215 protein-coding genes, 1 tRNA gene, 5 pseudogenes and 1 riboswitch (2 of these 222 cut by a window edge) are annotated in these 227,060 nt (G+C 71.7%); of the genes and pseudogenes, 114 read left to right on the forward strand and 107 right to left on the reverse strand.

The genetic code is table 11. The features are described 5' to 3' along the window. The 6 genes in view from JMF97_RS08235 to JMF97_RS08260 are tightly spaced (at most 23 nt apart) and all read left to right on the forward strand, a layout consistent with a single transcriptional unit that may run on beyond the window. A protein-coding gene (locus JMF97_RS08235) for a carbohydrate ABC transporter permease (protein ID WP_203221012.1) crosses the window boundary here: on the forward strand, positions 1–124 show its 3' end. 692 nt of this gene lie to the left of the window's left edge; the window shows 124 of its 816 coding nt (coding positions 693–816); its start codon lies beyond the left edge, outside the window; it ends in the stop codon at positions 122–124. A 5-nt stretch (positions 125–129) separates the two neighbouring features. Further along, positions 130–1,278, forward strand: coding sequence for a galactonate dehydratase (gene dgoD / locus JMF97_RS08240; protein WP_102658272.1), 1,149 nt, complete (start codon positions 130–132; stop codon positions 1,276–1,278). 2 nt (positions 1,279–1,280) lie between these two features. Continuing rightward, a complete protein-coding gene (locus JMF97_RS08245) occupies positions 1,281–1,919 on the forward strand; it encodes a bifunctional 4-hydroxy-2-oxoglutarate aldolase/2-dehydro-3-deoxy-phosphogluconate aldolase (protein ID WP_238359031.1) in 639 nt (212 codons plus the stop codon). Further along, on the forward strand, positions 1,916–2,872 hold the full coding sequence (locus JMF97_RS08250; protein WP_203221014.1) for a sugar kinase: 957 nt from the start codon (positions 1,916–1,918) through the stop codon (positions 2,870–2,872). The genes JMF97_RS08245 and JMF97_RS08250 overlap by 4 nt, the downstream gene beginning before the upstream one ends. A gap of 23 nt (positions 2,873–2,895) precedes the next feature. Further along, positions 2,896–4,125, forward strand: a complete 1,230-nt coding sequence (gene manD, locus JMF97_RS08255) for a D-mannonate dehydratase ManD (protein ID WP_203221015.1) — start codon at positions 2,896–2,898, stop codon at positions 4,123–4,125. Continuing rightward, positions 4,115–4,753: a gluconokinase gene (locus JMF97_RS08260; RefSeq protein ID WP_203221016.1), complete on the forward strand. Its 639-nt coding sequence runs from the start codon at positions 4,115–4,117 to the stop codon at positions 4,751–4,753. The genes manD and JMF97_RS08260 overlap by 11 nt, the downstream gene beginning before the upstream one ends. 39 nt (positions 4,754–4,792) lie before the next feature. Here the strand turns inward: JMF97_RS08260 and JMF97_RS08265 are convergent, their stop codons facing one another. The 3 genes from JMF97_RS08265 to JMF97_RS08275 are packed head-to-tail and all read right to left on the reverse strand — an operon-like array spanning position 4,793 to position 6,832. Further along, on the reverse strand, positions 4,793–5,014 hold the full coding sequence (locus tag JMF97_RS08265) for a hypothetical protein (protein ID WP_126711018.1): 222 nt from the start codon (positions 5,012–5,014) through the stop codon (positions 4,793–4,795). A gap of 22 nt (positions 5,015–5,036) precedes the next feature. After that, entirely contained in the window at positions 5,037–5,879 is an 843-nt protein-coding gene (locus JMF97_RS08270) for a DUF2705 family protein (protein ID WP_203221017.1), read from the reverse strand. Next, positions 5,876–6,832: an ABC transporter ATP-binding protein gene (locus tag JMF97_RS08275; RefSeq protein WP_203221441.1), complete on the reverse strand. Its 957-nt coding sequence runs from the start codon at positions 6,830–6,832 to the stop codon at positions 5,876–5,878. The genes JMF97_RS08270 and JMF97_RS08275 overlap by 4 nt, the downstream gene beginning before the upstream one ends. A gap of 440 nt (positions 6,833–7,272) precedes the next feature. On the opposite strand from JMF97_RS08275, the gene JMF97_RS08280 reads away from it, so the two are divergent. From JMF97_RS08280 to JMF97_RS08335, 12 genes are all read left to right on the forward strand, one after another. Next, positions 7,273–9,426: a TOMM precursor leader peptide-binding protein gene (locus JMF97_RS08280; RefSeq protein WP_203221018.1), complete on the forward strand. Its 2,154-nt coding sequence runs from the start codon at positions 7,273–7,275 to the stop codon at positions 9,424–9,426. A gap of 55 nt (positions 9,427–9,481) precedes the next feature. Continuing rightward, positions 9,482–9,664 carry a hypothetical protein gene (locus tag JMF97_RS08285; RefSeq protein ID WP_203221019.1) on the forward strand — a complete coding sequence of 61 codons (183 nt, stop codon included), beginning with the start codon at positions 9,482–9,484 and terminating at the stop codon, positions 9,662–9,664. A gap of 179 nt (positions 9,665–9,843) precedes the next feature. Further along, on the forward strand, positions 9,844–10,062 hold the full coding sequence (locus tag JMF97_RS08290) for a thiazolylpeptide-type bacteriocin (RefSeq protein ID WP_081476133.1): 219 nt from the start codon (positions 9,844–9,846) through the stop codon (positions 10,060–10,062). Between the two features lie 74 nt (positions 10,063–10,136). Next, on the forward strand, positions 10,137–10,322 hold the full coding sequence (locus JMF97_RS32205) for a thiazolylpeptide-type bacteriocin (protein WP_046564718.1): 186 nt from the start codon (positions 10,137–10,139) through the stop codon (positions 10,320–10,322). Positions 10,323–10,411: 89 nt separating this feature from the next. Further along, positions 10,412–12,370: a TOMM precursor leader peptide-binding protein gene (locus JMF97_RS08300; protein ID WP_203221020.1), complete on the forward strand. Its 1,959-nt coding sequence runs from the start codon at positions 10,412–10,414 to the stop codon at positions 12,368–12,370. Between the two features lie 10 nt (positions 12,371–12,380). Beyond that, entirely contained in the window at positions 12,381–14,009 is a 1,629-nt protein-coding gene (locus tag JMF97_RS08305; RefSeq protein ID WP_203221021.1) for a SagB family peptide dehydrogenase, read from the forward strand. Positions 14,010–14,050: 41 nt separating this feature from the next. Further along, positions 14,051–16,840: a lantibiotic dehydratase gene (locus JMF97_RS08310; protein WP_203221022.1), complete on the forward strand. Its 2,790-nt coding sequence runs from the start codon at positions 14,051–14,053 to the stop codon at positions 16,838–16,840. Beyond that, positions 16,833–17,882 carry a thiopeptide-type bacteriocin biosynthesis protein gene (locus tag JMF97_RS08315; RefSeq protein ID WP_307816824.1) on the forward strand — a complete coding sequence of 350 codons (1,050 nt, stop codon included), beginning with the start codon at positions 16,833–16,835 and terminating at the stop codon, positions 17,880–17,882. Before JMF97_RS08310 ends, JMF97_RS08315 begins: the two co-directional genes overlap by 8 nt. Beyond that, positions 17,879–19,120, forward strand: a complete 1,242-nt coding sequence (locus JMF97_RS08320) for a M50 family metallopeptidase (RefSeq protein WP_203221024.1) — start codon at positions 17,879–17,881, stop codon at positions 19,118–19,120. The genes JMF97_RS08315 and JMF97_RS08320 overlap by 4 nt, the downstream gene beginning before the upstream one ends. Positions 19,121–19,410: 290 nt before the next feature. Next, on the forward strand, positions 19,411–21,249 hold the full coding sequence (locus JMF97_RS08325; RefSeq protein WP_238359032.1) for an AMP-dependent synthetase/ligase: 1,839 nt from the start codon (positions 19,411–19,413) through the stop codon (positions 21,247–21,249). Between the two features lie 154 nt (positions 21,250–21,403). Then, positions 21,404–22,000: a hypothetical protein gene (locus tag JMF97_RS08330; protein ID WP_203221025.1), complete on the forward strand. Its 597-nt coding sequence runs from the start codon at positions 21,404–21,406 to the stop codon at positions 21,998–22,000. 171 nt (positions 22,001–22,171) lie between these two features. Further along, positions 22,172–22,837: a hypothetical protein gene (locus JMF97_RS08335; RefSeq protein WP_203221026.1), complete on the forward strand. Its 666-nt coding sequence runs from the start codon at positions 22,172–22,174 to the stop codon at positions 22,835–22,837. A 55-nt stretch (positions 22,838–22,892) separates the two neighbouring features. On the opposite strand, the gene dinB is transcribed toward JMF97_RS08335, so the two are convergent. Next, positions 22,893–24,080, reverse strand: a complete 1,188-nt coding sequence (gene dinB, locus JMF97_RS08340; RefSeq protein ID WP_203221027.1) for a DNA polymerase IV — start codon at positions 24,078–24,080, stop codon at positions 22,893–22,895. Between the two features lie 90 nt (positions 24,081–24,170). Further along, a complete protein-coding gene (locus JMF97_RS08345; RefSeq protein WP_203221028.1) occupies positions 24,171–25,745 on the reverse strand; it encodes an FMN-binding glutamate synthase family protein in 1,575 nt (524 codons plus the stop codon). Positions 25,746–26,038: 293 nt separating this feature from the next. Here JMF97_RS08345 and JMF97_RS08350 point away from each other — a divergent pair, with 293 nt between their 5' ends. The 4 genes and pseudogenes from JMF97_RS08350 to JMF97_RS08365 form a co-directional block, all read left to right on the forward strand. Further along, the gene (locus JMF97_RS08350; RefSeq protein WP_203221029.1) at positions 26,039–27,721 is read left to right on the forward strand and encodes a serine/threonine-protein kinase; all 1,683 of its coding nucleotides are present in this window, start codon (positions 26,039–26,041) and stop codon (positions 27,719–27,721) included. Between the two features lie 48 nt (positions 27,722–27,769). Further along, complete coding sequence (locus JMF97_RS08355; RefSeq protein WP_203221030.1) at positions 27,770–28,660, forward strand: hypothetical protein; 891 nt, start codon at positions 27,770–27,772, stop codon at positions 28,658–28,660. Between the two features lie 85 nt (positions 28,661–28,745). Further along, a pseudogene (locus tag JMF97_RS08360) lies at positions 28,746–29,471 on the forward strand (mechanosensitive ion channel family protein); the annotation flags it as partial. A gap of 559 nt (positions 29,472–30,030) precedes the next feature. Beyond that, positions 30,031–31,284 (forward strand): annotated as a pseudogene (locus tag JMF97_RS08365) (MFS transporter); the annotation flags it as partial. A gap of 63 nt (positions 31,285–31,347) precedes the next feature. Here the strand turns inward: JMF97_RS08365 and JMF97_RS08370 are convergent. The 3 genes from JMF97_RS08370 to JMF97_RS08380 all read right to left on the reverse strand — a co-directional run bounded on the left by JMF97_RS08370 (position 31,348) and on the right by JMF97_RS08380 (position 33,950). Then, positions 31,348–31,770, reverse strand: coding sequence for a YchJ family protein (locus JMF97_RS08370; protein WP_203221443.1), 423 nt, complete (start codon positions 31,768–31,770; stop codon positions 31,348–31,350). An 804-nt stretch (positions 31,771–32,574) separates the two neighbouring features. Continuing rightward, on the reverse strand, positions 32,575–33,189 hold the full coding sequence (locus tag JMF97_RS08375) for a class F sortase (RefSeq protein WP_203221032.1): 615 nt from the start codon (positions 33,187–33,189) through the stop codon (positions 32,575–32,577). A gap of 272 nt (positions 33,190–33,461) precedes the next feature. Further along, on the reverse strand, positions 33,462–33,950 hold the full coding sequence (locus JMF97_RS08380; RefSeq protein ID WP_203221033.1) for a hypothetical protein: 489 nt from the start codon (positions 33,948–33,950) through the stop codon (positions 33,462–33,464). A gap of 890 nt (positions 33,951–34,840) precedes the next feature. On the opposite strand from JMF97_RS08380, the gene JMF97_RS08385 reads away from it, so the two are divergent. From JMF97_RS08385 to rnhA, 3 genes are all read left to right on the forward strand, one after another. Continuing rightward, positions 34,841–35,425, forward strand: a complete 585-nt coding sequence (locus JMF97_RS08385; RefSeq protein ID WP_203221034.1) for a hypothetical protein — start codon at positions 34,841–34,843, stop codon at positions 35,423–35,425. Between the two features lie 386 nt (positions 35,426–35,811). Continuing rightward, a complete protein-coding gene (locus tag JMF97_RS08390; protein WP_203221035.1) occupies positions 35,812–37,059 on the forward strand; it encodes a lycopene cyclase family protein in 1,248 nt (415 codons plus the stop codon). Positions 37,060–37,133: 74 nt separating this feature from the next. Beyond that, positions 37,134–37,601, forward strand: coding sequence for a ribonuclease HI (gene rnhA, locus JMF97_RS08395; protein WP_203221036.1), 468 nt, complete (start codon positions 37,134–37,136; stop codon positions 37,599–37,601). 30 nt (positions 37,602–37,631) lie between these two features. On the opposite strand, the gene JMF97_RS08400 is transcribed toward rnhA, so the two are convergent. Both JMF97_RS08400 and JMF97_RS08405 read right to left on the reverse strand, forming a co-directional pair. Beyond that, positions 37,632–38,516: a pentapeptide repeat-containing protein gene (locus JMF97_RS08400; RefSeq protein ID WP_203221444.1), complete on the reverse strand. Its 885-nt coding sequence runs from the start codon at positions 38,514–38,516 to the stop codon at positions 37,632–37,634. A 142-nt stretch (positions 38,517–38,658) separates the two neighbouring features. Then, positions 38,659–39,162 (reverse strand): anthrone oxygenase family protein, encoded by a 504-nt coding sequence (locus JMF97_RS08405; protein ID WP_203221037.1) that lies wholly within the window; start codon positions 39,160–39,162, stop codon positions 38,659–38,661. 195 nt (positions 39,163–39,357) lie between these two features. Here JMF97_RS08405 and JMF97_RS08410 point away from each other — a divergent pair, with 195 nt between their 5' ends. Continuing rightward, positions 39,358–40,776, forward strand: coding sequence for an RtcB family protein (locus JMF97_RS08410; protein WP_203221038.1), 1,419 nt, complete (start codon positions 39,358–39,360; stop codon positions 40,774–40,776). Positions 40,777–40,787: 11 nt separating this feature from the next. Here the strand turns inward: JMF97_RS08410 and JMF97_RS08415 are convergent, their stop codons facing one another. Beyond that, positions 40,788–41,207, reverse strand: coding sequence for an archease (locus JMF97_RS08415; protein WP_203221039.1), 420 nt, complete (start codon positions 41,205–41,207; stop codon positions 40,788–40,790). A gap of 71 nt (positions 41,208–41,278) precedes the next feature. After that, a complete protein-coding gene (locus tag JMF97_RS08420; RefSeq protein WP_203221040.1) occupies positions 41,279–42,166 on the reverse strand; it encodes an LLM class flavin-dependent oxidoreductase in 888 nt (295 codons plus the stop codon). 95 nt (positions 42,167–42,261) lie between these two features. Between JMF97_RS08420 and JMF97_RS08425 the strand changes: the two genes are divergently transcribed. The 12 genes from JMF97_RS08425 to JMF97_RS08480 all read left to right on the forward strand — a co-directional run bounded on the left by JMF97_RS08425 (position 42,262) and on the right by JMF97_RS08480 (position 53,722). Continuing rightward, positions 42,262–42,837, forward strand: coding sequence for a MarR family winged helix-turn-helix transcriptional regulator (locus JMF97_RS08425; protein ID WP_203221041.1), 576 nt, complete (start codon positions 42,262–42,264; stop codon positions 42,835–42,837). 10 nt (positions 42,838–42,847) lie between these two features. Beyond that, positions 42,848–43,450 carry an MBL fold metallo-hydrolase gene (locus JMF97_RS08430; protein WP_203221042.1) on the forward strand — a complete coding sequence of 201 codons (603 nt, stop codon included), beginning with the start codon at positions 42,848–42,850 and terminating at the stop codon, positions 43,448–43,450. Between the two features lie 94 nt (positions 43,451–43,544). Beyond that, entirely contained in the window at positions 43,545–44,402 is an 858-nt protein-coding gene (gene ygiD / locus JMF97_RS08435) for a 4,5-DOPA-extradiol-dioxygenase (RefSeq protein WP_238359033.1), read from the forward strand. 93 nt (positions 44,403–44,495) lie between these two features. After that, the gene (locus JMF97_RS08440) at positions 44,496–45,980 is read left to right on the forward strand and encodes a flavin-containing monooxygenase (protein ID WP_203221043.1); all 1,485 of its coding nucleotides are present in this window, start codon (positions 44,496–44,498) and stop codon (positions 45,978–45,980) included. Next, complete coding sequence (locus JMF97_RS08445) at positions 45,973–46,836, forward strand: SDR family NAD(P)-dependent oxidoreductase (RefSeq protein ID WP_203221044.1); 864 nt, start codon at positions 45,973–45,975, stop codon at positions 46,834–46,836. The genes JMF97_RS08440 and JMF97_RS08445 overlap by 8 nt, the downstream gene beginning before the upstream one ends. Then, a complete protein-coding gene (locus JMF97_RS08450; RefSeq protein WP_203221045.1) occupies positions 46,833–47,687 on the forward strand; it encodes an alpha/beta fold hydrolase in 855 nt (284 codons plus the stop codon). Before JMF97_RS08445 ends, JMF97_RS08450 begins: the two co-directional genes overlap by 4 nt. Before the next feature lie 88 nt (positions 47,688–47,775). Next, positions 47,776–48,438 (forward strand): GntR family transcriptional regulator, encoded by a 663-nt coding sequence (locus JMF97_RS08455; RefSeq protein WP_203221046.1) that lies wholly within the window; start codon positions 47,776–47,778, stop codon positions 48,436–48,438. Continuing rightward, complete coding sequence (locus tag JMF97_RS08460) at positions 48,435–49,841, forward strand: MFS transporter (protein WP_203221047.1); 1,407 nt, start codon at positions 48,435–48,437, stop codon at positions 49,839–49,841. The genes JMF97_RS08455 and JMF97_RS08460 overlap by 4 nt, the downstream gene beginning before the upstream one ends. Further along, on the forward strand, positions 49,838–50,923 hold the full coding sequence (locus tag JMF97_RS08465; RefSeq protein ID WP_013733947.1) for an S-(hydroxymethyl)mycothiol dehydrogenase: 1,086 nt from the start codon (positions 49,838–49,840) through the stop codon (positions 50,921–50,923). Before JMF97_RS08460 ends, JMF97_RS08465 begins: the two co-directional genes overlap by 4 nt. Then, positions 50,923–51,552: an MBL fold metallo-hydrolase gene (locus JMF97_RS08470; RefSeq protein ID WP_203221048.1), complete on the forward strand. Its 630-nt coding sequence runs from the start codon at positions 50,923–50,925 to the stop codon at positions 51,550–51,552. The genes JMF97_RS08465 and JMF97_RS08470 overlap by 1 nt, the downstream gene beginning before the upstream one ends. A gap of 189 nt (positions 51,553–51,741) precedes the next feature. Then, entirely contained in the window at positions 51,742–52,770 is a 1,029-nt protein-coding gene (locus tag JMF97_RS08475; protein ID WP_307816870.1) for a DUF3626 domain-containing protein, read from the forward strand. A gap of 253 nt (positions 52,771–53,023) precedes the next feature. Beyond that, complete coding sequence (locus tag JMF97_RS08480) at positions 53,024–53,722, forward strand: hypothetical protein (RefSeq protein ID WP_203221049.1); 699 nt, start codon at positions 53,024–53,026, stop codon at positions 53,720–53,722. Between the two features lie 61 nt (positions 53,723–53,783). Here JMF97_RS08480 and JMF97_RS08485 read toward each other — a convergent pair whose 3' ends face one another. Continuing rightward, complete coding sequence (locus JMF97_RS08485; RefSeq protein ID WP_203221050.1) at positions 53,784–55,214, reverse strand: MFS transporter; 1,431 nt, start codon at positions 55,212–55,214, stop codon at positions 53,784–53,786. Next, positions 55,211–55,447, reverse strand: a complete 237-nt coding sequence (locus tag JMF97_RS08490) for a hypothetical protein (RefSeq protein ID WP_013733942.1) — start codon at positions 55,445–55,447, stop codon at positions 55,211–55,213. Before JMF97_RS08490 ends, JMF97_RS08485 begins: the two co-directional genes overlap by 4 nt. Before the next feature lie 139 nt (positions 55,448–55,586). Here JMF97_RS08490 and JMF97_RS08495 point away from each other — a divergent pair, with 139 nt between their 5' ends. After that, on the forward strand, positions 55,587–56,726 hold the full coding sequence (locus JMF97_RS08495) for a geranylgeranyl reductase family protein (protein WP_203221051.1): 1,140 nt from the start codon (positions 55,587–55,589) through the stop codon (positions 56,724–56,726). Positions 56,727–56,867: 141 nt separating this feature from the next. Continuing rightward, complete coding sequence (locus JMF97_RS08500; RefSeq protein ID WP_203221052.1) at positions 56,868–57,770, forward strand: SDR family oxidoreductase; 903 nt, start codon at positions 56,868–56,870, stop codon at positions 57,768–57,770. Between the two features lie 137 nt (positions 57,771–57,907). Here the strand turns inward: JMF97_RS08500 and JMF97_RS08505 are convergent, their stop codons facing one another. Next, positions 57,908–58,567, reverse strand: a complete 660-nt coding sequence (locus JMF97_RS08505) for a nucleotidyl transferase AbiEii/AbiGii toxin family protein (protein ID WP_307816826.1) — start codon at positions 58,565–58,567, stop codon at positions 57,908–57,910. Continuing rightward, entirely contained in the window at positions 58,564–58,905 is a 342-nt protein-coding gene (locus JMF97_RS08510) for a hypothetical protein (RefSeq protein WP_043720963.1), read from the reverse strand. The genes JMF97_RS08505 and JMF97_RS08510 overlap by 4 nt, the downstream gene beginning before the upstream one ends. 1,158 nt (positions 58,906–60,063) lie before the next feature. Between JMF97_RS08510 and JMF97_RS08515 the strand changes: the two genes are divergently transcribed. From JMF97_RS08515 to JMF97_RS08560, 9 genes and pseudogenes are all read left to right on the forward strand, one after another. Next, positions 60,064–60,648, forward strand: a complete 585-nt coding sequence (locus JMF97_RS08515; RefSeq protein ID WP_203221053.1) for a hypothetical protein — start codon at positions 60,064–60,066, stop codon at positions 60,646–60,648. Positions 60,649–61,306: 658 nt separating this feature from the next. Then, a pseudogene (gene fdh, locus JMF97_RS08525) lies at positions 61,307–64,514 on the forward strand (formate dehydrogenase); the annotation flags it as partial. A gap of 106 nt (positions 64,515–64,620) precedes the next feature. Beyond that, a complete protein-coding gene (locus JMF97_RS08530; RefSeq protein ID WP_203221055.1) occupies positions 64,621–65,538 on the forward strand; it encodes a 4Fe-4S dicluster domain-containing protein in 918 nt (305 codons plus the stop codon). Next, positions 65,535–66,548: an NrfD/PsrC family molybdoenzyme membrane anchor subunit gene (nrfD, locus tag JMF97_RS08535; RefSeq protein ID WP_203221056.1), complete on the forward strand. Its 1,014-nt coding sequence runs from the start codon at positions 65,535–65,537 to the stop codon at positions 66,546–66,548. Before JMF97_RS08530 ends, nrfD begins: the two co-directional genes overlap by 4 nt. Positions 66,549–66,607: 59 nt before the next feature. After that, positions 66,608–66,700, forward strand: a tRNA-Sec gene (locus JMF97_RS08540). A 25-nt stretch (positions 66,701–66,725) separates the two neighbouring features. After that, entirely contained in the window at positions 66,726–68,030 is a 1,305-nt protein-coding gene (gene selA, locus JMF97_RS08545) for an L-seryl-tRNA(Sec) selenium transferase (protein WP_203221057.1), read from the forward strand. Between the two features lie 2 nt (positions 68,031–68,032). After that, the gene (selB, locus tag JMF97_RS08550) at positions 68,033–69,790 is read left to right on the forward strand and encodes a selenocysteine-specific translation elongation factor (RefSeq protein ID WP_203221058.1); all 1,758 of its coding nucleotides are present in this window, start codon (positions 68,033–68,035) and stop codon (positions 69,788–69,790) included. Positions 69,791–69,841: 51 nt separating this feature from the next. Beyond that, positions 69,842–70,039, forward strand: coding sequence for a hypothetical protein (locus JMF97_RS08555; protein ID WP_013733930.1), 198 nt, complete (start codon positions 69,842–69,844; stop codon positions 70,037–70,039). Positions 70,040–70,112: 73 nt separating this feature from the next. Beyond that, entirely contained in the window at positions 70,113–70,298 is a 186-nt protein-coding gene (locus tag JMF97_RS08560; protein ID WP_013733929.1) for a hypothetical protein, read from the forward strand. A gap of 40 nt (positions 70,299–70,338) precedes the next feature. Here JMF97_RS08560 and JMF97_RS08565 read toward each other — a convergent pair whose 3' ends face one another. Further along, a complete protein-coding gene (locus JMF97_RS08565) occupies positions 70,339–70,986 on the reverse strand; it encodes a hypothetical protein (protein ID WP_203221059.1) in 648 nt (215 codons plus the stop codon). A 140-nt stretch (positions 70,987–71,126) separates the two neighbouring features. Here JMF97_RS08565 and JMF97_RS08570 point away from each other — a divergent pair, with 140 nt between their 5' ends. After that, entirely contained in the window at positions 71,127–71,330 is a 204-nt protein-coding gene (locus JMF97_RS08570) for a hypothetical protein (protein WP_203221060.1), read from the forward strand. Here the strand turns inward: JMF97_RS08570 and JMF97_RS08575 are convergent. From JMF97_RS08575 to JMF97_RS08585, 3 genes are read right to left on the reverse strand one after another with little or no spacing between them, the layout of a single operon-like run. Next, a complete protein-coding gene (locus JMF97_RS08575) occupies positions 71,327–71,803 on the reverse strand; it encodes a hypothetical protein (protein WP_203221061.1) in 477 nt (158 codons plus the stop codon). The genes JMF97_RS08570 and JMF97_RS08575 overlap by 4 nt on opposite strands. Beyond that, complete coding sequence (locus tag JMF97_RS08580; RefSeq protein ID WP_013733925.1) at positions 71,800–72,012, reverse strand: hypothetical protein; 213 nt, start codon at positions 72,010–72,012, stop codon at positions 71,800–71,802. The genes JMF97_RS08575 and JMF97_RS08580 overlap by 4 nt, the downstream gene beginning before the upstream one ends. Positions 72,013–72,054: 42 nt before the next feature. After that, positions 72,055–72,945, reverse strand: coding sequence for a universal stress protein (locus JMF97_RS08585; protein WP_203221448.1), 891 nt, complete (start codon positions 72,943–72,945; stop codon positions 72,055–72,057). A 122-nt stretch (positions 72,946–73,067) separates the two neighbouring features. Here JMF97_RS08585 and JMF97_RS08590 point away from each other — a divergent pair, with 122 nt between their 5' ends. The 16 genes from JMF97_RS08590 (at position 73,068) to gcvP (ending at position 88,159) form a co-directional block, all read left to right on the forward strand. Further along, positions 73,068–73,814: an SAM-dependent methyltransferase gene (locus JMF97_RS08590; protein WP_013733923.1), complete on the forward strand. Its 747-nt coding sequence runs from the start codon at positions 73,068–73,070 to the stop codon at positions 73,812–73,814. Positions 73,815–73,877: 63 nt separating this feature from the next. Next, positions 73,878–75,056, forward strand: coding sequence for a PP2C family protein-serine/threonine phosphatase (locus tag JMF97_RS08595; RefSeq protein WP_203221062.1), 1,179 nt, complete (start codon positions 73,878–73,880; stop codon positions 75,054–75,056). Positions 75,057–75,332: 276 nt separating this feature from the next. Continuing rightward, positions 75,333–75,959, forward strand: coding sequence for a cardiolipin synthase ClsA (gene clsA / locus JMF97_RS08600; RefSeq protein WP_203221063.1), 627 nt, complete (start codon positions 75,333–75,335; stop codon positions 75,957–75,959). Continuing rightward, positions 75,956–76,861 carry a DUF881 domain-containing protein gene (locus JMF97_RS08605; protein WP_203221064.1) on the forward strand — a complete coding sequence of 302 codons (906 nt, stop codon included), beginning with the start codon at positions 75,956–75,958 and terminating at the stop codon, positions 76,859–76,861. Before clsA ends, JMF97_RS08605 begins: the two co-directional genes overlap by 4 nt. Beyond that, complete coding sequence (locus JMF97_RS08610) at positions 76,858–77,190, forward strand: small basic family protein (protein ID WP_203221065.1); 333 nt, start codon at positions 76,858–76,860, stop codon at positions 77,188–77,190. Before JMF97_RS08605 ends, JMF97_RS08610 begins: the two co-directional genes overlap by 4 nt. Positions 77,191–77,199: 9 nt before the next feature. Then, entirely contained in the window at positions 77,200–78,120 is a 921-nt protein-coding gene (locus JMF97_RS08615; protein ID WP_203221066.1) for a DUF881 domain-containing protein, read from the forward strand. 53 nt (positions 78,121–78,173) lie between these two features. Continuing rightward, positions 78,174–78,554: a glycine cleavage system protein GcvH gene (gene gcvH, locus JMF97_RS08620; protein ID WP_203221067.1), complete on the forward strand. Its 381-nt coding sequence runs from the start codon at positions 78,174–78,176 to the stop codon at positions 78,552–78,554. Positions 78,555–78,772: 218 nt separating this feature from the next. Continuing rightward, positions 78,773–79,225 carry an oxoglutarate dehydrogenase inhibitor Odhl gene (gene odhI / locus JMF97_RS08625; RefSeq protein WP_013733916.1) on the forward strand — a complete coding sequence of 151 codons (453 nt, stop codon included), beginning with the start codon at positions 78,773–78,775 and terminating at the stop codon, positions 79,223–79,225. Between the two features lie 50 nt (positions 79,226–79,275). Beyond that, entirely contained in the window at positions 79,276–79,971 is a 696-nt protein-coding gene (ftsR, locus tag JMF97_RS08630; RefSeq protein WP_199180050.1) for a transcriptional regulator FtsR, read from the forward strand. Between the two features lie 175 nt (positions 79,972–80,146). Continuing rightward, positions 80,147–80,611, forward strand: coding sequence for a bifunctional nuclease family protein (locus JMF97_RS08635; RefSeq protein WP_013733914.1), 465 nt, complete (start codon positions 80,147–80,149; stop codon positions 80,609–80,611). A gap of 208 nt (positions 80,612–80,819) precedes the next feature. Further along, complete coding sequence (locus JMF97_RS08640; protein WP_013733913.1) at positions 80,820–81,407, forward strand: MerR family transcriptional regulator; 588 nt, start codon at positions 80,820–80,822, stop codon at positions 81,405–81,407. Positions 81,408–81,854: 447 nt separating this feature from the next. Beyond that, entirely contained in the window at positions 81,855–82,253 is a 399-nt protein-coding gene (locus JMF97_RS08645) for a group I truncated hemoglobin (RefSeq protein WP_203221068.1), read from the forward strand. A 2-nt stretch (positions 82,254–82,255) separates the two neighbouring features. Further along, positions 82,256–83,428 (forward strand): globin domain-containing protein, encoded by a 1,173-nt coding sequence (locus JMF97_RS08650; RefSeq protein ID WP_203221069.1) that lies wholly within the window; start codon positions 82,256–82,258, stop codon positions 83,426–83,428. After that, positions 83,425–84,111, forward strand: a complete 687-nt coding sequence (locus tag JMF97_RS08655) for a DivIVA domain-containing protein (RefSeq protein ID WP_307816828.1) — start codon at positions 83,425–83,427, stop codon at positions 84,109–84,111. The genes JMF97_RS08650 and JMF97_RS08655 overlap by 4 nt, the downstream gene beginning before the upstream one ends. 79 nt (positions 84,112–84,190) lie before the next feature. Continuing rightward, entirely contained in the window at positions 84,191–85,075 is an 885-nt protein-coding gene (locus tag JMF97_RS08660; protein WP_203221449.1) for an NAD-dependent protein deacetylase, read from the forward strand. A gap of 84 nt (positions 85,076–85,159) precedes the next feature. Next, a riboswitch (glycine riboswitch) is annotated at positions 85,160–85,258 on the forward strand. 78 nt (positions 85,259–85,336) lie between these two features. Continuing rightward, positions 85,337–88,159: an aminomethyl-transferring glycine dehydrogenase gene (gcvP, locus tag JMF97_RS08665; RefSeq protein ID WP_203221070.1), complete on the forward strand. Its 2,823-nt coding sequence runs from the start codon at positions 85,337–85,339 to the stop codon at positions 88,157–88,159. 125 nt (positions 88,160–88,284) lie between these two features. Here the strand turns inward: gcvP and JMF97_RS08670 are convergent, their stop codons facing one another. Next, positions 88,285–88,485, reverse strand: coding sequence for a DUF5999 family protein (locus tag JMF97_RS08670; protein WP_013733907.1), 201 nt, complete (start codon positions 88,483–88,485; stop codon positions 88,285–88,287). A gap of 123 nt (positions 88,486–88,608) precedes the next feature. Between JMF97_RS08670 and JMF97_RS08675 the strand changes: the two genes are divergently transcribed. Continuing rightward, entirely contained in the window at positions 88,609–89,793 is a 1,185-nt protein-coding gene (locus JMF97_RS08675; RefSeq protein WP_203221071.1) for a chorismate-binding protein, read from the forward strand. A 50-nt stretch (positions 89,794–89,843) separates the two neighbouring features. Then, complete coding sequence (gene def, locus JMF97_RS08680) at positions 89,844–90,347, forward strand: peptide deformylase (RefSeq protein WP_203221072.1); 504 nt, start codon at positions 89,844–89,846, stop codon at positions 90,345–90,347. On the opposite strand, the gene JMF97_RS08685 is transcribed toward def, so the two are convergent. Genes JMF97_RS08685 through JMF97_RS08695 form a run of 3 tightly spaced genes read right to left on the reverse strand, consistent with a single transcriptional unit; the run spans position 90,333 to position 92,538 of the window. After that, positions 90,333–90,899, reverse strand: coding sequence for a GNAT family N-acetyltransferase (locus tag JMF97_RS08685; protein ID WP_203221073.1), 567 nt, complete (start codon positions 90,897–90,899; stop codon positions 90,333–90,335). The genes def and JMF97_RS08685 overlap by 15 nt on opposite strands. Positions 90,900–90,947: 48 nt before the next feature. Beyond that, entirely contained in the window at positions 90,948–91,724 is a 777-nt protein-coding gene (locus tag JMF97_RS31760) for a GNAT family N-acetyltransferase (RefSeq protein ID WP_203221074.1), read from the reverse strand. Between the two features lie 34 nt (positions 91,725–91,758). Further along, positions 91,759–92,538 carry a TSUP family transporter gene (locus tag JMF97_RS08695; RefSeq protein WP_307816829.1) on the reverse strand — a complete coding sequence of 260 codons (780 nt, stop codon included), beginning with the start codon at positions 92,536–92,538 and terminating at the stop codon, positions 91,759–91,761. Between the two features lie 178 nt (positions 92,539–92,716). Here JMF97_RS08695 and JMF97_RS08700 point away from each other — a divergent pair, with 178 nt between their 5' ends. Together JMF97_RS08700 and JMF97_RS08705 are read left to right on the forward strand one after the other, a co-directional pair. Continuing rightward, on the forward strand, positions 92,717–93,499 hold the full coding sequence (locus JMF97_RS08700) for an endonuclease/exonuclease/phosphatase family protein (RefSeq protein ID WP_203221075.1): 783 nt from the start codon (positions 92,717–92,719) through the stop codon (positions 93,497–93,499). 645 nt (positions 93,500–94,144) lie between these two features. After that, complete coding sequence (locus JMF97_RS08705) at positions 94,145–94,465, forward strand: helix-turn-helix domain-containing protein (protein ID WP_203221076.1); 321 nt, start codon at positions 94,145–94,147, stop codon at positions 94,463–94,465. A 91-nt stretch (positions 94,466–94,556) separates the two neighbouring features. Here JMF97_RS08705 and JMF97_RS08710 read toward each other — a convergent pair whose 3' ends face one another. The 4 genes from JMF97_RS08710 to JMF97_RS08725 form a co-directional block, all read right to left on the reverse strand. Beyond that, entirely contained in the window at positions 94,557–95,558 is a 1,002-nt protein-coding gene (locus JMF97_RS08710) for a tyrosine-type recombinase/integrase (RefSeq protein ID WP_203221077.1), read from the reverse strand. An 853-nt stretch (positions 95,559–96,411) separates the two neighbouring features. Beyond that, the gene (locus tag JMF97_RS08715; protein ID WP_203221078.1) at positions 96,412–97,815 is read right to left on the reverse strand and encodes a hypothetical protein; all 1,404 of its coding nucleotides are present in this window, start codon (positions 97,813–97,815) and stop codon (positions 96,412–96,414) included. Beyond that, positions 97,812–98,339 carry a SigE family RNA polymerase sigma factor gene (locus JMF97_RS08720; RefSeq protein ID WP_203221079.1) on the reverse strand — a complete coding sequence of 176 codons (528 nt, stop codon included), beginning with the start codon at positions 98,337–98,339 and terminating at the stop codon, positions 97,812–97,814. The genes JMF97_RS08715 and JMF97_RS08720 overlap by 4 nt, the downstream gene beginning before the upstream one ends. A gap of 83 nt (positions 98,340–98,422) precedes the next feature. After that, positions 98,423–98,824, reverse strand: coding sequence for an SRPBCC family protein (locus tag JMF97_RS08725; RefSeq protein WP_203221080.1), 402 nt, complete (start codon positions 98,822–98,824; stop codon positions 98,423–98,425). 198 nt (positions 98,825–99,022) lie between these two features. Between JMF97_RS08725 and JMF97_RS08730 the strand changes: the two genes are divergently transcribed. Further along, entirely contained in the window at positions 99,023–99,775 is a 753-nt protein-coding gene (locus JMF97_RS08730; RefSeq protein ID WP_203221081.1) for a FadR/GntR family transcriptional regulator, read from the forward strand. 7 nt (positions 99,776–99,782) lie between these two features. Here the strand turns inward: JMF97_RS08730 and JMF97_RS08735 are convergent, their stop codons facing one another. The 16 genes from JMF97_RS08735 to JMF97_RS08810 all read right to left on the reverse strand — a co-directional run bounded on the left by JMF97_RS08735 (position 99,783) and on the right by JMF97_RS08810 (position 117,361). Further along, positions 99,783–100,994: an LLM class flavin-dependent oxidoreductase gene (locus tag JMF97_RS08735; protein ID WP_203221082.1), complete on the reverse strand. Its 1,212-nt coding sequence runs from the start codon at positions 100,992–100,994 to the stop codon at positions 99,783–99,785. Next, the gene (locus tag JMF97_RS08740) at positions 100,991–101,737 is read right to left on the reverse strand and encodes an alpha/beta fold hydrolase (protein WP_203221083.1); all 747 of its coding nucleotides are present in this window, start codon (positions 101,735–101,737) and stop codon (positions 100,991–100,993) included. Before JMF97_RS08740 ends, JMF97_RS08735 begins: the two co-directional genes overlap by 4 nt. Then, positions 101,734–102,579, reverse strand: coding sequence for an alpha/beta fold hydrolase (locus JMF97_RS08745; RefSeq protein WP_203221084.1), 846 nt, complete (start codon positions 102,577–102,579; stop codon positions 101,734–101,736). The genes JMF97_RS08740 and JMF97_RS08745 overlap by 4 nt, the downstream gene beginning before the upstream one ends. 21 nt (positions 102,580–102,600) lie before the next feature. Then, on the reverse strand, positions 102,601–103,116 hold the full coding sequence (locus JMF97_RS08750; protein ID WP_203221085.1) for a flavin reductase family protein: 516 nt from the start codon (positions 103,114–103,116) through the stop codon (positions 102,601–102,603). Further along, positions 103,113–103,979, reverse strand: coding sequence for an FAD:protein FMN transferase (locus JMF97_RS08755; protein WP_203221086.1), 867 nt, complete (start codon positions 103,977–103,979; stop codon positions 103,113–103,115). Before JMF97_RS08755 ends, JMF97_RS08750 begins: the two co-directional genes overlap by 4 nt. Before the next feature lie 108 nt (positions 103,980–104,087). After that, on the reverse strand, positions 104,088–104,963 hold the full coding sequence (locus tag JMF97_RS08760) for an HpcH/HpaI aldolase/citrate lyase family protein (RefSeq protein WP_203221087.1): 876 nt from the start codon (positions 104,961–104,963) through the stop codon (positions 104,088–104,090). After that, positions 104,960–106,405: a dihydroorotase gene (locus JMF97_RS08765; protein ID WP_307816830.1), complete on the reverse strand. Its 1,446-nt coding sequence runs from the start codon at positions 106,403–106,405 to the stop codon at positions 104,960–104,962. Before JMF97_RS08765 ends, JMF97_RS08760 begins: the two co-directional genes overlap by 4 nt. Before the next feature lie 58 nt (positions 106,406–106,463). Further along, positions 106,464–107,888 (reverse strand): MmgE/PrpD family protein, encoded by a 1,425-nt coding sequence (locus tag JMF97_RS08770; RefSeq protein WP_203221089.1) that lies wholly within the window; start codon positions 107,886–107,888, stop codon positions 106,464–106,466. After that, complete coding sequence (locus JMF97_RS08775; protein ID WP_203221090.1) at positions 107,881–108,747, reverse strand: cyclase family protein; 867 nt, start codon at positions 108,745–108,747, stop codon at positions 107,881–107,883. Before JMF97_RS08775 ends, JMF97_RS08770 begins: the two co-directional genes overlap by 8 nt. A gap of 30 nt (positions 108,748–108,777) precedes the next feature. Further along, complete coding sequence (locus JMF97_RS08780) at positions 108,778–109,977, reverse strand: CaiB/BaiF CoA transferase family protein (RefSeq protein ID WP_203221091.1); 1,200 nt, start codon at positions 109,975–109,977, stop codon at positions 108,778–108,780. 96 nt (positions 109,978–110,073) lie between these two features. Next, entirely contained in the window at positions 110,074–111,330 is a 1,257-nt protein-coding gene (locus JMF97_RS08785; protein ID WP_203221092.1) for an MFS transporter, read from the reverse strand. Then, positions 111,317–112,741, reverse strand: a complete 1,425-nt coding sequence (locus tag JMF97_RS08790; RefSeq protein WP_203221093.1) for an aldehyde dehydrogenase family protein — start codon at positions 112,739–112,741, stop codon at positions 111,317–111,319. The genes JMF97_RS08785 and JMF97_RS08790 overlap by 14 nt, the downstream gene beginning before the upstream one ends. Next, positions 112,734–114,473 (reverse strand): thiamine pyrophosphate-dependent enzyme, encoded by a 1,740-nt coding sequence (locus JMF97_RS08795; RefSeq protein WP_203221094.1) that lies wholly within the window; start codon positions 114,471–114,473, stop codon positions 112,734–112,736. The genes JMF97_RS08790 and JMF97_RS08795 overlap by 8 nt, the downstream gene beginning before the upstream one ends. Then, positions 114,470–115,543, reverse strand: coding sequence for an ABC transporter substrate-binding protein (locus JMF97_RS08800; protein ID WP_203221095.1), 1,074 nt, complete (start codon positions 115,541–115,543; stop codon positions 114,470–114,472). The genes JMF97_RS08795 and JMF97_RS08800 overlap by 4 nt, the downstream gene beginning before the upstream one ends. Positions 115,544–115,672: 129 nt before the next feature. Further along, on the reverse strand, positions 115,673–116,545 hold the full coding sequence (locus JMF97_RS08805; protein WP_203221096.1) for an ABC transporter permease: 873 nt from the start codon (positions 116,543–116,545) through the stop codon (positions 115,673–115,675). A gap of 21 nt (positions 116,546–116,566) precedes the next feature. Continuing rightward, positions 116,567–117,361: an ABC transporter ATP-binding protein gene (locus JMF97_RS08810; RefSeq protein ID WP_203221097.1), complete on the reverse strand. Its 795-nt coding sequence runs from the start codon at positions 117,359–117,361 to the stop codon at positions 116,567–116,569. A 173-nt stretch (positions 117,362–117,534) separates the two neighbouring features. On the opposite strand from JMF97_RS08810, the gene JMF97_RS08815 reads away from it, so the two are divergent. Next, a complete protein-coding gene (locus JMF97_RS08815; RefSeq protein ID WP_203221098.1) occupies positions 117,535–118,155 on the forward strand; it encodes a cysteine hydrolase family protein in 621 nt (206 codons plus the stop codon). Here JMF97_RS08815 and JMF97_RS08820 read toward each other — a convergent pair. The 4 genes from JMF97_RS08820 to JMF97_RS08835 form a co-directional block, all read right to left on the reverse strand. Continuing rightward, positions 118,086–118,997, reverse strand: coding sequence for an IclR family transcriptional regulator (locus JMF97_RS08820; protein ID WP_307816833.1), 912 nt, complete (start codon positions 118,995–118,997; stop codon positions 118,086–118,088). The genes JMF97_RS08815 and JMF97_RS08820 overlap by 70 nt on opposite strands. Positions 118,998–119,089: 92 nt before the next feature. Beyond that, the gene (locus tag JMF97_RS08825; RefSeq protein ID WP_203221100.1) at positions 119,090–120,289 is read right to left on the reverse strand and encodes an FAD-dependent oxidoreductase; all 1,200 of its coding nucleotides are present in this window, start codon (positions 120,287–120,289) and stop codon (positions 119,090–119,092) included. 2 nt (positions 120,290–120,291) lie between these two features. Continuing rightward, positions 120,292–121,071 (reverse strand): aspartate racemase/maleate isomerase family protein, encoded by a 780-nt coding sequence (locus JMF97_RS08830; protein WP_203221101.1) that lies wholly within the window; start codon positions 121,069–121,071, stop codon positions 120,292–120,294. Between the two features lie 156 nt (positions 121,072–121,227). Then, positions 121,228–121,959, reverse strand: a complete 732-nt coding sequence (locus JMF97_RS08835; protein WP_203221102.1) for an SDR family oxidoreductase — start codon at positions 121,957–121,959, stop codon at positions 121,228–121,230. Between the two features lie 203 nt (positions 121,960–122,162). On the opposite strand from JMF97_RS08835, the gene JMF97_RS08840 reads away from it, so the two are divergent. Then, the gene (locus tag JMF97_RS08840; protein WP_203221103.1) at positions 122,163–122,861 is read left to right on the forward strand and encodes a hypothetical protein; all 699 of its coding nucleotides are present in this window, start codon (positions 122,163–122,165) and stop codon (positions 122,859–122,861) included. A 53-nt stretch (positions 122,862–122,914) separates the two neighbouring features. Here JMF97_RS08840 and JMF97_RS08845 read toward each other — a convergent pair whose 3' ends face one another. From JMF97_RS08845 to JMF97_RS08860, 4 genes are read right to left on the reverse strand one after another with little or no spacing between them, the layout of a single operon-like run. After that, positions 122,915–124,084: a GNAT family N-acetyltransferase gene (locus tag JMF97_RS08845; protein WP_203221452.1), complete on the reverse strand. Its 1,170-nt coding sequence runs from the start codon at positions 124,082–124,084 to the stop codon at positions 122,915–122,917. Between the two features lie 29 nt (positions 124,085–124,113). Next, positions 124,114–124,599: an OsmC family protein gene (locus JMF97_RS08850; protein WP_203221104.1), complete on the reverse strand. Its 486-nt coding sequence runs from the start codon at positions 124,597–124,599 to the stop codon at positions 124,114–124,116. Positions 124,600–124,650: 51 nt separating this feature from the next. Continuing rightward, entirely contained in the window at positions 124,651–125,649 is a 999-nt protein-coding gene (gene cydB / locus JMF97_RS08855; protein ID WP_126712911.1) for a cytochrome d ubiquinol oxidase subunit II, read from the reverse strand. A gap of 14 nt (positions 125,650–125,663) precedes the next feature. Beyond that, entirely contained in the window at positions 125,664–127,079 is a 1,416-nt protein-coding gene (locus JMF97_RS08860) for a cytochrome ubiquinol oxidase subunit I (RefSeq protein ID WP_203221105.1), read from the reverse strand. 235 nt (positions 127,080–127,314) lie between these two features. On the opposite strand from JMF97_RS08860, the gene JMF97_RS08865 reads away from it, so the two are divergent. Continuing rightward, entirely contained in the window at positions 127,315–128,094 is a 780-nt protein-coding gene (locus tag JMF97_RS08865; RefSeq protein ID WP_203221106.1) for a lysophospholipid acyltransferase family protein, read from the forward strand. A 162-nt stretch (positions 128,095–128,256) separates the two neighbouring features. Here the strand turns inward: JMF97_RS08865 and JMF97_RS32315 are convergent. Further along, a pseudogene (locus JMF97_RS32315) lies at positions 128,257–128,610 on the reverse strand (YflT domain-containing protein); the annotation flags it as partial. Then, complete coding sequence (locus JMF97_RS08875) at positions 128,522–129,559, reverse strand: TerC family protein (RefSeq protein WP_238359036.1); 1,038 nt, start codon at positions 129,557–129,559, stop codon at positions 128,522–128,524. The pseudogene JMF97_RS32315 and the gene JMF97_RS08875, both read right to left, overlap by 89 nt. Before the next feature lie 243 nt (positions 129,560–129,802). Between JMF97_RS08875 and JMF97_RS31765 the strand changes: the two genes are divergently transcribed. Beyond that, the gene (locus tag JMF97_RS31765) at positions 129,803–129,931 is read left to right on the forward strand and encodes a helix-turn-helix domain-containing protein (RefSeq protein ID WP_273543826.1); all 129 of its coding nucleotides are present in this window, start codon (positions 129,803–129,805) and stop codon (positions 129,929–129,931) included. 83 nt (positions 129,932–130,014) lie between these two features. On the opposite strand, the gene JMF97_RS08880 is transcribed toward JMF97_RS31765, so the two are convergent. Further along, positions 130,015–130,986, reverse strand: coding sequence for an aldo/keto reductase (locus JMF97_RS08880; protein ID WP_203221107.1), 972 nt, complete (start codon positions 130,984–130,986; stop codon positions 130,015–130,017). 98 nt (positions 130,987–131,084) lie between these two features. On the opposite strand from JMF97_RS08880, the gene JMF97_RS08885 reads away from it, so the two are divergent. The 7 genes from JMF97_RS08885 to JMF97_RS08915 all read left to right on the forward strand — a co-directional run bounded on the left by JMF97_RS08885 (position 131,085) and on the right by JMF97_RS08915 (position 141,850). Then, the gene (locus JMF97_RS08885) at positions 131,085–131,852 is read left to right on the forward strand and encodes a glycerophosphodiester phosphodiesterase family protein (protein WP_203221108.1); all 768 of its coding nucleotides are present in this window, start codon (positions 131,085–131,087) and stop codon (positions 131,850–131,852) included. Between the two features lie 23 nt (positions 131,853–131,875). Further along, positions 131,876–133,273, forward strand: coding sequence for an MFS transporter (locus tag JMF97_RS08890; RefSeq protein ID WP_203221109.1), 1,398 nt, complete (start codon positions 131,876–131,878; stop codon positions 133,271–133,273). A 61-nt stretch (positions 133,274–133,334) separates the two neighbouring features. Continuing rightward, positions 133,335–134,066: a thymidine kinase gene (locus JMF97_RS08895; RefSeq protein ID WP_043720896.1), complete on the forward strand. Its 732-nt coding sequence runs from the start codon at positions 133,335–133,337 to the stop codon at positions 134,064–134,066. A 150-nt stretch (positions 134,067–134,216) separates the two neighbouring features. Then, the gene (locus tag JMF97_RS08900; RefSeq protein WP_203221110.1) at positions 134,217–137,426 is read left to right on the forward strand and encodes an FtsX-like permease family protein; all 3,210 of its coding nucleotides are present in this window, start codon (positions 134,217–134,219) and stop codon (positions 137,424–137,426) included. Positions 137,427–137,481: 55 nt separating this feature from the next. Continuing rightward, the gene (locus JMF97_RS08905; RefSeq protein ID WP_203221111.1) at positions 137,482–140,190 is read left to right on the forward strand and encodes an ABC transporter permease; all 2,709 of its coding nucleotides are present in this window, start codon (positions 137,482–137,484) and stop codon (positions 140,188–140,190) included. Beyond that, a complete protein-coding gene (locus JMF97_RS08910; protein ID WP_203221112.1) occupies positions 140,187–141,155 on the forward strand; it encodes an ABC transporter ATP-binding protein in 969 nt (322 codons plus the stop codon). Before JMF97_RS08905 ends, JMF97_RS08910 begins: the two co-directional genes overlap by 4 nt. Then, a complete protein-coding gene (locus JMF97_RS08915; RefSeq protein WP_013733860.1) occupies positions 141,152–141,850 on the forward strand; it encodes an ABC transporter ATP-binding protein in 699 nt (232 codons plus the stop codon). Before JMF97_RS08910 ends, JMF97_RS08915 begins: the two co-directional genes overlap by 4 nt. A 3-nt stretch (positions 141,851–141,853) precedes the next feature. Here JMF97_RS08915 and JMF97_RS08920 read toward each other — a convergent pair whose 3' ends face one another. The 5 genes from JMF97_RS08920 to JMF97_RS08940 all read right to left on the reverse strand — a co-directional run bounded on the left by JMF97_RS08920 (position 141,854) and on the right by JMF97_RS08940 (position 145,085). After that, a complete protein-coding gene (locus JMF97_RS08920) occupies positions 141,854–142,264 on the reverse strand; it encodes an Rv0361 family membrane protein (RefSeq protein ID WP_013733859.1) in 411 nt (136 codons plus the stop codon). Positions 142,265–142,390: 126 nt separating this feature from the next. After that, positions 142,391–143,389, reverse strand: a complete 999-nt coding sequence (locus JMF97_RS08925; RefSeq protein ID WP_203221113.1) for a tyrosine-type recombinase/integrase — start codon at positions 143,387–143,389, stop codon at positions 142,391–142,393. A 145-nt stretch (positions 143,390–143,534) separates the two neighbouring features. Beyond that, entirely contained in the window at positions 143,535–143,960 is a 426-nt protein-coding gene (locus tag JMF97_RS08930) for an Hsp20/alpha crystallin family protein (protein WP_013733857.1), read from the reverse strand. Positions 143,961–144,067: 107 nt separating this feature from the next. Continuing rightward, positions 144,068–144,484 carry a DUF6069 family protein gene (locus JMF97_RS08935; RefSeq protein WP_203221114.1) on the reverse strand — a complete coding sequence of 139 codons (417 nt, stop codon included), beginning with the start codon at positions 144,482–144,484 and terminating at the stop codon, positions 144,068–144,070. 97 nt (positions 144,485–144,581) lie between these two features. Beyond that, positions 144,582–145,085, reverse strand: coding sequence for a CGNR zinc finger domain-containing protein (locus JMF97_RS08940; protein WP_203221115.1), 504 nt, complete (start codon positions 145,083–145,085; stop codon positions 144,582–144,584). Between the two features lie 105 nt (positions 145,086–145,190). On the opposite strand from JMF97_RS08940, the gene JMF97_RS08945 reads away from it, so the two are divergent. Continuing rightward, complete coding sequence (locus JMF97_RS08945; protein ID WP_203221116.1) at positions 145,191–146,063, forward strand: alpha/beta fold hydrolase; 873 nt, start codon at positions 145,191–145,193, stop codon at positions 146,061–146,063. A gap of 6 nt (positions 146,064–146,069) precedes the next feature. On the opposite strand, the gene JMF97_RS08950 is transcribed toward JMF97_RS08945, so the two are convergent. Beyond that, a complete protein-coding gene (locus JMF97_RS08950) occupies positions 146,070–146,540 on the reverse strand; it encodes a MarR family winged helix-turn-helix transcriptional regulator (protein WP_203221117.1) in 471 nt (156 codons plus the stop codon). An 85-nt stretch (positions 146,541–146,625) separates the two neighbouring features. Here JMF97_RS08950 and JMF97_RS08955 point away from each other — a divergent pair, with 85 nt between their 5' ends. From JMF97_RS08955 to JMF97_RS08970, 4 genes are all read left to right on the forward strand, one after another. After that, positions 146,626–148,176: an ArnT family glycosyltransferase gene (locus JMF97_RS08955; RefSeq protein WP_203221118.1), complete on the forward strand. Its 1,551-nt coding sequence runs from the start codon at positions 146,626–146,628 to the stop codon at positions 148,174–148,176. A gap of 55 nt (positions 148,177–148,231) precedes the next feature. After that, a complete protein-coding gene (locus tag JMF97_RS08960) occupies positions 148,232–149,014 on the forward strand; it encodes an FkbM family methyltransferase (protein WP_203221119.1) in 783 nt (260 codons plus the stop codon). A 69-nt stretch (positions 149,015–149,083) separates the two neighbouring features. Next, positions 149,084–149,551, forward strand: coding sequence for an HNH endonuclease (locus tag JMF97_RS08965; RefSeq protein WP_203221120.1), 468 nt, complete (start codon positions 149,084–149,086; stop codon positions 149,549–149,551). 386 nt (positions 149,552–149,937) lie between these two features. Continuing rightward, a complete protein-coding gene (locus JMF97_RS08970) occupies positions 149,938–150,651 on the forward strand; it encodes a DUF8817 family protein (RefSeq protein WP_203221121.1) in 714 nt (237 codons plus the stop codon). Between the two features lie 14 nt (positions 150,652–150,665). Here JMF97_RS08970 and JMF97_RS08975 read toward each other — a convergent pair whose 3' ends face one another. Then, positions 150,666–151,598 (reverse strand): LysR family transcriptional regulator, encoded by a 933-nt coding sequence (locus JMF97_RS08975; RefSeq protein ID WP_412101337.1) that lies wholly within the window; start codon positions 151,596–151,598, stop codon positions 150,666–150,668. A gap of 82 nt (positions 151,599–151,680) precedes the next feature. Between JMF97_RS08975 and JMF97_RS08980 the strand changes: the two genes are divergently transcribed. After that, positions 151,681–152,631: a DMT family transporter gene (locus JMF97_RS08980; protein WP_203221123.1), complete on the forward strand. Its 951-nt coding sequence runs from the start codon at positions 151,681–151,683 to the stop codon at positions 152,629–152,631. A 4-nt stretch (positions 152,632–152,635) separates the two neighbouring features. Here JMF97_RS08980 and JMF97_RS08985 read toward each other — a convergent pair whose 3' ends face one another. Beyond that, positions 152,636–153,100: a DnaJ family domain-containing protein gene (locus JMF97_RS08985; protein WP_203221124.1), complete on the reverse strand. Its 465-nt coding sequence runs from the start codon at positions 153,098–153,100 to the stop codon at positions 152,636–152,638. A 145-nt stretch (positions 153,101–153,245) separates the two neighbouring features. Between JMF97_RS08985 and JMF97_RS08990 the strand changes: the two genes are divergently transcribed. Next, positions 153,246–153,896, forward strand: coding sequence for a LysE family translocator (locus tag JMF97_RS08990; protein WP_043720878.1), 651 nt, complete (start codon positions 153,246–153,248; stop codon positions 153,894–153,896). 3 nt (positions 153,897–153,899) lie between these two features. On the opposite strand, the gene JMF97_RS08995 is transcribed toward JMF97_RS08990, so the two are convergent. Then, a complete protein-coding gene (locus JMF97_RS08995) occupies positions 153,900–155,897 on the reverse strand; it encodes a beta-galactosidase (RefSeq protein WP_203221125.1) in 1,998 nt (665 codons plus the stop codon). Between the two features lie 375 nt (positions 155,898–156,272). Between JMF97_RS08995 and JMF97_RS09000 the strand changes: the two genes are divergently transcribed. The 5 genes from JMF97_RS09000 (at position 156,273) to JMF97_RS09020 (ending at position 163,078) form a co-directional block, all read left to right on the forward strand. Continuing rightward, on the forward strand, positions 156,273–157,490 hold the full coding sequence (locus JMF97_RS09000; protein ID WP_043724454.1) for an ROK family transcriptional regulator: 1,218 nt from the start codon (positions 156,273–156,275) through the stop codon (positions 157,488–157,490). 270 nt (positions 157,491–157,760) lie between these two features. Further along, positions 157,761–160,205 carry a glycoside hydrolase family 3 C-terminal domain-containing protein gene (locus JMF97_RS09005; RefSeq protein ID WP_203221126.1) on the forward strand — a complete coding sequence of 815 codons (2,445 nt, stop codon included), beginning with the start codon at positions 157,761–157,763 and terminating at the stop codon, positions 160,203–160,205. Then, complete coding sequence (locus JMF97_RS09010) at positions 160,202–161,239, forward strand: LacI family DNA-binding transcriptional regulator (RefSeq protein WP_307816834.1); 1,038 nt, start codon at positions 160,202–160,204, stop codon at positions 161,237–161,239. The genes JMF97_RS09005 and JMF97_RS09010 overlap by 4 nt, the downstream gene beginning before the upstream one ends. Before the next feature lie 12 nt (positions 161,240–161,251). Then, positions 161,252–162,436, forward strand: a complete 1,185-nt coding sequence (locus JMF97_RS09015) for a coiled-coil domain-containing protein (protein WP_203221127.1) — start codon at positions 161,252–161,254, stop codon at positions 162,434–162,436. 300 nt (positions 162,437–162,736) lie between these two features. Continuing rightward, positions 162,737–163,078: an RNA polymerase-binding protein RbpA gene (locus JMF97_RS09020; RefSeq protein WP_007070998.1), complete on the forward strand. Its 342-nt coding sequence runs from the start codon at positions 162,737–162,739 to the stop codon at positions 163,076–163,078. A gap of 58 nt (positions 163,079–163,136) precedes the next feature. Here JMF97_RS09020 and JMF97_RS09025 read toward each other — a convergent pair whose 3' ends face one another. The 4 genes from JMF97_RS09025 to JMF97_RS09040 all read right to left on the reverse strand — a co-directional run bounded on the left by JMF97_RS09025 (position 163,137) and on the right by JMF97_RS09040 (position 167,858). After that, positions 163,137–163,685, reverse strand: coding sequence for an FxsA family protein (locus tag JMF97_RS09025; protein ID WP_203221128.1), 549 nt, complete (start codon positions 163,683–163,685; stop codon positions 163,137–163,139). Positions 163,686–163,775: 90 nt separating this feature from the next. Next, positions 163,776–164,579, reverse strand: coding sequence for a polyprenol monophosphomannose synthase (locus JMF97_RS09030; protein ID WP_203221454.1), 804 nt, complete (start codon positions 164,577–164,579; stop codon positions 163,776–163,778). A gap of 32 nt (positions 164,580–164,611) precedes the next feature. Beyond that, a complete protein-coding gene (gene lnt, locus JMF97_RS09035; protein WP_203221129.1) occupies positions 164,612–166,225 on the reverse strand; it encodes an apolipoprotein N-acyltransferase in 1,614 nt (537 codons plus the stop codon). Between the two features lie 52 nt (positions 166,226–166,277). Next, complete coding sequence (locus JMF97_RS09040; protein WP_203221130.1) at positions 166,278–167,858, reverse strand: bifunctional NAD(P)/FAD-dependent oxidoreductase/class I SAM-dependent methyltransferase; 1,581 nt, start codon at positions 167,856–167,858, stop codon at positions 166,278–166,280. A gap of 72 nt (positions 167,859–167,930) precedes the next feature. Here JMF97_RS09040 and JMF97_RS09045 point away from each other — a divergent pair, with 72 nt between their 5' ends. Further along, the gene (locus JMF97_RS09045) at positions 167,931–168,512 is read left to right on the forward strand and encodes a helix-turn-helix domain-containing protein (protein WP_203221131.1); all 582 of its coding nucleotides are present in this window, start codon (positions 167,931–167,933) and stop codon (positions 168,510–168,512) included. Between the two features lie 404 nt (positions 168,513–168,916). Here the strand turns inward: JMF97_RS09045 and JMF97_RS09050 are convergent, their stop codons facing one another. Genes JMF97_RS09050 through kdd form a run of 6 tightly spaced genes read right to left on the reverse strand, consistent with a single transcriptional unit; the run spans position 168,917 to position 175,648 of the window. Next, positions 168,917–170,248 carry a glutamate mutase L gene (locus JMF97_RS09050; protein WP_203221132.1) on the reverse strand — a complete coding sequence of 444 codons (1,332 nt, stop codon included), beginning with the start codon at positions 170,246–170,248 and terminating at the stop codon, positions 168,917–168,919. Continuing rightward, positions 170,245–170,637 carry a 3-aminobutyryl-CoA ammonia lyase gene (kal, locus tag JMF97_RS09055; RefSeq protein ID WP_203221133.1) on the reverse strand — a complete coding sequence of 131 codons (393 nt, stop codon included), beginning with the start codon at positions 170,635–170,637 and terminating at the stop codon, positions 170,245–170,247. The genes JMF97_RS09050 and kal overlap by 4 nt, the downstream gene beginning before the upstream one ends. After that, positions 170,637–171,407: a lysine 5,6-aminomutase subunit beta gene (gene kamE, locus JMF97_RS09060; RefSeq protein ID WP_203221455.1), complete on the reverse strand. Its 771-nt coding sequence runs from the start codon at positions 171,405–171,407 to the stop codon at positions 170,637–170,639. Before kamE ends, kal begins: the two co-directional genes overlap by 1 nt. 53 nt (positions 171,408–171,460) lie before the next feature. Next, a complete protein-coding gene (kamD, locus tag JMF97_RS09070) occupies positions 171,461–173,020 on the reverse strand; it encodes a lysine 5,6-aminomutase subunit alpha (protein ID WP_203221134.1) in 1,560 nt (519 codons plus the stop codon). Beyond that, entirely contained in the window at positions 173,017–174,588 is a 1,572-nt protein-coding gene (locus tag JMF97_RS09075; protein WP_203221135.1) for an amidohydrolase, read from the reverse strand. Before JMF97_RS09075 ends, kamD begins: the two co-directional genes overlap by 4 nt. 4 nt (positions 174,589–174,592) lie before the next feature. Then, complete coding sequence (gene kdd / locus JMF97_RS09080; protein WP_459541058.1) at positions 174,593–175,648, reverse strand: L-erythro-3,5-diaminohexanoate dehydrogenase; 1,056 nt, start codon at positions 175,646–175,648, stop codon at positions 174,593–174,595. A gap of 134 nt (positions 175,649–175,782) precedes the next feature. On the opposite strand from kdd, the gene JMF97_RS09085 reads away from it, so the two are divergent. Continuing rightward, positions 175,783–177,186 carry a KamA family radical SAM protein gene (locus JMF97_RS09085; protein WP_203221136.1) on the forward strand — a complete coding sequence of 468 codons (1,404 nt, stop codon included), beginning with the start codon at positions 175,783–175,785 and terminating at the stop codon, positions 177,184–177,186. 57 nt (positions 177,187–177,243) lie between these two features. Here the strand turns inward: JMF97_RS09085 and JMF97_RS09090 are convergent, their stop codons facing one another. Next, on the reverse strand, positions 177,244–177,429 hold the full coding sequence (locus JMF97_RS09090) for a CsbD family protein (RefSeq protein ID WP_203221137.1): 186 nt from the start codon (positions 177,427–177,429) through the stop codon (positions 177,244–177,246). A gap of 152 nt (positions 177,430–177,581) precedes the next feature. Between JMF97_RS09090 and JMF97_RS09095 the strand changes: the two genes are divergently transcribed. After that, on the forward strand, positions 177,582–178,193 hold the full coding sequence (locus JMF97_RS09095) for a histidine phosphatase family protein (protein ID WP_203221138.1): 612 nt from the start codon (positions 177,582–177,584) through the stop codon (positions 178,191–178,193). Between the two features lie 66 nt (positions 178,194–178,259). On the opposite strand, the gene JMF97_RS09100 is transcribed toward JMF97_RS09095, so the two are convergent. The 5 genes from JMF97_RS09100 to JMF97_RS09120 all read right to left on the reverse strand — a co-directional run bounded on the left by JMF97_RS09100 (position 178,260) and on the right by JMF97_RS09120 (position 184,500). Then, positions 178,260–179,945, reverse strand: coding sequence for a CDP-glycerol glycerophosphotransferase family protein (locus JMF97_RS09100; RefSeq protein WP_203221139.1), 1,686 nt, complete (start codon positions 179,943–179,945; stop codon positions 178,260–178,262). Beyond that, positions 179,942–181,396 carry a polysaccharide pyruvyl transferase family protein gene (locus tag JMF97_RS09105; RefSeq protein WP_126712957.1) on the reverse strand — a complete coding sequence of 485 codons (1,455 nt, stop codon included), beginning with the start codon at positions 181,394–181,396 and terminating at the stop codon, positions 179,942–179,944. Before JMF97_RS09105 ends, JMF97_RS09100 begins: the two co-directional genes overlap by 4 nt. Positions 181,397–181,702: 306 nt before the next feature. Next, entirely contained in the window at positions 181,703–182,200 is a 498-nt protein-coding gene (locus JMF97_RS09110) for an Lrp/AsnC family transcriptional regulator (RefSeq protein ID WP_203221140.1), read from the reverse strand. Between the two features lie 39 nt (positions 182,201–182,239). Continuing rightward, entirely contained in the window at positions 182,240–183,382 is a 1,143-nt protein-coding gene (locus tag JMF97_RS09115) for an acyl-CoA dehydrogenase family protein (RefSeq protein ID WP_203221141.1), read from the reverse strand. Further along, positions 183,379–184,500 (reverse strand): M24 family metallopeptidase, encoded by a 1,122-nt coding sequence (locus JMF97_RS09120; RefSeq protein ID WP_203221142.1) that lies wholly within the window; start codon positions 184,498–184,500, stop codon positions 183,379–183,381. The genes JMF97_RS09115 and JMF97_RS09120 overlap by 4 nt, the downstream gene beginning before the upstream one ends. 172 nt (positions 184,501–184,672) lie before the next feature. On the opposite strand from JMF97_RS09120, the gene JMF97_RS09125 reads away from it, so the two are divergent. After that, positions 184,673–184,885 carry a hypothetical protein gene (locus JMF97_RS09125; RefSeq protein WP_203221143.1) on the forward strand — a complete coding sequence of 71 codons (213 nt, stop codon included), beginning with the start codon at positions 184,673–184,675 and terminating at the stop codon, positions 184,883–184,885. 38 nt (positions 184,886–184,923) lie between these two features. Here JMF97_RS09125 and JMF97_RS09130 read toward each other — a convergent pair whose 3' ends face one another. Beyond that, positions 184,924–185,304, reverse strand: coding sequence for a VOC family protein (locus JMF97_RS09130; RefSeq protein WP_203221144.1), 381 nt, complete (start codon positions 185,302–185,304; stop codon positions 184,924–184,926). Positions 185,305–185,388: 84 nt separating this feature from the next. Between JMF97_RS09130 and JMF97_RS09135 the strand changes: the two genes are divergently transcribed. Then, positions 185,389–186,294 (forward strand): 5'-3' exonuclease, encoded by a 906-nt coding sequence (locus JMF97_RS09135; RefSeq protein WP_203221457.1) that lies wholly within the window; start codon positions 185,389–185,391, stop codon positions 186,292–186,294. Here the strand turns inward: JMF97_RS09135 and JMF97_RS09140 are convergent. Genes JMF97_RS09140 through JMF97_RS09150 form a run of 3 tightly spaced genes read right to left on the reverse strand, consistent with a single transcriptional unit; the run spans position 186,291 to position 189,408 of the window. Continuing rightward, positions 186,291–187,109 carry a sugar phosphate isomerase/epimerase family protein gene (locus JMF97_RS09140; RefSeq protein ID WP_307816835.1) on the reverse strand — a complete coding sequence of 273 codons (819 nt, stop codon included), beginning with the start codon at positions 187,107–187,109 and terminating at the stop codon, positions 186,291–186,293. The two genes, JMF97_RS09135 and JMF97_RS09140, sit on opposite strands and share 4 nt — an antisense overlap. Next, positions 187,106–188,260 (reverse strand): dihydrodipicolinate synthase family protein, encoded by a 1,155-nt coding sequence (locus JMF97_RS09145; protein WP_203221145.1) that lies wholly within the window; start codon positions 188,258–188,260, stop codon positions 187,106–187,108. Before JMF97_RS09145 ends, JMF97_RS09140 begins: the two co-directional genes overlap by 4 nt. Further along, on the reverse strand, positions 188,257–189,408 hold the full coding sequence (locus JMF97_RS09150; RefSeq protein ID WP_203221146.1) for a Gfo/Idh/MocA family protein: 1,152 nt from the start codon (positions 189,406–189,408) through the stop codon (positions 188,257–188,259). The genes JMF97_RS09145 and JMF97_RS09150 overlap by 4 nt, the downstream gene beginning before the upstream one ends. A 256-nt stretch (positions 189,409–189,664) precedes the next feature. Here JMF97_RS09150 and JMF97_RS09155 point away from each other — a divergent pair, with 256 nt between their 5' ends. From JMF97_RS09155 to JMF97_RS09165, 3 genes are read left to right on the forward strand one after another with little or no spacing between them, the layout of a single operon-like run. Beyond that, on the forward strand, positions 189,665–190,681 hold the full coding sequence (locus tag JMF97_RS09155) for a LacI family DNA-binding transcriptional regulator (RefSeq protein WP_203221147.1): 1,017 nt from the start codon (positions 189,665–189,667) through the stop codon (positions 190,679–190,681). A gap of 47 nt (positions 190,682–190,728) precedes the next feature. Continuing rightward, positions 190,729–193,431, forward strand: a complete 2,703-nt coding sequence (locus JMF97_RS09160; protein WP_203221148.1) for a hypothetical protein — start codon at positions 190,729–190,731, stop codon at positions 193,429–193,431. A gap of 42 nt (positions 193,432–193,473) precedes the next feature. Further along, positions 193,474–194,478 carry a phosphotransferase family protein gene (locus tag JMF97_RS09165; protein WP_307816836.1) on the forward strand — a complete coding sequence of 335 codons (1,005 nt, stop codon included), beginning with the start codon at positions 193,474–193,476 and terminating at the stop codon, positions 194,476–194,478. A 34-nt stretch (positions 194,479–194,512) separates the two neighbouring features. Here the strand turns inward: JMF97_RS09165 and JMF97_RS09170 are convergent, their stop codons facing one another. From JMF97_RS09170 to JMF97_RS09200, 7 genes are all read right to left on the reverse strand, one after another. After that, positions 194,513–195,433 (reverse strand): CU044_5270 family protein, encoded by a 921-nt coding sequence (locus tag JMF97_RS09170; RefSeq protein WP_203221150.1) that lies wholly within the window; start codon positions 195,431–195,433, stop codon positions 194,513–194,515. Further along, positions 195,430–196,014, reverse strand: a complete 585-nt coding sequence (locus JMF97_RS09175; RefSeq protein WP_203221151.1) for an RNA polymerase sigma factor — start codon at positions 196,012–196,014, stop codon at positions 195,430–195,432. Before JMF97_RS09175 ends, JMF97_RS09170 begins: the two co-directional genes overlap by 4 nt. 88 nt (positions 196,015–196,102) lie before the next feature. After that, a complete protein-coding gene (locus JMF97_RS09180; protein WP_203221152.1) occupies positions 196,103–197,905 on the reverse strand; it encodes an IucA/IucC family protein in 1,803 nt (600 codons plus the stop codon). Next, complete coding sequence (locus JMF97_RS09185; RefSeq protein ID WP_203221153.1) at positions 197,902–198,480, reverse strand: GNAT family N-acetyltransferase; 579 nt, start codon at positions 198,478–198,480, stop codon at positions 197,902–197,904. The genes JMF97_RS09180 and JMF97_RS09185 overlap by 4 nt, the downstream gene beginning before the upstream one ends. After that, on the reverse strand, positions 198,477–199,757 hold the full coding sequence (locus JMF97_RS09190) for a lysine N(6)-hydroxylase/L-ornithine N(5)-oxygenase family protein (protein WP_203221459.1): 1,281 nt from the start codon (positions 199,755–199,757) through the stop codon (positions 198,477–198,479). Before JMF97_RS09190 ends, JMF97_RS09185 begins: the two co-directional genes overlap by 4 nt. 35 nt (positions 199,758–199,792) lie before the next feature. Next, positions 199,793–201,316, reverse strand: coding sequence for a pyridoxal phosphate-dependent decarboxylase family protein (locus tag JMF97_RS09195; protein ID WP_203221460.1), 1,524 nt, complete (start codon positions 201,314–201,316; stop codon positions 199,793–199,795). 140 nt (positions 201,317–201,456) lie between these two features. After that, a complete protein-coding gene (locus JMF97_RS09200) occupies positions 201,457–202,488 on the reverse strand; it encodes an ABC transporter substrate-binding protein (protein ID WP_203221154.1) in 1,032 nt (343 codons plus the stop codon). A gap of 71 nt (positions 202,489–202,559) precedes the next feature. Here JMF97_RS09200 and JMF97_RS09205 point away from each other — a divergent pair. The 6 genes and pseudogenes from JMF97_RS09205 to JMF97_RS09230 all read left to right on the forward strand — a co-directional run bounded on the left by JMF97_RS09205 (position 202,560) and on the right by JMF97_RS09230 (position 208,803). Beyond that, a pseudogene (locus tag JMF97_RS09205) lies at positions 202,560–203,656 on the forward strand (FecCD family ABC transporter permease). After that, positions 203,653–204,675, forward strand: coding sequence for a FecCD family ABC transporter permease (locus tag JMF97_RS09210; RefSeq protein ID WP_203221155.1), 1,023 nt, complete (start codon positions 203,653–203,655; stop codon positions 204,673–204,675). The pseudogene JMF97_RS09205 and the gene JMF97_RS09210 overlap by 4 nt, the downstream one beginning before the upstream one ends. 29 nt (positions 204,676–204,704) lie before the next feature. After that, on the forward strand, positions 204,705–205,511 hold the full coding sequence (locus JMF97_RS09215) for an ABC transporter ATP-binding protein (protein WP_203221156.1): 807 nt from the start codon (positions 204,705–204,707) through the stop codon (positions 205,509–205,511). A gap of 76 nt (positions 205,512–205,587) precedes the next feature. After that, complete coding sequence (locus JMF97_RS09220; protein ID WP_203221157.1) at positions 205,588–207,627, forward strand: penicillin acylase family protein; 2,040 nt, start codon at positions 205,588–205,590, stop codon at positions 207,625–207,627. Continuing rightward, on the forward strand, positions 207,620–208,204 hold the full coding sequence (locus JMF97_RS09225; RefSeq protein WP_203221158.1) for a GNAT family N-acetyltransferase: 585 nt from the start codon (positions 207,620–207,622) through the stop codon (positions 208,202–208,204). The genes JMF97_RS09220 and JMF97_RS09225 overlap by 8 nt, the downstream gene beginning before the upstream one ends. Before the next feature lie 62 nt (positions 208,205–208,266). After that, entirely contained in the window at positions 208,267–208,803 is a 537-nt protein-coding gene (locus tag JMF97_RS09230) for an RBBP9/YdeN family alpha/beta hydrolase (protein WP_203221159.1), read from the forward strand. Positions 208,804–208,815: 12 nt separating this feature from the next. Here JMF97_RS09230 and JMF97_RS09235 read toward each other — a convergent pair whose 3' ends face one another. Continuing rightward, entirely contained in the window at positions 208,816–209,580 is a 765-nt protein-coding gene (locus JMF97_RS09235; RefSeq protein WP_203221160.1) for a Vgb family protein, read from the reverse strand. Then, entirely contained in the window at positions 209,577–210,233 is a 657-nt protein-coding gene (locus tag JMF97_RS09240; RefSeq protein ID WP_203221161.1) for a CatB-related O-acetyltransferase, read from the reverse strand. Before JMF97_RS09240 ends, JMF97_RS09235 begins: the two co-directional genes overlap by 4 nt. A gap of 144 nt (positions 210,234–210,377) precedes the next feature. Between JMF97_RS09240 and JMF97_RS09245 the strand changes: the two genes are divergently transcribed. Next, the gene (locus JMF97_RS09245) at positions 210,378–210,908 is read left to right on the forward strand and encodes a TetR/AcrR family transcriptional regulator (protein ID WP_203221462.1); all 531 of its coding nucleotides are present in this window, start codon (positions 210,378–210,380) and stop codon (positions 210,906–210,908) included. Positions 210,909–210,920: 12 nt separating this feature from the next. Here JMF97_RS09245 and JMF97_RS09250 read toward each other — a convergent pair whose 3' ends face one another. The 3 genes from JMF97_RS09250 to JMF97_RS31195 form a co-directional block, all read right to left on the reverse strand. After that, positions 210,921–211,304: an MmcQ/YjbR family DNA-binding protein gene (locus tag JMF97_RS09250; protein WP_238359041.1), complete on the reverse strand. Its 384-nt coding sequence runs from the start codon at positions 211,302–211,304 to the stop codon at positions 210,921–210,923. A 234-nt stretch (positions 211,305–211,538) separates the two neighbouring features. After that, positions 211,539–211,733 carry a hypothetical protein gene (locus tag JMF97_RS31190; RefSeq protein WP_238359042.1) on the reverse strand — a complete coding sequence of 65 codons (195 nt, stop codon included), beginning with the start codon at positions 211,731–211,733 and terminating at the stop codon, positions 211,539–211,541. An 87-nt stretch (positions 211,734–211,820) separates the two neighbouring features. Next, a complete protein-coding gene (locus tag JMF97_RS31195; RefSeq protein WP_238359043.1) occupies positions 211,821–212,222 on the reverse strand; it encodes a hypothetical protein in 402 nt (133 codons plus the stop codon). 91 nt (positions 212,223–212,313) lie between these two features. Between JMF97_RS31195 and JMF97_RS09260 the strand changes: the two genes are divergently transcribed. Beyond that, positions 212,314–212,595, forward strand: coding sequence for a hypothetical protein (locus tag JMF97_RS09260; protein WP_203221163.1), 282 nt, complete (start codon positions 212,314–212,316; stop codon positions 212,593–212,595). 22 nt (positions 212,596–212,617) lie between these two features. Then, positions 212,618–213,376: a hypothetical protein gene (locus JMF97_RS09265; RefSeq protein WP_203221164.1), complete on the forward strand. Its 759-nt coding sequence runs from the start codon at positions 212,618–212,620 to the stop codon at positions 213,374–213,376. On the opposite strand, the gene JMF97_RS09270 is transcribed toward JMF97_RS09265, so the two are convergent. The 8 genes from JMF97_RS09270 to JMF97_RS09305 all read right to left on the reverse strand — a co-directional run bounded on the left by JMF97_RS09270 (position 213,373) and on the right by JMF97_RS09305 (position 219,709). Further along, a complete protein-coding gene (locus tag JMF97_RS09270; protein WP_203221165.1) occupies positions 213,373–213,915 on the reverse strand; it encodes a GNAT family N-acetyltransferase in 543 nt (180 codons plus the stop codon). The genes JMF97_RS09265 and JMF97_RS09270 overlap by 4 nt on opposite strands. Before the next feature lie 129 nt (positions 213,916–214,044). Beyond that, complete coding sequence (locus JMF97_RS09275; RefSeq protein WP_203221166.1) at positions 214,045–214,752, reverse strand: RibD family protein; 708 nt, start codon at positions 214,750–214,752, stop codon at positions 214,045–214,047. Next, positions 214,749–215,381, reverse strand: a complete 633-nt coding sequence (locus tag JMF97_RS09280) for a GTP cyclohydrolase II (protein WP_203221167.1) — start codon at positions 215,379–215,381, stop codon at positions 214,749–214,751. Before JMF97_RS09280 ends, JMF97_RS09275 begins: the two co-directional genes overlap by 4 nt. An 11-nt stretch (positions 215,382–215,392) precedes the next feature. Next, entirely contained in the window at positions 215,393–216,355 is a 963-nt protein-coding gene (locus tag JMF97_RS09285; RefSeq protein WP_203221168.1) for a lysylphosphatidylglycerol synthase domain-containing protein, read from the reverse strand. Between the two features lie 62 nt (positions 216,356–216,417). Next, positions 216,418–217,269 carry a class I SAM-dependent methyltransferase gene (locus tag JMF97_RS09290; RefSeq protein ID WP_203221169.1) on the reverse strand — a complete coding sequence of 284 codons (852 nt, stop codon included), beginning with the start codon at positions 217,267–217,269 and terminating at the stop codon, positions 216,418–216,420. Continuing rightward, positions 217,266–218,300, reverse strand: a complete 1,035-nt coding sequence (locus JMF97_RS09295) for a glycosyltransferase family 4 protein (RefSeq protein ID WP_203221170.1) — start codon at positions 218,298–218,300, stop codon at positions 217,266–217,268. The genes JMF97_RS09290 and JMF97_RS09295 overlap by 4 nt, the downstream gene beginning before the upstream one ends. Before the next feature lies 1 nt (position 218,301). Next, positions 218,302–218,724 carry a 6-pyruvoyl trahydropterin synthase family protein gene (locus JMF97_RS09300; protein ID WP_013733787.1) on the reverse strand — a complete coding sequence of 141 codons (423 nt, stop codon included), beginning with the start codon at positions 218,722–218,724 and terminating at the stop codon, positions 218,302–218,304. Positions 218,725–218,728: 4 nt separating this feature from the next. Next, positions 218,729–219,709, reverse strand: a complete 981-nt coding sequence (locus tag JMF97_RS09305) for a zinc-dependent alcohol dehydrogenase (RefSeq protein WP_203221171.1) — start codon at positions 219,707–219,709, stop codon at positions 218,729–218,731. 94 nt (positions 219,710–219,803) lie between these two features. Between JMF97_RS09305 and JMF97_RS32320 the strand changes: the two genes are divergently transcribed. Both JMF97_RS32320 and JMF97_RS09315 read left to right on the forward strand, forming a co-directional pair. Beyond that, positions 219,804–220,607, forward strand: a complete 804-nt coding sequence (locus JMF97_RS32320) for a CDP-alcohol phosphatidyltransferase family protein (protein ID WP_438803748.1) — start codon at positions 219,804–219,806, stop codon at positions 220,605–220,607. A 15-nt stretch (positions 220,608–220,622) separates the two neighbouring features. Beyond that, positions 220,623–222,347, forward strand: a complete 1,725-nt coding sequence (locus JMF97_RS09315) for a sulfatase-like hydrolase/transferase (RefSeq protein WP_203221172.1) — start codon at positions 220,623–220,625, stop codon at positions 222,345–222,347. Between the two features lie 44 nt (positions 222,348–222,391). Here JMF97_RS09315 and JMF97_RS09320 read toward each other — a convergent pair whose 3' ends face one another. From JMF97_RS09320 to JMF97_RS09330, 3 genes are all read right to left on the reverse strand, one after another. Next, positions 222,392–223,525, reverse strand: a complete 1,134-nt coding sequence (locus tag JMF97_RS09320; RefSeq protein ID WP_203221173.1) for a ricin-type beta-trefoil lectin domain protein — start codon at positions 223,523–223,525, stop codon at positions 222,392–222,394. Positions 223,526–223,856: 331 nt separating this feature from the next. Beyond that, positions 223,857–224,900 carry a TRM11 family SAM-dependent methyltransferase gene (locus JMF97_RS09325; RefSeq protein WP_203221174.1) on the reverse strand — a complete coding sequence of 348 codons (1,044 nt, stop codon included), beginning with the start codon at positions 224,898–224,900 and terminating at the stop codon, positions 223,857–223,859. A 117-nt stretch (positions 224,901–225,017) separates the two neighbouring features. Beyond that, entirely contained in the window at positions 225,018–226,208 is a 1,191-nt protein-coding gene (locus tag JMF97_RS09330; RefSeq protein ID WP_203221175.1) for a snapalysin family zinc-dependent metalloprotease, read from the reverse strand. Positions 226,209–226,440: 232 nt separating this feature from the next. Here JMF97_RS09330 and JMF97_RS09335 point away from each other — a divergent pair, with 232 nt between their 5' ends. Further along, positions 226,441–227,060: the 5' portion of an AMIN-like domain-containing (lipo)protein gene (locus tag JMF97_RS09335; RefSeq protein ID WP_203221176.1), read on the forward strand. 19 nt of this gene lie beyond the right edge of the window; the window shows 620 of its 639 coding nt (coding positions 1–620); the start codon lies at positions 226,441–226,443; the stop codon falls past the right edge of the window.

Raw genomic sequence — 227,060 nt, forward strand, 5'->3', positions numbered from 1 at the left:
CAGCATCGACTGGGGCGGCCTGATGGCGGCGACCACTGTGGTCACCCTGCCCATCATGATCATCGCGCTGTTCGTGCAGAAGTACATCGTCTCCGGGCTCACCGCAGGCGCGACGAAGGGCTGAGCACCATGACCACCATCTCCCGCGTCGAGACGTTCCTCGTCGCACCACGCTGGCTGTTCGTCCGGGTGGAGACCACCGACGGCATCGTCGGCTGGGGCGAGGCCACCTGCGAGGGCCGCTCGGAGACCGTACGCACCGCCGTGGAGCAGCTCAGCGAACTACTGATCGGCCAGGACGCGCTGCGCATCGAGGACCACTGGCAGGTGATGACCAAGGGCTCCTTCTACCGAGGTGGCCCGATCCTGGCCAGCGCCGTCGCCGGCCTGGACCAGGCGCTGTGGGACATCGCCGGCAAGCGGTACGGCGCCCCCGTGCACCAGCTGCTCGGCGGACCCGTCCGGGACCGGATCCGGGTCTACGGCTGGGTCGGCGGTGACGAGCCCAGCGAGGTGCGCGACCAGATCGCCGCTCGGGTGGAGGCGGGACTGACCGCCGTGAAGATGAACGCCTCCGGGCGGATGAGCCCGCTGGCCACCGTCGCCGAACTCGACGAGGTGGTCAAGCGGGTCGCCGCCGCCCGCGAGGTGCTCGGCGAGCACCGGGACGTGGCCGTGGACTTCCACGGCCGGTTCACCCTGGCCAACGCCCGCCGGGTCGCGCCGCTGCTGGAGCCGTACCGGCCGTTCTTCCTGGAGGAGCCGGTGGTGCCGGAGAACTCCCACCTGATCGGAGAGTTCGTCCGCTCCACCACCACCCCGGTCTCCACCGGGGAACGGCTCTACAACCGGCAGGAGTTCCTGCCGGTGCTCCAGGCCGGCATCGCGGTGGCCCAGCCGGACCTGTCGCACGCCGGCGGCATCACCGAGGTACGCAAGATCGCCGCGCTGGCCGAGACGTTCGACGTGCAGCTGGCCCCGCACTGCCCACTCGGGCCGATCGCCCTGGCCGCCTGCCTGCAGGTCGGGTTCGCCACGCCGAACTACCTGATCCAGGAGCAGAGCATCGGCATCCACTACAACCTCGGCGCCGAGGTGCTCGACTACTGTGTCGACCAGCAGCCGCTGACCTTCGTCGACGGGTACGTCCAGCGCCTCACCGCACCGGGGCTGGGCATCGAGATCGACGAGCAGGCGGTACGCGCGGCGGACAAGCGGGGTCACGCCTGGCGTAGCCCGATGTTCCGACACGTCGACGGTTCGTACGCGGAGTGGTGACCATGACCGACCTGCTCACCACCGAACTCACCGCCCAACGGCTGCTGGCGATCATCCGGGGCACCGACACCGCCGCCGCGATCGCCACCGGCACCGCCCTGCTGGCCGAAGGCGTGTCGATCATCGAGGTGGCGCTGACCACCCCGGGCGCGCTGGAGGCCATCGCGGCGATCCGGGCGGACGCGCCCGCCGGCACACTGGTCGGTGCCGGCACGGTGCTCACCCCGGCGGCCGTGGCCGACGTGGCGGCGGCCGGCGCCCAGTTCGTGGTGACGCCGGCCGTGGTCGACTCGATCCCCGAGGCGGTCCGCCGGGGCCTGCCGGTCGCCGCCGGCGCGCTCACCCCGACCGAGGCGTACACCGCCGTCCGGTGGGGTGCCAGCGTGGTCAAGCTCTTCCCGGCGTCGGTGGGCGGTACCGCGTACCTGAAGGCGGTGCGCGACCCGTTCCCGGACATCCCGTTCGTCGCCGTCGGCGGGGTGGGTCTGGCCGAGCTGCCGGGCTACCTGGCGGTCGGCGCGATCGCGGTCGGCGTCGGCGGCCCGCTGGTGGGCGACGCCGCCTCCGGCGGCGACCTCGACGCGCTGCGGGAACGGGCCCGCGCCTACCGGGCGGCGGTCCGCGAAGCGGGGCCACAGTGACCACGCCCGTGGACGTGCTCACCCTCGGCGAGGCGTTGGTGTCGCTGCGCTCGTCCGGGCCGCTGGCCGTGGGCGGTCCACTGACCATGCACCTGGCCGGCGCGGAGACGAACGTGGCGATCGGGCTGGCCCGACTCGGCCACCGGGCCGCCTGGGTGGGCCGGGTCAGCGACGACGAACTCGGCGAGTTCGTGCTGCGCCAGCTGCGGGCCGAGGGGGTGGGCGCCGACGGCGTACGTCGTGACCCCGACCGGCCCGCCGGCCTGATGTTCCTGGAACGGCGCACCGCCGACGTGACCCGGGTGCGGTACCACCGGGCCGGCTCGGCCGGCTCGGCCCTGACCGGCGAGGACGTCGCCGGGCCGCTCGCCGCGGGTGCCCGGGTGCTGCACCTGAGCGGCATCACCCCGGCGTTGTCCGACAGCGCCCGGGAGGCGACGGTGTTCGCGGCCCGGCAGGCGGCCGCCGCCGGCATCACCGTGTCGCTGGACGTCAACTACCGGGCCCGGCTCTGGTCCCGGGACGCCGCCCGCGCCGTGCTCACCCCACTGGCCGGGTACGCGTCGATCGTCATCGCCTCCGTCGACGAACTGGACCTGGTCGCCGAGTCCGGCACCGACGAGTCCGGCGTCGTCGCCGACCTGCTGGGCCGGGGTGTGCAGACCGTGCTGGTCAAGCTCGGCGCCGACGGGGCCCGCGCGTACACCCGCGACGGAGCGCAGCACCTCGCCGCGGTGCCGGTCACCGCGGTGGACACCGTCGGCGCCGGCGACGCGTTCACCGCCGGCTACCTCTCCGGCCACCTCGACGGACTGGACCTACGCGACCGGCTGCGGCGCGCGGTGGCGCTCGGCGCCTTCGCGGTCACCGCACACGGCGACTGGGAGGGTCTGCCCCGCCGTGACGAGCTTTCCCTGCTGACCGGCAACGCCGCCGGCACCACCCTCCGCTGATACTGCGAGAAAGGCACCCCCTCGTGAAGATCGTCGCTGCCGACGTCATCGTTTCCAGCCCTGACCGCAACTTCGTCACACTGAAGATCACCACAGCGGACGGCATCACCGGCCTGGGCGACGGCACGCTCAACGGCCGGGAACTCTCCGTCGCCTCGTACCTGCGCGACCACGTGGTGCCGCTGCTCATCGGGCGCGACGCGCACCGCATCGAGGACGCCTGGCAGTTCCTCTACCGCTCGGCGTACTGGCGGCGCGGCCCGGTCACCATGGCCGCCATCGCCGCGGTGGACGTCGCGCTGTGGGACATCAAGGCCAAGGCCGCCGGCATGCCGCTCTACCAGCTGCTGGGCGGTGCGTCGCGCAACGGCATCATGGCGTACGGCCACGCTTCCGGCCGCGACGTGCCGGAGCTGTTCGACTCGATCCGCGCGCACCTGGAGCAGGGCTACCGCTCGATCCGGGTGCAGACCTCGGTGCCCGGCATCAACGCCGTGTACGGGGTGGCCGCCCAGCCCAGCACCGGCGGCAAGCGCTACGACTACGAGCCGGCCCAGCGCACCCCGCTGCCCGCCGAGGAGGACTGGGACACCCGCGCCTACCTGCGGCACCTGCCCGGGGTCTTCGAGGCGGTGCGGGCCGAGTTCGGCCCGGAGCTGCCGCTGCTGCACGACGGCCACCACCGGATGACCCCGATCCAGGCCGCCAAGCTCGGCAAGGCCCTGGAGCCGTACGACCTGTTCTGGCTGGAGGACTGCACCCCGGCGGAGAACCAGGAGGCGCTGCGGCTGGTCCGGCAGCACACCACCACACCGCTGGCCATCGGCGAGGTGTTCAACACGGTGTGGGACTACCAGACCCTGATCCGCGAGCAGCTGATCGACTACGTGCGGTCGGCGGTCACCCACACCGGCGGCATCACCGCCATGCGCAAGCTGCTCGACTTCGCCGCCCAGTACCAGATCAAGTCCGGCATCCACGGCCCGACCGACATCTCCCCGGTGGGCATGGCCGCGGCGCTGCACCTGGACCTGGCCATCCACAACTTCGGCATCCAGGAGTACATGCGCCACGGTCCGCTGACCAACGAGGTGTTCCGTCAGTCGTTCACCTTCACCGACGGTTACCTGCACCCGGGGGAGCAGCCCGGCATCGGGGTCGAGTTGGACGAAGAGGCCGCCGCCCGATTCCCGTACCAGCCCGCGTACCTGCCGTTCAACCGGCTCAAGGACGGCACGGTCCATGACTGGTGAGCCGTCGACCCGGCACATCGTGGTGATGGGGGTCTCCGGCGCGGGCAAGACCACTGTGGCCCGGGGGATCGCCGCGCGGACCGGCCTGGCCTTCGCCGAGGCCGACGAGTTCCACTCCGAGGCCAACGTGGCGCGGATGCGGGCCGGGATACCGCTCGACGACGACGACCGCTGGCCGTGGTTGCAGGCCCTGGCCGACTGGATGACCGCCCGGCACCGGGAGGGCGTCTCGACGGTGCTGACCTGCTCGGCGCTCAAGCGCTCCTACCGGGACCTGCTGCGGCAGGGACCGCCGGGGGTGTTCTTCGTGCACCTGGACGGCCCGACCGAGGTCATCCGGGAGCGGATGTCGGTGCGTACCCACGAGTACATGCCGCCCAGCCTGCTCAACTCGCAGACCGCGACACTCGAACCGCTCTGGCCGGACGAGCCGGGCATCGTCATCGACCTGCGGTCGACAAGCGAGGCGCTGGTCGACGAGGCGGTACGGCGGCTCGGCCTGCCCGTACGCGACGAGTCGCCAGAGCCGCTGGCCGGAATCGAGGTGCCGGTCGACACCGAGCTGGTTGCCGCGACCGAGGTGGTGGCGGTGGTCGAGGGACGACCGGACCTGTCCGGACGCGCGTGACGACAACGGTGGCGACCCCGGGCGGGGTCGCCACCGTTGTCACCGCTCCGGGTGGCGGCGGACGAAGTCCTGGTAGGTCTCGTTGGCCAGTTCGGCTTGGCGCAGTTCGGCTTGGCGCAGCTCCGCGGCCGACCGGGCGCGGGCCAGCCGCAGCTCGTGCCGGCGATCCCGGAACCGGGACCAGCCGCGCACCCCGGCCCAGGCGATCCAGCCGCTGGTGGCGACCAGGCCGGTCAACGCGAAAGCGAGCAGGAACTCCATCTGTTCCTCCGTCTCCGGCGGGTCAGCTGACGTCCCGACGCGCCGCCAGCCAGCTGCCGAGCCCGAACATCAGCAGGGTGTAACCCAGCAGGACCGTGGCCGGCAGCACCGCACTGGACGATTCCAGCACGCCGGGCGTGCCCCCGTCGAACTGGGACCGGGCGCCCAGCGCGCCGGCGAGCGCGCCCGAACTCGGCGCCAGCAGGAGTTTCTGGAGCACCTCCAGCGGGCTCAATACCAGGGCGAGCCCGCTGATCGCGTTCTCCAGGACCAGGGTCCACACCAGGCCGATCGCGATCGCCGTGGCGGTGCTGCGGAAGAGGATCGCGAGGAACCAGCCGATGCTGGCGTGCGCGGTGCAGATCAGCCAGGCGGCGGCCACCGCCCCGGTCAGGTCCGTGATCGGCGGCCAGTCCGCGCTGCGCCCCTCCACCATCGACAGCACTCCGGTCACCAGCGCCAACGCGGCGAAGGTGACCACGGCGACCAGCAGGGTCAGACCACAGAGGACGACGGCGTGACCGGCCAGGACCTGCTCACGCCGAGGGCGCTGTGTGAAGATCAGGTTGAACGTGCCCCAGCGGTACTCGTTGCCGACGACCAGGGCGCCGAGGATGACCACGATGGCCCCGCCGAAGAGCGGGAACAGTCCGATGCCGGTGGTGACCAGTTGGCCGGGCAGGACGGTGCTCAGCAGGGTTTCGGCGGCCTCGGCCTGCTCCGGGTCGCCGGCCAGCGTCAGGTGCACCAGGTACGGGATGCCGATGCCGAAGGCGAGAGCGAGCAGGGTCCAGGTCCCGCTGACCGTCCACACTGCGGGACGGCGACGGTCGGCGAACCAGGCGGCGCGTACCGAGGCGATCATCGGTTGGCTCCCGTCGTCACTGCTGCCGGTTCGGCCTGCTCGGGCCCGGCTGCGGCCGGTGCGGTCAGTTCCAGGAACGCCTCCTCCAGCGAGTGACGCAGCGCCCGCAGTTCGCGGACGTCGACGCCGGCGGTGACGAGTCGTCGGTTGAGCGCGGCGGCCAGGGCGGGGTCGGTGCTGACCCGCAACATCCCGTCGACCTGGTCCACCGCCCGGACCCGGTCGTCGCCGCGCAGGCAGGTGATCGCCGCGTCGATCGGGTCGGCGTCGATCAGCAGGACGCCGGTGCCCAGCGCGCCCCGCAGCTCGTCCGGCGTACCCTCGGCGACCAGCCGGCCCCGGTCGATGACCGCGATCCGGTCGCAGACCTGCTCGACCTCGGCGAGCACGTGGCTGGAGAGCAGCACGGTCTGCCCGTGCTGGCCGAGCGAGCGCAGCAGCTCCCGCATCTCCGCCACACCGGCCGGGTCGAGGCCGTTGGTCGGCTCGTCGAGGATCAGCAGGCTCGGGTCCTTGAGCAGCGCGGCGGCCACCCCGAGCCGTTGCTTCATGCCCAGCGAGTAGGTGCGAAACGGTGAGCCGGCCCGGGAGCTCAGGCCGACCTGGTCGAGCACCCGGTCGGCGGCGGCGTCGGGCACGCCCGCGTACCGGGCGGCCAGGCGCAGGTTGTCCCGCCCGGTCAGGTGTGGATAGAAGGTGGGTGACTCGATCAGGGCCCCGATGCGGGCCAGTTGCCGTCCGGGGGGTTGCCCCAGCACGCGGATGCGTCCGGCGCTCGGGCGCACGAGCCCGACCAGCATCCGCATCGTGGTGGTCTTGCCGGCGCCGTTGGGCCCCAGGAAACCGAGCACCTCACCCTCACGAACCCGCAGGCTGAGCCCGTCGACCGCGGTGACCCCACCGGGATAGCGCTTGCTGACCTCGTGCAGTTCGGCGGCGAAACTCGCACCCATCAACGGCACACCGTAACCGGAAAATCGGGCAATGGGGACCGGTCACGTCGATTTCCACGAATGTTCATGTCTGGTGCCTCGTTTCCTGTGCCGCCACGCAGGGTTGCTTGCACATCGCCAATTAACTCCTTCGGTGAGTTCGGCGGGGGTGCCCGGTGGGCAGGCGTCGTATGGCCGCGTGGCTGTGATCCAGGTTGGACGCCATTCGACGCTGTGACCTGCGCTGGAGCCTCGGACGCACCACAGGGTAGCGGAGGCGATCGACGCACGGAAGAACCTCCGGCCCCTTGAACGGACGTTTTGTCGCAGCTGCGGCTCACGACCGGGGCATTCACCGACTACATTGCTTTTTTTGAAAGAGTTTGTTGACGGGGTGAGTAGATCATGGGCAGCATGTAGTCGCTTTCGAGATGGCCGATGTCGATGCATGGGAGCGGTGGATGAGCGAGTCGCCGGACGCCGGGAAGACGCTGGCAATGCGGCCGAAGTTGCGGCACGACGTGGTCTTCCTCGACGCTCCGGCCGGGGCGTACCTGCGCGGCCCGGACACCGCCTTCCTGATCAAGGGCAGGACGGCCTTCCGCTGGTTGACCTCGCTGAGCCCGTACCTCACCGGTGAACACACCCTCGCGCAGCTCACCGCGACCCTCGACGACGGGCAGCGCAGGACCGTGCTCACCCTGGTCCGGGCGCTGATCGCCCGCGGCTTCGCCAAGGACGCGGGGGAGCGCACCGAGCTGCCGCAACCGTTGGCCCGTCGATTCGCCGCGCAGGTCGAGTTCGTCGATCACTTCGCCGACGACCCCACCGGCCGGTTCCTGCGCTTCCACCAGGCCCGGGTGGCGCTGGGCGGCAGCGGGGCACCACTACTGGCGGCAGCCCGCGGTCTGCTGCGCAACGGATGCGTCACTCTGGACCTGTACCCCGAGGACGACCCGGGCTGGTACGTCGAAGCCCTCCGCGCCGACCTCGACGAGCTGAGCGCCGACCAGATCGCGGCCGAGGTTAACGTGCACGCAGCGGCGCTGACGGTTGCCGGCGCCGACGCGGTCGTCTACTGCACCGGCCCGGAGGGCCTGTCCCGCCTCGCCGACCTCGCCCGCACCTGCCACCGCGACGGTCCACTGCTGGTGCCGGTGCACTGGGACGAGCAACGCACCGTGATCGGGCCGACCGTGGCCACCGGCCAGACCCCGTGCTGGCTCTGCGCCCAGCTGCGACTCACCGCCGCGGCCGATCCGGCGACGTCGGCGCGGTTCTGGCGCCAACTCGCCGTCTCGGTCGGCGCACCGGCGGTGCTGCCCGAGGTGACCGGCCGGATGGTCGGCAACGCCGCCGCGTTCGAACTGTTCCGGGTGCTCACCGGCGCCCTCCCGGCGGACACTGCCACCGGGGTGCTGCTGCTGGACACGACCACGCTGGAGTCCACCCGGGAGCGAGTGCTGCCGCACCCGGCGTGCCCGGTCTGCCGGCACGTCGAGGTGCCCACTCCACCGGCGCCCGCCGACAGCGACGACGAGACGACGTACCAGCGGGCCGAGGTGCTGGTGGCGCCGAACGCCGGCGTCTTCACCCGGTTCGTCGACGACCCGCTGGAACAGGCGCCGCTGAAGACGGCCCGGCTGCGGCTGCCCGGCCGCAGTGGGCCCCGCGAGGTGACCGCCTTCGACGTGCACACCGTGATGGGCGCCCGGCTGGCCGCCTACCGCACGGCGATCCGCGACCACGCCGGCCGGTACGCCGACCCGTCCGGCACGCTCACCACGAGCGCCGCCGAACTGCGGGAACGTGGCGCCGATCCGGTGTCCTGGACGGAACTGGACACGGCGGCCGGCGCACCGCCGGACGACCCGCGGCGGCGGTGGCTGCCCGCCCGGGTGCTCGGCGGGGCCGACGAGGTCTGGGTTCCGGCCGCGCTGGCACTGCCGACCGGCGGCCACGACACCGAGGGCTGGGCCGAGCCGACGGTGGCCGGGGCCGCCGTCGGGGCCACCCTCGACGAGGTGATCGACCGTGGGCTGGCCGACGCGCTGGCCTACCACGCGCTGATCAGCGCGATGCGCGGTCGTTCGGGCCCACGCCTGGTCGGTGACGAGGAGTTGATCGGCGACGACGACACCGCGTTCGTGGTCAAGGCGGCGCACCGGCTCGGCTGCCGGCTGACGGTCGTCGCGCTGCCGGCCGCCGCGCCGGCCCACGCGGTGCTCGCCGTCACCGAACTGCCCGGCACCGACCGCCGGTACTGGGCGCTGGCCGGTGGCTTCGACCCGGTCACCACCCGGCTGGCCGCCGTGCGGGACGCGGTCGGCCACGTCCAGGTGCGGCACTTCGAGCGGACCGACGCCGACCTCGGCGACCCGGTGCTGCGGGACTTCGAGCCGGCGACGCTCCTCGCCGACCTCGCCCCGGTCGGCTCCACCACCGACCCTGCCGACACCCCAGCCGCGACCGACCGGGCCGCCGTGCTGGCCGCGCTGGCCCAGCGGTCGATCAGCGCGCTGCTGGTGGAGACCACCACCCGCGACATCCATGCCGGCGGGGCGTTCCGCAGCGGCGTGGTCCTGCTGCGCCACCACGGCCGTACGGCCGACTGAAACCACCACGACACGTGGTCCCGACGAGGCACACATCGTGAAAGGAGGTGGAAACATGCCGATCACCCTGAACGACGAGCTGCGTGAACTGGAGACTGAGACCTTCGAGATCGAGGAGGTCGCCGACAGCTCGGAGATTCTCGCGGCGAGCAGCTCCAGCTGCTCCTGCTCCAGCTGTTGCAGTTGCAGCACGTCCAGCTGCTGCAGCACCAGCACCAGCACTTCCAGCTGCGGCTGACCGGGTGAACGGGTTCAACCCGACGCCGATGACCCTACGTCCTGGTGGGATCGCAACACGACGCCCAACCGCCGCCGGTGCGAGCCGGCGAGCAGCCCTGCGTGCCTCCGCTGGAACCATTGTGGTGGTGCGGCCCCTACCAGGACCACTGGCGCCGATCGCGGCTCAAGGAGACGTCCGTGCCGACACAACCCCCGACATCCGGTTCGCTCGCCGACTCGGTCCGTAGCGAACTGCGCGACCTGCAGACCGAGACGTTCGAGGTCGAGGACATCGCGGATCTGTCCGCCGACCTGATGGACATCTGCAGCAGCAGCACCAGCACGTCGAGCTGCTCCAGTTGCAGTACGTCCAGTTGTTGCAGCTGCACCTCGTCGAGTTGCAGCAGCACCAGCTAGGTCACCTGCCGCCGGACGTTCCGCACGCCCGGCGGTCGACGTGACCCGCACACCCCGAGGGGAGGTGTACCCAGATGCCGGAGCTCACTGAGGAACTACGCGCGCTCGAGACGGAGACGTTCGAGATCGAGGACGTCGACGCGATCGACGCCATGGTCATGGACTGGTCCAGCTCCAGCTGTTCCTGCTCGAGCTGTTGCAGTTGCAGCACGTCCAGCTGCTGCAGCAGCAGCACCAGCACCGGATGCGGCGGCGGATAACCGCCGCCGCCACCGTCCCCGCCGGCGGTCCACGTCGGCGGGGCACCCGGTACCCCGCCCCCGCCGCACGACCGCAGACAGGTGAACGCATGATCGTCGACGTCCGGACGACCTCCACCGGATGGGACAGCAGCCTCAAGCAGCTCGGTGAGGTGCTCCACGAACGCCGCCAGGACCGGCCGCCCGCGCCGGGTCCGACGCCGCTGGACGGCCTAACCGTCCGCATCGCCGCGCTGGGGCTGATCGACGCCAACCGCGACAGCGCCGAGACGGTGTCCGGCGGCGACGTCCTGCCGGTCTGGTTGTCCAGCGCCACCGCGCTGGTCGGCCCACGCTGGTCGCCGCCGACCCAGGGGGAGCACGTCGGACCCTGCCCGCTCTGCGTGCAGCGCCGCTGGCAGGCCATCCGGGTACGCGAGGAGCGTCACGCCCTGGAGCACGGCGCCCGAGTCGGCACGGTCGGCGCGCTGCCGCACCTGACCCCGTTCGCCGTCGACGCCCTGTGGCAACTCCTCCTCACCGCCGCCGACTCGCCGCCCGACCGGCCGGGAGTGGGCCGCCTCTGGCAGCTGCGCATGGACACCCTGGAGACGACGACCGTGGCGGTGCTGGTCGACTCCGAGTGCCCGGCCTGCGCCCGTCCCGTACCGGACACCGCCGAAGCTGCGGTCATGCCGCTGACCAGCCGCCCCAAGCCGGATCCGGAGTCGTACCGGCTGCGGTCGGCCGGGGAACTGGACCTGCCGGTGACGGCGCTGGCCAACCCGCTCGTCGGTGCGCTGGGCGGCAACGCGCTGCGTGCCTACAATGCCACCGCCACCGCGCCGGTGACCGGCTACTTCCGGGTACGCAGCCGCTACGACCTGCACGAGATGTGGTGGAGCGGGCACGCCAACAGCTACGGCAGCAGCGAGACGTACGCGCTGCTGGAAGGGCTGGAACGGTACGCCGGCCAGTTCCCCCGGGCCAGGACGACCACGGTCTTCGACAGCTACACCAACCTCGCCCCGCACGCCCTCGACCCGGCCGGCCTCGGCTACCACCCGGCGTTCTATCACGGCCACGGGCTCTACTACGCCCCGTACTCGCCGACCGAGCCCATGCACTGGGTCTGGGGCTACTCGTTGCGGGACCGGGCACCCCGGCTGGTCCCCGAGCAACTGGTCTACTACCTGGACCGGCGTACCGACCAGCGCAAGTTCGTCCAGGAGTGCTCCAACGGCTGCGCCAGTGGCAGTTGCCTGGAGGAGGCGCTGCTGCACGGCATGCTCGAACTGGTCGAGCGGGACGCCTTCCTGCTCGCCTGGTACGGCTCCGCGCGGCTGGCCGAGATCGACCCGGCCACCTGCCGCGACGAGCGGGTGCATTTCATGATCGACCGGGTGAACCTGCTCGGGTACGACCTGCGCCTGTTCGACACCCGCGCCGACCTGCCCGTCCCGGTGGTCACCGCGGTCGCCGTCAAGCGGGGCGACGGGCTCGGGCAGCTCTGCTTCGCCGCCGGGGCCAGCCTCGACCCCGACGACGCGGTCCGTGCGGCGGTCTGCGAAACCGCGTCGTACGTGCCCGGGTTCGACGAGCGGGTGGCCGCCAGCGAGGCGGAACTGCGGGAGATGACCCGCGACTACACCAAGGTCACCGAACTCAGCCACCACGCCCTGCTGTACGGCCTGCCGGAGATGACCGACCACGCCCGGTTCCTCTTCGACAACCCGCCGCTGCGGTCGATGACCGACCTGTACGGCGACTGGTTGGCGACCCGACCCACCCACGACGACCTGTGGGCCGACACGGAGTACCTCGGCGGCCTGATCGCCGGGCTGGGCGGTGACGTCGTCGCGGTCGACCAGACCTGCCCGGAGCAGGAGATCGCCGGGGTGCACACGGTCGCGGTGGTCGCCCCCGCCCTGGTGCCGATCGACTTCGGCTGGCAGCGGCAGCGGGTGCTCTACAGCGACCGGCTGGAGCGGCACGTGGCCCGAGGCACGCACGGACCGGACCGGCTCGGTGCCACCGGTCGCAACCTGAACCCGCACCCCTTCCCGTAGGAGCACCGGCATGCAGCTTCCGGCCCGCGACATCGTGCGGGAGTACACCGAGGCGGTCTTCCGCCGGGCCCGGGTTCCGATGGAACCCCTCAACTTCGAGGTGGACTGGGGCGACCAGCCCTCCCGCCACACCGCGTACCCGGCTGCCCGCACGGTGCCGCTGCCGACGCGACTGCCCGAACTGGCCACCCTGCGTGACCTGTTCACCGGGGCGTCGCCGTCGGCACCGACGGGCTGGTCGATGACCCGGCTGGCGGCTCTGCTCCGGCTGTCGTACGGGGTGCTCGACCGGCGGATGACCGTCAACTGGAATCAGGACGTCGCCAAACGTGCGCACTTCGAGCACGCGGTCTGGGGGCGGGGCACCGCCTCCGGCGGCGGTATGTACCCGGTGGAGGTGCACCTGGTGGCCGGGGCGTCCGCGCCGCTGCTGCCCGGTGTCTACCACTACGACACCGGCCGCCATGTGCTCCAGCGGCTGCTGGTCGGGGACGTCAGCAGCAGCGTTCGAGCTGGGCTGGCCGGACCCGAGGACACCGACAGCTTCCTGGTGGCGAGCATCCGGTTCTGGAAGAACTCCTTCAAGTACAACAGCTTCTGCTACCACGTGGTCACCCAGGATCTCGGTGCGCTGCTCGGCTCCTGGGAGCTGCTGGCGTCGGCGCTGGGTGTGCCGCTGCGTCGGCTGCTCTGCTTCGACCCGGAGCCGATGGACCGGCTGCTCGGGTTCGACAGCGACGAGCAGAGCGTCTTCGCGGTCGTGCCGTTGAGCTGGCACACCGACACCGGGGCCGGTGACCCCGCCGTGCCCACCCGGGCCGGGGACGGCGAGGTCACGCCGGCAACCGTCCAGGTCGGCCACGCCGCGCACGAACGCTCCCAGCGGGTGCGGCGGTTCCCGGCCGTGACCGCGGTGCACCGGGCGGCGGCCACCGCGCCGGCGGTCGACCCCGCCGCGGTGCTGGACGCCGCACCCCGGCCACTGCCCGGCGATCCGGTCGAACTCCCCGAACCCCGCCTCGACCTGCTCGACCGGCCCCTGTCGGCGGTGCTGACCGGCCGGTCCAGCAGCTTCGGCCGGTTCCGACGGCCGCCCGAGCTGACCGTCGCCGAACTCGGCACCACCCTCGCGTTCGCCGCCGCCGGCCGCCCTCACCCGGCCGACGCCGGCCTACCCGCCGACGCTGCGGCGCTGACCCGGCTCTGGGTCTTCGCCAACCACCTCGACGGGCTGCCCGCCGGCGGCTACGCCTACTGCGCCCGGCGACACGCGCTGCTGCCCGCCGCGTCCGAACCCGACATCGGGATGTCGGCGTTCCTGCAACAGCAGTACTTCCTCACCAACTACACCATGGGACAGGTCGGCGCGGTGCTGGCCGTCTCCGGACGGCTCGACGCCGTGCTCGACGCGTACGGTCCCCGGGGTTACCGGATCCTCAACGCCGAGATCGGCGCGGTGGCCCAGCGGGTGTACTGCGCCACGACCGCCCAACGGGTCGGCTGCGGGGCGGTGCTGGGCTTCGACAACGTCTCCATGGACACCGCGCTCGGGCTGGACGGCACCGACGAACGGACGGTGCTGTTCCTGCTCCTCGGCCGCAACTCGGACGCCGTCGCCGACCTGGAGTACCGGCTGTGACACCCCCGACCCACACCGACACGCCGACGAAGGAGATGCCCGTGACGGTGTCGTTGCCCGCCCCGCCGGTCACCGAGATGTCCTGGCTGATGCCCGAGGTGTTCATGCTGCGCACCGGTGGGCTGCCCCTGGAGGTCGCCGACCGGCTCGCCTTCGACCGCAGCACCGCCTGGGCGAACCAGGTCGTCGACCTGGAGACGCGGCTACGCGACATGGGCCGGGACCTGGCCGACACGTTGCAGGCGGTGGTGGCCCGCCACCTGCACGACGACAGGCTGCGGCAACGACTCATCCGGTTACGCCGCGACGTGTACAACCTGCGCCGGCCGCGCCCGGCCGACCCGGACGCCTGGGCCGACGTCCTCGACGCCGACACCCACCGCGCGTTGACCGACTGGCTGGAGACCTTCGACGCGTACCGGCGCAGGCTCGCCGACGGCCCGGCGGTGCTGGCCGAGGAGTTGACCGAACGCCGCGCGGTGCTGCGGGATCTGGCCGACGACCCCGACCTGCGCGGCGGAATCCTGCTCGCCTCCCCGTCGCTGGACCAGTACCTACCCGGCTACCTCGCCACGCCGGGCCGGCCCGGCAAACGGACCCGCCGGGTGGAGCGGTCGCTGCTGGAGTACGCACTGCGCACCGCCTGCAAGACCAGCCCGTTCAGCCGACTGACCACCGTGAACGTCGGAACCTTCAGCCACGGCGGCGGCCGGCTGCTCGACGTACGCCCGGCCACCGGCGCGGGCAAGACGGCGGTGGCCCGGCTCAACCTCGCCGCGCTGGGCCGGCTTTCGGCCATCGTGCTGGCCGACGAGACGCTGCGCGCGGACCTGCCGGTCACCGTCACCACCGGCTGGCGCATCGAACGGGGCCGGCTGCGCTACCTGCGCCGACGGCGGACCAGTTCGGAGGACGGCGACGCGGCGATCACCCTGGAGTCCATCCACGAGTCGCTGTTCGTGCTGCCCACCGGGCAGGTGCTGCACGACATCCTGGCCGCGCTCGACGGCGGTCGGGTCCGGCGGCTGTCCGAACTGGCCGCCGAACTGGCCGTCGACGGCCGTCCCGCCGACGAGGTCGGGCAGTACCTGCACCACCTGCTGCGCGTCGGTCTGCTGGTGGTGCCGAACCTGCAACTGGACATCCACGCCGACGATCCGGTGGAGGGCTACCGGCGGGCGCTGCGCGACATCGACCGCCCGTGGGCCGACCGGCTCGCCGACCGGGTGGCCAGCGCCAACCGCCTCGCCACCGACTACCCGGACGCCGACGTCGACGGCCGGCGGGCCGCGCTGGCCCAGATCCGCCAGGAGTTGCTCGCCGCCCACACCGACCTCGGCCGCGCCGACATCCCGGCCCCCCGGACCCTGGTGTACGAGGACGCCACGCTGCGTACCGACGCACCGGTCACCGCCGACCGCGACCGGTGGGACCGCACGGTGCTGCCCGGCCTGCGGGCACTGGCGCGGATCATGCCGGTGTTCGACGTCAACCTGCCCCGTCGGGTGGTCACCAAGGGCTTCTTCCTGGCCCGTTACGGGGTCGGGGGCCGGTGCGACGACCTGCTCAGCTTCGCCCACGAGTTCCAGCAGGACTTCTTCGAGCACTACACCGGGCGGTCGATGCGCCGCCGGGCCTTCGACGCCGACAACACCTACGTCCGGCAGGAGAACTGGTTCCGGCAGGAGGAGATCACCGCCCTGGACGACGCGCGCGTCGAGGTGGCCCGGCGGGTCAACGAGGCGTACGCCGCCCTGCCGGCCGACGCCGAGGAGATGGTGCTGGACGAGACGTTCATGACCGAGGTGGCCGCGATGGTGCCCGACACGCTCGGCACTCTCGACCCGCGTTCCTTCTTCCTCCAACTCGCCGACCAGGGCGACCGGCAGCGGGTGGTGGTCAACCGGGTTTACTCCGGCATGACGCTGCTCTTCTCCCGCTTCGCCCACCTGTTCGCCGCCGAGGATCTGGCCGGGGCGCTGCGCGCCGAGTTGGCCCGGCTCCAACCGCCCGGCGCGGTGCTGGCCGAACTGCGCGGCGGGTACGACGCCACCAACCTCAACCTGCACCCGGCGGTCACCCCCTACGAGCTGGTCTGCCCCGGGGAGATCAGCTTCCGGCCGACCGCCGAGCAGATCCACATGGACGACCTCAGTGTCGAGCACGACCCGGTGGCCGACCGGCTGCTGCTGCGCTCGCGCCGGCTCGACGCCGAGGTCATCCCGGTCTACCTGGGTTTCCTGCTGCCGATGGCGCTGCCCGAGGTGCAACAGGTGCTGCTCAACTTCGCCCACCTCGGGATGGCCCAGCCGGATCTGTGGGCCGGCACCACGGTGCCGCTGCCCGAGGGGGGCATGGTCGGTTATCCCCGCATCGTGCACGGCGACCTGGTGCTGCAACGGCGGATGTGGAAGCTGCACCCCGGTCACCTGCCGCCCACGCGTACCCCGCAGGTCGACGACGCCGAATGGTTCCTCGCCTGGCAGCGGTGGCGGCGGGAGAACGGCCTGCCGCGTCGGGTCTTCGCCACCCCGGAGGGCACCCGGCTGGTCCCCGCCGCCGACGACGGCGAAGCACCCGCCGGTGGTGGCGCGGCCGGTGGTGGCGCGGCCGGTGGTCGCCCGGAGCACAAGCCGCTCTATGTGGACTTCGACAGTTACCTGTGCCTGCAACTGTTGGAGGCGACGGGCCGCTCGGCGGGCAGCCGGCTGGTGCTCGTCGAGATGCTGCCCGACCGCGACGAGCAGGTGGTACGCGGGACGTCCGGGTCGTACGTGACCGAACTGACCGTGGAACTCAACGGTGTCCGAGGGGGAGTGGACCGTGACTGACTATCCGTCGCCGGTGGACCACGGCTGGCTCAGCGTCCACGTGTTCTACGCCAGCAACGCCAACCCGATGCTGGTGGAGGGCGTGCGGCCGCTGGTGGACGAGTTGCGTGAGGAAGGGCTGATCAGCCGGTACTTCTTCATCAAGTACTGGATGGAGGGCCCGCACGTCCGGCTGCGGGTGCTGCCCGCCCCGGGCGTCGACCCGCAGGTGGTGCGCTCACGGGTGGACGAGGCGATCGCCGCCTTCCTGCGTCGCCGCCCCGCGCTGTACGAGGTGGACAGCGAAGGGCTGGGTGACCTGTACAAGCAGATGTTCCTGGCCGAGTACGGCCAGCAGCGCTGGGACGCCGAGTACGGTGCGACCGGCAGGATGCCGATGCGGGCCAACAACAGCTATCACCACATCCCGTACGAGCGTGAGTACGGCCGCTACGGCGGCCCGGCCGGCATCGAGCTGGCCGAGTGGCACTTCGAGCACTCCAGCGACGTGGTGCTGGACCTGCTGGCCACCACCAACGTGCACGTACGGCCGGTGCTGCTGGGCCTGTCGGCGCAGCTGGGCATGATGCTGTGCGCGGTGTTCCTCGACGACGACCGCCGCATCGCCGAGTTCCTCGACGAGTACCGCCGATTCTGGGAGGTCTCCTACTCCGAGCCGAGCGACGACTACCACGCCAGCTTCGACACCAGCTATCGGCGGATGGACGCCGCGCTGCGCGACCGGCTGGCCGCCATCCGGACGGCGGCACGGGGCCCCGCGCCCGCTCAGGCCACCGGGGTCGAGGGTCGCTGGGCGGCGCACTGCCGTGAACTGCGGGACCGGGTGGTCGCGGCGGCCGGGCAGGGCAAGCTGGTCTTCCAGCGCGGCGATGCCGAGCCTCGGGTGGTCGAGGATCTCGACGCGGTCGTACCGATCGTGCTCAGCTCGTACCTGCACATGACCAACAACCGGCTCGGCGTGAGCATCCTCGACGAGATCTACCTGTCGTACCTGATGCGGGCCGCGCTGCTCGACGAGCCGGCGCCGGCCGGGCCCCGATGACCACCGTCGAGGCCGGCCAGGCCGCCACCTGGGCCCGGCCCCGGCTGCGCCCCGGTATCGTGCTCGGCCCCGGGACGTGGCGGGACGGCAAGCTCGTGCACCATGTCAAGGACCCGGAGACCGGCTGGTTCTACCGGGTGGGGCCACGCGAGCACTTCCTGATGTCCCGGATGGACGGCACCCGGAGCCTGGACGACCTGGCCGACGAGTACGCCACCGCCTACCAGCGTCGACTCGGGCCGGAGAACTGGCAGCAGCTGTTCGCCATGCTGCACAAGCGGCAACTGCTCGACGGCGCGACGGACCCGGACGCCCTCGCCGCGCTCACCGCCTCGGCCGCGGCGGGCGCGGCGAAGACCCGGCGCGGCCCGCTGTCGGCCCGGCTGCCGCTGTTCGACCCGCAGCGGCTGTTCGACCGGGTGCTGCCCTGGCTGGCCCCGGTGTTCAGCTGGTGGTTCGTGGTGCCGGCGCTGGCGCTCGCGCTGGCCGTCGCGGGCTATGTGGTGTGGCACCTGCCGGAGTTGGCCGGCGGGATCGGTGGCGGCCGGCCGCTGCCGGCGATCCTGGTCGCGGTGGTGGTCACCTGGTTGATCGTGTTCCTGCACGAGTGCGCCCACGGACTGACCTGCCGGCACTTCGGCGGTCGGGTCACCGAGATCGGGGTGATGTGGCGGTTCCCGCTGCTGGCCCCCTACTGCAAGGTCGACGACGTGGTGCTGTTCACCCCGCGTCGGCGGGTGGCCACCGCGTTCGCCGGTGTCTTCGTGAGCATGCTGGCGCTGGTGCCGTTCGCCGCGTTACGCCTCTGGGGTCCGCCCGGGGTGCTGTACGACCTGGCCGGCACGATGCTGCTGTTCGGCACCGCCACCGCCGCGATCAACCTGGTGCCGTTCCTGCGCCTCGACGGCTATTACATGCTCAGCCACGCGTTGAACCTCGCCGACCTGCGCGTCGACTCGTACCGCTTCTACGGCCGCCTGCTGCGCCAGGGCCCCCGGGCGGTCACCGGCTACCGGATCCGCGACCGGGTGGCCTTCACCCTGTACGGCCTGACCTCCGTCCTGCTGGCCGGCACCGTACTGACCTTCCTGATCCGCTACTGGTACACCACCCTCGCCAACTGGCTCACCCCCACCTGGGCGGTAGTCATCCTCACCACCGAAGCCGTCCTCCTGGCCACCCTCATCACCCACCTGACCCGCCGCCGCCCCACCCCCACCCCCACCCCCACCCCCTGACCCACCCCTCGACCCACCCCTCCCCGGCGCCCACCACCCGCCCGCCCTCGCCCCACCCCGCCCTCGCCCCCGTCGTCCCTGCCCCGCCGATCTTGCACTTTCCGTCGGGGTATATCCCTTGAAATGCCGCGAATCAGCGACCAGAAGTGCAAGATCGGCGGGGCGAGGGCTGGGGCAGCGCGGGGCAGGGCAGCGCGGGGACGGCGGGGCCGTGGGGGTGGGTTTTTGGGTTTGTGGGGTGGGGTGGGGGTGGGCGGGGGGAGCATGGGGGCGGCGTTACGGAGGACGTGATGGCGGGCGTGCGGGAGACAGTGGTTGAGCCGATCGTCAGCGGCGAGGACGGCAGCCTGGCCGAACAGGTGTGGCGCAACGCGGCGGAGGATCCGGACGCGGTGCAGTTCATCCGCCCGGACCCGGACCCCCGCTCCTGGCCGGTACGACGCTCCGGCCACGGTGGCGCCCTGCCGGTGACCTGTCGGCAGTTCCGCGACGACGTGCTGGCGCTGGCCCGTGGCCTCATCGCCGCCGGGATCGTCGGCGGCGATCGGATCGGCCTGCTGAGCCGTACCCGCTACGAGTGGACACTCGTCGACTACGCGCTCTGGTCGATCGGGGCGGTCACCGTACCGATCTACGACACCTCCAGCCCCGACCAGATCCGCTGGATCCTCGCCGACTCCGGTGCGGTGGGCTGCGTGGTGGAGACGGCCGACCACGCCGCCACGGTCGACGGGCTGCGGCCGGAGCTACCGGTGCTGCGGCAGACCTGGCGCATCGACACCGGCGACCTCATCACGCTGGCCGCCCGTGGGCGTGCGGTCGACTCCGCGGCGGTCGACGCCCGTCGCCACGCGGTGACCGGCGACCACCTCGCCACCATCGTCTACACCAGTGGCACCACCGGCCCGCCGAAGGGCTGCATGCTGGCCCATCGCAACATCTCCGCCGACATCGGCAACGCCACCGCCGTCCTGCCGCAACTGCTGCACCCGGGGGCGTCGACGGTGCTGTTCCTGCCGCTGGCACACGCCTTCGCCCGGCTGATCCAGGTCGGCATGGTGCGCAGCCGGGCCACGATGGTGCACAGCGCCGACATGTCCGCGGTGCTCGACCAGCTGCGCCGGTTCCGGCCCACCTTCATCCTCGCCGTACCGCGGCTGTTCGAGAAGATGCACGACCAGGCGCGGCGTACCGCCGAGGACTCCCACCGGGGGGCGCTGTTCAGCCTCGGTGAGTGGACGGCCCTGCGCTACAGCCGAGCTCTCGACCGGCCGGGTGGCCCGGGCCTGCCGTTGCGCCTGGCGCGCCTGCTGTTCGACGTGGTCGCGTACCGCAGGATGCGGGCCGCGCTCGGCGGACGGTGCCGGATGGCCATCGTGGGCGGGGCACCGACGGGGGAGTGGCTCGTGCATTTCTTCCGGGGCGTGGGCATCACCGTGTTGGAGGGGTACGGCCTGACCGAGACGTCCCCGGCGGTGGCGGCGAACCTGCCGTCGGCGATGCGGATCGGTACGGTCGGCCGCCCTCTGCCCGGGGTACGCATCCGAATCTCCGACCAGGGCGAGGTCCTCGTGCGCGGTGAGATGGTGTTCCCCGGCTACTGGAACAATCCGGAGGCCAGTCGGGAAGCGGTGACCGAGGACGGGTGGCTGCGCACCGGCGACCTGGGCCGGCTCGACGAGGACGGCTACCTGCGGATCACCGGCCGGACCAAGGAGATCATGGTCACCGCGGCGGGCAAGAACATCGCCCCGGCGCCGATCGAGGAGAGCATCCGGGCGCACCCCCTGATCAGCCAGGTGATGCTGGTGGCCGATGGTCGGCCGTACGTTGCCGCGCTGGTCACCCTCGACCCGCAGGCGTGGCAGCGGTGGCGCGACGAGCACGGGCATCCCGGCGCGACGCTGGCCACGCTCCGCGACGACCCACGCCTGCGCGCCGATATCCAACACGCGGTCGATCGGGCCAACCGGACGGTGTCGCGCGCCGAGCAGGTCAAGACCTTCCGGATCCTGCCCCGCGATCTCACCGAGGTCGACGGTGAACTCACCCCCACCCTCAAGATCAAACGGGACACGGTGCAGGACCACTTCGCCGACGAGGTCACCGCTCTGTTCCGCCCTCACTGATCCACCGGGCGGCGCGCCCACCGGACCGTGTATGCCACCGGGTGTCCCGCCATCCGGATTTGGGCGAAGACGACACGCCGGACGCTGTGTGGTCGAGCCGTCGCGGCAGGTTAGGGTGCGTTCGCATCTGTTGGCTGGCGGCATGGAGAAGTCGGTGACGGGTCGACGGCGGGGGTGGCTGGGGGACACCCTGTTGCGGCTCGGGCTCCTGACCGTCGTCGTCGGCTGCGCCTGGGGTGTCCACGAAGTCGCTGCGGTCGGCATCGCCCACGCCGCCGAGTTGTCGGCCGTGGGGTTCGCCCACGTTGCCGAGTCATCGGCGGTCGGCGTCACCCAGGTTGCCGACTCATCGGTGGTGAACAGGTCGGACACTGCGGCCCATCAGTCGCCGACGCCGCCCTCCGTGCCGGATGTGCCCGCCGACGCGCTTGATGTCGCCACGGTCGTCACGCAGTTGGCCGCCGGTCTCGACGGCGACCTGTCCGTGTACCAGGTGGCCGCCTACTGGCTGGCGGGCGGGAAGAGCGTCGCCCATTCGTCGCAGCAAGGGGCCGGGTACGTGCCGCTGGCACCGTTGTCCCCGGCACCCGCGTCGAGCGGGCTCGACTCCCGGCCGACCTCCCACAGCAGCGCCGCCGACCTGGGACCGGCCGCGTGGGCGCCGCCGCCGGCGCGTAGCCAACTGACCCGTCGGGCCCGGGCCACCCGACGGCCGTCCCGATCCCCTCGTCCGAGAAGCCGACCGGCCTGACCGGGGCAGCAGCCGCGTACCCCTGCGCCGCCGTGCCCGTGCCGGTCGGCCGACGCGGCGTCTGACGCCTGCGGAACCGCAACCCCGCCTCCCCGGCGGTCCGGCCATGCCGGTACGCGTGGCCGGACCGGCCACCGTGTCACTCGGACTTTCGTCTCACCAGGAGTTCCCATGCACCAATCCCCGCCGGTCAAACGCGCCCGTTGGCGTGACATCGACTGGATCGTCGACCTCGTGACCGCCACCGTCGCCCCCACCACACTCGGCACGTGGCTGGTGCCCGACGAGCGACGGCGTCCCGCCGTACTCGCCGCCGCCGCACGCATCTGGGTCGAACACGCCCTGCTCTTCGGTGACGCGTTCCTGCTCACCGACGGTGCGGCGGCCACCGTCTGGTTCCACCGTTATCGGCCCATCCCACCGCCATCGCGCTACGGCGAGCGCATCAGGGACGCCTGCGGCGAGCACGTGGACCGCTTCCGCCGACTGGACCGGGCCCTCGGCGCCTGTCATCCGCAGGAGCCGCACAACCACCTGGCGATCCTCGCGGCGCCACCGGACACGGAACGGGCGAGCCAGGCCGCGGCCGTGCTCGCCGGCAGTCACCGGTTGATGGACACCTTCGGCCTGCCGATCTACGCCGACCTGTACAGCAACGCCGACCGGTGGCTCTACCAACGCCTCGGCTATCGCAAGCACCACCAGGTGATGCGGCCGGACGGGGCCCGCGTCGACCTGCTCTGGCGACCCGCGTCACCGAGGCGGACACACACCACGCCGTCCGCCGGCTCGTGCCCCGACCAGCAGCTACCCGAGCATGCCATGACGCCGGGTTAGCACCTGCCACGCGAGCCGGCCCGGCGTGATCGGTCCCGCGCCTGTCGAGGAGGGCTCAATCCGGCAGCAGGGGCATCTCCGGGCCGGCGTCGTGACCGAGCAGCACCGCGCGGGTCAGCGCGGTGGAACCGAAACGCTCGCGGACCGCGTCGACCGCCGCGTCCAACTCGGCCGTCGGGTCGCCGTCCCACGGCAGCGTGAGCTGGACGTGCCCGTCGCCCAGGTTGCCGACCGCGACAGCGATCAGCGTGACGCCGCGGCGGTCGATCTCGGGCTGGGCCGCCCGCAGCAGACCGCGAGCGGCGCCGAGCACCACCTGCGTGTCGGCGGTCGCCTTGGCCAGGGTGCGGGAGCGGGTGGCCCTGGCGTAGTCGGCGAACCGCAGCCGCAGGGTGACGGTGCGTCCGGTGCGGGCGGCCGAGCGCAGGCGTCGGGTGACCCGGTCGACCAGGCCGGCGAGGATCGCCTCCAGCTCGGCCGGGTGCCGCCCCGAGCGGCCCAGTGCGTGTTGCGCACCCATCGAGCCACGACGCCTGCCGACCTGGACCGGCCGGGGATCGCGGTTGTGCGCCAGCGCGTGCAGGTGCCGCCCGGCGCCCGCCCCGAGCAGCGACACAAGCGTCGCCTCGCCGAGACGGGCCACGTCACCGACGGTACGGATCCGGTGCCGGCGGAGCTTGTCGGCGGTCACCGGCCCGACTCCCCACAGCCGCTCGACCGGCAACGGATGCAGGAAGGCCAGTTCCCCGGCCGGCGCGACGACCAGCAGGCCGTCCGGCTTGGCCACCCCACTGGCGACCTTGGCCAGGAACTTCGTCCGGGCCACGCCCACCGTGATCGGCAGGCCGACCTGCTCGCGTACCGCCCGACGCAGCCCGGCCGCGATCGCCTCGGGCGGACCGACCAGGCGGCGCAGGCCGCCGACGTCGAGGAACGCCTCGTCGATGGAGAGCCCTTCGACCAGGGGAGTGGTCTGCCGGAAGACCTCGAACACCGCCCGGCTGGCCGCGCTGTAGGCGGCCATCCTCGGTGGCACGACGACCGCGTCCGGGCACAGCCTGCGCGCCTGCGCGCCGCCCATTCCGCTGCGTACGCCCCGGGCCTTGGCCTGGTAGCTGGCCGCCAACACCACCCCACCGCCCACGATCACCGCCCGGCCGCGTAGCCGTGGATCGTCGCGCTGCTCGACCGAGGCGTAGAACGCGTCCAGGTCGGCATGCAGGATGGTGGCCTCGCCCGACACCCCGCCATCATCGCACACATGTACTAAAAGCGGGGTTGACCTGCCGTGAGTCACCCCCGACGAGACACGTCAGCGCCGGCGGGTGCCGGGTCAGTTCTGTGCGGTCGGGGACGGGGTGGCGCTGCCGCCCTGGGGTGCTTCCTGCGACATCAGTGCCGCGATGGCGGCGCGGTCAGCCGCGGACGGCAGTCCCCATTCCGGGCGGTACCCGTACACCTCGCGCAGTGGGGTGGAGGTGGTCCGGCCGCCGAGGATCTCCACGGCGTCGGTGTCGATCAGGCCGGGATGTTCGACGCCGCACGCCTCGGCGACCTTCAGCAGGTCCCGCCGCAGCGTCTTGACGTAGTGCGCGGCGCGGACCGACTTCGAGGCCGGGTCCAGACCCCGGGCCAGCCAGGCGTTCTGGGTGGCAACCCCGGTCGGGCAGGTGTCGGTGTGGCACTTCTGGGCCTGGATGCAGCCGATCGCCAGCATCGCCTCCCGGCCGACGGCCACCATGTCGCAGCCGAGCGCGAAGGCGACCGTCGCGTTGTCGGGCAGGCCCAGCTTGCCGGAGCCGACGAAGACCACCTGTTCGTGCAGGTCACGTTCGGCGAACGTGGCGTAGACCCGGGTGAAGCCCTGCTGGAACGGCAGCGACACGGAGTCGGTGAAGATCAGTGGCGCGGCGCCGGTACCGCCCTCGCCGCCGTCGACGGTGACGAAGTCGACGCCCCGGCCGGTGTCGCGCATCAGGTCGGTCAGTTCGGTCCAGAAGTCGAGGTCACCGACGGCGGACTTGATGCCGACCGGCAGGCCGGTCTCGGCCGCCAGCAACTCCACCCAGTCGAGCAGGCTGTCGCAGTCGGAGAACTCGGCGTGCCGGGACGGACTCACACAGTCCTTCCCGACCGGGATGCCCCGGGTCGCGGCGATCTCCGCCGACACCTTTGCCGCCGGCAGCAGCCCGCCCAGGCTGGGCTTGGCACCCTGGCTGAGCTTGATCTCCAGGGCCCGTACCGGCGCGCCGGCCACCACGTCCTTGAGGCGGGCCAGGTCGAATCGGCCCCGGTCGTCACGGCAACCGAAGTACGCGGTGCCGAGCTGGAAGATCAGCTCACCGCCGTGCCGGTGGTACGGCGACAGTCCACCCTCGCCGGTGTTGTGCAGGCACCCGGCGATCGCCGCGCCCCGGTTCAACGCCTCGACCGCCGGCCCGGACAGCGAGCCGAAGCTCATCCCGGACAGGTTCACCACCGACTCCGGTCGGAACGCGCGGGCACGTCCCCGGGCCGCGCCGAGCACCTTCGCGCACGGCAGCCGCACCTCGTGCCCGAGCGTCGGCGTGGATGCCGGCACCGCTCGACCGAACGTACGGTGCTTGATGACCGGGTACCCGGGGGTGAACTCGATGTCGTTGTCGGTGCCGAAGCCGAAGTAGTTGTTCTGCTGCTTGGCCGAGGCGTACACCCAGCGGCGCTGGTCGCGGGTGAACGGGCGTTCCTCGTTGTTGCCGGCCACGATGTACTGCCGCAGTTCCGGCCCGATCGCCTCGAGCAGGTAGCGGGCCCGGCCCAGCAGGGGGAAGTTGCGTCGCAACGCGTGTTCGCGTTGCAACAGGTCGCGGGTGGCGACGGCGGCGAGCGCGGCGACAGCTGCGGGTACGGCGTGACGGGCCCATCTCATCTGGCCACTCTTTCCGCCGCCGTGCCAGGTCAAACGTCTCGCCGGCCGGTCAACGGCGATGACGCATTGACCGAGGGTGCTACCTGTGGCGGTGTGTCCGTGACCGACCATCACGCACCGGGCTCGCTGCCCGGCGGCGCCGCCCGCCGTCTAGCGTCCCCGTCGGACGAAACACCAACCGGCCGGCGGCGGACGGCACCTGAGGGACGGATGGCCCCGACGAACGTGGTGACGATAATGATCGCCGTATCCAGGAACACCGTCCAGCTGTGCGGAGCACGGGGAGCGGCGACATGATCGGATGGCAGGTTTCCGGTTACACCTCGGTCCGCCGGCTCGGTGCCGGTGCGTCCGGCAGCGTCGACCTCGCCGTCCACGACGCCACCGGCACCCCAGTGGCGATCAAGTACCTGACCGGCCGGCTCCACGACGACCTGTTTCGGGCTGCCTTCCGGACCGAGGCCCAGCTGCTGTCCGGCATCGACGACCCGTACGTCTGTCGCCTCTACGAGTATGTCGAGGCACCTGATGGGGCGGCGATCGTGATGGAACTGGTGAACGGGGTGTCGCTGCGCCAGATGCTGCGTGCCCAGGGGCCGACCACACCGGAGTCTGCGCTCTGCGTACTCAAGGGCTCGCTGGCCGGGCTGGCCGCCGCCCACGCCCGTGGGGTGGTGCACCGCGACTACAAGCCGGAGAACGTGCTGATCTCCGCCGAGGGCGCGAGTAAACTCGCCGACTTCGGTATCGCCATGCCGGTCGGCGCCGACTCCGGCGGCAGCGTCACCGGCACACCCCGTTACATGGCCCCCGAACAGTGGACCGGCGCCCCCGCCAGCCCGGCGTGCGACATCTACGCCGCGACCGCCACCTTCTTCGAGTGCCTCACCGGCCACCCCCCGTACGACGGACGGGACCTGGCCACCCTGCGACAGCAGCACGTTCGCGGGTCGATCCCGACCGACCCGGCCCCGCGCCCGATGCACGGGCTGCTGCGGCACGGCATGGCCAAGCGTCCCGCTGAGCGGCCGCAGCCCGCGCAGGTCTTCCTCGCCGAGCTCGAACAGGCGGCCGTCGGGGCGTACGGAGCGGACTGGGAGGAACGCGGCCTGCGGGAACTTGGCCGGCGGGCCGCGCTGCTGGCCGCCCTCTTCCCGTTCCCGGACGGCAGCGGCGGCACCGTCAGCGTGGCCAGCACCGCGCTCGGCGCGTCCGGCGCACCGCCGGGCGGGGACGGCACCGGCGAGCGGCCGGCACCGCGCCGCACCGGGCGGGCCCGGGCAGCGCTGGTCGGTGGCGGGTTGGTGGCGGCGCTGCTGGTCGGCGGCGCCGGGCTCGGCTACGCGGCGCAGGACGAGCCGCCGGTACCGACCGGTGCGGCGGCCGAGGCGAGGACGGACCTGACCGTCGACCCGGCCGCGACAGCCGGCGCCGTGCTCACACCTGCTCCGACCCTTACGTCCACGCCCGACGTGTCTGGCACCCCCACCCTCACACCTGCGGCCCCGACGACCGGCGGCACCACCGCCGCAGCCGGACCCAGCACCTCGCCGACGCCCAGCGACAGCCCCGCACCGTCCACCGTGGCCCCGACTCCGCCGGCCAGCACCAGCCCCGCGCCACCATCGGACGCCGCGCCCACGATCGGCCGGGTCTCGGTGAGCCCCACCGAACTGGATCCGGTCGGCTGTCCCTACGGACCCACCGCGAGCACCGTCATCGCCATCGTCGATGACGACCACTCGGCCTCGGTCGACCTGCGGGTCCACTTCCGCTACACGATCGGGCAGCAGTCGCACGAGCGGAGCCTGAGCCTGCTGAAAAGCGGCCAGTTCCGGGGTGTGCTGGGCGATCTGCCCCAGCCCAGGTCCACCACCCGGATCCCGGTGACGGTCGTCGCGACGGACGCCGCCGGCAACACCGCCACCAGTCAGACGGTGTACGTCACCCTCTATCCCTTCTGCACGCCGGGCTGACCGGGCGTACCCACCTACCAGGCCGACGACGACGTGGGAGACCCAGCCGTGACCCAGCCCGACGACGTGACCCAGGCGCTACCGACCCAGCAGATGCCGCCGGCCCCGCCCGCGCACCCCCGTACCCCATCGGCATCGACGGAGGAACCGACGGTGTCGCTGCATAGCGGTGAACCGACGGTGTCGTTGGGTGGTGGTGAACCGACGGTGTCGCTGGACCAGACCGTGCGCCAGGTGGCCCCGAACCTCAATGTCACCGACGAAGACCTCACCGTGTCCCTCGGCCCGGCCGGCATGACAACGCACGCCCCGACCGCCACCGGCGCGTACGCCGTGACCCATCCGGGTCAGGCCACGGCGGCCCAGGTCGCATTCGACACGGTAGGCACGACCGGCGCGCAACCTGGGGGCGGTGCGTTCGCGGCTCCGATCACCGGTCCCGGCGGTGAGCTGCGGTTCGGGCCTGGGGTGCCCGCCGGTCCGCCGCCGGCACCCGCATGGCCGAGCCCGGCGCCTGCGCCGCGTCCCCGGTCCGCCTGGCGCCGGCTGGTGTCGGTGCTGTCCACCCTGCTCACCCTCGCCCTGATCGCCGCGGTCGGGCTCTGGATCTGGCAGCGGCTCGACCCGCTGGAGATCGGTGAGGTGAGCGTCGTCGTGCCCCGGCCGGCCGGCGCGCGGTGCGACGTCACGGTGGACGTGGTCGCCACGGTGCACACGAACGGCCGTGCGGGCACCATCGAGTACCAGTGGCTGCGCTCCGGGAGCGCGCCGGGCGCACTGCTGCGCGAGCGTGTCGGTCCGGGGCAGCGGACGGTCGAGTTGACCCTACGGTGGTCGTTCAGCGGAGTTGGCAGCACCACCGAGACGGCCACCGTGAACATCGTTTCGCCGTCATCCGCGCAGGCGGTCACCGAGGTTGCGTACGCCTGTCCGGGCTGAGCCGGACACTACCGACGTTTCTCGCGCAGGTCACCCGGGTAGGTCGGGCCGGACGTATCACCCGCCCCCTGTGGAGGACCATCCGATGCGAGACAACTTCGGTGACGCGGTGGGGGAGACCCTCCGCTCGATACTGCTCTTCCTACCCCGAGCCGTCGCCTTCGTGGCGATCCTGGTGGCCGGTTGGCTGATTGCCAAGGCCGTACTGAAGCTCGCGGACCGGCTGCTCGAACGCGTCGGCTTCGACCGCGCCGTCGAGCGTGGCGGCATCCGCCGGGCGCTTGCCAACTCCCGGTACGACGCCAGCGACATCGTCGCCCGGCTGGCCTACTACGGTGTCCTGCTGCTCACCCTCTACCTCGCCTTCGGCATCTGGGGCCCGAACCCGATCTCCGACCTGATCGCCGGAGTGATCGCCTGGCTGCCCCGCGCCTTCGTCGCGATCGTCATCGTGGTCGTCGCCGCGGCGATCGCCAGCGCGGTGAAGGACATCATCTCGGGGGCGCTCGGCGGCCTGTCGTACGGCCGGCTGCTGGCCACCATCGCCTCGGCGTTCATCCTCGGCCTGGGCATCATCGCCGCCCTCAACCAGATCGGGGTCGCCACCGCCGTGACCACTCCGGTGCTGATCGCCGTGCTCGCCACCGTCGGCGGCATCCTGGTCGTCGGGGTCGGCGGCGGGCTGGTGCGGCCCATGCAGAGTCGCTGGGAGTCCTGGCTGTCCCGCGCCGAGCAGGAGACACGGACCATCACCGAGCACGCTCGCGCCTACTCCGCCACCCGCCGCGACGCCCAGCAGCGCCCGGCCGAACCCGTCGCCCCCGCCGCCGGCATCGCCACCGAGCCGACGACCGCCACCGAGTCGACGAGCTTTGCCGAGCCGACCACCCCCACCGGGCCGGCCAGTCCCGCCGTCGGCGTACCGGCCGAGCCGACCTCCACCGCGCCGGCCGCGACCACCTCCGCCGGGTCCTTCGGTGACCGTCCCGGCTACGACGACCCCGAGGCCACCCAGATCGTCACCGCCCCCGGCACAAACGACGACACGACTGCGCTGCCCCGCCGAGACGACCCGGAGGCCACCCAGGTCACCACGTCGGCGCCCGAGGTGCCGACCCAGCGCACCGCCGACGACAGCGAGTCGACAATCGTCCTGCCCCGGCCGGACGACGAGCCACGCCGCTGAGGCGTACGCGGGACGGGGCCCTTCGCGGCCCCGTCCCGCAGCTGCGGTGGGGCAGCGACACACCGTCCCACCGGCTACCATCGCCGCCATGAACTGGCGACATTGATGCCCTGACCGAGGCCGTGGGCCGCCTGCGGACGCCGCAACTCCGGCGTCCGTCGTCCCGTCCCACCCGGAAGGCCTCATGATCCTCACCATCGCCGAGGGCCGCCGTCTGGCGACCACCCTCTACGCGTACGCGTTCCTCACCGACCTGGTCCTGCTCTATCCGGTGTACGCCCTGCTGTTCGCCGACAGCGGCCTGTCGGTCGGGCAGATCTCCTCGCTGTTCGTGATCTGGTCGGTGGCCGGCATCGCGCTGGACGTGCCCTCCGGCGCGTGGGCCGACGCCACCTCCCGGCGTCTGCTGCTCTGCCTCGCGCCGCTGTGTACCGCTGCCGGGTTCGCGCTGTGGACGTTCGTGCCGTCCTATCCGATGTTCGCGCTCGGGTTCGTGCTCTGGGGCGCCGGTGGCGCGCTCGCTTCCGGGGCGCTCGAAGCGCTGGTCTTCGACGAGCTCGATCACCTCGGTCTCGCCCAGCGCTACGCCCGCACCATCGGCCGGGCCCGCACCGCCGGCACCATCGGCGTACTCGCGTCGATCCTGCTGGCCGGGCCGGTGCTCGGGTACGGCGGTTATCCCGCCGTCGGCCTCGCCAGCGTCGCGGCCTGCCTGCTCGCCGCCGCCGTGGCCACCCGCTTCCCCGAGCACCGGGCCACCGCCGCAGACTCCCTCATCGTCGCTGCCCCGGCTGCCCCGGCTGCCCCGACAGCGCCGGCTGCACTGGCTGCGCCGACGCAGCACCGCGATCCGGCCGACCAGGCCGACGAGCCCGGCTGGTGGCAGGGCCTGCGCGGCGGCCTCGCCGAGGCCCGCCGGGATCGGCGGGTACGCGCCGGGGTGCTGCTGGTCGCGGTGGTGACGGCGACCTGGGGTGCGCTGGAGGAGTACACGCCGCTGCTGGCCCGCGACACCGGCGTCGCCCTGACCACGGTGCCGCTGCTGCTTCTGCTCCTCGCGGTCGGACAGGTGGTCGGCGGCCTGCTCGCCCCGGCCGGTGAGCGGCTACGCGTGCGCGGGTACGCCCTGCTGCTGGCCGGGTCGGCGGCGGCCCTGGCCGGCGGGGCACTGCTGCGGCACCCGGCCGGTTTTGTGCTGCTGGCAGGGGCGTTCTGCGGATTCCAGCTCGCCTCGGTGCTGGCCGACGCGCGATTGCAGGCGCGGATCAGCGGCACCCGGCGGGCCACCGTCACCTCGTTGGCCGGCATGGCCACCGAGCTGATCACCATCGCCGTGTACATCGGGTTCGGTGTCGTCGCCACCGCGAGCGGCAACGGTGTGGCCTTCGCGCTCGCCGCCCTGCCGTACGCGCTGATCGCCCTGCTGATGCTCGGCGGTGGCCGGCCCACGTCCCGTCGATCACGACCGGAGGCGTCGGCGTCGAGCGTGGTGTGCGGGCGGTCAGGGCTTGTCGACGTCCAGGTAGACCCAGCGGCCGTCCTCACGGACGAAACGGCTGCGTTCGGTCATCGAGCCGGCACCGGCACCGTCGCGGTAGTGGGCGCGGAACTGGACGGTGCCGGTGCTGTCGAACAAACCGCCCTGCTCGGTGGCGACGACCTCGAGGCCGGTCCACCGCTGGCCGGGATCGAGGCGCAGCCGCGCCGGCCGGGTGCTGCTGTGCCAGCTGTGCAGCAGATAGTCCGGGTCGCCGACGGCGAAGGCGGCGTACCGGGAACGCATCAGCGCCTCGGCCGTCGGGGCCTGCGCCTCACCTCGATGCAGCCGCCCGCAACAGTCCTCGTACGGCAGCCCCGTCCCGCACGGGCACACTCCCACCGCCACGGCCGGTCGCGGCTGTCGTCTGCTGTCTCGTCTGGCCATGCACGCCATCCTCGCCGCGCCCGCCCCAGCAGGCCGCGCCGGGGGTACGCCGTCGGGCAACGCCCGGATCGTGCCGATCGGTGCGCACCGGAGTCTCGTACGCGCGGGTCCCGAGGGCCGTCGGTCAGCGTGACCTGGTACGCGCGCCGCGCCGACTGCCGAACGACTCCATCGTCGTGGCCTTCTTCGCCGGGGTCGTGCTCGCCGTACGGGACCGGGACGCCGCCGCCTGGGAGGCCGTGCTCTTGCGCGTCGCCGCCTTCTTCGTGGTCGTCTTCTGCGCCGGTGCCGTCGCGCCGGTGGCCTTACCGGCCGGTGCCTTCTTCGCCGTCGCCCTGGTGGCCGTCGACGCCTTCTTCGCTGCCGCGCGCGTGGCTGTCGACGTCTTCTTGGCCGCCGCTCGGGTGGTGCCGGACGTCTTCTTGGCGACCGCCGTTGCCTTCTTGACCGCCGGTGCCGTCTTCGCGGCGTTGCCGGTCTTCGGGGTGGTGGTCTTCTTCGCCGCCGTCGCCTTGGCGGTGGGCCGACGGGTCGGCGTGGCCGTGGCGGAGACCGCCTTCTTGCGGGCGGTGCGTGTGGTCGTCGGCGTCGGCTTCCCGCCCGGGGACTTCGCGGCCGTGGCCCCGGTGGCCCGCTTCGTCGCCGTCGCCACCTTCTTCGCCGCCACCTTGGCCGGCGGTGGAACCTTACGCGCCGTGGTGTGCTTCCTGGCTCGTCCTGCGTCCGCCATTCGTCGCTCCTCGGGATCTGCCGTGGACGCACGGTCTTCCCGACACCGGGCCGGTCAAACGCGGCCGGAGCGCCTCACGCCGTACGGGTCGCGAACACGATCACGTTGTCGACATACTCGCCGCTGTCCTGGTCGAACCGGCCGCCGCAGGTGATCAGGCGCAGCCCGGCGACAGCGCCCGGGCCATACACCAGGTCGGTGGGAAAACCGTCCTTCGGGTACGCCACGACACCGTCGACGGCGAAGCGGACCACTGTCGCGTCGGCCCGGGCGATGTGGACGGTGTCGCCGGGACGCAACCGCCCCAGGTCGAAGAAGACAGCCGGCCCGACCGGAGAATCGACATGGCCCACCAGCACCGCGTTGCCGATCTCACCGGGGCTGACACCGGGGGAGTACCAACCGGCCACGCCAGGTCGGTCCAGCGGGGGCACCTCCAGCGCCCCGGCCGGGTCGGCGGCGACCGGGATCAGTGGCGCGCGTACGCCGATGCGGGATATCCGGACCTCGACGGGGTCGGCGCGCGGCATCGGCGGCAGACTCGGCGCGGTCACCGCCCGGGGCGGCACACCGGCGACGTCGGGCTGCGGCGGCCGGGGCGGCAACCGCGCCACACCGACTCCGACCAGTGCCAGCCCCGCCACCGCCGACAACGTCACCAGAAGGCGACCGAGCCGGTGTCCCCGCATTGTCCCGTACCTCCTGTGATCGGCCTGCCCTGGCGGTACTGCTCATCGCCGCCGGCGGGCCGGTGCTCGCCGTCGCCGAGGCCCACCTGTCGGTTCTCGCCATCGGACCACCCTGGACCGCCCCCGGTCACCGACGGCCGGCCGATGCGTTCGCCGGTGTCCGGCCGGTGGCGTCGCCGGTGCTCGGCCGTGCTTTCGCCGGTGCAGGCAGACGCGGACGGGTGCCCGTGCCGGGCTTGCGGCGCGGGCACCCGTCGTCGGAGTCTGATCGCTCAGAGCGTCGCGGCCTCGGCCGCGTGGCGACGGCGTCGGGCCAGGATGACCGCGCCGCCGAGCGAGGTGACGAGCAGAGTCGCCCCGGCGGCCAGGGTCCCGCCGCCGGTATCGGCCCGACCGCCGGCCTGCGCGCCGCCGATCGGGGTGACCGTGAAGGTCGCGCTACCGTCAGCCGTACCGTCGCCGCAGGTGGCAGCCACGGTGTACGTCCCCAGGGTGAAACCGGCGGTGAACAGCTCGGCACTCAACCCGCCGCCGGCCGCAGCGGTGGTGGACCGGACATTCTGGTCGCGGTCGGGTCCGGTGACGTGGAAGATCGCATCGCCGGAGTTCGGATTGCAGTTGGTTGCGGTGAGCACGACAGTCCCCCCGACCGGGGTGGTCGACGGCGACACGGTGGTGTCGGCCAGCGCGGTGCCCGGCAGCAGCAGCGCCCCGAGAGCGATACCACCCGCCACTGGTACGAGAACATTGGTTGCCTTCATACGCGCTTCCCTCACTTTTCGTCCGCTGACTACGTAGGACGCTGCTCGGGTGGCCAACTCCGCGACTAGCACCGGTGTGCCCAACACTAGGGGGCCTTGCCCCCCGACCCGATGAAAATGAGAAATCCCCGTTAACGTCCCATGTCCTCCGCCTCCGCCTCCGCCTCCGCCTCCGCCTCCGCCCCTGCCCCCGCCCAAGACACACCCCCTCACCGCTCCCGCAGCCCTTCGCGCGTCCGCGCCTGCCCGGCGCCCCGTCCGCAGGCCCGGACCCCGCTGGCTCTCTGGCCTCACGCTCCCGTCCCGCCCCGTTTGGCCCTTCTCGCCCTGCGGTCTCGCGCCGTTCGGCGCTGGCCATCCCGCTGGCCTCGTGCGCCTGCCACGCCCTGATCACCCGTTATGTCCGACCCAATCGCGCGATCCGCAGACCTTCGGCGCGTTGATCGACACCGTTTCGGCGAAGTGGCGGTCTCCCGCCGAGCCGGACCCCGCCATTTCGGCGAAACGGTGCGAGCCCCTCCGCCGTGCCTCCGCCGTCCGTCCTCTGCGGCCGCCGGAAGATGGGGGCGGTGCGTGGTATGTCCGGTCTGGGTGAGGGCATCCGGGGAATGGTGGCGGCCGGCGGGTCGTTGGACATACCTGACCGGCCGATGAAGGCACCCGGAGCAGGTCAGATGGCTTCGTGGATGGCCCGGCCCGCGGGAATGATTGCGGGTAGCCGGTCGTTGTATATGGTCCCGGCGCCGCGAGGGTTCCCCCGCCCCGCGATGTGCGCGAAGGCCCCCGCCCCGTGAGTGTGCCGGTGAACCTTCCCCCCGTTTGAGCGCCTGACGGCGTTTGCATGCACCCGTCCCCCGTGGTGTGTGTCTACCCCCGAATGGAGCTTCGTGATGCCTTCGATCTTCCGTAAGAGCATGCTCGGTGTTGCTGGTCTGGCCTTTGCTGGTGGCGTGTTCGCCGGCCCGGTGGCCGCTTACGCTGACACTCCGGTGAAGACCACCCCCGTGGCCGCCGTGCAGGCGGAGAAGCCGGATGCGGGCAGGTTGATTCCGCATGGTGTGCAGGGCAGTCAGTCGCGTATCGATCTGAATGATGAGCAGGTGGCGAACACGAAGGCGATCATCGCCGCGACGAAGAAGGCCGGCATGGACGAGCGTGCCGCGGTGGTGTCGATCGCGACCGCGTTGCAGGAGTCGAAGTTGGAGAACCTTGGCCACCTGGGTGACCGTAACGACCATGACTCGCAGGGTCTGTTCCAGCAGCGTCCGTCCAGTGGTTGGGGCACGGTGGAGCAGATCACCGACCCCGAGTACTCGACCACCGCGTTCCTGAAGGGCCTCAAGCAGGTTGATGGTTGGAAGGACATGCCGTTGACCAAGGCGGCGCAGACGGTGCAGGTGTCGGCGTACCCGGATCACTACGCCCAGTGGGAGCAGCAGGCCGCTGACCTGGTCGCCAAGTACTGGAACAGCTGACCCCAAAGACATTCCTCCGCAGGGGGAGCAAGAACCGTTTGGCCGGCACCCGCAACCAGGGTGCCGGCCAAACGGCGTCCACACTTCCATCCGCAAGCCCAACACCGACAAGCCCGACGACACTGACGAGCACCGTCATCAAGCAAGGGGCGGCGGCTCTCTCCGCCACCGTCCCCACCAAGGCGTTTGTACGGCCGACGGGATGGACGAAGGCCGACCGGGTCGGGATGGGGCGACCGTGCCCGGCGTAGGGATCAAGCCTGACCGCCCGAAGCCGGGCACGGTCGCCCCAGCCCTCACCGCAACCAGGCACGACCGCAACCGTCCAGGACCGAAGACGATCACCCCAGCCAACAAGGGCCCCTTCCTGCAGCACGCCTCGCTGGGTGTGGCAGCGTGGCCGGGTGGGTTCTGTGCCGTTGGAGGTCGACCTCGCCCTGCTCGGTGGAGGCGGGGCGGCCTCGCTGGTGCTGGCCGCCCTGGCCCGGCACCACGTGCGCGACCTACGTATCGCCGTCGTGGATCCGGTGCAGAGGCGCGGTCAGGACCGGACCTGGGCATTCTGGGACCGGCCCGGCAACGACCTGGACGAGTTGCTCAGCGCGAGCTGGTCGCGGGTCGAGGTGGTCACCGCCGAGAGGCAGCGCGTCCTCGACGTCGCTCCGCTGCGGTACGCGATGCTGCGCTCGTCACCGATCTACGACCGGGCGGCCGAGGCGGAGCGACTGCTGGGCGTGACCCGCGTGGTCGCCAGTGCCGACACGGTGACCGATGATGGCGACGGGGTGCTGGTGGGCGGCTCCGATGGGCCGGTGTTACGGGCCGGCTGGGTGCTGGACTCCCGACCCCGACCACCGGAGCGGCCCGGGCGGACGAACTGGTTGCAGCATTTCCGCGGGTGGTGGCTGGCGGCGGACCGTCCGTTGTTCGATCCGACGCGTGCCGTGTTGATGGATTTTCGTACGCCGCAGCCGACCCGTGGGGTGTCCTTCGGGTACGTGTTGCCGGTCAGCAGCCGGTACGCGCTTGTCGAGTACACCGAGTTCTCACCGCACCTGCTCACCGGGGCGGCGTACGACAGTGCTCTCGGCGGCTACTGCGACCTGCTCGGTCTGGATCCGGCCCGGTTCACGGTGGGCGAGGTGGAGAACGGGGTCATCCCGATGACCGACGGGCCGTTCGTCGCCCGACCGTCGCCTCGGGTGGTGCGCCTGGGCACCGCCGGCGGTGCGACCCGACCGTCCACCGGGTTCACCTTCGCGGCCATGTACCGGCAGGCCGAGCAGGTGGCCCGGGCACTGGCCGCCGGGCGGCCACCGGTACCGGGTCCGGCGTACCCCCCTCGGCATCGCTGGATGGACGCGGTCGCGCTCCGGGCCCTGGACCGTGACCTGGTCGACGGCCCCGCGTTCTTCGCCCGGTTGTTCGACCGTAATCCGGCGTCGCGGGTGCTGCGGTTCCTCGACGGTGCCACGAGTGTGGCGGAGGACCTGGCGGTGATGAACTCGACCCGGCTGCCGTCGATGGCCGCCGCGGCGGTGGGTGATGCCGCCGGTCGACTTCGGGACCGGGTCGTACCGTCGCGGCGGCCGGCCTGGCGGGTGCCGCCGCCGGTTGTCGGTTCGGATCCCTGAGCGGACGAGGAAGAGCTGCAACCCCGCGTGGCCGGTCGTCGGTCGGTGCACGTGGCTTCGGTAGGTTTGGTGGCATGGTGGACGAGGCGGCCGGTCGGGTCGTGCAGATCTGGACCGACGGCGCGTGCAGTGGAAACCCCGGCCCGGGTGGCTGGGGCGCGGTGTTGCGCTACGGCGCCCACGAGCGGGAGATCTGCGGTGGGGAGGCCACCCCGACCACCAACAACCGGATGGAGCTGACCGCCGCCATCAAGGCCCTGGAGAGCCTGACCCGGCCGGTCACGGTCGAGTTGCACACCGACAGCACGTACGTGCGCAACGGCATCACCAGTTGGTTGGCGTCCTGGAAACGTAACGGCTGGTTGACCGCGGCCCGGCAGCCGGTGAAGAACGCCGACCTGTGGCAGCAGTTGGAGGCGGCCTGCGCCCGGCACCAGGTCACCTGGCTGTGGGTCAAGGGCCACAACGGACATCCGGAGAACGAGCGGGCCGACGCCCTGGCCAACCAGGGCATGACCGAGGCGCGATCCGCCACCGTGTGACGGGCCACCCTCGTGGCCAGGACCGACGGGTCAGCGTCGTCGGGTGCGGCGGGGGGTCAGCGGCAGGGCCGACCAGTGGGCGGGCCGACCGAGCCGGACCGGTAGGCGGGTCTGCCGGTCACCACGGGCCGCGTCGACCTGCGCCTGGTGCAGGAACAGGGCGTCGGACAGATCCGCGCCCCGCAGGTCCGCCCCGCGCAGGTCGGCACCGGTCAGGTCGGCGCGGGTCAGGTCGACGCCCCGCAGGTCCGCCCCGATGAGGGTCGCGCCGCGCAGGTTCGCCCGGCGCAGGTCGACCCGGCGCAGGTCCCGGCCGACGAGCACGGCACCCCGGTGGTCGGCACCGGCGCCGCCGCCGCGGGTGCGGGCCAGTTCGGCGGTACGCGACAACAGCACGTTGAGCTTCGCGCGGTGCCCGTCGACGTCGAGGGTGAGCAGGTCCTGCGGGCTGCCCGAGGCCAACGTGTCGGTCTCGGCCAGCGCGGCGGACACCTGCGCGGCCAGGTCGGCCGGTGGCCGCAACCGCAGTGCCTCGGTCAGGTACCAGAGCAGTTCGTGCAGCGAACGCATCACCGCGAAGACGTCGAACATCTGACCGGCGTGCTCCGGTGCGTTACGCCAGTCCCGACCGCCGAAGGTCTGCTGGGCCACCCGCTGGCCCGCGCCGAAGCAGTCGAAGACGGTACACCCGGCGAAGCCGCGCTCGCGTAGCTCGGGGTGGATGCCGCAGCCGAAGTCGGTACGCAGGTTGCGGCACGGCTGTCCGGCGGGCTTGTCGTGCGCGAAGTCGGCGGACGCGGCGAACGCGGGGGCGACGCAGCAGAGGCCGAAGCAGCGGGCGCAGTCGGCGCGCAGCCCACCCTCCACCGCCCCGACGCCGGGGACCGCCCGCCCTGCGCCGGTGCGGCCGGTCATGCCTGCGGTCGGGTCCGCCGTGGCTGCTCCGGTCATCTCCGACACGTTGCCCGCCCCTTCTCGCTGATCCACTGCCGGTACTCATTGTTCCCGCCGGGCCGGCCCGGCCGCCCACGGGTCGAGGCGCGGGCACCGGCGTCGATCAGGGGACCTGTCGCTGGTCGGTACGGGCCCGGCGGAGGAGCGCGGTGAAGGACAGGGCGGCGGTCACCGCCCCACCGGCGAGTCGTACCCAGTGCCCGGCGACGAACTCGTCGGCGACCTGGCGCAGGTACTCCGGTGAGTGAGTGCCGGCCGGATCGACGAACATGATCTCGTTGCGGGGCCAGAAGAAGACCACCGAGAACAGGAACTCGCAGGCGACGAAGACCACTGTCGCGGCGACGATCCACCAGCGCAGATCGCGCTGACGCCAGCTGAGCACCGTCGCGGCGACGCTCAGCAGCACCACCGAGGCGCCCAGCGGGGGGAAGTAGTCGCTGGGGCCACTGACGGCGAGGAACTCGCGGGCCCGCTCCAGCGAGGCCGGCGGGTCGTGGAAGACGTTCGGGTAGAGCATGACCGTCTCGGCGGCCACTCCACCGAACGACATCATGGCCGCCCAGGTCAGGCCGACGAGGGCGATCCAGGTGAGTTTGCCGCGCATCGCAATCCTTCCATCGGTGCCCCGGGCGGGCACGTTCGATCTGGTGCGCGGCCAACGGTAGGTGCGCCGACGGTGCTTGCCTGCCGTCCGTGGACCCGGTTCCGGGTCGCCTTTCGACGTACGACGGTGTCGCTCCGGCACGTCGCTGGGCGTACCCGTAGGTGTAGGCAGCAGGAGCGTGGGTAGCCGCCGCGGATGGAGCTGGTCGAGGAGTCGCCGTACCGTTTCCGGATCGACCGGCGTGATCCGATGCGGGTCCCGGGGGTGATCTTCGCGTCCCGCGCGTTGCTGCCCGATCCGGTGGCCGACCGGTCGTTGGAGCAGGTGGCCAACGTCGCCACCCTGCCCGGCATCGTCGGCGCCTCGTACGCCATGCCGGACCTGCACTGGGGTTACGGCTTCCCGATCGGCGGGGTGGCCGCCACCGACGTCGCGGCCGGCGGGGTGGTCTCGCCCGGCGGGGTCGGTTTCGACATCTCCTGCGGGGTTCGGCTGCTCGCCGCCGACCTGGACCGCGACGAGCTGCGGCCTCGGCTGGAGGCGGTGATGGACGCGCTCAGTGCGGCCACCCCACGCGGGATGGGCAGCGGCGCGCTGTGGCAGCTCACCAGCCGCGACGAGTTGGACGCGGTGCTGCGCGGCGGCTCCCGGTACGCGGTGCAGCGCGGCTTCGGGGTCGAGCGGGACCTGCTGCGCTGTGAGGACTACGGCGCGGTGCACGACGCGGACCCGGCACAGGTCAGCGAGCGGGCGATCGAGCGCGGCGCGCACCAGGTCGGCAGCCTCGGCTCCGGCAACCACTTCCTGGAGGTCCAGGCCGTCGAGCAGGTGTACGACGCGCCGGTGGCCGAGGCGTTCGGGCTGCGCCCCGACCAGGTCTGCGTGATGATCCACTGCGGTTCGCGGGGGCTCGGCCACCAGATCTGCACCGATCACGTACGGGCCATGGAACAGGTGATGGGCAGCCACGGCATCCAGGTGCCGGACCGGCAGCTGGCCTGTGCTCCGGTCGCCTCGGCGGCCGGTCGGGCGTATCTGGGTGCGATGGCCGCCGCGGCGAACTACGCGCGAGCCAACCGGCAACTGCTCGCCCACGCGGCTGGCCGGATCTTCGAGCGGGAGACGGGTCGGCGGCTCGACCTGGTCTACGACGTCTCGCACAACCTCGCCAAGATCGAGGAGCAGGTGGTCGACGGTGCGGTGCGGCGGTTGTGCGTCCACCGCAAGGGCGCCACCCGGGCCCTGCCGCCGGGCCACACCGACCTGCCCGAGGAGCTGCGGGACGTCGGCCAACCGGTGCTCATCCCCGGCTCGATGGGCACCGGCTCGTACGTGCTGACCGGGGTGGCGGACTCGCCCGCGTTCACCTCCACCTGCCACGGCGCCGGGCGGGTGCGCAGCCGCAAGCAGGCGGTCGCGGCAGGAGCGGGCGGGGATCCGCGCGCCGAACTGGCGGCCCGGGACATCGTGGTACAAGGGGCGTCACGGCGCGGCCTGGCCGAGGAGATGCCGGCGGCGTACAAGGACGTCTCGGCTGTCGTCGAGGCGGCCGAGGGTGCCGGGTTGTGCCGCAAGGTGGCCCGGCTGGTGCCGTTGGGCGTGGTCAAGGGCTGAGTCGCCGCCGTTCACACGTCCAAGGTCACCGCACCGGACCAGCCCGCGTCGTCGCCGCCGAAGCGCAGCTCGTGCAGGGAGACCGCCTTCGGCACCGCGCCGGTCAGCTCCACCTCGCCGGTCGCGGTGACGCCCCAGCGCACCCGCAGGCCACCCGCGTCGTCGGTGACCTCGGTGACCAGCGGCAGTTCGTCCGCCGTCTCCATCCGGTAGATCACCTCGTCGAGGACGGCGACCAGCAGGTCCTCGTCGGCGGCCGGTGGCGGGCGGAACTCCCGTTCGGCGTGGAGTCGGGCACCGGCGAGGTCGGCGAACGACTCGACCATCGCGGTGACCGCCTCGGCCAGACAGCCGGCCCGGTCCGGCGCCCACGCCTCGATGCGGACGTCGGCGGTGTGCGGCACCAACCGATGCCCGCGTGCTTGCCCCATGCCCGAATGATGCCGCCCGGCGGGTGGACACGATGCTCGCTCTCACCGACGGGTCGGACCGCCGCAGACGATCACCGTTCGGCGGCGACCAGCTCCCGGGTGGCCGGCGCCACCTCGGCGGCGAACCGCCGCAGGTCGTCGGGGTCGTCGCTGGCCAGGATGAAGGCGCTGACGCCCTCGGTCAGGGCGAGGTCGGCCAACTCCTCGGCCCACTGCTCGGCCGGGCCCTGCAACGGCCCGCTGCCGGTCGCGGCGAACCGTCCGCTGATGTTGAGCAGCCGGCGTACGTCGGTGGGGGAGCGGCCGGCGGCGGTGGCGGCCTCGTCGATGACGGCGTTGCCCTTGGCCAGGTCACCGGGCTGCAGGTAGGGCAGCGACGGCAGCCAGCCGTCGGCCAGGCGCCCGGTCAGCGCCTGCATCCGTGGCTTGTACGCCCCGATCCAGACCGGTACGTCGTGGGCGGGGGCCGGACCGCGTTTGGCCCCGATCACCCGGTGGAACTCGCCGTCGACCCGCACGCCGCCCCGTGCGCCGGCGTCCCAGACCTGGCGGATGATCTCGATCGCCTCCTCCAGCGCCCGTACCGCCTGCCCGGGGGAGAGGCGTCGCCCGCCCATGGACTCGATGGCGTCCCAGAACCCTCCGGCGCCCAGACCGAGTTCCGTGCGGCCGTCGCTGAGCAGGTCCAGGCTGGCGATGCTGCGGGCCAGCACCGCGGGTGGACGCAGCGGCAGGTTCGTCACATTCGCGGCCAGGCGTACCCGGCTGGTCCGGGCGGCGACGAAGCTCATCAGCGTCCAGGTGTCCAGGTACGCGGGCTGGTAGGGATGATCCTGGAAGGTGACCAGGTCGAGCCCGACCTGCTCGGAGAGCATGGCGAGCCGGACCGGCTGCGTCGCGTCGGCGCTGCCGGGGGTCAGGAACGATCCGAAGATCAGGTCGTGTCCGTAGTCGCTCATCGCGGTCGTCCTTCCTGAGAGCGGAGAACGCCAATGCTATGCCGGTCAGAACATGTGTGCTCAATAAAGTCTGTGATTTGGGCTAACCTTGGGACATGAGCGGTCCCCACGGCGACGACATCCACACCGACCCGATCACCGACGACTTCGGGTGGATGCTCGGTGTCCTCTTCCGGGCCCACCTGCGCGGTGCCGAGCACACCGTCGGTGACCTGCCCGGCGGGCCACGCGGCTACCAGGTGCTCGTCGCCGCCGACCGGGACCCGGCGCGTAACCAGGGCGCGATCGCCGAGGAGTTGGGCATCGACCGGACCGTGCTGACGTACCTGATCGACGACCTGGAGCGCGACGGGCTGCTGTCGCGTCGTCCCGACCCGGCCGACCGGCGCAGCCGGCTGGTCGTCGTCACCGACGCCGGTCGGGCGGCGGCCCGGCAGCGGCGGGAGGCGTTGCGGGACGTCGAGACACGCCTGATGGCGGCGTTGACCGACGAGGAGGCGGCCACCCTGCGGGCCCTGCTGCGCCGGGCGGCGTGCGCGGCGCAGGCGGCCGATCCGTTGACCGACCTGTGTGCGGTGGCCGAGGTGGTGGCGGATCCGCCACCGTCACGCCGCCGCCCGGCGGCCCGCGCCACGCGCAGCGGGACCACCCGCCGCAGCGCCGAGCCGTAGCCTGCATCGGGTGCGGATAACCAAGTACACCCACTCCTGTGTCCGGCTCGAACAACACGGCTCGGTACTGGTCATCGACCCCGGCACGTGGAGTGAGCCGCGAGCCCTGGCCGGCGCCGACGCCGTACTGGTCAGCCACGAACACACCGATCACGTCGACGTGCTGCGGCTGGCCGGTCTGGGCGTGCCGGTCTTCGTACCGGAGGACGCCGTGCTGCCGGACCTGGCCCGGCTGCCGGTGACCCGGGTGCGGCCGGGGCAACGCTTCACCGCCGCCGGCTTCGAGGTGACCGCCGTCGGTGGACGGCACGCCACCATCCACGGCGGGCAACCCGACTGCGTCAACCTCGGCTATCTCGTCGACGACGCCGTCTACCACCCGGGTGACTCGCTGCACCTGCCGGGCCGGCCGGTGCGGACCCTGCTGGTGCCGGCCCAGGCGTCCTGGCTCAAGCTCACCGAGGCGATCGACTTCGCCACTGCGGTCGGCGCGACCGAGGTGTTCCCCATCCACGACGCCCAGCTCAACGACCGGGGCCTGGCCAGCGTCAACGGCTGGTTCACCGAGACCGTCCCCGGCTACCGGTACCTCGCCCCGGGCGAGACCGCCTGAGGGCACCCCCGGTCGCGTACGGGATCGGCGCAGCCCTGCCGGCCGCCGGGCGGGCCGGATACGCTCGGGCGACCGCCACAGCAGGAGACGTGCGATGAGCGACAATACGATGCCGGCCGTGTTCTTCGGCCACGGCAGCCCGATGAACGCCCTGGAGGTCAACCGGTACACCGCCGCGTGGCGGGCCTTCGGCCGGTCGGTGCCCCGGCCCCGGGCGATCCTGGTGGTCTCCGCCCACTGGTACATCGGTGCCACCGCGGTCACCGCGATGCCCCGCCCGAAGACGATCCACGACTTCTACGGCTTCCCGCAGGAGCTGTTCGACGTCCGCTATCCCGCGCCGGGCCTGCCCGAGCTGGCCGAAGAGGTCAGTGACGTGGTGCACCCGACCTGGGTGGGCGCCGACATCGACTCCTGGGGCATCGACCACGGCACCTGGTCGGTGCTGGTGCACGCCTTCCCCGAGGCGGACATCCCGGTCGTGCAACTGAGCATCAACGCCTTCAAGGGCCTCGACTACCACCTTGAGCTGGGCGCGAAGCTCGCCCCGCTGCGCGAGCGCGGAGTGCTGGTGGTGGCCAGCGGCAACGTGGTGCACAACCTCGGCGGCGTCGACCGTCGACTGGTCGACCAGGGCTTCGACTGGGCGCAGCGCTTCGACGAGGCGGCCAAGGCGACCATGCTGGACGACCCCACCGAAGCCGGTCACCTCGACGCCCACCGCGACTTCGGCCTCGCCGTGCCGACACCCGACCACTTCATCCCGCTGCTCTACCTCGCCGGCCTGGCCGGGGCGGCCGGGCAGAGCACCGAGGTGCTGGTGGACGGGTACGCCTACGGGTCGCTGTCGATGACCGCGTACACCCTGGGTCTGCCCGGCCGGGCGACCGAACCGCTGGCCGGCGCGCCGACGCTGCCCGACGCGGTGCCGCCGGACTCCGCGAACATCTGAACCGCAGCCCTGGTCACCGCCGCCCACCAGGCCGTGGCGGTCCCGCCCACAGGTATGGTCCCGAGGCAGCACCTCGCGTACCAGGAGGATCAGATGGCCCCGGACCACGTCGACGTGCTCATCGTGGGCGCCGGGCTGTCCGGCATCGGCGCCGCCTGCCAGTTGCGCCGGCACTGCCCGGACAAGACGTTCGCCGTGCTGGAGGCCCGCGACTGCATCGGCGGCACCTGGGACCTGTTCCGCTACCCGGGCGTACGCTCCGACTCCGACATGTCCACCTTCGGCTACTCCTTCGCCCCCTGGCAGGCCCCGAAGGTGATCGCCGAGGGCGCGACGATCCTCGACTACCTGCGTCGTACCGCCGACGAGCACGACGTCACCCGGCACGTCCGGTTGCGGCACCGGGTGCTGCGGGCGGACTGGGACAGCCGGCAGGCCCGCTGGACGGTACTGGTCCGCCGCGACGACACCGCCGAGACACTCACCCTCACCTGCTCCTTCCTGTACGCCTGCACCGGCTACTACCGTTACGACGCCGGGTACGCCCCGCAGCTCACCGGGCAGGAGCAGTTCACCGGCCGGATCGTGCATCCGCAGCACTGGCCCGCCGACCTCGACCTGCGCGACCGCCGGGTGGTGGTGATCGGCAGTGGTGCCACCGCCATCACCCTGGTCCCGGCGTTGGCCCGGCAGGCCGCCGAGGTGACCATGCTGCAACGCTCACCCACCTACGTGCTGGCGCACCCCAGTGACGATCCGCTCGCCGACACGCTGCGCCGCCGGTTGCCGGCGAGGCTCGCGTACCCGCTGGTCCGCTGGAAGAGCATCCTGCTGGTCACCGCCATCTACCAGCTCAGCCGGTGGGCGCCCGGGCTGGTGCGGCGGGCGCTGCGCCGACGGACGGCCCGCGCGCTGCCGACCGGCTACGACGTCGACCGCCATTTCAACCCCCGCTACGACCCCTGGGACCAGCGGTTGTGCGTGGATCCCGACGGCGAGCTGTTCGCCGCGGTGTCCGCCGGTCGGGCCACCGTGGTCACCGATACCATCGACCGATTCACCACCGACGGCATTCAGCTGACCTCCGGTGTGCACCTACCGGCCGACGTGGTGGTCACCGCCACCGGGCTCGACCTGCTCATGCTCGGCGGGATGACGCTGCGGGTGGACGGCGTCGACGTCGACGTGGCGCAGACCGTCGCGTACAAGGGGACGTTGCTCTCCGGGGTGCCGAACTTCGCGTTGGCCTTCGGCTACACCAACGCCTCCTGGACGCTCAGGACCGACCTGGTCGCCGAGTACGTGTGCCGGCTGCTGCGGCACCTGGACCGCACCGGCACGCAGGTGGTCACCCCGCTGGCCCCGCCCGACGATCGGCGGGCACCGCTGGTCGGACTCACCTCCGGGTACGTGCGCCGGGGCGCCGATCGGCTGCCCCGGCAGGGTCATCGGGCACCGTGGCGGGTGCGCCAGAACTACCTGCGCGATCTGCTGCTGCTGCGGTTCGGGCGGCTCACCGACCCTGGGGTCCGATTCAGCCGGGCCGACTCGGCACTACGGAGGTCTGTCGATGCGTAAGTTCGACTTCACCGGCGGCACCGCCGTGGTCACCGGCGCGGCCGGTGGCATCGGCGCGGCCCTGGCCCACGGGCTGGCCCGGCGCGGCAGCGACCTGGTCCTGCTCGACCGGGACGCCGACGGCCTCGACGCGGTGGCCGACGCGCTGCGCGCCACCGGTCGGACGGTGCACACGTACCAGGTGGATCTGGCCGACGCGCAGTCCACCGCCGCCGTCGCCGAGCAGATCCGCACCCGGCACCCGAGGATCCGACTACTTGTCAACAACGCCGGGGTGGCCCTCGGCGGGCGCTTCGACGAGGTGACCTTCGACGAGTTCAGCTGGGTCGTCGAGGTGAACTTCCGGGCGGTGGCGCAGCTGACCCACGCGTTGTTGCCGACGCTCAAGGCCGAACCCGGCGCGCACCTGGTCGCCGTCAGCAGCCTGTTCGGGCTGATCGCCCCGGCGGGCCAGGTCGCCTACTCGGCCAGCAAGTTCGCGGTACGCGGCTTCACCGAGGCGCTGCGACACGAACTCGCCGCCGACGGCATCGGCGTCACCTGCGTGCACCCGGGTGGGGTGCGCACCCGCATCGCCCGCGACGCGCGGGTGGGCAGCGGAGTGGACCGGGGCCAGTTCGAGGACGGCCGGCGGCGCTTCGAACGACTGCTCACCATCGACCCGGCGACCGCCGCCGAGGCCATCCTGCGGGGTGTCGCCCGCCGCCGAGGGCGCGTCCTGATCGGCTGGTCGGCCCGCCTTCCCGACCTGCTGGTCCGGGTCGCGCCGGCCGCCCACCGTCACCTGCTGGCCGCCATCGACCGCGCCGAGACCCGCCGCACCGACACCCGCCCCCGTACCCCCGCGCAGCGGTGAGCACCCCCGCACGGTTCCGGCACCTCACCGTCGACGGGCGGCGGGTCCATCACCGCGTCGACGGCGCCGGGCCGCCGGTGCTGTTGCTGCACGGCATCGGCCGTACGCTGCGGGACTTCACCGAACAGCATGACCTGCTGGCCGACCGGTACCGGGTGCACAGCGTCGACCTGCCCGGCTACGGCGGATCGTTGCCGATGGCCCAGCCGTACACCCTGTCGGCGCTGGCCCGGTTCGTCGGCGCCTACCTGGACGCGGCCGGCGTCGACGAGCCGGTGCATCTGGTGGGCAACTCGCTCGGCGGCGCCGTCGCCATGGGGTACGCCGTCACCCGGCCGACCCGGGTCGCCTCCCTCACCCTGGTCGCCAGCGCGGGGTTCGGCCCCGAGGTGACCCTGGCGTTGCGGCTGCTCACCCTGCCCGGCCTGGGTCGGTTGCTGCTGCGGCCCAGCCGTCACACGGCCGGTCGCGCCGAGCGGGCGCTGTTCCACGATCCGACGCTGGCCAGCGCCGAGCGGATCGGGCACACCCTGGCGGTGGCCCGCCGCCCGTACGCCGCCCGGGTGGTGCTGGAGACCGCACGTGGTCTCGGCACGGTACGCGGCATCCGGCAGCCCTGGCGCGACGAGTTGCTCGGCCGGTTGGCCGGACTCGGCCTGCCGACCCTGGTGGTCTGGGGCGACGACGACCGGATCCTGCCGCCGGCGCACCTGGCCGCGGCGCGTACGTTGCTGCCCCACGCCCGTACCCGTGTCTTCGCCGGCTGTGGACACCTGCCGCAGGTCGAGCGCGCCGAGGAGTTCAGCGAACTGGTGCGGGACTTCTGGGCCACGGCAGCCGGGTCGCGATAGCAGCAGGACGACGGCCACGGCCGGCGCATCCGACGACCGTCAGGACCCTGCCGGAGCTGCCGAAAGTCCTGAGGCGCATGATAGATACATGACGCATCCCTCGTCGATCGGTCGTACTGCCGCGCCCTCGGCCGCCGAACGCGCCTACCGCCACCTGAAGCAGGCCATCCTGGAACAGGTCCATCCCGGTGGGTCGTTGATCAGCGAGGGTGAGATCGCCGAGGCGACCGGGGTGTCGCGTACGCCGGTGCGGGAGGCGTTGCTGCGGCTGGAGACCGAAGGGCTGGTGCGGCTCTATCCCAAGCGTGGGGCGCTGATCCTGCCGGTCTCGGCCCGCGAGATCACCGACGTCATCGAGGCCCGCCGGCTGGTCGAGGTGCACGCCGCCGAGCAGGTCTGGCCGCGGCGCGCCGAGATCCGCGCCGACCTGGCCGCCCGGCTGGCCGAGATGCGCGCCGCGCACGCCGCCGGTGACCTGACCGCCCTGATGGCCGCCGACCGGGCGTTCCACGCCACCGTCGTGGACGCCGCCGGCAACGAGATCCTCGCCGAGTTGTACCAGCGGCTGCGTGACCGGCAGCTGCGGATGGGGGAGACGACCTTCCGGCTCTCGCCCCGCTGGGCCGACATGGCGCTGACCGACCACGCCGCGCAGTTGGCCGCCCTCGACGCCGACGACCCCGGACCGTGGCTGGCCACCGTGGCCACCCACATCGACAACGCCGCCCGCGCGCTGCGGGGCCTGCGGTGAGCCTGGCCGACCCGGCACCCGTACCGCGCCGGCAGGCGCTCCTGGTGTGGGGCGTGGCCCTGAGCGCGTACGCCGCGTCGGTGTTCCACCGCAGTTCGCTCGGTGTCACCGGGGTGGAGGCGTCCCAGCGCTTCGAGATCAGCGCCGCGACGCTGGCCACCTTCACCGTCGCCCAACTCGCCGTGTACGCGCTGATGCAGGTGCCCGTCGGCATGCTGCTCGACCGGTACGGCTCCCGCCGCCTGCTGATCACCGGCGGCGCTCTGATGGTCGCCGGTCAACTCTGCTTCGCCCTCGCCACCGACGTACGACTGGCCGTGGCGGCTCGCGTCCTGGTCGGTCTCGGCGACGCGATGACCTTCATCAGCGTGCTGCGGATCGTCGCGTACTGGTTCCCGGGCCGCCGCAACCCGATGCTCGTGCAGTTGACCGGCACGCTCGGGCAACTCGGCGCGGTGTTCGGCGCCGTCCCGCTCGTGCTGCTGCTGGAACACACCGGCTGGACCACCGCCTTCCTGACCGCCGCCGCAGTGTCCACGGTGATCCTGCTGGTGGCCGTCGCCGCGATCCGGGACAGCCCGCGCCGGGTGACCGTGGCCGCCGCGCCGCCGCCGCGCGGGCTGCTCGCCGCCGCCTGGGCCGCCCCGGGCACCCGCCTCGGGTTGTGGACCCACTTCGTCGCCCAGTTCTCCGGCAGCGTGTTCGCGCTGCTGTGGGGCTTCCCGTTCCTGGTGCAGGGGCAGGGGCTCACGCCCACCGCGGCGGCCACCCTGCTCACCGTACTGACGATGGGCATGCTGGTGACCGGGCCGACGGTGGCGCACCTGTGCGCCCGGTTCCCGCGACGGCGTTCGGTGGTGGTCTTCAGCATCGTCGCGGCGACCGCGGCGACCTGGACGGTGGTGCTGGCCTGGCCCGGCCGTGCGCCCGGCTGGTTGCTCGTCGCCTTGGTGCTGGTGCTGGCCTTCAACGGCCCCGGTTCGCTGATCGGCTTCGACTTCGTCCGCACCTTCAACCCGGTCAACCGCATCGGCAGCGCCACCGGGATCGTCAACGTCGGTGGCTTCGTCGCGGCGATCGCCCTGGTGCTCGCCATCGGCGTGGTGCTCGACGTGGCCACCCCGGCCGGGCAGACCGTGCCCGGTCTCGACGCATACCGCTGGGCTTTCGCCGTGCAGTACGTACTGTGGGCGGTGGGTGTGGTGCAGGTGCTGCGGTGGCGTAACGCCGCCCGACGCCGGCACGACGGGCCGGACCTGCCGGTCGGCCGCCCGGACACTGTGCCGATCGGTGGTCGCGGCGGTAGGTTCGCCTCCGGGAATGATCGTCGGCGCCGTCGGTTTACCGGCGAAGCCGCAGCACGACGGCGCGGCGCGCCGGCGCGGATGAGGAGGAAAGCGTGAGCCAGCAGGTCAGGGGAGTCATCTCGCGCAGCAAGGGCGCTCCGGTCGAGGTGACCGACATCGTGGTGCCGGACCCCGGGCCCGGCGAGGCGGTGGTACGGGTGCAGTCCTGCGGGGTCTGCCACACCGACCTGCACTACCGCGAGGGCGGCATCAACGACGACTACCCTTTCCTGCTCGGGCACGAGGCCGCCGGCATCGTCGAGCAGGTCGGTGCGGGGGTCGACGCGATCGCCCCGGGCGACTTCGTGGTGCTCAACTGGCGGGCCGTCTGCGGTGTGTGCCGGGCCTGCCGACGCGGCCGCCCGTGGTACTGCTTCGCCACCCACAACGCCGCCCAGAAGATGACCCTGACCGACGGCACCGAACTCACCCCGGCCCTGGGCATCGGCGCGTTCGCCGAGAAGACGCTGGTGCACGCCGGCCAGTGCACGAAGGTGGACCCGGCCGCCCGGCCCGCCGCCGTGGGGCTGCTCGGCTGCGGTGTGATGGCCGGGCTCGGCGCGGCGATGAACACCGGCGGGGTGACCCGCGGTGACTCGGTGGCGGTGATCGGCTGCGGCGGCGTCGGCGACGCGGCGATCGCCGGTGCGGTGCTGGCCGGCGCGACCACGATCGTCGCGGTGGACACCGACTCCCGCAAGCTCGACTGGGCCCGCAAGTTCGGCGCCACCCACACCGTGAACGCTTCCGAGGCCGACCCGGTGGCCGAGATCCAGGCCGCCACCGGCGGGTTCGGCGCCGACGTGGTGATCGACGCGGTCGGTCGACCGGAGACCTGGAAGCAGGCCTTCTACGCCCGTGACCTGGCCGGCACCGTCGTGCTGGTCGGCGTACCCACCCCCGAGATGCGCGTCGAGCTGCCGCTGCTGGACGTCTTCGGCCGGGGCGGCGCACTGAAGTCGAGCTGGTACGGCGACTGCCTGCCCAGCCGCGACTTCCCGATGCTCACCGAGCTCTACCTGCAGGGCCGCCTGGACCTGGACGCCTTCGTCACCGAGGAGATCAGCCTGGACGGCGTCGAGGAGGCGTTCGCCCGGATGCACCACGGCGACGTGCTGCGCTCGGTGGTGGTCTTCTGATGACCGCCCGCATCGACCACACCGTCACCGCCGGCACCTTCTCCCTCGACGGGCAGACCTTCGACGTCGACAACAACGTCTGGGTGGTCGGCGACGACACCGAGTGCGTGGTCATCGACGCCCCGCACGACGTGGACGCCATCTGCAAGGTGGTGGCCGGTCGCCGGGTCACCGCGATCGTCGCCACCCACGCCCACGACGACCACGTCCGGGTCGCCCCGCAGCTGTCCCGCGCCACCGGCGCGCCGGTGCTGCTGCACCCCGCCGACCGGGTGCTGTGGGACATGGTGCACCCCGACGAGCCGCCCGGCGGCGAGCTGCACGACGGCCAGCGGATCGAGGTCGGCGGCAGCACGCTGACCGTGCTGCACACCCCCGGCCACAGCCCCGGCGCGTGCTGCCTGCACGACGCCGCCCAGGAGGTCGTCTTCACCGGCGACACCCTGTTCGCCGGCGGTCCCGGTGCCACCGGCCGCTCGTACAGCGACTTCGGCACCATCATTGACTCGATCCGCGACCGGCTGCTCACCCTGCCGCCGCAGACCGTGGTGCACCCCGGTCACGGTGACAGCAGCACCATCGGCGCCGAGGCGCCGCAACTGCCGCAGTGGCTGGCCCGGGGACACTGACCTGCACTGCCGACAAATGTGATGCGTCGGCGGTCAGAGTCGGGCGACCCTGTCGCCGTGTCGTCCGTACCCGATTGTGATCGCGCACCGGCGGCGGTTCCGCCCGCCGCCGGTGCCGTCCCACGTCAGTTCGTCCCGCCACCGGCGTTGACCCCGGCCCAGCGTCACGCGCTGCGGCACGTGCGGACCGTGGCGCTGCGCGACCGTCCGGACGCGCGGGCCACCATCGGTCGACTGCTCGCCGGCGTACGCGCCGACCCGGCGCACCTCGTCGCCGCGATCGGCCACGACGGCCGGATCACCCTCAACTTCCACCCTGACCGGCTGCTCGCCGACGGCCGGTCGGTCGCGCAGGCCCTCGCCGCTGAAGGCGTCTACCGCAGCCAGTTCGAGACCGGGATCTCCAACGGTGGGCTGACCGCGTACCCGGGTGGCGACCGGGACCGGTGGGAGCAGCAGATGTTCGGCGGGGCGTACCAGCGACCGGGCGTGCGCCCGGCGGAGCGGCCGAAGTACGGCGGCCTGAACCTGCTCGACCACCCGGACGGCGCCGCTGTCCGGTTCGGCTCCTGCCACCTGCGGTTGCGGCCCGAGGTGCGGCACCGCACCACGTTCTGCTTCGGCGACAGCCACCTCGGTCCCCGCGACGTCGGCACCGCCGAGGTGTTCGAGCCGGTGCTGGCCGCGCTGCTCGTAGCGACGGTGGACACCGGCGTCTGCCTGGGCCGTCTCGGCATGAACCTGGTCGACCTCACCGCGCACCTGCTGCGCCCCCGCGAGGACCTCGCGGCAGCCGCCGCCGGCCGGGCCCTGGACGACTACGTCGAGGCCCAGGTGCACGGCGAACTGCACCTGGGTCGGGACGTGCAGGAACTGGTCGCCGATCCCTCGTTCCGGGGCACCGCCGTCGGCGCGGACCTCGCCACGGCCGCCCGACGGTACGGTTTCCGGCTGCGCTGGCACACCGGTTTCGCCCTGCCGGTGGACCAGGTCGACGCCGACTTCCGGGGGCCGGTGATGGTGCCGCTGGCGGCCCGGGTGCACGCCGAGTTCGCCCGACCCGGCGAACCGCTGACTGCCGCCCTGATCGGTCGGGCCGCCGCCTCGGTCGTCACCGACCCGGCCCGCTGGGCCGACCGGGGCCCGATCACCGACACCCGGCAACACCTCAAGCAGCTCTGGCACGTGCTGGTGCGCTTCGGCGCGCCCGCCGACTGACCGGTTCGCCGCCCGATCCGTACCGGTGTTCGGTTCATGCCGGCCAGGTCGGTTCCTGCCGGGCCAGGAGCAGCCACCCGATCCCGGGCGTGAGCAGGGTCTCACCCTCCGCGTTCAGGCTATTTCTGGAAATGCCCGATACGCCGGGCCGGTTGTGTCCCCCGAGACGTCGGCATCCAAACCCCTGCCGGCGGTCGTCCCCCGAGAGCGGCTCAACCCCGAGCGGCTCGTAACGATCGAAAGGGCATCCATCGTGAAGTTCGACTTCACTCGATGGCTCCCGGCCATCGCGACGAACCCGAATCGCAAGACCACGCTGAGCGTGGTGGGCGTCACCGCCCTCGCCGGGCTGGCCTTCGGCCCGACGGCCGTCGCCGCACCCATCACCACCGGCCCGCACGAGGGCGCGGTGGCCGCGATCGACAAGGCCACCGGTCGGGAGACCACCGACACCACTGTCGAGTCGGCGCTGACCACCGGTGGCCGTACCGACAAGCCGTCCGCCGGCAAGCCGAGCCGTGGGGAGTTGATCCCGCACGGCGTCCAGGGCGCGCAGTCGCGTGTGCCGCTGGACGGCGCCCAGCGGGAGAACGCCAAGACCATCATCGAGGTGGCCAAGCGGACCGGTGTCGGCGAGCGTGGCGCGGTGATCGGCGTCGCCACCGCGTTGCAGGAGTCGAAGCTGTACAACCTCGGCCACCTGGGCGCGTACAACGACCACGACTCGCAGGGGCTGTTCCAGCAGCGTCCGTCCAGCGGCTGGGGCACCGAAGCGCAGATCACCGATCCCGAGTACTCCTCGAACGCCTTCTTCCAGGCGTTGAAGAACGTCAACGGGTGGCGTGACATGCCGTTGACCGCCGCGGCGCAGACGGTGCAGGTTTCGGCCTACCCGTTCCACTACGCGCAGTGGGAGGAGCAGGCGGCGGACATCGTCTCCCAGCTCTGGTGAGTTCCGAGCGGCCGGTCCCGGATTCCGGGGCCGGCCGTTTCGCGTCACCCACACCGCAGCCTCAGGCGTGCCGGCGGTGGCGGAAGATGTCGACGAGGGCGACCAGCAGGGCCAGCGCGATGATCCCGGCCGACACCAGCAGCGACCGCTCGAACGCCTTCGACCAGTCGCTGTCGCTGCCCACGGCCGAGAAGAAGACCGCGCCCACGGCGGCGATGCCGGCCGCCGAGCCGATGCGTTGACCGGTCTGCAGCATCCCCGCGCCGCTGCCCGCCTGCGGCACCGGCACCTCGGAGAGGGTCAACGTCTGGTTCGGGGCGATCACCAGACCGCTGCCGATCCCGGCGAGCAGCAGGGGAGCGGCGGTCACCCACGGCACCGGCGCGTGCGGCGCCACCTCGATGGCCAACGCGACCAGACCGAGCCCGACCACCACGGCGAGCAGCCCGGCGGCGACCAGCGGCCGACCGAACCGGTTGACGATCCGACCACCGATCGCCGACGCGACGGCCGAGCCGAGCGCGAACGGGGTGATGGCCAGACCGGCGACGAGGGCGCTGTAACCGAGCCCGGTCTGGAGATAGAGGGTGAAGATGAAGAAGATCGCGGTGAAGCCGCCGAAGTAGCTCAGGGCGATCAGCGCGCCGAGGGCGTACGACTGGACCCGGAACAGGCCCACGTCGAACAGCGGGGGACCCTGCCGGGCGTACCTGCGCTCCCAGAGCGTGAAGCCGACAAGCGTGATCAGGCCGGCGGGCAGCAGTAGCCACTTGGCCGGGCCGTGCCACTGCTCCCGTTGCACCATCGGCAGCAGCAGCAGTGTCACACCGACGCCGAGCAGCAGGACGCCCACCGGGTCCGCGCGGCGGCGTACGGTCTGACCCACCGGCCGGTGGGGGATCAGCCGCCAGCCGAGGATCATCGCGACGATCCCCACCGGGACGTTGACGAAGAAGACCCACCGCCAGCCGTGTTCCGGGCCGCCCGCGGCGATCAGCACGCCGCCGAGCAGCGGACCGATCGCGGTGGAGATGCCGATGGTGGCACCGAGCAGGCCGAACGGTCGGGCCCGTTCCGGGCCCTGGAAAAGCTGCTGGATCATCCCGGTCACCTGCGGATTCACCAGCCCGGCGGCGGCGCCCTGGAGTAGCCGGGCGAGGACCAGCCAGGTGGCGGACTGGGCCAGGCCGGCCACCGCGCTGGTCGCCGTGAACATCGCGATGCCGAAGACGAAGGCGTTGCGTCGGCCGTGCACGTCACCGAAGCGACCGGCGGGCACCAGTACCAACCCGAAGGCCAATGCGTACCCGGACAGCACCCACTGCAGGTCGGCCGGGCTGGCGTCCAACCCCCGGTCCAGCGACGGGATGGCCACGTTGACGATGCTGATGTCCAGCAGCGTCATGAACGCCGCGACCAACCCGACGCCGAGGGCCTGCCACCGTCGCCGCCCGTCGTAGGACTCCGGTGCCGCTCGGGCGGCGTCCGTCACGCCAGTTGCTGCGCGCAGAACCGGGGACCGAAGTCCAGCCCGGCCATCGGGGAGTCCTCCCGGTGCAGCAGGTTCTTCTCGGTGAGCAGGTGCAGTGGCGTCTGCAACTGCTCCTCGGTCAGTCCGCACTCCTGGGCGATCGAGTCCGGGTACGGGACCTGCCCGCGTGCCTCCAGCGCCGCCACCGCGTCGTACACCCGAACCTCGACGTCCGACAGCTGCACCTGCTGCATGGTGCCCTCCTCACGCTCCACCCGCCTACCCAGGCGGTCTGCGCCGCGCGGTTACCCCCTGCGAGGCCGAAAATGCACCGCCGACGGCGCGTGGATCGGCGTCCCCGTGTGGTGGCCCGCCCTGCTCTACGCTGCTGCGGTGACCGTCTGGGAACTCGCAGTGATCGGCGGTGGGCCCGCCGGCCTGTCGGCCGCTTTCGCCGCCGCCCGGCGCGGCGTCCGCACGCTGGTCCTCGAACGCGCCGCGCACCCGCGTTACAAGACCTGCGGCGGCGGGCTGACTGGCATCTCGTTCGCGGCCGCCGCCAGCCGCATCGACGTGCCGGTGCACGACGCGGTGGACCAGGTCACCTTCACGTTGGACGGTCGTCGTTCGTTCACCCGACGGCACCGGCCCGGTGCGTTGGTGCGGATGGTGCGTCGCGACGAGTTCGACGACCGGCTGCGCGCCGCCGCGGTGGCCGCCGGGGCCGAGGTCCGCGAGCGGGTCACCGTCCGCGCGGTGGATCAGACCCACGACGGCGTACGCCTGCGGCTGGCCGACGATGCCACGGTCCTGGCGCGGACGGTCGTCGGCGCGGACGGCTCGTCGGGGGTCAGCGCCCGCCACGTCGGGGTGCGTTACCGGCAGGTGGATCTGGGATTGGAACTGGAGTTGCCGGTGTCACCGCAGCAGCAGGCCCGGTGGCGGCGTCGGATGCTGCTCGACTGGGGCCCGCTGCCCGGCTCGTACGCCTGGGTGTTCCCCAAAGCCGACCGGCTCAGCGTCGGGGTGATCGCCGGCCGGGGCGACGGGGAGCGCACCCGGGAGTACCTGCGCCGTTTCGTCGACCGGTTGGGCCTGGCCGGGGTGTCACCGGTGCACGACACCGGGCACCTGACCCGCTGCCGCGCCGAGGACTCACCGTTGCGCCGGGGGCGGGTCCTGGTCGCCGGGGATGCCGCCGGCCTGTTGGAACCGTGGAGCCGGGAGGGGATCAGCTTCGCGTTGCGCTCCGGGGAACTGGCCGGTGCGGCGGTCGCCGACGGCGACCTGACCGGCTACGAACACGCGGTGCAGCAGCGGCTCATGCCGGCCATCCGGGCCGGGCATCGGCTGCGGGAGGTCTTCGCCCAGCGCCCGGAATTCTTCCACCTGGCGTTGGGCACGCCGCCCGGCTGGCGGGCGTTCACCCGGTTCTGCCTGGGCCGGTCCGACTTCGGCCAACTGGTCGAGGCGCTGCCCGTCCGCACCGCCCTGGCTCTGGCCACCCGACTGCCACACCCGCGCCAACCCTGATCCCCGCCGCTATTCCTGTCACCCAGGATCCTAGGATGCCTTAGCGGTGATGATCTCCGGCACGGTCTGCCGTTTCCGCACCGCCCGTGGGGGTAGGGCCATCCGGGACCGGATCGCAGCGACCCGCACGAGGAGACCCCCGTGAGCCAGGACCAGCACACCCAGCAGGACCCCACCGAGCAGTACGGCCAGCAGTCGGGACAGCCGGCCCAGCAGCAGACGCCGCCGGGGCGTACGGAGGACATGAACCCGAAGCCCGACCACGGCGAGAAGACGTACCAGGGCAGCGGCAAACTCGACGGCAAGAAGGCGCTGATCACCGGCGGTGACTCCGGCATCGGTCGGGCGGTGGCGATCGCCTTCGCCCGCGAGGGCGCCGACGTGCTGATCTCCTACCTAAGCGAGGAGGAGGACGCCGACGCGCAGGACACCGTACGGCTCATCGAGGCCGCCGGCCGCAAGGGCGTCGCAGTACGCGGCGACATCACCGACGAGAGCACCTGCCAGGGGCTGATCGACCGGGCCCTGTCCGACCTGGGCGGCATCGACATCCTGGTGAACAACGCCGCCTACCAGATGGCGCAGGACAAGGGCATCGCCGGGATCAGCACCGAACAGTTCGACCGGGTGCTCAAGACCAACCTGTACGCCATGTTCTGGCTGTGCAAGGCGGCCCTGCCGCATCTGAAGGAAGGCTCGGCGATCATCAACACCACCTCGATCCAGGCGTTCGACCCGTCGCCGCAGCTGCTCGACTACGCCACCACCAAGGCGGGGATCGCGAACTTCACCAAGTCCCTCGCCGCCGACCTGGTCGACAAGGGCATCCGGGTGAACGCGGTCGCCCCCGGCCCGATCTGGACCCCCCTGATCCCGGCGACCATGCCGGAGAAGAAGGTCGAACAGTTCGGTACGGACACCCCGGTCGGTCGACCGGGTCAGCCCGCCGAACTGGCGCCCGCGTACGTCTTCTTCGCCTCGCAGGAGTCGAGCTTCATCACCGGCGAGGTGCTCGGCGTCACCGGCGGACGCTTCACCAAATGATCCGCACGAAAGGGGCCCTTCCTCGACGCGTTCCAGCAGTCTAGGGGCCCCTTGTCCACGCCTGCGGTTGACGGGTTCCTTGGTCAGCGGGGCCACGCCGCCAGTTGCCCACGGACCCGCTTGTGGTCAACTTGTGGTCAGCGGGGCCAAGTCGCCAGTTGCCGACGGACCTGGATGATGTCGGCGGCGTCGAGGCCGTAGCGGGCGAAGCGACGGTCGGGGATCCGGTCGAGGTAGCGGCCGGCGGCGCGGACATCCTCGTCGTCCAGGGCGGGATCGAGCTGCCGGGCCAACTCCAGCAGTTCGGCCACCGACCGGTCGGCCAGGGCGGCGGCCACGTCGATGTAGTCGCGTACCTCGCGCCGGTTGACCAGGGCAGCGGTCTTGTTGGCGATCAGGTCGCGAACGTCCATCACCGGCCCGAAGTCCATCACCACCGGGCTACGGTGCCGGTCGAGGCGGGCCAGACTGAGCCGGATCTGCCGGCCGTCCCGGGCGACCACGAAGTCCCGCATGTCCGCGTGAAAGCCGTCGAACAGGTCACCGAGGTCGCTGTCCGGGTCCGCGTCGGTCACCTCGAACCCGGCCGCCCGCAGGGCGTCGCGTACGTCGGCGGCTGCCGCGGCGGCAGCCCCCTCCACGTCGGCGAAGAGATCGACGTCCTCGGTAGGGCGGGTCACCAACCCGTGCGCGGCCCACGCGACACCGCCACCGAGCACGAACCGGTACGGCCCGGCCACGGTCAACGCGACCCGGGCCACCTCACGGTAGAAGTCGTGCGGATGCGGCGTGATCACGCCGACCGCAGACCCCGGTGCCGGCTCTCCCAGGCGGTGCGTACGCCCCGGGGCAGGTTCAGCAGCCGCCACACCCGCGGCAGGGTCCGCCCGTTGACCAACCGACGCAGATCGTCGACGCTGGTGGTCTCCCGCAGCACGTTCTCGTACATCCAGAGCAGCTGGTCGGGGTCGGCCAGGTCGAACGCGCGGTCGCTGCACCACATCAGTCGTACCGGCAGCTCCACCACCCCACGGGTGGGCCCACGCAGCTCGCTCAACGTCCGGGCCACCACGGCGGGCCGCCCCGGCCGGGCGAGGTGCGCCACGCCGGTCGTCACTCCGTAGACGGCCTGCATCCTGCCAGGGTAACCCCACACCCCCCAGAACCGGACTCTCCCCAACCCACCCCCACCAAATCCACCCACCCCTCGACCACCCCCGACCACCCCCCGCCCGCCCCACGACGGCCGCCCTCACGCCTACCGGACCCCCGACTCCGACCGCCCGACCGCCCTCCGGCCGCCCCACAACGGCCGCCCCGACGACCAACCACCCCACGACCGCCCTGATCGACTCCGTTACGCCGAAACGGCGCCTTCCCGCCACCCAGGATCCCGCCGCTTCGGCGTAACGGTGAGTGCCTGTCCGGTCGACCCATGCGATGACGGTGGGAGGCTTCATTGCCGCGTCTGGCATTACGGCAGGGCTTGCCTGCCTCCCTGACCCCGCTCGACCGCCCGCAGGGCTGTCGATCTTCGGCCTGCCCTGGCCACCGCCGGTCCTGGCCACGGACGGGGTTTGCCACGGATCGGCTTTGCAACGGACAGGCTTGCGTGATCGTTTTGGCTGGCTTTGGGCGGTTTGGCGCTGAAGTCGGCGCGGGGGGTGGCTGTTGGAGTGCGCCCGGGGCCGCGATGATCGACACCGTTTCGGCGAAGTGGCGGTTTCCCGCCGCCTCGGATCCCGCTGTTTCGGCGTAACGGTGCGAGCTCTCCGCGGTGCCTCCGTCGTCCGCCCCTTGCGGCCGCCGGGAGATGGGGCTGGTGCGTGGTATGTCCGGTCTGGGTGAGGGCGACCGGGGAATGATGGTGGCTGGCCGGTCGTTGGACTTGCCTGACCGTCTGATGACGGCCGCCGGAGCAGAGCGGATGGCTCCGTGAGTGGCCGATCTCCGGGATGCGGTTGGCCAGCCCTGGAATGTTGGTGGCTGGCGGGTCGTTGTATATGTCTGACCGGCTGATGAAGGCCGCCGGAACAGGGCAGATGGCTCTGCGGATGGCCAGCCCGCGGGAATGATGGCGGGTAGCCGGTCGTTGTACATGGTCCCGGCGCCGCGAGGGCCCCTCGCCCCGCGATAAGCGCGACGGGCTCCGCCCGCAGATGAAGCGCGATGGGCTCCGCCCCGTGAGTGTGCCGGTGAACCTTCCCCCCTTTTTTGAGCGCCGGACGGTGCTTGCGTGTCCCGTGCCGATCCCCCCTGGTCGGGTGCGCCAACCCCCGAATGGAGCTTCGTGATGAACTCGATCTTCCGTAAGAGCATGCTCGGTGTTGCTGGTCTGGCTTTCGCCGGTGGTGTGTTCGCTGGCCCGGTGGCCGCTCACGCCGACACTCCGGTGAAGACCACCCCCGTAGCCGCCGTGCAGGCCGACAAGCCCGACACGGGCAAGCTGATCCCGCATGGTGTGCAGGGTGCGCAGTCGCGCATCGACCTCAACGACGAGCAGGTCGCCAACACCAAGGCGATCATCGCCGCCACCAAGAAGGCTGGCATGGACGAACGTGCCGCAGTGGTCTCCATCGCCACCGCCCTGCAGGAGTCGAAGTTGGAGAACCTTGGCCATCTCGGTGACCGTAACGACCATGACTCGCAGGGCTTGTTCCAGCAGCGTCCGTCCAGTGGTTGGGGCACGGTGGAGCAGATCACCGACCCCGAGTACTCGACCACCGCGTTCCTGAAGGGCCTCAAGCAGGTTGATGGTTGGAAGGACATGCCGTTGACCAAGGCGGCGCAGACGGTGCAGGTGTCGGCGTACCCGGATCACTACGCCCAGTGGGAGCAGCAGGCCGCTGACCTGGTCGCCAAGTACTGGAACAGCTGACCCCAAAGACATTCCTCCGCAGGGGGAGCAAGAACCGTTTGGCCGGCACCCGCAACCAGGGTGCCGGCCAAACGGCGTCTACAACCCCCACCCACCCGCAAGCCCGACGACACTGACAGCACGATCGTCAAGCAAGGGCGCGCCCTCTTGTCCACCGCAAGCCGCCAAGGTGCCCTCTTGTTCGCGAGGCGCGAGGCGCGAGGCCTTCACACACCGTCGGGATGGGCGAAGGCCGACCGGGTCGGGCTGGGGCGACCGTGCCCGGCGTAGGGATCAAGCCTGACCGCCCGAAGCCGGGCACGGTCGCCCCAGCCCTCACCGCAACCACCCCCAAACCGAAGCACGGTCAAAACCAGTGGGAGTGAGCCGACAGCAAGTGGGAACAAGAACGGGCGTGGGTCGGTTGTACCGAGCGTCGGTGTGATCCAGTGTCCCCGGGCCTCACCTAATTTGCCTTCGCGGAATACCGTCCGGCTGGAGCCGCGTCGCGCCACTCGCCGAGAGGCGACCTGCACACCGACACCCACGCACCGCCCCCGGCCCCGTCAACGGGCCGGGGGCGGTGTGCTGTTTCCCGAGTTCTGTCGGCCCGGCTGTCCGACTGCGCCCGGCTGCCCTAAGGTCAGAGGCGAAGGATCAAGGGCGGAGGTTGACGGTCGTGGGTCTGCGGGACGTGTTGCTGGGCTGGCCGGTGTACCGGCAGCTCACGGGCACCGATCCGCTGGGCCGGGGCGCGGCGGCGCAGTCCGCTCGTTCGGCCGGGCTCACTGCGCGTACCGAGGACGCCGACCGGGTGGCCCGGTCCGTGTGCCCGTACTGTGCGGTGGGTTGTGGGCAGCGGGTTTTCGTCTCCGACAACCGGGTGACCCAGATCGAGGGTGACCCGGACAGCCCCATCTCCCGTGGTCGGCTCTGCCCGAAGGGTTCGGCGAGCAAGAGTCTGGTGACCAGTCCGCTGCGGCAGACGACGGTGCGGTACCGGCGGCCGTACGCCACCGAGTGGGAGGACCTGGACCTCGACACGGCGCTGGACATGATCGCCGACCGGATTCTCGCCGCGCGTGCCGAGACCTGGGAGGACGTCGACGCCGAGGGTCGTCCGCTGAACCGTACGTTGGGTATCTCCAGTCTCGGCGGGGCGACGCTGGACAACGAGGAGAACTACCTCATCAAGAAGTTGTTCACCGCGATGGGGGCACTTCAGATCGAGAACCAGGCGCGGATTTGACACTCCGCCACCGTCCCCGGTCTGGGGGCCAGCTTCGGTCGCGGCGGTGCGACGGTTTTCCAACAGGACGTGGCGAACGCTGACGTCATCGTCATCCAGGGCTCGAACATGGCCGAGGCCCACCCGGTGGGCTTCCAGTGGGTGATGGAGGCGCGTAAGCGTGGGGCGAAGGTGTTCCATGTCGATCCCCGGTTCACCCGCACCAGCGCGTCGGCTGACACGTACCTGCCGATCCGGGCGGGCTCCGACATCGCGTTGCTCGGTGGGGTGGTCAACTACATCCTGAGCAACGAGTTGGACTTCCGGGAGTACGTGCTGGCGTACACCAACGCGGCGACGATCGTCAGTGAGGATTTTGTCGACGCCGAGGACGCTGACGGTCTGTTCTCCGGGTTCGATCCGGCGACCGGCAGCTACGTGCAGGACAGTTGGCAGTACGCCGGGCACGAGCGGGATTCCGGCAGCGGTCACACGGCGACGGAGCGGGAGACGGCCGCCGGGTTGCGGCACGAGTCGCATGGTGCGCCGATCGCCGGGCAGGTCGAGCGGGACGAGACGCTGCAGCATCCGCGCTGCGTTTATCAGATTCTCAAGCGGCACTTCGCCCGCTACACCCCGGAGATGGTGGAGCGGGTGTGTGGTCTGCCGCAGGAGAAGTTCCTGGAGTTGGCCCGTGCGTGGACGCAGAATTCGGGTCGGGAGCGGACCGGTTGCCTGATCTACTCGGTGGGGTGGACGCAGCACAGCGTCGGGGTGCAGTACATCCGTACCGGCGCGATCATTCAGTTGTTGCTGGGTAACGTGGGTCGCCCCGGTGGTGGGGTGTTGGCGCTGCGTGGGCATGCCAGCATCCAGGGGTCCACGGACATTCCGACGCTGTTCAACCTGCTGCCGGGCTATCTGCCGATGCCGCATCACGCGCAGCATCCGACCTTCGACGACTGGGTGGATGCGATCCGGCATCCGGGCCAGAAGGGTTTCTGGGGCAATGCGCGGGCGTACGCGGCGAGTCTGCTCAAGGCGTACTGGGGGGATGCGGCCACCCCGGACAACGACTTCTGTTACGGCTATCTGCCTCGGCTGACCGGTGACCACGGCACCTACCAGCAGGTCCTCGACATGATCGACGGGAAGATCAAGGGCTATTTCCTGCTCGGTCAGAACCCGGCGGTGGGTTCGGCGCACGGTCGGGCGCAGCGGCTCGGCATGGCGAACCTGGACTGGCTGGTGGTCCGGGACCTGTTCATGATCGAGAGCGCGACGTTCTGGCAGCGCGGCCCTGAGGTGGCGACCGGGGAGATCGTGCCGCAGGAGTGCCGGACCGAGGTGTTCTTCCTGCCCGCGGCCTCGCACGTGGAGAAGGAGGGCACCTTCACCCAGACCCAGCGGTTGTTGCAGTGGCGGGAGAAGGCCGTCGACCCGCCGGGGGACGCCCGTTCGGAGTTGTGGTTCTTCTACCACCTGGGCCGCAGGCTGCGGGAGAAGCTGGCCGGGTCGTCGTTGCCGCGCGACCGAGCGCTGCTGGACCTGGCCTGGGACTATCCCACGCACGGTCCGCACGACGAGCCGGACGCCGAGGCGGTGCTGCGGGAGATCAACGGGTACGAGGTGGCGACCGGTCGCCCGCTCGGCGGTTTCGCCGAGGCCCGTGACGACGGTACGACCGCGGTGGGCTGTTGGATCTACGCCGGGGTGTACGCCGACGGGGTGAACCAGGCGGCGCGTCGGCGGCCCGGTCGCGAGCAGGACTGGGTGGCCGCCGAGTGGGGTTGGGCGTGGCCGGCGAACCGGCGCATGCTCTACAACCGGGCGTCGGCCGACCCGCAGGGCCGGCCGTGGAGCGAACGCAAACGGTACGTGTGGTGGGACGAGTCGGCGGGCCGGTGGACCGGTTACGACGTGCCGGACTTCGAGGTGACGAAGGCGCCGACGTACCGGCCGCCGGAGGGTGCCACGGGTCCGGCCGCGTTGGCCGGCGACGACCCGTTCGTCATGCAGTCCGACGGCAAGGGCTGGTTGTACGCGCCCAGCGGTGTGGTCGACGGGCCGCTGCCCACGCACTACGAGCCGGCCGAGTCACCGGTGCGTAATTCGTTCTACGGTCAGCAGGGCAACCCGACCCGCAAGACGTACCGGCATCCGGTGAACTCGATCAATCCGAGTCCGCCGCAGGAACACAGCCAGGTGTTCCCGTACGTGTTCACGGTCAGCCGGTTGACCGAGCATCACACCGCCGGCGGGATGAGCCGTACGGTGGCGCCGTTGGCGGAGTTGCAGCCGGAGATGTTCGTCGAGGTGTCCCCGGCGTTGGCGGCGGTGGCCGGGCTGACTCATCTCGGCTGGGCGCATCTGATCAGCGCCCGCGCGGTGATCGAGGCGAAGGTGCTGGTGACCGACCGGCTGGTGCCGTTGCGGGTGGACGGTCGGGTGATTCACCAGCTGTGGTTGCCGTACCACTTCGGGTTCGAGGGGTTGGTCACCGGCGACTCGGCCAACGACCTGTTCGGCATCACCCTGGATCCGAACGTGCTGATCCAGGAGAGCAAGATCGGCACATGTGACGTGCGGCCGGGTCGCCGCCCCACCGGGCCGGCGTTGCGGGACCTGGTGGACGATTACCGGACCCGGGCCGGCATCGTGGCGGGCGCCGTGCCGCCGGCGGTCACCCCCGGCGTGCCGGTCGACGGGCCCGCCGAGGCAGCGGGCGATCGGGAAACCGGCGCTGACGAAAGAGGGGACCGGTGATGGTCGACACGGATGACCTGTCGACGCCACAGGACCCGGCGACGGGTGCCGGTTGGGTCGACGCGCCACCACGGATGGGGTTCTTCACCGACACCAGCGTCTGCATCGGCTGCAAGGCGTGCGAGGTGGCCTGCAAGGAGTGGAACGGCGTACCCACCTCCGGGCTGGACCTGCTCGGCATGTCGTACGACAACACCGGGGCGTTGACCGCGAACTCGTGGCGGCACGTCGCGTTCATCGAGCAACCCCGGCCGGCCGCCGAACCGGAGCAGACCGACACCACCACCCAGTTCCTGGGGATGCCGCAGTCCGGGCCGCCGGGGCGTACCGGCACGGCCGAGGGGCGCAGCGATTTCCGCTGGCTGATGATGTCGGACGTGTGCAAGCACTGCACCCGGGCCGGTTGCCTGGACGTCTGCCCGACCGGGGCGCTGTTCCGCACCGAGTTCGGCACGGTGGTGGTGCAGGAGGACATCTGCAACGGCTGCGGCTACTGCGTGTCGGCCTGCCCGTACGGGGTCATCGACCGGCGGGTCGACGACGGCCGGGTGTGGAAGTGCACCCTGTGCTACGACCGGATCGGCGCGGGCATGACGCCGGCCTGCGCGCAGGCCTGCCCCACCGAGTCGATCCAGTACGGCCCGCTCGACGAGTTGCGGGAGCGGGCCGCCGCCCGGGTCGCCACCCTGCACGAGCGGGGGATGCCCGAGGCCCGGCTCTACGGCCACGACCCGAGCGACGGCGTCGGCGGTGACGGCGCGTTCTTCCTCCTGCTCGACGAGCCGGAGGTGTACGGTCTGCCGCCCGACCCGCAGGTGCCCACCCGCGACCTGCCGAAGATGTGGAAACGCGCGGGGGTGGCGGCGCTGGCCATGGCGGCGGGCGCGGTCGTCGCGTTCCTCGGAGGGAAACGGTGAGCAGTCAGCAACCGCCCGTGGGGGAGCGGTTCCACCGGTCCCGCCAGCGGCGCGACGCCGGGTTGACGGTGCCGCCGGCCGAGTTCAGCTCCTACTACGGGCGGCCCATCCTGAAACCGCCGGTGTGGACCTGGGAGATCGCCGCCTACCTGTTCACCGGCGGCGTGGCCGCCGGTTCGTCGTTGCTGGCCGCCGGCGGGCAGCTGACCGGCCGGCCGGCGATGCGGCGCGCCGGGCGGGTCGCCGCGCTGGCTGCCGTCACCGCCAGCGCCGGGCTGCTGGTCAAGGATCTGGGTCGGCCGGAGCGGTTCCACCACATGCTGCGGGTGGCCAAGCCGACCTCCCCGATGTCGGTGGGCACCTGGATCCTCGCCGCCTACGGGCCGGCCGCCGGACTGGCTGCCGTCGCCGAGGCGGCGCCCCTGCTGCCGCGTCGGGGTCCGCTGGGGCTGGCCCGCCGGGTGTTGCCGCCGGTCGGGCGGGTGGCCGGGTTGGCGGCGGCGGCGACCGCGCCGGCCCTGGGCACGTACACGGGGGTGTTGCTGGCCGACACGGCCGTGCCGTCGTGGCATGAGGCGTACCCCTATCTGCCGGTGGTGTTCGCGGGCAGCGCGTTGGCCAGCGGCGCCGGGGTGGGTCTGATCGGCGTGCCACCGGCGCAGGCGGGGCCGGCGCGGCGGATGGCGGTGGCGGGCGCCGCGCTGGAGTTGTACGGCGCGCATCAGGTGGAGAGCCGGCTCGGGCTGCTCAGCGAGCCGTACCGGACCGGGCGCGCCGGTCAGTTGTTGCGGGTCGGGCGGGCGTTGACCGCCGTCGGGGTGGCCGGTGCGGTGCTGGGTGGTCGCAGCCGGGTGGTGGCCGCGTTGTCCGGTGCGGCGTTGCTGGCCGCGTCGGTGGCCACCCGCTTCGGGGTGTTCCGCGCCGGTGTCGCCTCCGCCCGCGACCCCCGGTACACGGTGCTGCCGCAGCGGGAGCGGCTCGCGCGGCGGCGCGCCGCCGAAACCTCGTAGCGTCAGCGTTCGGCCACCTCCCGGCCTGGTCGCCGCCGGGCTGTGATCAAATGCTGGGTGGAGGCGTTCAGGTGGCTGGTGCCCCTCCCGGTCTTCAAAACCGGTGTGGTCCGGGACCCGGGCCAGGCGGGTTCGATTCCCGTCCGTCTCCGCTAACGCTGCCGAGGAGATGACCCGATGGGCGACGGTCGCGCCGACCCACGGCGCCGGGTGCCGCGCACCGACGCGCTGCTGGCTGAGCCCTGGTTGGCCGCAGCCGTCGTCAGCCTGGGCCGGGACCGGGTGAAGGCCGCCGTCCGGCAGGCCCAGGACCGGGCCCGCCGCGGCGAAATCGACCCCGATCAGGTACGCGACGCCGCGCTGGCCGCGTTGCCGCCGGCGGCGCCGCGTGCCGTGCTCAACGCCACCGGGGTGGTGCTGCACACCAACCTGGGTCGGGCCGCGTTGTCGCACGCGGCGGTGACCGCGATGGTCGCCGCCGCCGGGCACACCGACGTCGAACTGGACCTGGCGACCGGGCGGCGGGCCCGCCGTGGCCGTGACGCGCTGGATGCCCTCGCCGCCGCCGTGCCGCAGGCCGAGGCGGTGCACGTGGTCAACAACGGTGCCGCCGCCCTGGTCCTGGCGGCCACCGCGTTGGCCGCCGGCGCCGAGATCGTGGTCAGCCGAGGTGAACTTGTGGAGATCGGTGACGGGTTCCGGCTGCCCGACCTGATCGTCAGCACCGGGGCCCGGCTGCGGGAGGTCGGCACCACCAACCGGACAACTCTGGCCGACTACGCCGACGCGATCGGCCCGGACACCGGGTTCGTGCTGAAGGTGCACCCGTCGAACTTCCAGGTCAGCGGCTTCACCTCGGCGGTGCCGGTGCGACGGTTGGCCGACCTGGGGGTGCCGGTGGTCGTCGACATCGGCTCCGGGCTGCTGGCCGCAGATGCGTTGCTGCCCGACGAGCCGGACGCGGCGCGCACCCTGACCGCCGGGGCGGCGCTGGTCACCGCCAGCGGCGACAAGCTGCTCGGTGGGCCGCAGGCCGGGCTGCTGCTCGGCCGCGCGGCACTGGTGGATCGGCTGCGCCGCCATCCGTTGGCCCGGGCGTTGCGGGTGGACAAACTGACCCTGGCCGCGCTGGCGGCCACCCTCGGTGATCCGGCCACACCCACCCGGATCGCGCTGCACACCGACCCGGCGAGTCTGCGGGAGCGGACCGAGCGGCTGCGCGACGCCATCGCGGCCGACGGCCACAAGGTCGAGGTGGTGCCGTCGGTGGCGGTCGTCGGTGGCGGCGGCGCTCCCGGGGTGGAGTTGGACTCGTGGGCGTTGAGCCTGCCGGAGCGCTACGCCCGTCCGCTGCGCACCGGCGAACCGCCGGTGCTGGGTCGGGTCACGCACGGGCGGCTGCTGCTGGATCTGCGGTGCGTGCCGCCGCACGCCGACGACGCCGTACGTGCCGCCGTGCTGGCCGTGCCGGGAGAACACTGACCATGCTGGTGGTGGCCACCGCCGGGCACGTCGACCACGGCAAGTCCACCCTGGTGCGGGCGCTGACCGGGATGGAACCGGACCGGTGGGCGGAGGAACGCCGCCGGGGCATGACCATCGACCTCGGGTTCGCCTGGACGACGCTGCCCTCCGGCGCCACTGTCGCGTTCGTCGACGTGCCGGGACACGAACGGTTCGTACCGAACATGCTCGCCGGTGTCGGTCCGGTGCCCGCCGCCATGGTGGTGGTCGCCGCCGACGAGGGCTGGATGCCGCAGTCCGCCGAGCACCTGGCCGCGTTGGACGCGCTCGGGGTCGCGTACGGGCTGCTGGTGGTGACCCGCGCGGACCTGGCAGACCCGGGGCCGGTCCTGGAGTGCGCCGGTGCGCACCTGGCGGCGACCTCGCTGCGCGACGTGGAGGCGGTGGCGGTCAGCGCGGTCACCGGTGCCGGGCTGCCGCAGCTGCGGGCCGCGCTGGACCGGCTGGCCGCCCGGCTGCCCACCGCATCGACCGACGGCCCGGTACGGCTCTGGGTGGACCGCAGCTTCACCATGCGTGGCAGCGGCACCGTGGTCACCGGCACCCTGGGCGCCGGTGAGCTGCGGGTCGGCGCCGAACTGGTGGTGGCCGGCAGCGGCGAGCCGGTGCGGGTACGCGGCCTGCACCGGCTCGGTCAGCCGTGCGAGCAGGTGCGGCCGGTCGCCCGGGTGGCGGTCAACCTGCGCGGCGTGGCGCGGGACCGGATCGCCCGGGGCGACGCCCTGCTCACCCCCGACGGCTTCGCCAGCACCGACCTGATCGACGTGCGGCTGACCGGTGACCCGGCGGCCGACCTGCCGGCCACACTGACCCTGCACATCGGGTCGGCGGCAGTGCCGGTGCGGGTACGCCCGCTGGGTGTCGAGACCCTCCGGCTGCGGCTGGCCCGACCGTTGCCGCTGCTCATCGGTGACCGGGCGTTGCTGCGTGACCCCGGCCGCCACCACGTGGCCGGTGGGGTCACCGTGCTGGACGTCGCGCCGCCGCCGCTGCGTCGCCGTGGTGCCGCGGCGGCCCGGGCGGCCGTGTTGGCGAGCATGGACGGCCGTCCCGACCTGGCCGGCGAGCTCCGCCGCCGGGGCCTGGTGCGCGCCGCCGACCTGCGTCGGGCGGGGGTGCCGGTGACCGGAGCACCGGTGTCCGGGGACTGGTTGGCCGACCCGGAGCACTGGCGGCAGTTGGGTCGCCGGCTCGCCGACGCGGTCGCCGAGCATGCCCGCCGGCATCCGTTGGAGCCGGGGGCGCCGGTGGAGGTGCTGCGTCAGCGGCTGGACCTGCCGGACCGGGCGCTGGTGGAGGCGCTGGTGCAGGCGCCGCTGCGGTTGGTGGCCGGCCGGGTCGGCACCGCCGACACCGACGCGTTGCCCGAGCCGGTGGCCCGCGCGTTGGCGCTGCTGCGCGAGGAGTTGACGACCCGACCGTTCCGCGCCCCCGAAGCCGACCGGCTCACCGCCGTCGGGCTGGGCACCCGCGAGATCGGCGCCGCGGTACGCGCCGGTGTGCTGCTGCGGCTGACCGGCAACGTGCTGCTGCCCTCGGGTGCGCCGCAGCAGGCCGTACGGGTGCTGGCCACCCTGCCGCAACCGTTCACGCTCAGCGCGGCCCGGCAGGCCCTGGACACCACCCGTCGGGTGGCGGTGCCGCTGCTGGAGCTGCTGGACCGGCAGGGCGCCACCCGTCGGCTGCCCGACGACACCCGGATGGTGGTGGACCGCTGAGTTGGTGGCATCCGTCGGTCGGCGGCCCGGTGCAGCGCCTACCGTGACGGCATGGACCCGAGCGCGGTCTGGCGGGACCGGCAGCACCGGTGGCGGATCGAGGCGTACCGGGCACCGGATCTGCGGTTCGCCATCTTCGCCACCAACGGCACCACCGAGTCGGCGCCGCTGTGGCTGTTCGGCATGTCCGCGTTGGCCCGCTGGCTGATGAGCCACAAGATCTCCCTCGATGACCTGGAGACCGACTGAGCTCGTCGCCCGGTCGAGGGACCTGCGGACAAGTGCCGGAAACAGCCCGGTATGCGCCTTTACCGTGCGAGGCGTGAAGGACCGAGGTATCCGCAAGCTGTTCGCGGTGCTGGCCGGCCTGGCGGTGATCTACTTCGGCACGACCGGCCGCTCCCCGGAGGAGGGAAGTGGGCTCTCCGGCGGGCTGGTGGTGCTGGCGTTGCTCGCGTCGCTGCTGGTGTGGCACCTGACCAAACCCGGCGGCGACGCCGCCAAGTGACGTTGGGCTCAGCCGGCGGCGACGCCGCCACGTGACGGGCTCAGCCGGCGGCGACGCTGCGGGTGATCTGCCCCGCCGACTCCTCGCCGAGGGCCACCCGCACCAGCGCCGAGGCCAACCGGCCGAACTCGCCCTCGTCGACCAGACCGGCCAGCCGGTCGGTGGCGGCCGGCAGACCGAGCCGCTTGGCCCCGGCGACCGCGCGCCGGTCGGCGTACGGTCGCAGTTCCGGCCAGACCGTCTGCGCCTCGCGCAGGAAGATGTCCGCGCCGGTGGGGCCGATGCCGGGGAACTCGACCAGCAGGCGGCGCAGCTGATCCTGGTCGCCGTCGGCGTGGCGGCGCAGCCGCCGCAGGTCACCGTGCCAGCGGTCCAGGCAGAGTCGGGCGCCGGTGCCGAGCATCGTCGCGGTCCGCTCGTCGTAGCGGCGGTAGTGGCCCCGGCCGAGCGCGTCGACCCGCTGCTGCCAGCTCGCCGCCTCCATCGCCGCCGGGGTGCGGTATCCGGCGGCGAATAGTTCCCGGGCGGCGGCCACCGCCACCTGTGCCCTGATCCGGGTACTGAGCAGCGTCACCAGCACCAGCAACTGGTACAGCGGTGCGGGCCGGTCGGCGAGGGAGATCCCCGCCTCCTCGGCGTACGTGTGGCGGGTCAGCAGGGCCCGCGCGACAGCCCGTTGGTCACCCATCGTCGGGAGATACCCGCTGTACGCCCGAGCAGTCCCGGGCCGCAGGGCCGGCTGCGGAATGCGGTCGACGGCGATGGGTAAGCCGACCGTGGACGTGGTCGACTGTCGCGTCCCGCCACACCTGGCGAAGGGAGACGACCATGACGAACCCGCAGCAGCAGGAATTGCGCCGCAACGCCCTGGGCGCCACCAGTCAGGACAGCAAGGGACCGGGTCCGACCGGTCACCCGCGTAACCGTGGCACCTCGCGGGCCGACGCCGGACGCCCGGTGCCCCGGGGACAGGTGTCGCCGTACGGGCCCACCGGGCAGTCGGTCGCGCAGGACGAGAGCGACCGGGACTAACCTCCGGTCACCGTTGACGGCCGCAGCCGGTTCCAGGTGGCTGCGGCCGTCAGCCCGTACGCGGCGTGCGGCAGCAGGTCGGCGAGCCAGTCGCCGCGCCGCCAGGTACGCGGGTCGGTGACGCCGAGCAGGGTCAGCGTCCCGTCGGCGAGGGTCATCGCCCCGCCGCCGAGCAGCGCCGCGGCCCGCAGCACGGGTTGCCGCCGACCCCGGGTCAGCGCCGCGAAGCCGACGGCGGCGGCCACACCGAGGCCGTACCCCATCAGCGCGCCGAGCCCGGAGCGGCGGTTCTCCGCCCGCTGTGGCGGCCCCAGATCCAGATGGGCCACGTCGGCCACCCGACCGGCGCTCTCCTGCGGGCTCTGGCTGGCCGGTCGGGCCCGTACCGTCATGTCGACGTAGGTGGCGACGTTGAGGGCGGTGGTGCCCACCGCCCCCGCGATCAGCCCGTCGGTGAGCGCGCTGCGCCTCACTTCGGGTCACCCGGTTCGCGGTTGCCCTTCGGGCCGTAGGTGCGCTCGCCCCGGGCGATGCCCCGCTGACCCCGTTCGTCCTGCAGGATCCGGTTGGCGGCCTCGTCGGCCCGTTCGTCCGTGACGCCCCGACCGGAGTTGTCGAGGGCGTTGCGCAGGCGGGCGCGTTGCTTGTCGTAGGCGTTACTACCAGGCCTCGGTCCAGGCATCGCTGTCTCCTCTGGTGCTCGCCGGTCACGTACGCGCCCCGTCTACCCGCCTGGCGGGGGGCCAACCCCGTCCCCCCGGACCACCGCGACCGGACAGTGGCTGTGGTGCAGCATCGACCGGCTCACCGACCCCAGCAGCAACCCGGTCAACTCGCCGCGCCCCTGACCGCCCACCACCAGCAGCTGCGCCGTACGGGACGCCTCGGTGAGCACCTTCGGGGCGCGTCCCCGTACCGATTCACGGCGAATCGTCACGTCCGGGTAGCGGTCGGTCAGCCCGGTGATGGACTCCGCGAGTGCCCGCTCCTCCTCGGCCTGCAACTGCGACTCGTCGTACACCAGGGGTTGCATGTCGCCGGGGCCGGTCGAGGCGGGATGCCGGTAGGCGTGGGTCGCCACCACCGTGGCGCCGCGGAACGCCGCGGTCTGCACCGCGAACTCCACCGCCCGCCGCGACACGTCGGAGCCGTCCACCCCGACGACGATCGGGCCCTGCGGGTCGGCGGTACCGCGGGCCACCAGGACCGGGCAGCGGGCGTGCGCGGCGACGGTCACCGCGACCGAGCCGACCACCAGGGCGGTGAACCCCCCCAGCCCACGGTCGCCGAGCACCACCAGCGCGGCGTCGTCGGAGGCTTGGAGCAGGACGGCTGTCGGCGCACCGTCGACGATCTCACCGGTCACCCGTAGGCCCGGTGCGGTGGTCTGCGCCTCGTCGACGGCGGCGGTGACGAGTTGGTGGGCCTGACCGCGCAGCCCTCCGTCGGCCGGTCCCTCGGTGCCCGGGGTGAAGGGGGAGTGCAGCGACGGCCAGATGAAGGCGTGCACCACCCGCAACGGTTGATGCCAGCGCGCCGCCTCCGCTGCGGCGAGCCGTACCGCGGCGAGTGCCGCCTCGGAGCCGTCCACGCCGACCACCACCGCCGAGTCCACCGCCACCCCCGTCTGCCGGTTTGCGTCAGTATCGCGGGCCGTCGCAGGTCAGCGGGGCTATACCGGCCAGGGGACCGATGTCGGTACGCTGACCCCGACCGCCGGGGGAGGGAGCGTCGTCGATGGTGGAGCCCGACCAGCCCAGTACGGCACGGATGATCGACTTCTGGCTCGGTGGGACGCACCACTACCCGGTCGACGTGGCGGCGGCACACGCCTTCGAGCAGGCGTACGGGCCGTGCGCGCCGGTTTTCCGGGCCCTGCGGGCCTTCCTCGGCCGGGCCGTACGCGCGATCGCCGCGACCGGTGTGGACAGCTTCCTGGTCTTCGGCGCCGGGGTGCCGACGATGGGCAACGTGCACGAGGTGGCCCCGGAGGCGACAGTCCTCTACACGGACGTGGACCCGGTCACCATCCGCCTCGGGCAACGCCTGCTGGCCGGCAGCGACCGGGCCGGTTACGGCTACGGTGACGCCACCGACATCGGCACGATCGATCCGGCGTTGCTGCACCGTTTCGTGCCGGGCTGGGGTCGACGGCCGGTGGGTGTGGTGTTCCTCGGTCTGGCCGCCTTCCTCGACGACGAGACCCTCGCCCGCACGCTCGACGAGTTGTACCGGGCGTCTGCTGTGGGCAGTCACCTGGCCATCGACTTCGACACCGAGGAGTTGGCCGGCCACCCCGAGGCGCTGGCCATGATGGGGCCGGCGTTCCGGATGCGCACGCCGGCGGCATTCGCGCCGCTGCTGGGGCGGTGGACGCCCACATCGGAGGGGATCGTCGCGGTGCCGCACTGGCGGCCGGACGGTGCGCCGGAGCAGGTGCCGGACGCCTTCCACGGCGCGGTGGCGGTGCGGTCGGCCGGGTGACCGGGGGTCGCCCCACCTCCGTATGATGCTTGCCCCAGGGCAAGTAATTTTCGGAGGATGGTCATGGCGGATGCGCTCACGGGGATTTCCCGCGCCCTGCGCGAGGCGCCGCCCGACCGGGTGGTCGAGGCCGCCGACCAGGCCATTCGTTCCGTACTCGGTGCCGTGGGCACCGCCGTGTTCGTCGCCGACTACCGGATCAACGGTCTGTGGCCGGTGCTCGACTCCCGCCAGCCGCAGGTCGCCGGTCAGGCGGTGCAGAGCATGGTGCAGCGGTGCTTCAGCAGTCAGCAGTGGGTGCGGGGCGGTGAACCACAGGGCCGCTGCCGGCTCTACCTGCCGCTGACGGTGTGGGGGGAGCGGCTGGGTGTGCTGATGGTCGAGTTGCCGCAGGCGCCGTCGGAGGAGGTCGTCGCCGCGGCAACGGACATCGCCGGCGAGGTGGCCATGGCGTTGCGCGCCGCCGACCGGGAGACCGACAGGTATCGGCGGGCCCGCCGCCGGGAGCGGCTGAGCATGGCGGCCGAGTTGCAGTGGGAGCTGCTGCCCGGGCGCGGCATCAGCCACGAGGCCTTCCAGCTGGCGGGCCAGCTCGAACCGGCGTACACGGTCAGCGGTGACCATTTCGACTGGTCGTTGAATGACGACCGGCTGACCGTCACCGTGCTCAACGGCGACACCATCGGGCTCGCCGCGGCGTTGCTGACCGCGGTGACGGTCAACGCGATGCGCAACGCCCGCCGCTCCGGCGGCGGACTTGTGGAACAGGCCGAACTGGCCTCCGACACGGTCTACTACCAGCATCGGGGGCACCGGCACGTGGCCACCGTGCTGCTCGAACTGGACTGTACGACCGGGCGGGTGCGGGCGGTCGACGCGGGCTCGCCGCATCTGATGCGGTTGCGGGGTGGCGCGGTCACCCGCCTGGTGCTGGAGCAGCAGCTGCCGTTGGGCATGTTCGCCGAGACCCGTTACGACCTGCAGGAGTTCGACCTGGATCCGGGGGACCGGCTGTTCGTCGTCTCCGACGGTGTGTGGGGGGCCGACCCGAGCGGCCGGGAGGCGTACGGCCAGCGGGCGATGGCCCGGTCCATGCGGGCCACGCGGTTGCAGCCGCCCAGCGAGGCGGTCGGCACGGTGATGCGCGAGTTGCAGGCCTTCCACGCCGACGCCGACCTGCGCGACGACGCGGTGGTGGTGTGCCTGGACTGGCACGGCGGAGCCGACCGAACGGACGGCTGATGCACTTTCATCCTAGGACGCTTCACGCGTGGTGACCACCGTCACCTCGACACCAGAACTCCCACCCACCGCTGCTGGAAGGCGAGGGCCGCACCGAGGCCCGATATAGTGGCAGCGCATTCCGCCGGTTCGCGATCTACGACAGCGGACGGCAGGGCCAGGGACGATCCCGGATCGGGATCACAGGGGGAGTCGGCGTCAGCCGACGGGACAGCACGTACGACCGCAGGCGGACCAGTGGCCCGCGGTGGACCGGCGTGCCGCGAAGGAGGTTCGGTGTCGCGTCGGCCCGCTCGAACGGAGCCACCCCAGGCCGCCGACGCCGGTGGAGAGCACCGGGTGCTGACCGTGCCGAACCTGATCAGCTTCGTACGGCTGGCCGGTGTCCCGTTGTTCCTCTACCTGTTCCTGGTCGCCCGCGCGGACGTGGCCGCGATCGTGGTGCTGGCCGTCGGCGGCACCAGCGACTGGGTCGACGGATGGATCGCCCGCCGCCTGCGCCAGGTCAGCCGCCTCGGTGAGCTGCTCGACCCGCTCGCCGACCGGCTGTACATCCTCGCCGTCCTGATCGCCTTCACCGCCCGGGACGTGGTGCCCTGGCAGTTCACCGCGGCCCTGCTGGCCCGGGAGGCGCTGCTGCTGGTGTCGCTGGCGGTGCTGCGCCGGCACGGCTACGGTCCGCCGCCGGTGCACTATGTCGGTAAGACCGCCACGTTCCTGCTGCTCGCGGCCTTCCCGTTGCTGCTGCTGGCCGCGACGGTGTCGGCCACCACGGCGGTCACGCACCCGATGGGCTGGGCCCTGGCCTGGTGGGGTCTGGTGCTCTACTGGGTGGCCGGCGCGTTCTACGTGATCCAGGCCCGCCAGCTGGTGCGGGCGGTACGGGGGCGGGGAGAGACATGAGCGAGCGCGTGGGTGACGACGAGGAGCGTCGCGGCGTACGGACCTTCACCCCGGACTTCCTGACCGAGTTGTTCCGTAACCCGTTGGATCCGGGGTACGCCGACGCGGCCCAGGCTCGGGAGCGTCGCGGGGGATCGCCGCGACCCGGCTGGACGGTGAGTCCGGTCAGCCTGGTGTTGATCGTGCTGCTGGGTTTTCTCTGCGCGGTGGCGTACCGGCAGACCACGGCCGAGGAGTCGGGGCGGGCGCAGGCCCGCTCGGGTCTGGTGGCGCAGATCAAGCAGCGGCAGGCCGACACGGACGCGATGTCGGCGCGGGCCGACCAGCTGCGGGACGAGGTGAACCGGCAGCGGGAGGCGGCGCTGAGCGGTTCGCAGGCGTCGCGGCTGCGTAACCTCGCGGCGAGTACCGGTCTCGGTCGGGTGCGCGGCGACGGTGTGGTAGTCCGGTTGGAGGACGGCCCGAGTGGCCAGGATGGCCTCGGTGGGGCCAACGTCGGCCCGTCGCAGGTGCTCTACAGCGACCTTCAGGGGGTGGCCAACGACCTGTGGGGCGCGGGGGCGGAGGCGATCGCGATCAACGGGCAGCGGTTGACGGCGACCTCGACGATCCGTAACGCGGGTCAGGCGATCCTGGTGGACTTCCGGCCGGTGACCGGGCCGTACGAGGTGTCGGCGATCGGTCCGAGGTCGATGCGTGAGCGGTACGAGGCCAGCCGGAGCGCATTGACGATGCGCAAGGTGGCGCAGGACACCGGGTTGTCGTTCGGGGTACGGGGGGTCGATGACCTCACGTTGCCGGCGGCGCCGGAGCCGCGGCTACGCTACGCGGAGCCTGCGGTGAGTCCGAGTGTGTCGCCGTCGGGTGGCGGGTCCCCCAGTCCCTCCGGAGGTGGTCGATGATCGCGGTGCTGGCTCTGCTGGTCGGTGTGGTGCTCGGTCTGTGGTTGGATCCCACGGTGCCGGCGGCGTTGCAGCCGTACCTGCCGATCGCGGTGGTGGCGGCGCTGGACGCGGTGTTCGGTGGGGTTCGGGCGAAGTTGGACCGCATCTTCGACGACAAGCAGTTCGTGGTGTCGTTCATCTCGAACGTGCTGGTGGCCGCGTTGATCGTGTATCTGGGTGACCAGTTGGGTGTGGGTGGGCAGTTGTCCACCGGTGTGGTGGTCGTGTTGGGTGTGCGCATCTTCGGAAACGTGGCGGCGATCCGCCGGCACCTGTTCCGGGCGTAGGTTTGTGGCGTGACTGACGAGCACACCGAGACGGGTACGGGGTGGCCGCAGCCGGCGGGTCCGGCGCGGCCGGATGGTCCGGCGGGTGAGCCGGATCCGCGGCCGGAGGCGCCGGATCCGGACGAGCTGAGTCCGTTGTCGCCGCAGGGGCGCCCGCCGGAGGATGATGCGCCGGCGAAGGGCGGGGACGAGTCGGCGGCGGGGTCGTTCGCGGCGGCGGTGGCGGCGGGTTGGCGGCGGTTCGGTTCCGCGACGGTGATGATCGGCGTGTTGCTGGCGTTGCTGGGGTTCACGCTGGCGGTGCAGTTGAAGACCACGTCGACGGATTCGTCGTTGGCGGCGGCGCGCCAGGAGGACCTGGTGCGGATCCTGTACGACTTGGAGGCGCGCGACATTCGGCTGCGGCAGGACATCTCGGCGTTGGAGGAGAGTCAGCGGCAGTTGCGTTCGGGTGAGCAGGGGCGTCAGGCGGCGTTGGCGGAGGCGACCCGGCGGGCGGACGAGTTGGGGATTCTGGCGGGTACGTTGCCGGCGCGGGGTCCGGGTCTGGCGGTGCGGTTCCAGGCGGGTGCGAAGCCGATCTCGGCGATCCGGGTGTTGGATGCGGTGCAGGAGTTGCGGGGTGCGGGCGCGGAGGCGATGCAGATTTCCGGTGGTGACCGGGCGTCGGTGCGGATCGTGGCGTCGACGTACTTCCTGGACGGGGAGAACGGCTCGTTGATCGTGGATGGGCGTCCGTTGTCGGGGCCGTTCACGATCACGGTGATCGGTGATCCGGCGACGATGCGTACGGGGTTGAACATTCCCGGTGGGGTGGTGGCGTCGGTGGCGCAGGACGGCGGTAACGTGATCGTTGAGGATCGTGAGGTTGCCGAGGTTTCGGCGCTGCACGTGCCCAGAACACTGGAACACGCCCGTCCGGTCGGTTAGGCCTGGTGGGCCGGCATCGGTGAGGTCCGGTGTCGCGATGGATGAGGACGCTGGTGATTCCTGAGGATCTGCGTTACACCGCTGAGCATGAGTGGGTGGCGGCCGCTGACGGCGGGGCCGTGCGGGTCGGCATCACTCATTTCGCGCAGGATGCTCTCGGCGACATCGTGTACGTGCAGTTGCCGGAGCCCGGTGCGGTGGTGGCGGCTGGTGAGTCGTTGGGTGAGATCGAGTCGACCAAGAGCGTGTCGGAGTTGTACGCCCCGGTGGCGGGTACGGTGTCGGCGCGTAACGAGGTGTTGGCCGACACGCCCGAGGTGATCAACACGGATCCGTACGGGTCGGGTTGGTTGGTGGAGATCGCAGTGGCGGATCCGGCGGCGGTCGACGGGCTGCTCACCGCGGACGCGTATCGCGAGTTGACGGAGAGCTGAGCGTTTTGCTGTGTCGGCGCGTTGGTGTCTGTGCCGCGCGTCCGGTTGCCCTGTTTTTCGGCGCTGGCTAGGCTCGCCCAGTCGACCGAGAACCCATTTGTTGAGCGTCGCGGACAGCCTTTCGGGGCACGGAGAGCCAGCCGCCGGGGGGATGTGCGCCCGGCGGCCAGACCCGCCGTCACCCGACGCCGACCGAAACAGATCCGTGAGGTGGTCCCATGACTCGCCCAGGCGACGAGTTCCCCCCGCTCGACGTCACGTCGACGCTCAATCTCGGTTCGCTCGAAGAAGCGTTGGAGGGGCCGGACACCGATGTGGTGCCGAGCCGGATGTCCGGTTCGTTGCCGCCGGGAATGGCGCTGCTGGTGGTTCGTCGGGGTCCGAACGCGGGTGCGCGGTTCCTGCTGGATCACGATGTGACGACCAGTGGCCGGCACCCGGACAGTGACATTTTTCTCGACGATGTGACGGTGTCGCGTCGGCATGCGGAGTTCCACCGTGATGGTGGGACGTTCACGGTGCGGGACGTGGGCAGTTTGAATGGCACGTACGTGAACCGGGAGCGGGTCGAGGCGGCGACGTTGACCAACGGTGACGAGGTGCAGATCGGCAAGTTCCGGGTGGTGTTCATCGCCGGTCCGCGCCCTGAGGGCGAGGCCGGCCGGGGGTGAACGAGCCTGCGGCCTCGACGCCGTCCGGGGCGGGTCGCGCCCAGCCGTTGATGAGTATCGGCGAGGTGCTGGCCCAGCTGCGGGTGGATTTTCCCGACGTGACCATTTCGAAGTTGCGGTTCCTGGAGGCCGAGGGCCTGGTGGAGCCGCAGCGGACGGCGGCGGGTTACCGGAAGTACGGCTGGGACGATGTTGCGCGGTTGCGGTTCGTGTTGACCGCGCAGCGGGATCAGTATCTGCCGTTGCGGGTGATCCGTGAGCAGTTGGCGGGGTGGGAAGCCACGGGTGAGGTGCCGGAGCGGTCCCGGCCGGCGTTGGTGGCGGTGGGTCCCGATGGTGAGGTGCCGGGTCGGGGTGCTGGTCCGGAGTCGGCTCAGGTGCGGTTGGGTCGCTCGGAGTTGGTGTCGCGTAGCGGGATCGACGAGTCGACGTTGGGGGAGTTGGAGCGGCTGGGGCTGGTGGTGTCGGATCCGCCGGGTTGGTACGACGGCGATGCGTTGATCATCGCGAAGGCGGTGGCGGGGCTTTCGGCGTACGGGTTCCAGCCGCGGCATCTGCGGGGTTATCGGACGGCGGCGGACCGGGAGGTCGGTTTGTTCGCGCAGTTGGTGGCGCCGTTGGTGCGGCAGAGTGATCCGGCGGCGCGGGCTCGGGCGGCGGAGACGGCGCGGGAGCTGGTGGGGTTGTCGCAGCAGTTGCATGCGGCGCTGGTGCGGGTGGGGTTGCGCTCGACGTTGGGGCGCTGAGGCGGCTGTGTGTGGCCGGATCTGCCCGGCGGTGCGTGGCGTAGGCTTGCGGGGGTAACCCCTCTTCTGGCGCGGTTGTTGGTGCGGGAAGCGCATGGGACGGCCGTGTCGCGGTCCGTGTACCGTGCAGAGAAGGGCGCGGTGCGGCGTAGGTGACAACGACACGGAGGCGGCGGTGCGCGAGCTGAGCGTGGTCGGGGTTCGGGTGGAGTTGCCCAGTAACCAGCCGATCGTCCTGCTCAGGGAGGTCGAGGGGGACCGCTATCTGCCGATCTGGATCGGCGCGGTGGAGGCGACGGCGATCGCTTACGAGCAGCAGGGTGTCAAGCCGGCCCGGCCGTTGACTCACGATCTTCTGCGGGATGTGTTGGCGGCGTTGAAGGCGCCGTTGCGGGCGGTGGAGATCACTGAGCTGAAGGAGAACGTGTTCTTCGCTGATCTGTTGATCGGTGACGGGGTGCGGGTTTCGGCGCGGCCCAGTGATTCGATCGCTCTGGCGTTGCGGGTCGGTGCGCCGATTCGTTGTGCCGAGCAGGTCCTCAGTGAGGCGGGGATCGTGATCCCTGACGAGCAGGAGGACGAGGTGGAGAAGTTCCGGGAGTTCCTGGAGCAGGTGCGTCCGGAGGATTTCGCCGGCTGAGCTGGTGGGCCCGGGTCGCGGGCTGGTTGCTGCTCATCCCCACATCGCCGGTTACTGTCGGTGATGGTGATGCTCGTCGCTGTCGATGCGCGGCGTGTCGCGATGGTTTCTCCGTGGTAACGCGGGACGGTCGCTATAGGGTTGCCCGTGTCGAGGGGTGCGCGTCTCAGAGACGGCGTGTCACCGCACTGACGGGGAGGTTGTCCGGATGCACGAGCCGCGAGATTCCGATCCGGTCACCGGGCTGGACGAGTCGGGTGGGACACCCGGGTCGGCGACTGACGGTGACGGTGCGGTGGGGTACCGGGGTGTGACGGCGTGCCACGCGGTGGGCATCAGTTACCGGCAGTTGGACTACTGGGCGCGTACGGCGTTGGTGGTGCCGAGTGTGCGGGATGCGTCGGGTTCGGGGACGCAGCGGTTGTACTCGTTCCGCGACCTGGTGGTGTTGAAGGTCGTGAAGCGGTTGTTGGACGCCGGGGTGTCGTTGCAGAACATCCGTAAGGCGATCGAGGCGTTGCGGTCGCGTGGGGTGGCGGATCTGGCGGGCATCACGTTGATCTCCGACGGGACGACGGTGTACGAGTGTCGGTCTCCGGAGGAGGTGGTCGACCTGCTGCAGGGCGGCCAGGGGGTGTTCGGCATCGCGATCGGTGGTGCGTTCAAGGAGATCCAGGGGTCGTTGTCGCATCTGCCGGCGGAGCCGGCGGGGGTGGTGGCGGAGCCGGACGAGCCGCAGGAGCCGGCGGTGGGTGACGAGTTGGCGGCGCGTCGGGCGCGGCGTCGGGCGGGCTGACTGCTCGGTCGGTCGGCGGGGTCACGACTGACATGCTGTGGTGTCACCCGTGAGTGTGCCGGGTGAGGATTGTTTCCATTCTTTGAATTCTTCGCGATCACTTTGAGTGGTCCTCCGGTCGCCGGTGTCGGTCCGGTGTGGTGGGTCGCGGGTCGTCGGATCGGTTGTCGGCGCTGGCCAGTGCCGGTGGTCCGGGTGTGAACTTGTTCGAGGATGACCGCTTTGCGTGTTCGTCCGATGACCGACGGTTCTTGTCCATCACGGTGCGTGACTGTGTGCTGTCGGTCAGCTGACAGGTCGACCCTGACGTGGACGGCGCGGCACGCTATCGTCCGTCACGGTCTGCACGGCGTCGCTGCCGTAGCGTCGCGGCACTGTCGACGTCGGCGGATCGTCGTCGGCGCGCGTCGACGCGCCCCACCCCCTGTTGGACGGAAGGAACGACCTGTGACGGTTACCGAGGAGCCCACGCCGGTTTCGCATTTCGAGCGCATCGGTGGGGCCGGTTCGGTCAAGGCCGCTGTCGAGCTGTTCTACGACCGGGTGCTCGCCGACCCGGAGTTGGCCGGCTACTTCACCGCGGTGGACATGGCCGGGCAGCGTCGGCACATGGCGCAGATGTTGACCGTCGTGCTGGGCGGCCCGAACGAGTACCGGGGTCGTGATCTGGCCACCGCGCATCAGCCGTTGCAGATTCCGGTGGCGCACTACCAGCAGGTGGGCGGGCACCTGACGGCGGTGTTGACGCAGCTGAACGTGCCGGGTGACGTGATCACCGATGTGCAGGCGGTGTTGGCGCAGGCGCAGGACCAGGTGGTGGCCGGCGGGCGTCAGGCGGACGCCTGAGCGTGGACGTCTCCCGACTCAAGCGCAGCTGGTCGCTGGTCGCCGCGCACGGTGACCAGGTGCCGCTGTACTTCTATTCGACGCTGTTTCTGACCCATCCGCAGACCCGGCAGATGTTCCCGACGAACATGGCGGGTCAGCGGGATCGGCTGGTCGCCGCGCTCGGTCACATCGTGTCGCAGGTGGATCAGGTCGACCGGCTGGCCGGTTACCTGCAGGAGTTGGGTGCCGACCACCGCAAGTTCGCGGTGCGGGCGGAGCACTATCCGGCGGTCGGTCAGGCGTTGCTGACGACGTTGCGGCATTTCCTCGCCGAGGCGTGGACCGACGAGCTGGCGCAGGACTGGTCGGCGGCGTACGGGCTGGTGGCGAAGGTGATGACGGAGGCGGCGCAGGCCGCCGAGGCGGTGCAGCCACCGTGGTGGGTGGCGGAGCTGGTCGGTCATGAGCGGCGGGGTTTCGACGTGGCGGTGCTGACGGTACGACCGCAGTACCTGTTGCCGTTCACGCCGGGCCAGTCGATCGGGTTGTCGCATCCGGCGTTGCGGTCGTGGCGGTACTACTCGCCGGCGAACGCTCCCCGCGCGGACGGCACGCTGGAGTTGCATGTGCGGGCCGTGCCGGGTGGTGCGGTGTCGTCGCGGCTGGTGTACGGGTGCGCGGTGGGTGACCAGGTGCACCTGGCGGCGCCGGTGGGGGACGGGTTGACGTTGTCCTCGGCCGGGTCGGCGAATCTGCTGCTGTTGGCCGCCGGTACCGGTTGGGCGCCGTTGAAGGCGTTGGTGGAGCAGGTGGCGGCCGAGGAGTCGCCGCGCCGCGTCGACCTGTACGTCGGGTTCCGGTCCCACGGGGAGTGTTACGACGCCGAGGGGCTCGACAAGCTGGCGGCGTCGTATCCGTGGTTGACAGTGACGCAGGTGGCCGGGTTGGACCTGCAGCGGCCGGGTGAGTTCGTGTATCCGGTGGACCGGGCGTTGGCCGACGGTGACTGGCGGTCCCGGCACGTGTACGTGTGTGGTTCCGATGACATGGTGGCGCGGACGGTGGCGGCGTTGACCCGCGCGGGTTATCACTCCGGGCAGCTGCACCACGAGGATCCGGGTCAGCGGTGGTACGGCCCGGCGTGGCGGTCGGCGGTGTCGAGCGTCCCTGATGATCGCGGAGGTGCCCGGTGAGTGAGTCTGGCAGTCGGGTCGGGGTGCCGGTCGGCCGGTACGACGGCACCGATGTCGTCGGTGGGGTGCCGGTGCGGATGACCGCGGACCGGGTCCGGCGGTGGGAGTTCGGTTCGTCGTCGTTCGCGCGGCGCGGCTACGACCAGGCCGACGTGGACCGGTTCCGGATGCAGGTGGCCGACGAGTTGGATCTGTTGGTTACCCAGGTGGCGAACCTGCGCGCCGAGAACGAGCGGTTGGGTGACCATGTCGAGTTGCACCGGCACGGGGTGATTCCGAGCGCGGAGCCGACGGCGTCGTTGCCGGCGACCAAGGAGGTGAATCTGCTGTCGGCGGCGCAGCGGGAGGCCGAGCAGATCATCGCGCAGGCGCACGACTATGCGCGGCGGGTCGCCGAGTACGCCCGTACCCAGTACGAGAGTTACGTGCGGGCGGCGGTGGAGCAGGCCCGTCAGGAGGCGGAGCGGGCGGTGCAGGATTACCGGGCGTCGGCCGGGGCGTCGTTCGACGACGGGGTGGCGGCGCGGGAGGCGCTGCGGATCTACGGCGAGATGATGATCTCGCACATGCGGGCGGCGGCGCGGCACCTCGACGACGGCAGTGCCCAGTTGGCGCGCACGATGGAGCGCATCGGCGCGCCGGCGGTGCCGGCGGGTGCGGCGCCGCGTCACCAGCAGCCCTGACCGTCACGGCCGCCGGCTCGTCGGCGGGGACCGGCTGGCCGGTGCGGCGGCTGGTCGTGGGCGTGGCGGCTGGGGCAGCATGGGTCGGGTGGAGGATGTGATCGAGCCGGTGGCGGGGCTGGTGGCCGGTGGTGAGGTGGTGGTGCTCAGCGGCGCCGGCCTGTCCACCGAGTCGGGCATTCCGGACTATCGGGGGGCGAGTGGGGTGGCCCGCCGGCACACCCCGATGACGTATCAGATGTTCGTGGGTGACGCGCAGGCCCGCCGCCGCTACTGGGCCCGTAGTCACCTGGGGTGGCGGTTGATGGCGCAGGCGGCGCCGAACGACGGTCACCGGGCGGTGGCCCGGCTGGAGCACGGCGGTCTGGTGACCGGGGTGCTCACCCAGAATGTCGACGGGCTGCACACCGCGGCGGGCAGCCGTGACGTGGTGGAGTTGCACGGGCGACTCGACCAGGTGATCTGCCTGGGCTGTGGGGAGCGGACGCCACGGCAGGAGTTGGACGGGCGGCTGCGCCGGCGCAACCCGGACTTCACCGCCCGGGCCGCCGCGATCAACCCGGACGGTGACGTGGAACTCGACGACACCGAGGTGGCCGGGTTCCGTACGGTCGACTGCCGCAGCTGTGGCGGGATGCTCAAGCCCGACGTGGTGTTCTTCGGTGAGACGGTGCCCGCCGGGCGGGTGCGGGACTGCTTCGCGATGGTGGCCGCCGCCCGGTTGCTGCTGGTGCTCGGGTCGTCGTTGACGGTGTTGTCGGGGCGCCGGTTCGTCACCGCGGCGGCCCGGCACGGGGTGCCGGTGGTGATCGTCAACCAGGGGGCGACGCGGGGCGACGCCCATGCCCTGCTGCGGGTCGACGCGCCGTTGGGGCAGGTGTTGCCGGCCCTGGCGCAGCGGCTGCTGGGCGCCGGTGCTCAGCCGACGGCGGTCGACGCGGTGGCGCCGGCCGCCGGCTGCTGAGCGTCCCGCCGCCTGCTGGGGCGCGGGTCGGCCGGGGGTTCGGTGTGGGCCGGTGGGGGCGCTGGTAGCGTTGATCGTGCCGGTAGCACCCACGTGGGAGAGACCGTCCTGGCGTAGCCGGGTCGGCGCCGAAGGGGCAAATCCTCCCCGGAACCTCTCAGGCAAAAGGACCGCGTGGCGTCAGGCACTGTGGAGCGCCCGTGGGTGTGACAGAGGGGGAGGGCCGACCTGTCGACCCCCACCTTCGCGGGAGCGCCACCCATGACCGCAGAGCTGTTCGCCGACCGTCACATCGGTCCCGGCCCGGACGACGAGCGCCGGATGTTGGAAACCGTCGGGTACGCCTCGATCGACGAGTTGATGGACGCGGCGATCCCCGAGGTGATCCGCTGGCACGGCCGGTTGGATCTGCCGGAGCCGGCCAGCGAGCACGAGGCCCTGGCCGAATTGCGGGCCCTGGCCGCCGAGAACACCGTCGCCGTGTCGATGATCGGGTTGGGTTATCACGGTACGCACACCCCGGCGGTGATCCGCCGTAACGTGCTGGAGAACCCGGCCTGGTACACCGCGTACACGCCGTACCAGCCGGAGATCAGTCAGGGCCGGTTGGAGGCGTTGCTGAACTTCCAGACCATGGTGTCGGATCTGACCGGCCTGGCGACCGCCAACGCGTCGATGCTCGACGAGGGCACCGCGGCGGCGGAGGCGATGACCCTGGCCCGGCGGGCGTCGAAGAGCAGCAGCCCGGTGTACGTGGTCGACGCCGACACCCTGCCGCAGACCCTCGCGGTGATCACCGGCCGGGCGCAGCCGCTCGGCATCGAGGTGCGGATCGTCGACGTGGACCGCGACGAGTTGCCGGCGGAGTTCTTCGGCTTGCACCTGCAGTATCCGGGCGCCTCCGGAACCGTACGTGATCATGCGCGGCTGGTGGAGGCCGCGCACGCCGTCGGGGGGTTGGTGACCGTCGCGGCGGACCTGCTGGCGTTGACGCTGCTGCGCCCGCCGGGGGAGATCGGTGTCGACATCGCCGCGGGCACCACCCAACGTTTCGGGGTGCCGATGGGCTTCGGTGGCCCGCACGCCGGCTATCTGGTGGTCCGGCGGGGTCTGGAGCGGATGCTGCCGGGCCGGCTGGTCGGGGTGTCCCGGGACACGGCCGGGCAGGCGGCGTACCGGTTGGCGTTGCAGACCCGGGAGCAGCACATCCGGCGGGAGAAGGCGACAAGCAACATCTGCACCGCGCAGGTGCTGCTGGCGGTGATGGCCAGCATGTACGCCGTCTACCACGGCCCGGACGGGTTGCGGCGCATCGCGACGCGTACCCGCCAGATGGCGGCCCGGTTGGCGGCCGGCCTGCGTGCCGGTGGTGTCGAGGTGGCCGATGTGCCGTTCTTCGACACGGTCACCGCGACCGTGCCGGGGCGGGCGGCGGAGGTGGTGGCCGCGGCGGCGGCCCGCAACGTCAACCTGCGGCTGGTCGACGCCGACCGGGTGGGGATCTCCTGCGACGAGACCACCACGGGCGCGCACCTGGCGGCGGTGTGGGCGGCGTTCGGCGTCGACGGCATCGACGGTGACACCGACGCGGCCCTGCCGGGCGCGTTGGCCCGTACGTCGGACTTCCTGACTCACCCGGTGTTCCGCAGCCACCACTCGGAGACGGCGATGCTGCGGTACCTGCGTCGACTCGCCGACCTGGACTACGCCCTGGACCGGGGCATGATCCCGTTGGGTTCGTGCACCATGAAACTCAACGCGACCACCGAGATGGAGCCGATCAGCTGGGCGGAGTTCGCGCACCTGCATCCGTTCGCGCCGGCCGACCAGACCACCGGCTACCGCACGATGATCGGCCAGTTGGAGGGGTGGCTGGCGGAGGTGACCGGCTACGACGCGGTCAGTGTGCAGCCCAACGCCGGCTCGCAGGGGGAGTTGGCGGGTCTGCTGGCGATCCGCGCCTACCACCGTTCCCGCGGTGAGGGGCACCGCACCGTGTGTCTGATCCCGTCGTCGGCGCACGGCACCAACGCCGCCAGCGCGGTGATGGCCGGCATGCGGGTGGTGGTGGTCGGCTGTGACGCCGACGGCAACGTCGACCTGGTCGACCTGGACGCGAAGATCGAGGCGCACGCCGACGCCCTGGCGGCGATCATGGTGACGTATCCGTCGACGCACGGGGTGTATGAGACGGGCATCGCGCAGTTGTGCGCGAAGGTCCACGACGCCGGCGGTCAGGTGTACGTCGACGGGGCGAACCTCAACGCGCTTGTCGGCTTCGCCAAGCCGGGCCGCTTCGGGGCGGACGTGTCGCACCTGAACCTGCATAAGACGTTCTGCATTCCGCACGGCGGCGGTGGGCCGGGGGTCGGTCCGGTGGCGGTACGCGCGCACCTGGCGCCGTTCCTGCCCGGTGACCCGGTCGGCGAGCCGGTGGATGGTCGGCCGGCGATCTCGGCGGCCCGGTACGGGTCGGCGGGCATCCTGCCGATCCCGTGGGTGTACCTGCGGATGATGGGCGCGCACGGGCTGGCCCGGGCCACCGGGGTGGCGGTGCTGGCGGCCAACTACGTGGCGGCGCGGCTGCGCGGGCACTTCCCGGTGCTGTACGCCGGCAACAAGGGGCTGGTGGCCCACGAGTGCATCCTGGATCTGCGGCCGTTGACGAAGGCGACCGGGGTCAGTGTCGACGACGTGGCCAAGCGGCTCATCGACTACGGGTTCCACGCGCCGACCATGTCGTTCCCGGTGGCCGGGACGTTGATGGTGGAGCCGACGGAGAGCGAGGATCTGGCCGAGCTGGACCGGTTCTGCGACGCGATGATCGCCATCCGGGCGGAGATCGACGCAGTGGCGACGGGGCAGTGGCCGGCCGATGACAATCCGCTGGTCAACGCGCCGCACACCGCGGCGATGGTCGCCGGCGACCAGTGGCCGCACGCGTACCCGCGGTCGGTGGGCGGCTATCCGGCCGGGGTGGACCGGGTGGCGAAGTACTGGCCGCCGGTGCGGCGGGTCGACGGCGGCTACGGCGATCGGAATCTGGTGTGTTCGTGCCCGTCACCGCAGGCGTACGAGGACTGAGCGGCAGGGTGTGCGCCGGGGCGCGCGGTGCCGCCCCGGTGGTACGCCGACCTGCGGTGACCAGCGCCGCGGCGGGGGGCTAGCCTGAGGCGGCGCGGGAAAGGTCGTGACGGATCGTGGTCGGGTCAGGCGGCGAGGGCGTGGCGGGCGGGTCCGCGGTGGGGTGCGATGCTGCTGCCGTCGGGGAGCAGTTCGCCGGTGTCCTCGAAAACGATGACGCCGTTGCAGAGCAGGCTCCAGCCCTGTTCAGGAAAACAGGCGATGGCCTTGGCGGCTTCCCGGTCGGTGGCGTCGGCGGAGGGGCAGGTGGGTTGGTGCTGGCACATCGGGTTCTCCGGACTGTGGGGGCACTGTGTCATGGTTCACATGACCAGTGACGCACAGTACCAAGCGGAAGCGCGCGGCATCGAGCAGATGTCCGCGCGGCGCGTGGGAAATCCACTGAACGGATGAGCATCCATCGCCCAGACGTCATGGAAGCGCTCCCACGAATGGTGGTCGCGCCACCCGCCGCCCCCACCGCCTGCCGCGGCCGCCTCGTCGAACGCGCCCGCTGGCAGTGGCGACCCACCGACGGCGGCGACCCTGCCGGCCAGATCCAGGACTTCCTCACCGCTCACGGCCTGCACCTGCACGACCTCGCCCGGCCCGCACCCACCCACCACCCCGACCAGCTCTGCGGCGCCGCCCTCTACGTCTCCGCCGCCGCCGGCGCCCTGATGGTCGGCGGCGACCCCGGCCCACCCAGCCCCGCCGACCTGCCCGACGTCGCCGTCGTCGTCTACGGCCACACCGACACCCCACCACCTCCACCACCGTCGACCACCAGCTGGCACCGGGGACCCTGGACGGAAAGCTGGAGCCCGCAGCAGCACGCCGCCGCCGTCGACGCCGTCCGCCACGCCATCAGCCGCGGCCAGGTCTACCAGGTCAACCTCGTCGGCCACGCCGCCGCCCCGTACACCGGCGACCCGCTGCCCGCCCTGGCCCGCCTCGGCCGCCTCCCCGGCGCCCGCTACGGCGGCGTCCTGTCCGGCCCCGACTGGGCCATCGGCTGCGCCAGCCCGGAAACCCTCATCGAGGTCCGCGACGGCACCCTCACCACCCGCCCCATCAAAGGCACCCGCCCCGCCACCGCCGCCGGCCGCGCCGACCTGCTCGCCTCCCGCAAGGAACGCGCCGAACACATCATGATCGTCGACCTGGAACGCAACGACCTGGCCCGCATCGCCGCCACCGGCAGCGTCCGCGTCGACGACCTGTTCGCCGTACGCCGATGGTGTGACCTGTGGCAGGCCGAATCCACCATCCGCGCCCAGATCGCCGACGGCCTCGGCCTGGCCGACCTGCTCCGCGCCGTCTGCCCCGGCGGCTCCGTCACCGGCGCCCCGAAACTCGCCGCTCTGCACCACATCGCCGCTTTGGAGCCCGTCGGCCGAGGCGCCAGCATGGGCGGCCTCGGCTGGGTCGCCCCCGGCCACATCGACCTCGGCCTGACCATCCGCACCGCCGCCGTCGACCACCACAGGGTGCACGTATGGGCCGGCGGCGGCATCACCTGGGACAGCGACCCCGACGCCGAAGTCGCCGAAGCAGCAGCCAAAACCCGCCCCGTACGCGCCGCCCTGCGATGATCCGCAACCAGACACACCTGGCACACCGACCACCGACTAGCCTTTCCGACATGACCATGCGGGACATCCGAATCATCGGCGACCCGGTGCTACGCACCCCCAGCGAACCGATCACCAGCTTCGACGCCGAACTACGCGCCCTGGTCACCGACCTGATGGACACCCTGCTCGGCAAACCCGGCCGCGCCGGCGTCGCCGCCCCCCAGATCGGCGTCAACGCCCAGGTCTTCGTCTACGACGCCGACGGCCACCGCGGCCACATGATCAATCCCACCCTCGACCTGTCCGACGAACTCCAGGACGACGACGAAGGCTGCCTGTCCATCCCCGGCCTCTACTACCCGACCCCCCGCGCCCTGCACGCCACCGCCCACGGCTTCGACCAACACGGCGAACCCCTCACCATCGCCGGCAGCGGCTTCCTCGCCCGCGCCCTGCAACACGAAACCGACCACCTGCACGGCCGCCTCTACGTCGACACCCTGCGCGGCGACGTCCGTCGCCGCGCACTACGAGAGATCCGCGCCGGACGCTTCGACTCACCCCGCCGCTGACGCCACCCACTGCTCCCGGGTGATCTCGTACTCCACCTCACCCTGCTCGGCACCCGGCAACGGATCCGACCACGACTGGTGGAACGTACGCACATGGCGCATCCCCACCGCCGCCATCGTCGCCCGCGACGCCACATTCACCGCCATCGTCTCGGCGAAGATCCGCCGCAACCCCAGATCCACGAAACCGTGCCGGATCAACTCCCGGGCCCCCTCACTGGCCAACCCCCACCGCCACCACCGGCGCACCAACCGGTAACCCAACTCCGCCTGCCCCACCACCGGCCCCTGATCGGCACGCTGCGGCGGCTCCAACAGCCACCAACCGACGAACTCACCCTCGACAAGACCCGCCCAGAACCCCAACCCCGGCGCCTGCCCGGCCACCGCCAACCGCCGCCGATGCAGCCCCCGCACCTCCTCGGCCGACCGCACCGGCCCCAGAAACCGCATCACCTGCGCATCCGCATCCAACGCGATCTCACCGGCCAGATGCTCATCCGCCAACGGCACCAACACCAGCCGCGCGGTACGCAACGTCGCCTGAGTCATCCGCGCATTCTGCCCACCGGCCACCACCGAAGCCACCGGAAAACCCCTTCAGCAGCCCACCGCGGCCAGCTCGAACTCCCCGTACTCGGCCGAGCGGCGAAAACCCAACCGCTCGTACAACCGCACCGCCACACCGTTGTCGGCCTTCACGTTCAACGTCACCTGCGCCACCTCGGCCCGGAGCAACCCACACAACCGGGCCACCACCGCCGAGGCCAACCCACGACCACGCCACGCCGGATGAGTGGTCACATTGCCCAACGCCGCCACCCCGAACGCGGGGGAGTACACATGCACCCCCGCCACCGCCACCAACACACCACCGGCCCACACACCCACATACCGGCCCGTGTCCACCATCCGGGCATCGAACCAGTTACCCGGATACGCCACCGCGTACAACTCCCGCAACGCCGGCACATGCTCACGACCCAGCACCTCCCCGGCCGCCACCACCGCCGCCAACCGGTCCGGCCGCGTCAACGCCATCTTCAGATGCGCCCCCGCCGCCACCACCCGAAACGCCCCCGCCAACCCCACCTCCACACCGGGGGACAGGTGCGCCCACAACCGCGCCGGCAACACCGGCGCCAACTCACCCACCACCGCCGCCAACTCCGCGACCCCCTCCGGCCGCGTCAACGCCAGCAACGTCGGCGGCCGCATCCCGTGATACAGCAACGCCACCGACTCACCCCGCCGATACCACGACGTGTACGGCCAGAAGAAGTCGTCCAGATCGCCCAACTCGTAGGCGTGCAGTTGAGGATCCCGACCCAACAGCCCCGCCAGCACCGACCGATCATGTTCCGCGCGCACCGGCATCAACCGATGATCACACGACAGCGGCGGCCCACCCTCAACCGGCCAGCCACTGGTCGTAACCCAGCTTCGCCACCAACGCCAACACCACCACCAGCAACACCACCCGCACGAACCCGGCACCCCGCCGCAACGCCATCCGCGCCCCGACCATCGCCCCCACGATGTTGCACACCGCCATCGCCGCGCCGAGCAACCACCACACGTTCCCCGTCACCGCGAACACCGCCAACGCCCCCGCGTTCGTACCCGCGTTCACCACCTTCGCCATCGCCGAACCGTGCAGGAAATCCGCACCCACCAACGCGGTGAACGCCAACACCAGAAACGTGCCCGTACCCGGCCCGATCAACCCGTCATAGGCGGCGATCCCCACCCCCGCCACCAACACCGCCACCACGACCCGAGTCCGCGTACGCCGATGCGGCGCCGCCGCAACCCCCAACCGCGGCCGCAACAACACGAACAACGCCACCAACAGCAACACCACCAACACCACCGGCCGGTACGCCGACGGCGGCACCGTACCCGCCAACGCCGCACCCACCCCGGCACACACCACCGCCAACGCCGCTGCCGGCCCCGCCACCGCCCAATCGATCTTCGTACGGCGAGCGAAGGTCAACGCCGCCGTCGTCGTCCCCGCGATCGCCGCCAACTTGTTCGTCCCCAACGCCATCGCCGGCGGCATACCCGGCACCGCCACCAGCAACGCCGGCAACAACAACAAACCCCCACCACCGACCACCGCATCAACCCACCCGGCCATCGCGGCAGCCGTCAACAGGATCGCGACGGTCGAAGGATCAAGCTCCACGCGCCGCATTCTGCCCACCACAACCCCGCTGACGTGGGCATCTGTGGGCAGCCTCACCGGCGGCGCAACCGCCGCACCCAGATCCCCACCCCACCCACCGTCAGGAAAAGCAGCATCGAACAGAACAGACCCCGCATCATCTGCAAAACCCTGCCACCACCGTCGCTAAGGTGACAGCGTGCGCCTGGCCACGTTCAACCTGCTGCACGGACGATCACTGACCGACGGACTGGTCGACCCCCACCGCCTCGCCGCCGCCGTCACCGCCCTCGACGCCGACGTACTCGCCCTGCAGGAAGTCGACCGCGACCAGTCCCGCAGCGGCAACCTGGACCTCACCGCCATCGCCGCCCAAGCCCTCGACGCCGACGAACACCGCTTCGCCGCCGCCGTCGTCGGCACCCCCGGCGAAGCCTTCCGACCCCTCACCCACGACGACGACGGACACGGCGAACCCTGCTACGGCGTCGGCCTGATCTCCCGCCACCCCGTCACCACCTGGCAGGTCACCCGCCTGAAACCCGCACCCGTCCGCTCACCGGTCTACGCACCCGGCGCAGGCGGCGGCGGACTCATCCTGCTCCGCGACGAACCCCGCGTCGTCCTCGCCGCCGTCCTGGACACCCCACACGGCCAACTCACCGTCGCCGCCACCCACCTGTCCTTCGTCCCCGGCTGGAACATCCTCCAACTCCGCCAGGTCATCCGCGCCCTGCGCACCCTGCCCGCACCACGCATCCTGCTGGGCGACCTCAACCTGCCCGCCTGGGCCACCCGCCTCACCACCGGCTGGCACCTGCTCGGCCGCCGACCCACCTACCCGGCCGGAGCACCCCGCGTGCAACTCGACCACGCCATCGCCGACCGGCGCGGGTTCACTCACCTGCCCCCGGTCACCGCGGTACGCACCCCACTGTCGACCATCTCCGACCACCGGCCCCTGCTGGTCGATCTCGGCTGACCCACCTGACCACCACCTCTGCGGGCCTTGCCCGGTCCACCGAGAAAATCTGGCCCCAAGTAGCTAGATATTGTCGGTGGGTTCGGGTAAGGTTTCCGTCGTTGACAACGAAGATCGGTAAAGAACGCCGACGAAACAGACCGAGCATCAAGCAGGGCCCGGAACTTCTCGCGGCTCGCTCGGCAACAGCGGTGGAAGCACATCACCGCACGCAGCAAGGTAAGTGCAGGTCAAGACCTTGACGTAACTCCAGGTCAAGGCAACCGCAGGCAGGGCCGATGCAGGTTCAGGGCTCCGCCTGATGCAGGAAAGCTCCGCCGTACCGTGTCTGGGCCGTGTAGCTGCGTGGGCTCCGACACCGGCGGGCAGCACTACAGGTATCGGAAGCAGAGGAAGGGGAGGGCTGGACGCCGTTGGATCGCCCGCCGCCAGAATGCAGTCGCATTTCTGCGGCGGACACCGTAGTCCCATCGAATGTGAGGTGGTCTCCGGTCACGCTTATGCGATCCTCGCACCGCCTGTCGCTGACAGTCGCCCGGTGCGGAAACGAGAACCCGACGAACCCGTCGGTAGATGGTGTATTCAACCCGTAACCCTGGGCCCCGGCGAGTCCTTCGCCGGGGCCCTCGTCATGGAGAGGTATGCATGGCCCAACCCGACGACGTGCTCGACGACGACAACTACCCCGCCTACACCATAGGCCGCGCCGCGGAGATCGTGGGCGCCTCGCAGGACTTCCTGCGCCGCCTCGACGAGGCAAAGCTGATCATCCCGTTCCGCTCCGCCGGCGGACACCGCCGCTACTCCCGCTACCAACTGCGCCTGGCCGCACGAGCCCGGGAGATGGTCGACCACGGCACGGCCCTCGAAGCCGCCTGCCGGATCATCATCCTCGAAGACCAACTGGAAGAAGCCCTCCAGCAGAACCGGAACCACCAGCTCCGCCGGCAATCCGGCGCCGCCTGACCCACGCCTGACGGTCCTTCTCTGCCAATGAGGGGGACCGTTTGTCGTACCCCCGTGAGACCGCCACCATCCTGCCGGCGATCCTGACCGCTCAACCGCTCTGAGACCGCACCAACCCGACCAGGGCTCGGTTCGTGCGGTTCGCCCGTACCGCCTCCCGCTGCTGGACCGCGGTCACCTCGATGTAGGTCTGCGACGACGCCAACGAGGCATGGCCCAGCAACCGCATGATCTCCGCTGCCCCGGCACCGTCCTCCGCCAGACGGGTCGCGAAGGTGTGCCGCAACGCATGCAACCGCGCCCCACGCGGCACCCGATCACCGATCCCGGCCCGCCGGTAACAGGACTCCACCAGATACTGCAACCCACCCCGGCGCAGCGGCTCACCCCGCCGGTCCACCAGCAACGGCGAATCCGGTCGCACCGTACGCGAACCGAAGCGACGCACCCGACTGTCCAGGTAGGCCGACAACACCTCGTCCAGAGCCGGCTCCACCGGCAACACCCGAGGCCGCCCACCCTTGCCGGCCACCTCCACCCGACGCTCACCGGGCCGCCCCGACAGCGAACCGACCCGCAGCGCCAACAACTCCGACAACCGCAACCCCGCACACAGCGCCAACGCCAGCACCGCCACATCCCGCTCCGGCCACGGATCGCGCTGCCGGCCCTCGCCCCGCGCCGCCGAGGCCAGCAACTGCTCCGGAGTGTCCTCACCGCGCAGCGGCTTGGGCTGGGGGAGCGGCATGCGCGGGCGACCCACCGCCGGCATCGGATTGCCCGGCACCACCTGCTCGGCCACCAGGAACGTGAAGAAGCTGTTCCAGGTGGACCAGGCGCGACCGACCGACGCGGCGGCCCGGTCGGCGGCGAAGCGGGCGAACGCCGTCCGCAGCAGCCCGGGGGAGAGCGCATCGATCCGAAGATCGGCAAGGGGGAGGGGAGGGGTGGTCAACTCCGCGGCGAGCGTCGCCACCCCGAACAGATCCCGCCGGTACGCCGCCTGGGTGTGCGGAGAAGGCTTACGGGTGGCCCGCGCGGTCAGAAACCCTTCGATCAACCCGATGACCAGAACACCCGATTTGTCATGCATAAGGCATATTATGCATGTTTTTCGGGTTGTCGGCCAGCCCAGGGGAGCGCGCTTGACGATCACGCGTGCCCGGGGGTTCCTTGCGAGTTCGCGCTGTTCCGACCGCACCATCGTTCCCCGGCTGCCCCCACGTCAGACCGGACATACCGCGCACCCCATCTTCCGGCGGCCGCAGGGGGCGGACGGCGGAGGGCTCGCACCGTTTCGCCGAAACGGCGGGGTCCGGCTCGGCGGGATACCGCCACTTCGCCGAAACGGTGTCGATCACCGCGCCCTGGGCACGCTCCAACGGCCACCCCGCGCCGATTTCAGCGTCAACCTGCGGGTCGGCCCGGTCCGGTGGCGACCGGATCGACCCGCGGGTCGGCCCGGCAGGCCATCGGGACATGGGCCGGTGTGGCACCGAGGCCGAAGCGGCGTCCTGCGGGCTCGCTCAGGGTCGCCCGCACTTGTCGTAGCGTCCGTAGCCAGACGCGCTGCCCGTCGTGATGGAGCTGTTGGTGCCCTGGACGAGGCAAGGTCGGTCAAAGGGGCGTCGCGAGCGGGGCGTAGCCCAGCCGAGGCCGCTCGCCCGTGGAGGAGCCCTCTTCCCGTTCAGCTTTACATAATGTCAATTATCGAATCGGCCTCGGGGGGGTCAGCGGGTGCTCCTTCTGCGGGCAGGACCCGGGAACGGAGCACCCGTCACCTCGACGGCGTGCGGTCCCGGTGAGCCACCGTCGCACACACTTGGGTGCGGCACTCGGACACGTCCGCCGTACCCAAGTGTCATGACGGCGTGCCCGCTGGCGTACGCCCTGAACACCCCGTGTGGGTCCGGCCCCTTCCCCGGACCTCCACGGCTGTTGAGGTGTCAGTCGGTGATTCGGGTGTTTCGGGAGGCGCCGGGTAGGCCGCCGCTGTTGGTTTCGAAGGCCGGCACGGGTGTGCTGATGAAAGGGGTCCCGTCGGCGGTGCTGGCGCTGACGGTCGCGGGTTTGTGCTGCGGGATGGTGGTGCTGCCGAAGCCGGATGCGTCCAGGGCGACCGGGCTCGGGGTGTCGTCCAGGGCGGTGACGGCTGCGGTGACTGCTCCCGGTGGGGCTACCAGGTTGACCCGGTCCGTCCGGGCATCCCCACCCTCGGCGCGCATCCGCCAGGCGATGGGGCGTTGCTCGGCGCCGTCTGCGGGCAGCAGCAGCCGTAGGTCGGTTCGCCAGCCGGTGGTGTCGCCGTGGATGGCGTAGGCGATCACTCCGCCGTCCGTGGGTTGAATGGTGAACAGTGCGGCGGGTTTGTCGTTGATGGTGCCGCACCAGCGCACCCGGATCGTGACGTCCTGGGCTGACAGTCGACTGTCTCGCAACGCGTGACTGATGAACCGGGCGAGGACGGCTCGGTCCATGACGGTGCCTCGGGTGTGGCGGACAGCGGCGGTGAGCATCTCGTCGGTCGGCTCCTGGCGGTCGCTGTCTGACCCGCTCCACCCGCCGTACACGGGACCGTCGTAGATGAGGGTGTCGCCGTTGGTGACCCGGGCGGTGAGTGCGGGCCCGCCGACCAGATCGGTGGGTGGCAGCGAGGTGACGCCGATGCCCGTACCGACGGATGAGGAGAGTTGGTGGCTTTCGACGACGCCCGTTGCGGAATAGCCGGAGAACCCGTTGATCGTCACGGTGGAACCCGCCGGGCCGATGACCACTGCGGCGCCCCCGTTCGTCGGGTCGCTTTCCATCCAGATCGCCACTGGGATGTCGGCGGGTTCGTTGCCGCCCTGTTGCATCTGTTCCGGTTCGGCTCCGGGTGGGCCGCTGAACCAGACAAGCGTCGAGTCGGTGAGCAGGCCCAGGCGCAGCGGGACGAGGAGCAGCGCGATTCGGCGGCCGGGTATGTCGTCGGCGTACACGATCCGGATGTCGTCGCGGTCGGTGACCTTCCACCACCCTTCCGGATCTTGTAGATCGGCAACCTGGCTGAGCAGGCCGTCCGTCCAGTTGCGGTCGGCGGCGAGATCGCCCCGTGCGGGTCCGTCCGTGAGCGGTGACGGCGACGAGGCGACGGCGATGCCGGGTACCCAACCTGGGAGGGGAATCAGGTTGGTCTGAATGGCGACGGCGGCGGCCAGGCAGGCGGCGATCGCACCGGTACGGATCCGACGTGCGCGGCGGTGACCTGCCTCCCGCCGGGTGAATCGTGGCCAGGGATCTGCCGTCACTGCCACGGTGTCAGCCTCGGTGTGGAGGGCTTCCCGGAGTCTGGTTTCCACGTTCTCGGTCATGCGGGATCCTCCTGGAGGCTGGTCTCGGTGATGGTGGGCGGCGGCTCCAGGTCGGCTCGTAGCCGGGCCAGTCCTCGTGACGCCTGGCTCTTGACCGTTCCGGGTGAGCAGTCGAGCAGTCGGGCGATGTCGGCCTCGCTGAGATCCTCGAAGTACCGCAGGACGAGCACGGCGCGCATTCGTGGCGGGAGGCGGCGTAGCGCCCCCAGTAACTGATGCCGGTTCTCCGCGTGCTGGTAGGCGTCGGGGGTGGCGATGGTGTCGGCGTCGAGGAGTGGTACCTCGATTGTTCGGCGGCACCGTCGCCACGACACCGCGGTGTTGATCATCGCGCGGCGGACGTACGCCCCGGGCGCGTCCTTGCGGAGAATCCGACCCCACCGCCGGTGGGTCTTCTCCAGCGCCGACTGCACCAGGTCTTCGGCGGCGCCCCGGTCGCCGGTGAGCAGATATGCCGTTCGGGTCAACGGCCCCCACTGCTGCAACACGAACTCGCGGAATCGTTCCTCGTCGTCATCCGGCATGGCTTGCCCATATCGTCCACCGTTCTGCTCGCATGGAAGGTAGACGCTTTTTGCCGGGGGCAGGTTGAGCGGTGGCGGCGAGTTTACGGGCGGTGGCCGTTGACTGCCGCGAGCAGTTCGCTGAACATGACCGCGTACGTGTCGCTGAGGTGGGTGGCCAGTTCGTGCGGCAGGATGTCGGTGGTCCACAGCAGTGTCGCCGTGCCGTTGTCGTCGGTGAGGACCCGCATTTCGGCCTGGTGGTGCTCTGCGCCGGGGAAACCGGGTATCGCGTAGACGGCTCGTCTGCGTTGCGGATCGACGGTCACGTTTCGTTCCCAGAGTTCGGTGCCGTCGATCAGGGTGACCACCCGGTGGTCGTCCTGCTGGCGTTCGCTGACGCAGGCGGAGAAGATGTGGACCTCGGCGCGGGTGTAGCGGTCGAGGAAGTCCCAGGCCACGTCTGCCGGCACCGTCAGCGTTGCTTCGTGGTGAATGGTGCCCATGCGCTTCCCACCTGTTCTGTCGGTTACGCCGTCACTCTGGCAGTTGTGGTGCGGGACAGGCAACGATGTCGATGGGTGCAGCTGGTCCACCACTCCCCTCGCCTGCCGGCTCCGGGCAGTGTGAGCTGGTCGTTGCCTTCGTCGGGGCGGTGGGAGCGGTGGACGGGTGCAAGATCGTGGGACCCGTAGACTCGGGTCATGTCCGAGACCCAGCCGACTCCGCGGTTTCGTCAGCGTGCGGCGAAGATGGGCGAGCTGGTGGCCCGGCAGATCCTGGAGGACATCGTCGAGCAGGGGCTCTCCCCCGGCGCGGCGTTGCCGACCGAGGCGCAGATGTTGCAGGCGTACGGGGTCAGTCGCGGCACGTTGCGGGAGGCGCTGCGGATCCTGGAGCACAACGGTCTGTTGCAGGTGCGGCCGGGTCGTGGTGGCGGGCCGATCGTGGGGGCGGTGGATCCGCACACGTTCGGTCGGACGATGGCGTTGTTCATGCAGATGGGTCGGACCCGCTTCGGTGAGCTGGTCGAGGCGCGGGTGATCATGGAGCCGTTGATGGCGCGGCTGGCCGCGGAGCGTCGTGATGCGGCGCGGTTGCGGGAGTTGGCCGAGTCGATGCGGGAGCACAGCACGTTGGAGGAGCGTGACGAGGCCAGTTATCTGGCGGTCATGCAGCGGTTCCACGGTGTGGTGGCGGGGTTGTCGGGCAACGGGGTGCTGGATCTGTTCGGTCGGGCGTTGAAGGAGATCTACACCGAGCGGGTGGTGGCGGCGGAGCGTCGTCCGGAGCGGTGGGAGGATGTGCGGCGCGAGCATCAGGCGGTGGCCGCGGCGATCGCCGATGGGGACGGGGCGGAGGCGGAGCGGCTGATGCGGGCGCACATGCTGGCCCTGGCCGACCACCTCGAACGTGACTATGCGGGGTTGCACGACGAGGTGGTCGGCTGGTGGTGAGGTCGGGTCAGGACAGGGCGCTGGAGAGTACGGGTCGTACCGGTGTCTGGTCCTGGTCGACGCGCCAGGTGGTGTCCTGGTCGCGCCAGTCGGTGCCGAGGGTGGAGACCTCGGGCATGACGTCGCGGGCGAACAGGGTGAGGTGGTCGCGTACCTCGTTGCTGGTCATGTCGCCGGCGTGGTTCATCAGGATGAGGTGGCCGGCGCCGGTGGCTTTGTAGAGTCGGTGGATTTGTGCGGTGACCTGGTCGGGGGTGCCGACGAGGAGGATGCCGGCGTCGATGAGGTCTTCGTAGCTCATGCGGCGGACGGCGCCGAGGCGGCCGCGGAGGGCGGCGACTGCGGCGGCGGGTGGGAAGTAGCCGGGTGGGCTGGCGGCGCCGAGGCGGAGTTTGCCGGGCTTGAGGTAGTACATGAGTTTGCGGCCGATCTCGCGGGCCTTGGCTTCGGTGGGGGCGACGTGGCACAGGGCCATGTAGGCGAAGCGGTCGGGGCCGGGTTCGGGTTGGCCGTCGGCGACGGCGGTGCGGCGGTAGAGCCGGAACGAGGTCGCGGTGTCCTCGTAGGTGCCGAGCAGGTTGCACAGGGTGTAGCCGTGTCGGGCGGTCCATTCGACCAGGCGGGTGGAGGTGCCGCTGATCCAGATCGGCGGGTGTGGTTGCTGGTACGGGCGGGGCCAGACGCTGACGTACCGGTAGTGGTAGTGGCGGCCTTCCCAGGAGAAGACGTCGCCGTGGGTCCACGCCTTCTTGATGAGGTCGTGGGCTTCGATGAACATGTCCAGGTTGTGGACGGGGTTCTGGTTGGAGGGGAAGGTTTCGCCCTGGACGCCGCGGACGAAGCCGCAGTCGATGCGTCCGCCGCTGACGGAGTCGAGGTAGGCGATCTCCTCGGCGACGCGGATGGGGCTTTCCCGGTGCGGTAGTGGGGTGCCCAGGACCAGGACGCGGCCGCGTCGGGTGCGGTGCAGCACGGAGGCGGCGCTGAGGGTGGCGGACACCTGCAGGGTGGAGGCGGACTGGTGGTGTTCGTTGACCATGAGGTCGAAGCCGAGTTCGTCGGCGAGTTCGTACTCGTCGAGGTAGCGCTGGTAGAGCTCGTGGCCGATTTTGGGGTCGTAGTACTGGTTGGGCATGAAGTACTTGAGTCCCCGGTTCGCCTCTTCCGCCTCGGGCGAGACGTTGGGGTAGGGCATTTCGGTGAAGTGGTAGAGCCTCACGGGGTCTCTCCGTTCAGGAAGGACCGGACGATCCGGTGGAACTCGTCGGGACGTTCCAGGTACGGGTAGTGGCCGGCGTCGGGGACTTCGACGAAGTGGGCCGAGGGCAGCAGGTCGGCCAGGGCGGCGCTGTGGCGGGGTGGTACGAGTCGGTTGTGGCTGCCGGCGAGGACCAGGGTGGGCATGGTGGCCAGGTGCAGCCAGCGGCGTAGTCGTGGGTCATGCAGGAAGGGTTTCCAGGCGTAGCGGGACAGGGCGGCCCGGTCGGTGAAGGCCCGTTCGTAGTCGCTGTCGGTCAGGCCGGTGGGGAATCCGGGCATCCGCAGGTCGTGGCAGGCGGTGGGGTCGGCCCAGCCGAGTTCGACGATTTCGGTGGGGTCGAGCAGCAGGATGTCGGCGAAGTCGGGTTCGGTGGGTCCGGAGAGTTTGACGCCGTACGGGGAGACGAGCAGCAGTGAGGTGAAGCGGTGGGGTGCGCGTACCGCCATCTCCAGGGCGATCCAGCCGCCGAAGCCGGCGCCGGCCAGGTGTACGGGGCCGGGTGGCAGGTTGGCGAGGGTGTCGGAGAGGTGGTGTTGGGCGAGGTCGGCGACGCTGTCCCAGTCTTCGGCGGTGGTGTCGAGCGGGGTGCCGAAGCCGGGGTGGCGGGGTACGACGACGGTGTGGTCGTCGGCGAGTCGGCTGAGGGCGCCGACGGGTCCGGGGAGCACGTCGGCGTCGTGCAGGAACAGCAGGGTGCTCATGGTGCGCTCCCCTGGTCGAAGAAGGTCAGCAGCAGGTCGGCGACGGCTTCGGGTTGGTCGAGGTTGGGTGCGTGGCGGGCGTCCATGCGGTGGACGTGGATCTGTGGTGACAGGTTGTCGAAGTGTTGGCCCCAGTCGGGTTCGAGCAGGTCGTCGCGGGTGGCTTCGACGACGAAAACGGGGACCGGGCTGTCGCGCAGTGGGGTGGGCCAGTCGTCGCGGTTTTCCGGCTTTGGGAGGTTGGGGTGGCGCAGGCGGGGGGCCAGGCAGGCGGTGACGTGGCCGGGTTTGCGGGTGTTGGCGTAGCGCAGGGCGACGGTGTCGTCGAAGCCGGCGTAGTCGTCGGTCATGAGGGCGACCAGGCGGCGCATGTCGTCTTCGGTGCCGTCGAAGCGGCCGAGTTCGGTGACACCTTTGCTGGAGCGCCAGGGGCCGCCGGTGCCGCAGATGCTGACCGCGGACAGGGCCGGTAGTTCGGGGGTGGGGGTGGCGACGGCGCGCAGCAGCAGGGAGCCGCCGAAGGACTGGCCGGCGAAGTGTGCGGCGTCGATGTCGAGGGCTCTGCAGAAGGCGGCGAGGTGGGCGGTGCGGAAGGCGTACGGCGAGCGGTCGAGGTAGACGACCTTGTCGGTGTCGCCGTAGCCGAGCAGGTCGGGTGCGAGGACCCGGTAGTGCTGGGCGAGCAGGGGCATGACGGCGGACCAGCTGCCGATGGCGTCGCCGCCGAAGGCGCCGTCGTGGATGAGCACGATGATGCCTCGTGGTTGTCCGGGTGGGGTGCTTTCCCAGTAGCGGGTGGTGAATCCGCCGGCGTTGACGGTGTGTGGGCGTGGTGGGGCCATCGTTGCGCTCTCCGGGTGCGGTCAGTGGGGGGTGGGTTGGAAGCTGCCGTAGCGGCCGCCGAGGTAGAGCAGGGGCGGGGCGTCGGTCTGTGCGCGGGCGTGCAGGACCTCGCCGCACAGGATGACGTGGTCTCCGCCGGGGTGGACGGTGGTGGTGCGGCATTCGAGGACGGCGGTGGTGCCGGTGGCGAGGGTGGGCACGGTGGTGTGTCCGGCGATCACGGCGGCGGCGAGTTCGTCGAGGTGGCGGCCGCGGGCGGCGAAGGCCTGGGCCCAGGCGGCGCGGTCGGCGGCGAGGTAGTTGATGCTGAATCGGCCGGCTTGTTCGGCCAGTGCGGCGAGGCCGGTTTTCCGGTCGATGCCGACCATGGCCATGGGGGGTTCGCCGGACAGTGAGGTGGCGGAGGTGCAGGTGAGGCCGGTGACGCCGGCGGGGCCGCCGGGCACGAGGATGATCGCCACCGGGGCGGGTACCTGCCGGAAGGCGGCCCGGAAGCGGGCGGTTTCGACGAGGCGGTCTGGGCCGGTGTGGGTCATCGGGGGGCTCCGGTCTGGTTGAGCCAGAGGTGGTGCACGTCGGCTCGGTGGGTGAGGTGGTCGGCTGCCGCTCGGCCGCCGATGACGACTGCGGAGGCGACCCAGTCGGCGGTGGCGCCGGTGGCGGCGTGGACGGTGGCCTGGGTGATGTCGGAGGTGGCGGGGCGTCCGGTGCGGGGGTCGATCAGGTGGTGGGCGTCGGTGCCCCAGCGGCGTTTGCCGGTGCCGCTGGTGGCGACGCCGCCGTCGCGCACGTGCAGGGTTTCGCCGTGGGGTAGTTCGACGGGCCAGCCGTCGCCGTCGGGGCCGGGTCCGCGGCAGGCCACGTCTCCCCCGATGCTCGCGGCGCTGTTGGGGCCGAGCCAGGTGACGATGTCGTCGGCCCAGGCGCCTTTGGCGAGGGCGCCGATGTCGACGCTGTGACCGGGGGCCAGGCGGGCGGTGTGGCCGCGCAGTTCCAGGATGTCGGCCAGGGGCGGCACGGGAGTGGGTGTGGCCGGTGCCGGGACGGGTTGGGGGGTGCCGGTGGCCCAGGATCGGCGGTAGCCGGCGGCGAGGAGTTGGGGCAGTACGGCGATGTTGACCAGGCCGGTGCTGGCGGTGGCGACGGTGAGGGCGTGCCGCAGCATGGCGTGCAGTGGGTCGGAGACGGGGTGCCAGTGCCCGGCGGCCGCGTTGAGGGCGCTGAGTTCGCTGTCGGGGCGGAAGCGGGAGAAGCGGCGGTCCAGGGCGTGGAGTCGTCGTTGGACCTCGGTGAACGGGGTGACCGGTGGTCCGTAGCTGGCCAGGGTCACCTGGCAGGTGAACATCTGGCTGGTGTGCTGGTGCACGGTGGGTCGCTGTCGGGCGGGTGCGAGGTTCATGCCGTCTCCCTTCACCACCACGTTTAACATGCTAAACATGATGATGTTTTAGCGGCAAGGGTCTGTCCGTACCCGTTCACCCGCCCGACAGGCCGACTGGCCTGGGCGTCAGTCGCCCGTGACGGCCCGGCCCAGCACCTCCCGGGCGCTACGGGCGACCGCCGCGTCGATCATCCGACCGTCGGCGGAGACCGCCACCCCGGAGCCGTCGCGTTCCGCGGCGGTCAACCGGTCGACGATGTCCCGGGCCGCGGCGACCTCCTCGGCCGTCGGCGAGAACACCCGGTTGACCACGGGCACCTGGGCGGGATGGATCGCGGTGCGACTGCGGTAGCCCTGCCGCAGCAGCAGCCGGCTGGTGGCCTCCAGCCGCTCCGGGTCCCGCAGGGCCGTCTCCGTCGGGCCCACCGGCGGGGCGAGTCGGGCCACCGCGCAGGCGAGCACGATCCGGGAGCGCAGCGGCCACAGTTCCATCTTGTCCGGGCCGGGTTGCAGGCACAGTTCGGCCGCCAGGTCGGCCTCGCCGAGGCCGAGGCGTACCACCCGGGGGGCGGCGGCCACGGCCTCGGCGCGCAGGACACCTTCTGCCGTCTCCAGCAGGGCGAACACCGCCAGGCGGCCGGCCGGCAGGCCGTGCTGTCGTTCGGCCTCGCTGAGCAGCCGGTGCACCTCGGTCACCGACTCGACGTCGGCCTTCGGCACGACCACACCGGTCAGGTGCGGCCCGGCCACCGCGGCGATGTCGGCGGCCGGGGTGTCGGCGTTGATGCGTACCCACCATTGGGGGCCGGTGGCCGGGTCGGTGAGGAACGTGCCGAGCGTGCTGCGGGCGGCGGCCTTGTTGGTCGGTGCGACCGCGTCTTCGAGGTCGAGGATGCAGGCGTCGGCTCCCCGGGCCGCGGCCCGCGCCAGCTTGTCCGGCTGGTCCGCAGGCACGTACAGGTAGCTGCGGGCCGCGGCCGGGGTCGGTCCGAGGGCGGTCACGGTCGGGTCGGCCGGGCCAGGTAGCGGCCGCGGGGCTGGCCGACCACGTTGCCGGCGCGCAGGATCTGCTCACCGCGCAGGAAGGTGTCGGTGACCTTGGCGGTCAGCTCCATGCCCTCGAACGGGGTGTACTCCTGGGTCGACAGCGACTCCTCGGCCCGCACCGTCCAGGTGTGGTTCTCATCGACGAGGCAGAAGTCGGCGTCCAGCCCTTCGGCGATGGCGCCCTTGGTGGCCAGCCCGAAGCGGCGCGCGGGCGCCCACGAGGTCAGCTCGGCGACCCGACCGTAGGACAGGCCCCGCTTGACGCCTTCGCTGATCAGGCCGGGCAGCAGGTACTCGGCGCCACCGAAGCCGGACTTGGCGACGAAGATGTCGTCCTTCGGCTCACCGAACTTGACCTCGGCGCGGCAGCAGGCGTGGTCGCTGACCACCCAGTCGATCGTGCCGTCGAGCATGTGACCCCACAGGGCCTCCACGTCCTCGCGGGGCCGAAGCGGCGGGTTGACCTTGCCGCCGAGGCCGTAGGCGGTGTCGATGTCGGCCAGCAGGTGACCGATGGTCACCTCGCGGCGGAAGTCGACGTGCGGGAACGCCTGCGCCATCCGCAGCGCCGCGTCGACCGCCTTGGCGGAGGTCAGGTGCAGCAGGTTGATGGTGGGCAGGCCGGTCTCGTGGGCCAGGTAGGCGGCGATGGTGACCGCCAGGCCCTCGGAGTGCGGCGGCCGGGAGGCGCTGTAGGCGGCGAGCCCGGTGAGGCTGCCGTCCTCCTCGACCAGCCGGGTGTACGCCCGCATGATCTCCGCGGTCTCGCAGTGCAGGGACAGCGAGATCTCGTCGGCCAGCTCCGGGAACTGTTCCCGGGCGGCCTGCACCCCGCGCATCACGAACTCGAAGTGGGCGTAGTCGTACCGGGCGTCCGGCGGGATCATCAGGAAGGAACTCTGGTCGGCCGAGCGGCCGTGCAGCCCGTGGCCACCGTAGAACATGAAGATCTTGAACGAGGTGACGCCGTGGTCGCGGATCAGCTCGGGGATCTCGTCGATGTGCTCGGTGGTCATCGGGGCCACGTGGAAGGCGAAGTCGACGTAGGACTTCTGGTCGGTGGCCTGGTGCACCTCGGGGAAGAACTCGCGGTACGGTCCGCCGCGGTTGAGGTAGTACTGCCCGGTGCGGATGTAGTTGAGCGCGGAGGTGACACCGCCCTGCGCGCAGGCGCGGCTCTCGGTGGCGGCGTCCTCGGCGAGGGGGTGGTAGATGCCCCAGTGCTGGTGGGCGTCGACGACGCCGGGGAAGGCGAGCTTGCCGCCGGCGTCGACGACGTTCTTCGCGCCGGTGACGTCGAGGTGGGGCGCGAGGGCGGCGATCCGGCCGTCGCGGACACCGATGTCCAGCGCCGCCGGCTCGGCCTGGTCGTGCCGCACCACTCGGACGTTTGTCACTACGAGATCGAAGGGTTCCACGATGTGCTCCTGAGGTTGGCGGGCCGCGAGGCCGGTGTCAGTCGACGTCGGTGCGGAGGTGGGTCAGGGGGCGCAGCAGGTCGTTGACGTCGGTGACGTCGGCGAGGCCGAGCACGGTGGACACCACCTGGTCGGCGGTCTCCGGGGCGATGCGCCCGGCGACGTTGTCCCGGAACTTCATCGCCAGTTCGGCGTCGGACAGCGGTCGTTGCGGGCCGCCACGGTTGGCCAGCACCTCCTCGCGCCAGGTGCGGCCGTCGTCGGTGCGTACGGTCACGATGGCCGGGAACTGGTACGGGAAGATCTTGTTGCACTCGTCGTCGGGGACCACGTCGACGTGGGCCATCAGCGCCCGGCGCTGCGGGTCACGGGCCAGCTCGTCGGTGAAGTCACCCAGGCCGAGGCCCAGTCCCCCACCGCCGAGCAGCCCGGCGACGATCGCGTACGGCCCGCTGAACTGTGCCTGGTAGCCGGTGTCGGGGGCCCGCTTGGTGGCGATCGGTTCCCCGATGGTGCGGATCACCGCGGCGGGTACCCGCAGTTCGATGTGGGTGATCCGGTCCACCGGCACGCCCTGGGCGCGCAGCGCCAGACCGGCGTCGATGGCGGCGTGGGTGAAGTGGTTGGCCGGGTACGGCTTGAAGAAGATGTCCGGCACCGCCCACCGTTCACCGAGTCCGTCGGTGATCTGCTCGTAGTCGGCTTCGCCGCGCAGGAAGGCGGTGTAGAAACCGAACCGGCCCTCCAGCACGGTCGGTGGCCCGGTGAAGCCGCGGCGGACCAGGTCGGCGGCGGTGACGGCGCTGTGCGCGGCCCAGCCGCAGTGCAGCCGTTTGACCGTGCCGCCGGTGCGGTTGGCCTCGATCAGCCCGGCGGCCATCGAGGCGGTCACCCCGAGCACGTCGGTGAGCTGGTTCTCGTCGAGGCCGAGCAGCATGCCGGCGGCGACGGCGCCGCCCATCGCACCGCAGATGGAGGTGGCGTGCTGGCCGTGTTCGAAGAACACCGAGTTGTTGAGGACCGGGTCGAAACCGGCCATGCCGAGCCGTACGGTCGTCTCGATGCCGACCGCGACGGCGTTGGTCAGGGCGGTGCCGTCGGCGCCGGCGGCCTGCGCGGCGGCCAGGGCGGCCGGGACCACCGCGGCGCTGGGGTGCAGCACCGAGGGCAGGTGGGTGTCGTCGTAGTCCAGCGAGTGGGCGAGCACGCCGTTGCCGAACGCGGCCTGCGCGGCGGGCACCGCATCGGGGAGGCCGACGACGTGTGCCTGGCCGCGTCCACCCTGGTCGGCGACGTAGTCCAGGGCGGCGCGGCTGGTGGGCAGCCGGTGCGCGGCCACGCACAGCCCGAGGATGTCCAGGACGCGTTGGCGCACGCTGGCGGCGGGCCGATCGGGCAGGGCGGTGGTGCCCGTGCCGGCGGCGAAGGCGGCGAGGTGCTGGGCGAGGGTCTGCTCAGCCATTGGCGATCACCGCCAGCGGGCGCACCGGCGAACCGGTGGCGCCGAAGATGGCCAGCGGCGAGAGCACGAACAGGAACTCGTGGACGGCGTCGGCGGCCAGTTCCTCCAGCGCCATCGTCTCGATGATGTAGACCCCGCGTTCGACGAGCAGCACGCGGTGCGCCGGGAGGACGCTGTGCCCGGCGCCCGGCCGCAGGCACTCGAAGGCGATGGTGTCGGCGCCGACGGCGTGGACGCCGGCGTCGGCGAGCCAGGTGGCGCCGGCCGCACCGACGCCCGGTACGCCGCTGGCGTGGCCGACGTAGCGGGTGCGGTCCTCGTGGTCGAACAGACGTCCCCAGCCGCTGCGGATCAGCACCACGTCACCGGGGCGGATCGGGGTGCCCTGCTGTTGCGCCGCGGCCGACAGGTCCTGCGGGGTGATCTCGTAGCCGGGCGGGCAGCCGTCGGGCTGGCCCAGGGCGGCCGGGACGTCGAGCAGCACACCGCGGCGGACCATCGGGGCGATGGTGTGCGCGCCCAGTTCGGCGAAGCGTCCACCGCGGCCGGCGACGGCGGCGTCGGAGCCGTCGACCAGCCGACCGTCCTGGGAGACGTGGGCGAAGGCGTCGATGTGGGTGCCGACGTGGGTGCCCATGGTGATGATGTCGTTGGCGGCGGACCCGCCGTCGGCGCGCACGTTGTCGCCGTGCCGGCGGGGCAGGGCGTGCCAGAACGGCGGGTGGTTCGGCGACTGCGGCATGCCGATGGTCAGACGGCGGCCCAGGTCGTAGGTCCGCACTCCGGCGCCGACGGCGGCCAGGAGCGCCTGCGTCCCGGTCACCGGGCTGGTTGCGGCGGTGGTGCTCGTTGTGGTCACGACAATCCTTACCTTGTGTGGTGGCGGCCGTCAGGCCACGATCTCCCGGGCGCGCAGCTCGGCGACGGTCTCGGGGGTGCAGCCGAGTTCGTTGACGAGGAGGTCGTCGGTGTCGGCCCCGAGGGGTCGACCGGTGAAGCGGATCCGGCCCGGGTTCTCCGACATGCGCCACATCACGTTGTGCATCAGGACCTCGCCGAGGTCGGCGTCGGGCACCTTGACCACCATCTCGGCGGCCTGGACGTGTTCGTCGGTGACGATGTCGCGGGCGGTGTAGACGGGTGCGACGGCCGCGCCGGCCTCTTCGAAGGCGCGCATGACCTCGTCGCGGGTGCGTTCGGCGATCCAACCGCCCACGTAGTCGTCGAGCAGGTCGGCGTGCGCGGCGCGCTCACGTCCGGAGGCGAACCACGGTTCGTCGATGACCTCGGGGTGCCCGACGAGACGCAGCACCCGTTCGGCGATGGTCTGGGCGCTGGTGGACACCGCGACCCAGTCGCCGTCCTTGGTGCGGTAGGTGTTGCGGGGGGCGTTGTTGGTGGACCGGTTGCCGTGCCGGTGGCCGATGACGCCGAGCTGGTCGTAGACGGTGGGGCCGGGACCGACCGCCGTCATGATCGGCTCTAGCAGGCTCAGGTCGACGACCTGACCCTTGCCGCCGTTGCGGGTACGGGCCCACAGCGCCACCATGGTGGCCGAGGAGGCGGCGATGCCGCAGATGCTGTCCGCCAGGCCGAACGCCGGCAGGGTCGGTGGGCCGTCGGCCTCGCCGGTCAGGTGGGCGAAGCCGCTCATCGCCTCGGCGAGGGTGCCGAAACCGGGCCGGTGCGCGTAGGGGCCCTTCTGGCCGAAGCCGGAGATGCGGACGATGACCAGGCCGGGGTTGAGCTCCCAGAGCTGTTCCGGGCTGATCCCCCACCGTTCCAGGGTGCCGGGGCGGAAGTTCTCGACCAGCACGTCGGCGGTGGCGGCGAGGCGACGCAGCAGGTCGGCGCCTTCCGGAGTGGACAGCTTCAGGCCGATCGTCCGCTTGTTGCGGGAGATCTCCTTCCACCACAGCGCAATGCCGTCCTTGGCGTGGCCGTGGCCGCGCATGCTGTCCCCCGCGACGGGGTGTTCGACCTTGATGACGTCGGCACCGAAGTCGCCGAGGATCTGGCAGCACAGCGGGCCGGCCAGGATCGTCGAGGCGTCGATGACGCGGAGTCCGGTCAGCGGTCCGTCGTGCACTGGGCCTCCCCTATCCATTTCGTTCGCTTCAAGCGAACGGCGTTTCGCTCAGCAGAATAGTCCGCGATCAGGTGCGGGGTCAACGCAGACAACCCCTCACCTCGGCTGATGCCGGGTCAGCCGGGGCCGCAGCACCACCGCCGCCGCGATCGCCGCCGCGGCGGCGACGAACGCCCCGGTACGGGCCGAGAAGGTGTCCCCCAGCCAGCCGTGCAGCATCGCCGCCCCCGGCCGGATGCCGAGGAAGCACATCGACCACAGGGCCATCACCCGGCCGCGTACCTCGTCGGCCAGGCCGTGCTGCATGGTGGCGTTGACATCGCTGACGGCCAGCAGGTAACCGGCACCGCCGACGGCGATGCCGACCGTGGCCATCACCGGGCCGGGACTGACCGCCAGCAGCACCATCCCGGCGCCCAGGGCGAACACCCCCACCGCGCCGGTGCGGCCACTGCCCATCGTGCGACGCAGCCGCCCCACCCAGCCGGCGATCAACGCCGAACCGATGCCGAAGAAGGTGATGAAGACACCGACCAGCAGCTCACCGCCGCCGAACCCCTCGGCGAACAGGGGCGACAGAGTGTTGATCGGCTCCATCGCCAGCCCGATCAGCGCCACCGCCACCAGACAGCGCAGCAGTTCGGGACGGCCACGCACATAGGTCAGACCGCCGAGGACCCCCAACCGGCCCCGCGGGCGGGCGCCCGCGGCGGGCCGGGGCAGCCGTACGCGACTCAACGCCGCGGCGAACACCAGGAAGCTGGCGGCGTTGACGGCGAACGCCGTACCGGCCCCGGCCAGCGCGTAGGTGGCCGCACCGGCGACCGGGCCGATGGCGCGGGACAGGTTGAAGGTCAACGAGTGCAGGGCGATCGCCTGGGGGACGTCGGCGCGGTCGACGATGTTGGGCACCAGCGCCTGCGCGGCCGGACCGGTGACCGCCTGACCCACCCCGGACAGTCCGACGAAGGTGAGCAGCAGCCACGGGTTCAACGCGTCCAGGAACGCCAGCACCGCGAGCACCGCGGCGGCGGTACCGCCCAACGTCTGCCCCACGATGATCAGCAGCCGCCGGTCGACCCGGTCGGCCACCGCCCCGATCACCGGGGCGAGGACCAACTGCATGGCGAACTGCAGGGCGGTGACCAGACCCACCATGAACGCCGAACCGGTCAGCGCGAAGATGGTCAGGATCGCCGCGACGTTCTGGAACCACGTACCGGTGTTGGACGCCAGCGACCCGAAGAAGTACGGGCCGAAGCGGCGGTCCCGCAGCAACGCGAGACCGCCACGTCCCTCATCTTCGGCTGGCCTGTCGGCCGGCGGATCGGCCGGGCGATCAGCCTGCCGCACCCGCGCCTCCCATGCCGTACCCCTGGGGGATGCCACTGTCCAGGGAGGTCCACACCGACTTGGGGCGCAGGTAGAGCCGGGCCGCCTCGGTGCCGTTCTCCCGGCCGTAGCCGGACAGGCCGACCCCACCGAAGGGCACCAGGTCCGACAGCACCCGGTAGGTGTTGATCCACACCGTGCCGGCGCGTACCTGCCCGGCGAAGCGGTGCGCCCGGGCGATGTCGGCGGTCCAGACACCGGCGGCGAGACCGAACTGGGTGTCGTCGGCCAGCCGCAGCGCCTCGGCGTCGTCACGGAACGACGACACCGCCAGCACCGGCCCGAAGACCTCCTCGCGCAACACGCGAGCGCCCTCGTCGAGCCGGTCGAACACTGTCGGCGGCACGTAGAAGCCGTCCCGCAGCCGCTCGTCGTCGGGCAGCGCGGCCTGCGCGACCAGCCGGCCGGCGTTGCGGGTCTCGGCGATGAACGCCACCGTCTTGTCCCGCTGCGCCGCGGTGATCTGCGGGCCGAGGTCGGTCCGCTCGTCGAACGGGTCACCCACCTGCAACGTGCGTACCCGCGCGGCCACCCGGTCGAGGACCTCGTCGTAGATGGACTCGTGCAGCACCAGCCGCGAACCGGCGATGCACATCTGACCGCAGGAGGCGAAGACCCCCAGCACCACGGCGTCGACCGCCCGGTCCAGGTCGGCGTCGGGGAAGACGACCTGCGGCGACTTGCCGCCCAACTCCAACGCGATCGGGGTCAGGTTGGCCGCCGCCGCGCGGGCGATGGCCTTGCCGGTGTCGTGGTGCCCGGTGAACACGATCAGGTCGACGCCCGGATGCGACACCAGTGCCGCGCCGGTCTCCCGGCCGCCCGGCAGCACCTGCACCAGCCCTTGCGGAATGCCCGCCTCGGCCAGCAGCTCGCCCAACCGCAGGGCGGTCAACGGTGTCTCCTCGGCCGGCTTGAGCAGGCAGGCGTTGCCGAAGGCGAGCGCCGGGGCGATCTTCTTGGCGGCGAAGAAGAACGGCACGTTCCACGGGATGACCCCGGCGACCACGCCGTGCGGCTCCGGCACCGTGTACGTGTGGTACTCGGGCCCGACCGGGATGGTCTCCCCGCGTACCTGCTCCGCCCAGCCTGCGTAGTAGCGGAAGCTGCCGGCCGCCCGGCGTACCTCACGGCGGGTGTCGCTGAGGATCTTGCCGGTGTTGCGGGTCTCGGTCTCGGCCAGGTCCTCGACCCGGGCCTCGATGAGGTCGGCGATCGCGTGCAGAACCCGCGCCCGCTCGCTGCCGGTACGCCGCGCCCAGGCCGGCTGGGCGGCGCGGGCCGCCCGGACGGCGGCGTCCACGTCGGCCGGCGCGGTGGGTGCGACGCGGGCCAGGACCTGCGCGTCGATGGGCGAGACGACATCAACCATCGGTGTTCCCTTCATCGGCCGGGGTGCGCGCCCGGCGTCCCGGGTCCATCGACCCGGTGAGGTGTTCGGGCACCCAGACGTCCAGCACGGCCGGCACCCGGTCCCGCTCGACGGCGGTGCGGGCCCGGTCCAGGGCGGCGGCCAGGTCGGCCGCGGCGACCACCCGTTCGCCGTAGCAGCCCTGGGATCGGGCGTGGGCCGCGAAGTCCGGCGACGGGGTGAGGTGGCCGCCGAGCACCGTGGGTTCGGCGACCGCCAGACCGCCCGGGTAGTGCGCGGCCAGCGTGGTCGTGCCGGTGCGGTAGCCGCCGTTGTTGACCACCACGGTGACCACCGGGGCGTCGCACTGCTGCTGCAACCACAGGCACGAGTCCGGCGAACCGAACAGGTACGAGCCGTCCCCGGTCACCGCCACCGCGTGCGCGCCACCAGCGGCGATGCTGGCGCCGGTGGCCGCCGCCACCGACCAGCCGAGGCTGGACCCGCCCTTCTCGAACAGGGTGCCCGGCTTCGTCCGGCTGACCGTGGTGGTGTCGAACACCTCCCAGGTCAGCAGGTCGTCGGGGCGCAGGTGCCGGTCCAGCGCTGCGGCGATCAGCGCCGGAGTGGGTACGCCGCTCACCGCCGCCCCACCGTCGGTGCTGCGCCGCGCCCGGCCGGCGGCCGGCGGATGTTGCCGGCGTCGCCGGATGCTGTCGGCGTCACCCGGCCCGGCCGAGCCCACCTCGGCGAGCACCGCGGCCAGGAAGGCCGCCGGGTCGGCGGTGGTACGGGCGTCGGCACGCAGTTCGTACAGCGGCACCCGGCTCTCGATCGGGTCGGGCCCCACCCAGCCGATCCAGGCGTCGTCGCGCGGCCGTTCCACGGCCGGCATCCACGGCACCGGGTGGTCCAGCACGACGATGACGTCGAACTGGTCCAGCGCATCGGTGGTGTGCCACGGGTTGTCGTCCGGCAGGTTCATCCGGTAGCGGGAGGCGCGCACCTGCACACCGAGGGTGTCGGCCAGTTCGGCCAGCAACGCGACGGCCTGCGGGTTCACGCCGACCCGGTCGGTGACGACGACCGGCCGCCGGGCGGTGGTCAACCGGCGGGCCACCTCGCTGACCACGCCGGGGTCGCCGGGGCCGAGCCGCGGAATGCCGAGCATCTGGGCGCTGGGAGTCGGACCGTCGGCCGGCACCGGGTACCGACCGACTTCCTCGGGCATCGCCAGGTAGACGGGACCGGGTCGGGGGGCGAGCGCGACCTGCAGGCCGCGCGCCACGACCAGGCCGGCGTCGTCGAGGGCGGACAGCTTGTAGTCCCACTTGACGTACTGCCGCACGATCGAGCCCTGGTCCCAGCGCTGCTGCTTCCAGAACACCGGTGAGGTGCGTGCCTCGGCGCGGGTGGGCGGATAACCCGACATGATCATGATGGGGTGGTCGCCCCACATGGCGTTGTGGATGGCCCCGCCGTGGTGCAGCAGACCGAGGTCGGCGTGGGCCGCGGTCATGGCGGGCCGCCCGGAGACCATGGTTTCGCCCATCGCGGCGGTGAGTGCCACGTGCTCGTGCGGGCAGGTGATGAGTTCCGGGGTCGGTTGGCCGTGGTGGCGGGCCTGCGCGTGGGCTTCCTGGAACGAGGTCAGCTCGGAGCCGCTGTTGAACCACAGCCGCTGCACGCCGCTGGCCGCCGCCGCCGCCAGTACCGCCGAGGCGGCGCTGGCGGCGGCCGGGCCGCTGGTCACAGGCTCCTCGCGCGATCGAGGTAGTCCTTGTAGATCAGCTTCTCGATCGGGGCCGCGGACTTGACCAGGCCGGCCTTGATCAGGCTCTCCTGGCCGGACAGCCAGGTCTGCTCGTTCATCTGCAGGACCTTGTCCGGGCCGGCGGCCATCCAGCTCTCCACCAGCAGCGGCAGCTCGGCGCGGGCCTGGGCGGGGTTGGCCTCCGGGTTGTACTTGCGCAGGTCCTCGATGACCTGGTCCCAGTTCTCTTCCTTGCTGGCGTACTCGACGGCCTTGAGCACACCGGCGAGGAACTTCACCGGCATCTCGCTGTCCGACTCGATCATCTTGAGGCTGGTGTTGTACGAGTCCGACGGCATCGGGGCGAACTCGTCGGTGCTGAAGAAGGCCACCTCACCGATGTCCTTCTGGATGGTGGCGCGGTCGGTGTTGACGCAGATCCAGGCGTCGACCTCGCCCTTGCGGGCCAGCTCGTACGCGGCGGTGCCGACACCGGTGACCGGACGCTTCACCGTCTTGGGGTCGACGCCGGCGTTGATCAGCATGACGTCGAGCAGGTTCTCGGTGGCGCCACCGGTGGAGACGATGCCGCAGGTGCGCCCGGCCAGCTCGGCCGGGTTGCGGATCGCCTTGTCGGGCATGGAGACGACCTCGAACTGCGACTTCTGCCGCAGGCTGGCGATGCTGACCAGCGGGGCCTGCTCGTTGGCCACCGCGATGATCGCGTTGATGCCGTTGGCACGGGTCAGGTCGGCCGAACCACCGAGCACCGCCTGGATGGCGGTGGCGGTGCCCTGGCCACCCTTGATGTCCAGGTCCAGGCCGTACTCGGCGAAGTAGCCGCGCTCCTTGGCGACCATGGTCTCCACGTAGCTCAGCGTCAGGCTGGAGGCGGCCATGTACGTGCCGGAGATGCTGCCGTCGGCGTTGACCTTGTTGTCGTCGCTGCCGCAGCCGCTGAGCAGCAGGGTCATGCCGCCGGCGCTGGGCAGCAGCAGCCCTGCGGTCGCGCCGAGCCGGAGGAACGAGCGCCGCGAGACCGGCGCCCCGATAGAACGGTCATTTTTCACGAGAAGCTCCCGGTGCCGAGGAAGTGATGGATGGGGGATGCGGGGGATTGAGGCAAGGAGAGGTCCGCCCGCGCCGCGTCGCGGCGCCGACCGTGGATCTGCGTGGGGGTTGAGCGGGGGTGCGGCCCGTCAGGGCGTGCGACGCGGCTGCACCGACTCGTGCCAGGGAATCAGCAGGCGACGGGCGCCGGTGACGATGCTGTAGAGGGTGAAGCCGAACAGTGCCATGATCAGGATCGCGCCGAACAGTTTGTCGACCTGGAGGCCGTTCTGCAGGTTGACCGCGTACCGGCCGAGGCCCTTGTCGCCGCCGAGGTACTCACCGACGATCGCGCCGATGGTGGCCTGCACGACCGCCAGTTCCATGCCGGCCAGGATGAAGGGCATCGTGTACGGCAGGTCGGCGCGCCAGAACCGCTCCCAGCGCGACGCCTTCAACGTGGTCATCAGGTCGTGCATGGAGCCGGGCACCGAGCGGATGCCGAACGAGGTGTTGATCAGCAGCGGGAAGAAGGCCAGCAGGGCCGCCATGACCACCTTGGACGACGGGCCGAAGCCGAGCCAGAGGATGAACAGCGGCACCAGCGCGACCTTCGGCACCACCTGGGTGGCGACGATGAACGGCCGGGCGATCCGGTCGAACAGCGGCGACTTGCCGATCAGCAGGCCGAGTCCGACGCCCAGCACGATCGCCAGCGCCAGGCCCATCATGACCTCGTAGAAGGTCGTCCAGATGTGGGTCTGCCACACGAACGGGTCGGTGATCTGCTCGATGAACGAGGTGAACACCGCCTCCGGTGGCGGCAGCACGAACCGGGACAGGTCCGTGATCTCGACGTAGAGCTTCCAGGCCAGCAGGAACAACGCGATCAGCAGAGGGCTGGTGTAGAAGGACAGCCAGCGGTTGTTGCGCAGTCGCTGCGACCAGGTCGGCGGCGGGGGCCGCAGCAGCTGTCCGTTAGACGATGTCGGCGCCGAGGGGCGCTGGTCTGTAGTGGTCACGTGCGACACCTCGAGTACGGGTCAGGCCGAGACGGCGGGGCGGGCTTCGGTGTCCTGCACCTCGCCGATCTGACGGCGCAGTTCGGCGGTGAGGTGGCGGAACTCGGCGGACTCGGTCATGTCGATGGTCCGCGGCCGGGGCAGCGTCACCTCGGTGATGGAGTGGATGTGGCCGGGCTTGGTCCCCAGCATCACGATCCGGTCGGCCAGGAACACCGCCTCGGAGACGGAGTGGGTCACGAAGACGACCGTCTTGCGGTTTTCCAGCCAGATGCGCTGCAACTCCACGTTCATCATGTCGCGGGTCTGCGCGTCCAGGGCGCCGAAGGGTTCGTCCATCAGCAACACCTGCGGGTCGTGCGCGAGCGCGCGGGCGATGGAGACGCGCTGCCGCATACCTCCGGAGAGCTGGTGCGGGAGCTTGCTCTCCGCCTCGGGCAGCCCGACGAGAGTCAGCATCTCGCGGACCTTCTCGGTGCGCTCCCGCCGACCCATGCCGGCCATTTCCAGCGGCAGGGCGACGTTGGCGCCGGTGGTGCGCCACGGCATCAGGGTCGCCTCCTGGAAGACGAAGCCCAGTGGCCGGTCGGCGCGCTCCGGTCGGTCGCCGTGGTCGAGGCGGACCCGCCCCACGGTGGGGCTCTCCAACTGACCGATGATCCGCAGCAGGGTGGTCTTGCCGCAGCCGGACGGGCCGAGCAGCACGACGAATTCGCCGTCGGCGATGTCGAGCGAGACGTCGCTCAGCGCGAGCATCGACTGCCCGCCGGCGCCGGCGAAAACCTTGCTGACACCCTCCACTTTGATCGCACTCATGGCCACCCCTGTCGCCCGCCGGGCTCGCGATAATCGCGAGATTGTTCGCTTGTGCAGTACGCCGTTCTGTTGGTGCGAACGTAAGCTATGTTCGGCGGCAAGGTCAATGGTCCGCGGGGCCGGACTCGGCGCCACTGGTTCCACACCAATCCCCCGAATCGGGAGTTAACGCCATGAAACATTCGGCGCAACGCACTGCGGTGCTGGTCATCGACATGCAGAACGACTTCTGCTCCCCCGCCGGCGCGATGGCGGCCCTCGGCGCCGACGTGCAGGTCAACGCCGCTGTGGCCGGTCGGCTGCCGCGCTTCCTGGACCGCGCACGCAACGCCGGTTGCCTGGTCGTCTGGGTACGGCAGGCCGCCCACGAACAGCTCGTCTCACCGGCCCGACGGGCCCGGGCCGAGGCGATGGGACGCAGCCCGCTCAGCGTCTGCGCCGCGGGCTCCTGGGGCGCCGAACTCGCCGAAGGGCTGCGGCCCGAGCCGGGCGACTGCCACCTGGAGAAGACCCGCTACAGCGCCTTCGTCGGCACACCCCTGCACAACCTGCTGCGCGCACACGGGCGCGACCACGTGGTGGTGGTCGGGACGGCCGCCAACGTCTGCGTGGACTCCACCATCCGCGACGCGTACATGGCCGACCTGGCCACCACGATGCCGACCGACCTGGTCGGCTGGACCCGCGCGGACCTCGCCGAGGCGGCGATCCGCAACCTCGGGTTCTACTTCTGCGAGACGACGACCTCGGCCGAGCTGCTCTCGGACTGGTCCGTGGTGGACCGGGCCGCCTGACGCCGCGCCACCCGCCTGCGGTCCCCCTGCTCCGGCTCCGCCGGGGCGGGGGTGGCGGCCGGCTGGTAGCCCAGCTCCGCGCTGACCTGACGGGCCGCATCGGCCACCAGGTCGCCGTACTCGGCCAGCAGGCGCGGCGAGAAGCGGTCCTGGGGGCCGCACAGCGACAGCGAACCGTAGACCTCGCCCGAGGCGAGGCGGATCGCCGCCGCCACGCTCGCGGCGCCGGCCTGCCGCTCACCCTGGCTGACCGCGTAGCCCTGCTCACGGACCTGCCGCAGGTCGGCCCAGAGCTGCTCCACCGAGGTGATGGTGGCCGCCGTGAGCGGCACCAGCTCGTGGCCGGCGAGATACTCGGCCACCTCGGCGTCGGGCAGCGCCGCCAGGATCGCCTTGGACGACGACCCGGCGAGCAGCGAATGTCGGGAACCGAGCGTGACCGACATCCGGATCTCGTGCGGTGAGAGCACCTGGTCGGTGTAGACCCGTACCCAGCCCTGCCGCATCGACAGGGTCGCGGTCTCCCCGGTGGCCTCCGTCAACCGGCGCATGTGGCGGTTGGTGACGGCCTGGACATCGATGGCGCGCAGCGCGGCCAGACCGACCGCCAGGGCACCGGAGCCCAACCGGTATCGCCGGGTGCCTTCGTCGAAGGTGACGAACTGGTTGGCCGTCAGCTCCTTGAGGATGCGGTGGGCCACCGCCTTGGGCAGATCCAGCTCACGCGCGACAGTGGACACTCCGACCATGTCCGGACTGCGTTCGGCGAGCAGGTCGATCACAGCCAACGCGCGACCGAGGCCGCTGCTCGTGTAGCGGTGACCGTCCGCTGGTTCAATCACCGGCACCGCTGATCCCCCATTCGGCCCTGGTTTTCCTGACACCTGTCGCGCGCCGGCGGCGGCCCGTACGGGCCGCCGCGAGCGCCCGGCGTCTAGTGCTGGATGCCGAGCATACTGACACGACGTAGATACTCTTTGGCATCCTCGGGGTTTTCCGCGAGCGTCCGCAGCCGGACCAACCGCTCCCGGCGCCCGGCCAGCTCGACCCCGTCGGCCGACGTGCGGTTCTCCGTCGTGGTCGGCTGGACGAACTGCTCGGCGATCGACCGGCGACGCTGCGCGTACGCCGCGGTGGCCGCATCCTGGTCGGGCTCGGCCAGGGCGGCGGCGACCGCCACCGCGTCGTGGATCCCGGAGTTCAGTCCCATTCCGCCGGTGGTGCTGCTCAGGTGGGCGGCGTCGCCGGCCAGCAGCACCCGACCGATCCGGAAGGAGGCCGCCAGCCGCTGGTGGCTGCGGTACATCTGGTGCTGGCTCAGCGGCAGCTCACCGACGTCCGGCCGATCACCCAGCAGCAGCGCGACGGCGGCCAGGAAGTCCGGGTGGGTGCCCGACGGCGGCTCGTCGTCGACCCCAGTCGCGGTCGACAGCGCCGCCCGCCAGATGTCCGGGGTCCGGATCAGCGAGAAGCGGCCCCGAGGACCGGACCAGTAGCCGACCGCGCCGAGGTCGGGCACCGCGTCCTCGAAACGGAACGGGGTGGCCACGACCAGACTCATCGTCGGGTACGTGAAGCCGGGGAACGGCACCTCCAGCAGCTTGCGGGCGGTGCTGTGCGCGCCGTCGGCGGCAACCACCCAGTTGCAGGTCACCGCGGTACGGGCGCCGTCCACGGCGACGTCCAGGGTGACCTGGGTGTCGTCCTGACGCAGCCCGACCACGTCGTGTCCGAACCGGATGTCCACGTTCGGGTCCTGCGCGACCGCCTGGCGCAGCAGCCGGACCAGCTTGTACTGCTCGAACTGCAGACGGAACGGGTAGCGGGTCTCGCCTTCCAGCAGCCCGTAGGGGAAGCGGGCCGTCTCGGTCAGTTCGAGGTCGCGGTAGTCCAGCCGGTGCACCCGGACCGCTTCGGCGAGCATCGGCGCGGCCAGATCCAGCTCGTCGAGCAGTTCGGTGGTCGGCGGGTGGACGGTCGAACCCCGCCACTCCGACTGCACCTCGTCCTGACCGCGTTCCAGGACGATCACCGGAATGTCGCGTCGGGCCAGGGCCAGAGCCGTCACCATGCCGACGGGTCCGCCGCCGAGGACGACGACCGGTGCTTGTACGGGGTGGCTGGGTGACGCCACGTTCACTCCTTCCCGCCGGCGATGTCGCCGACGACTCCGGTCATCGAGGTGTGCGCCACGACCGCGGCCAACTGCCGCAGCGCCGCGCTCGGCGACTCGCCCGCCAGGTCGGTCGCGCCGGCGGTCTCCAGCAACTGCCAGGCGCCGGCCAGGTTCGACGAGAGCACCGGCACGGGTGCGGTCGGCAGGACCTCGTCGAGCACGTCCAGGCTGGGCGCGCCGGTGCCGGTCAACAGCACCGCATGCCCGGGCGGGAACCCGTCGGCCTGCAGCACCTGCGCGACGGTGTCGCGCACGGTGGTCGAGGTCAGGTCGTAGATGGCGCCCGTGCCAGGCACCCGCACCGGCGTGCCGACCGTACGGCCGGTGGCGCGCCAGAACGCCGCCGCCTGCTCGGTGAGCCAGTCCGGGTACGGCGAGACCAGGGTCAGCGAGCGTACGCCGAGACGGTCGAGCAGTTGCCGTACCGCGCTCGCGGCACCGAAGACCGGCGAGCCGAGTCGCTGCGTCGCCGTGTCGTCGGTGCGCTGGGCGTCGGTGTGCCCCGGCCGGTAGTAGCAGCCGGTGCAGGCGACGTAGGTGGCCGCCAGGTCCAGGCCCTGCAGGGTGGCGGCGGTCTCGGGCAGCAGCTCGGCGTACCGGTCCAGGCGCTGTGCCAGCGGGCCGTCCACGACCGGCAGGCGCGCCGTGTGGTAGCGCACGCGCAGCGGCAGCAGCCGGCGCAGCTCAGGCTCCACCGTCGGGTTGGCCGGTGGGACGATGATGCCCAGTGCTTTATCCATCACCCACACCTACCAAATCGTTCGACTGAGCCGTACGCCGTTCTACGTACTGGAACGATAGGGGCTGGGGTGGGATCGGGTCAACCCACGCGTGACCGCTCCCGGACCGGGCGATGACACGGCGCGACCAGGCAGGACGTGCGGAACCGGCCCGAGTCAGAGACCGCCACCGACGCGCAGGACGGCGCCGGTGGTGTAGGAGGCGTCCGGACTTAACAACCAGGCGACGGCGGCGGCGACCTCGTCGGGTTCGCCAGGGCGGCCCAGCGGAATGCGGGCCGCGGCGCGGTCGGGCCGGTCCGGTTGACCGGACAGGGCGTGGATGTCGGTGCGGATGATGCCGGGGGCGACGGCGTTGACCCGGATGCCCCGGGGGGCGAGTTCCTTGGCCAGGCCGATGGTCAGGGCGTCGGTGGCGGCCTTGACGGCGGCGTAGTGCACGTACTCCCCGGGGCTGCCGAGGGTGGCGGCGACGGAGGAGATGTTGACGATGGCCGCGCCGTCGGTCATCCGGTGCGCGGCCTGCTGGGCGCAGAGCACGTAGCCGACGAGGTTGACGTCGACGACCTCCCGCAGGTCGTCGACGCGCAGGTCGGTGAAGGGGCCGATCGGGCTGGTGACGCCGGCGTTGTTGACCAGCCCGGTCACGGGGCCGAGTGCGGCGGCGGCGTCGAACAGGGCACTGACCTGGTCGGGGTCGCGGGTGTCGGCGGGTACGACGACGACGCGTACGCCGGTGGCGCGCAGCTCGGTGGCGACGGCCTCGGCGGTGGCGTGGTCGCGGCGGTAGCCGAGGGCGAGCTGGTGGCCGGCGGCGGCGAGACGGCGGGCGGTGGCCGCGCCGATGCCACGGCTGCCGCCGGTGATGACGGTGACCGGTGGTGTCATTGACTCTCTCCCCCTGTCCCGGCCGGTGGCGGCGACGTTACCGTGACGGTCGATGCGGTGGGCAGCATGATGTGGCGCAGCACACCGGTGTCGTGCGTCGGTGCCCGGTGGGGGCGCGGGCGTGGGGGCTGATCTTCGGGTTGTCGGCGGCGACTGGTATCAAGGCAGGCGATTGAACACGTGTACGAGGGAGAGGTCGTGTGATGGGTGCCGCTGACCAGGGTTTGTCCGATGACGAGGTTCGTGGCATCCGGGAGGCGCTGGCCGCCGGCCGTAAGCCGAAGGTGATGTTCACGGCGTCGGCGGGTCAGATCGCCGGGCAGTTGGGTCAGGTCGTCGAGTTGACCGATCCATCGGTGTCCGACGAGTTCGTGGTGGTGCGCTTCGGGCGCGACGAGTTGCCCTTCTCCCCCGCAGATGTGGCGATGGCGCCGCGCGGCGCGGGTCGCCGACCGGCGGAGTCCAAGGTGGAGGCTGCGCCGGTCGAGCCGGTGGCGGCGGAGCCGGAGTTCGTGTTGGACCAGGTGCCGCAGCCACGTCGGGAGGAGCCGAAGGTGCGGGAGGAGTCGAAGGTGGAGGCAGCGGACGCGAAGCCGGCGCGGCGGGCGGTGAAGGCGGCGAAGCCGAAGGGCCCGGCAGGGCTGACGGTGACGTTGGCGTACGCCGAGGGCGAGTGGACGGTCGCCGCCCAGCAGGGCGCGAAGGCGTTGGCGAAGCCGTACGTGGTGAAGCCGGCGGAGGCGCTGCGGATGGTGGCGCTGGTGGACGTGCCGGGAGTGCACGAGGCGGTGGAGCAGATCCTGGCGGCGGAACGCGCCGAGGCCGAGCAGCAGGCGGAGAAGCTGCGGGCCGAGTTGGCCGAGATCGAGGCCCGGCTGGCGGAGTTGCGCGAGGCCAGCTGAGCGGAGTCGGTGGCGTGGGGTCCGGGGCCGATGCCCCGGGCCCCACGCGTTTGTCAGAAGTAGTCGAGGGCCTGGGCGGGTGCGCCGGCGGCGAGCAGGTCCAGGGCGCCCGGGTCGGGTGTGCGGTGCTGCAGGAGGCCGGCTTCGGCGAGGGTACGGGCGGTGGCGGTGGCCGTGTAGAGGCGGGCGAACCCCCGCACGGTCAGGTGCAGGTCGGTGTCGGTGCTCGTGCGCCGCAGCTGGGCCTGGCCGTCGGCGACGGTGAGCTGCCAGGTGCCGGTGTTCCAGTCGGCGAGCTCGTCGGTGAGGGCGAAGGTGACCTGCCCGCGGACGTGGGCGGGCCAGCCGCGGGCTTCGACGGCGCGGACGACGTCGACGGGACGGTGCATCCAGGTGTCGCGTTCGTGTTCGCGGGCGATTTCGAGGGGCAGTTGCGCGCTGAGGGCGTCGCCTGTCAGCGGGGTCAGCCGTACCGTGGGGGCGACGCTGTGCCAGCTGGCGAGCACGCCGATGAGCGCGCGGGCGGCATCGGCGCTGGTGGCGAGGGCGTCCTCGACGGTCAGGACGGAGTCGGGGCCGTAGCCACGGCCGCGGTTCCAGCCCGCGTAGCCGACCAGGGCGCCGTCGTGCTCGACGAGGGTGAGCCCGTCGTAGGGCAGCTCGTCGCCGGGGGCGAAGCGGGGGTGGGTGCGAGTGAGCAGGCCGTTGCGGTGTGCGGCGACGCGTTGGTACAGGTCGACGGTGGCCGGCAGGTCGGCGGGGGTGCCGGCGCGTACGGCGAGGTGCGGCGCCGGCCGGTGTCGGGGCAGCGCGGTGGTGGGCAGGTCGAGGGTGCGCAGGTGTCCCGTGACGTCCCAGCCGAGGGCGCGGTAGGGGCCGCTGGTGGTGGCGAAGAGGGTGCTGACGGCGGCGCCACGGTCGTGCGCGCCCCGCAGCAGGGCGCGCAGCAGCGCCCGGGCGACGCCGGTGCCGCGGGCCTCGGGGGCGATGGCGACCCCGGCGACGTCGGCGGCGGGTACGGCCCGGCCGGTCCACCACTGCTCGTCGTGCAGGTCAACGGCCTTGCCGACAAGGGTGCCGGCCGGGTCGAAGGCGCCGTAGCCGGTGCGCCCGGCGGGTGCAGCGGTGGGCTGCGGGGGTGGCTGCGGGTCGCCGCCGAAGGTGAGTCGGCCGAGCTGCCACGCGGCGGGCAGGTCGTCTGCGGTGAGTTCGCGGATGGTCAGCTGCACGGCCTGACGATAGTGATGTCCGCTCAGCCGGTGCGGGTGCTGGGTTGGTGGCGGACCGGGAAGTTGACCGAGTTGGCGATGAAGCAGAGGTGGTGGGCGTCGTCGTGCAGGGCGGTGGCAGCGTCGACGGTGTCCGGGTCGGCGACGGTGACCTCCGGGTGCAGGACGACCTCGGTGAAGCGTCCGCTGCCGGTGTTGTCGGTGGTCATGGTGCCGGTGGCGTGGTCGACGTAGTCGGTGACGACGATGCCGTTGTCGGCGCACAGGTGCAGGTAGGCCAGCATGTGGCACTGGGACAGGGCGGCCAGCAGGAGTTCCTCCGGGTTCCAGCGGGTCGGGTCGCCGCGGAAGGTGGGGTCGGAGCTGCCGGGGATGACCGGGTGACCGTCGGCGGTGACGTCGTGGTCGCGGCGGTAGTCGCGGTAGCCGCTGGTGCCGGTGCCGAGGTTGCCGGTCCAGGTGACGGTGGTGGCGTAGGTGTGGGTGTGCAGGCGGGGCATGGTCGCCATGGTGCCGGATCGGGCCGGGGGGCGTGGCCCCCGGCCCGATGGCCGATCGGTTCAGTGTTGCGGGATGTGGGCGACGCCGATGCGCTTACGGAACACCCAGTAGGTCCAGCCCTGGTAGGCCAGCACGATCGGGGTGAAGATCACCGCCACCCAGGTCATGATCTTCAGGGTGTAGGGGGTGGAGGCGGCGTTGACGGCGGTCAGCGTGCCGGCCGGGTCCAGCGTCGAGGGCAGCACGTTGGGGAACAGCGCCGCGAACAGGGTGGCCACGGCCAGGGCGATGGCCACCGCGGTGCCGGTGAAGGCCCAGCCTTCGCGGCGTACCTTGGCGGCGGCGAGACCACCGAGCAGGGCCAGTGCCGCGCCGACGGCGAAGACGACGGCGGCGGTGCTGGAGCGGATGGTCAGGGTCCAGCTGAGGAAGGCCACGGCGAGCACGGCGGTGCCGACGCCGAGGCGTACGGCCAGGGCGGCGGCGCGGTCCCGGATGTCGCCGACGGTCTTGAGGGCGATGAACACCGCGCCGTGGGTGAGGAACAGGGCCGCGGTGGTGGCGCCACCGAGCAGGGCGTACGGGTTGAGCAGGTTGAACAGGCCGCCGGCGTACTCGTGGTCGGCGGTCAGGGGTACGCCGCGCAGGATGTTGGCGAAGGCGACGCCCCACAGGATGGCCGGGACGAGGGAGCCGAAGAAGATGGCGGCGTCCCAGCGTCGCTTCCAGGAGGCCTCCGGGCGCTTGTGGCGGTATTCGAAGGCGACGCCACGCACGATCAGGGCCAGCAGGATGAGCAGCAGCGGCAGGTAGAAGCCGGAGAAGAGGGTGGCGTACCACTCGGGGAAGGCAGCGAACATGGCGCCGCCGGCGGTGATCAGCCAGACCTCGTTGCCGTCCCAGACCGGCCCGATCGTGTTGATCATGACTCGGCGTTCCCGGTCGTCACGGCCGAGCACGGGTAGCAGCATGCCGACGCCGAAGTCGAAGCCCTCGAGGATGAAGTAGCCGGTGAACAGCACGGCGACGAGGAGAAACCAGATGGTGGTCAGTTCCACGATGGGGCTCCGGGTCAGTAGGCGAAGGCGAGCGGGCGCTCGCTGTCGTCGGTGTCGTCGGGTTCGGGGTCGGGGGTGACGTCGGGCACCCCCGCCTTGGCGTAGCGCAGCAGCAGCTTGACCTCGACGACGGCGAGGGCGGCGTAGATGAGGGTGAAGGCGGTGAAGCTGGTGAGGACCTCGGTGAGGGAGACGCTGCGCGACACGCCGTCGCGGGTGAGCATCTCGCCGAAGACGATCCAGGGCTGACGGCCCATCTCGGTGAAGATCCAGCCGAAGGAGTTGGCCAGCAGGGGCAGGATCGGCATGGCCAGGCCGGCGCGCAGCAGCCACTTGCTGTTGGGGGTGGTGCGGCCCTTGCGGTGGGTCCAGAGGACCAGCAGGGCAATGGCGGCGGCGGCCAGCCCGAAGCCGATCATGAAGCGGAAGCTCCAGTAGGTGACCGGGATGATCGGGGTGTAGCTGCCGGGGCCGTACTGGGCGGTGTAGAGGGCCTGGAGGTCGTTGATGCCCTGCACGGTGCCGTTGGGGTCACCGGTGCCGAGGTACGACAGCAGGTAGGGGATCTTGATGGCGAACAGTTCGCGGCTGCCGTCGAGGCTGCCGACGGTCAGTACGGAGAACGACGCCGGGCTCTCGGTCTGGTAGAGCCCTTCGGCGGCGGCCATCTTCATCGGCTGCACCTGAGTCATGATCTTGCCCTGGATGTCGCCGGTGATGGACACGACGACGGCCGAGACGAGGGTGACCCAGGAGCCGAACTTCGCGGCGAAGCGGTAGGCCGGGGTGTCGGCGCTGTCGCGGTTGCGGATCAGGTGCCACAGGGCGACGGCGACCAGCAGGCTTCCGGCGACCAGGAATGAACCCGCGATGGTGTGCGGGAAGGTGATCAGGGCGACCTTGTTGGTCAGTACGGCGACGAAGTCGGTCAGTTCGGCGCGGCCGGTCTCGGGGTTGAAGCGGTAGCCGACCGGGTTCTGCATGAACGAGTTGGCCGCGAGGATGAAGTAGGCCGACAGGTTGGTGCCGATCGCGGCGGCCCAGATGCTGGCCAGGTGCAGGCGCTTGGGCAGCCGGTCCCAGCCGAAGATCCACAGGCCGATGAAGGTGGATTCGAGGAAGAAGGCGACCAGGGCCTCGATGGCCAGCGGGGCGCCGAAGATGTCACCGACGAAGCGGGAGTAGTCGCTCCAGTTCATGCCGAACTGGAATTCCTGCACGATGCCGGTGACCACACCCATCGCAAAGTTGATCAGGAACAGCTTGCCGAAGAACTTGGTGAGCTTGAGGTACTTCTCGTTCCCGGTGCGGTGCCAGAGGGTTTGCAGGATGGCGACCAGGACGGAGAGCCCGATGGTCAGTGGAACGAAGAGAAAGTGGTAGACGGTGGTGACACCGAACTGCCAGCGGGCGACGTCCAACGCGTCCACCTGCGACCCCCCAGGCTGCTGCTCATACTACAAGACGTAGTAGATACTACCGCTTGTCGTACAGAGAAGTGCAGAGTCGAGGGGCCCGAACGGGCCCGGGACCAATGACCCTGCTCACCTCTGCCGGAGGGCCCGCGGCGATGACGGCACTGCTCGATCAGCCGGGCGACGACCTGGGCAGGGCTCACGCCCCCAGGCATCGGTACGGGGCTCGGGCATGCGACCATGCCCGCTGATGGACCTCGCGCACTCCCCCTGGCAACCGCCGCTGATCTGGCGCGCCGCGCAGGCGCTCGCCCGTGGCGCGGTCGCGCTGCTGGCCCGGCTGGAGGTCACCGGCGACGTCCCCGCGTCGCTGCGCGACAGGCCGCTGATCCTGGCCGCCAACCACATCAGCCCGTTCGACCCGATCGTCCTCACCGCCGCCTGCCGGCAGCGTCGGATCGCGCCCCGGATCATGGCCACCGGCGGGCTGTTCCAGGTACCGGTGATCGGCGCCGCCATGCGCGCCGCCGGTCACATCCGCGTCGACCGGGGAACCAGCGCGGTGCACCGGGCGTTGGACGACGCCGCCGCGGCGGTCACCGCGGGCGCGGTGATCCTGGTCTACCCGGAAGGGCGCATCGGCCTGGACCCGGGTCTGTGGCCCGAACGCGGCAAGACCGGCACCGCCCGGCTCGCCCTGGCCTGCGGCGCCCCGGTCATCCCGGTCGCCCAGTGGGGCTCCCACGAGGTCCTGCCCTACCAGGCGCCCAAGGGACTGCTCGGTGGCCTGATCCGCGCCATGCTGCGTCGCCCGACGATACGGGTGCACTTCGGTGAACCGGTGCCGTTGGCCGACCTGAGGCCGGGCCGACCCGGCGTGGCCCGGCTGGCCACCGACCGGATCATCGACGCCCTCACCGACACCCTCGCCCCGCTGCGCCCGGACGAACCCGACCGGCCCCGGCATGTCGACCCGGGACGGCCGGTCGACACCAGCCGCTCCCACCGGCGACGCACCGCCGCCGACTGACCGACCCGACCCGGGGTGGCCGGGTCGGATCAGTCGGTCAGGGTCGTCACGGGGTGCCCGTAGTTCTGGCGGAAAATCAACGGATATGGCTGACCTGCGGGAACGCGGGGTCGATGATCGTCGAAGTGATGGTTTCCACTACGTTCACGGCGGATTTGTCCGGCCGGCGAGGGCGGCGCGGGCGGTGGTCATCCGCCCGGTCACGGTCTCGACCAGGCGCAGGTCGGTGCCGACGATGGTGGCGTGCTGCACGGGGAAGCCGTGGTCGGACAGGTAGTCCACGGCCTGCTGCGCGGCCGTGTAGGTCGGGTAGTCACCCACACTGGTCGTCGCGGCGGTGGGTAGCTCGGTCGGTAGGGGCAGGAAGGTCGTTGTCATCGCCGTACTCCATCTCAAGGTGCGGGTAGGGGTGATGCCGGTGGTGGGGTCAGCTGCGCGGTGAACCGGTACCGGATGAAGGCGTCGGGTTGTCGGTGCCGGAGCCGGCGGTGCCCACGTGAAGAACGGTGTCGCCATCGGCGGTGGTGGTGCCGTCGTCGGGCTCCGTCCCCAGGCCGCGGGTGTCGCGCAGGCTCCACACGATCGACACCGCGATGGTGACGACGATGACGCCGAGGGTGACGGGGATGGGGAGTTTCCCGACCGGGGTCTCGGACAGGATGAGCTTGACGCCGGCGAACGCGAGCAGGACGGCGAGGCCGTAGTGCAGGTGCACGAAGCGGCGCAGCAGCCCAGCCAGGCAGAAGTACAGGCTGCGCAGCCCCAGAATCGCGAACGCGTTCGCGGCCCACACGATGAACGTGCTGGTAGTGATGGCCAGGATCGCCGCCACACTGTCGATCGCGAAGATCAGGTCGGTGGCCTCGACCGCGATGAGGACGACGAACAGCAGGGTCGCGACGCGCTTGCCATCGATACGGGTGAAGAACCGGTCTCCGTGGTAGTTCGCGTCGGTCGGGATCACCTTGCGGACCAGGCGCACGACGGGGTTGCGGTCCGGCTCGGTCTGCTCGTCGTGGCGGAACGCCATCTTGTAGCCGGTGTAGATGAGGAACGCGCCGAACACGTACGCGGTCCAGAAGAACGTCTCCAGCAACTCCGCACCGACGAAGATGAAGACCAGCCGGAAGATCAGCGCGCCGATGACGCCCCAGAACAGCACCTTGTGCTGCACCGACGCGGGGACGGCGAAGTGGGTGAAGATCAGGGCGAAGACGAAAACGTTGTCGATCGACAGGGCCTTCTCGATGAGGTAGCCGGCGTAGTAGGTACTCGCGACGTCGCCGCCCTGCCACGCCCAGAGGATCACGCCGAACAGCAGCCCGGCGGCGATCCAGATGCCCGACCACACGGCGGCCTCGCGGAAGCCGATCACGTGGTTGTCGCGGTGCAGGAACAGGTCGACGGCGAGCATCGCGGCGACCGCGAGCATGAGGGCAGCCCAGACCCACCAGGAAACAGACAACGGAGGAGACCTTCCGTCCAGCCGAGCCCGCGGCAACGGGCCGGCGCTGCTGGACGAAGGTCTCCCCGGGCCACCGCAACCGGTGGCTGCACCGCCGAGACCCGGATGAGCCGGGTCCGTACTGACGGCGGTGCGTCGATCGTCGGGTACTCCCCCTCGAACTGCGACCAATGATTCACGAAGCAGGGTTCGCATGTCAAGCGCTCCTGCGCAGGAAGTGCGATGAGGTTTTCGTGTGTTGGTGTGCGTACATTGAAGGGTGACATGAGTTGCGCCCGCGCCCGCGGCCAGATCGCCGCCGAGTCCGGCGTCACCCGCCCCACCATCTACCGGCACCTGGCCAAGCTGCCCGCCTGGACAACCATCCCGTGAACCCGGAACCGCACCACCCACACCCCGCGTTTGCGCTGGTCAGCCAAATCCGTTGATTTTTCCGCCAGGACTAGGGGCACCCGTCACGGCAGGGCTTCGCCGCGGGCGGTGAGCCACAGCTCGTACCACTGCTCGTGGGTGAGGGCGGGTTCACGGCGTACCGCGTCGGCGCAGGCGCGGATGCGCTCGGGTCGGGAGGTGCCGATCACCGGCACGATCCGGGCGGGGTGCCGCTGCAGCCACCACAGCAGGATGGTCTCCGGCGTGGTGTCGTGCTGCTCGGCCAGGGCCGCCACGTGCGCGGTGGTGGCGTGCTCGGCCGGGGTCTGGGCGGCACCGGTGAACCGTCCCCGGGCCAGCGGACCCCAGGCCTGCACCCCGACCCGGTCGAGCAGGCCGCGCTCGACGGTGCCGAGGGGGAAACCGAGCGTGGCGGCGGGCGGGGTGTTGACCAGGACGCCGGCCTCCAACCAGTCGCGGTCGGCCAGGCTCATCTGCAGCTGGTTGACGATCAGCGGCAGGTCCAGGTGCGCCTGGAGGTAGGCGATCTGTGCGGCGGCCATGTTCGACACGCCGAAGTACCGCACCAGGCCCTCCCGGTGCAGCGCGGTCAACGTCTCGGCGACGTCCTCCGGGTCGGCCAGCGGGTCCGGCCGGTGCAGCAGCAACACGTCGATCACGTCGGTACGCAGCCGGGTCAGGCTCTGCTCGACGCTGTGCCGGATGTGGGTGCCGCGCAGGTCGTAGTAGCCGGGCCGGTCACCCTCGGGCAGGTGGATGCCGCACTTGGTCTGCAGCAGGATGCGCTCGCGCAGACCGGGCGTACGGGCCAGCACCTCACCGAAGACGGCCTCGGACTTGCCGTGGCGGTAGATGTCGGCGTGGTCGAAGGCGGTGACGCCCACCTCCAGGGCGGCGACGATGGCGGCCTCGGCGGCGTCGATCTCCGCGGGGCCGTAGGGTTGCCGGTCCCATCCCCCGCCCAACCCCATGCACCCGTAGATCAGCCGGTGGGTGCGGATGTCGGTCACGGTGCGGGACTGCTTCTCGATCATGGAGTGTGGATAGCACAACCGGTCCGCCGGTGCCCGGTGCGGGTGGTGGTCACGTCCCGGCCACCGGCAGGCCACCGGGGCCGGGCATACTGCGCTGCGTGCCACCCGGTTCCCGCTATCTCGACGGCTCGACCCCACTGGCGTTCGCGCACCGTGGCGGTGCCGCCGACGGCGACGAGAACACCACGGCGGCGTTCGCCCGCGCCATCGACCTCGGCTACCGGTACGTGGAGACCGACATGCACGCCACCGTCGACGGCGTGGCAGTGGTGTTCCACGACGACACCCTGCAACGGGTCACCGGCGCACCCGGCCGGGTGGCCGACCTGCGCTGGGCCGACCTGGCGGCGGTACGCGTCGGTGGGGCCGCGGCGGTGCCCCGCCTCGACGAGGTGCTCGACGCCTGGCCGCAGGTGCGGTTCAACATCGACGTCAAGTCCGACCGGGCGGTGGTGCCGACGGTGGCCACGGTGACCCGGGCCGGCGCCGGCGACCGGGTGCTGCTCGCCTCGTTCAGCGACACCCGGTTGAGCAAACTGCGGGCGTTGACCGGCGAGCAGGTGGCGACCAGCCTCGGGGTACGGGGGGTGGCGCGGCTGCGCTGGGCCTCGCTGACCGGGCGGCGACTGCGCCTGCCGCCGTCGGTGGTGGCCGCACAGGTGCCGGTGCGCTACGGCCGGCTGCCGCTGGTCGACCGCCGATTCTTGCGTACGGCGCATCGGTTGGGGTTGCAGGTGCATGTCTGGACGATCGACGAACCTGCCGAGATGCACGAGTTACTTGATCTTGGTGTTGATGGCATCATGACCGACCACGTCGGCGTGCTGCGCGACGTCTACCGCAGCCGCGGCCACTGGGCCGCCTGAACAAACAGGGCAAAGGACCCCACATGGCCGAGACGGTGACCCCCGCCGCGCAGGACGACACTCCTCCCCCCGCCAGCACCCGCCGCGAGCGCACCGGCTGGTACTTCTACGACTGGGCCAACTCGGCGTTCCAGACCACCGTCATCACGGTGTTCCTCGGGCCGTTCCTGACCAGCGTGGCCAAGGTCGCCGCCGGGTGCGAGCTGGGGGCCGACGACTGCACCGGCTACGTCTACCCGCTGGGCATCAAGGTCGCCGCCGGCTCCTACTACCCGTACCTGATCTCACTGTCGGTGCTGCTGACCGTCTTCGTGCTGCCGGTGATCGGGGCGATCGCCGACCGGTCGCTGCACAAGAAGCGGCTGCTGGCCGCCACCGCGTTCACCGGCGCCTTCGCCACCATCGGCATGATCTTCGTGACCGGGGACCGGTACCTGCTCGGCGGCCTGCTGTTCATGGTCGCCAACATCGCCTTCGGTGCGGCGATCGTGGTGTACAACTCGTTCCTGCCGCAGCTGGGCGGCCCGGACGAACGCGACGGCATCTCCAGCCGAGGCTGGGCCCTGGGTTACCTCGGCGGTGGTCTGCTGCTGGCGTTGAACCTGGTCGCGGTGCAGTCGTTCGACAACGGCACCGCCGAGCGGACCCTGGACCTGGCCCGCTGGTCGATCGTCTCGGCGGGCCTGTGGTGGGCGGTGTTCACCCTGGTGCCGCTGCGCTGGCTGCGGGAACACCCCACCGCTGCGGCGCTGGCCGCCGGTGGCCGGGGCAACGTGCTCACCGACGGGTTCCGGCAGCTCGGCCGTACCCTGCGGGAGGTCAAGGCGTACCCGCTGACGTTGTTCTTCCTGCTCGCGTTCCTGGTCTACAACGACGGCATCCAGACCGTCATCACCCTGGCCAGCCAGTACGGCACCGAGGAGCTGCGGCTGGACCAGAGCACCCTGATCGTGACGATCCTGCTGGTGCAGTTCCTGGCCTTCGGTGGCGCGTTGGGCCTGGGTGCGCTGGCCGGGCGGATCGGCGCCTGGAAGACGGTGCTGCTGAGCCTGGTGCTGTGGACCGCGGTGATCGTCGGGGCGTTCCGGTTGCCGGCCGAGGCGCCGCTGCCGTTCATGCTGCTCGGCGCGGCCATCGGTCTGGTGCTCGGCGGCAGCCAGGCGTTGAGCCGGTCGCTGTTCAGTCAGCTGATCCCGGCCGGGAAGGAAGGCGAGTACTACGGCTTCTACGAGATCAGCGACAAGGGCACCAGCTGGCTCGGCCCGCTGGCGTTCGGCCTGGTGTTCCAGCTGACCAACTCCTACCGGGTCGGTCTGGTCTCCCTGCTGATCTTCTTCGTGGTCGGGTTCGTGTTGCTGCTGGCGGTGCCGATGCGTCGGGCGATCGTCGCGGCCGGCAACACCCCGCCACGGGTGCTCTGAGGCACATCGCGCGCCCCGCCGTGATCGGCCCGTCGCCGCCGATCCGCTAGGCTGCCCGTCCGTGACGAGCCCCGCAGACGCCGTACCGACCTGTTTGTCCCGACCCGCGCTGGACGGGTCGAGTGACACCCCGGCCGGGTGTGTCGCCGCCCGTGGCGTCGACGGGCGGCCCGCGCACGCCGCCGCGCTGCGGTTCTACTGGGGGCCGATGGACTGCGGCAAGTCGACGATGGCCCTGCAGATGAACTACAACCACGCCCGGCAGGGCCGGCGCGGGCTGGTCACCACCCGCATCGACCGTTCGCTGGGTCCGCAGGTAACCACCCGCATCGGGCTGGCCCACGAGGCGATCGAGATCACCGACGAGGTGGACCTGCGGGCCCTGGTCCGCGACGCCTGGGCCGACGGGGTACGGGTGGACTACCTGATCTGCGACGAGGCCAGCTTCTACTCGGTGCAGCACGTGGAGCAGATGGCCGAGCTGGTCGACAGCTACGACGTCGACGTGTACGCCTTCGGCCTGGCCACCGACTTCCGGTCCTGCCTGTTCCCCGCCGCCCAGCGACTGTTCGAACTGGCCGACACGGTGGCCCGCATCCAGGTCGAGGTGCTCTGCTGGTGCGGACGTGAAGGGCTGCTCAACGCCCGGGTCGCCGGCGGGCGGGTGGTCCGCGAAGGCGAGCAGGTCGTCATCGGTGACACCGTCGACACCGCCGACGTGCGTTACCAGGTGCTCTGCCGGCGTCACCACCGCAGCGGCGACCTGGGTCCCCGCGTCACCGTCGACGCCTGACGGCCGTCCCCCGCCACCGGTCTGCACGGCGGGCGGATAACAAAATGATCACTGCTGCGAACCTTTCACCGGGTCCCGCCCCTTCTGGTGCATGACGACACGTGAGCAGGGGCCGTCGGCGCCCCGCGAACCGGTGGGGGTACAGGTCGAATGAGGTTCGCGTTGCGGCGTGCCCGAGGCACGAAAGGGCTGCTGCTGGCCGCCGCCGGGGCGGCGCTGGTGGCTACCGTCGCCCTCACCGGACTGGCCGCGTACAACCGGGACGTGGTCGACTCGGGCACCCGTAACGTGCTCGCCGCGGCCACCCCGCAGGAACGCTCGGTGCTGATCCGGTCGTCGGCCGGGCGTACCGCCGACGCCCTGCAAGAACGCGACACCGCCTTACGCGAGCAGGTACGCGTCGACGTGGACGGGTTGGCCGCCCGGGTCACCTCCGCCGGGTACGCGGCCGGCCGGCAGTTGCGCGGCGACGCCGGTGACGCCACCGCCGACCGTACCGGCAGCATCTACGCCTCGGTGATGTTCCTCGACGGCCTGCCGGAGCACGCCCGGCTCACCGCGGGTGCCTGGCCGCAGGCCGGCTCCGCGCGACCGGAGACCGCCTTGGCGGCCGCGGCCGCGGCGACGCTGCGGGTGGGGGTCGGTGACCGGATCCCGATCACCGACGGACTCACCGAACGGGTCACCGAGGTGACCGTGGTGGGGGTGTTCACGCCGGTCGAGCCCGACGCCGCGTACTGGCGGCTCGCGCCGGAGACGGCGACCGGTTCGCTGCCGCAGGCGGCCACCTACGGCCCGATGATCGTGCACCGCGACGACTTCGTCACCCATTTCCTGGCCAACGCCTCCGCCGGCTGGCTCGTCGAACCCGACCTGTCCACGATCAGGACCACCAGCGAGCTGGACCGGTTGGCGCAGGTGGCCACCCGGATCGTCACCACCACCACGGCGCAGGCCGGCCTCGGTGACTCCGCGGTGGCCATCAGCGACCTCGCCAGCCTGGTGCCCCGGCTACAACAGGCCACCCTCGTCGGCCGCTCCGCGTTGGTCACTCCGATGCTGCTGGTGGTGGTCCTCGGCGGGTACGCGCTGCTGCTCGTCGCGGTCCTGCTCACCGAGCACCGCCGAGGCGAGACGGCCCTGCTGCGCGCCCGGGGCGCCAGCCGATGGCAACTGGCCGGGCTGACCGCCCGCGAGGCCACCCTGGTCGTCCTGCCCGCCGCCGTCCTGGCCCCGCTGCTCGTCACCGAACTGCTCGGCCTGGCCGGGCACCTCCCCGGACTCGCCGCGGTGTCGCTGCGCCCGGACGTGTCACTGGACGCGATGATCTGGCTGGTCGCGGGGGCCGCGGCCGCCGGTTGCGCGCTGGCGATGATCGGGCCGAGCCTGCGCCGGGGCGGCAGTTACGTCGCCGACCTGGCCAGCCGTTCCCGGCCGAGCCGCCGCGGCATGGTGCAACGGGCCGGACTCGACGTGCTGCTGGTCGGGCTGGCCCTGCTGGCGTGGTACCAGCTGAGCCGGTACTCCTCACCACTGTCGCGCACCCGGGGCGGCGAGTTGGGCATCGACCCGCTGCTGGCCGCCGCACCCACGCTCGGGGTGCTGGCCGGGGCGGTGCTCGCCCTGCGGCTGCTGCCCCCACTGGTCCGGCTCGCGGAACGCTGGGTGGACCGCAGGCCGTGGACCGCCACCATGCTCGGCACCTGGCAGGCCGGTCGACGACCGCACGCCGGTCCGGTGCTGCTGCTCGCCCTCGCCGTCGCGGTCGGCACCCTCGCCTGGTCGCTGGCCAGTACGTCCCGACAGTCCCTCGACGACCAGGCCGCCCATCAGGTCGGCGCCGACCTGCGGCTGACCGAGACCGGCGGATCGGCACCCGACGACCGGGCCGACCGGCTGGCCGAACTGCCGGGCACGACGGCGGTCCTGGCCGGCTGGCGCGACCGCCTGCGGGTCGGGCCGGACCTGCAACCGCTCACCGTGCTGGCCTGGGACGCCGAGTCCGCCGGTGAGGTGGTGCGGATCCGTCCCGACCTGGCCGGCGGCTCGGCCGACAAGCTGTTCGACGGACTCGCCGACGGGCGTCTGACGGCACCGGCGACTCCCCTGCCGGCGGGCACCCGACAACTGACCGGACAACTCCGGACCAGGATCGACCACCCGTTCGGCGCCGTCGCTCCGGTACGCCACCATGCGGTGCTCTCCGGACCGGGCAACGGATACCGGCGGGTGCTGCTCGGCGTCACCGGCAACGGCGACCGGCTGCCCTTCTCCGTCGACCTGCCGGCCGCAGACACGCCCTGGCGGCTGGTCGGCTTCACCGTCGAGACCGCCGGCAGCGACCGGATCACCATCGACTGGCAGCTGTCCGACCTGCGGGCCAGCCGGGACGCCTCCCGTGGGGAACCGGTCGACCTGGCGGCCGACGGCCCGTGGCGGATGGTCAACCCGTCCGGTCCGGTGGCCGCACCGAGGGCCACCGGGAACACCCTGAAGGTCAGCTACGTGGGAGGCCAGGGAGCGGATATCTACGCCCGAGGCAAGACGTTGCGGCTGGGCATATCCCGACCCGCGGCCGGCGGTCTGGTGCCGGCGGTGGCCACGCCGCAGGCCCTCGCCGCACTGCGGCGCGACATCGGCACGCAGACCCAGTTGTTCCTCGGCGGCGCCGATGTCAACCTGACCATGGTCGACACCCTGGTCGCGGCGCCCGGCGACACCGACGACGCCGCGCTGCTGGTCGACCTGCCGTCGCTGGCCACCCGGCTCTTTCACGACTACGGCATCGTCCGCCCGCCGGAGGAGTGGTGGCTGGCCACCCGGCCCGGGCAGGCGGAACAGGCGTCGAACGCGGCCGCCGCGCTCGACGGTCTGACCGTGCTGGACCGGGAACGGGTCGCCGACGAGTTGGCCCGTGACCCGTTCGGGGTGGGTGCCCGGGGTGCGCTGTTCGCCGCCGCCCTCGCCGCGGTGCTGCTGGCCGCCGTCGGGGTGGCGGTGGACGTCAGCGCCACCGCCCGTCGACGGGCCACCGAGTTGGCCGTGCTGCACACCCTCGGCGCCGGACACCGCCTGGTGGCCCGGTCGCTGCTGGCCGAGCAGTCGTTCCTGGCCGGGGTGGGTGTGCTGGTCGGCTTGGCGGTGGGGGTCGGGGTCGCCGCGACGATGGCACCCCTGGTCATCCTCACCCCGTCCGCCGAGCGACCCCATCCACCACCGTTGTTGAACGTCGACTGGCCACCGGTGGTCGCCACCGGCGCGGGCCTGCTGCTGTTGGCGCTGACCTTCAGCGCCGCGGTCTCGGCGACCATGCGCCGCCGCCTGACCGCCACCCAACTGCGCATCGGGGAGGACCGATGAGCGCGTCGAGTGAGCTTGCGAGCCCCGCAGTCGCGAACGAAAGGCCGGAGCTGTGGTGAGGCGGATCGGGGCGTACGGCGCCCAGGTGGGGCTGTTGGCGGTGCTGGGGTTGGTGGCGGCGGTGCTGCTGACCGCGATGCCCCGGCTGGCCAACGGGTACGCCGACCGTAGTCTGCACGCCGATGTGGCCCGGCTGCCGCACCTGGTCCGTGACGTGTCACTCGCCGTCGAGCAGCGCCCCGACCAGCAGCGGCCCGACGAGGCGAAGCCGGCTGCGGCGGGTGAGGCCAACCTGGAGCGGTTCGCCGCGGCGTTGCCGCAGCCGCTGCCCGCGCTCGTGGATCGCCGGTGGTACGCCGCCGTGTTGGACGAGCAGAACCTGTCCGCCACCGGTGACGATCCGCCGATGGACGGCGGGGCGGCCAAGAAGATCGGCCTGCGTGCGCAGATCGGTCTGCAGGATGCAGCGGTGCTCACCGCCGGTCGCTGGCCGCGCACCGAGGCAGGCGGGTCGGCTGAGGTGGCGGTGTCCACGGCGGTGGCCGAGGTCCTGTCGCTGCGTCCCGGCAGCCGGCTGCGCTTCACCGGTGCCAGTGCGGCGAATCAGGCGTCGGCGCAGGTCGTCGGCGTGTTCAACCCGCGTGATGCCGGCGATCCGATCTGGGACGACCTGACGTTGGGCCTGAACCCGATCGTGCCTGTCGTCGATGGCGAGCCCTATCTCGCCATGGCGGTCACCGACTGGGCCGGGATCGACACCGTGGTCGCCGGCAGCGGTGTGCCGGTCAGCTACCAGTGGCGGTACCGCCTCGACGAGCGGCGACTGGACACCGCCACACTGGAGACGGTGGTCACCGCCCTCGGCGACACCCGGCGCACCGAATGGCTGCCCCGCTCGACGGTGCACACGTCGCTGGACGTCGCGCTGGTCCGGTTCGGCGACCAGTTGCACGCGGTGCAGGCGCTGCTGGCCATCGCGCAGACCGGCCTGGTCGCCAGCCTGCTCGGGCTGATCCTGCTGGCCGCCCGCCTGACGGTGCAACGCCGCCGCGACGAGTTGGCGTTGCTGCGGGCCCGAGGCGCCTCGCTGGCCGCGATCGGGCGACGAACCCTCGTCGAGGCGGTGCCGGTGCAACCGGTCGCCGTGCTGCTCGGGTGGCTGATCGCCACCCGGGTGCCGGGCCGATCGGAGGGAACGCCGTGGGGGGTGCTGCTGCTGGCGGTGCTCACCACCGCCGTGGTGCCGGTGCTGGCCATGCTGTCGCAGCGGCGGGCCGCGCTGACCGCCGGGCGGGTCGACCTGGTCCGGCAGCGCCCGTCCGTACGCCGATTGGTGCTGGAGGCCGGTGTGTTGGTGCTCGCCGGCCTGGGTGTGGTGCTGCTGCGTCGCCGTGGCCTCGACCCGGCCGGCGGTGTCGACGCGTACCTGAGCTCGGTGCCGGTGCTGGTCGCGGTCGCCGCCGCGCTGGTGGCGATCCGGCTGCTGCCGTGGCCGCTGCGACTGATCGGCCGGCTGACCGGCCGGGCGCGGGGCGCGTTGTTGTTCCTCGGTGTCGCGCGGGCTGGCCGGGGCGCGCCGGTGGCGTTGGGACCGTTGGCGGTGTTGATCGTCGCGGTCAGCACCGGGGTGTTCGGTGGGGTTGTCACGACCACCGTGGCCGCCGCCCGGGATCGGGCCGCGACGCTGACGGTGCCGGCCGACGCCTGGCTGACCGGGTGGGCCTTCGCCCCGGACGCGGCGGACGAGCTGAACCGGGTGCCCGGGGTGCAGGCGGTGGCCCGCGTGTCGGTGGAGTCCAGCCGGCGGTTGTTGTCGGAGGCCGGGCCGCAGGCGAGGGCGCTCGGGCAGGCGCGGGTGCTGGTGGTGGACGCCCCGGCGTTCGCCGAGGTGGTGGCCCGCAGCGGAGTCGACGTGCAGGTGCCCGCCGCGTTGCGGTCCGCGGCCCGCGGCGACGGGCCGGTGCCCGCGGTGGTGTCGCCGACGCTGGCGGCGGAACTCGGCGACACCGCGGTGGCCGACGTGCAGAGCCGCTTGTACGAGTTCCGCGTCGCCGCGGTCGCCGACAGCTTCCCCGGTGTGGGGTTGGGGGTCGACCGGTTCGTGGTGCTGCCGTGGCAGGCGCTGCCGGAGTACGAGTTCACCCCGATCATCCCGAACCGGTATCTGATCGCCGGCGACGGTATCGACGAGGCGAAGTTGCTGGAGGTGGCCGACGCCACGCAGCGTCGCCGGCAGTCCGCGGTGCTCGGCAGGGAGGTGACCCGGACCCAGCTGCCGGCGACGCTGGAGACCCGGCAGGCGTACCGGGACGGGCTGGAGCGTACCGGGGCCAACGAGGTGTTGACGTTGGCTTTCACCGCGGGTGCGGCCGGCGGCGCGGCACTTGCCGTGCTCGCTGTCGGGTTCGCGGTGGTCGCCGACGCGGCCGGCCGGGGCCGGATGCTGTCGCGGCTGCGCACGATGGGCCTGTCCGCCGCGCACGGCCGCCGGCTGCTGGTGTACGAGCTGGTGCCGCTGGTGGTGGTCGCGGCCATGACCGGCGCGGCGGTGGGGATCGCCCTGCCTCGGCTGCTCGGCTCGACCCTCGGGTTGGCCCAGTTCGCGCCCGGTGTGCCAATGCGCGATCACCTGGACCCGTTGGTCGTGGGCGGGGTGCTGGCGCTGGTGTTGCTCGGGCTGCTGGCCGGCCTGTTGGTGGAGAACCTGGTGAACCGACGGATGCGTCTCGGTGAGGCGCTGCGTCTCGGAGAGGGGAACGCATGACCGTGGTCAAGGACGCGCCGGACCTCGCGACGCTGCAACGGCGCGCGGCGGAACGGGCCGCCGCCCGGGCCGGTGGCGCGGACCGGTTGCGTGGGCACATCGTCTGCGACGGGCTGGTGCGCATCTTCACCACCGAGGGGGTGGAGGTCGTCGCCCTGCAGGGCCTGGACCTGGTGGTCGACCGGGGTGAGCTGGTGGCCATCGTGGGGGCCTCCGGTTCGGGCAAGTCGACGGTGCTCAACATCCTGTCCGGGTTGGACACCCCGACGGCGGGGATCGCCCGGGTGGCCGGCTACGACCTGTTGACGATGTCGGCGCGGAAGCGGTTGCGGTACCGGCGGCACACGGTCGGCTTCGTGTGGCAGCAGACCGGCCGTAACCTGCTGCCCTATCTGACCGCCCGGGAGAACGTCGAGTTGCCGATGCGGCTGGCCCGCCGGGGTGGCCGGGCCGGCCGGCGGCGGGCGATGGAGCTGCTGGAGATGGTCGGGGTCGGCTACTGCGCGGATCGCCGGCCGGGGCAGATGAGCGGCGGCGAGCAGCAGCGGTGCGCGGTCGCGGTGGCGGTGGCCAACGACCCGGAGGTGCTCTTCGCCGACGAGCCCACCGGTGAGCTGGACGAGGCCACCGCCGCGGAGGTGTTCGGCGCGTTGCGGGCCATCAACGCCGAGCTGGGGGTCACCGTCGTGGTGGTCACCCATGATCCGCAGGTGGCCTCGCAGGTGCGGCGCACCATCGCGATCCGCGACGGCCGGACCGCCTCCGAGGTGCACCGCCGGGCCCGGGTCGGCGCCGACGGCGTCGAGGAACTGGTCACCGAGGAGTACGCGGTGCTGGACCGGGCCGGTCGGATGCAGTTGCCCGCCGGTTTCGTCGACGCGCTGGCGTTGCGGGACCGGGTGAAGCTGACCTTGGAGCCGGATCACGTGCAGGTCCGCTCCGGCGAGGAGAGGAAGACTCTGTGAGCGAGGATCTGGTCCGGGTGCAGGGCCTGTGCCGTGACTACGGCAGCGGCGACCGGGTGGTGCACGCGCTGCGGGACGTGTCGCTGCGCGCCGGACGCGGTGAACTGGTGGCGGTACGGGGCCGCTCGGGTGCGGGCAAGACCACCCTGTTGAACCTGATCGGTGGTCTGGACCGGCCCACCGCGGGCCGGGTGTGGGTGGCCGGGCACGAGGTGACCGCGGCCGGTGAACGGGACCTGCTGCGGCTGCGGCGCGACGACATCGGGTTCGTGTTCCAGTCGTTCGGGTTGATCCCGATCCTGTCGGCGGCGGAGAACGTCGGGGTGCCGATGCGGTTGGCGAAGGTGCCGGCGGCGCAGCGCGAGGAACGGGTGTCGGTGCTGCTGGAGCTGGTCGGGTTGGGTGGCCACGCGGCGCAGCGGCCGTACGAGATGTCCGGTGGGCAACAGCAGCGGGTGGCGATCGCCCGGGCGCTGGCCAACGACCCGGCGTTGCTGATCGCCGACGAGCCGACCGGTCAGCTGGATTCGGAGACCGGGCGGGCGGTGATGGACCTGCTGCGGGCGTTGGTGCACGCCCGTGGGATGACCGCGCTGGTGGCCACCCACGATCCGACGTTGATGGAGCTGGCCGACCGGGTGCTGGTGCTGCGCGACGGCCGGCTGGTCGAGTCGTCCGAGCCGGTCGGGGTGTGACGGTCAGTACGGGTCGCCGCAGACCCGCCAGCCGTCCTCTTCGCGTACCACCGACAGGTCCCGCTCTTCGGTGCTGCCGCTGTCGCGGGTCAGCCGTACGGTGACGGTGCCGTACGGCCGGCCGGCGCGGGTCGCCACCGACACGTCGACGATCTCGTAGTCGCGCACCACCGGCGGGGTGCGGACCCAGCTGGCGAAGCCCAGTTCGCTCCACCGGCTGCGCGCGTCGCTGCACAGCCGCCCGTACGCGCCGTCGGTGTCGCCCGCGGTCACCTGCCGCAGGAACCCTTCGGCGGTCTCCCGGACCGGGCCGGCGGCCTGCGTGACGACCTGGACGTTCCAGGCGCCCAGGCCGGCGACGCCGACGCAGCACAGGGCCACCCCGATCCCGGCGAAGGTGAGCCCAGCCCGCATCGGGTGGCGTCGCCGGGCCGGTCTGCTCCACGACTGCGCAGCGCCCACACCCTCAGACGGTAGAGAATTCGCCGCCACGGCGGGCGGAAAGCCGCCGCCGTCCGTGAGGTGGGCGCTGCGCGCCGGTCAGCCGCGGCGGCGGGCGCGGGCAGCCCAGATGACGTACGCGGGATCCCGGTCGAGGTTGTGCCGGTCCCGGTCGTAGCGGCGGGTGGTGCGCGGGTCGGCATGCCCCATGGCGTCCTGCACGTCCTCCAGCGGTACGCCCTCGGCGCGGGCGGTGGTGGCGAAGGCGTGCCGCAGCGAGTGCGGCGACAGGTGTGCCCAGGCCGGTATCTGGGCGCTGCGGGCGAGGCGGCGGACCAGCCGGAACACCGAGTGCCGGTCCAGACGGGCGCCGCTGGCGGTGACCAGCAGTGGGCCGGTGAGCTCGCTGACCGGCACGCCCTCGGCGGCGGCCCGCTGCGCCAGGTACGTGTCGACGGCGTGGGCGGTGGAGGGGGTCAGCGCCCGGCGGCGGGCCTTGCCGCCCTTGCCGACGAAGCGGACGCTGCGGTGTCCCCGTTCCGCGCCGAGGTCGGTGATGTCCAGGGCGACCAGTTCCCCGACCCGCAGGCCGAGGTCGGCCAGCAGGGCGATGGCGGCCCGGTTGCGGGCGGCGGTCGGTCCGGTGTCGGCGTCGGCGGCGGTGAGCAGCGCGTCGACCTCGTCGGGGGTGAGCCCGATGGTGGCGGAGTGGTCGCGGTCGACGCGGGGCCGGTCGGCGTCGGCGACCGGGTTGGTGTCGACCGCGCGCAGCTTGACCAGGAAGTCGTACCAGCTGGACAGGGCCGACAGTCGGCGAGCCACGGTCGCCGGGGTGAGTGGACGCCCGGTGCGCGCCACCAGTGTGGACTCCAGTGTTCGCGCGTACTCGTTGACGTGCAGGAAGTTCACCCGCAGCGGGTCCAGGTGGCGGTCGGTGCACCAGGCGAGCCAGTTGGCGACGTCCCGTCGGTAGGCGTCGCGGGTGTGCTCACTGAGTCGCCGGTTGCGCAGCCACGCCTCGGTGACGGCGGTCGGGCCGCCGGGCAGAGCGGGATGATCCGGTGGGCGGAACAGTACCGGAGTGTTGGACACGGCCATGTGAAAAAGGTTCCCAGCCGGGAGGCCGGTTCACGATCAGGCGCGCCGGAACATGATCAGCAACCCTGGACGGCTGGTCCGGTCGATGTGGAGTGACGGACGACGGCGGGACGGCACCCGTCCCGCCGTCGTCGCGGTCGTGGTTTCAGGCGTTGATCTGCTTGCGGCCGTTGCCGGTGGCGCTGATGGCCACCTTGCGGGGCTTGGCCCGCTCGGCCACCGGGATGCGCAGCGTCAGTACGCCGTTGTCGTAGCCGGCTTCGAGCTTGTCGGTGTCGAGGGTGTCGCCGAGGAAGAGCTGCCGGTGGAACACCCCCATCGGGCGCTCGGCGGCGACGAGTTCGACGCTGTCGCCGGTGGGGCGGCGACGCTCGGCACGGACGGTCAGCACGTTGCGCTGCACGGTGCAGTCGATGCTGTCCGGGTCGACGCCCGGCAGGTCGAATGCCGCGTAGAAGTAGTCACCGTCGCGGTAGGCGTCCATGTGCATGACGGCCGGACGGCTGGTGGTGCCGAAGAACTGCTCGGCGATCCGGTCGATCTCCCGGAACGGGTCGGTGCGCATCAGCATGTCGTGCCTCCTCGGTTCCTTGGGCCGAAGGTTTCAGAGTTGAGTCCGTACGACTCAACTTCACCTACGTGTTTAACGCGCTCGCCGCTCGTCGTCAAGTCGGGTTTTCAGTGGTCGTTCTCGGGTAGCTGGCTGACCAGGACGACCGGCACCGCCAGGTGCATCGCCCCCAGGGCGATCTTGGCGCCGGCGGTGGCGTCGACCTGGAGCAGAGGCGCGAACGACAGCAGCGTGGCCGCCACCACGAGGCTGAACCAGATGGTGGTGGCTGATCGTCCGGTGAATCGCTCCAGCAGGGCCAGCGCCGCCCAGCCCAGCAGGGCTGCTGCGAGGGAGACGACGACGACCGGAACGAGGTTGACGACCATTGCGGCCTGACCGGGGCTGCGTACCGCGTAGTCGGCGCCGCCGAACGCTCCGACCAGCCAGATCGCGACACAGGCGGCAACGGCCGCCAGGATGCCGAGGGATCGGCGGCGCAGGGACGCGGTGGTGCTGACGGAAGGCGCGGTGGTGCTGCTCATGGGCCACTCCTTGATTGGGTACCTGCACAGTGACCGTATCAGATGATCTCGCGCGGGACGATCTTTTTCGAGATCAAGCAGGCGTACGAAGCACCGATCAGGTCGCCGGTTTGTGGCGGGCGCGTTCCTGGTGGCGGCGGGCCTTCAAGCGGTTGCCGCAGGTCTTCATCGAGCACCAGCGGGCGGTGTTGGCGCGGCTGCGGTCCAGGTGGAACAGGCGGCACTCGTCGTTGCCGCAGGGGCGCAGGCGACCGGGGCGGCGCGCCTGCACGTCGTACCAGGTGAGCACCAACTGCACCGCGAGCATCCGTTCGGGCGGCCCGTGCAACCGCCAGCGCAGGGTCGCCCCGCCGACCTCGGGCACCTGCTGGACGCCGGCGAGAATCCGCCGCAGGTCCGCCTCCGGCACCGGGCCGCGCGTGGCGACCTGAAGCACGTCCCTGGCCGTACGCAGCCACTCGATCGCCTGCGCGTCATCGACACCGCCGTGCTCACGCGCCCACTGCCGCAGGACGGCGTCGTCCGCCCACCGGTCCTGCGGTCGGCCGTCCACCACCGGAGTGCTGTTCAGCGCGTCCAGCAGCGCCTCTTCGTCGATCATCCACCCACCCCGGCCGTCTAACCCTCTTGGTTGCCTTGACAGGTTACCCCGACATCCGGTCCACTGGGCGTAGTTAACCACCAGAAGCATTCGAGAGGGTTAGTCATGGTCGAGGTTCGTCACCAGTACGCCACCGTGCGAGGGCACCGCATCTTCTACCGCGAGGCAGGCCCCCGCGACGCGCCGACGCTGCTGCTCCTGCACGGCTTTCCCACCAGCTCGCGGATGTTCCGCCGGCTGATTCCGCAGCTCGCCGACCGGTTCCACGTCATCGCCCCCGACCACCTCGGCTTCGGCCACTCCGACACCCCGCCCGCCGACACGTTCACCTACACCTTCGACGCGCTCGCCGACCTCACCGAGGCGCTGCTGACGGACCTCGGCGTCACCCGCTACGCCATCTACGTGCAGGACTACGGCGCGCCCATCGGATGGCGGCTCGCGCTGCGCACCCCGGCGGCCGTCACCGCCGTGATCAGCCAGAACGGCAACGCGTACGACGACGGCTTCGTCCCCCAGTTCTGGGCACCCGTGTGGGCGTACGCCAGGAACCCGGGACAGGACACGGAGCCCGCGGTCCGCGAGGCGCTCAGCCTCGACGCGATCCGCTGGCAGTACCTGCACGGCGTGGACCGGCCCGAACTGGTCGACCCCGACACCTGGACGTTCGACCATCGCGACATCAGCCGCCCCGGCAACGACCTGGCCCAGCTCGCCCTCTTCCGCGACTACGCCACCAACCCGCCGCTGTACCCGCGGCTGCACGAGTACTTCCGGAGCAGCCAGGTGCCGCTGCTGGCCGTGTGGGGCACCGAGGACCTCATCTTCGGCCCGGACGGCGCACGCGCCTTCACCCGGGACCTACCGACGGCCGAGATACGCCTGGTGCCCGGAGGCGGTCACTTCCTGCTCGAAAGTCACCTGGACACCGCGGCCGGTCACATCCGGGACTTCCTGACCCGGACGCTGCTGACCTGAGACCCGCTAACAGACCGAGCCGGCCGGCCCGCAGGCGTTGACCCGGGACAGCCGTCCGCCGACCAGCCGCTGCACCGCGCTGAGGAACACCTCACGCTCGCTGTCCGGCAACGCGGCGAGCACGTCCTGTTCCAGCCCGGCGGCGATCTCCTGAGCCTGGTCGAGCACCTGCTCGCCCTGCGTGGTCACCTCCACCAACCGGGCCCGTCGGTCGGTCGGCGACGGCACCCGGCGGGCCAGGCCGGCGGCCTCAAGGTGATCCAGAGTCACCACCATTGTCGTCTTGTCCACCCCGCACAGTTCACCGAGCTGCCGCTGGGTGAGGCCTCCGGCCCGGGCCCGGGCCAGCACGCAGTGGTCCCGAGGGGAGATGCCGAGCTCGGCCAGGCCCACGGCGTGCTCCGCGCGCAGCGCGTGGCTGGCCCAACTGAGCAGAAACATCAAGTCCGACGGGCGCCCCGGCGACGGGATGGTCATGCCCTGAGGTTAACAACATATTCCGAACCGGGATCGTTGCCTCGATCACGGACCGGGTACCCGTCGACGGCCGGTCTGACCGACAATGGGTGTCGTGACGCGGTCGACGGCACCCGAGACCGACCTCGGCCAGCCCCGACGGCCGGGCCCACCCGCTCCGGGCCCCCGGTCCGGTGGCCCGTGGGTGGTCGCCGCGGCGGTCACGATCCTGCTGCTGATCATGGCTCCCCGTTACGGCTACCACCGCGACGAACTGTATTTCCTGCTCGCCGGGCGCCACCTCGACTGGGGGTACGTGGACCAGGGGCCGATGGTTCCCGCCCTGGCCCGACTGATCGACACGATCGCGCCGGACAGCCTGCTCGCCCTGCGTACGCCGTCTGCTCTGCTGGCCGGTACGGCGGTGCTGATGGTCGCCGCGATCGCCCGGCAGTTCGGTGCCGGCCGCGGCGGACAGACGCTCGCCGCGGCCCTCGGCGGCGCGTCGGGCATCACGCTGGCCAGCGGTCACCTGCTCAGCACCACCACCGTCGACCTGGTCGTCTGGCTCGCCGCCGCGCTGTGCACGGTCCGGCTGCTGCGTACCGGGGACAGCCGGTGGGCGCTGGCCGTCGGCGCGGTCCTCGGCCTCGGCATGCTCAACAAGCTGCTGCCCGCGCTGCTCGCCGTCGGTCTGCTCGCCGGACTGGCGATCGCCGGACCACGCCGGCTGCTGCGCGACCGCACCGTCTTACTCGCCGCCGGGATCTTCGCGCTGCTCGCCGCGCCGACCCTGCTCTGGCAGGCGACCCACGGATTTCCCCAGCTCGGGGTCGCCGCCACCATCTCCGGCGGGGACAGCTCCTACAGCGGTCGACTCGACGCGGCCATCCTCCAGTTCCTGATCATCAGCCCGTTCGTCGTACCGATCTGGTCGACCGGGCTGTTCGTGCTGTTGCGCCGCCCGGCATGGCGCAGGTACCGGTCGCTGGGCTGGGCCTGGCTGGCCGTCGTCGGTGTCGTGCTGCTCGCCGGCGGCAAGGGCTACTACCCCGCCCCGCTGCTGCTGGTGCTGACCGCCGCCGGTGCGGTCGTGGCCGCCCGGTGGGCGCAGCACGGCCGGGCCCGCGCACGCCGGGTGCTGCTGGCGGCCGTCGTGGTGCTCACCGCCGCCAGCAACACGGTGCTGCTGCTGCCGACATTGCCGGTCGACCGGCTGCCCGGCTTCGTGGTAGCCGTCAACTACGACACCGGCGAGACCATCGGCTGGCCGGCGTTCACCGACTCCCTCGCCGCCGTGCACCGCCGGCTACCGGCCGACGAGCAGGCCCGGGCGATGATCCTCACCGGCAACTACGGCGAGGCCGGCGCGGTGGCCCGGTACGGCCCGCAACGCGGCCTGCCCGCCGCCTACTCCGGGCACAACAGCATGGCCGACTTCGGCCGACCACCGGACGACGCCGACGTGGTGATCGCCGTCGGCTGGCAACAACCACAGCAACTGCGTACGTGGTTCACCGAGGTGACCCTGGCCGGCCAGGTGGACCAGCGGGTGGCGGTGGACAACGACGAGAACGGCGGGCCGATCTGGCTGTGCCGGGGCCTGCGCCGCCCGTGGGCCGACATCTGGGCCACCGAGGTACGCCACAGCGGGTGACCGTGGCATCAACGAAGCGCCATGACCGATGGAGTGCACGGGTTAAGGTGCGGCGATGAGCTTCCAGTCTGCCGCGGTCGAGGCGCTCAAGGCCGACCCGGCCACCGCTTCGCTGCACCGCTCCCTCGAGGTCTACTACGGCGACCCGGAGCGCGACGCGGCGATGGACGCCTTCTACGCCCGTTTCGTACGCCCCGGCGACCTGGTGTTCGACATCGGCTCGCACGTGGGCGACCACATCGGCAGCTTCCGCCGCCTCGGCGCCCGGGTGATCGCCGTGGAACCGCAACCGATGTGCCTGCGCGCGCTACGCGCCATCTACGCCGACGACGACCAGGTCACCCTGGTGGCGGCGGCCTGCGGGGCGCAACCGGGTCGGATCGGCTTCCTGGTCAACTCCGCCAACCCGACCGTCTCCACCGCCTCCGGTGACTTCGTCGCCGCCGCGGCCGGCGCCGGCGGCTGGGAGGACCAGGTCTGGGACGGCCAGATCGAGGTACCCGTCACCACCGTCGACGCGTTGATCGCCGAGCACGGCACACCGGCCTTCACCAAAATCGACGTGGAAGGATTCGAGGACGCGGTGCTCGCCGGTCTGAGTCGACCGCTGCCGGCGCTGTCGTTCGAGTTCACCACGATCGGACGGCAGGTGGCGCTGCGCTGCCTGGACCGGCTGGCCGCCCTCGGCTTCGGCGGCTTCGATGTGGCCCTCGGCGACACCAAGGCGCTGACCCTCGGCCGCTGGGTCGACGCCACCGAAATGGCCACCCACCTGCTCGCACTGCCGCACGAGACCAACTCCGGCGACGTCTACTGCGTCCCGTCAACCAACCGGTAGAGGTGTGCCGGTGCCGTGCGTCGCGTGCTACGACGGCACCCTGTCGGCGTCGGGCCATAGCATGAACCGATGCTGTCCCAGATCAACGGGCTGTCGCGACACTTCACCGAGGAGACCCTGCGGGCCTACCTGCTGAGCCGCTCCACGCGTGCCGACAACGGATGTCTCGTCGTGCGTGGCTATGGCCCTCAGCGCGGCGTGTATCAGAAGCTGGCAGGTCGGGCCTGGGCGCACATCGCCGCGTACGTGGTTTTCGTCGGCGGCTACGACCCCACCTTCGAGGTCCACCACGACTGCGGTACCCCGGACTGCATCGAGCCCCGCCATCTGCGTCAGCTCAGCCACGCGGACAACTGCCGGGAACGTGCCCAACGTCCGCGGTGCCGCAACGGCCATGAGCGGGAAACCGATCCCGTGACGGGCCGGCTGCGGCGGCTCTGTCGGGCCTGCAACCGACAGGCACAGCAGCGGTGGCGCGAGCGTCAGGCCGCGACGGTCGCCGATGCCCGCGCCACGTACGGACGCCAGCCGTCCTGATTGCCGGCCGCTGATCCTCGGTCGACGCCACGACTACACCAGCCCAACTACTTACGCACAATAACAGTCATTATGATGCGCGCGATATGCCCGCTTTGTGGCGGTGAATTATTGGATTGCTGTGTAAAGTAATCCAATAATCCGAAGTGGGACTGTTCCGCCTTCGGGATCGGCTCGCCCTTGGTTCCAGTGGGGTGCTGTGTCAGAAGCAGTCAACGGCGGCCCGCCGCCGTTGACTGGCTGAAGCCGTACGCCGCGATGAGTTGCCGGCAGGGTTCGTCGCAAGTCAGGCGCAGCTCGCATCGCATCGACCGTTCGGCCGTCCGTGGCTGACGATCGGACATTTCCATGTGCGTGTGCCCCGACGCGACGGCTACGAAGGACGAATGACCAACGAGGTGACCATTCCCCTGCTGCCCTGCCCGTCGATCGACGACATCGTCGCCTTCTATTCGGTGCTCGGGTTCCACACCACGTACAAGCAGCGCAAACCCAACCCGGCCGTCGGGTTGCAACGGGAAGACCTGAACCTGCAGTTCTTCGAGATCCCGGGGTTCGACCCGGCGAAGTCCTACGGCTCGTGCATCGTGCTGACCTCGGACACGGGGCAGCTGTACCAGGCTTTCGCGGCGGGCATGCGCGCCGCGTACGGCAAGGTGTTGGTCTCCGGGACGCCGCGGATGACCCGACCCCGGGCGCGGAAGAACACCGACGGGCTGAGCGGCTTCAGCGTCATCGATCCCGGCGGCAACTGGATCCGCGTCTTCCAGAACACCCCGCCCTCCCCCGCCCCGACGCCGACCGGGCGGCTGGGCAAGGCGATGGCCAACGCCGTCGTGCAGGCCGACTCCCGAGGGGACGCCCGACAGGCGGCCCGGATTCTCGACAGCGCACTGGCCCGCCCCGAGCCGGATGACGACCCGGTCGCGTTGGTGGAGGTGCTCGTCTACCGCGCCGAGGTGGCGATGACCCTGGACGATCCGGCCACGGCGGCCGAGATGCTGGCCCGCGTCGACCGTGTCGCGTTGAGCGCGGACGACGCCACACGGGCTGCTGCCGCGTACGAGGCCGCTGCGGACCTTGAGGCAGCGCTGTCCTAAGTACTACGCGGCCGTCAGCGTTCGGCGGACGCTGACGGGCCGAGGCCGATCCGGTGCACCTGGTCCGTCAGGGCTGCCAGGAAGGTGGTGAGCGCGGGAGCGGCCGGGGTGTCCCGGGTGGCGGCGACCAGGCGGCGTTTGAGGGCGGTCTCGGCGATGTCGCGGATCGCGAGGGTGGGATCATCGCCGGGCAGGGTGAGGGCCGGCATCAGGGACACGGCCGCGCCGGTGCGGACGAGTTCGAGTTGTACGTCGGCGTCGCTGGCCCGGTGTCGCAGGTCGGGTTCGTAGCCGCCGAGGGCGCGGCAGGTGCCGACGACCATGGCGTGATGGCCGGTGCCCTCGGCGGAGGCGGCCCAGATGTCCGAGCGCAGGTCGGTGACCGCGACGGGCCCGCCGGTGCGGGCGAGGGGATGCGCGGCGGGCAGCACGATCTTCAGTGGTTCTTCGAGCAGGAGCGTGAAGCGTAGTCCGGCCGGCCGGGGGCGCGGGTGGCCGTCGTACTCGTCGCCGATGACCACGTCGACCGCTCCCAGGCGCAGGCTGGGCAGGGCCTGTTCGAGTTCCAGCTCGAAGATCTCCACCCGGATCTGCGGGTGGTCGGCCCGTAGGCGTACCAGGGCGGGCACGAGCAGGCGTCGGGCCGCCGATTGCAGGCCGCCGGCGCGTACGGTGCCGCGGATGTCGCCGCTGAGGGCGGCCAGGTCGGCCGCTGCCGCCTCGGCCGCCGACAACATCACCCGGGCGTGCTGCGCCAGCAGACGTCCGGCGTCGGTGAGTCGCACACCCCGTCCGGCCTTGGTGAGCAGCGGGGCGCCGACCTCCCGTTCCAGCAGCGTGAGCTGCTGGGAGACCGTGGACGGGCTGTAGCCCAGCGCGGCGGCGACGGCGGCGAGGGTGCCGCGTTCCTCGAACTCCCGCAGGAAGCGCAGCCGCCGCAGGTCGATGGCGATCATTCGGAGATGCTAAAGAGTCAGCTGCGGGAATCATCGCTGGACCCGAGGGGTGCCGTCCAAGATCATTGCACGCATGGGTGCAGCACTGTGTCTTCTCTCCGCGGCCTGCTTCGGCGCGATGGCGATCTTCGGAAAGCTCGCGTACGACGCGGGGGTGTCACCCGGGGCGTTGCTGCTGGTGCGCTTCAGCCTGGCCGCCGTCCTGCTGGGGATGGTGCTGCTGGTGCGACCGGGCCTGCGCCACGCCGGTACGCGCACGGGCGACGCGGCCGGGCGGACGCCGATGAGGCGGGTGCTGGCCATCGCCGTCGGCCTGGGTGCCGTCGGGTACGCGACGCAGGCGAGTCTGTTCTTTTCCGCGCTGCAACGGATGGACGCTTCGCTGCTGGCCCTGATCCTCTACACCTACCCGGTCATGGTGACGGTGGTGGCGGTGGCGCTCGGTCGGGACCGGCTCAGCCCTGCGCGCGGGGCGGCGCTCGTGGCCGCCTCGGCGGGCACCCTGCTGGTGCTGCTCGGTGCCGGCGGGGTGAGCTTCCACCCGGTCGGGGCGCTGCTGGCGTTCGCCTCCGCGGTCACCTACACCGTCTACATCCTGGTCGCCGACACGGTGGTGCACCGGTTGGCTCCGGTTGTCCTGTCGGTGCTGGTGATGACCGGTGCCGCCGGCACGCTCGGCGTCCGTGCCCTGCTTACCGGCGGCGTCGACCTCGGGTTCGGGCCGTCGGGATGGTTCTGGCTGGCCTGCATCGCCGTGGTCTCCACCGTGGTGGCGATGCTCACCTTCTTCGCCGGGCTCAAACGCACCGGCCCGTCGACGGCGGCGATCCTGTCCACCTTCGAGCCGGTGGTCACCGCCGCACTGGCCACCCTCGTTCTCGGCGAGTCCCTGACCCCGGTGCAGCTCCTCGGCGGCGTGCTGGTGCTCTCCTGCGTCGCCGTCCTGCAACTGCGCCGGACCCGCCGTCAGGACTCGGCGCCCGAGCGCGATCGGCCCGTGGTGACAGCGGGCGTCGGGTCGTAGGCGGTCAGCTGGCGCGGCGGCGGAACCAGGTACGCCGGGGCGGCGTCGGCGCCTCGTCGGCAGCGGCCGGCGACGCGGTGCGGGCGGCTCGGCGATCGGCCTGCCAGCGCCGCACCACCGCCTCGACGTTCACCGGACGCACCACCACCTTCGGCCCGGACGGGTTACGCAGCCACGCCACGATCTCTTCGTTCAGGTCCGCGACGCAGGCCCGTACGGACTGCTCGGTGGGCAGGTCACGAACCTCGTCGGGGAGCTGTTCGATGCGGCGGCGCAGCAGCAGCGGGGTGGGTAGCAGCAGGTCGGTGGGCACCTGCTCGCGTTCCATGAAGCTCTTGATCCACCAGGACTCGTCGTAGGGCAGACCACGGCCGGGGATCGGCTTGCCCGCACCGGGCAGGTTGTCGAACTCGCCCCGTTCCTGGGCCGAGCGGATCTGCGCTTCGACCGACGCCTGCCAGCTGTCCATTCCGCAACTCCCCCCACCTCACGGTAACGCGACCACGGGTACCCGATACACAGCGTCATCGTGTCCGTCGGCATTCCGCGAGTCGTCCGTCGAGCCGCGTAACCGCGGCGCTAGGCTCCCCGACGAAGACGGGGGGTGTACGACGATGGTGAGTACTGCCGGAATTGTCGGAATCGCGCTTGTCGCTCTGGGGCTGGTGCTGACGCCGGGGCCGAACATGGTCTACCTGGTGTCGCGGTCGGTGACCCAGGGCCGGCGCGCCGGGTTGATCTCGCTGCTCGGGGTGGCGGCCGGTTTCGCGGTCTACCTGGCGGCCGCGGTGGCCGGCATCGCCACCGTGTTCGTGCTGGTGCCGGCGCTGTACACGGCAGTGAAGGTGGCCGGTGCGGGGTACCTGCTGTGGCTGGCGTGGCAGGCGGTGCGCCCGGGTGGGCATTCGCCGTTCACCCCGACGCCGCTGCCGGCCGACCCGAACCGCCGGCTGTTCACCATGGGCCTGGTCACCAACCTGCTCAACCCCAAGATCGCCATCCTGTACGTGTCGTTGCTGCCCCAGTTCATCGACCCGAGCCGGGGTGCCGTGGCGGTGCAGAGCCTGCTGCTCGGGTCGACCCAGATCGCGGTGGCGTTGACCGTGAACGGGCTGATCGTGCTCACCGCCGGCAGCATCGCCGGGTTCCTCGGCCGACGGCCGCTGTGGCTGCGCGCGCAGCGACTGGTGATGGGTACGGTGCTGGCGGCGCTGGCCGTCCGCATCGCCGCCGACCGTTCGCACGCCGCCGTGGCCGCGCCCTGACCGTCAGTGCTCGCGCAGCACGGCGACACCGCCGGGCGGCAACTGCACCACCTCGTCGACCACGCTCGCGGTGAGCAGATCGGTGCCGCGCGCCCGAACCCGTTGCGGGGTGTCGGTGTGGTTGAACAGGAACAGCCAACTGCCACGCGCGCCACGGCGGCGGACCGCCTCGACGCCGGCCGGTGCGTCCGGGCACACCGGGGTGAGGCCGGCCGACCGGGCCGCCTCGTCGAGCAGCCGGCGACAGGTGGCGTCGTCGGGTCGGGTGGAGACGTACCAGGCGGTCCCGGAGCCGGCCCGGTGCCGGGTGATCGCCGGCTGGCCGTCGAGGACCCCACCGGCGTACGCGGTGATCACCTGCGCGCCGGTGGGCCGTAGCGTCTCGGCCCAGATCCGCCCGGTCCCGCCGTCGCTCAGCCGCACCTGGTCGTCGGCGGCGAGCGGGTGGAACTCCTCGACCCGCACGCCGAGCAGGTCGCGAAGCGCGCCCGGGTAGCCGCCGAGTCGCACCCGGGCGTGTTCGTCGGCGACCCCGCTGAGGTACGTGGCCAGCAGGTGTCCACCGCCGGTGACGTACTCGTGGACCCACTGGGCGGTGTCGTCGTCGGTCAGGTAAAGGGCGGGCAGGACGAGCAGCCGGTACCCGGTGAGCGGGTCACCGGGCAGCACGATGTCGCAGCCGTAGCCGGCGTGCCAGAGGGCGCGATGGGCGGCGGCGGTCTCCTGCTGGTGATCGAGCCGGTCGGAGGGCATGCCCGGGTGGCGCAACGCCCACCCGCTCGCCGCGTCCACCACCAGCGCCACACCGGCCTCGACCTGCCCGTCGACCTCGGCGAGCCGGTGCAGGGCGGCGCCGAGGGCGGTCGCCTCGCGGAAGACCCGGCTGTCCGGGCCGGCGTGTGGCACCAGCGCCGAGTGGAAGCGTTCGGCGCCGCCGGTGGGGGCCCGCCACTGGAAGAACATCGCTCCCTGCGAGCCGCGGGCGACGTGGGCGAGGCTGTGGCGGATCATGCGGCCGGGTTCCTTGGTGTGCGCCCGACCGGTGGTGTGGATCTGCTGGGGGGCGCTTTCCATCAGCAGCCAGGACGACGTCGGGTCGCCGCGGTGGCGGCTGCCGTGCCGGGCCCAGCCTCGGGCCAGGTCGCCGACCAGGGCGGTCTGTTCCTCGGCGCCGATGTCGACCGCCGACGGGTAGTGGTCGACGGCGACCAGGTCCACCTCGTCGGCCCAGCGGGCGTGGTCGACCGGCACCCAGTCGCCGAGCACGTAGTTGGTGGTGACCGGGATGCTCGGGTTGGCGGCACGCAGCAGGTCCCGCTGTTCGCGGTACGCGGCCAGCAGGGTGTCCGACCAGAAGCGACGGAAGTCGAGCAGCTGGCCGGGGTTGGCCAGGTACTGGGTGGCGCGGGGGGTGCTGATCTGCGTCCAGTCGCTGTAGTGCTGGCTCCAGAAGCTGGTGACCCAGGCGTCGTTGAGGGCGGCCAGGTCGCCGTGCCGGTCGGCCAGCCAGCGGCGGAACGCGCGGGCGGTGTGTTCGCAGTGGCAGATGGTGCCGTACTCGTTGTGCACGCGCCACAGCGCCACGGCCGGGTGGTGGGCGTACCGGTCGGCGAGGGCGCCGGCGATGCCCAGCGCGGCCGTACGGTAGGCGGGCGCGGCGGCGCAGTAGGTGTCCCGGCTGCCGTGGTGCAGGCGTACGCCGTCGGCGGTGACCGGCAGGGCGCCCGGGTGGGCCGCGGAGAACCACGGCGGCGGGGAGGCCGTCGGGGTGGCCAGGGCGACGCGGATGCCGCCGGCGTGCAGCAGGTCGAGCACCTCGTCGAGCCAGTCGAAGGTGTACCGGCCGGGGGCCGGTTCCAGGCGGGACCAGGCGAACACGCCGACGGTGACCAGGTTGACCCCGGCCCGGCGCATCAACGCGACGTCCTCGGCCCACACCGACGCCGGCCACTGTTCCGGGTTGTAGTCCCCGCCGAAGCAGAGTCGGCCGTCGCTGAACATCCCACCCACCCGCCCATTTAGTTTGAGATCCGTCCAAACTAGGGATGGACTCTGCCCATGTCAAACCCCGACCGATACTTTCGGCAGCCGGTCATGCGTTGACAGTTCGTTGGAAAGTTAAAGAAACTGTCGGCACCGCCCGAGGTGGGTCGGGCCCACGGTCGGAGCCGTCCGGAACCGGCACAGCGGAAGGGAGTTTGCCGCCTCCGACGCCCCGACTAGCATTAGTTGGGTTTCCAATCCAATAGACCGATCGACGGCGATCCGTCCCCAGGACAGGCAAGTGCCAGCGCGGCCGGCGGCGTGCCCGGCCCGCCACGGCCGTACGCGATGATGGACGCACGCCGTGACACCGGCGCAGGGAGCGGGCAGATCGTGATCAGCATCCACAGCGAGCCGCAGCCGACCGACCTCGGTGACGTGCGGGTCGCCAACCGGGCTGTCGTGCTGCGACACGTCCGCCTGCACGCCCCGTGTTCCCGGGCCGACATCGCCGCGCACACGGGCCTGAACAAGGCCACCGTCTCCAGCCTGGTGGCCGAGCTGATCGACCAGCGGCTGATCCGCGAGACCGGGCTGACCGAGAACCGGGTCGGCCGCCCGGCGACGATGCTCGTGCTCGACGGCGAGCCGTACGCCGCCCTCGGCCTGCAGATCGGCGCCGACGAACTCGTCGCGGTCGCCATCGACCTGGCCGGCAACCGCCTGCTGACCTGGCGGCGGGCCTTCGCCGCCGGCACGGCCTCCCCCACCGAGACACTCCGGGCCCTCGCTGCGCTGGCCCGTCGGGCGATCGGCCGGGTCGGCGCGCAGGGCCGCACCGTGCTGGGTCTCACCGTCGGCGTGCCCGGGCTGGTCGACTCGGCCGGCACGGTGCCGGTGGCCACCGCCCTCGGCTGGCGGGAGGTGCCCGTCGCCGCCGAACTCCGCGCCGCGCTACGGGAACCGGCCTTCACCGTCGGCGTCGACACCGTCGCCAACCTCGCCGCCATCGCCGAACAGCGGCACGGCGCGCACGCCGGCACCGCCGACCTGGTGCACCTGACCGGCGGCATCGCCGTCGGCGCGGGCATCATCGCCGACGGCCGGCTGCTGCGCGGCGGGCGCGGCTTCGCCGGCGAGATCGGCCACCTGTGCCTCGACCCGACCGGCCCGCAGTGTTTCTGCGGCGGCCGGGGCTGCCTGAGCGCCCTGGTCGGCCTGCCCGCGGTGGTCCGCCGACTGCTGCCCGACGTCGAGGCCGACGGCCCGGTCACCGACTACCTGCCGGAGCTGCAGCGGATCGTGGCGCTGGCCCGGCAGGACGACCCGGCCGTGCTCAGCGGACTGGCCGAGACCGGCCGGCACCTCGGGCAGGGGGTAGCCGTCCTGGTCGACCTGCTCAACCCGGAGGCGGTGGTGGTGGGCGACCACCTCGCCACCCTGGCGCCCTGGCTGCTGCCCGCGGCCCGGTCCGGGCTGGCCACCCGCGCCCACGCACCCGGCGCCGGCGGCTGCCGGCTGGACGCCTCCATCCTGGACACCGCGGCGGCCCTCGGTGGCGCCACCGCCGCCCTGGCCGCCGTCGAGGCAGGACGCCTGCCCGGGCGCTGACCCCGGCGACACCGACCGACCCGGGCGATCGACGGAGCACCGCGTCCGACCCTGCGCCGAGTCTTGACCGGACCCGTGCCGGGTGCCAACCTCGAAGCGAGCCGCTCCGCTCGGGCACCCGGGGCGGCTTGCTTTCCACGGTTTGTCGAAGCGCTTCACCAGCGTCCGGGCCGACGACCGTCATCCCACCCTGACCTGCGATGCCGCTCGGCCATCGGTCGTCGAAGCGCTTCGACTCTCGGCGTGCCGGGCACTGGAAGGCGAACCACCATGACCGACCGCAGTACGCCCCCGCACCAGACACGCGTCGACGACCTGGTCGCCGCGCTGACCCTGCCGGAGAAGATCGGCCTGCTGCACCAGTGGCAGGCGCCGGTGCCCCGGCTCGGCCTGCCCGGCTTCCGCACCGGCACGGAGGCGCTGCACGGTGTCGCCTGGCTCGGCCCGGCCACCGTCTTCCCCCAGGTAATCGGCCTGGCCAGCAGCTGGAACCCGGAACTGGTGCGGACCGTCGGCGTCGCCGTCGGCGAGGAGGTACGCGCCAAGCATCACGCCGACCCGCAGCGCGTCGGCCTCAACGTGTGGGCGCCGGTGGTCAACCCGCTGCGGGATCCCCGCTGGGGACGCAACGAGGAAGGCTGGTCGGAGGACCCGTGGCTGACCGGCGCGCTGGCCACCGCGTACGCCCACGGGCTGCGCGGTGACCATCCGCAGCGGCTGCGCACCGCCCCCACGGTCAAACACTTCCTCGCCTACAACAACGAGACCGACCGGGCCACCACCTCCAGCGACCTGCCGCCCCGGGTGCTGCACGAATACGAACTGCCCGCCTTCCGGGCCCCCATCGCCGCCGGCGCGGCGGTCGCCGCGATGGCCTCCTACAACCTGGTCGACGGGGTACCGGCGCACCTGAGCCCGCTGATCGAGGCCGAGTTACGGCGCTGGGCGCCGGGCGAGGTGCTGGTCGTCGGTGACGCGGGCGCGGTGAGCAACCTCGCCGGGGTGCAACGGCACCTGCCCGACCACGTCAGCGGATTCGCCGCTGCCCTGCGGGCCGGCGTCGACAGCTTCACCGAGGACGACACCGACAGCGCCCCCACCCGGCAACGCCTGACCGAGGCGCTGCGCCGAGGACTGATCAGCGTGGCCGACATCGACCGGGCGGTACGCCGCATCCTCACCCTCCGCTGCCGCCTGGGTGACCTGGACCCACCGGAGACCGACCCGTACGTCACCGGCACCGACGTGATCGACTGCCCGGCGCATCGGCGGCTGGCCCGCGAAGCCGCCCGCCAGTCGGTGGTGCTGCTGCGCAACGACGGCCTGCTGCCCCTGACCGCGCCGCCGCGCATCGCCGTGCTCGGCCCGCTGGCCGACACCGTGTACGAGGACTGGTACAGCGGCACCCTGCCGTACGCGGTGAGCCTGCACGACGCGCTGGCAGCGCGGCTGCCGCAGGTCACCACCCATGCCGGCGCCGACCGGATCGCGTTGCGGGTGGCCGAACGCTACGTCGGCTGCCCGGACGACGCCGACGGTGGCCCGCTGACCGTCGACGTCGAACCGGCCTGGTTCGACGTGTTCGACTGGGGACGGGACACGGTGGCGTTGCGGGCCGTCGGCAACGGTCGACACGTCGGCGTCGACGACGACGGCGTGTTGGTCAACGACCGTCCGGGGCCGGGCGGCTGGGTGGTGCGGGAGACCTTCCAGTTCGACCCGCTGCCCGCCGGCACGGTGCTGCTGCGGCACCTGGCCACCGACCGGTACGTCACCGTCGACACCGACGGGCGGCTGCGGGTCGACGGCGACGGACCGCAGGCCGCCACCGCGTTCGTGATCGAAGTGGGTGTCGACGGGGCCGCCGAGGCCGCCGCGCTGGCCGCCGCCGCGGACGTAGCGGTGGTGGCGCTGGGCAACCATCCGATGGTCAACGGGCGGGAGACCGAGGACCGGGTCGACCTGGCCCTGCCGGCCCGCCAGGAGGCGCTGCTGCGGGCCGTGTACGCCGCCAACCCGCGTACGGTGCTGGTGGTGACCAGTAGCTACCCGTACGCGATCGGCTGGGCGCAGCGGCACCTGCCGGCGGTGCTGTGGTCGGCGCACGGTGGACAGGAACACGGCAACGCCCTGGCCGACGTGCTGCTCGGCGCCGCGGAACCGGGTGGCCGGCTCACCCAGACCTGGTACGCCGACACCGCCGAACTGCCCGACCTGCTCGACTACGACGTGATCGGCGCCGACTTCACCTACCTGTACTACCGGGGTGAGCCGCTGTTCCCGTTCGGACACGGCCTGTCGTACACCGACTTCGACTACACCAACCTGCGTCTGAGCGCGACGACAGTGTCGGTCGGCGCGGAGGTCGAGGTGAGCGTGGACGTCACCAACACCGGCGAGCGGGTCGGCGAGGAGGTGGTGCAGCTCTACACCCGGCAGCGTCGTTCCCGGGTCAAGCAGCCACTGCGGCAGCTGCGGGACTTCGCCCGGGTGACGGTGGCGCCCGGCGAGTGCCGCACGGTCACCCTGCGACTGCGCACCGCGGAACTGAGCTGGTGGGACGCCGACCAGGGTCGCCTGGTGGTGGAGGACGCCACCCACAGCGTGCTGGTGGGCCGCTCCGCGACCGACGTGCGGCTCACCGGCACCGTGACCGTACGCGGTGACACGCTGCCCTGCCCGGCGCGGCTGTCCAGCACGAGCGGGGCGCGGTGAGCGGGCGGGGACGGGTGGCGTCCGGGCAGCCGACCATCGCCGACGTGGCCCGGCACGCCGGTGTGGCGGTGAGCACCGTGTCGTACGTGCTCAGCGGCAAACGGGCCATCTCCGAGGTGACCCGCAGCCGGGTGCTGTCCAGCATCCGGGTGCTCGGCTACCACCCGAACGCCGGGGCGCGGGCGCTGGCCAGCCGCCGCTCCAACGTGATCGCGCTGGTGCTGCCGCTGCGCTCGGGCATCCAGGTGCCGGTGGTGATGCAGTTCGCCACCGCCGTGGTGACCTCGGCCCGCCGCCACGACCACGACGTGCTGCTGCTCACCTCCGACGAGGGCCCGGAAGGGCTGCGCCGCATCGCCGCCGGCGCCCTGGTCGACGGGGTGCTGGTGATGGACGTGGAGTTGCACGACGTACGGGTGCCGTTGCTGCGGCAGCTGGGCCGCCCCAGCGTCCTGATCGGGCTGCCCGCCGACACCAGCGAGCTGACCTGTGTGGACCTGGACTTCCACCGGGCCGGGCAGCTCTGCGTGGAACACCTGGCGGGGCTCGGTCACCGCAGGGTCGCCCTGCTCGGCGCCCCGGGGGCCGTCTACGACCGGGGCACCGGGTTCGCCCACCGCACCCGCGCCGGGGTGATCGAGGCGGCGGCCCGCCACGGTGTCGACGCGGTGACCATGCCCTGCGAGGAGAACGCCGCCGACGTCCACCACCGGGTGGTCGGACTGTTCGCCCGCCACCCGGACATCTCCGCGTTGATCGTGCAGAACGAGGCGGCGGTCGCACCGATGCAGGCGGCCCTGGCCGCGTCGGGTCGCCGGGTGCCCGACGACGTGTCGGTGGTGGCGGTCTGCCCCGACCAGTTCGCCGAGCACGCCAGTCCCCGATTGACCTGTGTGCCGGTGCCCGCCGAGGAGATCGGCCGGCAGGCGGTGTCGCTGGTGATGGGCAAGCTCCGCGACGAGCCGGTGCCGGAGGTCACGCTGCTGCCCCCACGGTTGACTGTGCGCGACAGCACCGCCCGCCCCGGCCACTAGACTGCCCGTTCGATGGACGCCGAGCCCGCCACCGACACCCGCCCCTGCGCCCACTGCGGTGCCGACGTGCCGCAGCGGGCCGGCGCGGGCCGACCCTTCCGCTACTGCCGGGACAACGACGGCGCCTGCCAGCGTGCCTCCCGCAACAGTCGGATGCGTCACCGCAACGCCCCCGGCCTGCCCGGTCAGGTGGCCCGCACCTGGGAGGCGGTGGACCGGCTCGACCAGATCGTGCAGACGTTGACCGAGGCCCTGCACGCCGAACTGTCCCCGGCCGGGGTGGAACGGCAGCTGGCGCAGGTACGGGCGGAGACGGCCGGTGCGGTCGCCGCGGCGCAGACCGAACGCGACGAGGCGGTGCGGGCGGCCGAGGACGCCGCGGCCCGGGCCGAGCGGGACCGCCGGCAGGCGCAGGCCGCCACCGCCGACCGCGATGCGGCCCGCGTCGACGCCGAGCAGGCCGTGCAGCGGGCGGCGGCCGCCGACGCGCGGGCCGAGCAGGCGCAGGCCGACCGGGACGAGGCCCGCCGGGCCGCGGTCGCCGCCGAGGCGCTGCGCGCGCAGGCACAGGCCGACCTGGACGACGTACGCGCACAGGTGGCGGCCATCCGCGCCGACCTGGACGCCGAGCGGCGTCGCACCGCCACGCTGGTCGCCGAACGTGACACCGCCCGCGCCGAGGCGCACCGCGCCGAGGGGGCCGCCGTCGAGGCCACGGCCCGTGTCGAGGCGCTGCGGGCCGAGGTGGAGCAGGTCCGCGCACAGCAACAGCAGGTGCGGGCCGAACTGGCCCAGGCCCGTACCGACGCCGAGCAGGCGACCGCGCGGCTGGCCGCCGTCCGCGTCGACCTCGACCAGGCGCAGCAGGCCCGGGCGCAGGCCGAGGCGGACCGGCAGCGGGCCCAGGCCACGGCCCGGCAGGTCGGCGTCGACCTGGCCGCCGCGATCGCCGACACCGATTCGTTGCGCGCCGAGCGGGCCGCCGCCGTCTCCCTCGCCGACACCCTGCGTGCCGACCTGGCCGCCGTACGGGAGGCGGCAGCGGCCGCCGACAGCCGCATCGGCGAGCTGACGCAGCGCCTGCGGGCCGCCGAGGCCGACCGCGACGACGCCCGGGAGCGGGTCGCCCAGCTCGCCGGCCAGGTTGCCGAGCTGGCCACCGCGCTGACCCGGCGCGTCCCGGCTGAGCCGCGCTGACCCGCGCACCCACCGGCGGAGCCGCACCGCCGCGCGCCCGGTCGGCGGAGGGCTCGGGGGTGAAGGTGGCGAGGCGCTACGTCGTCGTGGTGGGGCGGCGGGCTAGGATTTGCGCTGACGGCGGCGATGGGCCGCACGACCCGGCCGGGGCGGACCCCGCCGGGCACATGCCGTGGCCGGTTACCCTTGACTGTGCACCCGCGGGTAGCGGGCCGTCGAGGCGTGGCCGCAGGGAATGGCCCGGCGACAGCGGACCGTTACACCGACAGGACCAGCACCACCGAAGAGGGGAAGTCGATCATGGGCGAGCGCATGCTGCGCGGTAGCCGACTGGGCGCGGTCAGCTACGAATCCGATCGCAACACGGAGCTCGCGCCGCGGCAGACCCGCGAGTACCTGTGCGCCAAGGGCCACCAGTTCGAGGTTCCGTTCGCCGTCGACGCCGAGGTGCCCACCACCTGGGAATGCAAGTTCGACGGCAGCGTGGCCCGGCTGGTCGACGGCACCGAGCCGGAGCAGAAGAAGGCCAAGCCGCCGCGTACCCACTGGGACATGCTGCTGGAGCGGCGTTCGATCGCCGAACTGGAGGACATCCTCGCCGAGCGGCTGCAGGAGGTACGCACCCGCCGCGGTCGCGCCTGACCCGTCCGACGACGACGCCCCCGGGAGATCAACTCCCGGGGGCGTCGTCGTTGTCTCGTCAGCGTGGCTCGACGATCTCGCCTTCGATGGCCTGACCGTTGTCGACCACCGGCGCGGCCGGCGGGCGCGGCGCGGCCGGACCGGTGGGCTCCGCTCGGGCCGCCTCGTCCGGCTGCGGGGCACCCCGGTACACCCGCACCCGACGCGGCCCGAACAGGTCACCGGCGGTCATCGACGACACCCGACGCTCAGCGGCCCGCTGCATCCCGCCGCGCGCCAACTTCCGCACCGGCGGCACCAGCAACACCACCCCCACCAGGCCACTGACCAGGCCCGGGGTCGCCAGCAGCAACGCGCCGAGCAACCCCACCAGCCCGTCGGTCACCTGCCGTCCCGGTGGCCGGCCGGACTGCGCGGCCTCCCGGAAGCCCCGCCAGGCGCGGATACCTTCCCGCCGCAGCAGCACCATGCCGAGCAGCGACGCCGCGAACACCAGCAGGGTCGCCGCGCCGAAGCCGATCGCCCGGCCCACCAGCACGAACACGGCCAGCTCCGCGACCACGGACACCAGCAGGGCCAACGGTACGAACCGCAGTGACCGGCGCATATCACCCCATCCGCCGCATGGCGTGTCAACGTACGCGGCTGGCCGGTGCGGCGCAGCCGTCTGCGTACCTCCAGCATGACACGACCCGGCTCACGGCCACCGTGCCTGCCCCGCCGTGACCGCCCGCCACCCCCGACGCACCGCCGTACGCCGGTCGTCCATCGCCCACCCGGTGATCCGCCACAACGCCTCGATGACGATCAGCGGACTCATCTTGCTGGCGCCGCGTTCCCGTTCCGCGAACGTGATCGGCACCTCCGCGATGCGGGCCCCGGCCCGATGCGCCAACCGGCACAACTCCACCTGGAACGAGTAGCCCTGCGAGGACACCGACTCCAGGTCCAGCAGGTCCAGCAGGCTCGACCGGTAGACCCGGTAGCCGCCTGTCGCATCGGCCACCGGCATCCCCAACGCCAGCCGCGCGTACAGGTTGCCGCCCCGCGACAGCAGCAGCCGCCGCAGCGGCCAGTTGACCACCCGCGCGCCGCGCGTCCACCGCGACCCGATCACCACGTCGGCGTCGACGGCGGCGGCCAGCAGAGCGGGCAGATCCCGCGGATCGTGCGACCCGTCGGCGTCCATCTCCACCACCGCGTCGAAGCCCCGCTGCCGCGCCCACGCGAACCCGGCCAGATAGGCCGCGCCGAGCCCCTGCTTGCCTTCCCGGTGCAGCACGTGCACCTGACTGTCGGCGCGGGCCAGGTCCTCGGCGATGGTGCCGGTGCCGTCGGGACTGTTGTCGTCGGCGACGAGCACCTCCACCTGCGGGGCGGCCCGCCGGACCCGACCCACGATCGTGGAGACGTTGTCGGCCTCGTTGAAGGTGGGGATCACCACCAGCACCCGGCCCACCCCAGGCACCTCGGTCATTGCCGGACGAATGGTCTCCTGCATCACCGCTGCCTCCCTCGTACCGGCCCGCGGGTCTAGCCGGGGCGCCGCCGCAGCACCGCCGCGCCGGCCAGCGCGGCCACGGCCAGCCCGGCCAGCAGCACCTCCGGCAGCATCCCGATCCGGGTGGCCAGGGTGCGCCCCTCGGTCAGCGTCAGCTGCCGTACCACGACCGCGCGGGTGTTGAAGCCGGTCGCATCGCTTACCCGCCCGTCCGGGGTGACGAACCCGGACACCCCGACCGTGGAGGCCATCAACGCCGGCCGACCGTGCTCGACGGCCCGCAACCGCACCATGGCCAACTGCTGACGGGCCTCGGCCACGTCGAAGGTGGCGTTGTTGGTCTGCACCACCAGCAACTGCGCCCCACCGGTCACCGTGTCCCGCACCAACCCGTCGTAGGCGACCTCGAAACAGATCACGTCGCCGAGCACCACCGCCGGGGTACGCACCACCCCCGGTGCGGTGCCGGCCACGAAGTCGGCGCGGACCCGGTCGACCTGCTTGCTGACCATCCGGGCGATGTCGCGCATCGGCACGTATTCGGCGAACGGCACCGGATGCCGCTTGATGTACAGCTGCTCCAGGTCAGGGCCGGTACCGGGACGCCACAGCAGCCCCGCGTTGCGCACCTGCCCCTGCTCCGGGCCGCTCAACACCGCCCCGACCAGGATCGGCACCCCGACGGCGTCGGCGGCGGCCGAGATGCGGGCACCGGCGGCCGGGTTGCGCAGCGGGTCGATGTCGCTGGAGTTCTCCGGCCACACCACCAGGTCGGGCTGTGGCCGCGCACCGGCGGCCACCTGGGCGGCCAACTCGATCGTGGCGTCGACGTGGTTGTCGAGCACCGCCTGCCGTTGGGCGTTGAAGTCCAACCCCAGCCGCGGCACGTTGCCCTGCACGATGGCGACCGTGACACTCCCCCCGCTCGCGGACCCGCCCAGCGGCACCAGCAGCGCGCCGGTGAGCAGCACCACCACGGCCGCGCCGGCCCCGGCAACCGGAACCCACCAGCGTGCCGCGGTGGGCTGCCGACGGGCCTGGACCAGCCACCACCCGGCGGCGACGAGCAGCCCACCGGTCACCGCCACCGCGAACGTCACCAGCGGGGCGCCGCCGAGGGCGGCCAGCCGCAGCAACGGCGAGTCGTCCTGACCGAACGCCAACCGCCCCCACGGGAACCCACCGAACGGGGTACGGTCGCGCAGCGCCTCCTGCCCCACCCACAGCACACCGGTCACCACCGGCCACACCGGCGGGAACCGATCGACCAGCGGCGACACCCACGCCGTCGCCACACCCAACAACGCCAGATAGCCGGCCTGCAACAGCGACAACAACACCCACGGCAGGTAGCCGGTGTGCAGGTTCGTCCACGCCAGCAACGGCGCGAACAGGGCCACACCGGTCACGAACCCCAGACCGGCACCGGCCCGCAGCCGCCGCCGGTGCGTCGCCGCGGCCAGCAGCGCCACCCCCACCGGCGCCAACGGCCACCACCCGTACGGCGGGAAGGCCAGCAGCAACGCCAACCCGGCGGCCACCGCCATGGCCAGCGCCACCGGCAGACGCACCGGCGACAGGCGGGGTGGCGGGGTGGCCGCGGCGACAGGGTCCACGGTCGTCACGGGCGAGTCGGGCACGGTCACCCGCCGAAGGCTACCGGGACCGCCGGGGCGGTGACGCCGCCGGTCGGCCGACTCACACCCGCCGGGCCACCAGCACCGCGTCGTGCACGACGATGTCGCGGCCCTGCGGGTCCACCGCGCCACGCGGGCGGGTCTGCGCCACCAGCACCTCGAACTGCTGCGGGTCCAGCTCGGCGGCGACCTGCTCGGCAGTGAACATCATCTCCGGGTAGTGCAGGCGGTGCGCCGTGGACCGCAGGTCACGCGGGTGATGCCCGACGATCAGCAGCCGCCCACCGGGAGCCACCGCCGCGGCCAGCCGCGCGTACAGCTCCCGCCGCGGCTGCGGCGGCAGATGCATGAACTGCGCCGACACCAGGTCGTACGCCCCCTCCTCCAGGTCGCCGCGCAGCAGGTCGGTGTGCACCCACTCGATGCGCTGCGCGACCTGCTCACCCACCTCGCGGGCGTGCTGCGCGGCCCGCTGCAGGGCGGTCTTGGAGATGTCCACCCCGGTGACCCGCCAACCCCGTTCGGCCAGCCACACCGCGTCGGCCCCCTCACCGCAGCCCACGTCCAGGGCCCGCCCCGGGGTCAACTCCGCCGCCTCGGCCACCAGCTGCGGGTTGGGTCGGCCACTCCACACCGCCGGCCGTTCCTGGTAGCGCTGCTCCCAACCGGCCTCGGTGAACGCCTCCTCCCGCAGCCGCCGGTGCCGCGCCACCGCCTGCCGGGTGTCCTCCTCCATCAGATCCGCATTGATCGCCGCCGCGGCGGTGATCCCGGCCCCCGCCGCGCGGATCACCTTCGCCGACAGGTCGGCGACGTTGCCGGCCACCCACACCCCCGGCACCGAGGTGGCCCCCGACGGCCCGGCCGGCACCTGCTCGCCGAGCACATGCCCGAACATCTCCACCGGCTCCGCCGTCAACCCCAACGACCCCAGCAGCTCCGACCGGGCGGTCATCTTCGGACCCACCACCAGCACGTCGCACTCGACATGTTCCCCCGAGGCCAGCCGCACCCCGGTGACCTGGTCGGCGTCGACGGTCAGCTCGGCCACCGGGCCCGGCACCACGGCCACCCCCAGGGCGGCCAGCCGCTCGGCCTCCTCAGCGTCGGGCGCCGGCTCGTGGTGCAGCAGAAGCAGCACGTCGGCGCTCCACTGCCGCCACAGCCGCGCCTGGTGTGCCGCCAGCGGCCCGGTGGCCAACACCGCGATACGTCTGTCGGCCGCCTCCCACCCGTGGCAGTACGGGCAGTGCAGCACGTCACGTCCCCACCGCTCGGCCAGCCCCGGCAGCGGCGGCAACTCGTCGACCAGACCGGTGGTGACCAGCAGCCGCCGCGCCCGCACCGTACGCCCGCCGTCGACGGTGACGGTGAACTCGTCGCCGTCGCGGTCGACGCCGGTGACCCGCCCGGTCACCAGCTGCCCGCCGTAACCGGCCACCTCGTCGCGGCTGATCGCCGCCAACTGCGCCGGCGGCATGCCCTCCCGACCCGGGTAGTTGTGCACCCCGGCGGCCGGGGCGTTACGCGGCTCACCGGCGTCCACCACCAGCACCGAACGGCGTGCCCGGGCCAGCGTCAACGCCCCCGCCAGACCGGCGGCCCCGCCACCGACCACCACCACGTCGTACCTGTCGTCCATGTCCGCTCCCTCGTCGGTTCTGTGCGTCACCATCCACCCGCACCACCGGTGACGACAAGTATTGTTGCCGTTGTGGCAAACGACGAGGCGGCGGTGCTGGCGGCGGTGGGTCCCCGCCTGCGGGCCCTGCGCAAGAACCGCGGCACCACCCTGAGCGAACTCGCCGACACCACCGGCATCTCGGTGAGCACCCTGTCCCGACTCGAATCCGGACAACGCCGCCCCACCCTGGAACTGCTGCTGCCGCTGGCCCGCGCCCACCAGGTGCCGCTGGACGAACTGGTCGGCGCCCCCGCCGTCGGCGACCCCCGGGTACGGCCCCGCCCGATCGTCCGCCACGGCACCACGTTCCTGCCGCTGACCCGCCGCCCCGGCGGCCTGCAAGCCTTCAAACAGATCCTGCCACCGCACAGCCCCACCGAGACGCAACTACAGTCCCACGAAGGCTACGAATGGCTGTACGTGCTCTCCGGCCGGCTGCGACTGCAACTCGGCGACCACGACCTGATCCTCGAACCGGGCGAGGTGGCCGAGTTCGACACCCGCACCCCGCACCACGTCAGCAACCCCGGCCCCGAAACCGCCGAGGTGCTCAACCTGTTCGGCCCGCAGGGCGAACGCCTGCACGTACGGGCCCGACCCGCCACCGGCTGACCGACCCGCCACACCAAGTCGGGGCGCGGCGTGCGCCGCGCCCCGATGCTCCCAGGCCCTTCCCGGCCGGTGGGGCGAGAGTGCGGCACGCCGACCTTCGGACCGACACGACGGTGACTGGCTGTCCCCGTCGGGCCGTTGTCTACTGGCCGTGCACCTCACCCTGCCCGTACACCGGTAACCGCGGCCGGTTCGCGCCGCCCCGCCGACCCCCGCCCGCTGGACCTGGCCGCCGCAACAACATGTCGCTCGGCCAGCGGACGAAGGGACGAAGCGAACAACAGCCACTTCCCGTGGTAGGACTCAAAGACGGTACGTGGGCCACCCCCGCCCTTGTCAACCCACCACCGCCGAGTCGTCACCACACATCGGCGTGTCGCATCCCACCCGGGCGGTGTGGCCGGTCAACCGAGCAGCGACCGCAGCAACCCGCGCGCCGCCACCGGATACTCCCCCACCAGCAGTCCCGCCGCCGCCAACACGTAGTCCACATCGACCACCGGCCGCGCCGCCCGCGGCACCGCCCACCCACCGGCATGATCGGTCAACACCGCGTCCAGCACACCGGTCGCCTCGTTGTCCCGGGCGTGGCGCAACACCCCACCCGACCCGACCAGCAGCCGCACATCCCGCAGATCCCGACCCGACCGCTCCCCCGTACCCACCCCACGGGCATGCCGACGCACCGCCACCGTCGCCGCCAACGCCGCGATCCGCGCATCCACCGCCCGCCCCGCCGCATCGGCCGGCAGAAACCCCGGATCGGTGGCCCGCCGCGCCGCCGCCGGCGCCAACTCGTCGCGCTCAGCCGGCCCCACCAGCCGTTCCTCGACCGCGGCCCGCACCACCCCCGGCGCACTCCACCGCATCCCCAGATCACCCTCGACCGTGCGGGCCCGCCACAACGAACCCGCCACCTCCCGACCCGGCCCGGAGGCCCGCTCGTCCGGCGTCAACACCGAATACACGTCCGTGGTGGCCCCACCCACATCCACCACCACCAGGTCACCACCGGCCACCTCGGCCAACGCCTCCACCCCGGTCAACACCGCATCCGGGGTCGCCGCCCGCACCAGGCCGGCGAACCTGCGCCCCCGCGACAACCGCTTACCACCGATGACGTGCCGCAGGAACACCTGCCGGATCGCCTCCCGCGCCGACGCCGGCGCCAACACCCCGATCCGCGGCAACACATTGTCGGCCACCGTCACCGGCACCCCCGCCGCCGCCAACAACCCCCGCACCTCGTCGCGGACATCCCCGTTGCCCGCCACCACCACCGGCACCCGGAACCGGGCCCGCGCCAGCCGCGTCGCGTTGTGCAGCAACGTCTCGGCGTCCCCACCGTCGGTGCCACCGACCAGCAGCACCACATCCGCGCGGGCCGCCCGCAACGCCGTCAACTCACCCCGACCGAGCCGACCGGCGGCCACATGCACCACGTTCGCGCCCGCCGACAAACCGACCCGCCGACCCGCCTGTGCCGTCACCAGCGGCTCGTAACCCACCACCGCCAGCCGCAACCCACCCCCCGCCGACGAACACACCAACCACGGCACGTCCCGCGCCCCCAGGCCCGCCAACGCCGACCCGACCGCCGCCTCCAGGCCGTGCAGCACATCCGTGTCCACCGACGTACGCGCCGACGCCGACGCCACCAGCCCACCGCCGTCGAGGTCGACCACCAGCGCCTTGGTGAACGTCGAACCGACGTCGGCGCAGACCGCGACCCTCACGCCGCCGGCGGAACGACCACCGTGCCGGTCGCCGTCACCGCCACCACCGGCTCCGCCAACACCTCCGCCGCCGACCCACCCCGATCAGGCCGCCCCCGACACACCACCCGCGCCTCGAAATCGAGGGTGCGGCTACGGGTACCGACCCGCGTCACCGTCGCCACCACCTCCAGCACGTCCCCCGCCCGGATCGGCGCCCGGAACTGCACATCCGAATAGGACGCGAACAACCCCTCGTCCCCGTCGGTGCGGATACACACCTCCGTGGCCACATCACCGAACAACCCCAACGCGTACGCCCCGTCGACCAGATCACCGGCATAGTGGGCGTGCGAATACGGCACGTACCGGCGGTGCGTCACCGACAACCCGACCCGCGAATCAGACATCACTTCACCCTCTTGTCCGTGTTCCTGTCCGTGACCAACGCATGGACCAGATAACTGGCCACCTCACCCGGCGTCGTCCCCCGACCGAAGATCCGATCCACCCCAAGCTCGGCCGCCATCGACTCGTCGAACCGCGGCCCACCCACGATCAGCAACGGCCGCCGCCCCGCCGGCAACGCCTCCCGAAACGCCGCCGACATCTCCCGTGTGTTGTGCAGATGCGCATCCCGCTGCGTCACCACCTGCGACACCAGCACCGCGTCGGCGCGTTCCCGCCGAGCCGCCTCGACCAGCTCCGGCACACTCACCTGCGCACCCAGGTTCGTCACCTTCAACTCCCGGTAGTACTCCAGGCCCTTCTCACCGGCGATGCCCTTCACATTCAGGATCGCGTCGATGCCGACCGTGTGCGCATCCGTGCCGATGCACGCCCCCACCACCGACAGCTTGCGGCGCAACCGCCGCTTCACCACCGCGTTGACCTCCTTGGCACTCAGCAGCGGAAAATCGCGCTCCACCACCTGCACCTTCGCCAGGTCCACCAGATGGTTCACCCGCCCGTACACCACGAAGAAGGTGAACCCGTCACCGATCGGCTTGGCGTGCACCAGCATCGCCGGATCCATGCCCATCTTGTTGGCCAACTGCACCGCAGCGCCCTCAGCCCGCTTGTCGTGCGGCACCGGCAACGTGAACGACACCTGCACCATGCCGTCACCCGTGGTGTCCCCGTACGGCCGCACCACCGTCTTCTCGCTGCGTTCGCTCATGCTGTGCTGGCTGGGCATGCCCTCACGGCCCTCGCTGCGCTCGGTGCGTTCGCTCATGCCGACTGCTCCAGGATCTCGGTGGCCGGGTTGTAGTAGTCCGCCTCGTGCCGCGCCACCCCGTCCAGGCCCTTCCCCCGATCCGCCGGCCGTTTCATGATCCCGAACGTGCCCTCGGCGATCGCCGTCAACAACGACTGATCCCCGATCCGCTCCAGCAGCTCCACCGCCTCACCGAGCACCCGATGCGCCCGCTGCTGGATGAACCCACCCGGCGCCGGCACGAAATCCTCGTGCAACCCGCCCGCCGCACCCAGCACGTACCGCACGTTCTGCAACGCGATGTCCCGATCCGACAACCACGGCGTCACCACCGCCTCGGTCATCATCCCCACCAGCAGAATGCCCTGCCCCGTCATCGTGCCCACCAGATTGAAGAACCCGTCGAGCAGATTCCCCCGGAACACGTCACCGGTCATGTGCTTCGTCGGCGGCATCCACTTCAACGGCGCATCCGGAAACAACTCCCGCGCCAACAACGCGTGCGCCAACTCCAACCGCAACGACTCCGGCACATCAGGATTGATCTCGAACGCGTGCCCCAACCCCAACTGCCAGTCCGCCAACCCCGCCTCATGTGCGAAATACTCGTTCAACAACTGCGACACCGTCACCGTGTGCGCCTCGTCGACCGCGTCCGCAGTGGTCAGATAGTTGTCCTCACCGGTGTTGATGATGATCCCCGCCCGCGCGTGCACCTGCCGCGAAAAACGCTGATCCACGAACGTCCGAATCGGATTGATGTCCCGGAACAAAATCCCGTACATCGAATCGTTGAGCATCATGTCCAACCGCTCAAGACCCGCCAACGTCGCCATCTCCGGCATACACAACCCCGACGCGTAATTCGTCAACCGCACATAGCGGCCCAACTCCTTCGACGACGAATCCAACGCCGCCCGCATCAACCGGAAATTCTCCTGCGTCGCGTACGTGCCCGCGAACCCCTCCCGCGTCGCCCCCTCCGGCACGAAGTCCAACAACGACTGCCCCGTCGACCGGATCACCGCGATCACATCCGCCCCGGCCCGCGCCGCCGCCTGCGCCTGCGGAATGTCCTCGTAGATGTCCCCCGTCGCCACGATCAGATAGATCCACGGCCGCCGCGCCGGATCCCCGAACCGCCGCACCAGGCGCTCCCGCTCCGCCCGCCGCCGATCGATCAGCCGAACCCCCGCACCCACCGCCCTACGCGCCGCACGCCGCGCCGCCGTCGCCGCCTTCCCCGACGGCACCTCGAACCGCACCGACCCCGCCGCCGCCTTCTGCGCCAGCAACGTCACATCGGTGATCTGCTCCCGCGCCAGCGCATCGAACACCGGCAACGCCACCCCATGCCCCAACCCCACATCCGCCACCACGGCATCCACCAGCCGATTCACCCACGGAATACCATCCGGATCCGCACCGGCGACCCCCGCCAACCGCAACACGGCCCGCTCCACCGACACCGTGGTGTGGCTCCGCGCCAACTCCACCACCGGACGCCCCGCCCGACGCGCCAACTCCCGCGCCCGCGCCACCAGCACCGGATCCAGATCAAGCTTGCCCGTCACGACAGCCCTTCCCCCTCATAGATCACGTCACCGCGCAACACCGTCGCCCGACACACCGGCAACGGCGTCGGATCCTGCTCCCCCCGCAACTCCGGATCCTCGGCCTGCAACACCGGCAGACCCCGCTGCACCCCCGCCGGCGTCGACCACACCGCGAACGTCGCCGGCGCCCCCAACGCCAACACCCCCTCGCTGTCCATATGCACCGCCCGCCAACCACCCCGGGTGTGCGCCGCGAACGCCGCCCGCACCGTCATCCGCTGCACCGGACTGTGATGCGCCACCGCCGCCCGCACCGAACCCCACGGATCCAACGGCGTCACCGGCGAATCCGAACCGAACGCCAACGTCACCCCCACCCCGTGCATCGCCCCCATCGGATTCGACGCCAACGACCGCTCCAACCCCAACCGCGTCTCGTACATCCGCCCCGCACCACCCCACAACCGGTCGAACGCCGGCTGCATCGACGCCACCACCCCGTACTCCACGAAAGCGGCGATCAACCGCCGATCCATCACCTCCGCGTGCTCCACCCGATGCCGCGCCGCACGCACCCGATCCGTACCCAGCCGCTGCGCCGCCGCCGCGAACCCCGCCACCACCGTCGAGATCGCCGCATCACCGATCGCGTGGAAACCGCCCTGCATCCCATGCGCCGCACAGTCCAACAGGTGATCACGCACCTGCTCCGCACTCAGATACCCGTGACCACACCCGTCACCGTCGACGTACGCCTGCGACAGAAACGCCGTACGCGACCCCAACGCCCCGTCGGCGAACAGATCCCCACCGGCACCCACCGCACCCAACTCCCGCGCCCGGGCCGCACCACCCAACTCGCCCCAGTACCCGTACACCTCCGGCACCCCCGCACCGGAGATCGACAACAAGCCGGTGAAATCCTCCTCGTCGGAGATCTCCGGCCCACCACACTCGTGCACCGCCGCGATCCCCAACGACGCCGCATGCGCCAACGCCACCCGCTGCGCCGCCATCCGCTGCGCCCGCGTCACCGACGCCCGCGCCGCCGCCCGCACCACGTGATGCGCGTCCAGCCGCAACCAACCCGACCCGTCGTACCCGGACACCGCCGCCGCCTGCGGACACGCCCCCAGCAACGCCGAGGACACCAACGCCGAATGAATCGACGCCTGCGACAGATACACCCGCCGCCCACCGGCCGCCCGCCCCAACTCCACCGCCGAAGGCGGCTGCGGCACCGCCCACGTCGACTCGTCCCAGCCATGACCCAACACCACCGCGTCCGCCGGCAACCCCGCCGCGAACGCCGACACCGCGTCCAACAACTCACCGGCCGACCGCACCCCGGACAGGTCCAGGCCCGACAACGCCAGCCCGGTGTCGCTGACATGCACATGCGCGTCCACGAACGCCGGCGTCACCAACGCCCCGGCCAGGTCCACCACCCGGTCGGCGGCCGGCGCGTCCGCGTCCGCACCCAACCAGGCAATCCGCCCATCCCGTACCAACAGCGCCGTCGCGGACGGTTCCGCCGGACAATGCAGCACACCACCGCGGTACAACGTCGAGGGGTTGTTCGTCATGGCCTCAGTCTGCCGCCAGCCGAGCCTCGAACAGCCCCCGCACCCCCGGATCGCCCCGCAGCAACCCCAACGCCAACTCCGCGTGTCCCGGCACGTACCCGTTACCGACCAGCATCATCACGTCCGCCGCCAGGCCCTCCGCGCCCAACGCCGCCGCCGAGAAACTCGTCGCCATCGAGAAAAAGATCACTGTGCCGCCGTCGGCCGTCGCCAGCACCGCACCGTGCTCACAGCCCGGCACGTCCACGCAGACCACCGTCACATCCGCCGGCACCCCCAACGCCGACGTCACCGCCGTCGACAACGCCACCGGATCCCGGGCGTCGGCCAGCGCCACCGCATCACACAACCCGGCCGCCACCAGCGCGTCCCGCTCCGCCGCCACCGGCACCACCCCGACCGTACGACCCGCCCCCGCCTGCCGCGCGGCCGCAAGCGACAGCGAACCGCTCTTACCCGCGCCACCGATCACCGCCACCGTCACCGGTGACCCGTCGCCCGCCCGCTCGGCCACGTACCGCGACACCACCCGCGCGGTAAGCGCCGGCGCCCCGCACACGTCCAGCACCGCCAGCGACAACTGCGGATCCAGATCCTCCGGCAGCACCGCCGCGACCGACCGGGCGAACAGGATCGCCCACCCGTCACACGGCACCTGCTCACTACGGCCGTCCCAGCGGGCCAGACCGTCGGTCACCACCAGCGGCGTCAACGTCAGCGACACCAGCGTGGCGACCCGCTCACCCGCCTTCAGCCCCAGCGGCGAACGCCGACCGGCCTCCTCGACCGTGCCGATCAACATGCCACCCGACCCGGTCACCGGGTTCTGCATCTTCCCCCGCGTCGAAATGATCTCCAGAACCTCGGCGCGGACCGCAGCACCGTCACCGCCGTGCTTGTCGAACAGCTGACGGAAACTCGCCGCGTCCAGGTTCAGCCGCTCCACCCGGATACGTACCTCGTTCGCCGCGATCTCCGGGCGCGCGTCCAAGCGCCAGGCGGCCTGCGGCAGCACCCCCGCCGGTTCCACGACGCGGTGCAGACCCACCGGTGACGTCACGCCGACCTCCCTGTCCGACCGCCTGAAACCCCCGGCCGAGGCTCGCGAGGCGGGAAAACTTACGGCAGACTAATTTCTTGACCGGATATTTTCCAGTACCCTTCAGATTCTTCGATCAACCACCAGGAGGGGCCGTGACCCAGACCCACCCGCCGGTGCAGAGCACCCCGGCTGCCCAGCCGGCCCCCGCCAACACCACCGGCCAACCGTACGAATACCGACGCACCCCACTCGTCGAACCCGACTGGACCCGCTTCCCCGGCTGGCGCCACGTCACCCGCGACCAGTGGGAAAACGCCCAGTGGCAGCGCGTCAACTGCGTGAAGAACGTCAAACAACTGCGCACCGTGCTCGGCGACACCGTCGACGAGAGCTTCTACGCCGACCTGGAAGCCGACCAACGCGCGCTGGCCACCATGTCCATGCTGGTGCCGCCACAAATGATCAACACGATGGTGCCGTCCGCGCCCCCGAGCACCGAAGCACTGCTCGCCGACCCGATCCGGCGCTACATGATCCCGGTCGCCTCCGACCGCCGCACCGACTGGCCCTCACACCCCTACGCCAGCCGCGACTCCCTGCACGAACACGACATGTGGGTCGCCGAGGGCCTCACCCACCGCTACCCCACCAAGGTCCTCGCCGAACTGCTCGCCACCTGCCCCCAGTACTGCGGCCACTGCACCCGCATGGACCTGGTCGGCAACTCCACCCCCGCCGTCGACAAGCTCAAACTCAGCCTCAAGCCGGTCGACCGCTACGACGCCCACATCACCTACCTCAAGGCCCACCCCGGCGTACGCGACGTGGTCGTCTCCGGCGGCGACGTGGCAAACGTGCCCTGGCGCAACCTCGAGTCCTACCTGATGCGCCTGCTGGAGATCGAGACCATCCGGGACATCCGACTCGCCACCAAGGCCCTCATGGGCCTGCCCCAGCACTGGCTGCAACCCGACGTCGTCGAGGGCCTGGAACGGGTCGCCCGCACCGCCGCCCGGCGCGGCGTCAACCTCGCCATCCACACCCACGTCAACCACGCCCAGTCGCTCACCCCACTGGTCGCCAAGGCCGCCCAGACCGCCCTCGACGTCGGCGTACGCGACGTGCGCAACCAGGGTGTGCTCATGCGCGGCGTCAACGCCACCAGCAAGGACCTGCTCGACCTGTGCTTCGGCCTGCAGGGCGAAACCGGCATCCTGCCGTACTACTTCTACATGTGCGACATGATCCCCAACGCCGAGCACTGGCGGGTGCCGGTCTGGCACGCCCAGCAGCTCCAGCACGACATCATGGGCTACCTGCCCGGCTACGCCACTCCCCGGATCGTCTGTGACGTGCCGTTCGTCGGCAAGCGCTGGGTGCACATGGTCACCGAGTACGACCGCGAGCGCGGCATCTCGTACTGGACCAAGAACTACCGCACCTCCATCGAATCCGCCGACCTGGCGGCGTTGAGCAAGCGGTACGCCTACTACGACCCGATCGACACCCTGCCCGAGGCCGGCCAGCAGTGGTGGCAGACCCACCGCGACGACTGACGGCACGTACCGCGAAGGGGCCCCCGGGATCATCCGGGGGCCCCTTCGCGTCGCTCGTCACCGGTTGAAGGCGTTCTTCGCCTTGTTCTTCATGTCCTCGCCCGCCTGTCGCGCGCGGGCCTCGGCCTGCTCGCCGGCGCCCTCGGCGCGCATGCGCTCGTTGTCGGCCATGTCGCCGATGCGCTCCTTGGCGGTGCCGCTCATCTCCTCGACCTTGTTCTTCGCCTTGTCGATGAAGCTCATCTCGCCTCCTCTGCTCGGCCGGGACGGCCAAGCCCCGTGCTGTTGGTGTCCCCGGGTGTCGCGGGTGAAAACCCGAGGCGGGTGGCACATCGCGTAGGGTGTCCTAGGATGCTAGGTGATCGGCGGAAGGCGGGGACTGGTTGACTGGGCCAATGGGACAGATCACGCTCATCCGACACGGCGCCACCACCTGGAGCACCGCGCGACGGCACACCTCGTACACCGACCTGGACCTGACCCCCGACGGCGAACGGCAGGCCCGATCGCTGCGTCCCGCCCTCGCCGACGAACGGTTCGTCGCGGTGGTCGCCAGTCCCCGACTGCGGGCGGTACGCACCGCCGACCTGGCCGGCCTGACCAGCACCGACACCGACGAGGACCTGGCGGAATGGAACTACGGCGACTACGAGGGACGGACCACCGCCGAGATCCACGAAGACCAGCCGGGCTGGAGCGTCTGGACCGACGGGTGCCCGGGCGGGGAGTCCCCCAGCGAGATCGGCGGACGCGTCGACCGTCTACTCAGCAGGCTCCATCCCCTGCTCGACAAGGGTCACGTCGCCCTCGTCGGCCACGCCCACTCGCTGCGCGTGCTGGGTGCCCGGTGGGTCGGCCTGCCACCGTCGGCCGGCGGACTGCTGCGACTGGACACCGCCACCCTCAGCCTGCTCGGCACCGAACACGGACGCCGGGTCATCCTGCGCTGGAACCACCCGCCCGCACCGCCGGTCGACGCGGTGGACGCCACCACGGCCCGACACTGACCCACGAAACGGCGACTGGCTCCGCCCCGGCGTGCGCCGGAAGGCGGAGCCAGTCGCCGCGACAGGTCAGAGGTAACGATTCGCCTCGTCGATGAAGTGCTGCGCGTACCCCTCGGACGGGATGTCGCCGAGGTAGTACTTCTTCAGGTCGTGCCGGATGGCCGCCAGCGGGTCGCTGCCGAGCAGCTCGTCGAGCACCGGGTCCAGGTTGGTCACCCGGCCGCTGTGCGCGTCGATCACGTACGACGCGCGGGCCAGCGGGAAGGCGTCGGTGAACCGCTCGGCCGGCGTGGAGACCGCGACCATCGCGAACGGCTTCTCCGAGTACAGGTAGTCGGCGACCACACTGGACACGTCCGACACCATCGCGTCCGAGGCGTTGAAACAGTCCACCACCGACATCTTCGTCTCGGCCTCGGCACCGAACACGTGCTTGCGGCCACTGGACCGACGGTCCTCGGCGAGCAGCGCCTTGATCCGCTCCGACTCCTGCGTCAACGCCGCCGAGCGCATCGTGTACGGGTGCGGCCGGAACACGATGCTGCACCCCCGCGAGATCAACGCCTTGACGATGTCGTAGCCCACCAGCAGCGACGAGTAGTTCGAGTCGGCGTAGAAGCCGGCCCACGTCGGCGCGTACAGCACCCGCGGCGCGGTCAACGAGGCGATCGGCGCGGCGGCGATGGCGACGTTCTCCACCTGCGGACGCCCGACGATGCTGAACATCTCCGCCGGCATGCTCACCCCGTTGGCCGCGAAGCGGTCCACTGCGGCCTGACCGGCGACGAAGTTCTTGTCGTACATCCGGAAGACCGGGTTGTGGCTCGGTACCTTGTCGCTGTCGCCGTGGTTGAGCTGGATGTGCGTCAGGTTCGTGTACCGCACGAGGTGGTTGTTCTTCGTCGCCGTGTTGACGTAGAACGCCGCCCGCAGCGACGGGACGATCACGTCGTCGATCTGGGTCAGCCCCGACCGCATGACCACGGGCACCGTGGTCAGCCGCAGCACCTCGTTGAAGTTGGCCTCCGAGCGCACCAGCACGAAGAACTTCTTGCCCAGCCGCTCCAGGTAGGGCAGCCACATCCCGACCTGGTACGCGGTACCGGCCGGTGCCTCCCAGTGCAGCAGGAAGGCCGGCTCGTAGGCGGCCAGCGCCGCGTTCAACCGCGTCTCGCTGGCGTGCCGGGCCCGTACCCGGGTCACCGCCTGCCAGCCGGTGAACGCGATCAGGGCGAGCGCGGCCACCGACACCACCAGCGAGATCACCTCAAGGGTGCCGGCGAACGCGCAGCCCAGCGCCACCACCACGGCAGCGCCGTTGACCAGCACCGCCCGACTGGTGTTGGGCCGCAGGTTGGGCCGCAGACCACTGCCGCGCAGATTGGCCGACACCGGATAGACCGAACGGGACGTCGCCGTCACCACCGGCTCGGCGAGAATCGCCAGCGCCGCCACGCCGACCCCCAGGGCCAGCACCAGATCCGCGCCGGAGTGCACCACGCCCAACAGGTAGGCGCAGGCCAGCAGGAGCAGGCGGATCACGAGTGTCGAACCGGAGGGGGTCGGACCGCCGCTCAGCGCGTTGCGCCACAGGTAGCCGAGCAGGCCGACCGCCACCAGGGCCGGGGGCAGCGCCCACCACGGCGAGTCCGCCACCGCCGCCAGCAGCAGGGCGAGCAGTGCCGCCACCTCGGCGGCCAGCGCAGGCAGTCGGCCCGCCAGCCACCCCCGCAACCCGGACTTGGCGCTCACCGGCGGGCGCCCGTCGACGTGCCGTTCATCCGCAGCACCCGGCTGACCCGGCCGCGCCAGCTCGCCAGGAAGGTCTGCTGGACCTTCAGTTCCTTCTCCAACTGGGTTACCCGCTCCTCGAGTGACTTGTATCCGCGGGGCTCGCGGAAGGGGGGTTCGAAGTCGTAGGCAGGTCGGGCCAGGTCACCGTCGTGGCCCTGCCGCAGCCAGCGCAGCCGCGACATGACCTGGCGACGCCCGACGGCGTCCGAGGCCATCAGCGTGTGCACCGGCCCGGGGAAGTTGGCGGAGGCGATCGCCTTGTCGTAGGCGGGGTTCTCCTTGCCGGGCTGGAACACGTGCTCGAGGTCGTTGTGCTCCAGGAAGCGCAGGTAGGTCTCGAAGGTCGGCACCTGGCGGGGCAGGAAGGCGTCGAAGTCGGCCTCCTCGTAGAGCCGCTGCGCGTCGACGTCCGGCGGCAGGTCGGCGTAGAGGCGGTACGGGATGCCGTGGTACTCGGCGAGCTCGACGGTGCGCGAGTCGTGGGCCAGCACCACCGCCGGCGTACCGGCCAGCACCGCCGCGACGTTGCCGTGGATGCGGGTGCCGAAGGCGAAGTGCTGCTCGGCCATGAACTCGACCCAGGTCGAGGCGTCCACGAAGAAGCGCATCCGGTCGTTCTCGTACAGCGGGTGCTCGGTGTGGATGGGCATCCGCTTGTTGCCGACCTTGGCCGGGTTCTCGCCCCAGAGCATCAGGGCGAGACGGTGATGCTGCTGCGGCACGATGACGCTGTTCGGGTAGCGGTCGGTGTTCGCCTCGACCAGCCGGTCCACCCCCTTGACCTTCGGGGTGTACGAGATGGCCAGCGGGCTGTCGTAGCGCAGGTGCCCGACCTTGCGCACCAGCGGCCCGAGCGGCCCGTTGCCGAACATCGACGGGCAGCCGATGACCCGCACGTGCTCGTCACCGAAGCCGAGGTACTTCAGCATCCGGGCGGTGTACTCACCGCGTACGCCGATCGAGGCGGAGCGGTCCAGTACGGCCCGGGTGAACCGGGTGACGATGCGCTTGTACTCGTCGGGCAGGGAGTCGAACTCGGTGCCGTACGGCAGCTGGGCGCCGATGCCGACCACCGTGACGGGGATGGTCAGCTTCTCGATGACCTTCGCGAGTCGTTCCAGGTGCGGCAGGAAGGTGTCCCGGTACGAATTCGCCATCGGCAGCACGAACCGGTCGAACTCCTCGTTCGTCCGCGCGATGTACCGGCCCAGGTGAACCGGACGTTCGTGCACGTACGAGTTGGCGACCAGCTCGGCGTCGGGCACGCTCAGCGCCCGGAAGACCGCGCTGTAGAAGAGCATGTTGCCGGAGTTGGACCCGAACACCCCGAGCCGCGAGGTGGACAGACTCTGCTCGTGGGACAGCACTGTCGCCGGATGCTTGCCGGCGCGTACGAGGATGCGTGTCATGAGCGGGCACCGGACCCTGTGTGGCTGAACCGCGACCGTGCCGGTCGGAACATCTCATCCTCCCCTTGACGACACCCCGAGCGACCCGGTGCCGCGGCACCACCAGGGAACAGCGCGCGTGCTGGCTCGCGCCGCTCACGATCGGGTCTCACTTCCGCAGAATCAGGGATGGATCCTAGCTCCGTATCCCGAAAGTTCACCGCACCGGGGTCGGATGTTCTTGATCATCTCGTCGCATTCCGCACAATCCCCTCAGCCCTCACCAGACGCCATCCCGAAACACCTGGTCAGGGCGGGGCCGCTCGGCTACCCGCCGGACGGCTCGGCGGCGACACCACGCGACCGAGGCTGCTCCGCCGGCTGCGCGAGCTTCGGCGGACGGTGCTCGTACGGGGTGGAGAGCACCACGGTCGTCCGGGTGGTGACGTTCGCCGAGGTCCGGATCTCCTGCAGCACCCGCTCCAGGTCCGCCGGCCCGGCCACCCGCACCAGCAGCAGGTAGAAGTCCTCCCCCGCCACCGAGTAGCACGAGTCGATCTCCGGCAGATGGGCCAGGCGTTCCGGCGCGTCGTCGGGCTGCGAGGGGTCGAAGGGCCGGATCGCCACGAAGGCGGTCAGCGGCAGGTCGAGCGCCTCGAAGGAGACCCGCGCGCCGTAGCCCTTGATGACTCCGCGCTGCTCCAGCCGGCGTACCCGCTGGTGCACCGCGGAGACCGACAGGCCGACCCGCTCGGCGAGGTCCGTGTACGACAGCCGACCGTCGACGGTCAGTGCCGCGACGATGGCCCGATCGATCTCCTCCACGGCGTGCAACCTACCCGCTGAGCGCCCGATGTGCGACGTTCAGCCCTTCGCCAACGCCCGGGAAATCACCATCCGCTGGATCTGGTTGGTGCCCTCGACGATCTGCAACACCTTCGCCTCCCGGAAGTAACGCTCCACCGGATGATCGGCCACGTAGCCGGCGCCGCCGAGCACCTGCACCGCGTCGGTGGTCACCCGCATCGCCACGTCGGTGGCGAACAGCTTCGCCTTGGCCGCCTCGATCGAGTACGGCCGGCCCGCGTCCCGCAGCCGCGCCGCCGCCAGCGTCAACGCCCGGGCGGCGGAGATCTGGGTGGCCAGGTCGGCCAGGGTGAACCCGAGCCCCTGGAACTCGATGATGGCGCGGCCGAACTGCTGGCGCTCGCGGGCGTAGTTCACCGCGTAGTCCAACGCCGCCTGGGCCAGCCCCACCGCGCAGGCGGCGATGCCGAGCCGGCCGGAGTCCAGCGCGGCCATGGCGATGGTGAAGCCCTTGCCCTCCCCGCCGATCAACCGGTCGGCGGGGACCCGGGCGTCGTCGAAGACCAGCTGCGCCACCGGAGAGGAACGCAGCCCCATGGTGCGCTCGGCGGTCTGCGGCTCGATCCCCGGCGTCGCCCGGTCGGCGAGCAGGCAGGAGATGCCCTTCGGGCCGGGGCCGCTGGTGCGGCAGAAGATGTTGTAGAAGTCGGCCGTGTGGGCGTGGGTGATCCAGGCCTTGGTGCCGGTGACGACGTACTCGTCGCCGTCGCGGACCGCCTTCGTGGTCAGCGCCGCGGCGTCCGAACCACCCTGGGGCTCGGAGAGGCAGTACGCGCCCAGCAACTCGCCACCGATCATGTCCGGCAGCAGGCTGCGCTGCTCGTCGGTGCCGAACGCGGCCACCGGGAAGCAGGACAGGGTGTGCACGCTTACCGCCTCGGCGACGGTGAGCCAGCGGCCGGCCAGAATCTCCAGCACCTGCAGGTAGACCTCGTAGGGCTGGGCCGCGCCGCCGTACTCCTCGGGGTACGGCAGCCCCAGCAGGCCGGCCCGGCCCAGGGTGCGCAGCACCTCCCGGGGGAACTCCCCACGCTGCTCGTGCTCGACGACCTTCGGCGCGAGTTCCCGGTCGGCGAGTTCGGTGGTCAACTCCAGCAGGTCGTGGGCCTCGTCGGTGGGCAGGATCCGCTCGACGGTCATAGCTCGATCAGCTCCGTGGTGGTGGTGTTGAGCCGACGTACGCCGTCGGTCGTGCAGACGACGATGTCCTCGATGCGGGCGCCGTGCCGCCCGGCGAGGTAGATGCCCGGTTCCACGGAGAAGGCCATCCCCGCGACCAGCGGCCGGTCGTTGCCGGCCACCACATACGGCTCCTCGTGGCCGTCCAGGCCGATGCCGTGCCCGGTACGGTGCAGGAAGGCCGCGCCGTACCCGGCGGCGGCGATCGGCTCGCGGGCCGCGGCGTCGACCGCCTCGGCGGTCACCCCCGGACGGACCGCCGCCACGGCGGCGTGCTGCGCGTCGCGCAGCACCGCGTAGTAGTCGGCGAACTCGGCCGGCGCCGGGCCACCGGCCACATAGGTGCGGGTGCAGTCGGAGCGGTAGCCCGAGGGCATGGTGCCGCCGATGTCCACCACCACCGGCTCACCGGCCCCGATCGGCCGGTCGGCGGTGCCGTGGTGCGGGCTGGCCCCGTTCGGGCCGGCGGCGACTATCACGAAGTCGACGGTGACGTGCCCGGCGGCGCGGATCGCCGCGGCGATGTCGGCGGCCACCTCCACCTCGGTACGCCCCGGCCGCAGCCACTCGCCCATCCGCTCGTGCACCGCGTCGATCGCCGCGCCGGCCTCGGCGAGCGCCGCGATCTCGGCGGGCGACTTGACGATCCGCAACTCCCGCAGCACCTCGGAGGCCAGCCGCTGCCGGGCGCCGGGCAGCACCGCACGCAGCGCGAGGACCTGCTCGGCCCACATCCGGTCGGCCAGCCCCACCGCGTCGACCGCCCCGTCGAGCGCCGCAGTCACCAGCGGGTACGGGTCGCTGCCGTCGGCGTGGTCGACGATGCGCACGCCGGTGGCCGGCGCCGGCGACGCCTCGGCCGCGGGTCGTTCCAGGGTCGGCACGATCAGGGTCGGCTCGCCCTCGGCGGGCAGCACCAGCAGGGTCAGCCGCTCACCGGCGTGCGCGTCGTAGCCGGTGAGGTAGCGCAGGTCGGAGCCGGGGCTGAGCAGCAGGGCGTCCAAGCCGGCGGCGGCGATGGCGCGCTGCGCGGCCACCAGTCGCTGCGGCGGGTAGAGTTCGTCGATTCCCACCCGCACAGCTTAACGGTCGTTTGGGGGCGGGTTCTGTGGACGGTCGCGCCGAGCGTAGCCCGCCGACCGGTCAGGAATCGAGAAGCACTCCGCGCCGCAGCGCAGCAGGCTGACCTTCAGGACATCCCGCCCGGCACGTCCCGTCGGGCCGGGCAGCTCATCTCTGCTGGAGGTCGCCGTGCGCTGGAACAATATCGTCCGACAGACCCACCGATGGACCTCGATCACCTTCGTGGTGACGGTCATCGTCGCCTTCGTCGCCGCCGCCCAGGCGGAACCCGCCGAATGGCTCTTCTACCTGCCGTTGCCCCCGCTGGCCCTGCTCCTGTTCACCGGGTTGTACCTGTTCGTGCTGCCGTACGCCGTCCGCCGGCGACGCACCGCGAGCTGAGTGGGGCGGCGACGCACCGCGAGCCGCCCCGACCCGGCTCAGTGCATCAGCCAGAGGCAGAACGGGTGGCCGTCCGGGTCCAGGCAGACCCGGACGTCATCCTGCGGCTGGAACTCGGCCAGGGTCGCGCCGCAGGCCAACGCATGTGCCAGGGCGGCGTCCAGATCCTCGACGCCGATCTCCAGGTGCATCGACATCTGCTGGCGGCCCGGCTCGGCCGGCCAGGTCGGGCGGACGTACGCCCGTTCCCGCTGGAACGACAGCCCGACGCCACCGTCGGCGTGGTGCAGGATGACGTCGTCGGCCTCCTCGACCTTGATCTCCCAGCCGAGCAGCCGCACGTAGAAGCGGGCCAACGCGGCCGGGTCCGGCGTGTCCAGGTTGACCGTGGTCAGCGTCAGCCGGGTCGGTACGGACATCTGTTGTCCTCCTGGTCGTGCCGGGCACCCCGAACGTCGGTGGGGTGTGCCAGGCTGTCGGACGTGGCACAGCAGACCCCGATCATGCTCGTCGACGCGCCCAGTCTCTACTTCCGCGCCTACTTCGGCATCCCCGAGTCGGCCGCGAAGACCGCCGACGGCCAGCCGGTCAACGCCGTACGCGGCTTTCTCGACATGCTCGCTCAACTGGTGCGCACCCGCCGCCCCGGCCGGATGGTGTGCGCGATGGACCACGACTGGCGACCGGACTGGCGGGTCGCGCTGCTGCCGTCGTACAAGGCGCACCGGGTGGCGCCGGAGGGCGGCGAGATCGTGCCGGACACCCTCTCCCCGCAGGTGCCGATGCTCCTCGACGTGCTGGCGGCGCTGGGCATCACCGTGGTCGGCGCGGCCGGCTACGAGGCCGACGACGTGCTCGGCACCCTCTCGGTCACCCAGCCCGGGCCGGTGGAGGTGGTCTCCGGCGACCGCGACCTGTTCCAGTTGATCGACGACGCCCGCGGGGTGCGGCTGCTCTACATCGGCCGGGGCGTGGCCAAACTGGACGACTGCGACGACGCCGCGGTGCGCGCCCGCTACGGTGTGCCGGCCGACCGGTACGCCGAGTTCGCCGCGCTGCGCGGCGACCCCAGCGACGGGCTGCCCGGTGTCGCAGGTGTCGGCGAGAAGACCGCCGCCCGGCTGATCGACAGGTACGGCGACATCGCCGGCATCCTCGCCGCCCTGGACGACCCGGCCTCCGGCTTCGCGCCCGGCCTGCGCGCCAAGCTCGCCGCCGCACGCGACTACCTCGCGGTGGCGCCGAAGGTGGTCCGGGTCGCCCTGGACGTGCCGCTGCCGCCGCTGCCCACCGAGCTGCCGACCGCGCCCGCCGACCCGGATCGGCTGCTCGACCTGGCCCAACGGTGGAACCTGGCCGGCTCCACCCGCCGCCTGGTCGACGCCCTCGCCACCCGCGCCGACGCCTAGACCACCTCGCGCAGGTAGCCGTCGATCGCGGCGGCGAGCACCTGCGCACCGGGACGGGCCCAGACGTCGGCGTGGAAGACCTCCACCTCGATCGGGCCGGTGTAGCCGGCCGCGTCGACCGCCTCGCGCAGCCGGCGCAGCTCGATGCAGCCGTCGCCGGGCAGCGCCCGGCCGAGCAGCACACCCTCGGGCAGCGGGGTGATCCAGTCGCAGACCTGGAACGAGGCGATCCACTCCCCCGCCCGGGCGATCTGCGCGTACACCGTGTCGTCCCACCAGACGTGGTAGGCGTCCACCACCACGCCGACCACGCCCGGGTCGAACCGTTCGGCGATGTCGAGGGCCTGACCGAGGGTGGCGATGACACACCGGTCGGCGGTGAACATCGGGTGCAGCGGCTCGATCGCGAGCCTCACCCCGGCGGCCTCGGCGTGCGGGGCGAGGTCGGCGATCGCGTCTGCCACCCGGGCCCGGGCCCCGTCGATGTCCCTGCTGCCCGCCGGCAGCCCGCCGGAGACCAGCACCAGCACGGGGGCGCCGAGCGTGGCGGCCTCCTCGATGGCACGCAGGTTCTCGTCGCGCCAGCCGTCGGCGCTGAAGAAGCCGCCCCGGCACAGGGTGGTCACCTCAAGTCCGGCGTCGCGGACCAGTTTGGCGGTGCGGGCCAGGCCGTACTCGGCGACCGGTTCCCGCCACAGGCCGATGCCCGGCACACCGGCGGCCACGCAGCCGGCCACCACGTCGGGCAGCGGCCAGTGTTTCGTGGTGGCCTGGTTGAGGGAGAAGCGGCGCAACGCCGTCCGGTCGCCGGTCACTGGGCCACCCCCGCGACGGTGAAGAACGCCCGGGCGCGGGCGGCGGCCAGGTCGGCGTCGGGCAGCAGCCCGGCGTCCTCGGCGAGGGTGAGCAGGGTGGCCAGGTGCGCCGGGGAGCGGCCGGACTGCAGGCCGCCGACCATGGTGAAGTGGTCCTGGTGACCGGCCAGCCAGGCGAGGAAGACGATGCCGGTCTTGTAGTACCAGGTGGGTGCGGCGAACAGGTGCCGGGCCAGCGGCACGGTCGGGGCGAAGATCTCGTCGTACCCGGTCAGCTCACCGCGGTCGAGGGCGGCCAGCGCGGCGGCGGCGGCCGGTGCGATGGCGGCGAAGACGCCCAGCAGCGCGTCGGAGTGCCCGCTGTCGTCGCCCCGGATCAGCTCCGGATAGTTGAAGTCGTCGCCGGTGTAGAGGCGTACCCCGGCCGGCAGCCGTCGCCGCAACGCCACCTCGCGGCCGGCGTCGAGCAGCGACATCTTGATGCCGTCCACTCGCCAGGCGTGGGCCTTGATCAGTTCGATGACGGTGTCGGCGGCCAGGTCCAGGTCGGTCGAGCCCCAGTAGCCGGTCAGCGCCGGGTCGAACATCGGGCCGAGCCAGTGCAGCAGCACCGGGCCGTCGGCGGCGGTCAGCAGGTCGTCGTACACCCGCAGGTAGTCCTCGGCGTGGCGGGCGACGGCGGCCAGGTGGCGGCTGCACATCAGCACCGGCACCGCGCCGGCGGCCTGCACGTCGGCGAGCTGCTCACGGTAGGCGGCGGTGACCTCGGCCAGGGTGGCCGGGCCGGGCGGCAGCTGGTCGGTGGCGACCCCGGCGACGATCCGGCCGCCGACCGCCCGGGCCTGCGCCGCGCTGCGCCGGATCAGCTCCCGGGTGGTCGGATAGTCCAGGCCCATGCCGCGCTGCGCGGTGTCCATCGCCTCGGCCACCCCCAGGCCGTACGACCAGAGGTGCTCACGGAAGGCGAGGGTACGGTCCCAGTCGAGCACGGCCGAGGTGCCCGGGGTGTTGTCGGCGCTCGGATCGGCCACCACATGCGCGGCGGCGTACGCGATGCGGCTGCGCGGCGGACCGTCGGGGCGCGGGTAACCGGCGCCACCGGCCAGCCGCAGTCGCCGCCCGCCGGGCAGGGTGACCGTCGTGCCGCTCACAGCGACAGCTCCGGCACCTCGACGCGACGGCCCTCGCGGGCCGAGAGCAGACCCAACTCGGCCAGCTGCACGCCCCGCGCCCCGGCCAGGAAGTCCCACCGGAACGACTCACCGGCCACCACGTGCCGCAGGAACGCCTCCCACTGCACCTTGAAGCCGTTGTCGAAGTCCTCGTTGTCGGGCACCTCGGACCACTGTGACCGGAAGTCCTCGGTGACCGGCAGGTCGGGATTCCACACCGGTTTCGGGGTGACCGCCCGGTGCTGCACCCGGCAGCGCCGCAGCCCCGCCACCGCGCTGCCCTCGGTGCCGTCGACCTGGAACTCGACGAGTTCGTCGCGGAACACCCGCACCGCCCAGGACGAGTTGAGCTGAGCGATCACCCCGCCGTCGAGTTCGAAGACGGCGTACGCGGCGTCGTCGGCGGTGGCCTGGTAGGGCCGGCCGGCCTCGTCGACCCGGCGCGGGACGTGGGTGGCGGTGGTGGCGGACACCGCACGCACCTCGCCGAACAGCTCCGCCAGCACGTAGTGCCAGTGCGGGAACATGTCCACCACGATGCCGCCGCCGTCTTCGGCCCGGTAGTTCCAGGAGGGACGCTGGGCGGGCTGCCAGTCACCCTCGAAGACCCAGTAGCCGAACTCGCCGCGTACCGACAGCACCTCACCGAAGAAGCCGCCGTCGAGCAGGCGCTTGAGCTTGCGCAGACCGGGCAGGAACAGCTTGTCCTGCACCACCCCGGTGCGTACGCCGGCGGCGCGGGCCGCGCGGGCCAGGTCGAGGGCGGCGGCGGTGTCCTCGGCGAGGGGCTTCTCGGTGTAGATGTGCTTGCCGGCTTCGATGGCCGCCCGGATGGCCTTCTCCCGCTGCTGGGTGACCTGGGCGTCGAAGTAGATCTCGACGTCGTCGCGGGCCAGCGCCGCCGACAGGTCGGTCGTCCAGTCGTCCAGGCCGTGCCGTTGCGCGATCTCGCGCAGCTTGGTCTCGCTGCGTCCGACCAGGACCAGGTGCGGCCAGACGGTGGTGCCGTCGGCCAGCGGCAGGCCACCGGCGTCCCGGATGGCCAGCAGGGAACGCACCAGATGCTGCCGGTAACCCATCCGGCCGGTGACGCCGTTGACGATGATGCCGATCGACCTACGGGTCATGAGGGGTCCTTCCGCAACGAGGCCAGGTAAGCGCTTTCCTGACGCAGCCTAGGGCGCACGGGACCCACGGGGCAAGGGCTTTCCTGGCGGCGACGACGCCGCACTGCCGATGGCAGCACCTCGGCACGAACCGGCCGAACCGGGCCTATCTCCCGGTGTGACCTGCGCGAACCATGCGACGGCAAAACACCCGCCCTGCGGTACGGTGACGCTGGCCGTCACAGGCGCGGCCGACGCGACACGGGAGGGGACGCGGGTGGCGACGCTGTCCGATGTGGCGCGGCGGGCGGGAGTCTCCCCCGCCACGGCTTCTCGAGTGATCAACGGCAGCAGCAAGCCGGTCACCGACGAGTTGCGCGAACGGGTCCTGCAGGCTGTCGCCGAGTTGCAGTACGTGCCCAACGCCCACGCCCAACTGCTGGCCCGATCCCATCGCGGCGCCGTCGGCGTCATCGTGCACGACGTCTCCGACCCGTACTTCTCCGAGATCACCCGAGGGCTGCAACGGGTCGCCACCGACCAGGGTCGGCTGCTGATGATCTGCAACAGCTACCGGGACCCGGACCGGGAGTTGGAGTACGTCGAACTGCTGCGCGGGCAGCAGGTGGCCGCCATCATCCTGGCCGGCTCCGGCTACCACGATCCCGACTTCACCACCCTGCTCAACGGCAAGCTGGCCGCATACGAGGCCACCGGGGGCCGGGTCGCGGTGATCGGCCGCCACGAGCACTCCGGTGACGCGGTGATGCCGGACAATCGCGACGGCGCCCGGCTGCTCGGGCAGGAGATCTGCCGCCTCGGCCACCAGCGCGTCGGGGTGGTGGCCGGGCCCCGGGTGCTGACCACCACCACCGACCGACTGACCGGGCTGCGCGAGGCGCTCGCCGCACACGGTCGGCAGCTACCGGAGCAGCTCGTCCGGTACGCCGATTTCGACCGGGACAGCGGCGCCGAGGCGACCGCCGCCCTGTTGGACGCGGAGCCCGCACTGACCGCGATCGCGGCGCTCAACGACTCGATGGCCATCGGCGCGTTGTCGCTGCTGCGCTCCCGGGCGGTGGCGGTGCCCGATCAGGTCAGCGTCTTCGGCTTCGACGACATGCCGATGGCCCGCGACGTCACCCCGGCGCTGACCACGATCCGGTTGCCGCTTGTCGAGATGGGTGCCCGGGCGATGGCGCTGGCCCTGGACGGCGGTTCCGCCGCACCCCGGGTCGAGTCGCTCACCGCCGAACTGGTCCGCCGCGACAGCTCCGGTCCGCCACCGGGTTGATTGGACCGCCCTCACGCGATTTGCGCGAATGGGATAGATGTAGTCACATGCGTAGACTCCTGATCTCAGCCGCGCTCGCGGTGGCGCTGGTGACCGGGGCCACCGGGCCGGCAGCGGCCGAGCCACCCGAGAACCCCGCTCCCCGGCCCGCCGTCGAAGGCTGGTCGATGGCCGACGGCAAGCTGACCTGGCGCTCCGCCACACCCGTGCCGATGGGCGACGCCGCCGTCGAATTCTGGTCGGGCGAGCGGCGTCTCGGCCCGGCCCGCCCACATCCGGACGGCCGGACGTTCAGCCTCCCGCTGACCGCACCGGTCGAACCCGACGAACTCGCGGTGCGGGCCGGCGGTCGGCGGATCGACGCGGACGCCCCGCGCGAGCGCGCCCGCCGGTCGGGACCGGTCGCCGCCACGGCGGCCCCGCAGCCCGCCGGCCCCGTCGATCCCGGCACGCCCGGACCGTACCGGCAGATCACCGGGGAGTACGACCTGCCCGGGGTCAGCCTGCCGGGGTTCCCGGAGAAGGTCGAGATGCGGGCGGTGGTGGTCGCGCCACAGGGCACCACCGGCGCCCGGCCACTGGCGCTGTTCCTGCACGGCCGCCACACCGTCTGCTACCGGGGTGACGAGGACGTGCCCCAGCAGTGGCCGTGCCCGGCCGGCACCGATCCGATCCCGAGCCATCGCGGCTACCTGCAGGCGCAGCGGCTGCTCGCCTCGCAGGGCTACGTGACCGTGTCCATCTCGGCCAACGGGATCAACGGTCAGGACTGGGCCGCCGCCGACGGTGGCGCCCAGGCCCGTTCCTCGCTCGTGCGGCTGCACCTGGCGAAGTGGGCCGACTGGGCCGGCACCGGCCGTGCCGGCGCACCGGCCATCGTGCGGGCCGCGCCCCGGGCCGACCTGTCCCAGGTGTTCCTGATGGGTCACTCCCGTGGTGGTGAAGGGGTCAGCCGGGCGGCGATGGACTCGCTCACCCCACCGCCGAGGGCGCAGGACGGCTACCCGGGCCGGGTTCGGTGGACCGTACGCGGCATGCTGCTGATCGGTCCCACCCTCTTCGGACACAACCCGGTGCCGGACGTCCCGTCGGTGACCATCCTGCCGGGCTGCGACGGTGACGTCTTCGACCTGCAGGGCCAGATGTTCGTGGACGCCACACGAGGGCTCAGCCCGAGTCGCGCACTGCGCAGCGCGCTGTACGTGATCGGGGCCAACCACAACTACTTCAACACCGAATGGACACCCGGACAGTCGGTGGCACCGTCCCAGGACGACTTCTACACCAGCGACGACGAGCCGGACCCGGTGTGTTCACCGGGCATGCCGAGCCGGCTCACCGCCACCCAGCAGCAGACCGTCGGTGCCACCTACATCGCCGCCGCCGCGCGGCTCTTCGTCGACGGTGACGACCGGGTCCGGCCGCTGCTCGACGGCACCGGCCGGCGGGCGCCCTCGGCCGACCCGGCGCGGGTGCTCGGCCACGCTCTCGGCGGTAACCGCACGCCGGTGCTCACCCCGGACCCCTCGACCCGACTGTCGGGTGGGGCCCGGATCTGCGACCAGGTCACCGATGACCCCGAGCGGTCCTGTCTCGACCCGGCCGACCGCGACGCCCTGCTGGCACACTTCACGCCCTTCTTCTGGACCATCCCCGAGCCCGACCGGTACGCGGCGAAGCTGACCTGGTCGCGCGCCGGCAAGCCGATCCGGCTGGCCCCGGCCCGTCCGGTTTCCGTCGCCGGTGCCCGTGACCTGGCGCTGCGCGTCATCGTGCCGCCGAACACGACCGGCACCCGGTGGGACGTGACAGTCGTCGGCACCGACGGGCGGCGCAGCCGGCTGGGCGAGGTACGGATCGACGGCCTGCCCGGCACCGGCAACACGACCTCGTACTGGGCGCAGGAGGTGCGGGTGCCGCTGGCGGGAGCACCGGCACGGCTGGCCGCCATCGAGGTCACTCCGCGCACCGCGACCGGGCAGGCATGGCTGCTCGACGCGTGGGGCTGGAAGCCGGGCACGCCCGACCCCCGCGCACCCCGCCTGCCCCGGCTGGACGTCGGCACCTTGGAGGTGCAGGAGGGCGACTCCGGCACGACGACCTACGAGATCCCGGTGACCATCACCGGAAGCGGGAGCGCGACGGTACGGATGAACCTGTTCGACCCGATGTCGGACAGCCGGTCCTGGCTGGTCACCGTCCGGCCCGGTCAGCGCAGCATCCGGGTGCCGGCCGAGGTCGTCGGTGACCCGCTGTGGAACTACACCGAGCGGCACCTGCTGACCGCCAAGGCGCAGCACGGCATGGTGGTCGGCAGCTTCATCGGCGGTCTCGACGTGCTCAACGACGATCCGGCGCCGATCATCACTGTCGAACCCGCCCAGCGCGTCACCGAGGGCGAGACGTTGACCTGGCGTTTCACCTCGTCCGCGCCGACGGAGCAGGGCATCTTCGCGATCGCCTGGCCGCAGCCGCCCACCGCCGGGCCCGAGCTGTCCACCATGGACGTCGATCCGGAGTGGTTCACCGAGCACGCGTACTCGCCGGTGGAGCCGGAGCGGCCGCTGTCGCAGACCTGGCTGGTGCCGTACCTGGAACTGGCCCCGGACGCGCTCGTCGCTGAGATCACCGTCCCGACGATCACCGACTCGGTGGTCGAGCCGGACGAGTGGATCGAGCTGCACTTCGACCCGGAGCCGGACGGGCCGCAGCTGCCACCGGTGCTGACCGGCGTGGTGACCGACGGCTGAGCAGGGACACCGCGGTGGCATCGGTACGGATACCCTGTGCCGGTGCCACCGCTGAGCCCCACCCAGCAGGTCCTCTCCCCCGACGACGTGGCCAACTACATCGCCGCCTCCTTCTCAGGTGCACGGCAGGTCGCCGACTGCGGACCGCTGGCCGGCGGCGGTTTCGCCACCGTCTGGTGGGTGCGCCTCGACGACGGCGGGGAGGTCGTCCTCAAGGTCGGGCCACCACCGCAGGTGCCGCTGCTGCGCTACGAGACCGGGATGCTCGCCGCCGAGGCCCGCTACTTCCGGCTGGTCGCCGCCCGCGCCCCGCAGGTGCCGGTGCCCCCGGTGCTGCACCACGGTCACGACCCCCGCCTCGGTGAGTGGCTGGTCACCAGCCGGCTGCCCGGCCGGGCACTGCCCGACCTGGACGGTGCCGACGCGGGCGCACGCTACGACTTCGGGGCCGCGATGGCCACCCTGCACCAGATCACCGGTGACCGGTTCGGCTACGACGCCGGCCGTACCGGCGGCGACACCTGGTCGGCGGCGTTCGCGGCGATCATCGACGATCTGCTCGCCGACGCCGCCGACTGGGACGTCACCCTTCCCGCGCCGCCACAGCGGTTCCGCGAGCTGGTGGCCCGGCACGCCGACCTGCTCGACCAGGTGCGCCGACCCGCCCTGCTGCATTTCGACGGCTGGGACGGCAACGTGCTGGCCGCCCCCGACGCGCACGGGGCGTACCGGATGTGCGGGCTGGTCGACGGCGAACGGTTCCTCTACGGCGACCCGATGCTGGACCTGGTCTCCCCCCTGCTGTTCCGGCGCGCCGAGGACGAGCCGGAGCATCCGTTCCTGCACGGCTACGCCGACGCCGCCGGCACGCCGCTGGTCTTCGACGATCGCGTACGTCGCCGGTTGGCGTTGTACCGGATGCACCTGCACCTGCTGATGACCGTGGAGATGCCCAGCCGGGGCATCACCGTCGACAACGACCCCGGCCGACACACCCTGCTCGCCGAGCTGCTCGACCGCGACCTGGCGGATTTGAGCGCCGACTGACCAACCAGGGTGTGTCCGCGCGCCCGCCGCGCGATCACGGGCGCTGCCCGAGCGTCGGCACCACGGCGCGTTGCAGCACCGCGGTGGTGGCCAGCACGGTGCCGGCCGGTCCATCGGCGGTGTCCGCCACGAGGTAGCTACGCGAGCCGAGGTACTCGAAGGTCCGCTCATCGAAGATCCACTCGTCACGGCGGTCCCGTTCGGTGTACGCGACGGCGGTCCCCCGCCGGCCCGCCGCGTCGGTCACCTGACGGATCACCTCGACGCCGGGAATCCGGGCTGCGGCCCGGTAGAGAGCGGCGCTGGTCTGTGGCGGCACCAGCGATTCACGCAGGATGTCGCCGATCGCGGTGAACGCCGCGCCGTCGCGGCTGGTGCCGTGGCCCCGCTCGGCACGTTCCCGGTAGAGCTTGGCCAGCAGTTCATCCGGGTCGCCGGGCAGATCGACGACCGCCGCGTTCGGCGTCATGTCCGTCAGCGTCACCCGCTCGGGGATCACGCCGATGACCGGCAGTTCGAAGAACGGCTGTCGGAGCAGACCATCGCCCGGCTCGTACCGCGGGATCCAGATCTCCCGCTCGCGTACCGGTCGCAGCCGGGCCGGACCGTCACCCAGTTCGGCGTAAGCGCCCAGGCTCCTGATGTAGACGTACCTCCCGTCGCCCGGTTCCGGCTTCTCGACGACGGCGGCGGCCATCGCGTTCAGCAACGTCGTCGCGGCCGCCGGTTCCGCCTGTTGCACCGTTACGACCAGCGGCGCGCTCTGCGGCACCCCGGGCAGCGCGATCGTCCCGGCCGCGATCACCGCGACCAGTACGCCCGCCACGCCCACGAGCACCAGCGTCCGTTTCGGTCTGCGGGTCGGCCGGGTGATCTCGTTCATCAGGTGCCGGCGCAGGGCCTGCCGGTGCGCGGTGGCCATCGTCGGCACGTGCGGAACAGTCGGCTCGCTCATCGGTACTCTCCCTGCTCGACGGGGGTGCCGCGCGGACGGTCCAGTTCCTGCTGGGCCAGCGCCCGCAGCCGGGTTCGGGCCCGGGACAGCCGCGAACGCACGGTCCCGACGGGAACTCCCAGGGCTTCGGCTGCTGCCGCGTAGTCCAGCTGCGACCAGACGCAGAGCAGGAACACCTCCCGGTCCGCCCGGCGCAGGGCCCGCAGGGCCGCCACGGCGGCGGCGAGCTGGTCGGCGTCGTGCATCCGGCCGACCACGTCGTCGGCGAAGTCCGGCACCGTGTCGCGTACCGGCAGCCGCCGTAGCGCGGCCCGGTGTCGGCGCGCCGCGCGCCGCCGGTTGCGCAGCACGTTGGTGGCGATGCCGAGCAGCCACGGCCGCAGGCTCTCCCCGTCCGGTTGAAGAGACTCCCGGATCCGCCACGCCTCGAGGAAGGTCAGCGACACCACGTCCTCGGCGAGCACCGGGTCGCCCTCGCTCCACACCGCATGCCGATGGACCGCGTCGGCATGCGCGTCGAAGAGTTCGCCAAAGGCGTCGGTGTCGCCGGCTCGGATCCGACGCCGCAACTGTGCTGTCACACCTGTACCTGTCCGTGGCGGCCGACGAGTTCCACATCTGGGGACATGTTCCATCGGCGGCCACGGACAGGTGAGCGTCGGTGGTGAGTCAGGCCGGTGTGTGCCGGGCCAGGGGGTTGGTGAGGGCGCCGACGAGTTGCAGGGCGGCCGACGGGTCGGCCAGGTCGACCATCTGCTGGTTGTCGCGCAGTTGCAGCCGGTTGAGGCAGGACAGGGCGAACTCGGGGGCGAACAGATCGTAGCGGGCCAGCCGGGCGGCCAGCTGCGGTACCCGCGCGGCGTAGTCGGTGGCGCAGTCGGCGACCGTACGCCAGAAGGTCTCCTCGTCGGCGATGCCCTGGTCGGCGAGGGTGGCGCCGAGGAAGCGGAAGAAGCAGTCGAAGACGTCGGTGAAGATCGACAGCAGCTTCATGTCCTCCGGCACCTCGGCGCGGATCCGTTCGACCGCCGGGGGCAGGGTCGCCTCGGTGCTCATCACCACGATCTCCTCGGCGATGTCCTTGAAGATCACCCGTTGTACGGCGTGGTCGCGCAGCACCAGGATGACGTTCTCGCCGTGCGGCATGAACGCCAAGTCGTAGGCGTAGAAGGCGTGCAGCAGCGGGGTGAGGTAGGCGTGCAGGTAACGGCGTAGCCATTCGGCCGGTGCCAGCCCGGAGGCGGTGATCAGTTCGGCGGCGAAGGAGCGGCCGTCGGCGTCGACATGCAGCAGCGAGGCCATGGTGGCCAGCCGTTCGCCGGGGGCCAGGGTGGGCACCGGGCTCTCCCGCCAGAGCGCGGCCAACATCTTGCGGTACGGCGAGTAGCGGTCGGTGGCGGCCTCGTACTGCCGGTTGCGGTAGCCGACGGCGGCCCGCTCCCGGATGATCGTCAGGCCGGTGGCCCGGAACACCTCGTCGGCGGCGATCAGGTCGGCCAGCCAGTCGTTGATGGCCGGGGTGGCTTCCATGTACGCCGCCGACAGCCCTCGCATGAAGCCCATGTTCAGCACCGACAGCGACGTCTTGACGTAGTGCCGGTGCGGCGCGCTGACGTTGAAGAAGGTGCGGATGGACTGCTGGGCGAGGTAGTCGTCGTCGCTCTCGCCGAGGTGCACCAGGCGGCGGCGGGCCACCTCACCGGCGAAGGTCACCGACAGCTTGTTCCACCACTGCCAGGGGTGCACCGGGATGAGCAGGTAGTCGGCCAGGTCGAGGTCGAGGGCGGCCATGGTCTCGGCGAACCGGGCCAGGGTCGCCTCGCCCAGTTCGGTGCGGAGCAGGGTGGCGTAGTCGAGGTCGGCGGCGCTGGTGAAGGTGGCGTGGTCGCGGTGGGCGGCCAGCCAGATCAGGCGTACCGGCCGGGCGGCCTCGGGGGCGTAGCGGTGGTACTCGTCGACGCCGAAGCCGAGACGGCCGTTGTTGGCCACGAAGCAGGGATGCCCCTCGGTCATCGACGTCTCGATGGTCTGGAAGTCGGCCTCGATCAGCTTTGCCGCCGCGGGCAGGGCCCGGTCCAGTTTGTAGGCGCTGCCGGCCAGGGTGGAGCTGATCTCCTCCAGGTAGACCGGCAGGATCCGGTCGGTGAGGCCGAGCGAGGTGCGCAGGTCCAGGCAGAGGTCGACGGCGTCGAGGGGTTGCGGTTGGCCGTCGTGCTGGCGGGTGATGCTGTCCGGGTCGATGTCCCAGTGCTCCAGGGTGCGCAGCCGGGCGGTGAACCGGTAGCGGACGGTGCCGCAGTCGCTGGTCACCGCGTACCAGCGGCGGCCGGTGGGGTCGGCGGCGGGGCCGTCCGGCTCGGGGGTGATCAGCCGCTCGTGGGCGAACTCGGCGAGGGCCTTGCGTACCAGCAGCCGGTTGGCCCGCTCCCAGGTCTGCGGACGCAGGTGGGCGACCGGGTCGATGGTGGTCACAGCGTTGCTCCTTGGCTACGGGTCGCGGCGAGGAACCGCTCGCGGGTGCAGATGCTGAGCAGGGCCTGCTTCTCCGGCTTGGCGATCGGGCCGATCACCTCGAAGCCGACGGCCGCGTTGAGGGCGTGCACGGCGGTGTTGCGGACGTCCGGCTCGACCACCACCCGGGCGGTGTCGGGGTCGGCGAACAGCCAGGACATCACGGTGGTGAGCACGGCGCGGGTGAAGCCGTGCACCGGGGTCTCGGTGGGCGCGCAGAGGAAGTGCATGCCCACGTCACCGGGCTGGGCGTCGTAGAGCCCGACCAGCTCGACCTGGGCCGGGTCGTACCGTTCGGCGAGGAAGGCGGGCTCGCCGCGCCACAGCCCGAGGAAGGCGTCGTGGTGCCGATGCGCGGCGATCCGCTGGTACTCCTCGACGACGGCGGCCAGGTCGGCGTCCTGCATCAGCCAGAACGCCGCCTTCGGATGGGTCACCCAGCGGTACAGCAGCGCAGCGTCGGTGGCCACGTCGAGCGTACGCAGGGCGAACTCGCCGAGCACCGGATCGGTCCGGGTGTGCACGGTGGCGCTCATGCGGGCACCCCGAACTCCTGGAAGGTGATCGACTTTTCGATCGGGTACACCTCCCGGCCGAGCAGCTCGCGGATGATCCACGAGTTGCGGTACGGGCCCATGCCGAGATCCGGTGAGGTGATGCTGTGCGTGTGGGTGCCCCCGTTCTGCAGGAAGATGCCCCGCCCGGTGTGGTCGACGCTGTAGTTGCGGGCCACGTCGAGGCGGCCGTGGCCGTCGAAGCGCAGCCGGTCGCGGATCGGGTCGCAGAAGGCGGGCACCTGGTAGCGGTAGCCGGTGGCCAGCACCAGCCCCTCGGTGTCCAGGGTGTGCTCCCGTCCCTGCTCGACGTGGCGCAGCCGCAGGGTGTGCCGGCCGGTGGACCGGTCGTGGGTGACCCCGGTCAACTCGGTGTTGGTCAGCAGCCGGGTGTTCACCGGGCCGGGCACGCTCGTGGCGTAGAGCAGGTCGAAGATGTCGTTGACCAGGTCGGCGGAGATGCCCTTGAACAGCTGCTTCTGCTCGGCCTCCAGGTCGTAGCGGGTCTGCTCCGGCAGGGCGTGGAAGTAGTCCACGTAGTCCGGTGAGGTCATCTCCAGGGTCAGCTTGGTGTATTCCAGCGGGAAGAACCGGGGTGAGCGGGTCACCCAGTTCAGCTGGTAGCCGTACGTGTCGATGTCGGAGAGCAGGTCGTGGTAGATCTCGGCGGCGCTCTGCCCGCTGCCGACGATGGTGATGCTGCGCTTGGCCCGCAACGCGTCACGGTGTTCGAGGTAGCGGGAGTTGTGCACCGCGTCGGAGTCCAGCCCGGCGCAGGCGGCCGGCAGGTGCGGCGGGGTGCCGGTGCCGAGGACCAGGTGCCGGGCCCGGTGGGTGACGGTGTCGCCGCCGACCGTGGCGGTGACCACGTACTGCTCGCTCGTCGGGTCGTACTCGACGGCGCTGACCTGGTGACCGAAGCGCAGGTTGGGCAGCTTCGCGGCGGCCCACCGGCAGTACGCGTCGTACTCGGCGCGCAGCGGGAAGAAGCTCTCCCGGATGTAGAACGGGTAGAGCCGACCGATCTCCTTGAGGTAGGCGAGGAAGGAGAACGGCGAGGTGGGGTCGGCCAGGGTGACCAGGTCGGCCAGGAACGGCGTCTGCAACCGGGACGACTCCAGCAGCATGCCGGGGTGCCAGGAGACGTCGTCGCGGGCCTCCAGGAACAGCGCGTCGAGGTCGGCGATCGGCGCGGTCAGGCAGGCCAGGCCCAGGTTGTACGGCCCCAGGCCGATCCCGATGACGTCGTAGCTGTCCATCCGCTCCTCCATTGCGGGGTTCTGCGTCGGCATGCTCAGCCCACCCGGCAGGGCACGGCGGGGGTGGAGACGGCGTGGGTGTGCGCGTACCGGCCCGCGTGTTCGGCGATCAGGTCGAGCACGTACGCCACGTCGTCGGTGCTGGTCGCCGGGTTGAGCACGGTGAACTTGAGGTACTGCCGGCCGTCGACCTTGGTCCCGGCGACCACGGCCAGGCCGGAGGCGGCCAGCGCCGACCGGGCGTGCAGGTTCGCCGCGTCGGCCAGCTCCGCCGGGGTGCCGGCGGGCCGCCAGCGGAACACCACAGTGCTCAGCGCCGACGCGGTCAGCACCTCGAACCGGGGGTCGGCGGCCGCCAGCTGCCACGCCTGGGCGGCCCGGTCGCAGACCTCGTCGAACAGTTCGCCGATGCCGTCGGGGCCCATCACCCGCAGGGTGAGCCAGAGCTTGAGGGCGTCGAAACGGCGGGTGGTCTGCAGCGACTTGTCGACCTGGTTGGGGATGCGTTCGGCGACCATCCGGGCCGGGTTGAGGTAGTCGGCGTGCCAGGTGGCGTGCCGCAGCGTACGCCGGTCGCGGACCAGCACGGCGCTGGAGCTGACCGGCTGGAAGAACGACTTGTGGTAGTCGACGGTCACCGAATCGGCCCGCTCGATGCCGTCGAGCAGGTGCCGGCGGGTCGGCGAGACCAACAACCCGCAGCCGTACGCGGCGTCGACGTGCAGCCACACACCGGAGGTGGCGCACACCTCGGCGATCTCGTCGAGCGGGTCGATGGTGCCGAAGTCGGTGGTGCCGGCGGTGGCGACCACCGCGAGCACGGTCAGGCCGGCGCGCCGGCAGCGGTTGATCTCGTGGCGGACGGCACCGGCACGCATCCGCCGGTCCGGGCCGGTCTGCACCACCACGACCGCGTCCGGGGCCAGGCCCAGCAGCTTGGCGGCCTTCTGCACGCTGAAGTGGCCGGCGGCCGAGGTGATGATCCGCAGGTGGGGCAGCAGGATCCGCCGGTCGGTCGGGCTCGCCCCGGCCAGGGCCTCCTCCCGGGCCAGCAGCAGCGCGTGCAGGTTGGACTGGGTGCCGCCGCTGGTGAACACCCCGTCGGCGGCCGGGCCGAGACCGATCCGGGCGGCGGTCCAGTCGATCAGGCGCCGTTCGATCAGGGTGGCGCCGGCGCTCTGGTCCCAGGTGTCCATCGAGGAGTTGACGGCGCTGAGCACGGCCTCGCCGAGCAGGGCCGGGATGACCACCGGGCAGTTGAGGTGGGCCAGGTAGCGCGGATGGTGGAACCAGACGGCGTCGCGCAGGTACACCTCGTCGAGTTCGTCGAGGGCGGCGGTGGTGTCGCGCAGCGGCCGGTCCAGGTCGATCGCGTCCACCAGCGGCGCCAACTGCTCCGGGCGTACGCCGGTGAACGGTCCGGTCGCCTCGGCGACGCGCCGGGCCACCCGGTCGGCACCGGCTGTCACCGCGGCCCGGTAGTCGTCGACTGTGCCGTCGTGGAACAGGTGGGCTCGGGCGGCGCTCGGCGGTGGCGCGGTGTGCACCGGCAGGGTCATGGACGTGTCCTCCACGCTCGGCGGTTCGGTTTCCGGGCAGCCGGAACCCGCCGCCCGCGCGGCGCGCGGCGGGTTGGCGTCGATGAGGGTGGTGGGCGGACGACCGGCGGTCACGGGTCACGCGGGTCGTCCGTGGCGGATCAGGTCAGCTTCTTCGCGCCCTGGATCGCCTTGGCGAGGTCTTCGAGCAGCGGGGCGGCGCCGGCGTACGAGAAGCGGGGCACCGCGTCCCACGGGGTCACCTGGCCGGCCTGCACGGCGGGCAACTGCTTCCAGGTGGGCTTGGCGGCCAGGTCGGCCGGTTGCAGGGCGGTGCTGCGGTTGTCGAGCAGGATCAGGTCGGCCGGGAACTTGCCGGCGTTCTCCCAGCTGAGCGCCTCGAAGTAGTCGCCGGACTCCAGCTTGGTGGGCACCACGATGTCGACGCCGAGTTCGGCGAAGTACATCAGGTCGGTGCTGACCTTCGGGTTGGAGACGTAGAACAGGTCCGGGCTGCCGGAGGCGGCCAGCACCTTGATGCCCGGGTTGGCCTTGGCCGCCTGGCGTACCGCCTCGGCGGCGGCCTCGAAGCGCGCCTTGGCGTCGGTGACCTTCGGTGCCGACAGGTCGGCGCCGAGGGATTCGGCGAGTGCGGCGTAGCGTTCGATCGGCTTGGTCATCGGGACGCGGGCGGTGGTGATGGTGACCACCGGGGCGAGCGGGAGGATCTTGTCCTTGCTCTCGTCCGGCACGTACCAGTAGGCGCCCGGGTCGTACATGTGGGTGACCAGCAGTTCCGGGCGCAGCGCCGCGTACTTCTCGACGCTGAACTCGCCCCAGACGTTGCCGAGGATCTCCACGCTCTCCACGTCCAGCTCGCCGGCCTGCGGTTCCTTGCTGCCGTCGGCCTTCTTCGTCTCGCCGAAGACGCCGACCACCTCGCGCCCGAGTCCGAAATCGACCAGGGCGGCCGCCGAGCCGGTGAAGGCCACCACCCGGGCCGGCCGAGCCGGCGCGGTGACCACCTCCGGGCGGTCGTCGGTGAACGACCACGGCCCGGAACCGGTGCTGTTGCTGGCCTTGTCGGTCTCGTCCCGCCCGCAGCCGACGAGCGCAGCGGCGAGAGCGGCGGCGCCACCGGCGGCGAGCAGGCCCCGACGGGAGAGGCGGCGGGCGGAAACGGGATCAGGCATGGTGTCGTCTTCCGATCAGGGTGCATGGATGGCCATGGACAGCCGGGGTTAGGCTAACCTAACCTAACTGCCTGTCAAGTCCCGCACGGCGTTTCGCACCGCACTGGAGTTCACACTGTCCGTCACCAAGTCGCCTCCCGCCGCGACACCGCCACGGGACCAACCACCGCCGCGGGCAGGTCATGCCGCGTCACGCGCCGCCGGCCTCGGCGTCGCCGCGCTGGCTCTGGTCGTCGTGGTGGTGCTCAGCATCGCCGTCGGCGCCAAACCGATCCCCCTGACGCAGGTGTGGGCGTCCCTCACCGACCCCGGTGCCGTCGACTACGCCGTCGTGCACGAAATGCGCCTGCCCCGCACCCTGCTCGGGCTGCTCGCCGGCCTGGCGCTCGGCACCGCCGGCGCGGCGATGCAGGCGCTGACCCGCAATCCGCTCGCCGACCCCGGTCTGCTCGGCATCAACGCCGGCGCCGCCGCCGCGATCGCCACCGCCTCGTTGCTGTTCGGGGTGGGCGGTGGCACCGGTCAGGTCTGGTTCGCCCTCGGCGGCGCCGCCGCGGTAACCGTGGGCGTGTACGCCGTCGGTGGCGGCCGCACCGCCACCCCGGCCCGGCTGGCGTTGGCCGGTGCGGCACTCAACGCGGCCCTGTACTCGTACGTCAGCGCGGTGATGCTGCTCGACTCCGCCGGGCTGCAACGGCTGCGGTTCTGGACCGTCGGCTCGCTGGCCAGCGCCGACGATGCCACCGTACGGCGGGTCCTGCCGTTCATCGCGGTCGGTCTGGTGGCCGCGCTGGCCGCCGCGCGACCGCTCAACGCGTTGGCCCTCGGCGACGACACCGCCCGCGCCCTGGGCGCCCGACCGGCATGGATCCGGGCCGCGGTGATCGCCGCCATCACACTGCTCTGCGGCGCGGCCACCGCCGCCTGCGGACCGATCGTCTTCGTCGGGCTGCTGGTGCCGCACCTGGTGCGTACGCTCACCGGGCCGGACCTGCGCTGGCTGCTGCCGTACTGTGCGCTGCTGGCGCCGGTGCTGCTGCTCGGCGCCGACGTGCTCGGCCGGGTCCTCGGCCGTCCCGGCGAGTTGCAGGTGGGGCTGGTCACCGCCGTGCTCGGTGGTCCGCTGTTCCTCTGGCTGGTGACCCGGACGAGGACGGCCCGCCCATGATCGTGATTCGGGTTCCGGGCCGCCTCTCGCTGCGGCTGCACCCCCGCGCCCTCGCCGTCGGCACGACCGGCCTGCTGCTCACACTCGCCGTCGGTGTGCTGGCCGTCGGCCACGGCGACTATCCGATGTCACCGGCGGACGTGCTGCGCACCCTGACCGGTGGCGGCAGCCCCGCCGAGGACTTCATCGTCACCCAGTTGCGCCTGCCCCGGCTGGTCACGGCGTTGGCCGTGGGTGCCGCGCTCGGGCTGGCAGGTGCGGTGTTCCAGGCCCTGGTCCGCAACCCGCTGGGCAGCCCCGACGTGCTCGGCTTCACCCAGGGCGCGGCGACCGGCGCGCTGATCGTGGTGGTCGTCGGCGGCAGCAGCGCCGCCCTGGCCGGGGCCGCCGCGATCAGCGGTGTGCTCACCGGTCTGCTGATCTACCTGGTCGCCTGGCGGCGCGGCGTGCACGGCTACCGGCTGGTGCTGGTCGGCATCGGCGTGTCGGCCATCCTCACCGGCGTCAACGGCTACCTGCTGACCCGCGCCCCGCTGATGGAGGCGGCCCGGGCGATGCTCTGGCTCACCGGCAGCCTCGACGGTCGCGGCTGGTCCGACGCCGCGCCGCTGCTGGCCGCCCTCGCGGTCACCGTACCGGTGCTGCTGGCCTGTGGCCCGGCGCTGCGGATGACCGAGTTGGGCGACGACACGGCCACCGGGCTCGGCGTACCCGTGCCCCGGCTGCGGATGCTGCTGCTGGCCACGGCGGTCATCCTGGTCTCCCTGTCGGCGGCCGCCGCCGGCCCGGTGTCGTTCGTCGCGCTCACCGCCCCGCACCTGGCCCGTAGGCTGACCCGGGCACCCGGCACCAACCTGCTGCCCGCCGCGATCATCGGCGCGCTGATCATCGTGGTCGCCGACCAGGTGGCGCTGCGGGCCTTCCCCAGCCAACTGCCGGTCGGCGTGGTGACCGGGGTGCTCGGCGGCGGCTACCTGGTCTGGCTGCTGGCCACGCAGCGCCGGGCGGGCCGGCTGTGACCCGCGACAACGAGAACGGAGCAACCGGCATGCCGACCTCCCGGCTGGGTGGCAGCAGACTGCGGCTGGCCTACGAACGGCGGATCGTCGCCGACGACCTGACCGTCGCCGTACCGGACCGGTCCTTCACGGTCATCATCGGCCCGAACGCCTGCGGCAAGTCCACCCTGCTGCGGGCGTTGTCCCGGCTGCTGAAACCGTCCGTGGGGGCGGTGCTGCTCGACGGCGAGGACATCCAGCGACGGCCGGCCCGGGCGGTGGCCCGTACCCTCGGGCTGCTGCCCCAGTCACCGATCGCACCGGACGGCATCGGGGTGGCCGACCTGGTGGCCCGGGGCCGCTACCCGCACCAGGGGCTGCTGCGTCAGTGGTCCCGCGACGACGAACGGATCGTGGCCGAGGCGATGGCCGCGACCGGCGTCGCCGACCTGGCCGACCGACTGGTCGACGAACTCTCCGGCGGCCAGCGGCAACGGGTCTGGTTGGCCATGGCACTGGCCCAGCAGACCCCGCTGCTGCTGCTCGACGAGCCGACCACCTACCTGGACATCGCTCACCAGATCGAGGTACTCGACCTGTGTGCCCGGCTGCACGAGGAGCAGGGCCGTACCCTGGTCGCGGTGTTGCACGACCTCAACCACGCCGCCCGCTACGCCACCCACCTGATCGCGATGCGCGACGGGCGGGTGGTGGCCGCCGGCGAGCCACGCCGGATCGTCACCGCCGAACTGGTCGAGGAGGTCTTCGGGCTGCCCTGCCGGGTCATCGACGACCCGGAGACCGGCACCCCGCTGGTCATCCCGGCCGCCCGCATCCGCACCGGAGGCCGGGCATGAGCGAGCGCAGCGAGCGAATCATCAGGCTCAGTGCGGTGGTGCCTCATGCCGGCACGCAGCGCAGCGGAGTGCCGGCATGAGCGGGCGGTACCGCGACGGGTACGGGATTCCGCATCTGCGGGCCGCCGACCACGAGGCGTTGGCGTTCGCCCAGGGCCAGGTCACCGCGCGGGACCGGGCCTGGCAGATCGAGGTGGAACGGCACCGCTCCCAGGGCAGCAGCGCCGCCTTCCTCGGCCTGGAGGCGCTGGCCTGGGACAGCTTCGCCCGCCGGGTACGGCTGGACGACACCGCCCGCCGCTGCCACGCCGCCCTCGACCCGGCGACCGCCGCGTGGGTGGGTCGCTACGTCGACGGGGTCAACGCCGGGCTGGCCGCCGGTGCGGCACGCGCGCCCGAGTTCGCCGCCACCGGGCTGAGCCCCGGACGCTGGGAGCCGTGGACGCCGCTGGCGATCTGGCTCGGCCATCATGTGCTCTTCGCCGGTTTCCCGGGCAAGCTCTGGCGCGAACACGTGATCCGTCGGCTCGGTCCGGGCGCGGCCCGGCTGTTCGCCGTCGACGGGCACGTCACCTCCGGCAGCAACGGCTGGCTGCTGGCTGGCGAGCGCACCGACACCGGCGCGGCGCTGATCGCCGGTGACCCGCACCGTTTCATCGAGGCCCCCGGCATCTACCAGCAGATCCAGCTGGCCTGCCCGGAGTACGACGTGCTCGGCTTCGCCGTGCCCGGCGTACCGGGCATCGCCCATTTCGGGCACGCCGGCACGGTCGCCTGGGCCATCACCAACGCCTCCGCCGACTACCAGGACGTGTACGCCGAACGCCTGCGCCGCGACGGGGACGGTGTCGAGGCGTACGGGCCGCAGGGGTGGCAGCCGGTGCACCGGCACGTCGAGACGATCGAGGTGGCCGGTGGGGATCCGGTCGAGGTCGAGGTGATCGAGACCGAGCGCGGGCCGGTGATCTCCGGGGGTCCCGAGGAGCAGCCCGAGGTGACGGTCAGCCTGCGGTATCCGCCCCGGGTCACCGGGGATCTCGGTTTCGCCGTACTGCCTGCGCTGCTGCGCGCCCGTACCGTCGGCGATCTGGACGCCGCGCTTGACGGCTGGGTGGAGCCGGTCAACGTGGTGCTGGCCGCGGACACCGGCGGTGGGCTGCTGCACCGGGTCGCCGGCCGGGTGCCCCGCCGCCACGCCGACAACGGGCTGCGGGTGGTGCCCGCCTGGGAGCCCGCGTACGCCTGGCAGGGCTGGCAGCCGATGCCGAAGCGCCCGGTCGACCAGGTAGCGGTGATGGCCAACGAACGCAGCATCTCCGCCGGCCTCGGCGTGGAGTACGCCCCGCCGTACCGGGCCGACCGGATCCGTGAGCTGCTCGGCGAGCGCACCGACTGGCGGGCCGAGCAGATGGCGTCCGTGCACACCGACACCTACCTGGCGGCGGCCGGACCGCTGCTGGAGCTGCTCGCCGACGTCGACGGACTCAGCGCGCCGGCCCAGGCGCTGCGGGATCGGCTGCTGCGTTGGGACCGTCGGATGGCCGCCGACAGCCTCGACGCGGCCCGCTTCGCCGACCTGCGGGCGGCGGTGGTCCACGCGCTCGCCACCCACCCGGCGCTGGCGGAGCTGACCGCACCACCGGCCCACCCGGAGGTGTTCACACCCTGGCTGACCCTGGTGCCCCGGATCGGGTACGCGCTGCCCTCGCTGCTGCGCGCCGACCTGCCCGGCCTCGACCCGGCGGAGCTGGTCCGGGCCGCAGCCGAACAGGTCGCGACGGCCGACGACACCCGCCGCTGGGGCGAGCGGCACCGGCTCGCGCCGTGGCGGGCGCTGCCCGACCCGGCCGCCCCACCGGGACCGGAACTGGCCGGTGACCACGACTGCGTGCTGGCCACCTCCAGCATTCCCGGCGTCACCGACCTGTGCGGGCGCGGCCCGGCCGCCCGCTACGTGTGGGACCTGGGCCGGCGGGAGAACAGCCGGTGGGTGGTGCCACTGGGCGCCACCGGCGCCGGGCCGCACCACGACGACCAACTACCCCTGTGGGTACGCGGCGAACTGATCGAGGTGACAGACGACTGGCACCGGCTGACCGAGGAGCACGATGACTGACCACTACCGACGGCAGGTCCCCGGCTTCGGGGTGGTCACCTTCCGGCCGGTCGACCCGGACGCCGACGCCGAGGTCATCCACGGCTGGACCAGCCAGGAACGGGCCCGGTTCTGGGGGATGCGCGACGCCGACCGCGACCGGGTCGCCGAGATCTACCGGTACGTCGACTCGCTGCCCACCCACCACGCCTGGCTGACCCTGCGCGACGGGCAGCCGGTGGCGCTGTTCCAGACCTACCAGCCCGAACACGACCCGGTCGGCGAGTGCTACCCGGTACGCCCCGGCGACCACGGCGGTCACCTGCTGATCGGCACCCCGGTACGCCCCGAGCCGGGCTTCACCGGCACCCTGCTGGCCGAGTTCATCGCGTTCGTCTTCACCGACCCCACCCGGCTGCGGCTGGTGATGGAGCCGGACGCCCGCAACGACAAGGCGATCGCCCGGCTGAAGCGGGCCGGTTTCGTCGAAGGCCCACTGATCGACCTGCCGCACAAGCGGGCCCGGCTGATGTTCCTCGACCGCGCCCCGGACTCCGCCGACGGCCCTCCCACCGCCGGTTCGGCCCACGGGCGGTGAACTGGCCCGCCGATTGCGTCGGACCCGGGTGATTGGATCGGCGAAACGCGAATGGGGGCACGGTGGGACGCAACGCGATCATCTTCCACGGGACCGGCGGTAGCCCGGACAACTGCTGGTATCCCTGGCTGGCCGGGCGGCTCGCCGCCCGGGGATACGCCGTCGAGGTGCCGCACCACCCGGGCATCAACGTCGAGCCGATCACCATGTTCCTGCCGAAGGTGCTGGGCAGCCACACCTTCGACGAGGACACCGTCCTGGTCGGTCACTCCGGCGGGGCGGCCCTGCTGCTCGCGCTCCTGCAACACCTGGAGGTGACCGTCGCCCAGGCGATCCTGGTCGCCGGCTACTGCACCCCACCCAACACGGAGGAGGAGCCGGTCCTGCAGCCGAGCTACGACTGGGCCGCCATCCGCGAACACGTGCGGGACATCTACTTCGTCAACTCCCGCACCGATCCGTACGGCTGCGACGACCGGCAGGGACGGGCCATGTTCGAGCGGCTCGGCGGCACCCAGATCGTGCGCGACGACGGGCACTTCGGCGACTACGACCAGCCATACGAGCGGTTCGAGCTGCTCGACCGACTCATCCCCTGAGAATTCGCGCCGTCATCGCCCGGGGATGGTGATGCGGGCCAGGGCGCCGACCTCCAGTGCCGTCCACAGGGCGCCGTCGGTGCCGAGGGTGATGCCGTGCGGCTCCGAGCGTGGGGTGGGCAGGTCGTGGAGGGTGATCGTGCCGTCGGTGGTGATGGAGCCGACCCGGTTGCCGGCCCACTCGGTGAACCACAGGTCACCGTTGCCGTCGCCGGTGATGGCGTGCGGTCGGCCGGCGCGGTCCGGCAGCGGGAACTCGGTGATCGTGCCGTCGGGGGTGATCCGCCCGATCTGGCCGGCGGCGATCTCGACGAACCAGACCGCGCCGTCGGGGCCGGTGGTAATCCCCACCGGGGCGGCGGCTTCCGTGGGCAGCGGATAGGTGGTGATGGTGGTGCTGGCCGTGTCGATCCGGCCGATCGCGTTGGCCTGGTTCATCGTGAACCACATGCCGCCGTCGGTGCCTGCGGTGATCGCCGACGGATAGGCACCGGTCACCGGGAGCGGGACATCGGTGCTCTCACCACCGGTGGTGATCCGGCCGATGTGGTGGGCCCGGGACTCGGTGAACCACAGCGCACCGTCGGGGCCGGTGGTGATGATCGTGGGCTGCCCGGCCGGGTCGAGGTGGTAGGTGGCGGGTTCCTCGCCCGGGACCATGCGTCCGATCTGGCCGGCATGGGCGAGGGTGAACCACAGGGCGCCGTCGGGGCCGGTGGTGATGCCGTACGGGCCGGCAGCGGGGTCGGCCAGCGGGTACTCCTGGATGAGGGTCACGGCGTCTGCTCCAGTCCGTTCTCGACGGCGATGGCTTCGATCTCGGTCGGGGTGCCGGTCATCAGGGTGCGGCAGTGCCGGCTGATCAGGTCGATCGGCCAGTCCCACCAGGCGGCCCGGCGCAGCCGGTGAACGTCCTCGTCGCTGAAGCGTTGCCGGATCGGTCGGGCCGGGTTACCGCCGACGATCGTGTACGGCGGAACGTCGGTGGTGACCACCGCGCCGGCCGCGATGATCGCCCCGTCGCCGATGCGTACGCCCGGCATGACCGTGGACCGGTGGCCGAACCACACGTCGTTGCCGACGACGGTGTCGCCGCGACTCGGCATGGCGGTCACGACGTCGAGGGTCCGCTCGGCCCATTCGCCACCGAAGAGGGTGAACGGGAAGGTGGACGGGCCCATGACCGGGTGATCGCCGCCGGCCATCAGAAACCGGGTTCCGGCGGCTATCGCGCAGAACCTGCCGATGATCAGCCGCTCCGGCCCGTAACCGTAGAGCACGTTGTGGCGCTCGAAGCCGGTCGGGTCGTCGGGATCGTCGTAGTACGTGTAGTCCCCGACGGTGATCGTGGGAGTGGTGATCAGCGGCTTGAGGAACACCACACGTGGATGCAGCGGTACCGGATGCACGGCCGTGGGGTCAGGTGTCATGGAGATCCCCGCTCACTAAAGCTACATGTGTTGCGTTAGCATCCTGGCATGGCGTCGCCAGGACCGACAAGCGAACTTCCCGACGACTCCGCGACCGGCCGCGTGCACCGCCCCGGCGGGCGCAGCGCCGCGGTCCGCCGCCGGGTGCTCGACGCCGCGCTCGCCCAGCTGGTGCAGCACGGCTACGACTCGCTGAGCATCGACGTGGTGGCCGAGCGTTCCGGCGTACACCGCACCACGGTGTACCGGCGCTGGCGGGATGTGGGTGGCCTGCTGGCCGACGTCCTGCACGAGGCGAGCGTCGACGCGTGGCGCCCGCCCGACACCGGTTCGCTCGAAGGTGACCTGACCGCGGTCAACCAGGAGGTCCAGGCCGCCCTGACCGGCGACCCGGTGACCGTCGCGCTGATCGCCGCCTCGTTCCGATCCACGCAGGCCGCCACCGCCTTACGGGCCTTCTGGACCGACCGGTACGACCGCTGCACCGACATCGCGCGGCGCGCCGTCGACCGCGGTGAGATCCCGGCAGGCACGGATGCCCGCCGGCTGCTCATCGCCGCGACCGCCCCGCTGTATCACGAGCTGGTACTCCTGCGGTCCGCGGCCGACCCACGCCTTCCCGAACAGGTGGCCCGCAGCGTGGCCATCGCCGCCAGTGCCGGCGCCTTCAGTTGACCTGCGGGGTGTTCAGGACACTCGGGAGTCGAGCCGGGCGATCCGGCGGGCTCCGGCCGTACGCCGGTAGCTGGCGTCGAGCAGCTCCCGGACCTCGTCCCAGTCGGTGTCGTCGGTCAGGTCCACCCCCACCCAGCCGGAGGCGCCCAGGTAGGCCGGCACGAAGCACCGCTCCTCCGTCAGCAGCGCCGCACGCTCCTCGGGGTCGACAAGCACCATCACCGACTGGTCGTGCCGACGATAGACCCCGTCGACCTTCACCGAACCTCCGTAGTAGGCGAAGACCTTTGTGGTGAAGAATGCGGGACGCCCGTGGGACACCTTCTCGGCCGCGTCGGGAAAGGCCAGGGCGAGTGTCCGCACCCGGCCCAGGATCGGATCTGCCTCGTCGAACATGATGGGATGCGGCATATCAGAAGGTAACCACATCCTGGCTGCCCCGCGACGCCCCGCTCCATCCGGCGCGCGAGGGCGTGTCCTGCCGAACCCGACGGTGGGAGGGCCGACTCCCGTCCATCGAGTCACGAGGCACCGCGTACGATAGGTTGCACGGTCCAGGAGGGGGCGACGGCTGCTGGCACCGAGCCGACGGCGAGGACCCATTCGTCGCCGAGCGTGCCGACGACCAGGTCACCGGGTGTCGAACCGCAGCACCAGACCAGCACAGCTCAGGTCGCCGTCCGGGCCGATGATCACGGCGCCGTCGACAAGTCTGGCCCCGACGAACCCGGACAGGATGCCCGGACGCAGCGCCGGGCCGACCCTCGTCTCCCCGTGCTCGCCCATGTCGTAGGAGCGGTACGGGTCCTCCGTCGCCAGCCTCAACTGGTCACCGCTGCCGTGCAGGCCGACGGGCAGGGCGGATTCGAAGCACAGCCAGGCGTGCAGCAGGCTCGTGGCGTCGGGCTCGCATCATCCGCCGTACCAGTGCCGGGCTTCCGTCACCGCTTCGAGCCGTCGGCCCGCCATGTCCTCCAGCCAGGATGCGACCATCCGAGGGTCGCCGAATCCCACGTACGGTGTCGGGTGTTCGATGCCCAGGGCCTGCCACACGGCGCGGGCGGTGGCCTCGTGGACGTCTCCCGTAAGTGTGTCGACCTCGGTGGTGAGCACGTCGGTCACCGTGACCTTCGCCGCTGCCGGGAGGCTGCGCAGCGCCCACCGAGCGCCCAGGTCGGCTTCCCGTCGGTGTGCTGCCGTGACGGCGGCGGTCACCTTCACCTCGGGCCCACGTGATGGCTCGACCTCGACGGTGACCACAGCGAATCGGGAGGTGCGGCTCGTCTGCCGCAGCAGCCGGTAGGTGGTCGTCATGCCCCGATGCTGCCCGACCCCGTGCCACGGCCACCAACTGTTGTCCCGCCGCGCCTCGTCGGCAGATGCGGGCCCCTTCTACGGTGAGCGCATGAGGTGGTATCTCCTGCTCGCCGGCATCGGGCTCGCCGTCGGCATCACGGTCCTGATCTACAGGCGTGGCCGTCGCCGGCCGCAGACCGTCGAGGAGAAGGCGGCAGCAGCACGGTCCGCCATGCGTGCCATCCGCCGTGATTCACCGCGCCCTGGTCGCTACGTCGTCGGGCGGGCGCGAGGAGTGCCCGACCGGCACTCCGGCGCCATCGCGGAGAACGCCGTCTACGGCGACGCGGCGCAGTTCGGCTCAGGCGGTGGCGGAGGGGCAGCGGACTGACAAGCGACGGGAGCTGCTGATCATGAATGGGGGCGCACCCGGTGCACCGGCCGCACGAACGGGGCGGTGGTGGCCTGCGCTGCGGCTCGCTCTGGTTCTCCTCTGGCTGCTCGCGGCGGTGACGACCTGGTGGACGGCGCCCCGGCAGCAGGGCTACGACCAGGCGAGGACGGACGCCGCTGCCGGCCGTGTCACCGCGTTCCAGTGGGGCGACCGATGGGACGTCAGCAGCCCACCGCGATGGTTCGACACTCCCGCCTTGCGTAGCTCCGGCACCCTCGGTCCGCTGTTCGCGTGGCGAACCCCCGACGGCCGGGTGCACTGGACCGACACCGACAGGTTCGACGAGGTGACCATCACCGACACCGTCGACGACGGCAACTACTCCGGACCTGGCGCCGTCGGTATCGCGCAGGATCTGCGAGCCTCCGGCCTCGAACGCCGGGCCGGCGCACTCCACCTACCGACATCCGTCGTCATCTGGGCGGGTTTCGTCCTCGCTGCCATCTCTTTCGGCGTCGTCGTCGCCGGACCGGCTCCGGTCCGGGGCACCCGGTGGTTCTGGTTCTGGCTGATCTCCATCACACCGTACGGCCTCGGGCTGCTGTACTGGTTGGCCCGCGAGCACCCGTGGTCGACCTCGGCCGCGCACGTGGGCCGGCGAGACCGCGGCATCCTTGGTCTCGGTCTGGGCATTCTCGCGTCGATCCTGATCAGCCTTGTCCTGCTGGCCCTCCACGCAGCCCTCGGCGACCGGTGGGTGCCACAGCCCGGCACCTAGCCCCGCGCGTTGGCGTCCCATTCGGTGGCGAGTAGCCCGAGAACGACCTGGTCAGCGAAGTCCCCATGCACCCATGCCGCGCGGCGCAGGGTGCCTTCACGCACGAACCCGGACCGGGTGGCTGCTCGGATCATCGTGGCGTTGTCGGCCAGCGTCTCGACCTGCAACCGATGCAGGCCGCGGATCACGAAGCCGTAGTGACACAACACCCGGAGGACGTCGGTGCCCAGCCCACGGCCGCGGAAGGCCGGTCGCAGCGAGATTCCGATGTGCGCGCTTCTGTTGTGCAGGTCGATGCCCCACAACAGCGCCTCGCCCGCCAGTTCGTCATCGGCGAGCTGCACCACCGAGAAGCATGCGGCATCGTCGGTGGGGTCGGAAACCGCGTACGGCGACGTGGTGGAGCCGGGGGCGATCGGACGCCACGGACGGGAGTCGGCCTTCGACCGGGTCACGACGTCGTCGTAGAGCTCAGAGTGCAGAACAGGAACGTCGGTCTCGTGTCGGGCCCGCAACCCGATCTTGTCGCCACGTAGCATGCCGCGGTCCTACCCGACGAGACGGCCATGATCAACCGAGTTGTTCGGGTCACCGGGAACGGTTCATCAACCCGTCTGCGCTGTCAGCTCGACAGGCCGCAGACCGTCGGCACGAGGGGACCCGGACGCTCAGGTCAGCTCGCAGCGTTCCGACAGGGCGTAGCGGGTCAGCACCACGTCGCCGATCTGGCGGGCCTCGACCACCTGGGCGCGGCGGGCGGAATGCCACGGGAAGCGGCCGTCGCCGACGAAGCGGGGTGCCCGGCGGTCGCCCACGAAGAAGGGGGCCACCACCAGGTGCAGTTCGTCGGCGAGCCCGGCGGTGAGGAACTGGCCGTGGACCAGGGCGCCCCCTTCCACGAGCAGTCGGCGTACGCCCCGGTCGGCCAGGTCGGCCAGGGCCCGGGCCAGGTCGATCGGGTCACCGGCGTCGACCACTGTGGCCCGCTCCCCCACCCGGTGCCGGGTCTTCTCACACGCGGCGCTGGCACAGTAGACGATCCGCTCGGTGTCACCGACGGTGAAGAACCGGGCCGCCGGGTCCAGGTCCCCGCAGCCGGTCACGGTCACCCGGATCGGGGACTCCGGCAGGCCACGGGCGATCCGGTCGGCGCGGCGGCGGTCGCAGCGCACCAGCAGGCGGGGGTCGTCGCGGCGGACGGTGCCGGCGCCCACCAGGATGGCGTCGCAGCTCGCGCGGACCTCGTCGACCCGGTCCAGGTCGGCGTCGTTGGACAGCATCAGCCGTTCGTCGGTGGCGTCGTCGATGTAGCCGTCGATCGAGGTGGCGCAGCTGAGCAGCACGTACGGCCGGCGGGCCGTGGCCTGGCCGGTCACCGGACGGCGGGGAGGTCGGCGGCACGGGCGGCGCGGCTGGCCTTCGCCGCGAGGTAGTCGGCGTTGGCCGGGGAGAGGAACACGCCGGTGGGCACCTGCTCGGTCACGCTGACGCCGAGGCGGCTCAACTGGTCGGTCTTCTCCGGGTTGTTGGTCAGCACCGCGATCGGCCCGACGCCCAGCGCGGCGAGCATCTGCGCGGCGACGGTGTAGTCCCGCTCGTCCTCGTCGTGGCCGAGGGCGACGTTGGCCTCGTAGGTGTCCAGCCCGGCGTCCTGCAGGGCGTACGCGTCGAGCTTGGCGTACAGGCCGATGCCGCGACCCTCCTGCCGCAGGTAGAGCAGGTATCCGCCGGCCTCGGCGATGCGCTGCACGGCCTCGCGCAACTGGGGACCGCAGTCGCAGCGCTGGCTGCCGAACACGTCGCCGGTCAGGCACTCGCTGTGCGGACGGACCAGCGGCACCGCCCCGGCGGCGGTGTGGTCACCGAGGGCGAAGGCGAGGTGTTCGCGACCGTCGACCAGCCCGTCGAAGGTGTGCAGCCGGGCGGTGGTCTGGTATCCGTCGGAGAAGCGCAGCGGCACGGTGACCTGCGTCCGGATGGTGGCGGCAGGCAGTGATTCGGACATGGCTCTCCTCGTCAGACGGTGGCGGGTACACGGACACGACGGGCCAGCAGCACGGCGGCTCCGGGCAGGCTCGCGACGAGCACCAGGGCGCCGTACACCGTTGCGGTGGCCACCCCCTCGGCGGCGGTCAGGCCGGCGGCGGCGAACGCCCACGCGGCCACCCCCTCGCGGGGGCCGAACCCGGCGACGTTGGCCGGCACCCCCATCGCGAGCAGGGCCAGCAGGGTCAACGGCAGCAGCAGGGTCAGCGGGGCGGTGGAACCGGCCGTACGGGCGGCCACCAGGAACGTGGCGAGGTGCCCGGCGACCGCGAGCGCGGAGGCGACCAGCACCCCCGCCCAGGTACGCCGGCCCAGCAGCCCGGCACGGACGTCGGACACGGCGGTGACCATCGCGCGGGTGAACCGGGAGGCCCCCGAGTCCGGCAGCAGGCGGGCGGCCAGCACCACGGCGACCAGCGCGGTCACCACAACCGCGGTGGCCATCGGCAGGTACGGCCGCACCGGCGACGGGAAGGCGAACAGCAGCACCACGGCGACGGCGAGCAGCACGACCTGGCCGGCGACGCGCTCCCACACCACGGCCCGGATGCTCCGGCCGACGTCACCGGTGTCACGGCCGTGCCGCACCGCCCGGTGCACGTCGCCGAGGATCCCGCCGGGCAGAGTGGCGTTGAGGAACACGGCCCGGTAGCAGTGGGCCACGGCTTCGCGCAGCGGCAGCCGTACGCCGAGTCCGCCGGCGACCAGGCTCCACCGCCAGGCGACACAGACGGTGGTGAGCGCGCCGAAGGCGAGCGCGGCAGCCAGCGCGGGCGCGTCGATCAGGCGCAGCCCGGCCAGGAACGGCCCGGTGCCCAGCCAGCACAGCAGCCCCACCAGCACGGCGAACCCGAGCGCCAGGCGCAGCCAGGCCCAGAAGGACCGGCCGGTCGGGGCCGCCGTGGACCCGACGCCACCAGCTTCGTCCGCCACGCAAGCCTCCCGGCATGGTGATCTTTCTTTGACTGTACGCACGCAACTAGCGGGCCGCCGGTTCAACGGGGTACGGCCAGCAGGTCGGTGTGATCGACCATTACCCCGAGTCGGCCCGCGTTAGCCTCGTTGCGTCGACGTCGGGCGTACTCGCGGGTGAGATCGACAAGTTCCGGACGTTGCTCGCAGGCCGCGTCGAGCCAGCCGGTGAACCACTGCCCGGTGAGGGCGGCCTGCTCCGGTCCGAGTCGCCACGGGCTGGGTCGGGTCCGTACGGTCATCCCGTGCCGGGTGAACGCCGCCGCGCAGGCGTCGACGGCGTCGGGGCCGAGCAGTCGACGGACCCCCACGGTGCGACGCTGGTGGGCGTTGAACGCGTCGGCGATCTCGGCGTCGAGCGGGTCGGCCGGGGTCAGCCGCACGGTGCCGGTGACCGAGATCAGGAACAGCGCCGGGCAGCCGGCCCCCGCGCAGGCCGCGACCAGCCGCTCGATCTCGGCGGCGGTCAGCATGTCGAGCAGCGCCGAGGCGGTGACCAGCGCCGCGCCGGCCAGGTCGGTGGCGTCGAGCCGGGTCAGGTCACCACTGCGGGTCTGCACCGTCACCGGCGTACCGTCGGCGGCGACGGTGGGCATGCCGGCGCGGGCGCGGGCCAGCAGGTCCGGGTCCTGGTCGTGGAGGACCCAGTGCTGCGGGCCGGGCAGCAGCGGGGCCAGCCAGCGGCCCAGCGAACCGGTGCCGGCCCCCAGATCGTGCACCACGTACGGCGTGCCGCCGGTCAGCGTGCCGCGCACCGTGTCGACCAGGTCCGTGGCGCGGGCGGCCACGTCGGCCGGCTCCCGCAGCGCGAGCCACTGCGCGAAATCCGGTGGCAGCTCGATGGGCGCATCCTGAACTGCCTGCTGTTCGGTCATGACGCCATCGCCTCTTCCAGGGCCGTGGTGATCCGGGTGGTGGTGCTCGTCCAGTCCTCGAGGGTGGTCCGTCGCCGGGCGGCGATGCGGCGCAGCCGCGCCCGTAGGGTCGCGTCGTCCAGCCAGCGGCGCAGCGCGTCGGCCAGCGCCGCCGGCTGCTCGGGCGGCACCAGCACGCCGGGGCGTTCCCCGGCGACGTGGCCGAGGGCGTCGGGCAGGCCACCGACCGCCGTGGCGAGCACCGGGATGCCGCGCGCCAACGCCTCGGTGACCACCATCCCGTACGTCTCCCCGCGTGACGGGTGCACCAGCAGGTCGGCACCGGCGTATGCGGCGGCCAGCCGGTCACCGGACAGCGGACCGGCCAGCCGCATCCGGTCGTCGAGCCGGTGGGTGGTGATCCGCGTGCGGAGCCGGTCGACGAAATCCGGTTCGCGGTGCAGCGGGCCGACGCAGGTCAGGGTCCAGTTCCGGTCGGTCACCGCCGCCAGCGCCTCGACCAGCAGGTCGTGGCCCTTGTGGGCGGCGACCGCGGCGACGCAGAGCAGCGCCGCACCGGCCGGTGATCCGGTGACCGGCAGCGCCGGGTCCACCCCGGGGGCGGCGACGTGCACCAGCGACGGCGCCAGCGCGTACCGGTGCAGCAGCCGGTCGCGGGTCCAGGTGCTGGTGGCGACGATGACGGTGGCGCTGGCCAGGGCCCGCGCCTCGGTGTCGTCGTCGCGGGGCAGGTGCACCAGCGGGACCAGCCGCAGCCGCCGGGCCTGCGCGGCCAGGGCGTCCGGCACCACCGAGGCGACCAGCCCGTCGACCAGGACGAGTGCGCCGTCGGGCAGGGCGGTGAGCAGCGCGGCGAGCCGGGCCTGCTCCGCCGGGGACGGGGTCGGCCAGTCTCCCGGTACGGGATGTTCGCGGACCGACCAGCCGGCGGCGGCGAGCCCGGCGCAGACCCGCCGGTCGTAGCCGTTGCCGCCGCTGGGTGTGGCCGGGTCGTCGATGTCGCCGGGCAGGACGACGTGCACGGTCGGCACGTCAGGCGCCGGTGCCGCTCGCCCCCGGCAGTGACCGTTCGTAGCTGGCCCAGGCGACGTGTGACTCGTGCAGGGTGACGGTGATGCCGGTCAGCCCGTGGGCGCCGGCACCCAGGTCACCGGCGTGCACCCGGTCGGCGAGCCGGTCGGCGATGGTCCGGGCCAGCACCTCGGTGGTGGTGTTGGTGCCGGCGAAGGCGGGCTCGTCGTCCAGGTTGCGGTAGTTCAGTTCGCCGAGCACGGCCTTGAGCTGGTCGGTGGCCAGCCCGATGTCGACCACGATGCCGTCGGCGTCGAGATCCGGGCGGCGGAACGTGGCGTCGACCACGAACGTCGCGCCGTGCAGCCGCTGCGCCGGGCCGAAGACGTCGCCCCGGAAACTGTGGGCGATCATGATGTGGTCACGGACGGTCACACTGAACACGGAGTCACTCCCCGTCGTAGGTGATGAGGTGGCACAGCGCGGGCAGGCTGCCGGCGCTGAGTCGGGCAAGGACGTCGGGCAGTTCCGCGAACGCCGACCGCCCGGTGATCAACGCGTCGAAGACCGGGTCGGCCAGCAGGTCGAGGGCGAGCGCCATCCGGTCGGCGTACCCGCGGCTGCTGCGGCGCGCGGGGGCGACCATGCCGACCTGGCTGCTGCGGATGGTCAGCCGTCCGGAGTGGAAGGCCGCGCCGAGGGAGAGTTGCACCTGGCGGTCGCCGTACCAGCTCAGTTCGAGCACGGTGCCTTCGGGGGCGAGCAGGTCCAGGCCGCGTTGCAGGCCGGCGGCGCTGGCGCTGGCGTGCACCACCAGGTCGCGGCCCCCGGTGGCGGCCTGCGGGGTGGCGAAGTCGACGCCGAGGGCGGCGGCCACCTCGGCCCGGGTCGGGTCGGTGTCGACCAGTTCCACCGCCACGCCGGGGAAGCGGGCCAGCAGCGCCGCGACGGCGCAGCCGACCATGCCGGCGCCCACCACGCTGACCCGGTCGCCGAGCAGCGGTGGCGCGTCCCACAGCGCGTTGACCGCGGTCTCCACCGTGCCGGCCAGCACCGCGCGCGAGGCCGGCACCTGCTCCGGTACGACGGTCACCGCGTCGACCGGCACCACGTACGCGCTCTGGTGCGGGTACAGGCAGAACACCGTACGTCCGCGCAGGTGGGCCGGGCCCTGTTCGACCTCGCCGACGTTGAGGTAGCCGTACTTGACCGGGGCCGGGAAGTCGCCTTCCTGGAACGGGGCGCGCATTGTGGCGTACTGGCTGTCCGGCACCTTGCCGGCGAACACCAGGGTCTCGGTGCCTCGGCTGACTCCGGAAAACAGGGTGCGTACCTGCAACTCGTCGGGGCCCGGTTCGGGTAGCGTCACCGGTCGGATCTCTCCCGCACCGGGTGCGCGCAGCCAGAAGGCGCGGGCGGGTCGCGTCACCGGTTCTTCTCCTCACCTGCGTCCGGACCGAACCGATCCGTCATGTTTTCCGTACTTCCTGACAGGGGTCGTCGATCATAAACACGGAGGCACGGTGTCCACAGTTCGAACCGGTCCGCAAATCGGGATGCTCGTCCAGGTCGTTCTGCTGGGCGGGCTCGCCGCGACCGTCGGCCTCGGCGTCGCCGGCTGGCTCGCGGGCCTGACGTACGGTGCCGTGACCTGCCTGGCACTCATCCGGGCGCTGCGGCGCGCCGGCTCGCCCCGACTGGGCCCGGCCGACTGGGTCACCATGGGTCGGGGGCTGCTGGTGGGGGCGGTGACGGCGCTGATCGCCGACGCGCTGATCGCCGGCCGACCCGCGCCGACGGCGGTGCTGGTGGTGCTGACCGGGGTCGCGCTGGCGTTGGACGCGGTGGACGGCAAGGTGGCCCGGCGGACCGGAACGGTCAGCGGGCTCGGTGCCCGCTTCGACATGGAGGTCGACTCGATCCTGGTGCTGATGCTGAGCTTCTACGTGGCGCCGTCGGTCGGGGTCTGGGTGCTCGCCATCGGCCTGATGCGGTACGCCTTCCTCGCCGCGAGCTGGGTGCTGCCCTGGATGGACGCGCAACTCCCGCCCCGGTACTGGCGGAAGGTGGTCGCCGCGGTCCAGGGGATCGCGCTCGCCGTCGCCGCCTCCCAGCTGCTGCCCGCCCCGGTGACCCTGCTGGTGCTGCTGGCAGCGCTCGGGCTGCTGGTCGAGTCGTTCGGCCGGGACGTGGCCTGGCTGTGGCGGCGCCGTGCGCCGCGTACCGTCTCCCCGATCGTCGTCGCGACGGTGCCGCTGCGCGGTCGCCCGCTCGACCGGGTCGAGGAACGCGACCTGCCCCCCGCGCCTGTCCTGTCGCTGCGCTGACCCGGGAGAAACCAGTTGTCGACCTCCGATGCGGCGCGCGCCACGAACACCGCCGAGCGCCTTCCCACGACCGATTCCCCGGACACCGCGGCGCTGACCGAGGCCTCCGACGCCCCTGCCAGGTCCGGCCGCCGCCGGATGCTGGCCCGGGTGGTCACCGTACTGGCCGTCGTGCTGGTCCTGGCCGCCTTCACGCTGCCCAACCAGCCGTGGCGGATGCAGGCCGGCGCGTTCCTGCGGATCCCGCTGGAGGCGCTGCTGCTCGCCGCCGTGCTGCTCGCGTTGCCCGGCCGACCCCGCCGGGTGGTCGCCGCCGTCGCCGGAGTGCTGCTCGGCCTGGTGGTGCTGGTGAAGATCGGCGACCTCGGGTTCTACTCCTCGTTGGGGCGGCCATTCGACCTGGTGCTGGACTGGTCCCTGCTGGACGAGGCGTTCACCTTCGTGGCCGAGTCGATCGGCCGGCCGGGTGCCATCGCCATCGCCGTCGGCGTCGTGCTGGTGCTGCTGGCCGTGCCGGTGCTGACCGCGCTGTCCACGGTACGGCTGTCCGGGTTGCTGACGCGGCACCGTACCGCCAGCACCCGGGTCGTCGCGTCGCTGGTGCTGGTCTGGGCGCTGCTGGCCGCCTTCCAGGCCCGGATCGTGACCGGGGTGCTGGTCGCCGACAGCAACGCCAGCACCATCGTCCACGAGCACGTGTCGGAGGTCCGCGAACGGATCAACGACCGGGCGGCGTTCCGTACCGAGGTGAGCGCGGACCCGTTCCGAGAGGTGCCGGCAGAGCAGTTGCTGACCGGGCTGCGCGGCAAGGACGTGCTGATCGCCTTCGTGGAGAGCTACGGCCGCGACGCGGTCTCCGACCCGGAGTTCGCCTCCGTGCAGCGGCTGCTCGACGACGGCGCCGGACGGTTGCAGGCGGCCGGCTTCTCCTCGCGCAGCGGCTTCCTCACCTCGCCGACCATCGGCGGCGGCAGTTGGCTGGCCCACGCCACCCTGCTGTCCGGGCTGTGGATCGACAACAACCAGCGGCACAAGAGCCTGCTGGCCAGCGACCGGTTCACCCTGGGCGACGCCTTCCGCAGCGCCGGCTGGCGTACCGTCGGGGTGATGCCGGCGGTCAACCAGGCCTGGCCGGAGGGGAAGTTCTACGGCTACGAGCAGTTCTACAGTGGCCCTGACCTCGGCTACCGGGGTCCCCGGTTCGCCTTCTCCCCGATGCCCGACCAGTACGCCATCAACGTGTTCCACTCCCGGGAGAGGGTCGGGCCGCGGGACCGGCCGGTGATGGCCGAGTTGGCGCTGGTGTCCAGCCACTCCCCCTGGACCAGGGTGCCCTCGCTCGTCGACTGGGACGACATCGACGACGGCGAGGTGTTCCGCAAGGGCATCATCGGTACGCCGACGGCGCAGGCCCGCACCGGTTACCGGCACGCGGTCAGCTACACCCTGCGTACCCTCATCTCCTACCTGGAGACCCACGGCGACGACGACACGGTGCTGGTGATTCTCGGTGACCACCAGCCCGCGCCGGTGGTCACCGGGGACAATGCCAGCCCGGACGTGCCGATCCACCTGATCGCGAAGGACCCCGCCGTGCTGGAGCGGATCGCCGACTGGGGCTGGCAGGACGGCCTCACCCCGGACGCCACCGCCCCGGTCTGGTCGATGGATTCCTTCCGCGACCGTTTCCTCACCACCTTCGGCTCCGCCCCGGCCCGGCCGCAGGCCCAGTCCCGCTGAACCTGCGGCCGGGCCCGGTCAGGGCATGGGGCCGGTGGGGTGGACTACCGCCGGCTCCACTGCTGGTTGGCCTGGCCATTGCAGGTCCAGAGGACGAGCCGGGTGCCGTTGGCGGTGCCCCCGCCGTTGGCATCCAGGCAGAGGCCGGACTGCACGCCGGTGATGGTGCCGTTGGCGTTGACGTTCCACTGCTGGTTCGTCGCACCGTGGCAGTCGTAGATGGTGACCCGGGTGCCCGGCGAGGTGCCGTAGCCCTCGGCGTCGAGGCACTTGTTGCCGTAGACGGTCAACGCCCGGCCGGAGGTGTAGCTCCACTGTTGGTTGGTGCCGCCGTGACAGTCCCACAGCTGCAACTGGGTGCTGTTGGCGGTGCTGTAGCCCGGCACGTCGACGCACCGGCCGGACTGGTTGCCGACGATCGCACCGGCGGTGGGAACCGGGGTGGGGGTGGGAGTGCCGCCGCTGCCGGGGGTGCCGATGCTGCCGGGCACCGACTGCAGGGCGTTGTACCAGACCGCGGCCATCTTGTCGTAGCCGTTGGCGGTCGGGTGGACGCCGTCGATCAGGTCGCCGGTGGTCAGCGCGGCGTGCATGTTCACCAGGTGCACCCGCTTGCCCGCGTTCACCTTGCTCTGCACGATGCCCGGGATGGCGGCGTTGAAGGTGCGTACCGCCGCCGCCTGGTTGGTGTTCGAGAGCGTGATGATCTGCGCGACGAACACCTCCGCGTTGGGGGCGGTGTTGGTGATGCGGTCGATCAGGGTGGAGAGCCGGTTCGGTGCGCTGCTGACGTTGTAGTTCTGCAGGATGTCGTTGGTGCCGATGTGCAGCAGCACGGTCTGCGGTCGCTGGGTGTTCAGCCAGTTGACGATGTTGGCGTCGATCTGGTCGATGCGCCAGCCCGGGTGCCCCTGATGGTCCCGGTCACCGAGGCTGGTCGGCCCGTTGAACTGCGACCCGACGAAGTCCACCGTGTACCTGCCGTTGACCAGGCGCTGCCACAGCCCGATCCGGTAGCCGCCCGGGATCTGCGTACCCTCGGTAATCGAGTCACCGAGCGGCATCACCCGTACCCCACCGTTGGACTCCGCACTGGCGGTGCCCGCCGCTGTCACCACCGCACTCACCGCAAGACCGACCGCGGCCACCACCGCAAGCCATCGCACCCTCATCCTCATCCCCACTCCTGCCACTAGTCCCCAGCGCACACCAGAACTGTGAGCGCTAACACTCACAACAGTCGATATTCCCACCCTCAACGACCCCCGTCAACATCCACTCCCCTCCCCCACCCTCACCCTCGCCCAGCCCCACCCCGCCGCGCCTCACCCCGCCGATCTTGCACTTTGTGTCGCGGCATAAGCCACAAAAGCCTCATCACGGCGACCGAAAGTGCAAGATCGACGGGCAGGGGGTGGGCCGGCACGGTGGGACAGGGCGGGGCAGGCAGGCTGCGGGGTCGGGGTGAGGCAGGAAGGGCAGGAAGGGAAGGGCGGGGAGGGTGGGGGGCTAGGGGGTGGGTTTTTGGGCTACGAGGATGTCGCGGACGATGGCCTGGTCGACGCGGTGGGAGAGGGTGCGCCAGGGGCCGTCGTCCAGGACGGTGAGGCCGGCGGCGGTCAGGTGTTCGGCAGCGGCCTCCCGGCGGGCCACGTTGGTGTTCCAGGAGATGCCGAGAGCGCCGCCGGGGCGCAGCAGTCGCGCCCAGCCCGGCACGGCCGCAGCGAGCAGGGCGAGGGGATCGCGGGCCAGCCTGTCGGCGGTACGGCTGCCGTGCTGCACGCCGTACGGCGCGTCGGCGACCACCAGGTCGACGCTCTCCGGGCGGAAGAACTCGCCGATCCGGGTGGTGTCGGCGTTGACCACGTCCACGGTCTGCACGTCGCCGGCCTTGTGCGCCTCCTTCGAGGCGGCCATCTCCAGCCGCAGCCGACGGCCGACCACCTTGCGTTCCCGGCGTACCGGCCCGGACTCCAGCACCCGGTGCTTGACCCGCTTGCGCTTGAGCCAGGTGGTGAGGAACGTCTGGTACGCCTCGAAGTCCTTGCTGTCGCGGTCCAGGCCGGCGGCGTCGAAGCCGTACATCATGGCCTGGTTCACCGTGGTCCCCCGGCCGCACAGCGGATCGAGCACCCGGAACCGCCGGGTGAGCAGCTCGTCGGCCCAGGTCGAGGCGAGCAGGGTGACGTTGAGCAGCAGCTTGGTGAACTGTTCGTTGGTCTTGCCCGGGTACTTCTGGATGGTGACCAGGTCGTCGTCGTAGCGGTCCAGCCGGGCCAGCGGCACCGGGCGCAGCAGGTCGTCGACGAACTCGAAGATCGCGTACGCGCTGGACAGGTTGCTCAGCAGCGCCACGTCCCGCTCGCCCAGCCCGCCCTCGACACCGAACGTGACGTACGGGACGCCACCCACGGTGGTCGTCTCCACCGCCCCGAGTCGCCCGCCGAGCACCGCCCCGCCGAAGATCTCCAGCTCCGCCCGCGTCAGCTCGACCGCCGCCCCCGAGTACACCCGGTTACTCGACGGCAGAATCAGCACCCCATACCGTTTCACGACCAGCCACTATTCCACGGCGGCACCCGCCCTCCCCCGCCGGCCCGCACAAGCGGCGTGGTGCCCGCGAACCCCTGTCCGGGCTCGCGGGCACCACGTGATCGAGCGGTGTCACCCTCAGGCGGGCAGGCCGCCGACCTGGGTGTTGATCCAGGAGCGGATCGAGGGGAGGTCACCGTAGATGGACGGGGCGGTGGCGCAGGTGGAGTTGTTGTTGCCGGCGCGGCTGGTCGCACCGATCACGTTCCACACGCCGTTGATCCGCCGCACCTGCGGGCCACCGGAGTCGCCGTAGCAGGCGCCGGCGTTGCCGTTGGTGTTGTTGGTGCAGATCTCGTACGGGCCGTTGATGCCCAGGCACCGGCTGTCGGCCACGATCGAGGTGTCCAGCTCGTGCGCGACGGTCGGCGCGGAGCCGCAGCCACGGGGCGCGCAGGTCTGGCCCCAGCCGATGATCCGGGTGGCGGTGCCGACCGCACCCGAGGTGGTCGGGATCGGGGCCGGCGCGTAGCTGACCGAGCTGGAGAGCTGGAACAGCTTGACGTCGATGCTCGGGTGGTTGACCGCCCGGCTCACACCGACGACGGTGCCGCCGCTGCTGCGGTTGATGCTGCCCACCCGTACCGAGGAGGGGGTCGGGCAGTGCTTGGCGGTGACCACCCAGTTGGCCTTGATCAGGGTGCCGGTGCAGCCGGAGGTGTAGACCAGCCAGGGGTAGTTCTCGGTGGCCGGGCGCCCGTTGACCACCTGGATGCCGATACCGCCGGTCTCGTCCCCGGTCCAGGTGTAGGTCTCGGCGACCTCGGCGGTGCTGCGGCTGCCGGCGAAGAGCTGGTTGACCCGGCTGGCCTCGGCGGCGCTGGGGTTGGCGTTGGTGCAGGAGACCGGCGCGCTGCTGCCGGACATCAGGTCGGAGCAGAGACCGGTACGCCGGTCGGGCAGCCCGAGAATGTGACCGAACTCGTGGGTGGCGATCCGGGTGCGGTGGTAGCCCTGGTTGACTGCCTGCCAGCCCATCCAGATCCGGCCGGAGCCGAGCCCGGTGACCTGCGCCCGGGGCCAGCCGGTGTCGACCAGGATGGTGACGTTGGCGGGGGTGCCGGGCACCAGCCGGACGTTGCTGACCTTGCTGTTCCAGATCTGGGCGGCCTGGTCGAAGTTGGTCCGGAACTCGCCGGCCCGGCTCGCGTCGTAGTAGACGGTTCGGGCGGCGGAGGCGCTGGCGGCGGTGGCCACCTGGAGCCCCGTCGCGGCCAGCACCGCTGCCAGCGCGACGGTGGCCGCGCGTAGCAGTCTTTGTCGGATCATCTCGTACTCCCCTGCGGATACCTGCGGCGCATCGACGCGCCACGATCGATGTCCGTGGATATTAGTAGACATCAGTCAATAGGTGTCATCACGGAAGTGTCATACCGCCCGCACCGGCTGTTGCCCGGCCGTTACGTCTCAGTGAAGGCGCGGTGGCGAAGCGTGTCGACGGTGGACTCCACGAGCATCGCCGGCCCGCGCGGGCAGGCCGGCAGCGGAGAGGAGACCCACGATGCGACTCAGCAGAACTCTCGCCGCCCTGACGGTGGCGTGCGCCGTCCTCCTGACCACCGCCGGCACGACCGCCACCGCCGGCACGACCGCCACCGCCGGCACGACCGCCACCACCGGCAAGACGGCCACCGCGGGCACGAGAGGCGCAGCGACCGCGACCGGGGAGCCGTACTGCGGAATCACCTGGGGCAGCGGGGACAAGGTGGCCGGCGCGCTGAGCGACGCCCCGTTGACCGAGGTACGCACCGGCCGGCACGACTGCTTCGACCGGGTGGTGTTCGAGTTCGACGGGACGGTCACCGGCTACTCGATCGGCTACGGCGAGACGTACACCGAGGGTGAAGGGCTGGCCCTGTCGCCGTACACCGCGGGTGGCGCGCTGCTGCGGGTGTCGCTGCGGGCGCCCGCGTACGACGACGAGCACCTCGCCACCGTGCCGTACCGGGTCGGTGACCATGTCGCGAACGTGCTGCGCTACCAGACGCTGCGCGACGTGGTCTTCGGCGGCAGCTTCGAGGGGTACAGCGCCTTCGCCGTCGGCGTACGGGCCCGGCTGCCGTTCCGGGTCCTCGTGCTTGCCGGGCCCGGCACCCACAGCCGGATCGTCCTCGACGTGGC

This window comes from Micromonospora fiedleri, assembly GCF_016774385.1.
GTDB classification, from domain to species: Bacteria; Actinomycetota; Actinomycetes; order Mycobacteriales; family Micromonosporaceae; genus Micromonospora; species Micromonospora gifhornensis.

What these genes read in the sequence shown, in the direction of transcription:
- dgoD (WP_102658272.1), top strand. Translation starts at nt 130, where the DNA reads ATGACCACCATCTCCCGCGTCGAGACGTTCCTCGTCGCACCACGCTGG.
- JMF97_RS08245 (WP_238359031.1), top strand. Translation starts at nt 1,281, where the DNA reads ATGACCGACCTGCTCACCACCGAACTCACCGCCCAACGGCTGCTGGCG.
- JMF97_RS08260 (WP_203221016.1), top strand. Translation starts at nt 4,115, where the DNA reads ATGACTGGTGAGCCGTCGACCCGGCACATCGTGGTGATGGGGGTCTCC.
- JMF97_RS08265 (WP_126711018.1), bottom strand. Translation starts at nt 5,014, where the DNA reads ATGGAGTTCCTGCTCGCTTTCGCGTTGACCGGCCTGGTCGCCACCAGC.
- JMF97_RS08270 (WP_203221017.1), bottom strand. Translation starts at nt 5,879, where the DNA reads ATGATCGCCTCGGTACGCGCCGCCTGGTTCGCCGACCGTCGCCGTCCC.
- JMF97_RS08275 (WP_203221441.1), bottom strand. Translation starts at nt 6,832, where the DNA reads ATGGGTGCGAGTTTCGCCGCCGAACTGCACGAGGTCAGCAAGCGCTAT.
- JMF97_RS08280 (WP_203221018.1), top strand. Translation starts at nt 7,273, where the DNA reads ATGAGCGAGTCGCCGGACGCCGGGAAGACGCTGGCAATGCGGCCGAAG.
- JMF97_RS08285 (WP_203221019.1), top strand. Translation starts at nt 9,482, where the DNA reads ATGCCGATCACCCTGAACGACGAGCTGCGTGAACTGGAGACTGAGACC.
- JMF97_RS32205 (WP_046564718.1), top strand. Translation starts at nt 10,137, where the DNA reads ATGCCGGAGCTCACTGAGGAACTACGCGCGCTCGAGACGGAGACGTTC.
- JMF97_RS08300 (WP_203221020.1), top strand. Translation starts at nt 10,412, where the DNA reads ATGATCGTCGACGTCCGGACGACCTCCACCGGATGGGACAGCAGCCTC.
- JMF97_RS08305 (WP_203221021.1), top strand. Translation starts at nt 12,381, where the DNA reads ATGCAGCTTCCGGCCCGCGACATCGTGCGGGAGTACACCGAGGCGGTC.
- JMF97_RS08320 (WP_203221024.1), top strand. Translation starts at nt 17,879, where the DNA reads ATGACCACCGTCGAGGCCGGCCAGGCCGCCACCTGGGCCCGGCCCCGG.
- JMF97_RS08325 (WP_238359032.1), top strand. Translation starts at nt 19,411, where the DNA reads ATGGCGGGCGTGCGGGAGACAGTGGTTGAGCCGATCGTCAGCGGCGAG.
- JMF97_RS08335 (WP_203221026.1), top strand. Translation starts at nt 22,172, where the DNA reads ATGCACCAATCCCCGCCGGTCAAACGCGCCCGTTGGCGTGACATCGAC.
- JMF97_RS08345 (WP_203221028.1), bottom strand. Translation starts at nt 25,745, where the DNA reads ATGAGATGGGCCCGTCACGCCGTACCCGCAGCTGTCGCCGCGCTCGCC.
- JMF97_RS08350 (WP_203221029.1), top strand. Translation starts at nt 26,039, where the DNA reads ATGATCGGATGGCAGGTTTCCGGTTACACCTCGGTCCGCCGGCTCGGT.
- JMF97_RS08370 (WP_203221443.1), bottom strand. Translation starts at nt 31,770, where the DNA reads ATGGCCAGACGAGACAGCAGACGACAGCCGCGACCGGCCGTGGCGGTG.
- JMF97_RS08375 (WP_203221032.1), bottom strand. Translation starts at nt 33,189, where the DNA reads ATGCGGGGACACCGGCTCGGTCGCCTTCTGGTGACGTTGTCGGCGGTG.
- JMF97_RS08380 (WP_203221033.1), bottom strand. Translation starts at nt 33,950, where the DNA reads ATGAAGGCAACCAATGTTCTCGTACCAGTGGCGGGTGGTATCGCTCTC.
- JMF97_RS08385 (WP_203221034.1), top strand. Translation starts at nt 34,841, where the DNA reads ATGCCTTCGATCTTCCGTAAGAGCATGCTCGGTGTTGCTGGTCTGGCC.
- rnhA (WP_203221036.1), top strand. Translation starts at nt 37,134, where the DNA reads ATGGTGGACGAGGCGGCCGGTCGGGTCGTGCAGATCTGGACCGACGGC.
- JMF97_RS08400 (WP_203221444.1), bottom strand. Translation starts at nt 38,516, where the DNA reads ATGACCGGCCGCACCGGCGCAGGGCGGGCGGTCCCCGGCGTCGGGGCG.
- JMF97_RS08405 (WP_203221037.1), bottom strand. Translation starts at nt 39,162, where the DNA reads ATGCGCGGCAAACTCACCTGGATCGCCCTCGTCGGCCTGACCTGGGCG.
- JMF97_RS08410 (WP_203221038.1), top strand. Translation starts at nt 39,358, where the DNA reads ATGGAGCTGGTCGAGGAGTCGCCGTACCGTTTCCGGATCGACCGGCGT.
- JMF97_RS08415 (WP_203221039.1), bottom strand. Translation starts at nt 41,207, where the DNA reads ATGGGGCAAGCACGCGGGCATCGGTTGGTGCCGCACACCGCCGACGTC.
- JMF97_RS08420 (WP_203221040.1), bottom strand. Translation starts at nt 42,166, where the DNA reads ATGAGCGACTACGGACACGACCTGATCTTCGGATCGTTCCTGACCCCC.
- JMF97_RS08425 (WP_203221041.1), top strand. Translation starts at nt 42,262, where the DNA reads ATGAGCGGTCCCCACGGCGACGACATCCACACCGACCCGATCACCGAC.
- ygiD (WP_238359033.1), top strand. Translation starts at nt 43,545, where the DNA reads ATGAGCGACAATACGATGCCGGCCGTGTTCTTCGGCCACGGCAGCCCG.
- JMF97_RS08440 (WP_203221043.1), top strand. Translation starts at nt 44,496, where the DNA reads ATGGCCCCGGACCACGTCGACGTGCTCATCGTGGGCGCCGGGCTGTCC.
- JMF97_RS08445 (WP_203221044.1), top strand. Translation starts at nt 45,973, where the DNA reads ATGCGTAAGTTCGACTTCACCGGCGGCACCGCCGTGGTCACCGGCGCG.
- JMF97_RS08455 (WP_203221046.1), top strand. Translation starts at nt 47,776, where the DNA reads ATGACGCATCCCTCGTCGATCGGTCGTACTGCCGCGCCCTCGGCCGCC.
- JMF97_RS08470 (WP_203221048.1), top strand. Translation starts at nt 50,923, where the DNA reads ATGACCGCCCGCATCGACCACACCGTCACCGCCGGCACCTTCTCCCTC.
- JMF97_RS08490 (WP_013733942.1), bottom strand. Translation starts at nt 55,447, where the DNA reads ATGCAGCAGGTGCAGCTGTCGGACGTCGAGGTTCGGGTGTACGACGCG.
- JMF97_RS08510 (WP_043720963.1), bottom strand. Translation starts at nt 58,905, where the DNA reads ATGCAGGCCGTCTACGGAGTGACGACCGGCGTGGCGCACCTCGCCCGG.
- JMF97_RS08515 (WP_203221053.1), top strand. Translation starts at nt 60,064, where the DNA reads ATGAACTCGATCTTCCGTAAGAGCATGCTCGGTGTTGCTGGTCTGGCT.
- JMF97_RS08530 (WP_203221055.1), top strand. Translation starts at nt 64,621, where the DNA reads ATGGTCGACACGGATGACCTGTCGACGCCACAGGACCCGGCGACGGGT.
- selA (WP_203221057.1), top strand. Translation starts at nt 66,726, where the DNA reads ATGGGCGACGGTCGCGCCGACCCACGGCGCCGGGTGCCGCGCACCGAC.
- selB (WP_203221058.1), top strand. Translation starts at nt 68,033, where the DNA reads ATGCTGGTGGTGGCCACCGCCGGGCACGTCGACCACGGCAAGTCCACC.
- JMF97_RS08555 (WP_013733930.1), top strand. Translation starts at nt 69,842, where the DNA reads ATGGACCCGAGCGCGGTCTGGCGGGACCGGCAGCACCGGTGGCGGATC.
- JMF97_RS08565 (WP_203221059.1), bottom strand. Translation starts at nt 70,986, where the DNA reads ATGGGTGACCAACGGGCTGTCGCGCGGGCCCTGCTGACCCGCCACACG.
- JMF97_RS08570 (WP_203221060.1), top strand. Translation starts at nt 71,127, where the DNA reads ATGACGAACCCGCAGCAGCAGGAATTGCGCCGCAACGCCCTGGGCGCC.
- JMF97_RS08580 (WP_013733925.1), bottom strand. Translation starts at nt 72,012, where the DNA reads ATGCCTGGACCGAGGCCTGGTAGTAACGCCTACGACAAGCAACGCGCC.
- JMF97_RS08590 (WP_013733923.1), top strand. Translation starts at nt 73,068, where the DNA reads ATGGTGGAGCCCGACCAGCCCAGTACGGCACGGATGATCGACTTCTGG.
- JMF97_RS08595 (WP_203221062.1), top strand. Translation starts at nt 73,878, where the DNA reads ATGGCGGATGCGCTCACGGGGATTTCCCGCGCCCTGCGCGAGGCGCCG.
- JMF97_RS08605 (WP_203221064.1), top strand. Translation starts at nt 75,956, where the DNA reads ATGAGCGAGCGCGTGGGTGACGACGAGGAGCGTCGCGGCGTACGGACC.
- JMF97_RS08610 (WP_203221065.1), top strand. Translation starts at nt 76,858, where the DNA reads ATGATCGCGGTGCTGGCTCTGCTGGTCGGTGTGGTGCTCGGTCTGTGG.
- odhI (WP_013733916.1), top strand. Translation starts at nt 78,773, where the DNA reads ATGACTCGCCCAGGCGACGAGTTCCCCCCGCTCGACGTCACGTCGACG.
- ftsR (WP_199180050.1), top strand. Translation starts at nt 79,276, where the DNA reads ATGAGTATCGGCGAGGTGCTGGCCCAGCTGCGGGTGGATTTTCCCGAC.
- JMF97_RS08640 (WP_013733913.1), top strand. Translation starts at nt 80,820, where the DNA reads ATGCACGAGCCGCGAGATTCCGATCCGGTCACCGGGCTGGACGAGTCG.
- JMF97_RS08660 (WP_203221449.1), top strand. Translation starts at nt 84,191, where the DNA reads ATGGGTCGGGTGGAGGATGTGATCGAGCCGGTGGCGGGGCTGGTGGCC.
- gcvP (WP_203221070.1), top strand. Translation starts at nt 85,337, where the DNA reads ATGACCGCAGAGCTGTTCGCCGACCGTCACATCGGTCCCGGCCCGGAC.
- JMF97_RS08670 (WP_013733907.1), bottom strand. Translation starts at nt 88,485, where the DNA reads ATGTGCCAGCACCAACCCACCTGCCCCTCCGCCGACGCCACCGACCGG.
- JMF97_RS08675 (WP_203221071.1), top strand. Translation starts at nt 88,609, where the DNA reads ATGAGCATCCATCGCCCAGACGTCATGGAAGCGCTCCCACGAATGGTG.
- def (WP_203221072.1), top strand. Translation starts at nt 89,844, where the DNA reads ATGACCATGCGGGACATCCGAATCATCGGCGACCCGGTGCTACGCACC.
- JMF97_RS08685 (WP_203221073.1), bottom strand. Translation starts at nt 90,899, where the DNA reads ATGACTCAGGCGACGTTGCGTACCGCGCGGCTGGTGTTGGTGCCGTTG.
- JMF97_RS31760 (WP_203221074.1), bottom strand. Translation starts at nt 91,724, where the DNA reads ATGCCGGTGCGCGCGGAACATGATCGGTCGGTGCTGGCGGGGCTGTTG.
- JMF97_RS08705 (WP_203221076.1), top strand. Translation starts at nt 94,145, where the DNA reads ATGGCCCAACCCGACGACGTGCTCGACGACGACAACTACCCCGCCTAC.
- JMF97_RS08710 (WP_203221077.1), bottom strand. Translation starts at nt 95,558, where the DNA reads ATGCATGACAAATCGGGTGTTCTGGTCATCGGGTTGATCGAAGGGTTT.
- JMF97_RS08715 (WP_203221078.1), bottom strand. Translation starts at nt 97,815, where the DNA reads ATGACCGAGAACGTGGAAACCAGACTCCGGGAAGCCCTCCACACCGAG.
- JMF97_RS08720 (WP_203221079.1), bottom strand. Translation starts at nt 98,339, where the DNA reads ATGCCGGATGACGACGAGGAACGATTCCGCGAGTTCGTGTTGCAGCAG.
- JMF97_RS08725 (WP_203221080.1), bottom strand. Translation starts at nt 98,824, where the DNA reads ATGGGCACCATTCACCACGAAGCAACGCTGACGGTGCCGGCAGACGTG.
- JMF97_RS08730 (WP_203221081.1), top strand. Translation starts at nt 99,023, where the DNA reads ATGTCCGAGACCCAGCCGACTCCGCGGTTTCGTCAGCGTGCGGCGAAG.
- JMF97_RS08740 (WP_203221083.1), bottom strand. Translation starts at nt 101,737, where the DNA reads ATGAGCACCCTGCTGTTCCTGCACGACGCCGACGTGCTCCCCGGACCC.
- JMF97_RS08745 (WP_203221084.1), bottom strand. Translation starts at nt 102,579, where the DNA reads ATGGCCCCACCACGCCCACACACCGTCAACGCCGGCGGATTCACCACC.
- JMF97_RS08750 (WP_203221085.1), bottom strand. Translation starts at nt 103,116, where the DNA reads ATGACCCACACCGGCCCAGACCGCCTCGTCGAAACCGCCCGCTTCCGG.
- JMF97_RS08755 (WP_203221086.1), bottom strand. Translation starts at nt 103,979, where the DNA reads ATGAACCTCGCACCCGCCCGACAGCGACCCACCGTGCACCAGCACACC.
- JMF97_RS08770 (WP_203221089.1), bottom strand. Translation starts at nt 107,888, where the DNA reads ATGGCTGAGCAGACCCTCGCCCAGCACCTCGCCGCCTTCGCCGCCGGC.
- JMF97_RS08790 (WP_203221093.1), bottom strand. Translation starts at nt 112,741, where the DNA reads ATGGTTGATGTCGTCTCGCCCATCGACGCGCAGGTCCTGGCCCGCGTC.
- JMF97_RS08810 (WP_203221097.1), bottom strand. Translation starts at nt 117,361, where the DNA reads ATGAGTGCGATCAAAGTGGAGGGTGTCAGCAAGGTTTTCGCCGGCGCC.
- JMF97_RS08815 (WP_203221098.1), top strand. Translation starts at nt 117,535, where the DNA reads ATGAAACATTCGGCGCAACGCACTGCGGTGCTGGTCATCGACATGCAG.
- JMF97_RS08830 (WP_203221101.1), bottom strand. Translation starts at nt 121,071, where the DNA reads ATGGATAAAGCACTGGGCATCATCGTCCCACCGGCCAACCCGACGGTG.
- JMF97_RS08835 (WP_203221102.1), bottom strand. Translation starts at nt 121,959, where the DNA reads ATGACACCACCGGTCACCGTCATCACCGGCGGCAGCCGTGGCATCGGC.
- JMF97_RS08840 (WP_203221103.1), top strand. Translation starts at nt 122,163, where the DNA reads ATGGGTGCCGCTGACCAGGGTTTGTCCGATGACGAGGTTCGTGGCATC.
- JMF97_RS08850 (WP_203221104.1), bottom strand. Translation starts at nt 124,599, where the DNA reads ATGGCGACCATGCCCCGCCTGCACACCCACACCTACGCCACCACCGTC.
- JMF97_RS08865 (WP_203221106.1), top strand. Translation starts at nt 127,315, where the DNA reads ATGGACCTCGCGCACTCCCCCTGGCAACCGCCGCTGATCTGGCGCGCC.
- JMF97_RS08880 (WP_203221107.1), bottom strand. Translation starts at nt 130,986, where the DNA reads ATGATCGAGAAGCAGTCCCGCACCGTGACCGACATCCGCACCCACCGG.
- JMF97_RS08890 (WP_203221109.1), top strand. Translation starts at nt 131,876, where the DNA reads ATGGCCGAGACGGTGACCCCCGCCGCGCAGGACGACACTCCTCCCCCC.
- JMF97_RS08900 (WP_203221110.1), top strand. Translation starts at nt 134,217, where the DNA reads ATGAGGTTCGCGTTGCGGCGTGCCCGAGGCACGAAAGGGCTGCTGCTG.
- JMF97_RS08910 (WP_203221112.1), top strand. Translation starts at nt 140,187, where the DNA reads ATGACCGTGGTCAAGGACGCGCCGGACCTCGCGACGCTGCAACGGCGC.
- JMF97_RS08920 (WP_013733859.1), bottom strand. Translation starts at nt 142,264, where the DNA reads ATGCGGGCTGGGCTCACCTTCGCCGGGATCGGGGTGGCCCTGTGCTGC.
- JMF97_RS08925 (WP_203221113.1), bottom strand. Translation starts at nt 143,389, where the DNA reads ATGGCCGTGTCCAACACTCCGGTACTGTTCCGCCCACCGGATCATCCC.
- JMF97_RS08930 (WP_013733857.1), bottom strand. Translation starts at nt 143,960, where the DNA reads ATGCTGATGCGCACCGACCCGTTCCGGGAGATCGACCGGATCGCCGAG.
- JMF97_RS08935 (WP_203221114.1), bottom strand. Translation starts at nt 144,484, where the DNA reads ATGAGCAGCACCACCGCGCCTTCCGTCAGCACCACCGCGTCCCTGCGC.
- JMF97_RS08940 (WP_203221115.1), bottom strand. Translation starts at nt 145,085, where the DNA reads ATGATCGACGAAGAGGCGCTGCTGGACGCGCTGAACAGCACTCCGGTG.
- JMF97_RS08945 (WP_203221116.1), top strand. Translation starts at nt 145,191, where the DNA reads ATGGTCGAGGTTCGTCACCAGTACGCCACCGTGCGAGGGCACCGCATC.
- JMF97_RS08950 (WP_203221117.1), bottom strand. Translation starts at nt 146,540, where the DNA reads ATGACCATCCCGTCGCCGGGGCGCCCGTCGGACTTGATGTTTCTGCTC.
- JMF97_RS08955 (WP_203221118.1), top strand. Translation starts at nt 146,626, where the DNA reads ATGGGTGTCGTGACGCGGTCGACGGCACCCGAGACCGACCTCGGCCAG.
- JMF97_RS08960 (WP_203221119.1), top strand. Translation starts at nt 148,232, where the DNA reads ATGAGCTTCCAGTCTGCCGCGGTCGAGGCGCTCAAGGCCGACCCGGCC.
- JMF97_RS08965 (WP_203221120.1), top strand. Translation starts at nt 149,084, where the DNA reads ATGCTGTCCCAGATCAACGGGCTGTCGCGACACTTCACCGAGGAGACC.
- JMF97_RS08970 (WP_203221121.1), top strand. Translation starts at nt 149,938, where the DNA reads ATGACCAACGAGGTGACCATTCCCCTGCTGCCCTGCCCGTCGATCGAC.
- JMF97_RS08980 (WP_203221123.1), top strand. Translation starts at nt 151,681, where the DNA reads ATGGGTGCAGCACTGTGTCTTCTCTCCGCGGCCTGCTTCGGCGCGATG.
- JMF97_RS08985 (WP_203221124.1), bottom strand. Translation starts at nt 153,100, where the DNA reads ATGGACAGCTGGCAGGCGTCGGTCGAAGCGCAGATCCGCTCGGCCCAG.
- JMF97_RS08990 (WP_043720878.1), top strand. Translation starts at nt 153,246, where the DNA reads ATGGTGAGTACTGCCGGAATTGTCGGAATCGCGCTTGTCGCTCTGGGG.
- JMF97_RS08995 (WP_203221125.1), bottom strand. Translation starts at nt 155,897, where the DNA reads ATGTTCAGCGACGGCCGACTCTGCTTCGGCGGGGACTACAACCCGGAA.
- JMF97_RS09005 (WP_203221126.1), top strand. Translation starts at nt 157,761, where the DNA reads ATGACCGACCGCAGTACGCCCCCGCACCAGACACGCGTCGACGACCTG.
- JMF97_RS09015 (WP_203221127.1), top strand. Translation starts at nt 161,252, where the DNA reads ATGGACGCCGAGCCCGCCACCGACACCCGCCCCTGCGCCCACTGCGGT.
- JMF97_RS09020 (WP_007070998.1), top strand. Translation starts at nt 162,737, where the DNA reads ATGGGCGAGCGCATGCTGCGCGGTAGCCGACTGGGCGCGGTCAGCTAC.
- JMF97_RS09025 (WP_203221128.1), bottom strand. Translation starts at nt 163,685, where the DNA reads ATGCGCCGGTCACTGCGGTTCGTACCGTTGGCCCTGCTGGTGTCCGTG.
- JMF97_RS09030 (WP_203221454.1), bottom strand. Translation starts at nt 164,579, where the DNA reads ATGCAGGAGACCATTCGTCCGGCAATGACCGAGGTGCCTGGGGTGGGC.
- JMF97_RS09040 (WP_203221130.1), bottom strand. Translation starts at nt 167,858, where the DNA reads ATGGACGACAGGTACGACGTGGTGGTGGTCGGTGGCGGGGCCGCCGGT.
- kal (WP_203221133.1), bottom strand. Translation starts at nt 170,637, where the DNA reads ATGTCTGATTCGCGGGTCGGGTTGTCGGTGACGCACCGCCGGTACGTG.
- kamE (WP_203221455.1), bottom strand. Translation starts at nt 171,407, where the DNA reads ATGAGCGAACGCAGCGAGAAGACGGTGGTGCGGCCGTACGGGGACACC.
- JMF97_RS09075 (WP_203221135.1), bottom strand. Translation starts at nt 174,588, where the DNA reads ATGACGAACAACCCCTCGACGTTGTACCGCGGTGGTGTGCTGCATTGT.
- JMF97_RS09090 (WP_203221137.1), bottom strand. Translation starts at nt 177,429, where the DNA reads ATGAGCTTCATCGACAAGGCGAAGAACAAGGTCGAGGAGATGAGCGGC.
- JMF97_RS09095 (WP_203221138.1), top strand. Translation starts at nt 177,582, where the DNA reads ATGGGACAGATCACGCTCATCCGACACGGCGCCACCACCTGGAGCACC.
- JMF97_RS09105 (WP_126712957.1), bottom strand. Translation starts at nt 181,396, where the DNA reads ATGACACGCATCCTCGTACGCGCCGGCAAGCATCCGGCGACAGTGCTG.
- JMF97_RS09115 (WP_203221141.1), bottom strand. Translation starts at nt 183,382, where the DNA reads ATGACCGTCGAGCGGATCCTGCCCACCGACGAGGCCCACGACCTGCTG.
- JMF97_RS09130 (WP_203221144.1), bottom strand. Translation starts at nt 185,304, where the DNA reads ATGTCCGTACCGACCCGGCTGACGCTGACCACGGTCAACCTGGACACG.
- JMF97_RS09135 (WP_203221457.1), top strand. Translation starts at nt 185,389, where the DNA reads ATGCTCGTCGACGCGCCCAGTCTCTACTTCCGCGCCTACTTCGGCATC.
- JMF97_RS09150 (WP_203221146.1), bottom strand. Translation starts at nt 189,408, where the DNA reads ATGACCCGTAGGTCGATCGGCATCATCGTCAACGGCGTCACCGGCCGG.
- JMF97_RS09160 (WP_203221148.1), top strand. Translation starts at nt 190,729, where the DNA reads ATGCGTAGACTCCTGATCTCAGCCGCGCTCGCGGTGGCGCTGGTGACC.
- JMF97_RS09170 (WP_203221150.1), bottom strand. Translation starts at nt 195,433, where the DNA reads ATGAGCGAGCCGACTGTTCCGCACGTGCCGACGATGGCCACCGCGCAC.
- JMF97_RS09185 (WP_203221153.1), bottom strand. Translation starts at nt 198,480, where the DNA reads ATGAGCGCCACCGTGCACACCCGGACCGATCCGGTGCTCGGCGAGTTC.
- JMF97_RS09190 (WP_203221459.1), bottom strand. Translation starts at nt 199,757, where the DNA reads ATGGACAGCTACGACGTCATCGGGATCGGCCTGGGGCCGTACAACCTG.
- JMF97_RS09195 (WP_203221460.1), bottom strand. Translation starts at nt 201,316, where the DNA reads ATGACCCTGCCGGTGCACACCGCGCCACCGCCGAGCGCCGCCCGAGCC.
- JMF97_RS09200 (WP_203221154.1), bottom strand. Translation starts at nt 202,488, where the DNA reads ATGCCTGATCCCGTTTCCGCCCGCCGCCTCTCCCGTCGGGGCCTGCTC.
- JMF97_RS09210 (WP_203221155.1), top strand. Translation starts at nt 203,653, where the DNA reads ATGATCGTGATTCGGGTTCCGGGCCGCCTCTCGCTGCGGCTGCACCCC.
- JMF97_RS09215 (WP_203221156.1), top strand. Translation starts at nt 204,705, where the DNA reads ATGCCGACCTCCCGGCTGGGTGGCAGCAGACTGCGGCTGGCCTACGAA.
- JMF97_RS09220 (WP_203221157.1), top strand. Translation starts at nt 205,588, where the DNA reads ATGAGCGGGCGGTACCGCGACGGGTACGGGATTCCGCATCTGCGGGCC.
- JMF97_RS09225 (WP_203221158.1), top strand. Translation starts at nt 207,620, where the DNA reads ATGACTGACCACTACCGACGGCAGGTCCCCGGCTTCGGGGTGGTCACC.
- JMF97_RS09240 (WP_203221161.1), bottom strand. Translation starts at nt 210,233, where the DNA reads ATGACACCTGACCCCACGGCCGTGCATCCGGTACCGCTGCATCCACGT.
- JMF97_RS09250 (WP_238359041.1), bottom strand. Translation starts at nt 211,304, where the DNA reads ATGTTCGACGAGGCAGATCCGATCCTGGGCCGGGTGCGGACACTCGCC.
- JMF97_RS31195 (WP_238359043.1), bottom strand. Translation starts at nt 212,222, where the DNA reads ATGACGACCACCTACCGGCTGCTGCGGCAGACGAGCCGCACCTCCCGA.
- JMF97_RS09260 (WP_203221163.1), top strand. Translation starts at nt 212,314, where the DNA reads ATGAGGTGGTATCTCCTGCTCGCCGGCATCGGGCTCGCCGTCGGCATC.
- JMF97_RS09265 (WP_203221164.1), top strand. Translation starts at nt 212,618, where the DNA reads ATGAATGGGGGCGCACCCGGTGCACCGGCCGCACGAACGGGGCGGTGG.
- JMF97_RS09270 (WP_203221165.1), bottom strand. Translation starts at nt 213,915, where the DNA reads ATGCTACGTGGCGACAAGATCGGGTTGCGGGCCCGACACGAGACCGAC.
- JMF97_RS09280 (WP_203221167.1), bottom strand. Translation starts at nt 215,381, where the DNA reads ATGTCCGAATCACTGCCTGCCGCCACCATCCGGACGCAGGTCACCGTG.
- JMF97_RS09290 (WP_203221169.1), bottom strand. Translation starts at nt 217,269, where the DNA reads ATGACCGAACAGCAGGCAGTTCAGGATGCGCCCATCGAGCTGCCACCG.
- JMF97_RS09320 (WP_203221173.1), bottom strand. Translation starts at nt 223,525, where the DNA reads ATGAGGATGAGGGTGCGATGGCTTGCGGTGGTGGCCGCGGTCGGTCTT.
- JMF97_RS09330 (WP_203221175.1), bottom strand. Translation starts at nt 226,208, where the DNA reads ATGATCCGACAAAGACTGCTACGCGCGGCCACCGTCGCGCTGGCAGCG.